The sequence below is a fragment of the Micromonospora sp. CNZ322 genome, from assembly GCF_007827755.1.
Genome location: NZ_VITD01000001.1, coordinates 171736 through 397936, shown reverse-complemented (window position 1 = coordinate 397936; position 226201 = coordinate 171736). Strand labels below are relative to the sequence as shown.

216 protein-coding genes and 7 tRNA genes (2 of these 223 running past the window's edge) are annotated in these 226201 nt (G+C 71.3%); 119 read left to right on the top strand and 104 right to left on the bottom strand.

Annotation, left to right across the window (positions count from 1 at the left end; genetic code table 11):
* Positions 1–138, top strand: the end of a protein-coding gene (locus FB453_RS01905) for an ABC transporter permease (RefSeq protein WP_486480123.1). It extends 2286 nt beyond the left edge of the window; only the last 138 of its 2424 coding nucleotides appear in the window; the start codon falls outside the window, past its left edge; the stop codon is at positions 136–138.
* 48 nt (positions 139–186) lie between these two features.
* Positions 187–1197, top strand: coding sequence for a hypothetical protein (locus FB453_RS01900; RefSeq protein ID WP_145787043.1), 1011 nt, complete (start codon positions 187–189; stop codon positions 1195–1197).
* Position 1198: 1 nt separating this feature from the next.
* Here FB453_RS01900 and FB453_RS01895 read toward each other — a convergent pair whose 3' ends face one another.
* Genes FB453_RS01895 through FB453_RS01880 form a run of 4 tightly spaced genes read right to left on the bottom strand, consistent with a single transcriptional unit; the run spans position 1199 to position 4237 of the window.
* Positions 1199–1762, bottom strand: a complete 564-nt coding sequence (locus FB453_RS01895; RefSeq protein WP_112731841.1) for an SOUL family heme-binding protein — start codon at positions 1760–1762, stop codon at positions 1199–1201.
* Between the two features lie 32 nt (positions 1763–1794).
* Positions 1795–2544, bottom strand: a complete 750-nt coding sequence (locus tag FB453_RS01890; protein ID WP_145787041.1) for a YqeB family protein — start codon at positions 2542–2544, stop codon at positions 1795–1797.
* Positions 2545–2546: 2 nt separating this feature from the next.
* Complete coding sequence (locus FB453_RS01885) at positions 2547–3344, bottom strand: ABC transporter permease (protein WP_145787039.1); 798 nt, start codon at positions 3342–3344, stop codon at positions 2547–2549.
* Positions 3341–4237: an ATP-binding cassette domain-containing protein gene (locus FB453_RS01880; RefSeq protein WP_145787037.1), complete on the bottom strand. Its 897-nt coding sequence runs from the start codon at positions 4235–4237 to the stop codon at positions 3341–3343. The genes FB453_RS01885 and FB453_RS01880 overlap by 4 nt, the downstream gene beginning before the upstream one ends.
* Positions 4238–4369: 132 nt before the next feature.
* Here FB453_RS01880 and FB453_RS01875 point away from each other — a divergent pair, with 132 nt between their 5' ends.
* The 4 genes from FB453_RS01875 to FB453_RS01860 all read left to right on the top strand — a co-directional run bounded on the left by FB453_RS01875 (position 4370) and on the right by FB453_RS01860 (position 8353).
* Positions 4370–5623, top strand: coding sequence for a sensor histidine kinase (locus FB453_RS01875; RefSeq protein WP_112601807.1), 1254 nt, complete (start codon positions 4370–4372; stop codon positions 5621–5623).
* Positions 5602–6333 carry a response regulator transcription factor gene (locus FB453_RS01870; protein ID WP_145787035.1) on the top strand — a complete coding sequence of 244 codons (732 nt, stop codon included), beginning with the start codon at positions 5602–5604 and terminating at the stop codon, positions 6331–6333. Before FB453_RS01875 ends, FB453_RS01870 begins: the two co-directional genes overlap by 22 nt.
* Before the next feature lie 42 nt (positions 6334–6375).
* Positions 6376–7854, top strand: a complete 1479-nt coding sequence (locus FB453_RS01865; protein WP_112582268.1) for an ATP-binding protein — start codon at positions 6376–6378, stop codon at positions 7852–7854.
* 145 nt (positions 7855–7999) lie between these two features.
* The gene (locus FB453_RS01860; protein ID WP_225855057.1) at positions 8000–8353 is read left to right on the top strand and encodes a hypothetical protein; all 354 of its coding nucleotides are present in this window, start codon (positions 8000–8002) and stop codon (positions 8351–8353) included.
* A 102-nt stretch (positions 8354–8455) separates the two neighbouring features.
* Here FB453_RS01860 and FB453_RS01855 read toward each other — a convergent pair whose 3' ends face one another.
* Complete coding sequence (locus tag FB453_RS01855; RefSeq protein ID WP_112582264.1) at positions 8456–9235, bottom strand: D-Ala-D-Ala carboxypeptidase family metallohydrolase; 780 nt, start codon at positions 9233–9235, stop codon at positions 8456–8458.
* A gap of 305 nt (positions 9236–9540) precedes the next feature.
* On the opposite strand from FB453_RS01855, the gene FB453_RS01850 reads away from it, so the two are divergent.
* Positions 9541–10179, top strand: coding sequence for a DUF6642 family protein (locus FB453_RS01850; protein WP_091393643.1), 639 nt, complete (start codon positions 9541–9543; stop codon positions 10177–10179).
* 42 nt (positions 10180–10221) lie between these two features.
* The gene (locus tag FB453_RS01845; RefSeq protein ID WP_145787033.1) at positions 10222–10686 is read left to right on the top strand and encodes a PPOX class F420-dependent oxidoreductase; all 465 of its coding nucleotides are present in this window, start codon (positions 10222–10224) and stop codon (positions 10684–10686) included.
* A gap of 23 nt (positions 10687–10709) precedes the next feature.
* Here FB453_RS01845 and FB453_RS01840 read toward each other — a convergent pair whose 3' ends face one another.
* Together FB453_RS01840 and FB453_RS01835 are read right to left on the bottom strand one after the other, a co-directional pair.
* Positions 10710–11351, bottom strand: coding sequence for an NAD(P)-dependent oxidoreductase (locus FB453_RS01840; protein WP_112582261.1), 642 nt, complete (start codon positions 11349–11351; stop codon positions 10710–10712).
* 52 nt (positions 11352–11403) lie between these two features.
* The gene (locus FB453_RS01835) at positions 11404–12636 is read right to left on the bottom strand and encodes a serine hydrolase domain-containing protein (RefSeq protein ID WP_145787031.1); all 1233 of its coding nucleotides are present in this window, start codon (positions 12634–12636) and stop codon (positions 11404–11406) included.
* A 96-nt stretch (positions 12637–12732) separates the two neighbouring features.
* Between FB453_RS01835 and FB453_RS01830 the strand changes: the two genes are divergently transcribed.
* From FB453_RS01830 to FB453_RS01820, 3 genes are all read left to right on the top strand, one after another.
* Positions 12733–13326 (top strand): pentapeptide repeat-containing protein, encoded by a 594-nt coding sequence (locus tag FB453_RS01830; RefSeq protein ID WP_112582257.1) that lies wholly within the window; start codon positions 12733–12735, stop codon positions 13324–13326.
* Between the two features lie 282 nt (positions 13327–13608).
* Positions 13609–14466 carry a hypothetical protein gene (locus FB453_RS01825; protein WP_486480122.1) on the top strand — a complete coding sequence of 286 codons (858 nt, stop codon included), beginning with the start codon at positions 13609–13611 and terminating at the stop codon, positions 14464–14466.
* 117 nt (positions 14467–14583) lie between these two features.
* A complete protein-coding gene (locus FB453_RS01820) occupies positions 14584–14913 on the top strand; it encodes a hypothetical protein (RefSeq protein WP_030331319.1) in 330 nt (109 codons plus the stop codon).
* A gap of 45 nt (positions 14914–14958) precedes the next feature.
* Here FB453_RS01820 and dacB read toward each other — a convergent pair whose 3' ends face one another.
* Positions 14959–16542, bottom strand: coding sequence for a D-alanyl-D-alanine carboxypeptidase/D-alanyl-D-alanine endopeptidase (dacB, locus tag FB453_RS01815; RefSeq protein WP_145787028.1), 1584 nt, complete (start codon positions 16540–16542; stop codon positions 14959–14961).
* A 66-nt stretch (positions 16543–16608) separates the two neighbouring features.
* The gene (locus tag FB453_RS01810) at positions 16609–17325 is read right to left on the bottom strand and encodes an MIP/aquaporin family protein (protein WP_091393624.1); all 717 of its coding nucleotides are present in this window, start codon (positions 17323–17325) and stop codon (positions 16609–16611) included.
* Between the two features lie 109 nt (positions 17326–17434).
* Here FB453_RS01810 and FB453_RS01805 point away from each other — a divergent pair, with 109 nt between their 5' ends.
* Together FB453_RS01805 and FB453_RS01800 are read left to right on the top strand one after the other, a co-directional pair.
* Positions 17435–18508 (top strand): NAD(P)-binding domain-containing protein, encoded by a 1074-nt coding sequence (locus FB453_RS01805; protein WP_145787026.1) that lies wholly within the window; start codon positions 17435–17437, stop codon positions 18506–18508.
* Positions 18509–18700: 192 nt separating this feature from the next.
* Positions 18701–18982: an adhesin gene (locus FB453_RS01800; protein WP_091393621.1), complete on the top strand. Its 282-nt coding sequence runs from the start codon at positions 18701–18703 to the stop codon at positions 18980–18982.
* Between the two features lie 8 nt (positions 18983–18990).
* Here the strand turns inward: FB453_RS01800 and FB453_RS01795 are convergent, their stop codons facing one another.
* Positions 18991–20061 (bottom strand): beta family protein, encoded by a 1071-nt coding sequence (locus tag FB453_RS01795; RefSeq protein WP_186717997.1) that lies wholly within the window; start codon positions 20059–20061, stop codon positions 18991–18993.
* 91 nt (positions 20062–20152) lie between these two features.
* Between FB453_RS01795 and FB453_RS01790 the strand changes: the two genes are divergently transcribed.
* From FB453_RS01790 to FB453_RS01775, 4 genes are all read left to right on the top strand, one after another.
* Entirely contained in the window at positions 20153–21031 is an 879-nt protein-coding gene (locus FB453_RS01790; protein WP_145787024.1) for a sulfotransferase domain-containing protein, read from the top strand.
* Between the two features lie 247 nt (positions 21032–21278).
* The gene (locus tag FB453_RS01785) at positions 21279–21671 is read left to right on the top strand and encodes a cupin domain-containing protein (RefSeq protein WP_145787022.1); all 393 of its coding nucleotides are present in this window, start codon (positions 21279–21281) and stop codon (positions 21669–21671) included.
* A gap of 42 nt (positions 21672–21713) precedes the next feature.
* Positions 21714–23513, top strand: a complete 1800-nt coding sequence (locus FB453_RS01780) for a glycoside hydrolase family 15 protein (protein ID WP_145787020.1) — start codon at positions 21714–21716, stop codon at positions 23511–23513.
* 256 nt (positions 23514–23769) lie between these two features.
* Complete coding sequence (locus FB453_RS01775; protein WP_145787018.1) at positions 23770–25137, top strand: pectate lyase; 1368 nt, start codon at positions 23770–23772, stop codon at positions 25135–25137.
* Between the two features lie 51 nt (positions 25138–25188).
* Here FB453_RS01775 and FB453_RS01770 read toward each other — a convergent pair whose 3' ends face one another.
* Both FB453_RS01770 and FB453_RS01765 read right to left on the bottom strand, forming a co-directional pair.
* Positions 25189–26379, bottom strand: a complete 1191-nt coding sequence (locus FB453_RS01770; protein WP_145787016.1) for a threonine synthase — start codon at positions 26377–26379, stop codon at positions 25189–25191.
* 14 nt (positions 26380–26393) lie between these two features.
* On the bottom strand, positions 26394–27443 hold the full coding sequence (locus FB453_RS01765) for a DNA polymerase ligase N-terminal domain-containing protein (RefSeq protein WP_145787014.1): 1050 nt from the start codon (positions 27441–27443) through the stop codon (positions 26394–26396).
* A gap of 94 nt (positions 27444–27537) precedes the next feature.
* On the opposite strand from FB453_RS01765, the gene FB453_RS01760 reads away from it, so the two are divergent.
* The 3 genes from FB453_RS01760 to FB453_RS01755 all read left to right on the top strand — a co-directional run bounded on the left by FB453_RS01760 (position 27538) and on the right by FB453_RS01755 (position 29570).
* The gene (locus FB453_RS01760; RefSeq protein WP_145787012.1) at positions 27538–28326 is read left to right on the top strand and encodes an aldo/keto reductase family protein; all 789 of its coding nucleotides are present in this window, start codon (positions 27538–27540) and stop codon (positions 28324–28326) included.
* 126 nt (positions 28327–28452) lie between these two features.
* Complete coding sequence (locus tag FB453_RS33985) at positions 28453–28605, top strand: hypothetical protein (RefSeq protein WP_167457661.1); 153 nt, start codon at positions 28453–28455, stop codon at positions 28603–28605.
* Positions 28605–29570, top strand: a complete 966-nt coding sequence (locus FB453_RS01755) for a golvesin C-terminal-like domain-containing protein (protein ID WP_145787010.1) — start codon at positions 28605–28607, stop codon at positions 29568–29570. Before FB453_RS33985 ends, FB453_RS01755 begins: the two co-directional genes overlap by 1 nt.
* Before the next feature lie 56 nt (positions 29571–29626).
* Here the strand turns inward: FB453_RS01755 and FB453_RS01750 are convergent, their stop codons facing one another.
* Positions 29627–30751: a glycoside hydrolase family 12 protein gene (locus FB453_RS01750; RefSeq protein WP_145787008.1), complete on the bottom strand. Its 1125-nt coding sequence runs from the start codon at positions 30749–30751 to the stop codon at positions 29627–29629.
* 299 nt (positions 30752–31050) lie between these two features.
* Here FB453_RS01750 and FB453_RS01745 point away from each other — a divergent pair, with 299 nt between their 5' ends.
* Together FB453_RS01745 and ctaD are read left to right on the top strand one after the other, a co-directional pair.
* Positions 31051–32157, top strand: coding sequence for an FAD-dependent monooxygenase (locus tag FB453_RS01745; RefSeq protein ID WP_112582240.1), 1107 nt, complete (start codon positions 31051–31053; stop codon positions 32155–32157).
* A gap of 130 nt (positions 32158–32287) precedes the next feature.
* Positions 32288–34048, top strand: a complete 1761-nt coding sequence (gene ctaD, locus FB453_RS01740; protein ID WP_145787006.1) for an aa3-type cytochrome oxidase subunit I — start codon at positions 32288–32290, stop codon at positions 34046–34048.
* A 374-nt stretch (positions 34049–34422) separates the two neighbouring features.
* On the opposite strand, the gene FB453_RS01735 is transcribed toward ctaD, so the two are convergent.
* From FB453_RS01735 to FB453_RS01720, 4 genes are read right to left on the bottom strand one after another with little or no spacing between them, the layout of a single operon-like run.
* Positions 34423–35670 carry an MFS transporter gene (locus tag FB453_RS01735; RefSeq protein ID WP_145787004.1) on the bottom strand — a complete coding sequence of 416 codons (1248 nt, stop codon included), beginning with the start codon at positions 35668–35670 and terminating at the stop codon, positions 34423–34425.
* A gap of 40 nt (positions 35671–35710) precedes the next feature.
* Positions 35711–36292, bottom strand: coding sequence for an isochorismatase family protein (locus tag FB453_RS01730; RefSeq protein ID WP_145787002.1), 582 nt, complete (start codon positions 36290–36292; stop codon positions 35711–35713).
* A gap of 50 nt (positions 36293–36342) precedes the next feature.
* A complete protein-coding gene (locus FB453_RS01725) occupies positions 36343–37629 on the bottom strand; it encodes a nicotinate phosphoribosyltransferase (protein ID WP_145787000.1) in 1287 nt (428 codons plus the stop codon).
* 16 nt (positions 37630–37645) lie between these two features.
* The gene (locus FB453_RS01720; RefSeq protein WP_145786998.1) at positions 37646–40324 is read right to left on the bottom strand and encodes a LuxR family transcriptional regulator; all 2679 of its coding nucleotides are present in this window, start codon (positions 40322–40324) and stop codon (positions 37646–37648) included.
* A gap of 195 nt (positions 40325–40519) precedes the next feature.
* On the opposite strand from FB453_RS01720, the gene FB453_RS01715 reads away from it, so the two are divergent.
* The 9 genes from FB453_RS01715 (at position 40520) to rdgB (ending at position 47441) form a co-directional block, all read left to right on the top strand.
* Positions 40520–42070, top strand: a complete 1551-nt coding sequence (locus FB453_RS01715; protein ID WP_145786997.1) for a P-loop NTPase family protein — start codon at positions 40520–40522, stop codon at positions 42068–42070.
* A gap of 148 nt (positions 42071–42218) precedes the next feature.
* Positions 42219–42509, top strand: coding sequence for an ATP-dependent Clp protease adapter ClpS (gene clpS, locus FB453_RS01710; protein WP_088946433.1), 291 nt, complete (start codon positions 42219–42221; stop codon positions 42507–42509).
* On the top strand, positions 42506–43006 hold the full coding sequence (locus FB453_RS01705; RefSeq protein WP_091393575.1) for a DUF2017 domain-containing protein: 501 nt from the start codon (positions 42506–42508) through the stop codon (positions 43004–43006). The genes clpS and FB453_RS01705 overlap by 4 nt, the downstream gene beginning before the upstream one ends.
* Positions 43007–43058: 52 nt before the next feature.
* Complete coding sequence (locus FB453_RS01700) at positions 43059–43547, top strand: M67 family metallopeptidase (RefSeq protein WP_030487200.1); 489 nt, start codon at positions 43059–43061, stop codon at positions 43545–43547.
* Between the two features lie 65 nt (positions 43548–43612).
* Positions 43613–43984 (top strand): MoaD/ThiS family protein, encoded by a 372-nt coding sequence (locus FB453_RS01695; protein WP_145786995.1) that lies wholly within the window; start codon positions 43613–43615, stop codon positions 43982–43984.
* Positions 43985–43995: 11 nt separating this feature from the next.
* A complete protein-coding gene (locus tag FB453_RS01690) occupies positions 43996–44961 on the top strand; it encodes a PLP-dependent cysteine synthase family protein (RefSeq protein WP_112582229.1) in 966 nt (321 codons plus the stop codon).
* Between the two features lie 223 nt (positions 44962–45184).
* Positions 45185–45928, top strand: a complete 744-nt coding sequence (locus FB453_RS01685; protein ID WP_030331266.1) for an MBL fold metallo-hydrolase — start codon at positions 45185–45187, stop codon at positions 45926–45928.
* 120 nt (positions 45929–46048) lie between these two features.
* On the top strand, positions 46049–46774 hold the full coding sequence (rph, locus tag FB453_RS01680) for a ribonuclease PH (protein WP_091393564.1): 726 nt from the start codon (positions 46049–46051) through the stop codon (positions 46772–46774).
* A 49-nt stretch (positions 46775–46823) separates the two neighbouring features.
* Entirely contained in the window at positions 46824–47441 is a 618-nt protein-coding gene (gene rdgB / locus FB453_RS01675; RefSeq protein ID WP_091393561.1) for an RdgB/HAM1 family non-canonical purine NTP pyrophosphatase, read from the top strand.
* A gap of 62 nt (positions 47442–47503) precedes the next feature.
* On the opposite strand, the gene hutH is transcribed toward rdgB, so the two are convergent.
* The 6 genes from hutH to FB453_RS01645 are packed head-to-tail and all read right to left on the bottom strand — an operon-like array spanning position 47504 to position 55307.
* Positions 47504–49042, bottom strand: coding sequence for a histidine ammonia-lyase (hutH, locus tag FB453_RS01670; protein WP_145786993.1), 1539 nt, complete (start codon positions 49040–49042; stop codon positions 47504–47506).
* Positions 49039–50226, bottom strand: a complete 1188-nt coding sequence (hutI, locus tag FB453_RS01665) for an imidazolonepropionase (RefSeq protein WP_145786991.1) — start codon at positions 50224–50226, stop codon at positions 49039–49041. Before hutI ends, hutH begins: the two co-directional genes overlap by 4 nt.
* A complete protein-coding gene (locus FB453_RS01660; RefSeq protein WP_145786989.1) occupies positions 50223–51590 on the bottom strand; it encodes a formimidoylglutamate deiminase in 1368 nt (455 codons plus the stop codon). The genes hutI and FB453_RS01660 overlap by 4 nt, the downstream gene beginning before the upstream one ends.
* The gene (locus FB453_RS01655; RefSeq protein ID WP_145786987.1) at positions 51581–52783 is read right to left on the bottom strand and encodes an allantoate amidohydrolase; all 1203 of its coding nucleotides are present in this window, start codon (positions 52781–52783) and stop codon (positions 51581–51583) included. The genes FB453_RS01660 and FB453_RS01655 overlap by 10 nt, the downstream gene beginning before the upstream one ends.
* Positions 52780–54438 (bottom strand): urocanate hydratase, encoded by a 1659-nt coding sequence (gene hutU / locus FB453_RS01650; protein ID WP_145786985.1) that lies wholly within the window; start codon positions 54436–54438, stop codon positions 52780–52782. Before hutU ends, FB453_RS01655 begins: the two co-directional genes overlap by 4 nt.
* A 17-nt stretch (positions 54439–54455) precedes the next feature.
* Positions 54456–55307 carry a MurR/RpiR family transcriptional regulator gene (locus FB453_RS01645; RefSeq protein WP_145786983.1) on the bottom strand — a complete coding sequence of 284 codons (852 nt, stop codon included), beginning with the start codon at positions 55305–55307 and terminating at the stop codon, positions 54456–54458.
* Between the two features lie 131 nt (positions 55308–55438).
* On the opposite strand from FB453_RS01645, the gene FB453_RS01640 reads away from it, so the two are divergent.
* Both FB453_RS01640 and FB453_RS01635 read left to right on the top strand, forming a co-directional pair.
* Positions 55439–57043 carry a DUF6541 family protein gene (locus FB453_RS01640; RefSeq protein WP_145786981.1) on the top strand — a complete coding sequence of 535 codons (1605 nt, stop codon included), beginning with the start codon at positions 55439–55441 and terminating at the stop codon, positions 57041–57043.
* A 90-nt stretch (positions 57044–57133) separates the two neighbouring features.
* Entirely contained in the window at positions 57134–59104 is a 1971-nt protein-coding gene (locus FB453_RS01635; protein WP_145786980.1) for a trypsin-like peptidase domain-containing protein, read from the top strand.
* On the opposite strand, the gene FB453_RS01630 is transcribed toward FB453_RS01635, so the two are convergent.
* Entirely contained in the window at positions 59101–60129 is a 1029-nt protein-coding gene (locus tag FB453_RS01630; RefSeq protein WP_186717995.1) for an acyltransferase family protein, read from the bottom strand. The genes FB453_RS01635 and FB453_RS01630 overlap by 4 nt on opposite strands.
* 141 nt (positions 60130–60270) lie before the next feature.
* On the opposite strand from FB453_RS01630, the gene FB453_RS01625 reads away from it, so the two are divergent.
* Complete coding sequence (locus FB453_RS01625; RefSeq protein ID WP_186717993.1) at positions 60271–62448, top strand: sialate O-acetylesterase; 2178 nt, start codon at positions 60271–60273, stop codon at positions 62446–62448.
* 67 nt (positions 62449–62515) lie between these two features.
* Here the strand turns inward: FB453_RS01625 and FB453_RS01620 are convergent, their stop codons facing one another.
* The 6 genes from FB453_RS01620 to FB453_RS01595 all read right to left on the bottom strand — a co-directional run bounded on the left by FB453_RS01620 (position 62516) and on the right by FB453_RS01595 (position 69972).
* Positions 62516–63859 (bottom strand): O-antigen ligase family protein, encoded by a 1344-nt coding sequence (locus tag FB453_RS01620; RefSeq protein ID WP_145786974.1) that lies wholly within the window; start codon positions 63857–63859, stop codon positions 62516–62518.
* Position 63860: 1 nt separating this feature from the next.
* Entirely contained in the window at positions 63861–65192 is a 1332-nt protein-coding gene (locus FB453_RS01615; RefSeq protein ID WP_186717991.1) for an oligosaccharide flippase family protein, read from the bottom strand.
* A gap of 26 nt (positions 65193–65218) precedes the next feature.
* Positions 65219–66286 carry a glycosyltransferase gene (locus FB453_RS01610; protein WP_145786970.1) on the bottom strand — a complete coding sequence of 356 codons (1068 nt, stop codon included), beginning with the start codon at positions 66284–66286 and terminating at the stop codon, positions 65219–65221.
* Positions 66286–67251 carry a glycosyltransferase family 2 protein gene (locus tag FB453_RS01605; RefSeq protein WP_170158710.1) on the bottom strand — a complete coding sequence of 322 codons (966 nt, stop codon included), beginning with the start codon at positions 67249–67251 and terminating at the stop codon, positions 66286–66288. Before FB453_RS01605 ends, FB453_RS01610 begins: the two co-directional genes overlap by 1 nt.
* Before the next feature lie 89 nt (positions 67252–67340).
* The gene (locus FB453_RS01600) at positions 67341–68981 is read right to left on the bottom strand and encodes a sugar transferase (protein WP_486480121.1); all 1641 of its coding nucleotides are present in this window, start codon (positions 68979–68981) and stop codon (positions 67341–67343) included.
* 88 nt (positions 68982–69069) lie between these two features.
* Entirely contained in the window at positions 69070–69972 is a 903-nt protein-coding gene (locus FB453_RS01595; RefSeq protein ID WP_225855092.1) for an LCP family protein, read from the bottom strand.
* 409 nt (positions 69973–70381) lie between these two features.
* Between FB453_RS01595 and FB453_RS01590 the strand changes: the two genes are divergently transcribed.
* The 3 genes from FB453_RS01590 to FB453_RS01580 all read left to right on the top strand — a co-directional run bounded on the left by FB453_RS01590 (position 70382) and on the right by FB453_RS01580 (position 73139).
* The gene (locus FB453_RS01590) at positions 70382–71215 is read left to right on the top strand and encodes an O-methyltransferase (protein ID WP_145786967.1); all 834 of its coding nucleotides are present in this window, start codon (positions 70382–70384) and stop codon (positions 71213–71215) included.
* Positions 71216–71219: 4 nt separating this feature from the next.
* Positions 71220–72038 carry an MOSC domain-containing protein gene (locus FB453_RS01585; RefSeq protein WP_145786965.1) on the top strand — a complete coding sequence of 273 codons (819 nt, stop codon included), beginning with the start codon at positions 71220–71222 and terminating at the stop codon, positions 72036–72038.
* 111 nt (positions 72039–72149) lie between these two features.
* Positions 72150–73139: an expansin EXLX1 family cellulose-binding protein gene (locus FB453_RS01580; protein ID WP_186717989.1), complete on the top strand. Its 990-nt coding sequence runs from the start codon at positions 72150–72152 to the stop codon at positions 73137–73139.
* A gap of 4 nt (positions 73140–73143) precedes the next feature.
* On the opposite strand, the gene FB453_RS01575 is transcribed toward FB453_RS01580, so the two are convergent.
* From FB453_RS01575 to bcp, 4 genes are all read right to left on the bottom strand, one after another.
* Entirely contained in the window at positions 73144–73671 is a 528-nt protein-coding gene (locus FB453_RS01575; protein ID WP_186717987.1) for a GNAT family N-acetyltransferase, read from the bottom strand.
* 91 nt (positions 73672–73762) lie between these two features.
* Positions 73763–73845 (bottom strand) — tRNA-Leu (locus tag FB453_RS01570).
* 13 nt (positions 73846–73858) lie between these two features.
* Entirely contained in the window at positions 73859–74587 is a 729-nt protein-coding gene (locus FB453_RS01565) for an HNH endonuclease signature motif containing protein (RefSeq protein ID WP_145786959.1), read from the bottom strand.
* Positions 74588–74717: 130 nt separating this feature from the next.
* Positions 74718–75194, bottom strand: coding sequence for a thioredoxin-dependent thiol peroxidase (gene bcp, locus FB453_RS01560; RefSeq protein ID WP_112619597.1), 477 nt, complete (start codon positions 75192–75194; stop codon positions 74718–74720).
* A gap of 199 nt (positions 75195–75393) precedes the next feature.
* On the opposite strand from bcp, the gene FB453_RS01555 reads away from it, so the two are divergent.
* From FB453_RS01555 to FB453_RS01540, 4 genes are read left to right on the top strand one after another with little or no spacing between them, the layout of a single operon-like run.
* On the top strand, positions 75394–76110 hold the full coding sequence (locus tag FB453_RS01555; protein ID WP_112582195.1) for an energy-coupling factor ABC transporter permease: 717 nt from the start codon (positions 75394–75396) through the stop codon (positions 76108–76110).
* Entirely contained in the window at positions 76107–76532 is a 426-nt protein-coding gene (locus FB453_RS01550; RefSeq protein ID WP_145786957.1) for a PDGLE domain-containing protein, read from the top strand. Before FB453_RS01555 ends, FB453_RS01550 begins: the two co-directional genes overlap by 4 nt.
* Positions 76533–76546: 14 nt before the next feature.
* The gene (gene cbiQ / locus FB453_RS01545) at positions 76547–77317 is read left to right on the top strand and encodes a cobalt ECF transporter T component CbiQ (RefSeq protein ID WP_145786955.1); all 771 of its coding nucleotides are present in this window, start codon (positions 76547–76549) and stop codon (positions 77315–77317) included.
* Complete coding sequence (locus FB453_RS01540) at positions 77314–78072, top strand: ABC transporter ATP-binding protein (RefSeq protein ID WP_145786953.1); 759 nt, start codon at positions 77314–77316, stop codon at positions 78070–78072. The genes cbiQ and FB453_RS01540 overlap by 4 nt, the downstream gene beginning before the upstream one ends.
* Here the strand turns inward: FB453_RS01540 and FB453_RS01535 are convergent.
* From FB453_RS01535 to FB453_RS01520, 4 genes are read right to left on the bottom strand one after another with little or no spacing between them, the layout of a single operon-like run.
* On the bottom strand, positions 78056–79168 hold the full coding sequence (locus tag FB453_RS01535; RefSeq protein WP_145786951.1) for a hypothetical protein: 1113 nt from the start codon (positions 79166–79168) through the stop codon (positions 78056–78058). The two genes, FB453_RS01540 and FB453_RS01535, sit on opposite strands and share 17 nt — an antisense overlap.
* Positions 79165–79881, bottom strand: coding sequence for a thioredoxin domain-containing protein (locus FB453_RS01530; RefSeq protein ID WP_145786949.1), 717 nt, complete (start codon positions 79879–79881; stop codon positions 79165–79167). Before FB453_RS01530 ends, FB453_RS01535 begins: the two co-directional genes overlap by 4 nt.
* The gene (locus FB453_RS01525; RefSeq protein WP_091393477.1) at positions 79874–80398 is read right to left on the bottom strand and encodes a MauE/DoxX family redox-associated membrane protein; all 525 of its coding nucleotides are present in this window, start codon (positions 80396–80398) and stop codon (positions 79874–79876) included. Before FB453_RS01525 ends, FB453_RS01530 begins: the two co-directional genes overlap by 8 nt.
* A gap of 32 nt (positions 80399–80430) precedes the next feature.
* On the bottom strand, positions 80431–81021 hold the full coding sequence (locus tag FB453_RS01520; RefSeq protein ID WP_112582185.1) for a sigma-70 family RNA polymerase sigma factor: 591 nt from the start codon (positions 81019–81021) through the stop codon (positions 80431–80433).
* A gap of 172 nt (positions 81022–81193) precedes the next feature.
* Between FB453_RS01520 and FB453_RS01515 the strand changes: the two genes are divergently transcribed.
* The 3 genes from FB453_RS01515 to FB453_RS34740 all read left to right on the top strand — a co-directional run bounded on the left by FB453_RS01515 (position 81194) and on the right by FB453_RS34740 (position 84782).
* On the top strand, positions 81194–82861 hold the full coding sequence (locus FB453_RS01515; RefSeq protein ID WP_145786947.1) for a copper resistance protein CopC: 1668 nt from the start codon (positions 81194–81196) through the stop codon (positions 82859–82861).
* A gap of 17 nt (positions 82862–82878) precedes the next feature.
* Positions 82879–83613 (top strand): YcnI family protein, encoded by a 735-nt coding sequence (locus FB453_RS01510; protein ID WP_145786944.1) that lies wholly within the window; start codon positions 82879–82881, stop codon positions 83611–83613.
* Between the two features lie 149 nt (positions 83614–83762).
* Complete coding sequence (locus FB453_RS34740; protein ID WP_486480154.1) at positions 83763–84782, top strand: hypothetical protein; 1020 nt, start codon at positions 83763–83765, stop codon at positions 84780–84782.
* 120 nt (positions 84783–84902) lie between these two features.
* On the opposite strand, the gene FB453_RS01500 is transcribed toward FB453_RS34740, so the two are convergent.
* Positions 84903–86186: a glycosyltransferase 87 family protein gene (locus FB453_RS01500; RefSeq protein ID WP_145786942.1), complete on the bottom strand. Its 1284-nt coding sequence runs from the start codon at positions 86184–86186 to the stop codon at positions 84903–84905.
* A gap of 72 nt (positions 86187–86258) precedes the next feature.
* On the opposite strand from FB453_RS01500, the gene orn reads away from it, so the two are divergent.
* Positions 86259–86849, top strand: a complete 591-nt coding sequence (gene orn / locus FB453_RS01495; protein WP_091393455.1) for an oligoribonuclease — start codon at positions 86259–86261, stop codon at positions 86847–86849.
* A 112-nt stretch (positions 86850–86961) separates the two neighbouring features.
* Positions 86962–87037, top strand: a tRNA-His gene (locus FB453_RS01490).
* A 110-nt stretch (positions 87038–87147) separates the two neighbouring features.
* On the opposite strand, the gene FB453_RS01485 is transcribed toward FB453_RS01490, so the two are convergent.
* Positions 87148–88440 carry an Ig-like domain-containing protein gene (locus FB453_RS01485; RefSeq protein ID WP_145786940.1) on the bottom strand — a complete coding sequence of 431 codons (1293 nt, stop codon included), beginning with the start codon at positions 88438–88440 and terminating at the stop codon, positions 87148–87150.
* A 250-nt stretch (positions 88441–88690) separates the two neighbouring features.
* Positions 88691–89953, bottom strand: a complete 1263-nt coding sequence (locus FB453_RS01480; protein WP_145786938.1) for an Ig-like domain-containing protein — start codon at positions 89951–89953, stop codon at positions 88691–88693.
* Between the two features lie 187 nt (positions 89954–90140).
* Here FB453_RS01480 and FB453_RS01475 point away from each other — a divergent pair.
* Positions 90141–90216 (top strand) — tRNA-Lys (locus FB453_RS01475).
* 108 nt (positions 90217–90324) lie between these two features.
* Here the strand turns inward: FB453_RS01475 and FB453_RS01470 are convergent.
* Entirely contained in the window at positions 90325–90795 is a 471-nt protein-coding gene (locus FB453_RS01470) for a TspO/MBR family protein (protein WP_112582176.1), read from the bottom strand.
* Between the two features lie 109 nt (positions 90796–90904).
* Here FB453_RS01470 and FB453_RS01465 point away from each other — a divergent pair, with 109 nt between their 5' ends.
* Together FB453_RS01465 and FB453_RS01460 are read left to right on the top strand one after the other, a co-directional pair.
* Positions 90905–91213: a hypothetical protein gene (locus tag FB453_RS01465; protein ID WP_112605750.1), complete on the top strand. Its 309-nt coding sequence runs from the start codon at positions 90905–90907 to the stop codon at positions 91211–91213.
* Complete coding sequence (locus tag FB453_RS01460; protein ID WP_145786936.1) at positions 91213–93876, top strand: DUF4132 domain-containing protein; 2664 nt, start codon at positions 91213–91215, stop codon at positions 93874–93876. The genes FB453_RS01465 and FB453_RS01460 overlap by 1 nt, the downstream gene beginning before the upstream one ends.
* Positions 93877–93919: 43 nt before the next feature.
* Here the strand turns inward: FB453_RS01460 and FB453_RS01455 are convergent, their stop codons facing one another.
* Positions 93920–95584, bottom strand: coding sequence for a Na+/H+ antiporter (locus FB453_RS01455; RefSeq protein WP_112582171.1), 1665 nt, complete (start codon positions 95582–95584; stop codon positions 93920–93922).
* 351 nt (positions 95585–95935) lie between these two features.
* Here FB453_RS01455 and FB453_RS01450 point away from each other — a divergent pair.
* The 4 genes from FB453_RS01450 to FB453_RS01435 all read left to right on the top strand — a co-directional run bounded on the left by FB453_RS01450 (position 95936) and on the right by FB453_RS01435 (position 97779).
* Positions 95936–96011: transfer RNA gene (locus tag FB453_RS01450), tRNA-Lys, on the top strand.
* 275 nt (positions 96012–96286) lie between these two features.
* Positions 96287–96472, top strand: coding sequence for a multiple cyclophane-containing RiPP AmcA (gene amcA / locus FB453_RS34735; RefSeq protein ID WP_145787813.1), 186 nt, complete (start codon positions 96287–96289; stop codon positions 96470–96472).
* A 59-nt stretch (positions 96473–96531) separates the two neighbouring features.
* The gene (locus tag FB453_RS01440; RefSeq protein WP_145786934.1) at positions 96532–97194 is read left to right on the top strand and encodes a pentapeptide repeat-containing protein; all 663 of its coding nucleotides are present in this window, start codon (positions 96532–96534) and stop codon (positions 97192–97194) included.
* Positions 97195–97209: 15 nt separating this feature from the next.
* On the top strand, positions 97210–97779 hold the full coding sequence (locus tag FB453_RS01435; RefSeq protein WP_145786932.1) for a kinase: 570 nt from the start codon (positions 97210–97212) through the stop codon (positions 97777–97779).
* A 251-nt stretch (positions 97780–98030) separates the two neighbouring features.
* Here the strand turns inward: FB453_RS01435 and FB453_RS34580 are convergent, their stop codons facing one another.
* Positions 98031–98213, bottom strand: coding sequence for a hypothetical protein (locus FB453_RS34580; RefSeq protein ID WP_222431312.1), 183 nt, complete (start codon positions 98211–98213; stop codon positions 98031–98033).
* Between the two features lie 119 nt (positions 98214–98332).
* Positions 98333–98635, bottom strand: a complete 303-nt coding sequence (locus FB453_RS01425) for a hypothetical protein (protein ID WP_145786930.1) — start codon at positions 98633–98635, stop codon at positions 98333–98335.
* A 325-nt stretch (positions 98636–98960) separates the two neighbouring features.
* Between FB453_RS01425 and FB453_RS01420 the strand changes: the two genes are divergently transcribed.
* Complete coding sequence (locus FB453_RS01420; RefSeq protein WP_145786928.1) at positions 98961–99839, top strand: macro domain-containing protein; 879 nt, start codon at positions 98961–98963, stop codon at positions 99837–99839.
* Between the two features lie 53 nt (positions 99840–99892).
* Here FB453_RS01420 and FB453_RS01415 read toward each other — a convergent pair whose 3' ends face one another.
* From FB453_RS01415 to FB453_RS01380, 8 genes are all read right to left on the bottom strand, one after another.
* Positions 99893–100579 carry an MFS transporter gene (locus FB453_RS01415; RefSeq protein WP_486480120.1) on the bottom strand — a complete coding sequence of 229 codons (687 nt, stop codon included), beginning with the start codon at positions 100577–100579 and terminating at the stop codon, positions 99893–99895.
* A 128-nt stretch (positions 100580–100707) separates the two neighbouring features.
* A complete protein-coding gene (locus FB453_RS01410) occupies positions 100708–101052 on the bottom strand; it encodes a YnfA family protein (RefSeq protein ID WP_145786926.1) in 345 nt (114 codons plus the stop codon).
* 34 nt (positions 101053–101086) lie between these two features.
* Positions 101087–101536, bottom strand: a complete 450-nt coding sequence (locus FB453_RS01405; protein WP_145786925.1) for a MerR family transcriptional regulator — start codon at positions 101534–101536, stop codon at positions 101087–101089.
* The gene (locus FB453_RS01400) at positions 101533–101865 is read right to left on the bottom strand and encodes a hypothetical protein (protein ID WP_145786922.1); all 333 of its coding nucleotides are present in this window, start codon (positions 101863–101865) and stop codon (positions 101533–101535) included. The genes FB453_RS01405 and FB453_RS01400 overlap by 4 nt, the downstream gene beginning before the upstream one ends.
* An 85-nt stretch (positions 101866–101950) precedes the next feature.
* Positions 101951–102403 (bottom strand): MerR family transcriptional regulator, encoded by a 453-nt coding sequence (locus FB453_RS01395; protein WP_112582165.1) that lies wholly within the window; start codon positions 102401–102403, stop codon positions 101951–101953.
* Positions 102403–103902 carry a SulP family inorganic anion transporter gene (locus FB453_RS01390; protein WP_145786920.1) on the bottom strand — a complete coding sequence of 500 codons (1500 nt, stop codon included), beginning with the start codon at positions 103900–103902 and terminating at the stop codon, positions 102403–102405. Before FB453_RS01390 ends, FB453_RS01395 begins: the two co-directional genes overlap by 1 nt.
* Positions 103903–104161: 259 nt before the next feature.
* On the bottom strand, positions 104162–106297 hold the full coding sequence (locus FB453_RS01385) for a hypothetical protein (RefSeq protein WP_145786918.1): 2136 nt from the start codon (positions 106295–106297) through the stop codon (positions 104162–104164).
* On the bottom strand, positions 106294–107283 hold the full coding sequence (locus FB453_RS01380) for a hypothetical protein (protein WP_145786916.1): 990 nt from the start codon (positions 107281–107283) through the stop codon (positions 106294–106296). The genes FB453_RS01385 and FB453_RS01380 overlap by 4 nt, the downstream gene beginning before the upstream one ends.
* 195 nt (positions 107284–107478) lie before the next feature.
* Here FB453_RS01380 and FB453_RS01375 point away from each other — a divergent pair, with 195 nt between their 5' ends.
* Together FB453_RS01375 and FB453_RS01365 are read left to right on the top strand one after the other, a co-directional pair.
* Positions 107479–107829, top strand: a complete 351-nt coding sequence (locus FB453_RS01375) for a DoxX family protein (RefSeq protein ID WP_145786914.1) — start codon at positions 107479–107481, stop codon at positions 107827–107829.
* A 325-nt stretch (positions 107830–108154) separates the two neighbouring features.
* Positions 108155–111139: a glycoside hydrolase family 3 protein gene (locus FB453_RS01365; RefSeq protein WP_145786912.1), complete on the top strand. Its 2985-nt coding sequence runs from the start codon at positions 108155–108157 to the stop codon at positions 111137–111139.
* A gap of 51 nt (positions 111140–111190) precedes the next feature.
* Here the strand turns inward: FB453_RS01365 and FB453_RS01360 are convergent, their stop codons facing one another.
* Genes FB453_RS01360 through FB453_RS01350 form a run of 3 tightly spaced genes read right to left on the bottom strand, consistent with a single transcriptional unit; the run spans position 111191 to position 114689 of the window.
* The gene (locus FB453_RS01360; protein WP_145787811.1) at positions 111191–113272 is read right to left on the bottom strand and encodes a CotH kinase family protein; all 2082 of its coding nucleotides are present in this window, start codon (positions 113270–113272) and stop codon (positions 111191–111193) included.
* Positions 113269–114090 (bottom strand): polyphosphate polymerase domain-containing protein, encoded by an 822-nt coding sequence (locus tag FB453_RS01355; protein ID WP_145786910.1) that lies wholly within the window; start codon positions 114088–114090, stop codon positions 113269–113271. Before FB453_RS01355 ends, FB453_RS01360 begins: the two co-directional genes overlap by 4 nt.
* Positions 114087–114689 carry a DUF4956 domain-containing protein gene (locus FB453_RS01350; RefSeq protein WP_145786909.1) on the bottom strand — a complete coding sequence of 201 codons (603 nt, stop codon included), beginning with the start codon at positions 114687–114689 and terminating at the stop codon, positions 114087–114089. Before FB453_RS01350 ends, FB453_RS01355 begins: the two co-directional genes overlap by 4 nt.
* 662 nt (positions 114690–115351) lie before the next feature.
* On the opposite strand from FB453_RS01350, the gene FB453_RS01345 reads away from it, so the two are divergent.
* A complete protein-coding gene (locus FB453_RS01345) occupies positions 115352–118027 on the top strand; it encodes a ricin-type beta-trefoil lectin domain protein (protein WP_486480119.1) in 2676 nt (891 codons plus the stop codon).
* 147 nt (positions 118028–118174) lie between these two features.
* Here the strand turns inward: FB453_RS01345 and FB453_RS01340 are convergent, their stop codons facing one another.
* Both FB453_RS01340 and FB453_RS01335 read right to left on the bottom strand, forming a co-directional pair.
* Positions 118175–118396 carry a hypothetical protein gene (locus FB453_RS01340; protein WP_145786905.1) on the bottom strand — a complete coding sequence of 74 codons (222 nt, stop codon included), beginning with the start codon at positions 118394–118396 and terminating at the stop codon, positions 118175–118177.
* A 136-nt stretch (positions 118397–118532) separates the two neighbouring features.
* Positions 118533–118847: an amphi-Trp domain-containing protein gene (locus FB453_RS01335; RefSeq protein WP_145786903.1), complete on the bottom strand. Its 315-nt coding sequence runs from the start codon at positions 118845–118847 to the stop codon at positions 118533–118535.
* 144 nt (positions 118848–118991) lie between these two features.
* Between FB453_RS01335 and FB453_RS01330 the strand changes: the two genes are divergently transcribed.
* The 3 genes from FB453_RS01330 (at position 118992) to FB453_RS01320 (ending at position 120570) form a co-directional block, all read left to right on the top strand.
* Positions 118992–119288: a DUF6582 domain-containing protein gene (locus FB453_RS01330; RefSeq protein ID WP_145786901.1), complete on the top strand. Its 297-nt coding sequence runs from the start codon at positions 118992–118994 to the stop codon at positions 119286–119288.
* A gap of 65 nt (positions 119289–119353) precedes the next feature.
* Positions 119354–120307, top strand: coding sequence for an FUSC family protein (locus FB453_RS01325; protein ID WP_145786899.1), 954 nt, complete (start codon positions 119354–119356; stop codon positions 120305–120307).
* On the top strand, positions 120295–120570 hold the full coding sequence (locus FB453_RS01320) for a hypothetical protein (protein ID WP_145786898.1): 276 nt from the start codon (positions 120295–120297) through the stop codon (positions 120568–120570). Before FB453_RS01325 ends, FB453_RS01320 begins: the two co-directional genes overlap by 13 nt.
* 14 nt (positions 120571–120584) lie before the next feature.
* On the opposite strand, the gene FB453_RS01315 is transcribed toward FB453_RS01320, so the two are convergent.
* A complete protein-coding gene (locus FB453_RS01315) occupies positions 120585–121010 on the bottom strand; it encodes a VOC family protein (RefSeq protein ID WP_145786896.1) in 426 nt (141 codons plus the stop codon).
* Positions 121011–121176: 166 nt separating this feature from the next.
* On the opposite strand from FB453_RS01315, the gene FB453_RS01310 reads away from it, so the two are divergent.
* A complete protein-coding gene (locus tag FB453_RS01310) occupies positions 121177–123006 on the top strand; it encodes a glycoside hydrolase family 15 protein (protein WP_145787809.1) in 1830 nt (609 codons plus the stop codon).
* 9 nt (positions 123007–123015) lie between these two features.
* Here FB453_RS01310 and FB453_RS01305 read toward each other — a convergent pair whose 3' ends face one another.
* Positions 123016–123831, bottom strand: a complete 816-nt coding sequence (locus tag FB453_RS01305) for a DUF72 domain-containing protein (RefSeq protein ID WP_222431308.1) — start codon at positions 123829–123831, stop codon at positions 123016–123018.
* Positions 123832–123955: 124 nt separating this feature from the next.
* On the opposite strand from FB453_RS01305, the gene FB453_RS01300 reads away from it, so the two are divergent.
* Entirely contained in the window at positions 123956–124966 is a 1011-nt protein-coding gene (locus FB453_RS01300) for a glycosyltransferase (RefSeq protein WP_145786892.1), read from the top strand.
* 61 nt (positions 124967–125027) lie between these two features.
* Positions 125028–125756 carry a Clp protease N-terminal domain-containing protein gene (locus FB453_RS01295; protein WP_145786890.1) on the top strand — a complete coding sequence of 243 codons (729 nt, stop codon included), beginning with the start codon at positions 125028–125030 and terminating at the stop codon, positions 125754–125756.
* Between the two features lie 10 nt (positions 125757–125766).
* Here the strand turns inward: FB453_RS01295 and FB453_RS01290 are convergent, their stop codons facing one another.
* Both FB453_RS01290 and FB453_RS01285 read right to left on the bottom strand, forming a co-directional pair.
* Positions 125767–126285 carry a hypothetical protein gene (locus tag FB453_RS01290; protein WP_145786888.1) on the bottom strand — a complete coding sequence of 173 codons (519 nt, stop codon included), beginning with the start codon at positions 126283–126285 and terminating at the stop codon, positions 125767–125769.
* Between the two features lie 145 nt (positions 126286–126430).
* Positions 126431–126625 (bottom strand): DNA repair protein, encoded by a 195-nt coding sequence (locus FB453_RS01285; RefSeq protein ID WP_112582132.1) that lies wholly within the window; start codon positions 126623–126625, stop codon positions 126431–126433.
* Positions 126626–126794: 169 nt separating this feature from the next.
* Here FB453_RS01285 and FB453_RS01280 point away from each other — a divergent pair, with 169 nt between their 5' ends.
* A complete protein-coding gene (locus FB453_RS01280) occupies positions 126795–127457 on the top strand; it encodes a GNAT family N-acetyltransferase (RefSeq protein WP_145786886.1) in 663 nt (220 codons plus the stop codon).
* Positions 127458–127678: 221 nt separating this feature from the next.
* Here FB453_RS01280 and FB453_RS01275 read toward each other — a convergent pair whose 3' ends face one another.
* The 4 genes from FB453_RS01275 to FB453_RS01260 form a co-directional block, all read right to left on the bottom strand.
* Positions 127679–128377 carry a TetR/AcrR family transcriptional regulator gene (locus FB453_RS01275; protein WP_112582130.1) on the bottom strand — a complete coding sequence of 233 codons (699 nt, stop codon included), beginning with the start codon at positions 128375–128377 and terminating at the stop codon, positions 127679–127681.
* Entirely contained in the window at positions 128340–128834 is a 495-nt protein-coding gene (locus tag FB453_RS01270; RefSeq protein ID WP_145786884.1) for a DCC1-like thiol-disulfide oxidoreductase family protein, read from the bottom strand. Before FB453_RS01270 ends, FB453_RS01275 begins: the two co-directional genes overlap by 38 nt.
* Positions 128831–129385 (bottom strand): hypothetical protein, encoded by a 555-nt coding sequence (locus FB453_RS01265; protein ID WP_258401693.1) that lies wholly within the window; start codon positions 129383–129385, stop codon positions 128831–128833. Before FB453_RS01265 ends, FB453_RS01270 begins: the two co-directional genes overlap by 4 nt.
* A gap of 136 nt (positions 129386–129521) precedes the next feature.
* Positions 129522–130976, bottom strand: coding sequence for a glycoside hydrolase family 3 N-terminal domain-containing protein (locus FB453_RS01260; protein ID WP_145786882.1), 1455 nt, complete (start codon positions 130974–130976; stop codon positions 129522–129524).
* Between the two features lie 168 nt (positions 130977–131144).
* On the opposite strand from FB453_RS01260, the gene FB453_RS01255 reads away from it, so the two are divergent.
* Positions 131145–132320: an ROK family transcriptional regulator gene (locus FB453_RS01255; protein WP_112582127.1), complete on the top strand. Its 1176-nt coding sequence runs from the start codon at positions 131145–131147 to the stop codon at positions 132318–132320.
* Between the two features lie 129 nt (positions 132321–132449).
* Here FB453_RS01255 and FB453_RS01250 read toward each other — a convergent pair whose 3' ends face one another.
* Positions 132450–133463, bottom strand: a complete 1014-nt coding sequence (locus FB453_RS01250) for an ABC transporter permease subunit (RefSeq protein WP_112582126.1) — start codon at positions 133461–133463, stop codon at positions 132450–132452.
* Complete coding sequence (locus tag FB453_RS01245; RefSeq protein WP_145786880.1) at positions 133460–134458, bottom strand: ATP-binding cassette domain-containing protein; 999 nt, start codon at positions 134456–134458, stop codon at positions 133460–133462. Before FB453_RS01245 ends, FB453_RS01250 begins: the two co-directional genes overlap by 4 nt.
* A gap of 131 nt (positions 134459–134589) precedes the next feature.
* Here FB453_RS01245 and FB453_RS01240 point away from each other — a divergent pair, with 131 nt between their 5' ends.
* Both FB453_RS01240 and FB453_RS01235 read left to right on the top strand, forming a co-directional pair.
* The gene (locus FB453_RS01240; RefSeq protein ID WP_145786878.1) at positions 134590–135423 is read left to right on the top strand and encodes an ABC transporter ATP-binding protein; all 834 of its coding nucleotides are present in this window, start codon (positions 134590–134592) and stop codon (positions 135421–135423) included.
* A 23-nt stretch (positions 135424–135446) separates the two neighbouring features.
* Entirely contained in the window at positions 135447–136343 is an 897-nt protein-coding gene (locus tag FB453_RS01235; RefSeq protein ID WP_112604428.1) for a ribokinase, read from the top strand.
* A 39-nt stretch (positions 136344–136382) separates the two neighbouring features.
* On the opposite strand, the gene ftrA is transcribed toward FB453_RS01235, so the two are convergent.
* Positions 136383–137411 carry a transcriptional regulator FtrA gene (ftrA, locus tag FB453_RS01230; RefSeq protein ID WP_145786876.1) on the bottom strand — a complete coding sequence of 343 codons (1029 nt, stop codon included), beginning with the start codon at positions 137409–137411 and terminating at the stop codon, positions 136383–136385.
* 70 nt (positions 137412–137481) lie between these two features.
* Between ftrA and FB453_RS01225 the strand changes: the two genes are divergently transcribed.
* Entirely contained in the window at positions 137482–137940 is a 459-nt protein-coding gene (locus tag FB453_RS01225) for a rhodanese-like domain-containing protein (protein WP_112582120.1), read from the top strand.
* Between the two features lie 23 nt (positions 137941–137963).
* Here FB453_RS01225 and FB453_RS01220 read toward each other — a convergent pair whose 3' ends face one another.
* The 4 genes from FB453_RS01220 to FB453_RS01205 form a co-directional block, all read right to left on the bottom strand.
* On the bottom strand, positions 137964–138692 hold the full coding sequence (locus tag FB453_RS01220; protein WP_145786874.1) for a hypothetical protein: 729 nt from the start codon (positions 138690–138692) through the stop codon (positions 137964–137966).
* Between the two features lie 47 nt (positions 138693–138739).
* Positions 138740–139129, bottom strand: coding sequence for a hypothetical protein (locus FB453_RS01215; protein ID WP_145786872.1), 390 nt, complete (start codon positions 139127–139129; stop codon positions 138740–138742).
* Positions 139126–139608, bottom strand: coding sequence for a DUF6232 family protein (locus tag FB453_RS01210; protein WP_091393319.1), 483 nt, complete (start codon positions 139606–139608; stop codon positions 139126–139128). The genes FB453_RS01215 and FB453_RS01210 overlap by 4 nt, the downstream gene beginning before the upstream one ends.
* Before the next feature lie 353 nt (positions 139609–139961).
* Positions 139962–140441, bottom strand: a complete 480-nt coding sequence (locus FB453_RS01205) for a DUF6232 family protein (protein WP_112582116.1) — start codon at positions 140439–140441, stop codon at positions 139962–139964.
* A gap of 97 nt (positions 140442–140538) precedes the next feature.
* Here FB453_RS01205 and FB453_RS01200 point away from each other — a divergent pair, with 97 nt between their 5' ends.
* Positions 140539–141312, top strand: a complete 774-nt coding sequence (locus FB453_RS01200; protein WP_145786870.1) for an enoyl-CoA hydratase-related protein — start codon at positions 140539–140541, stop codon at positions 141310–141312.
* A gap of 120 nt (positions 141313–141432) precedes the next feature.
* A complete protein-coding gene (locus tag FB453_RS01195; RefSeq protein ID WP_145786868.1) occupies positions 141433–143055 on the top strand; it encodes an acetolactate synthase in 1623 nt (540 codons plus the stop codon).
* 45 nt (positions 143056–143100) lie between these two features.
* Here the strand turns inward: FB453_RS01195 and FB453_RS01190 are convergent, their stop codons facing one another.
* The 3 genes from FB453_RS01190 to FB453_RS01180 are packed head-to-tail and all read right to left on the bottom strand — an operon-like array spanning position 143101 to position 144239.
* Positions 143101–143517 carry a PLD nuclease N-terminal domain-containing protein gene (locus FB453_RS01190; protein WP_112604420.1) on the bottom strand — a complete coding sequence of 139 codons (417 nt, stop codon included), beginning with the start codon at positions 143515–143517 and terminating at the stop codon, positions 143101–143103.
* Positions 143518–143544: 27 nt separating this feature from the next.
* Positions 143545–143850 carry a DUF202 domain-containing protein gene (locus FB453_RS01185; protein ID WP_112604418.1) on the bottom strand — a complete coding sequence of 102 codons (306 nt, stop codon included), beginning with the start codon at positions 143848–143850 and terminating at the stop codon, positions 143545–143547.
* Complete coding sequence (locus FB453_RS01180) at positions 143847–144239, bottom strand: YidH family protein (RefSeq protein ID WP_112582108.1); 393 nt, start codon at positions 144237–144239, stop codon at positions 143847–143849. The genes FB453_RS01185 and FB453_RS01180 overlap by 4 nt, the downstream gene beginning before the upstream one ends.
* 42 nt (positions 144240–144281) lie before the next feature.
* On the opposite strand from FB453_RS01180, the gene FB453_RS01175 reads away from it, so the two are divergent.
* The 4 genes from FB453_RS01175 (at position 144282) to FB453_RS01160 (ending at position 147430) form a co-directional block, all read left to right on the top strand.
* The gene (locus FB453_RS01175; protein WP_112698905.1) at positions 144282–145079 is read left to right on the top strand and encodes a GNAT family N-acetyltransferase; all 798 of its coding nucleotides are present in this window, start codon (positions 144282–144284) and stop codon (positions 145077–145079) included.
* A complete protein-coding gene (locus FB453_RS01170; protein ID WP_112582105.1) occupies positions 145076–145489 on the top strand; it encodes a hypothetical protein in 414 nt (137 codons plus the stop codon). Before FB453_RS01175 ends, FB453_RS01170 begins: the two co-directional genes overlap by 4 nt.
* Before the next feature lie 187 nt (positions 145490–145676).
* Positions 145677–146456 (top strand): electron transfer flavoprotein subunit beta/FixA family protein, encoded by a 780-nt coding sequence (locus FB453_RS01165; protein WP_112582103.1) that lies wholly within the window; start codon positions 145677–145679, stop codon positions 146454–146456.
* A 14-nt stretch (positions 146457–146470) separates the two neighbouring features.
* On the top strand, positions 146471–147430 hold the full coding sequence (locus FB453_RS01160) for an electron transfer flavoprotein subunit alpha/FixB family protein (RefSeq protein ID WP_145786866.1): 960 nt from the start codon (positions 146471–146473) through the stop codon (positions 147428–147430).
* 94 nt (positions 147431–147524) lie between these two features.
* Here FB453_RS01160 and FB453_RS01155 read toward each other — a convergent pair whose 3' ends face one another.
* Positions 147525–148346 carry an anti-sigma factor gene (locus FB453_RS01155; protein ID WP_145786864.1) on the bottom strand — a complete coding sequence of 274 codons (822 nt, stop codon included), beginning with the start codon at positions 148344–148346 and terminating at the stop codon, positions 147525–147527.
* The gene (locus tag FB453_RS01150; RefSeq protein WP_112582098.1) at positions 148300–148902 is read right to left on the bottom strand and encodes an RNA polymerase sigma factor; all 603 of its coding nucleotides are present in this window, start codon (positions 148900–148902) and stop codon (positions 148300–148302) included. The genes FB453_RS01155 and FB453_RS01150 overlap by 47 nt, the downstream gene beginning before the upstream one ends.
* Before the next feature lie 230 nt (positions 148903–149132).
* On the opposite strand from FB453_RS01150, the gene FB453_RS01145 reads away from it, so the two are divergent.
* The 7 genes from FB453_RS01145 (at position 149133) to FB453_RS01115 (ending at position 155630) form a co-directional block, all read left to right on the top strand.
* Positions 149133–149963 (top strand): DUF4397 domain-containing protein, encoded by an 831-nt coding sequence (locus FB453_RS01145; protein WP_112678747.1) that lies wholly within the window; start codon positions 149133–149135, stop codon positions 149961–149963.
* Entirely contained in the window at positions 149960–150613 is a 654-nt protein-coding gene (locus FB453_RS01140; protein ID WP_145786862.1) for a class F sortase, read from the top strand. Before FB453_RS01145 ends, FB453_RS01140 begins: the two co-directional genes overlap by 4 nt.
* Before the next feature lie 104 nt (positions 150614–150717).
* Positions 150718–151893 carry a cysteine desulfurase family protein gene (locus tag FB453_RS01135; protein ID WP_112582093.1) on the top strand — a complete coding sequence of 392 codons (1176 nt, stop codon included), beginning with the start codon at positions 150718–150720 and terminating at the stop codon, positions 151891–151893.
* 178 nt (positions 151894–152071) lie between these two features.
* Complete coding sequence (mnmA, locus tag FB453_RS01130; protein ID WP_186717982.1) at positions 152072–153145, top strand: tRNA 2-thiouridine(34) synthase MnmA; 1074 nt, start codon at positions 152072–152074, stop codon at positions 153143–153145.
* Positions 153146–153182: 37 nt separating this feature from the next.
* Positions 153183–154187: a methionine synthase gene (locus FB453_RS01125; RefSeq protein WP_145786860.1), complete on the top strand. Its 1005-nt coding sequence runs from the start codon at positions 153183–153185 to the stop codon at positions 154185–154187.
* Between the two features lie 36 nt (positions 154188–154223).
* Entirely contained in the window at positions 154224–154589 is a 366-nt protein-coding gene (locus tag FB453_RS01120) for a VOC family protein (RefSeq protein ID WP_181518643.1), read from the top strand.
* Between the two features lie 30 nt (positions 154590–154619).
* Positions 154620–155630: an ADP-ribosylglycohydrolase family protein gene (locus FB453_RS01115; protein WP_186717980.1), complete on the top strand. Its 1011-nt coding sequence runs from the start codon at positions 154620–154622 to the stop codon at positions 155628–155630.
* 157 nt (positions 155631–155787) lie between these two features.
* Here FB453_RS01115 and FB453_RS01110 read toward each other — a convergent pair whose 3' ends face one another.
* Complete coding sequence (locus tag FB453_RS01110) at positions 155788–156321, bottom strand: type II toxin-antitoxin system PemK/MazF family toxin (protein ID WP_112582488.1); 534 nt, start codon at positions 156319–156321, stop codon at positions 155788–155790.
* Between the two features lie 343 nt (positions 156322–156664).
* Between FB453_RS01110 and ligA the strand changes: the two genes are divergently transcribed.
* The 4 genes from ligA to gatA all read left to right on the top strand — a co-directional run bounded on the left by ligA (position 156665) and on the right by gatA (position 163570).
* Positions 156665–158800 carry an NAD-dependent DNA ligase LigA gene (gene ligA / locus FB453_RS01105; protein WP_145786858.1) on the top strand — a complete coding sequence of 712 codons (2136 nt, stop codon included), beginning with the start codon at positions 156665–156667 and terminating at the stop codon, positions 158798–158800.
* A gap of 156 nt (positions 158801–158956) precedes the next feature.
* Positions 158957–161629, top strand: a complete 2673-nt coding sequence (locus tag FB453_RS01100; RefSeq protein WP_145786856.1) for a GGDEF domain-containing phosphodiesterase — start codon at positions 158957–158959, stop codon at positions 161627–161629.
* A 145-nt stretch (positions 161630–161774) separates the two neighbouring features.
* Positions 161775–162080: an Asp-tRNA(Asn)/Glu-tRNA(Gln) amidotransferase subunit GatC gene (gene gatC / locus FB453_RS01095; protein WP_091393256.1), complete on the top strand. Its 306-nt coding sequence runs from the start codon at positions 161775–161777 to the stop codon at positions 162078–162080.
* Positions 162077–163570, top strand: coding sequence for an Asp-tRNA(Asn)/Glu-tRNA(Gln) amidotransferase subunit GatA (gene gatA / locus FB453_RS01090; protein ID WP_145786854.1), 1494 nt, complete (start codon positions 162077–162079; stop codon positions 163568–163570). The genes gatC and gatA overlap by 4 nt, the downstream gene beginning before the upstream one ends.
* Positions 163571–163646: 76 nt before the next feature.
* Here gatA and FB453_RS01085 read toward each other — a convergent pair whose 3' ends face one another.
* The gene (locus FB453_RS01085) at positions 163647–164201 is read right to left on the bottom strand and encodes a hypothetical protein (protein WP_145786852.1); all 555 of its coding nucleotides are present in this window, start codon (positions 164199–164201) and stop codon (positions 163647–163649) included.
* Complete coding sequence (locus FB453_RS01080) at positions 164198–164443, bottom strand: hypothetical protein (RefSeq protein ID WP_145786850.1); 246 nt, start codon at positions 164441–164443, stop codon at positions 164198–164200. The genes FB453_RS01085 and FB453_RS01080 overlap by 4 nt, the downstream gene beginning before the upstream one ends.
* A 120-nt stretch (positions 164444–164563) precedes the next feature.
* Between FB453_RS01080 and gatB the strand changes: the two genes are divergently transcribed.
* Together gatB and FB453_RS01070 are read left to right on the top strand one after the other, a co-directional pair.
* A complete protein-coding gene (gatB, locus tag FB453_RS01075) occupies positions 164564–166063 on the top strand; it encodes an Asp-tRNA(Asn)/Glu-tRNA(Gln) amidotransferase subunit GatB (RefSeq protein ID WP_112678739.1) in 1500 nt (499 codons plus the stop codon).
* Between the two features lie 122 nt (positions 166064–166185).
* Complete coding sequence (locus tag FB453_RS01070) at positions 166186–168543, top strand: transketolase-like TK C-terminal-containing protein (protein ID WP_145786848.1); 2358 nt, start codon at positions 166186–166188, stop codon at positions 168541–168543.
* A gap of 49 nt (positions 168544–168592) precedes the next feature.
* Here FB453_RS01070 and FB453_RS01065 read toward each other — a convergent pair whose 3' ends face one another.
* From FB453_RS01065 to FB453_RS01055, 3 genes are all read right to left on the bottom strand, one after another.
* Positions 168593–170200: a metallophosphoesterase gene (locus FB453_RS01065; RefSeq protein ID WP_145786845.1), complete on the bottom strand. Its 1608-nt coding sequence runs from the start codon at positions 170198–170200 to the stop codon at positions 168593–168595.
* A gap of 60 nt (positions 170201–170260) precedes the next feature.
* Entirely contained in the window at positions 170261–171433 is a 1173-nt protein-coding gene (locus tag FB453_RS01060) for a PQQ-dependent sugar dehydrogenase (RefSeq protein WP_112582486.1), read from the bottom strand.
* Between the two features lie 93 nt (positions 171434–171526).
* Positions 171527–173344 (bottom strand): GAF domain-containing SpoIIE family protein phosphatase, encoded by a 1818-nt coding sequence (locus FB453_RS01055; protein ID WP_145786843.1) that lies wholly within the window; start codon positions 173342–173344, stop codon positions 171527–171529.
* Between the two features lie 184 nt (positions 173345–173528).
* Between FB453_RS01055 and FB453_RS01050 the strand changes: the two genes are divergently transcribed.
* Positions 173529–174455, top strand: coding sequence for a 2-hydroxyacid dehydrogenase (locus FB453_RS01050; protein ID WP_112604399.1), 927 nt, complete (start codon positions 173529–173531; stop codon positions 174453–174455).
* Here the strand turns inward: FB453_RS01050 and FB453_RS01045 are convergent.
* Positions 174449–174841 carry a PH domain-containing protein gene (locus tag FB453_RS01045; protein ID WP_145786841.1) on the bottom strand — a complete coding sequence of 131 codons (393 nt, stop codon included), beginning with the start codon at positions 174839–174841 and terminating at the stop codon, positions 174449–174451. The two genes, FB453_RS01050 and FB453_RS01045, sit on opposite strands and share 7 nt — an antisense overlap.
* A gap of 217 nt (positions 174842–175058) precedes the next feature.
* Between FB453_RS01045 and FB453_RS01040 the strand changes: the two genes are divergently transcribed.
* The gene (locus tag FB453_RS01040; RefSeq protein WP_145786839.1) at positions 175059–177425 is read left to right on the top strand and encodes a GGDEF domain-containing phosphodiesterase; all 2367 of its coding nucleotides are present in this window, start codon (positions 175059–175061) and stop codon (positions 177423–177425) included.
* 6 nt (positions 177426–177431) lie between these two features.
* Here FB453_RS01040 and FB453_RS01035 read toward each other — a convergent pair whose 3' ends face one another.
* Entirely contained in the window at positions 177432–178451 is a 1020-nt protein-coding gene (locus FB453_RS01035) for a LacI family DNA-binding transcriptional regulator (protein ID WP_145786837.1), read from the bottom strand.
* 113 nt (positions 178452–178564) lie between these two features.
* Here FB453_RS01035 and FB453_RS01030 point away from each other — a divergent pair, with 113 nt between their 5' ends.
* From FB453_RS01030 to FB453_RS01010, 5 genes are all read left to right on the top strand, one after another.
* A complete protein-coding gene (locus tag FB453_RS01030; protein ID WP_145786835.1) occupies positions 178565–181006 on the top strand; it encodes a glycosyl hydrolase 2 galactose-binding domain-containing protein in 2442 nt (813 codons plus the stop codon).
* Between the two features lie 137 nt (positions 181007–181143).
* A complete protein-coding gene (locus FB453_RS01025) occupies positions 181144–181482 on the top strand; it encodes an ArsR/SmtB family transcription factor (RefSeq protein WP_112604395.1) in 339 nt (112 codons plus the stop codon).
* On the top strand, positions 181479–183170 hold the full coding sequence (locus FB453_RS01020) for a SulP family inorganic anion transporter (protein WP_145786834.1): 1692 nt from the start codon (positions 181479–181481) through the stop codon (positions 183168–183170). Before FB453_RS01025 ends, FB453_RS01020 begins: the two co-directional genes overlap by 4 nt.
* Positions 183171–183246: 76 nt before the next feature.
* The gene (locus FB453_RS01015) at positions 183247–183780 is read left to right on the top strand and encodes a hypothetical protein (RefSeq protein WP_145786833.1); all 534 of its coding nucleotides are present in this window, start codon (positions 183247–183249) and stop codon (positions 183778–183780) included.
* A 138-nt stretch (positions 183781–183918) separates the two neighbouring features.
* On the top strand, positions 183919–184455 hold the full coding sequence (locus FB453_RS01010; protein ID WP_145786832.1) for a hypothetical protein: 537 nt from the start codon (positions 183919–183921) through the stop codon (positions 184453–184455).
* 117 nt (positions 184456–184572) lie between these two features.
* Here the strand turns inward: FB453_RS01010 and FB453_RS01005 are convergent, their stop codons facing one another.
* From FB453_RS01005 to FB453_RS00980, 6 genes are read right to left on the bottom strand one after another with little or no spacing between them, the layout of a single operon-like run.
* Positions 184573–185316, bottom strand: a complete 744-nt coding sequence (locus FB453_RS01005) for a copper homeostasis protein CutC (protein ID WP_145786831.1) — start codon at positions 185314–185316, stop codon at positions 184573–184575.
* A complete protein-coding gene (locus FB453_RS01000; RefSeq protein ID WP_145786830.1) occupies positions 185313–186332 on the bottom strand; it encodes an asparaginase in 1020 nt (339 codons plus the stop codon). Before FB453_RS01000 ends, FB453_RS01005 begins: the two co-directional genes overlap by 4 nt.
* A complete protein-coding gene (locus FB453_RS00995; RefSeq protein WP_145786829.1) occupies positions 186329–187198 on the bottom strand; it encodes an amino acid ABC transporter permease in 870 nt (289 codons plus the stop codon). The genes FB453_RS01000 and FB453_RS00995 overlap by 4 nt, the downstream gene beginning before the upstream one ends.
* On the bottom strand, positions 187195–187839 hold the full coding sequence (locus FB453_RS00990) for an amino acid ABC transporter permease (protein WP_112582064.1): 645 nt from the start codon (positions 187837–187839) through the stop codon (positions 187195–187197). Before FB453_RS00990 ends, FB453_RS00995 begins: the two co-directional genes overlap by 4 nt.
* Before the next feature lie 16 nt (positions 187840–187855).
* A complete protein-coding gene (locus FB453_RS00985) occupies positions 187856–188824 on the bottom strand; it encodes a glutamate ABC transporter substrate-binding protein (protein ID WP_208646673.1) in 969 nt (322 codons plus the stop codon).
* 19 nt (positions 188825–188843) lie between these two features.
* Positions 188844–189572 carry an amino acid ABC transporter ATP-binding protein gene (locus tag FB453_RS00980; protein WP_112582483.1) on the bottom strand — a complete coding sequence of 243 codons (729 nt, stop codon included), beginning with the start codon at positions 189570–189572 and terminating at the stop codon, positions 188844–188846.
* A 163-nt stretch (positions 189573–189735) separates the two neighbouring features.
* Here FB453_RS00980 and FB453_RS00975 point away from each other — a divergent pair, with 163 nt between their 5' ends.
* Together FB453_RS00975 and FB453_RS00970 are read left to right on the top strand one after the other, a co-directional pair.
* Entirely contained in the window at positions 189736–190914 is a 1179-nt protein-coding gene (locus tag FB453_RS00975; protein ID WP_222431297.1) for an ROK family transcriptional regulator, read from the top strand.
* Between the two features lie 176 nt (positions 190915–191090).
* Positions 191091–191918 carry a DUF3152 domain-containing protein gene (locus FB453_RS00970; protein ID WP_186717975.1) on the top strand — a complete coding sequence of 276 codons (828 nt, stop codon included), beginning with the start codon at positions 191091–191093 and terminating at the stop codon, positions 191916–191918.
* A gap of 103 nt (positions 191919–192021) precedes the next feature.
* Here FB453_RS00970 and FB453_RS00965 read toward each other — a convergent pair whose 3' ends face one another.
* Positions 192022–192855, bottom strand: coding sequence for an SCO4651 family lipoprotein (locus FB453_RS00965; RefSeq protein ID WP_145786827.1), 834 nt, complete (start codon positions 192853–192855; stop codon positions 192022–192024).
* A 146-nt stretch (positions 192856–193001) separates the two neighbouring features.
* Positions 193002–194849, bottom strand: a complete 1848-nt coding sequence (gene ilvD / locus FB453_RS00960; protein WP_145786826.1) for a dihydroxy-acid dehydratase — start codon at positions 194847–194849, stop codon at positions 193002–193004.
* A gap of 111 nt (positions 194850–194960) precedes the next feature.
* On the opposite strand from ilvD, the gene FB453_RS00955 reads away from it, so the two are divergent.
* From FB453_RS00955 to serA, 5 genes are all read left to right on the top strand, one after another.
* Entirely contained in the window at positions 194961–197333 is a 2373-nt protein-coding gene (locus tag FB453_RS00955) for a bifunctional diguanylate cyclase/phosphodiesterase (protein WP_145786825.1), read from the top strand.
* A gap of 188 nt (positions 197334–197521) precedes the next feature.
* Positions 197522–199402 (top strand): acetolactate synthase large subunit, encoded by a 1881-nt coding sequence (locus FB453_RS00950; protein ID WP_145786824.1) that lies wholly within the window; start codon positions 197522–197524, stop codon positions 199400–199402.
* The gene (ilvN, locus tag FB453_RS00945; RefSeq protein ID WP_088946549.1) at positions 199402–199917 is read left to right on the top strand and encodes an acetolactate synthase small subunit; all 516 of its coding nucleotides are present in this window, start codon (positions 199402–199404) and stop codon (positions 199915–199917) included. The genes FB453_RS00950 and ilvN overlap by 1 nt, the downstream gene beginning before the upstream one ends.
* Positions 199918–200011: 94 nt before the next feature.
* Entirely contained in the window at positions 200012–201025 is a 1014-nt protein-coding gene (ilvC, locus tag FB453_RS00940; protein ID WP_112582057.1) for a ketol-acid reductoisomerase, read from the top strand.
* A gap of 391 nt (positions 201026–201416) precedes the next feature.
* Positions 201417–203015: a phosphoglycerate dehydrogenase gene (serA, locus tag FB453_RS00935; RefSeq protein ID WP_112582056.1), complete on the top strand. Its 1599-nt coding sequence runs from the start codon at positions 201417–201419 to the stop codon at positions 203013–203015.
* Positions 203016–203090: 75 nt separating this feature from the next.
* Here serA and FB453_RS00930 read toward each other — a convergent pair whose 3' ends face one another.
* Positions 203091–203447 carry a hypothetical protein gene (locus FB453_RS00930; protein ID WP_091393184.1) on the bottom strand — a complete coding sequence of 119 codons (357 nt, stop codon included), beginning with the start codon at positions 203445–203447 and terminating at the stop codon, positions 203091–203093.
* Between the two features lie 309 nt (positions 203448–203756).
* The gene (locus tag FB453_RS00925) at positions 203757–204599 is read right to left on the bottom strand and encodes an FAD:protein FMN transferase (RefSeq protein WP_145786823.1); all 843 of its coding nucleotides are present in this window, start codon (positions 204597–204599) and stop codon (positions 203757–203759) included.
* Between the two features lie 228 nt (positions 204600–204827).
* Between FB453_RS00925 and FB453_RS00920 the strand changes: the two genes are divergently transcribed.
* Positions 204828–205859 carry a 3-isopropylmalate dehydrogenase gene (locus FB453_RS00920; protein WP_145786822.1) on the top strand — a complete coding sequence of 344 codons (1032 nt, stop codon included), beginning with the start codon at positions 204828–204830 and terminating at the stop codon, positions 205857–205859.
* A gap of 155 nt (positions 205860–206014) precedes the next feature.
* On the top strand, positions 206015–207112 hold the full coding sequence (locus tag FB453_RS00915; RefSeq protein ID WP_145786821.1) for a branched-chain amino acid aminotransferase: 1098 nt from the start codon (positions 206015–206017) through the stop codon (positions 207110–207112).
* A 51-nt stretch (positions 207113–207163) separates the two neighbouring features.
* Here the strand turns inward: FB453_RS00915 and FB453_RS00910 are convergent, their stop codons facing one another.
* The 4 genes from FB453_RS00910 to FB453_RS00895 form a co-directional block, all read right to left on the bottom strand.
* A complete protein-coding gene (locus FB453_RS00910; protein WP_145786820.1) occupies positions 207164–207934 on the bottom strand; it encodes a tyrosine-protein phosphatase in 771 nt (256 codons plus the stop codon).
* Between the two features lie 56 nt (positions 207935–207990).
* The gene (locus FB453_RS00905; protein ID WP_112582479.1) at positions 207991–208449 is read right to left on the bottom strand and encodes a PRC-barrel domain containing protein; all 459 of its coding nucleotides are present in this window, start codon (positions 208447–208449) and stop codon (positions 207991–207993) included.
* A 179-nt stretch (positions 208450–208628) separates the two neighbouring features.
* Complete coding sequence (gene ahpD, locus FB453_RS00900; RefSeq protein WP_145786819.1) at positions 208629–209159, bottom strand: alkylhydroperoxidase, AhpD family; 531 nt, start codon at positions 209157–209159, stop codon at positions 208629–208631.
* Positions 209160–209161: 2 nt separating this feature from the next.
* Positions 209162–209356, bottom strand: coding sequence for a hypothetical protein (locus tag FB453_RS00895; RefSeq protein WP_112582047.1), 195 nt, complete (start codon positions 209354–209356; stop codon positions 209162–209164).
* Between the two features lie 316 nt (positions 209357–209672).
* Between FB453_RS00895 and cimA the strand changes: the two genes are divergently transcribed.
* Entirely contained in the window at positions 209673–211256 is a 1584-nt protein-coding gene (gene cimA, locus FB453_RS00890; protein WP_112582045.1) for a citramalate synthase, read from the top strand.
* A gap of 22 nt (positions 211257–211278) precedes the next feature.
* Here cimA and FB453_RS00885 read toward each other — a convergent pair whose 3' ends face one another.
* A complete protein-coding gene (locus tag FB453_RS00885; RefSeq protein ID WP_145787801.1) occupies positions 211279–212217 on the bottom strand; it encodes an endonuclease/exonuclease/phosphatase family protein in 939 nt (312 codons plus the stop codon).
* Positions 212218–212602: 385 nt separating this feature from the next.
* On the opposite strand from FB453_RS00885, the gene FB453_RS00880 reads away from it, so the two are divergent.
* The 7 genes from FB453_RS00880 to arfB all read left to right on the top strand — a co-directional run bounded on the left by FB453_RS00880 (position 212603) and on the right by arfB (position 218175).
* The gene (locus tag FB453_RS00880) at positions 212603–213106 is read left to right on the top strand and encodes a hypothetical protein (RefSeq protein WP_145786817.1); all 504 of its coding nucleotides are present in this window, start codon (positions 212603–212605) and stop codon (positions 213104–213106) included.
* A gap of 305 nt (positions 213107–213411) precedes the next feature.
* Positions 213412–214461, top strand: coding sequence for an AAA family ATPase (locus FB453_RS00875; protein WP_112582041.1), 1050 nt, complete (start codon positions 213412–213414; stop codon positions 214459–214461).
* The gene (locus FB453_RS00870) at positions 214458–215471 is read left to right on the top strand and encodes a DUF58 domain-containing protein (RefSeq protein ID WP_145786815.1); all 1014 of its coding nucleotides are present in this window, start codon (positions 214458–214460) and stop codon (positions 215469–215471) included. Before FB453_RS00875 ends, FB453_RS00870 begins: the two co-directional genes overlap by 4 nt.
* Complete coding sequence (locus FB453_RS00865) at positions 215468–216427, top strand: VWA domain-containing protein (RefSeq protein ID WP_091393157.1); 960 nt, start codon at positions 215468–215470, stop codon at positions 216425–216427. Before FB453_RS00870 ends, FB453_RS00865 begins: the two co-directional genes overlap by 4 nt.
* Positions 216428–216465: 38 nt before the next feature.
* The gene (locus FB453_RS00860) at positions 216466–217320 is read left to right on the top strand and encodes a S1C family serine protease (RefSeq protein ID WP_112582039.1); all 855 of its coding nucleotides are present in this window, start codon (positions 216466–216468) and stop codon (positions 217318–217320) included.
* A gap of 98 nt (positions 217321–217418) precedes the next feature.
* Positions 217419–217715: a hypothetical protein gene (locus FB453_RS00855; RefSeq protein WP_112582037.1), complete on the top strand. Its 297-nt coding sequence runs from the start codon at positions 217419–217421 to the stop codon at positions 217713–217715.
* A 34-nt stretch (positions 217716–217749) separates the two neighbouring features.
* Positions 217750–218175, top strand: coding sequence for an alternative ribosome rescue aminoacyl-tRNA hydrolase ArfB (gene arfB / locus FB453_RS00850; RefSeq protein WP_091393146.1), 426 nt, complete (start codon positions 217750–217752; stop codon positions 218173–218175).
* A gap of 13 nt (positions 218176–218188) precedes the next feature.
* Here the strand turns inward: arfB and FB453_RS00845 are convergent, their stop codons facing one another.
* Positions 218189–219055 carry a 3-methyladenine DNA glycosylase gene (locus FB453_RS00845; RefSeq protein WP_145786813.1) on the bottom strand — a complete coding sequence of 289 codons (867 nt, stop codon included), beginning with the start codon at positions 219053–219055 and terminating at the stop codon, positions 218189–218191.
* A 36-nt stretch (positions 219056–219091) separates the two neighbouring features.
* On the bottom strand, positions 219092–220513 hold the full coding sequence (locus tag FB453_RS00840) for a hypothetical protein (protein ID WP_145786811.1): 1422 nt from the start codon (positions 220511–220513) through the stop codon (positions 219092–219094).
* Between the two features lie 174 nt (positions 220514–220687).
* On the opposite strand from FB453_RS00840, the gene FB453_RS00835 reads away from it, so the two are divergent.
* From FB453_RS00835 to FB453_RS00820, 4 genes are all read left to right on the top strand, one after another.
* Positions 220688–221491, top strand: coding sequence for a fumarylacetoacetate hydrolase family protein (locus FB453_RS00835; RefSeq protein WP_145786809.1), 804 nt, complete (start codon positions 220688–220690; stop codon positions 221489–221491).
* Positions 221492–221599: 108 nt separating this feature from the next.
* Positions 221600–221671 (top strand) — tRNA-Gln (locus tag FB453_RS00830).
* Between the two features lie 134 nt (positions 221672–221805).
* Positions 221806–221878: transfer RNA gene (locus tag FB453_RS00825), tRNA-Glu, on the top strand.
* 173 nt (positions 221879–222051) lie between these two features.
* Positions 222052–222124, top strand: a tRNA-Glu gene (locus FB453_RS00820).
* 174 nt (positions 222125–222298) lie between these two features.
* Here the strand turns inward: FB453_RS00820 and FB453_RS00815 are convergent.
* Positions 222299–222985, bottom strand: a complete 687-nt coding sequence (locus FB453_RS00815) for an IclR family transcriptional regulator (RefSeq protein WP_091393133.1) — start codon at positions 222983–222985, stop codon at positions 222299–222301.
* Between the two features lie 49 nt (positions 222986–223034).
* Between FB453_RS00815 and leuC the strand changes: the two genes are divergently transcribed.
* The 4 genes from leuC to FB453_RS00795 form a co-directional block, all read left to right on the top strand.
* Positions 223035–224480, top strand: a complete 1446-nt coding sequence (leuC, locus tag FB453_RS00810; RefSeq protein ID WP_145786806.1) for a 3-isopropylmalate dehydratase large subunit — start codon at positions 223035–223037, stop codon at positions 224478–224480.
* Positions 224481–224494: 14 nt separating this feature from the next.
* Positions 224495–225082, top strand: coding sequence for a 3-isopropylmalate dehydratase small subunit (leuD, locus tag FB453_RS00805; RefSeq protein ID WP_145786804.1), 588 nt, complete (start codon positions 224495–224497; stop codon positions 225080–225082).
* A 172-nt stretch (positions 225083–225254) separates the two neighbouring features.
* The gene (locus FB453_RS00800; RefSeq protein WP_181518641.1) at positions 225255–225938 is read left to right on the top strand and encodes an HU family DNA-binding protein; all 684 of its coding nucleotides are present in this window, start codon (positions 225255–225257) and stop codon (positions 225936–225938) included.
* Positions 225939–226099: 161 nt separating this feature from the next.
* Positions 226100–226201 carry the start of an endonuclease/exonuclease/phosphatase family protein gene (locus tag FB453_RS00795; protein WP_145786802.1) on the top strand. Its footprint extends 1863 nt past the window's final position, so 102 of the gene's 1965 nt are visible here — the first part of the coding sequence; it begins with the start codon at positions 226100–226102; its stop codon lies beyond the right edge, outside the window.

Genomic DNA, 226201 nt, shown 5'->3' with positions numbered 1-226201 from the left:
CCCGTCGATCTGGTGATGCCGTGGTCGGTGGTCGCCGGGGTGGTGGGGCTGTGCCTGCTGCTCGCGGTGCTGTCCAGCGTGTTGCCGACGTGGCGGCTGCTGCGCCACCGCCCCGCCCGGTCACCGGTCGGCGGATGACCGCGCCCCCCCCCCCCGCACGGGCGGTTGGCCCGTTACCGTCCACGGATGCGATCCGCGCGCCCGGTCGGGCTGCTCCTCTCCGCCGCCGCCGTCGCGCTCTGGGCGTACGGCATGACCACGTGGCAACCGCTGACCGAGCCGCTCGGCCCGTGGTCGGAGAGCCTGCCGGGCAACAACGCCTACTGGGCGCGCGACCTGCGGTTCATGGCGATCATGGCAGTGCCGCTCGGGCTGGTGCTGGCCGGGCGCGGGCAGGTGCGGTGGAGCGGCCCGGCGGTGGTGCTGGGCGGCTGCTGGATCGCCGCCGACGTGGCTGTCGACCGGGCCGACCCGATCGGCCTCGACGCGACGGTGCTGCTCGCCGTCGCTGGCTACGCCGTGCTCGGCGTGGTCGCGGCGCTCCTGCTCTGGTGGGAGCGCCGCACGCCGCAGACGTGGGAGCCTGGCACGACTCCGGCCGCCGACCGGCGGGTGCTGACCGGGGCCGCCTGCGTGGCCGGGGTCCTGACGCTGGTGGCGGCCGCGATGGAGTCACCGACAGACCGGGAGCCGGAGCTGAACCAGGGTGCCCTGGCCACGGCGGCGCTGCTGGTGGCAGTGGCCGTCGGCGCCGCGCTGGGGGCGGCTCCGGCGCGGACCCGGGCTCGCGTCGGGCTGGCGTCCGGCCTCGTCGTGGCGGCCCTGCTCGGCGTCGGGCTGGTCCGTGCCGCCGCGCCCGGTGAACGACTCCTGCCGGAGGCCGCTCTCGGGGCGGTGCTGCTCACCGGGGTCACAGTGCTGGCCTGGGACTGGCCGGGTGGTCGGCCGATCTGGTGGCACCACGCCCTGGCCGCGCTCATCGCGCTGGTGGGCCCGTTGGTGTTCCTGGTGGCCACGGCCGTCCCGATGATGCTCCTGCTGCCGATCGGGGCGACTTTCACAGCGCTGGCCGGCAACAGCCCGATCAACGCGGCCGACTCCGATCTGCTGGTCTCCGTGGTCGGGCTGCTCGCCGGGCTGGGTATGGCAGTGCTGCTGGCGCGGCCGAGCGTCGAAGACCGTCGGCGGCTCAGCTAGCTCACTCGACGACCGGCAGCACTACCTCGTTGCGGCGCAGGAACCACGGCTTCCACGGCGGGTCGAAGCGCGCGTACCGGATGGCGCCGGTCGGTTGCAGCCCGGCGGCGGTCACCGACCGGCCGAGCATCGTGGCCCGCTGGCTGAACGCCTGCTCCGTCCACCGCCCGGAGAACCGCATCGCCGCCGCCAGCCGCGCCGGAACCGCGCGGATCCGCACCCGGGCGTCGACCGGCTCGGGCAGGGTGGCGGTGGTGAAGCTGGCCGGCATGACGAACTGGATCAGGTACGCGCCCGGCCACTCACCCTCGATCTGCACCACCGGCACCGTCATGGCGATCTTCTCCGAGCCGCTGGCCGCCGCCGTCGCCGGCGCGGCGGAGCCGATCGGGTGCCGGGCCCGATTGGCGCCACCGATGTACGCGGCCAGCGGCCGGAACGCCTCGATCGGCGCCCGGGTGAAGGACGCCTGGATCTGCATCTCGGCCACCAGGTGGGCGGGGTACCGACGCAGCTCGAAGCCGGGGTGTCGGGACACCACCCGGTACGGCTGCTGTTCGGTCATGGCGCGGCTCCCAGGGTCTGCTGGGACAGACGCTACCGCCCGTCCGGCTCCCGCTCGGCCGAAGTCGGCTGCTCCGGCCCTGGGGCGATGGCCCGGGTGGTCAACCGCCAGTACTGCCGCTTGCCCTCGTCGCGCAGCACCACCCCGATCTGGCCCAGCTCGCGGCGCAACTCCCGGGCGTCGTCGCGGCGGTCCCGCTCGATCGCCCGGTCCCGGGCGCGCAGCAGCGCGTCCGCGCCGGCCGGCAACCCGGGCAGGTCCGGAACCCACAGCCGGTACGCCGACCGGTGCGGGTCGTCGTCCGCCCAGCCCCAGCCGTGCGCCCGGAACGCCGCCGCCAGTTGGGCGGCCGGCAGGTCCGTCGACTCCCGGACCAGTTCCGCGCCGTCGGCGTCCAGCAGCACCAGGTGCTTGTCGGCGAGGAAGACCACCCGGGTGTCGACCCGGGCGATGGTCCGGTTCTCATCGGAGCGGCGCAGCTGGACCTGCGCCCCGTCGACGGTGACGATCAACCGTTCGGCGGTGCCGATCCCGGCGATGACCAGGCCGGCCAGGACGCCCACCCCGATGGTGCCGGCGGTGGCCTGCGGCTCGGGCAGCCGGTCCAACCACTCGATCAGGTCGCTGAACGGCACCCAGGGCAGCCGGGCGAGCCAGCCCGTCGCCGCCGCGAGGAGCCATCCGGCGCCCGCGCCGAGCAGCGGGAAGCCACCCCACAGGACCGCCAGCTCCAGCGGGCCGCCGCTGACCACGGTGCGCGGACGGTAGCTGGCCATGTCCATGGTCAGGACACCTCGCGGCGCAGCGTCCGGAACAGCCCGGCGGCCAGCGGGAGGATCATCCAGACCAGCAGGGACACCACAATCCGTCCCCACTGGCCCCCGGTCAGGGCGTCGCTGCTGAACAACGGTTCCATGGTCTTGCTGGTGTCCAACCATTCGGAGGGACCGCGCAGCGGTTTGACCATCTCGCCGAGCACCCCCCACAGGGTGGGCAGCAGCAGGTAGCCGACGATCGCCAGCGGCGGGTTGAGCAGCAGCAGACCGAAGGCGGCACCCATCAACACGCTGGTGACCTGGAGGATCCCCGCGTTCAGGACCAGCGACCAGTCGAATTGCCAGGTGCCCGCCCCGCCGGTGGCGGACGCCACCAGCGTGCCGACGGCGGCGACCGCGAGGCTGGCCAGCACCGAGGCGAGCGCGGTGAGCATCACGGCGAACAACTTCGCGGCGACCACCCGCTCCCGGCGGGGTACCAGGGCGTACGTGGTGAGCGCGGTGCGCTGCGACCACTCACTGGTGATCGACAGGATGCCCAGCACCGGCAGCAGCACCGACACCGGCAGCAGTGAGGGGACGAAGAAGTTGAGGAAGGTCTGGTCGGCCTCCCCGGCGTAGATCAGTTGCAGGGTGACGATCGCGGCGGTGGTCAGGCCGATGGTGATCAGCAGCCAGCGACCGGCCCGGGTGTCGACGAGCTTGCGCAGCTCCACGCCGGTGAGCCGGAGCAGCGACGGTCGGCGTACCGGGGTGTGGTGCCGGGGCGCGACGGCGCCGGCGGCGGGCGCGGTGGTGGTGGTCATCGGACGGCCTCCTTGGTCGATTCGCCGGCGGTCAGGGTGAGGAAGAGCTGTTCGAGGCCGCCGCCGCTGGCGGGGCGCAGCTCGGCCAACGCGACGCCGGCATCGGCGGCGGCCTGGCCGACCGCCTCGGCGTCGGCCTGCACGAGCAGCCCCTCCGAGCTGTCGGCGGCGCTCAGGTTGGCCACCTCCAGCGCCCGCCGCAGCGCCGCACCGTCGCGGGCCCGGACCACAGTGCCGCCGCCGGCCAGCAGCTCGTTCTTGTCGCCCTGGGCCACGATCCGGCCGCCCCCGATAACCACCAGCCGGTCCGCGACCGCCTCCACCTCGCGCAGCAGGTGGGAGGAGAGCAGCACGGTGCCGCCCCGGTCGGCGAAGTCGCGCAGCAGGCCGCGCATCCAGAAGATCCCCTCCGGGTCCAGACCGTTGGCCGGCTCGTCGAGGATCAACACCCGGGGGTCGCCGAGCAGCGCGTGCGCCAGCCCGAGCCGTTGGCGCATACCCAACGAGTACGCCCGTACCCGACGCTTCGCGGCCACCGCGTTCAACCCGACCAGGTCGAGCTTCGCGGCGACCTCGCGCCGGTCCAGACCCATGGTGTACGCGGACAGCGTCAACGCCTCGCGGCCGGTGCGCCCGGCGTGCTGGGCGGAGGCGTCCAGCAGCACCCCGACCTCCCGCCCCGGGTTGGGCAGCTCCTGGTACGGGTGCCCGGAGACCGTGGCGCGGCCGGCGGTCGGCGTGGTCAGCCCGCAGATCATGCGCATGGTCGTCGACTTGCCGGCGCCGTTGGGGCCGAGGAAGCCGGTGACGCTGCCCGGCTCGCACTGGAACGACACGTCGTCCACGGCCGGGTGTGGCCCGTATCGCTTGGTGAGGTTCTCCACGGTGATCATGCGGTTGAGCCTGCCCGCGCCGCCCGGCTATCCGCTGCGGCCACCGGTCGGTGCCCCGTCGACCTTGGTCGATCATCGGATCTCGACTTTGGTAGCTGGTTGTCGGGCCCCGATGCTGCCTAGCATGGGCGCGTGACCAGCCTCGCCGTCCCGGAGCACCCCTGGCTGCTGCCAGGGGAGCTGGTGGTGCCGGCTGACCGCGGGCGTACGCGTCCGCGTCGCACCACCCGCGACTGGATCGTGGACAGCGTCGCGTTCCTGGTCTCCCTGCTCTGGGTGCTCTTCGCCACCGCCGACGCCCTGTCGCCCGACCCGGCGATGGCCACTCCGCTCCCGCACGACTGGATGACCGGTGCCGACGCCGTGATCGGGTTGGTCTGCTGTGGGCTGCTCTGGATGCGCCGCCGATGGCCGCTCGGGCTGATAGTGGCGACGACACCGCTGACGCTGTTCTCGATGGCCGCCGCCATCCCGCTGCTGATCTTCTACTTCACTGTGGTGGTGCACCGGCGGACCGCCATCGCGATCGCGGTCACCGGTGCCGGTCTCGTCACCAACCTGGTCTTCAGTTGGACACGCCCGGACCCGAGCATGCCCTACTGGGCCACCGTGTCCTGGGGAGTGGTGCTCAGTTTCGCGGTGCTGGCTTGGGGGATGTTCGTCCGGGCCCGCCGGCAGTTGATCGTGTCCTTGCGGGAGCGGGCCGAGCGGGCCGAGGCGGAGCAGCAGCTGCGGGTCACCCAGGCCCGCCACCTCGAACGCACCCGGATCGCCCGGGAGATGCATGACGTGCTGGCCCACCGGATCTCGCTGCTCAGCCTGCACGCGGGTGCGCTGGAGTTCCGCCCGGACGCGCCGGCCGACGAGGTGGCCCGGGCCGCCGGGGTGATCCGGGGCAGCGCGCACGCCGCCCTCCAGGACCTGCGCGAGGTGATCGGGGTGCTCCGGGCCGAGGACGACGGTGCCGGCGACGCCCCCGAGCCGCCGCAGCCCACCCTCGCCGACCTGCCGGCCCTGATCGCCGAGTCGCGGTCGGCCGGGGTGCGGGTGAACGTCAGCGACAGCGTCGCCAGCCCGGGGGAGGTGCCGGCGGCGTTGGGCCGGGCCGCGTACCGGATCGTGCAGGAGGGGCTGACCAACGCCCGCAAGCACGCTGCCGGCGCGGCAGTCACCGTGGACGTGGCCGGCGGGCCGGGCGCCGGGCTGACCGTGGCGATCGGCAACCGGTGGCCGGTCGGCGCACCGGCCGGCGGCACCTTGCCGGGTGCCGGCACCGGCCTGGTCGGCATCAGCGAACGGGTGACCCTGGCCGGCGGGCGACTCGCCTACGGCCGGGACGACAGCGGTGACTTCCGGCTGGCCGCCTGGCTGCCGTGGCCGGCGTGACCAGCCCTGCCGGCGCAGCCGGCCCGCCGGACGCGGCCGCGCCCCCGGTACGCGTGCTGATCGTGGACGACGACGCGTTGGTCCGGGCCGGGCTCTCGATGATCCTCGGCGGTCTGCCGGACTTGGCCGTGGTCGGCGAGGCGGCCGACGGTGGCGAGGTGCCGGCTGCCGTCGCCGCGTACGCCCCGGACGTGGTGCTGATGGACATCCGGATGCCCCGGGTCGACGGGCTGACCGCCACCGAGGCGCTGCGTGCCCAACCGCACCCGCCGGAGGTGCTGGTGCTGACCACCTTCGACGCCGACGAACAGGTGCTGCGGGCGCTCCGCGCCGGGGCGGCCGGTTTCCTGCTCAAGGACACCCCACCGGCGGAGATCGTGCGCGCCGTACGCCGGGTCGCGGCGGGCGAGGCGACGCTCTCGCCGACGGTGACCCGGACGTTGATCGCCCACGTGACCGCGGCCGCCCCCGGCCCGGTCGGCCTGGACCCGCGCCGCGAACGGGCGCTGCGGCTGCTCACCGGGCTCAGCGAGCGGGAGCGGCAGGTGGCTGTCGCGCTGGGGCGGGGCCACACCAACGCGGAGATCGCGGGGGAGTTGTTCATGAGCGTGGCGACGGTGAAGGCGTACGTCTCCCGGCTGCTGACCCGACTGGAACTGAACAACCGGGTCCAGGTGGCGCTGCTCGTGCACGACGCCGGCCTCGTCTGACGAGGCGTTCGCCGGGGTCAAGGGCCGGACACACCAACGCGGATGAGGTTACACTCATTTTTGGTTGTTCCATCGTTGGTTGTGTCAGGAGTGATCGTGGACGGCTTTGTCGGACGGGACCGTGAACTCGACCTCCTGGGCGGCATGCTTTCTCGGGTGCGACGGGGTGGCCGTGCTGGTCGGCCTGGGCGGGCCCTTCTCATGCGCGGTCGGCGGCGGGTGGGCAAGTCCCGACTGGTCGAGGAGTTCGTGGAGCGGGCCGAGGTGCCGTACCTCTTCTTCACCGCCTCGGCGCAGCCGACCGTCGCAGCCGAGCTCGCCCTCTTCGTGGAGGAGGCGGCCGCCTCGACACTGCCGGGTGCGCAGATCCTTCGGGAGCAGCAACCACAGACCTGGGACGCCGCGCTGACCCTGCTCGCCGCCGCGCTGCCGTCCGACCGGCCGAGCGTCGTCGTCCTGGACGAGATGCCGTACCTCATCGCGGGCGACCCGGGTTTCGAGGGAACGTTGCAGAAGGTCTTCGATCGCGAGTTGTCCCGTCGACCGGTTCTCCTGATCTGCGTCGGATCGGACCTGGCCATGATGGAAGCCCTCAACGACTACGGCCGGCCGTTCCACCAGCGAGCCACGGAGATGGTCATTCCGCCGCTGAGCCCGGCCGACGTCAGCGACATGCTCGGCCTGTCCGCCGCCGACGCGTTCGACGCCTACCTGGTGTCCGGCGGTTTGCCGCTGATCCTCGACGAGTGGCCGACCGGTGCGTCGGTCCACGAGTATCTGACCGACGCGGTACGGGATCCGACCTCTGCCCTGCTGGTCAGCGGCGAGCGGGCACTGGCGGCGGAGTTCCCGCCCCAGTCCCAGGCGGGGCTGGTGCTGCGGGCCATCGGCTCCGGTGAGCGGACCTTCTCGCTGATCTCCCGCGCGGCAGGGGATCTTCCGCAGGCGTCCCTCAACCGCGCCCTGCGCCTGCTGACCCAGAAACGGGCCGTGGAGGTCACCGTTCCGCTGTCGACCAAGCCGTCGCGGGAGACCCGGTACTCGGTGGCCGATCCGTACCTGCGTTTCTGGTTGTCGTTCCTGGGGCCGCACCTCTCCGAGATCGAGCGGGGGCGGGGCGACCTGACCCTGGACCGGATCGACCGGTCGTGGACGTCCTGGCGAGGGCGAGCCATCGAACCTGTCGTCCGGGAGGCGCTGCGCCGGCTGCCCAGTGACCATCTACCGGCGGAGGCGGCGACGATCGGCGGCTACTGGACCCGGACCAACGACCCGGAGATCGACATAGTCGGCGCCGACCGTGCGCCCGTCGCTCGGAGCATCAGCTTCGTCGGATCGGTCAAGTGGCAGGAGAACCGACCCTTTGACGCGCATGACCTGGGCCGACTGCTCCTGCACCGGTCCCAGCTTCCCGGCGCCGACGAATCGGTGCCGGTCGTCGCCGTGTCGCGCAGCGGCACTGCCGTCGACGGCATCCGGGTGCTGTCGGCGGAGGATCTGCTTACCGCGTACCGGAATTGAACTTTCGTCCGGTGTCCGCCGTACCCATGGCCGAGGATGTCGGTGCGGTAGGTCCGCCGTACCGCTGCCGAACTGCGGGAGGCCTGCCGTGCGAGTTGGTGAGCAGTCGACGGATCCCATCGATCAGGTACTGGGTGAGGTGCCAATGCCGGCACCACTGACCCCGGAGGATGTCCGGCTCGCGGTCCGGGCGGTGGTCGTGCACACCGCCGAGGAGTGGCCCACCGGGCCGCTGTGCCGCAACGACGGCGCCTCCTACCCGTGCCGGCTGCACCGCTGGGGGCGTCGGGTGTTGGAGACACACGGGCTCAACGAGCGGCAGATCGAGGCGTTGATCCGGCATGGCAATCCGTTTGTGCACGTGCCGTTCCCGTTCACGGCGACCGGGCCGTCGCGGCAACAGGCCGCGCGAGTCGTCCCCCAGGGGGTACGGCCCACCGCTGCTGGCCGGCCGGTGACTCCCCCCGTCACCGCGCCGCGCTGGCCCCGGGCGAGCTGAGCGCGCTACCCCTCCGCCCATCCGACCCGGGGCGACACGACGTCGGCCCGGCGCGAAGATTCCCCCTCCGCGTCGGGCCGACGTCGCTCTGAGCGGGTGGGCTCAGTTGCCAACCCCGCAGTCCGGGGCGGACCAGCTCGTCGTGTTCGAGCTGTCGTCGCTGTTGTTCTCCCGACGCGAGTCGACGTGCACGTGGTCGTCGTGGTCGGGGTAGCCCGGCCCGTAGATCCCACTGAAGCCGTTGTTACGGGCGCCGCGGGCGACCTGGCACAGCGAGGACGTCCGTGAGGTCACGTCGGCCGCGTTGCCGTACAGGTGTTGGCTGTCGGAGGCGCCGCCGACCTGGTTGTTGCAGGCGCGACTGCGGAACCCACTCGACACGTAGAGCGGCTTGTCACCGAGGCCCTTGCGCAGCGCCTCCAGCTTCCACATGGTGCGCAACGCGTTCTGCTTGGTCTGGTTCGCCGACAGCGGGCCGCCGCTCCACCCGCTCCCGCCACAACCGTTGTCCAGCTCGCCGTAGGTGAAGTGTGCGGGCGTGCAGTCGTTGTCCTGGAGTTGGTACAGCTTGGCGAAGGTCTGTGGGCCGGCGATGCCGTCGGCGCGCAGCCCGTACGCCTGCTGGAACCGCTTGACCGCGGCGGCGGTCTTCGGCCCGTAGCGGCCGTCGTTCTCCACGATGTCCCGGTAACCGGCCCACCCGGCGACCCGGATCTGCAACTGGCGGACGTCGTCGCCGGAGCGCCCCTGGCTCAGGGTGCGGTTCCAGGTGTAACAGCCGTCCGCGTACGCCGCCGGTGCGGCGATCACCGTGGCGATTGCGGCCCCGGGCAGTGCCAGGGCGAATGCGACAGCGACCCGCTTCAAGGTGTTTACGCGCACAGAAGTCCTCCCGATAGGAGAGCGAATGGGGTGGCACCAGGACATCGACCGAGAAGTCCCGTGATTTCCACCCTCGCACTGATCAGTGCCGTTGGAGGTGGTTAACGAGAATCGTGCTCACAATCTGCTGTCCCTGGGTATTGGCTGGGAATTCGGCTGATTTGCGAAACAGCCATTTCCGACCGATCACCCCGGCTGCGGTCAAGGGCACCGAACGTCGCAATCTGCCACACGGAGGGTGATGTTCCCGGGGCGATGGCGGCCGGTAACGTCAGCTGCGGGGCGGCGGACTGGCGGAGGTGCGCGTGGCACGTGGTGGCGTCTTCTGTGTCGAGGGTCAGTGGCACCGTGACCTCAACGAGCGGGGCTCGGTGCTGCCCACGCTGGAGCTGCTGGAGCGGCTGGGCAAGATCCGCTTCATCCACAAGGACGCGGCCACCCGCGACGAGTTGTTCTACTTCCTGGACCGTTGGCTGCTCAAGCAGTACGCCGACCACCGGGTCGGCTTCTTCGCCATGCACGGTGAGCCGAGCCGGCTCTGCCTGACCGACTGGCAGTCGGTGGAGTTGAACGAGGTGGCCGAGCTGATGGCTGGCCGCGCGGAGGGGCGGCGACTCTATTTCGGCAGCTGCTCGGTGCTGCGCGCCTCGGACGCGGTGCTGCGCGAGTTCCTGGAGGTCACCGGAGCCGCTCTGATCTGCGGTTTCACCCGGGAAGTCGACTGGGTCGAATCGGCGGCCTTCGAAACAGTGCTCCTCGACGTGCTTGCCAACGGCCAGCGACACAATGCCGCCGAGCTGCGGATGGGCTCCGCCCACTGGGCTCCGCTCGCGTCGTACCTCGGCTTTCGGGTGATCTACGCCAACGGTCGGGCCTGGCGTCCGTCCGGCCGTCCCCGGGTGCCCACCCAGGCGGTGCACCGCGCCGCGGCCCGACCCCGCTGACCCGCCGCCGCCGCTGCGCCCGCACCCTGGTAGGAACGGGGAATGGCACGCAGCATCGCAAGGAACACCCGGGTCGACCGGGACGGCCTGCTCGACTTCCTCCGGCCGCGACACCGCGTCGTGCTGATGACCACCCGCCCCGACGGGCGACCGCAGTCCTCCCCGGTCTCCGCCGGGGTCGACGGGCAGGGGCGGCTGGTCGTCTCCACCTACCCCGAGCGGGCCAAGGTGAGCAACCTCCGCCGCGACCCCCGGGTCTCGGCCTGCGTGCTCAGCGACGACTGGAACGGCCCCTGGGTGCAGATCGACGGCACCGCCGAGGTGCTCGACCTGCCCGAGGCACTGGAGCCGCTGGTCGAATACTTCCGCAGCATCTCGGGTGAGCACCCGGACTGGGACGACTACCGGGCGGCCATGGTGCGTCAGGGCAAGTCGCTGATCCGGGTCACCATCGACGCCTGGGGTCCGATTGCCACCGGTGGTTTCCCGGCCCGCCTCGCCGACTGACCGCGGCTGGCCCCGCAGCCGGGTCAGTACGCGGCGGTGAAGCGGGCGTTCGGGTGTCGCGGCTGCTCGATCTCGTCGATGATCGCCACCGCCAGGTCCTCATAGGTGAGCACCGAGCGGCCCTGAGCATCGGTGACCGGCTGGTCGGTGCCGGTGCGGTAGTGCCCGGTGCGAGCGCCGGGGTGGAACTCCAGCGGGGGTGGCGAGACATACGTCCAGCTCACCCCGTCGGCCGCCGTGCGGTAGTAGTCCAGCGCGTCCGCCTGGCCCAGCGCCGATTCCCGGTACTCCGCCGGGAAGTCCGGTTCGTCGAGAATGCGGGTGCCGCCCGGGGTGAGCAGGGTGGACCCGCCGCCCAGGTGGATGATCCGCGGTGCGGCCGGCATCCCGCGCAGCGTGGTCACCAGGTTCTCCGCCGCGTTCCGCCACAGCTCGCGCTCGCCGCCGCCGATTGCCACGACCAGCGCGTCGGCGTCCGGCGCCAGCTCCCGGACACTCCGCTCGCTGGTCGCGTCGCCGGTGACCGTCCGCACCCCGGCCGGTAGGTACGAGGTGGCCTCCGGGCGGCGGACGGCGGCGATCACCCGGTGCCCCCGGTCGACCGCCTCGGAAACGACCCGCGAACCGGCGGTGCCGCCCGCGCCAAACACGACGATGGTGCTCACCAGCTCAGGCTAGGGACTGGGCCAGCTCCCGGTTGGTGGAACGACGATCCCGTCAGTCGATCAGGGCGGCGTAGACGAGCTGGCGCAGCTGGGAGCGGAGCGGGTAGGTGCTCGACGGCATCAGCTGCGTGAACAGCAGCGCGGTGATCTCCTCGGCCGGGTCGACCCAGAACGCGGTGCTGGCCACCCCACCCCAGTAGTACTCCCCGACGCTGCTCGGCACCCGGCTGGGGATCGGGTTGTCGACCACCGCGAAGCCGAGGCCGAAGCCGATCCCTTCCAGGGTGGTCTCGGCGAAGCCGCCGGTGGACAGGGTGCCCAGGTCCTGACCGCCGGGCAGGTGGTTGCGGGTCATGAACCGCACCGTGCGCGGCCCGAGTAGCCGGACGCCGTCCAGCTCGCCGCCGCGCAGCAGCACCTGCGTGAATCGGTGGTAGTCGGCGGCGCTGGAGATGAGACCACCACCGCCGGAGAGCAGCGTCGGCTTGCTGAAGGCGAGCGACCCCAGGCTGTCGTAGCGGACGGCTCGGCCGCTGCGCGGTTCCGGTACGTAGAGCGCGGCCAGCCGCTCGGCCTCGTCGCCCTCCACCCACCAGCGGGTGTCGGTCATGCCGAGTGGGCCGAAGATCCGGTCGGCGAAGAACGCGTCGAGGCTCTGCCCGGAGATCACCTCGACGAGTCGGCCCAGCACGTCGGTGGCGACGGAGTAGCCCCACGCCGAGCCGGGCTGAAACAGCAGCGGCAGCTCGCCGAAGGCCGCGCAGGCGCCGGCCAGGTCGACGTCCGCCGGCGGGTACAGGTCGTAGCCGGCGGCCCGGTAGAGGCCGTCGACCACCGAGGTCTGCATGAAGCCGTACGTCAGGCCGGCCGTGTGGGTGAGCAGGTGCCAGACCCGGATCGGCTCGACCGCCGGCACGGTGTACGGCTTGAGCGCCGACCCCTTGGAGTAGACCCGCAGGTCGGCGAACTCGGGCAGCCAGCGGCTGATCTCGTCGGTCAGCTCGAACCGGCCCTCCTCCCACAGCATCATCGCCGCGACCGAGGTGACCGGCTTGGTCATCGAGTAGATCCGCCACAGGGTGTCGGCCTCGACCGGTGCGCCCGACTCCCGGTCGCGCAGCCCGTACGTCGAGGAGTGCGCCACCTCTCCACGACGGGTGACCACCACCTGCCAGCCGGCCAGCCGGCCGTCGTCGACGTACCGGCCGAAGTGCTCGTCGATCCGCGCCAGCCGCGCAGTGTCGAAACCGATCTGATCCGGGTCCTTGCTCCGAGCCACACTCACGACGCCGAACGTACTCGCCGGTACACCGCCACCGGAAGTGGGCCGCCGCCGGCCTGCCGGCCGTCGGCTGCCGGCGGCGCCCACTAGCCTGGCCGGATGCCGGAGTTGACCGAGGACGTGACCTTCCGCAACGAGGACTGGTACGGCGAGGAGCTGACCGATCGGCACTTCGTGGGTTGCGAGTTCTTCGGGGTGGACCTGACCGAGGCGGTGAGCAGGGGCGCGGTCTTCACCGGGTGCACGTTCGGCAACGTAGCGTTCAACGCCTCCCGACATGTCGACTCCGCCTTCACCCGTTGCGTCTTTCGGCGGTGCAACTTCTTCGAGGCCGAGTTCACCGGCTGCAAGCTGGTCGGCAGCACCTTCAGCGAGTGCGATCTGCGCCCGTTGACGGTGGACGGCGGTGACTGGTCCTTCGTCGCGTTGCCCGGTGCCGACCTGCGTGGCGTCCGGCTGACCGGGGTGCGCATGCGCGAGGTGGACCTCACCAGGGCCAACCTCACCGGTGCTACGGTCACCGGTGTCGATCTTTCCGGGGCACAGTTGACCAATGTCCGGCTCGGCGGCGCCGACCTGCGGGGCAGCGATCTCACCGCGCTGGATCCGACGGTCGTCGAACGGGCCGGCGCCGTGATCGACGTCGAGCAGGCCGTGGTCGTCGCGCAACTGCTCGGCTTCCGGATCGGCTGACCCGAAGGCGCTCCTGGTCTGCCGAAGTGCCCGTCCGGGCGGGCCGGGTTGTCCGACAGCGTCCCATTGTGGGCTGGACACGTCCGGTAGTCCGGATCTAGCGTGTCGTCCACGCCCGGGTAAACGTGAAACTGCCCACAGTGGATGGTGTGGTCCTCGGCGGTGCAAAACGGCCGGGCGGCGGAGTTGGAGGGGTCGGTGGCGGACGAAGACCGCACGCGGGCTGGTTCGAGGGCTGGCGACGGACCGCCGAAGCACCGTCCGCGCGCCATTACCGCCGGGGTGACCCGCAGGGTGTTGCGCCGCGCCCGACAGCGGCGGCGCTGGGCGGTGGAGGGAGCCGCCGTACTCGTCTGCCTGGTGGTGCTGATCTCGTACCTCGCCACCCGGCCCGGTCCGGCGCCGGACGACGACCAGGCGGGTCCGGGCGGCGTGCCCGCCGGTGCCGCCCGTTCCCCCGGTTTCCCGGCCGCCGACGGGCGCACCGGCGAGGCGGGGCCGGCGACGCCCGGCTTGCGTCCGCGCCAGCGCCCACCCTCGCCGGACCCGACGCCGTCGGCCAGCACGCCTGCCCCGCCACCGGCTAAGCCCGGTCCGCCGGCGCTGACGGTGAGCCGGGGCGAGATGCCCGCGATCGTCAACCTCACCGCCGTTGGCGCCCGGGACTGGGTGCACTGGGGGGAGCGCGGCGGCGGGTCGATGAACCGCAAGCGCTCCGGCTCCGGCGAGATCATCGACGGGGGTGGCCCAGGCCGGCGGGTCGGTTGGGACGGCAACCAGGAGTACGTGCGCTGGACCGACGGCACGCCGGAGCGGTCGACAAGCGGCAGCTCCAACGGCGTCTACGCCTGCGGTGCCGGGAACGGGTTCAGCCTCGCCGTCGCCGGCAGTGGTGAGCCGCGCACCGTCGAGCTCTACGGTGGCATCTGGATGGCTCGGGGGCGACTGGAAGCGCGGCTGTCCACCGGCGGGCCCGCCAGGACCGCCCGACTGGAAGACCCCTACACCAGTCAGAGTGCCCAGTTCACCATCCGCTTCACAGTGCCGAAGGGCGCCCGGCTGCTGCTGAGCTGGACCGTCGAGAAGGTCTTCACGTCGCACTGCGGCAACGTCGGCCTCCAGGCCGTGACGGTGCGTTGACTGACTGACTGATCGCTGCGCGTTCGGCCAGCGGGACAGTTTGTCCGTCGCGGACCGTCGATTGCGTCGTAACTTTTTGCTGTCCCCATCCGACCATCCAGTGTGGAGGCAGCGGAGATGAGTAGCAGCACCGCCCACCGCGTCCGTCGTGCCGCTTCGTCCGGCACCGGTGAAGCGTCCGGGGAGGTTCTTCGCGACATCCCCCTGCCGCCGTACGTGACGGGCGAGGACACCCAGTTTGCCGTACGGGCGGTGGTGGTGCACGCCCCCCGACGGTGGTCCGGGGGTGTGGTCTGCCGTAACGATGCCAGCCCGCACCCGTGCCGCCTGCACCGCTGGGGCACCCGGGTGCTGGCGCTGCGCGGGCTGCGGGCCGCTGAGATCGCCGCGCTCATCGAACGTGGTGACCCGACGGCGGTGGTCCCCCCACCGGACCGTCCGGCCTGAGCGCTCGCTGGGCCGGGAGGCGCGTTCGCGCCTCCCGGCCGTCGCTCAGCAGGTGATCGGTTTGACCCAGGAGCACTCGACGCCCTCCGGCGTGCGCGGCGTCTCCGGCACCGCCGGCCGGGCCACCCGTGCCGTCGACGCACCACCCTCGCGGAAGCCGGCCAACGCCACAGCGATCTGGTCCTCGAGCGACTTCACCGACGCCGTGAGGTAGTTGTTCAGCAGGATGGAGAACGCCAGCAGTCGACCATCGGCGCTGGTGACGTAGCCGGAGAGCCCGGAGACACCGGTCAGGCTGCCGGTCTTGGCGTGCACGTTGCCCGCAGCCGGCGTGCCGGCCATCCGGCTGCGCAGGGTGCCGCCGACGAACCGCTCGGGCTGACCGGCGATCGGCAGCGCCGCGTACCAGGTCGCGAACCAGGGTTCGGCGCGGACGGCGCTCAACAGGTCGACGAATTCCGTCGCCGGGATCAGGTTGCGCCGGGACAGCCCTGAGCCGTCACGCTGGCGGAGTCTCCCGGTGTCCATTCCGGTGTCGGCGACATACTCGCTGATCGCGGTGAGACCGGCCGTCCAGGTGCCCGAGCCGGAGAGCACCCGACCGATCTCCTTGGTCAACACCTCGGCGTGCCCGTTGTTGGACAGCTTCAAGAACGGCGTCATCAGCTCGCCCAGGCTCATCGAGTCGTGGCGCGCCACCGGCTGGGCCGTCTCCGGGGTGGGCTGGCCGAGCACGGTCCGGCCGAGCACCCGGATGCCGTGTCGGTGCAGCGCCGCCCGGAACACGTCGGCCGCGTAGCCGGTGGGTTCCCAGACGGTGACCCAGTCGCTGGCGGGCTCGCCGCCGACGGCGATCTGACCGGTCACCACGACGGTGTTGCCGCCGTGCTCGCGCTCGATCGAGATCGAGGTCTCGCCGTCGCTGACCGTCTGGGCGCGGTTGTCGACGTGGACGTACCCGGTGGCGGGGGTGGTGGTGACCACCGGCGGGGCGCCGGCCCGGTCGGCCGGTGCGGCGTGCACGATCACGGTGCCCGCGTCGTAGTCGGTGTCCGGGGCGACGGTCAGTGCGGAGACCTGCGCGGCGTAGTAGTAGGGCTCGTCGTCCCAGGTCCAGTCGGGGCCGAGTCGGGTGCGGTCGTAACGGGTGTCGTCGGCGACCAGGTTTCCGGTGACCACTCGCACGCCGTCGGCGGCGACCTGCGCGGCGAGCGCGTCGTAGTCGGTGGCGAGCATGGTCGGGTCGCCCCCGCCGCGCAGGTAGAGGTTGCCGGAGAGCAGGCCCGCACGGCGCTTGCCGCTGGCCCGTACGTCGGTGCTGAAACGGTGACCCGGGCCGAGCAGCTCAAGGGCGGCCGTCGAGGTCAGCAGCTTGGTGTTGGACGCCGGAACCAGCCGCCGGTCACCGTTGCGGTCGTAGAGCGTCTGTCCCGTGCTGGTGTCGACCACGACCACCGACGCCTGCGCGCCGGCCAACCGGGTGTCGGCGAGGATCGTGTCGATGGTGGCACGCAGCTGGGTCGTCGCGGGGGTGGGCGACTCGGCCGTGGCACCGGGCGCGGCGGCGGTGGCCGCGGTGGCGACCAGCGCGAGCAGTGCGAGGGCCCGGGGAAAGTGACGGCGATGCATCTGCTGATGCTGTCACGGAGATATTCGCCGGAGAAGGCCCTCAGGCGAAAGATATTGCCGTCTGGGCTACTTCGGCCCGCCGACCGTCTTCTCGTGGCCACCCCAGTAGTGCCGCTGCGCCCCCATCACCAGTGGTGCGACCAACGCGGCGAGCGCCCCGCCGAGCAGCGGGAAGACGATGAACACCCAGAGCTGCCGGAGCGCCACGCCGCCCTCGAAGACCGCCGGACCGAACGCGCGGGCCGGATTGACCGCCGCGCCGGTCAGCGTCACGCCCACCAGTTGGGTCACGGCCAGGGCCAACCCGATGGCTAGCCCGGCGGTACCCGGATTTTCGCTCCGACTGGTCACCACCAGCACGACCAGCACGAAGAGGAAGGTCAGCACGACTTCCAGCACGGCCGCGCCGCCCCGGTTGATGTGCGCGCCGTAACCGTTCGTGCCCAGGGCCCCGGTCTGGTCCGCTACGTCACCCCATCGGGTGAGCGCCCAGAGCACGAAGCCCGCGACGGTCGCGCCGACGAACTGCGCGATCCAGTACGCCACCGCCCCGAGCACCGAGATCTTGCCGGAGAGCAGCACACCGAGCGTCACCGCTGGGTTGACGTGGCTGCCGGAGAGCGGGCCGATCGTGTAGACGAGGGCCACCATCACGAACCCGAAGGCCAGCGCCACCACCACCACGCCGCCCTGGACCCGTGCCGCGACCGCGCTGCCCACCCCGAAGAACACCAGCAGCAGGGTGCCGAGGAACTCGCCCGCGTACCGACGGAAGTCGCTCATTCACTCAGCGTAGGTGCAGGTCAGGTGGTCGACGTCGGAATCGCCGGCTGTGATCGGCGCGACGGTCGAGGGCGGGCACAGCGGTGACATCCGGGGCGTTGCAGCACACGTGGACACCCACTCCGCGGACGTCGTGGTGATCGGCGCCGGGCAGGCCGGCCTGAGCGCCGGCTATCACCTGCACCGCACCGGCTTCGCGCCCGGCAGCGGCTTCGTCATCCTCGACGCCGACAAGGCTCCCGGCGGCGCCTGGCAGCACCGCTGGCCGACGCTGGTCTTCGACCGGGTGCACGGCTTCCACGACCTGCCCGGGCTGCCGCTCCCGCCCACCGACCCGCAGCGCCCGGCTTCCGAGCAGGTCCGCGCCTACTTCGCCGCGTACGAGAGTGCCTTCGACCTGCCGGTGCGGCGGCCGGTGCGGGTCCGGGCGGTGCGCTCCCGCCCCGACGGCCGGCTGGATGTGCACACCGACCGGGGCACCTGGACCGCCCGCGCCTTGATCAACGCCACCGGCACCTGGACCCGACCGTTCTGGCCGCACTACCCGGGCCGGTCGACGTTCCGGGGACGCCAGTTGCACACCGCCGACTACCGAGGGCCGGCCGAGTTCAGCGGCCTTCGCGTGGTGGTGGTCGGGGGCGGCACCTCGGCCGTGCAACTGCTCGGCGAGGTCTCCACCGTCGCGGCGACCACCACCTGGGTGACCCGCCGACCGCCGACGTTCAACGACGAGGAGTTCGGCCCCGAACTGGGTCGGGCCGCTGTGGCCCGGGTGGACCAGGCGGTCCGGGCCGGCCGACCGCCGGGCAGTGTGGTGGGGGTGACCGGTCTTCCGGTCACCCCGGAGGTACGCCGACTGCGCGAGCGCGGCGTCCTCGACCGGCTACCCATGTTCGACCGGATCACGCCCGACGGGGTGGCCTGGACGGACGGGAGGTCCGTGCCGGCGGACGTGATCCTGTGGTGCACCGGCTTCCGGGCGGCCATCGACCACCTCGCCCCGCTGGGGCTGCGCGCGCCCGGCGGCGGTATCACGATGGACGGCACCCGGGTGGTCGCCGACGCGCGGGTTCACCTGGTCGGGTATGGCCCCTCGGCCAGCACGATCGGGGCCAACCGGGCCGGTCGCGCGGCGGTCAACGAGATTCGCGCCTGGCTGGCGCCGGCCCCCGCTCTCCACTGACCTGGCTCTATTTGACGGATGGCCCGCCAGCGGGCACGGTGGGAGTGACGGGGCCGTCAGCTGCCCCGATTCGATGCGACGGCGATGACCGTTCGCCCCTCTGTCGCCTCCCACGTGTGCTCGTACGCGGGCCGACTGTCCGGTCCGCGCGGTATCCGACCGCGAGCCGAGAATCCACGAGGAGTTCCATCAATGCTCACCATGACCGATAACGCCGTGCTCGTCATCCGTGACCTCGCCAACCAACAGGACGTCGCCCAGGACGGCGGTGTACGTATCGCCGCCGACACCGAGGCGGGCTCGCTCACCGTCGAGCTGGTGCCCGAACCGGTACAGGGCGATCGGGTGGTCGACAACCAGGGCGCCCGGATCTTCCTGGACGAGGACGCCGCCGAGCTGCTCGGCGACGCGTCGGTGGACGCCACCGTCGACGACGAGGGCATCATCCAGTTCGGCTTCACCGAGAAGCAGTAGATCCGGCTTCACCGCAGCGATCGTCCCCGCTGCGGTGGTGGCCCCTGCCCGGGGTGCCACCGCGGCGCGCCGTCGCCGGCCGGATGCAACAGCGTGGCGAGCACGTGGGCCAGGTGGTGCGAGGTGCTCCACGCCGCCCAGTTGGCGGTCGAGCCGGCCCCGGCACCCCGGCGGGCCCGGCGCAGCAGCTCATGGTCACCCCATGAGAAGGCCGCACCCGTGGTCAGCCAGTGCGGTGCCGACACCAGGGTGCGACACAGGTCGGCGAACCGGTCGTCGCCCCGGCCGCCGCGTCGCGCCCAGCGGTAGACCCACCAGCTGCCGTCGTCGGTGTAGCGCACGGTCGGCAACCGGTCGCCAGGATCACCGGTGCCCGGCCCGGCCGGGTGGACGCCGTAGTCGCCGTAGTCGACCCCGGCGTCGGCCAGACGTCGCCACAGTTGCCAGTCCCAACGCTCCAGCTGGACCGGCTCGTCGATGGGCAACCGGGACAGCGTCGGCGGCATACCGCCCGCCGCCACCGTCACCGACCGCCAGGCGTGCCGGCGCGCCCAGTCCAGCAGGTGGCGTACCCGGGGCTCGGCGGTCCGCACGTCCGCCGGGCAGCAGACGTCCCCCGCGTCCACCAGCAGGTCGCACTCCTCCGGGGCGAGGCCGGTGAACCGCCAGATCCGTTCCACAGCGGTGGTGCTCGCATCCGGCCCGGCCCGGTCCTGGCCGGCCCGCAGCCGGATGAGCGCGCGCCGGCCGTACACCCGCGCCGCAGCGCCGTGCGCGACCAGCCGGTGGTCGCTCTCGGAGAGCCCGATCACCGGCACCACCGGTACGCCCCAACGGGTCAGCTCCGCCTCGGGGATGTCGGGCAGTGCGCTGACGTCGATTGCGGGCAGCAGCCCGGATGGCAACCGGCGAATGGCGTCCATCGTGGACCGACCGATCGCGCCGATCTCCAGGATCGGGGCGACCAGTGCGGCGTTCGCGGGATCGAGGTGGCTCAGGGCCTCAAGCTCGCCTCGTCGGCTGGCGAGGATGGGGCGGTAGACCGGTGCCGCCGCCCGGCCCCCGTGCGCGGGCACCATAGTTCAATCTAGCCAGGCATACGCACATCCCCCAGGAATGTAAGCCGGAATTCGGCTGCTCGACTGTCGGTTCGGCGACTACCATCCACCGATGCCCACGCCAATCCACCGTTACCAATCCGACGAAGAGGACAGCGCGCGGTGGACCGGTTTCCCGTTCCGCGACGGCGACATCGTGATCAGCACCCGGTCGAAGAGCGGCACCACCTGGATGCAGATGATCTGTGCGCTCCTGGTGTTGGGCACCCCGGAGTTGCCGGCGCCGCTGACCGTGCTGTCGCCGTGGCTGGACTGGTTGGGCGAGCCGCAGGCCGCGGTGTACGACCGGCTGGCCGCCCAGCCACACCGGCGGTTCATCAAGACGCACACCCCGCTGGACGGGGTGCCGCTCGACCCTCGGGCGCACTACGTGGTGGTGGCCCGGCACCCGCTGGACATGGCGGTCTCCCTCTACCACCAGAGCGCCAACCTGGACCGGGCGCGCATCGCCGAGTTGACCGGCCGACCCGCCCCGGCCGGGCCACCCGGGGAGCGGCCTCCGGTGCGGGAGTGGTTGCTGAGCTGGGTCGACCGCGAGGCGGACCCCCGCGTCGAGTTGGATTCGCTGCCCGGGGTGCTGATGCACCTGAACGACGCGTGGGCCCGCCGGCACGAGCCGAACGTCGAGCTGGTGCACTACGACGACCTGCTGGTCGACCTGGGCGGTGAGATGCGCCGGCTGGCCGACCGGTGGAAACTCCCGAGCCCGGGGTCGGAGTTGGTGGAGGCCGCCACCTTCGGTCGTATGCGGGAGCGTGCCGACCGGCTCGCACCGGACACGCTCGGCGTGCTGCGTGACCGGCAGGCGTTCTTTCGCCGGGGAGGCTCGGGTCAGGGACGTGACCTGCTGGACGAGGCCGGTCTCGCCCGCTACCAGCAGCGGGTCGTGGCGCTGGCGCCGCCCGACCTGCTCAGCTGGCTGCACCGCTAGACCCCCAGCCGGACAAGAGCGCACGGCGCCGTTTCGACAGTGGTCGGAACGTCGCCGTGCTCTGGCCGTCTCCCACCACCGCAGCCGTTCGGCGGTACGCCGGCGGGGACCTGGCTCGACCGGCCGTTCGCGCCGGTCAGCGTTGTCGATCCCCGGTCCGCGTGGATCCAAACCCGCCAGCCGTGGGGAATTGCACCATCCGCCAGTCCCGGCGTGGCGCGCCGCCGGACGGGGTATGAGCGTGGGCATGGAGCATTTCACTATCGCGACTGTCGCCGAGAAGAGCCCGGATTTCCGGCGCGTGCTGTGGACCGGTGAGCACACCCAGCTGGTCATCATGACCATCCCCGCCGAGGGGGAGATCGGCGAGGAGGTGCACGAGGACATCGACCAGATCCTGACCTTCGTCAGCGGCGTCGGTGAGGCGCGGGTCGCTGGCGCCAAGCGGAAGGTCGTCGCGGGCGACCTGGTCGTGGTGCCAGCGGGCACCAAGCACAACTTCGTCAACACCGGTCCCAACCCGCTGGTGCTGTACACGGTCTACGGGCCGCCGGAGCACGCCGACAAGGCCGTGCACAAGACCAAGGAAGAGGCCGACGCGGCCGAGGCGGCGGGCGAGGACGAGCCACCCACCGAGTGATCCATCCAGCCTGATCCGGGCCGATGCGGGTACCCCCGGCGGGTGGAGCAGCAGCCGCCGATCTCCGACTACGGGTTCCTCTCGGACTCTCGTTCGGGCGCCCTGGTCGGCAAGGACGGCTCGATCGACTGGTGGTGTCCGCACCGGTTCGACGGGGCGTCCGTGTTCGCGCGGCTGCTCGACCCGGGAGCCGGCCACTTCCGGCTGGCACCGGTGGGGGTCGGTAGCCCGGGTTACCGGGTGGAGCGCGCGTACCTGCCGGACACGTTGGTGCTGCGGACCGTGCACCACACCCCGCACGGCAGCGTGGCGGTCACCGACGCGCTGGCCGCCGAGGTCGGCGCACGCGCCCACGAGCTGGGCAAGAACTCACCCGCCGTGCTGATCCGGGTGGTCGAAGGGCTCTCCGGGCGGGTACGGATGGCGTTGGACTTCGCGCCCCGCCCGGAGTACGGCCTGCTCACGCCGTACCTGCACGAGCAGCCGGACGGCGGGGTGCTGGCCGGTGCCGGCCCGGTGGTGCTGATGTTGCGCGCCGGGGGTCTGCACCTGCGGGCGGGCACCGACCGGGTGACCCACGAGTTCGAGGTCTCCGCCGGTCAGGTGATCGGGATGGACCTCGCGTTCGGCGAGGCGTACGGCGACCCGCCCGCGCGGATGGACCCGCTGACCACCCTCGCCGAGACGACAGAGGCGTGGCAGGCGTTCCGGGAGACGCACGGGTACTCCGGCCGCTACCCCGAACTCGTCAAACACAGCTCGACGGTCCTGACCGGCCTCACGTACGCCCGCAGTGGCGCGGTCGCCGCCGCGTTGACCTCCTCGTTGCCGGAGCAGATCGGCGGCGACCGGAACTACGACTACCGCTACTCGTGGCTGCGGGACTTCTCGTTGACCATGCGGGCTCTCTGGGTGGCGGCCTGCCCCGACGAGACGTCCCGGCTGTTCGCCTGGGCGACCCGCTCGATCGGCCGGTTCGGCGACGAGCCCGTGCCGGTGCTCTTCGGGCTGGAGGGTGAGCGCGACCTCTCCGAGCACCACTGCACCCACCTGCGCGGCTACCGTGACAGTCGACCCGTGCGGGTCGGCAACGACGCCTGGCGGCAGCGGCAGCTCGACGTGCCGGGTGAGGTGATGTCGGCGGTGTGGCGGCTGCGCGACTACCTGGGCGCGCGGTTCGAGGACGAGCTGCGGGAGATGGTGCTCGGGCTGACCGAGCAGGTGGCGGCGACGTGGCACCTGCCGGACCGGGGGATCTGGGAGACCCGCGACGAGGAGCGCCACTACGTCTCGTCCAAGGTGTCCTGCTGGTTGACAATGGACCGGGCGGTGGGGCTCGCCGACCGGCTCGGTGATCGGGCCGACCCCCGTCGCTGGGCGCGGGTGCGCGACGAGATCCGCGACACCGTGCTGCGCGAGGGGTGGAACGACCGGATCGGGGCGTTCACCGGCGCGTTCGGCTCGGCGGAGCTGGACGCCTCGGTGCTCGCCCTGCCGGTCACGCACTTCCTGCCGGCCACCGACCCACGGATGCGCTCGACCATCGCGATGGTCGAGCGCGAGCTGGGCACCGAGGACGGCCTGCTGCGGCGTTGGACGACCGACGGGGCCGGATTCCTGCTGTGCTCGTTCTGGCTGGTGGAGTGCCTGGTGATGACGGGTGAGCAGCAGCGCGCCGAGGCGCTCTTCGAGCGGGTCGTCGGTCACGCCAACGACGTGGGGTTGTTCAGCGAGCAGATCGACCTCACCACCGGCGCACAGCTCGGCAACACCCCGCAGGCGCTCTCGCACATCGGGCTGATCAACGCGGCGTGGCGGATCACCGAGCCGGAGAGCTACTGAACGGTCGGCGTTACGTCCCGGCCGGAATCCTGCAACAGACCTGCAAGCGCAAGGCATTGACGTTGATGGTTGGGCGGTCCTAGCCTCGAAGGAGTGGGAAAGCCCTTTCCCCAGGGCTTCAGTCCCGCTTCACTCCGCTTCGGATCCGGGCGTCCGGCGGGGCGCACACCGATCCCGTTCAGCGCAGCACGCCGTGCGAACACGTCTCGGTACGGCGGCCGAGGGATCACCACCACATGCGTCAAGGAGGACACCTGTGCAGAAAAGACGAATCTCCGGCCGCCGACCACTCCTGCTGGCGGTGGGCGCCGGGGTGACCGCCGCGGCCCTCGCGGCCGGCATGACCTCGGCCTTCGCGGCCACCGTCTTCAGCGACGACTTCAACGACGGCAACACCTCCGGCTGGTCCAAGTCCGGCGGCACCTGGACCGTCGACGGCTCTGGCGTGCTCAACCAGTCCAACGCCGGCAGCGAGTTGGCCCGCCAGTTCGCCGGTCAGACCAGCTGGACCAACTACTCCGTGCAGGCCCGGGTCAGGCCGACGAGCTTCAGCTCGTCCAGCGCCCTGGTCGGGCTCGCCGCCCGCTCCACCAGCAGCACCAAGATGTACCGACTGGCCCTGCTCGGCTCCGGTCGGGCCGAGCTCCAGGCGGTCAACGGAAGCTCCGTCACGGCGATCGGTTCCGCCTCGATCGGGGTCGGCGCCGGCACCTGGTACACAGTGCGCATCGAGACCAGCGGCAGCACCATCCGCGGCTTTGTCAACGGCACCCAGATCGCGTCCGGCAGCAACAGCCTGGCCGGTGCGGGCCGGATCGGCCTGGTCACCGCGTACGCCAGTGGCGGCTTCGACGACGTGTTTGTCGACTCGTCCGGCGGCGGCACCCCGACCACACCGCCGCCGACGACCACTCCGCCGCCCACCACGCCGCCGCCGACCACCACACCTCCGCCGGCCGGCTGGCCGACTCCCACCGGCAGCCAGAAGGTGGACGCCACGATCCCGGTCTCCGGCTCCTTCGACGGTGGGCTCAAGCGCTACTACGGCATCGGTGACGGCGGGCAGAGCGAGAGCCAGGACCCGATGTTCGAGTTGGCCGCGGGAGCCACCCTGCGCAACGTGATCATCGGTGCTCCGGCCGGCGACGGGGTGCACTGCGAGGGCAACTGCACCCTGATCAACGTCTGGTGGGAGGACGTCGGCGAGGACGCGGCGACCTTCCGCGGCGGCACCACGTACACCGTCGACGGCGGCGGCGCCCGCTCCGCCAGCGACAAGGTCTTCCAGCACAACGGCTCGGGCACCGTCTACATCAAGAACTTCCGGGTGGAGAACGCCGGGAAGCTCTACCGGGCCTGCGGTAACTGCTCCACGTCGTACCAACGGCACGTGGTGATCGACAACGTGATCGTCCGGAACACCGACGCGATCGCCGGCATCAACACCAACTGGGGAGACACCGCCCGGTTCAGCCGGATCACCATCGTCGGCGACCCGGATCGGGAGACCTCGATCTGCGTGAAGTACAAGGGCGTGCCGAAGGGCAGCGAGCCGACCGAGATCGGCGAGGGCGCCGACGGCGTCAACTGCCTCTACTCGCCCTCGGACATCACCTACCAGTAGACCGGCACGACGGCACCCCGCGGACCGCCCGGTCCGCGGGGTGCCGCCATGTCACCCCATCAGGGGTACGCCGGAGACGTCGACAGTGTCCGGATACTTCAGCCCCGCACCGGTGTTGAGCACCACCACCCGTTCGCCGGCCCGGATCCACCCGCCCGCTCGCAGTTGCCGGGCCGCCGTGAGGCAGGCCGCCCCCTCCGGGCAGAGCAGCAGCCCCTCCCGGGCGGCGAAGTCCCGCAGATCGGCCAGGATGTCCGCGTCGTCGACGGCGACCGCCGTGCCGGAGGACTCCCGCAGCGCCGCCAGGATAAGCTCGTCGCCCAGCGGAGCCGGCACGGTGATGCCGAACGCCACAGTGTGCGCGTCCTCCCACGGCTGCGCCCGGTTCTCGCCGGCGGCGAAGGCCCGCACGATCGGCGCGCAGCCGGTGGACTGCACCGCCACCAGGCGGGGCAGCTTGTCGCCGATCCAGCCCAGCTCGCGCAGCTCGTGCAGCGCCTTGTGGATGCCGATCAGGCCGACCCCGCCGCCGGTCGGATAGATGATCACGTCCGGCGTCTGCCAGCCGAGCTGCTCGACGATCTCGTACCCCATCGTCTTCTTGCCCTCCAGCCGGTAGGGCTCGCGCAGCGTGCCAGCGTCGAAGATCGCCCCGTTCGACTCCGCGATCAGCTCCGCCACCCGCCGACCGGCGTCGCCGATCAGCCCGTCGATCAGGCGCAGGTCGGCACCGGCGGCGACGCACTCGCGCCGGCAGATGCTCGGCGCCCCCAGCGGCATGACGATGGTCGCGCCCATTCCGGCCCGCGCGGCGTACGTGGCCCAGGCCGACCCGGCGTTGCCGTTGGTGGGCATCGCGATCCGCTCGACGCCCAGCTCGCGGGCCCGGCTCACCCCGACCGCCGCGCCCCGGGCCTTGAACGACCCGGTCGGGATCAGCCCCTCGTCCTTGACCATCAGGTCCGCGATGCCGATCTCGGTGCCGTACGCCGGAGTCCGCAACAGCGGCGTCCAGCCCTCACCCAGCGTGGTGACGTGCCGAGGGTCGGCGACCGGCAGCACCTCGCGGTAGCGCCACAGGTCGGCCGGGCGCAGCGGAAAGCGTTCAGGGGTGACCGCCTTCGCCACGGCCGGCAGGTCGTAGCGGGCCAGCAGCGGTGACCCGCACTCGCAGAGATTCTGTAACCGGTCGGCGGCGTGCTCCTTGCCGCAGCGCGGGCAGTCCAGGTGAGTCAGGTACACGTCGCTCCTCGCCGTCACGCCGCGTCGATGCTCAGCCAGTGCCGGCTGCGCCGCCCCGGCTGGTAGACCGAGTCCAGTCGCTTGGCGACCACGCCCGGCAGGCCCTGTTCCCGCCCGGCACGCAGGGCCTCGTCGCCCGCGCCCGGGAACCACGGCGGAGTCTGCCAGTGCGTACCGGACAAGACCAGCCCATCGAGCAGCTCCCGGCGTTGCGCGTACGGCACGTCGACGCTGCTCACGCCCTCCAACCAGAGCAGGTCGACGATCAGGTACTGGGCGCCGGCGGGGACCCGGCTGCCGGTGGCCGGCCGGACCGGGCGGACCCGCCCGGCACCGTCGATGCGGACCAGCACACCGTCGAGCACCGCCTCGGTGGGCGCGAGCGCCTCGGCCGTCGCTCGCAGCCACGGATACCCGCCGGTGATCTCCTCGTCGGTCTCGGAGAGCAGCCGCAGCCGCCCGCCGGAGACGTACGCCATCGCCCGGACGCCGTCCCAGCGCAGCTCGTACCCCCAGGCGGCGCGGTCGCGGGGGAGCCCGGCGGCGGGCGTGCTGTGCATCGGTCGGACCAGATCCGGCATCGCTGTCCAGCCAGGCGGCGCGGGGTCGGTGCGGCGGACCATCCAGTCGCGCCCGCCGGTGGCGAAGAGGACGTAGCGGCCGGCGGTCCGCTCACCGGAGAGCGTCACGATCACCTCGTCGTCGCGCCACTTCTCGCAGCGGTAGGTGCCCCGGTCGTGGATCAGCATCCGGCCGCCGCCGTACTCGCCGGCGGGGATCTCGCCAGCGAAGTCGAGGTACTCCATCGGGTGGTCCTCGGTGTGCACGGCGAGGTGGTTGCGACCCGGATCGCGGGGGAGACCGCGTGGCACCGCCCAGGACGCGAGCACCCCGTCGCGCTCCAGGCGCAGGTCCCAGTGCAGGCTGCGGGCGTGGTGCTGCTGGATGACGAAGCGGGCGGCGTCGGCGTCGGGGCCGGGCGACGGAGGGCTCTCCGGCGGAACCGGCTCGGGCGTGCGGGCCGCGTCCCGCCGTCGCCGGTACTCCTCCAGCCGGTCGGTCACACAGGCATTCTCCGGCAAACCGGACCGGTGCGCTGGACGCCGGAGTGTCCGGTTCGCTCGGCGGTCGGGGGCGCGGCGGGGTAGAACGGACCTCATGGACCACACCGACCAGCCCACCGCCCTGCTCCCCGGTGACGTGCGGATGCCCCTGCTCGGCTTCGGCACCTGGCAGGCCACCGGCCAGGCCGGTTACGACGCCGTGCTGGCCGCGCTCGACACCGGTTACCGGCACCTCGACACCGCCACCGTGTACGGCAACGAGCGGGAGGTCGGCCGGGCGGTGCGGGAGAGCGGGCTGCGCCGGGAGGACCTCTTCATCACCACCAAGCTCCCGCCGGACCGGGTGGGCCGGGAGCGCGCGACGCTGGAGGCCAGCCTGGAGGCGCTCGGGGTCGAGCACGTCGACCTGTGGCTGATCCACTGGCCGCCGTCGTCGCCGGGGGACAGCATCCCGCTCTGGCGTGAGCTGCTCGCCGCCCGCGACGAGAACCTGGCCCGGGCGGTCGGGGTGAGCAACTACAGCACCGCGGAGATCGACGAGCTGATCCAGTCCACCGAGGAGAACCCGGCGGTCGACCAGATCCGGTGGAGCCCGTCGCTGTACGACCGGCAGCGGCACGCCGAGCACCGGGACCGGGGCGTGGTGCTGGAGGGGTACAGCCCGTTCAAGACCAGCGACCTCAGTGACCCGGTGCTGACCAGGGTCGCCGCCGCGCACGGCGTCTCCCCGGCACAGGTGGTGCTGCGGTGGCACATCGACCACGAGATCGTGGTGATCCCGAAGTCGGTGACCCCGGAGCGGATCACCGCCAACTTCGACGTCTTCCACTTCTCGCTCACGGCGGAGGAGATGCGCGACATCGACGCGCTCGGCGAGGTCTGAATCGGCGGTTTCCTTCAGCCAGCGACCCGGCAATGAAGGGTATCGACATCGACGTACGCGACGGTATAGCGTGCCCGTCATCACGTTCGTCGATCCGTTCGTACCCGCCGTCGCTGGAGGATCGCCATGGCCCGAACCCCGTCCATCCGTCTGCGCCGCCGTGGGGTGCTCGGCATCCCCGCCCTGGTGGTCGCCGCGCTGACCGTCGTCGCCCGACCCGCCGCCGCGAACGCCGCGCCGAAGGCCGAGTGCCTCGCCGACCTGCTTCAGGACGCCTGATGGCGACGATTCCCTGGCTGGTGGACGTGCTGCGCGCCGCCGGGGTCCAGGTCGTGGTCGAGGGGGACTGGCTCAACCGGATGCGGCCCGGCTCGTTCGACCCGATCGGGGTGCTCTGGCACCACACCGCCTCGACCTCCAGCGCCAGCAACCCGCACCCGGCGCTGGGCATCTGCATCAACGGCCGGTCCGACCTGCCGGGGCCGCTGTGCCAGGCGCTCGTCGACTACAACGGCGTCTTCCACGTCATCTCCGCCGGCCGGTGCAACCACGCCGGGGTCAGCGGCGGCAGCGGGCCGATCCCGGCCGGGGACGGCAACACCCTGATGATCGGGTGGGAGATCGACTACAACGGCGTCAACCAGGAGATGACGGCCGCGCAGTACAACGCCTCGCTCGCCGCCACCGCCGCCGTGCTCACCCGACTCGGCCGGGACAGCAGCTACGCCCGGGGCCACCGGGAGACCAGCACCACCGGCAAGATCGACCCCTCCTTCATCGACCTGAACGTCATGCGCGCCGACGTGGCGGCGAGAATGGCCGGCGGTGGAGCGACATGGTCTTCCACTGTGGACAACACCACCAGCGGTCGGTTCACCGCCAGCGCCAACTGGGGTGTGTCGTCGTACTCCAGTCAGCGCTACGGCGCCGACTACCGCTACGCGGACCCGGTCGCCGCCAGCGATGTCGCGTGGTACCGGTTCAACGTCCCGGCCACCGCCAACTACCGGGTCGAGGCCTGGTGGCCGGCGAACTCGGGCTACAACAGCGCCGCCCCGTACATCGTCGCCACCAGCGCCGGCAACCAGACCGTCCGGGTCGACCAACGGGCCACCGGCGGGCAGTGGCGAATCCTCGGCACGTTCACACTCCCGGCCGGTGATGCCAACCGGGTGGGGGTGAGCCGGTGGAGCAACGCCACCGGCCTGGTCGTCGCCGACGCCGTACGCCTCACCCGCGTCTGACCCTGATCCCCTGAGTGGTGGGGGCGCGACCGCACGGTCGCGCCCCCACCGTCAGTTCACGAGCGGGAGCAGGTTGCCCCGTTGAGCGAGAAGCTGGTCGGCGACGAGTACGACCCGCTCAGCGTGCCCTGGTAGCCGAAGCTGGCAGTGCCCCCGGGTGCGACCGACCCGTTGTGGCCGGTGTTGCGGGCGGTCACCGTGGAGCCGCTCTGGCTCACAGTGGCATTCCAGGCGTTGGTCACCTGCTGCCCGCCGGGCAGGCTGTAGGTGAGCGTCCAACCGTTGATCGCGCTGGACCCGGTGTTGGTGATCTGCACGTCGGCCGTGAAGCCGTTGTTCCACGAGTTCGCCGTGTACTTCACCGCGCAGCCCGCGCCACCGCCCGGCGGCGGGGTCGTCGGAGGCGGGTTGGTGGGGTTGCCGCCACCGTTGACGTTGGCCGAGAACGAGGTCACCGCGAGGCCGACGCCGCCCTGCCACGGCTCGAAGCCGGCCTGGATGCTGGTCAGGTACCAGGAGTTGGTGATCGCACCCCGGTTGCGGGTGTCGTTGATGAAGTCCAGCACGCTGAAGTTCAGGCTGGAGATCGCCGACGACGCGACGTAGGAGATGACGTTGTTGGAGCCGTTGCTGCCCCGCCAGACCTCCCAGGTGCGGCCGGCCAGGTTCGTGGTGCCGACGACCGAGCCGATGGGCTGGATCGGGCCCTGCCGGTTGAGCCAGATCATGATCTCCATCTGGTTCACCCCGTCCCGCTTGGGCGACGGGTCCAGCCAGATGTCGTACGACGCGTTGTAGGTGGCGCCGCTCACGTAGCGGTAGGAGATGCTGCTGGTGGCGCTGCTGATCTGGCTCACCTGGATCGGCAGGTTCGTGCCGGGGGAGCAGTTGGTGTAGTGACAACCGAAGAACACCGACGGGTACGCCGTGGGCGCCCCGTTGGTGGGGCTGCTGCCGTTCTGAGTGATGATCTCGAAGCCGTTGTTGGTGGCGTTGATGCACTGCTGGGCGGTGGTGCCCCAGCGGTTGTTCTGCACCACGTAGCGGCCCCCGATGACGGTCGAGCCGTACTGTTCGCAGATCTGGGTGTCGGCGGAGGCGCTGCCGCCGAGGGCTACTGCCACCAGGGAACTGGCGACCAGCAACCCGGCGGCGGCCAGGGCCCGAAGTTGACGTTTCATGACACTCCTTGACTCGGCGCGTGCCGGGCGCCGGATGTGGTGGGGCAGTGCGGGAGCGCTCCCACGCTCAACGACACATTTACATGTCTGAAACTGGTGCGCAACTGTACGGGTCGAACTGGTGAATTGTGAGGATTGCCATGTCCCGCCGGACGGCTGGCAGCGGACGGCCAGCCAAGCGGCGCGGGTCACCGACGAGCGGCGGGGTGCGGACCGATTGGGCCTGGTGTGCGTCGATCGCTCCGAGTAGCGTGTTGCCTCCAACGCGTGCCGCTCCCCCTCCGGAGGCGTACACCACCATGGGTGGCTCCCCCCTGCGCATCCTCGTCGTCGGCGCGGGCATCGCCGGCCTGGCCGTGGCCCGGGCGCTGCGCCTGGCAGGCTTCCGGCCCGACGTCACCGACAAGCTGCCGCCGGGGGAGTCCACCGAGACCGGTCTCTACCTGCCTGGCAACGCCGCCCGCGCGCTACACCGGCTCGACCTGCACGACCCGGTCCGGCCGATCGGGCAGGTGATCCGCCGGCAGCGGTTCTTCGACGCCGCGGGCGCGCAACTCTGCGAGGTCGACCTCGACGCACTCTGGACCGGCGTCGGCGAGTGCCGGGCGCTGCCCCGGGCCGACCTGCACCGGGTGCTGCTCAGCGGTGCCGGAGGCGCCGTCCGGCACGGCGCCGAGGTCCGCACCCTGGACCTCCTCCCGGGCGCGGTCGGCGTCACCTTCACCGACGGCACCACCACGGAGTACGACCTGGTCATCGGCGCCGACGGGCCACGCTCCTCGGTCCGCGCGCTGGCCGCGCTCGGTGGGCCACCACGCCCGGTCGGGCAGGTGGTCTACCGGGCCGTCCTGCGCGACGGTCCACCGGTCACCGAGTGGACCGCACTGCTCGGCCAGCGCTCCGGGTTCCTGATGGTGCCGATCGGCGCCGGGCGGCTGCACCTCTACGCCGACGAGGCCGGCACCGAGGAACCCGCCGACCCGCTGGCCCGGCTGCGGGACCTCTTCGCCGACTACCGCGGCCCGGTACCCGAGGTGCTGGCAGCCCTCGACGAGGTGCACGTCGGGATCACCGACGAGGTGGAGTTGGGCCGCTGGTACCGGGGGCGCGTCCTGCTGGTCGGCGACGCGGCGCACGCCACCGCGCCGACACTGTCGCAGGGTGCGGCCATGGCCTTGGAGGACGCCGTGGTGCTGGCCGAGTCGCTGCGCGCCGCCAACAGCGTGGAGGCGGCGCTCGTGGCGTACGAAAGTCGTCGCCGTCCGCGTACCCGATGGGTGCGGGACCGGACCCGGGACCGCAACCGCACCAGGGACGTCCCGCCGGCGCTGCGCGACCCGCTGCTGCGCGGACGCGGCGACCGGATCTTCGGGGAGCACTACCGGCTCCTGCTCGGCCCGCTGTAGGCCCGTTGTAGATCGTGTCACGCCACCCCACGCGGCGCTGCGACCTGCCGGGGACTATCCTCCTTGCGGATGACGGCCCGCCGATAACCAGCGTGTGCCGAGCGGGACAACCGAGAACCGGAGGCCACTCGTGACCACCGTCGCACCCAAGCCGGTCGTGACCCGGCCCTGGCCGGTCCGGGAGCCGGTCAAGGGGTCGGCCATCGCGCGGCTGCTGCGAACCACGGACGCGAAGCAAATCGGGATCATGTACATGGTCACCGCGTTCGTGTTCTTCATGATCGGTGGCCTGATGGCCCTGGTCATGCGTGCTGAGCTGGCCCGACCCGGGCTGCAGTTCCTGTCGCCTGAGCAGTACAACCAGCTCTTCACGATGCACGGCACGATCATGTTGCTGTTCTTCGCGACGCCGATCGTGTTCGCGTTCGCGAACTACATCGTGCCGATCCAGATCGGCGCGCCTGACGTCTCCTTCCCCCGACTGAACAGCTTCGCCTACTGGCTGTACCTGTTCGGCGGGACGATGGCGACCGCGGGATTCATCACTCCGGGTGGCGCCGCTGACTTCGGCTGGTTCGCGTACGCGCCGCTGAGCAGCGTCGAGCACTCGCCGGGCGTCGGCGCCAACATGTGGATCATGGGTCTGGCCATCTCCGGCCTGGGCACCATCCTCGGCGCCGTGAACATGATCACCACGGTGCTGACCCTGCGCGCGCCCGGCATGACCATGTTCCGGATGCCGATCTTCACGTGGAACATCCTGGTCACCAGCCTCCTGGTGATCCTGGTCTTCCCGCTGCTGGCCGCCGCGCTCTTCGCGCTGGCCGCGGACCGCATGCTCGGTGCCCACGTGTACGACCCGGCGACCGGTGGGCCGATGCTCTGGCAGCACCTGTTCTGGTTCTTCGGGCACCCCGAGGTCTATATCGTGGCGCTGCCGTTCTTCGGCATCATCAGCGAGATCATCCCGGTCTTCTCCCGCAAGCCGATCTTCGGCTACAAGGGTCTGGTGGCCGCCACCATCTCCATCGCGGCGCTGTCGATGAGCGTCTGGGCGCACCACATGTTCGCGACCGGTCAGGTGCTGCTGCCGTTCTTCAGCTTCCTGAGCTACCTGATCGCCGTGCCGACCGGCATGAAGTTCTTCAACTGGATCGGCACCATGTGGCGGGGCCAGATCAGCTTCGAGACGCCGATGCTCTGGTCGGTCGGCTTCCTGGTCACCTTCCTCTTCGGTGGTCTCACCGGTGTGCTGCTGGCCAGCCCGCCGATCGACTTCCACGTGTCGGACTCGTACTTCGTGGTGGCGCACTTCCACTACGTGCTCTTCGGCACCATCGTGTTCGCGGTCTTCGCGGGCATCTACTTCTGGTTCCCGAAGATGTTCGGCCGGATGCTCGACGAGCGCCTGGGCAAGGTGCACTTCTGGCTCACCATGATCGGTTTCCACACCACGTTCCTGGTGCAGCACTGGCTTGGAGCCGAAGGGTTCCCACGGCGCTACGTCGACTATCAGGCGGGTGATGGCTTCACCACTCTGAACACGATCTCCACGGTGGGCGCGTTCATCACCGGCATCTCGACGCTGCCGTTCATCTACAACTGCTGGAAGTCGTACAAGACCGGCCCAGTGGTCGAGGTGAACGACCCCTGGGGTCACGGCAACTCGCTGGAGTGGGCGACCAGCAGCCCCCCGCCGCTGCGCAACTTCGACAAGATGCCCCGGATCCGCTCCGAGCGGCCGGCGTTCGACGCGAAGTTCCCGGAGTTGGCCGCCGGTGGCCAGAGCCTGGCCGGCCCGCCGGAGGGTGGCGCCAAGCCGCTCACCAGCGAGTCGGACGGCGGAGCCAGCTACCGCGAGGACACCGCGAGCGACGCCGACCGGCACTGACGCTCAAGCTCAGCAGTACGACGGGCGCCGCCCCCGGGACACCGGGAGCGGCGCCCGTCGCCATCTGGGTCCGCTTGGCTCCGTCTGGTCCGGCGGGCCCGCGTCGCACCTGCGTGGCCGGATCTCCAGGTGACGGTAGTGCTGACGAGCGATATACCTGTGAGTCATGAATATGCCTCACAGGTATATCTGCCGTGAGCATGTGTGCCGTCTGTCGGGCGGTCGAGGTGGATCGCCTACCGGTGTGGCAATGCGTCGTTCCGCCAGAGCAGCACGCAGGCCGTTTCGACGCGGCTCCACGGCCGCGTTGGACAGCGCAGCGAGGGACCGGTTGGGGACGCCGACCTTCAGCTTCGCTGACGCCGGCGGGGTCGTCAGTGGGCGGCGGAGGTGAGATCGGCCTCGGCGGGCGGCGGGGTGGCCGCTTCGGCGATGCGGCGGCGGCGCAGCTCGATCGGGAGCACCACCACTGTGACCAGCGCGCCGAGCGCACCGGTTACCACGAAGCCCCAGAGTGGCGCGCTGGCGTCGATCACCGCGCCGGCGAGCGGGGCGCCGACCGCGATGCCGACGGTGACCGCGGAACCGTGCAGACCCATCGCCTCACCGCGTACCTCGGCCGGAACCAGGCGGCTGACCGCGTCCGAGCCGGCCGCGATGGTCGGCGCGCAGAGCGCGCCGGCGGGGATCAGCGCCAGGCACAGCAGCCACCAGTGCGCACCGCCCAGCCCCACCGGAATGGTGCACAGGGCCAGCGCGGCGGTCAGTACCAGCGGGGAGAACGAGCGGTGCACGGCCCCGTACGCGAAACCGCCGGCCAGCGAGGCGACCGCCCAGATGGCCAGGACCGCGCCCGTCCAGCCGACCTCGCCGCTGGCCCGAAGGACGGCGACCACCGCCACGTCGGTGCCCCCGAGCACCAGGGTCGCCGCGGCGCTGAGTGCCAGGACGGCGAGCAGTCGGGGGGTCAGCCACTCCCGGCGCGGCACCCGGCGTTGGGGGCCGGTGGGCTCGGTGGCCTCCCGGATCGGTGGGTTGACCACCCACAGGGCGATCCCGGCGGCGACGATGCCGCCACCGACCAGATACATGGTGGTCTGCGCGGAGATCGCGGTGACCAGGGCCACCGCCAACGCCGGGCCGATCATGAAGGACAGCTCCACCGACATCGAGTCCAGTGCGTAGGCCGGGCGGCGTTGGTCCTCCGGGACCAGCGCGGCGATCGACTGACGGACCACGGAGAAGATGGGCAGGGCCAGGGAGCCGGCCACGAAGGCGGCCGGCAGGAGCACGGGGTACGCCAACGTCGGCGCGGTGGACCAGAAGATCGCCTCAGCGATGGCGGTGAGCACCAGGACCGGGCGCAGTCCACGCCGGTCCACGAGTCGGCCGAGCAGCGGCCCGCCGATCGCCGCGCCCACTGTGACCGCCGCACCCACCAGGCCGGCCGCCCCGTAACCCCGATCAAGGTCGAGCACCACGTGGAAGGTCAGCGTCACCCCGGTCGCGGTGAGCGGGATGCGGGCGAGGACGGCGACCACCAGCAGCGACCGCAGGCCGGGCAGGGCGAGCGCCCGCCGGTAAGGCTTCATGTTCACGTGGGTCCGTACCTCCGGCGACATCCTCGACCGGCGGCGGCCCGTTGGCCAACCAATTAGCGCCTCATGCGGCCCTGATCACAGGCTGGCCGTGCATGATCACCCCGGCGCCCTCCATCGCGCGCAGGGCCACGTCGGTGGTCGCCGGGGCGACGGCGGCGGTCAACTCCAGCAGCACGGTGGTGGCGAAACCCTCCCGGGCGGCGTCCAGCGCGGTCGCCCGGACGCAGTGGTCCGTGGCGATGCCGACCACGTCGACCCGGTCCACGTCGCGCCGGCGCAGCCAGTCGGCCAGGCACTCGCCGTCGTCGGCATGCCCCTCGAAACCGGAGTACGCCGCCGCGTGCTCGCCCTTGTGGAAGATCGCCTCGACCCGGGCGATGTCCAGTTCCGGGTGGAACTCCGAACCGGTGGTGCCTACCACACAGTGCCGGGGCCAGGACTCCACGAAATCCGGCGGATCGCCGAAGTGGGCACCCGGGTCGACGTGGTAGTCCTTGGTGGCGACAACGTGCGCCCACCGGTCCGGCTCGGCGGCGAGTAACCGGGAGATGCCGGCGGCCACCCCTGCGCCGCCGGCGACGGCCAGCGAGCCGCCCTCACAGAAGTCGTTCTGCACGTCCACGATGATCAGCGCGTTGGCCATCGGGGGGTTTCCTCTCTCCACACGGTCGGTCGGTGGCGCTCGGGGATGACTCAGGCAGCGGGTACGACGGTGACCGGCACTGCCGGATCGCCCACAGACAGCTTCAGTCCCTCCCACGGGATGGAGATCAGGCACTCCCGCAGGTGCTCCCGTGACTCGTCGAGGGTGGGCAGCGGCACCGACTCACCGGCGACCACGTACGACTGCTGGAGCAGGCGGTCGTTGGGCTGCCGGTCGGGAACGCCCTGCGGGACGATGACCTCCTCGGTGGCGGTGCCGGTCGGCTTGTGCCGGCGGACCGCGACCTTCCGGCCGCCGATGGTGGCCTTGTGCTCGGAGCGCTTCACCACCGGCCGTCCCTCGACCTCGACCAGTTTGTAGACCAGCCCGGCGGTCGGTGCCCCGGAGCCGGTGACCACGGCCGTGCCGGCGCCGTACATGTCCACCGGTTCGGCGGCCAGCGCGGCGATCGCGTACTCGTCCAGGTCACCGGAAACGATGATCTTGGTCTCGGTGGCGCCCAGCGAGTCGAGCAACTCCCGGGACTGCTGAGCGATCACCGCGAGGTCGCCCGAGTCGATCCGTACCGCCCGCAGGTCCGGCCCGGCCACCGAGATGGCGTTGCGGATGCCCTGGCTGATGTCGTACGTGTCGACCAGCAGGGTGGTGTCCTTGCCCAGCGTGGCGACCTGCGAGGCGAACGCCGCCCGCTCGTCGTCGTGCAGCAGGGTGAACGCGTGCGCCGCCGTGCCCGCCGTCGGGATGCCGTAGCGCGCGCCGGCGGCGAGGTTGGACGTGAACCGGAACCCGGCCAGGTACGCGGCCCGCGCTGCGGCCACCGCCGCCTCCTCGTGTGCCCGACGCGACCCCATCTCGATCAGCGTCCGGCCCCGCGCCGCGGTCACCATCCGGGCCGCTGCGGCGGCCACCGCGCAATCGTGGTTGAGCACGGACAGCGCCAGCGTCTCCAGCACCACACATTCGGCGAAGCCGCCGGAGACGGTGAGGATCGGTGAACCGGGGAAGAACAGCTCACCCTCGGCGTACCCGTCGATGTCGCCGGTGAAGCGGTAGTCGGTGAGCCACGCCGCCGCCGTCTCGTCGACCACCCCGGTCCGCAGCAGGAACTCGACCTCGGCGGGGTCGAACCGGAAGTCGCGGATCAGCTCGATCAGCCGGGCCGTCCCGGCGACCACGCCGTACCGGCGGCCGCTGGGCAGCCGGCGGCTGAACACCTCGAAGACACACCGGCGGTCGGCGGTGCCGTCCTTCAGTGCCGCGCTGACCATGGTCAGCTCGTAGTGGTCGGTCAGGAGCGCGGGGCGGTGGATGCTCACCGCCCCAGCCTAAGGTTCAGCTCGGGTCGCCGCCGTCGTGGCCCGGGATCGAGCGCAACGCCGCCCACAGCTCGGCCCGGCCGGTGACGCCGAGCTTGGCGTAGATCCGCTGGAGGTGGTTCTCCACGGTGCGCGCCGAGAGGTAGAGCCGTTCGGCGATGGCCCGGCTGGGAGCGCCGTGCGCGGCGAGGCGCGCCACCTGCCACTCCCGCTCGGTGAGCACGGGCGCGCCCGCCTGGAGCGCCGGCGTCCGGATCAGGTCACAGCGTCCGAGCAACCCGGCGAGGCGCTCCCGGGCGTCGTTGGCGGCAGCCGAGTGCTGCCGGCGCAGCCGCTGGACGGCCTGGGAGGTGGCCTCGGCGGCGTACACGGTCAACTCCAGGGCGGCATAGTCGTCGGCGACCGCGAGCAGATCGGTGGGGGAGTCGGTCACCGCGGCGCGGGCGTGCCTGGCCAGCAGCGGCGGCAGCACCCCGTCGACCCGCTCGGAGAGCTCGGCGAGGCGCTGCGCGACGGTGCGCCGACCTCCGTCGGAGCAGGTGGGGCCGACCGCCATGCCCGCCTGGTCGAGTCGGACGAGGTCGTGCAGCACATGCACCTCGTGCCCGGCGAAGCCGTCCGAGCGCAGCCGATCCACCAGGTCACCGAGGTGTTTGACAGCGCCCGGCAGGTCGCCCGAGGCGGCGAGCGACGCGCCCCGGGCCTGCTCCAGCCACGGGTAGAGCACAGCCATGCCCGGCGAGTGGGTGCGGTCGGCTTCGGCCATCGCCGAAACCGCCTGCGCGGCGTCACCGCGCAGCGCCGCCGCCTGGGCGCGTTCGGCCTGAGCCAGACCGGCGTAGACCCGACTCGTGGCCAGCACCGCGCAGGCACCCAGGGAGGTCCGCAGGGCCGCGTCGCTCTGCCCGCGCAGCCGGGCCGCGTACGCCTGGAGGATGGCCAGGTAGCCGGTGCCGAGGCGGAAGTCGCCGGCTCCGGCGAGGTCGGCGAACTCGTCGGCCACGATCGCGTCGATCCCGGCCAGGTCGCCGGTGAGCATGAGCCGGGTGCCTCGGGCCAGTTCCAAGGCCAACTGGAGGTACGGCATGTCGGTGCGCCAGTTCGCCGCGGCCGAGTGCACCTGAGCGATCGCCGTACCGCTGCGGGTCAGCTCGCCCTGCGCGGCCTGGACGTACGCGATGGTGGAACGGGCCAGCTCGCGGGCGGCGACGCCGGCCGCCGGCCGGTCCAGTACCCGTCGGCTGAGCTGCACAGCTGTGGTCGTGTCCAGTCGGTGCAGACGCATGATCGCCTCGAAGGCGTGCACCCGGGACCGGTCGGCGGAGTCGCTGAGCTGCTCGACCCGGCTTGCGATCTCCTCCACCGTGGACTGCTGGGTCAGCCCCCAGTAGCTGACCATGCCGCGTACGGTCAGCCAGCGGCAGAGCCGCCGCTCGTCGCCGGGTTCGGGGGTGACCGCGTCGAGGACGTCGATCGCCTCGTCGGGCCGGTCGGCGAACATCAGAATGGTGGCCAGCAGCTCCGCCGCGTCGTAGCCGCCGTCGGCGTTCAGCGCGGCCCGCGCCAGGCGGGTCGCCAGCGGCACGTCGTAGCGGGTGAACGCCTGCACCGCTGCGTCCAGCAGCAGAGCCGGATCCTGTGCGGTGCCCGAGTCGAGTCGCCAGACGGCCACCCGCAACAGGTCGTCGCGTCGGCGTTTGCCGACCTGCTCAAGCAGCTCGGCGAGGTGTGCCTGGAGTCGGCGGGTGCGGCTGACCGGGCAGCGACGGCGCATCACCTCGCCGTAGAGCGGGTGCGCCAGCCGGACGTTGGTGCGCCGGTCGTGCTGGATGACGGTGATCAGCCCGCGTTCCTCGGCGGTCTCCACGTCCGACTGTTCGGCGGCCTGCCTCAGGAGGTGCAGGCCCAGTGGTTCGCCGAACGCGACCAGCTCGACGACCGCGCGGACGCCGTCGGTGAGCTTGCCGACGCGGGTGTCGATGAGGTCGGTCAGGTTGGGTGCCAGTTCCAGTCGCCCGGTCCACTTCCAGATCCCGTACGTGCGCTTCAACTCGGCGCTGCCGTTGGCGGCGTGCACCAGCTCGCGCAGCAGCAGCGGGTTGCCGGCCGACAGCCGGCCGAGCCGGTCGGCGGAGCCGGCGTCGACCGGGCCGCCCAGGATCGCCGCCAGGAGGTCGGTTGTCTCCTCCTGCGGCATCGGGGTCAGCTCGACGTGCTCGACCAGGTCGTCGGTCCAGAGTGCGCGGATCGGCAGCGGAATCTGCTCGCCGTCGCGCAGGGTGCCGACCACTGTGGCGTTCTCGGCGCGGGCGACCAGATGCACAAGTGCGGCCGAGGGTGGATCGAGCAGGTGGGCATCGTCGATGGCGAGCACGATCCGACGGCCGGCCGCCTGCTGTTGCAGCACGTTGAGCGCCCAGCGCAGGATGCCGGCGGGGGAGAGGCCCTGGGGCTGCTCGGCGGGGAGGACCTGGACCAGCCCGCCGAACGGCAGCGCCGCGGTGGTGGCGCTGGCGGCGATGGACCAGATCGCGAACCGGTCGGTGGGCAACGCGCCCACGCCCTCGCGCAGCAGCCGACTCTTGCCGATGCCAGCGCTGCCGCTGAAGAAGAGCCCGCGGCCGGCCTCACCGGTCACCGCCTCCAGCAGGCGGTTGAGCTCACCCGTGCGGCCGACGAACTCCCATCGACTCATTCGCGCAGCATATCGACCGGAATCCGTCCGCGCCCGCACCGTCACGGTGCGAAGTTGAGTATTCGCACAATTACCCGTGAGTATTCGAGGTGTTCCGCCCGGTCGCCAGCCCGCCCGTAGTCTTCGGAACATCCGGGTTGACGCACCGGAATTTTCGCGACCGCACCCACGGTCACCTGCAACGGGAGGCACCTGATGAAGCAGGGCCCTCTCCCCTCGGTCGATTCGCCGGACGACATGACCGGCCCAACCGACCTACCCATCTGCGGCCCCCTCCCCACCCGGGTCGGCGTGTCCGGCGCCGCCCCGGACGAGCCGCTCGGTGTAGTCGCCGTCGGCCCGGCCGGTGCCGAGCGGCGTGCCGTGCTCGCCACCCTGCTCGAGCTCGACCCGGTCATGCTCACCGTGCCGGCGGGCAGCTGGTTGGTGGTGCGCGACGCCAAGGTGGCCACCCGCGCGGCGTTCGTGCCCGGTTACCGCCAGCCGCACTCGTACGGCGCGGACCGGGACGCCGCCGGTCCGGCGTTGGCCCGCCCACCCCGGCGGGTCGAGCTGAGCGTGCCCCAGCCGCTGCTGCGGCACTTCACCCTGGTCGACGTTCCGGACACCGCCACCCTCGGCGTGTCCGGCACCCGGGTGCTGCTCGAAGCGGCGGGCCGAGCCGGCGCGCTGCTCTTCGTGATCGCCGCCGACCAGGCCTTCACAGCCGCCGAGTTGAACCTGCTCGCCGAAGTCGCCCCGACCTCGGTGGAGGTCGTCTTCGCGGTCACTCCCGGCGCGGCGGGGTGGGCTCCGCTGACCGACGGCACGGCGACTACGGAGGGCGCGGGGGCGTCCGTCCCGCCGGTCGGGGGTGCGGAGACCGAGGTGGACGCGGTCGCGGTGACGGTGGAGGCACATCGGGCGGCACTCCTGGCCGCGGTGCCGGCGCTGGCCGGCGCGCGGTGGTTCCCGGTCGACGGGGCCGACACCGCCGCCGACCTGCGGCGGGCGCTGGTGGGTTGGGCGTCGCGTGAGGGGTTGCAGCGGGCCAGCGTCGACCCACCGGTTCTACCGGGCCAGCAGGGCCGCGTCGCCGTGGCCGCCGATCCGGGTGACTGGTCCGAGCGGCTCGACCGCCACGCCCGCTCGTGTGCTCAGAGGATCCGCCAGCACCTCGCCCTGGAGTTGGCGAACATCCACCTTCGGGCCGTTCAGGAGATCGTGTTCGGAGTCGGCTGTGCCGGCCTACCGGATCTCCTCGACCGGGAGATGGCGGCGTTGTCGTTGTTGGCCACCGCGCAGTGCGATCAGGCGGTGCGCGGCATCATGACCGACGTCGCGTCCCAGGTGCTCGGCGCGCCGCCGGCCGAAGGTGTGCGCCGCCGGATCGCCGCCGCGGTGCAGTACGGCCTGGCCGATCACCGGCCCGGCCACGAACTGGACAAGGTGCTGTTGATCACCAGCACGGCTGGCGTGGCCGAGTTGACCGGCCTGGAGGCGATCGACGCCGCCGCCAGCTATCCGGTGGCGTCCCGGGACGAGGTGCTCCCGCCCATCGCGGTGGCGCTCTCCGGCGGGTGCTGGCAGCAGTGGCGTACGCCCGGCACCGGCGACCACAGCGCGGCGCGGGCCTGGTCCCAACGGGCGGTGCGCGAGGTCGAGTTGGGGTTGTCCAGGGAGATCTCCCGACGGTTCGAGGTGATCCGCCTCTCGCTGGGCGTGGTGCTCTCCGATGCAGTCGATCACGGCATTCTGCTCGCCTGACGGCGCGCCCACCGGTTGGTCCGGGTCCGGGCCGGACCCCACCTCCGATGGCGGCCGGGGCGGGTCGGGAGGGCCTGGGGTGGGTGATCCGCGCCGGGCCGGCGTTCCGGTTCCTCGGTTCCGGGAAACCGGTGGCACGATGGGGGGCATGGCGGCTCCGCAGGTTGCACCGGTCGAGACGCCGGACACTGACGAGGTGCCGGCGTCCGACCGGCAGTGGGTGACGATCGTGTGGGACGACCCGGTCAATCTGATGACGTACGTGACCTGGGTCTTCCAGAAGCTTTTCGGCTACAGCCGGGAGAGGGCCGAACAGCTGATGCTGGACGTGCACCACAAGGGTCGTGCCGTGGTTTCCACCGGTGCCCGCGAACGGATGGAGCACGACGCGTCGCAGCTGCACGCGTACGGGCTGTGGGCGACGGTGGACAGATCATGAGCATGTTCCATCGCCAGGCCGGTCACTACGTCGCAGTCTTCGCCGTCGACGAGGTGCGGGTGCTGCGCAAGGTCGCCTCCGAGGTGGTGGGTCTGCTCACCGATGGTTTCGACCACACCGACCCGGTGGTCGGTCGGCTCTTTCCGGCGGTCTACCCACAGGACGCTCCGGGCACCGCCGAGTTCCGCCGCTACACCGAGGGCGACCTGAAGACCGCGAAGATCGATCAGGCGGGGGCGATCCTGGCCGCGTTGCCGGACGACGCCGGTGGCGAGGTGCGGCTGGACGCCGAGGCCGCCGAGGCGTGGTTGCGGGCACTGAACGACGCCCGGCTCGCGATGGGCGTCCGCCTGGAGATCAAGGACGGCACGGATCTGGGCGAGGAGTTGGACGACGCGGTCGCTGAGGACCCGGGTTCCAGCCGGGTGTTCCAGCTTTCGGTCTACGCCTATCTCGGGTATCTACAGGAATCGCTGCTCAACGCCTTGATCGACTAGGGGTGACCGGCACCACTTCGGCCCGTGCCCGGCAGGCGTTAGGCTGGTGCACGTGCTGAGCATCGACCGGTCGATCATTGACGCGATCGTCGCCCACGCGCGCCGGGATCACCCTGACGAGGCGTGCGGCGTGGTCGCCGGTCCCGTCGGCAGCGACACCCCGACCCGGCACATCCCGATGGACAATGCCGCGCGGTCGATGACCTTCTACGAGTTCGACTCGATGGAGCACCTGCGCGTGTGGCGGGAGATGGACGACCGGGACGAGGAGCCCGTCGTCATCTACCACTCGCACACCGCCACCGAGGCGTACCCGTCGCGGACGGATGTCTCCTTCGCCGGTGAGCCGGGGGCGCACTACCTGCTCGTGTCGACTCGTGAGCCCGACTCGGAGGAGATCCGGTCGTTCCGGATCGTCGACGGCGTGGTCACCGAGGAGCCGGTCCGTGTCGTGGAGGCCGGTGTCGACCCGCACGCCGTCCAGTCCTACATGTTCGGGCAGAGCCCGGCGACGGTCGATTACGAGTGTTCCGGCCGCTGACCTGTCAGCGCCGCAGCCGTCTCGTCCCGTCACCGTAGGCACACCCGATCGAGGAGTTCCACATCATGGCTATTGAGGTTCGCATCCCCACCATCCTGCGCAGCTACACCGGCGGCGCCAAGGTCGTCGACGGCACCGGCGACACGCTCGCCGATCTCCTCACCGACCTGGATTCCCGGCACGGCGGTCTGCGTGGCCGGCTGATCACCGACGCGGGCACGCTGCACCGCTTCGTCAACGTCTACGTGAACGACGAGGACGTCCGCTTCCTCGGCGCGCTCGACGCGAAGCTCTCCGACGGCGACAGCGTCACCATCCTGCCTGCGGTGGCCGGCGGCGCGTTCGGCTTCGCCGCCGCAGCGGCGATCAGCTCGCACAGCATCAGCTCGCAGGGTGCCGCCGCCGCGGTGGCCCGCGACGCCGTCGCGGCTCGCTGAGGTCGGCCGCCATGGCGCGGTACGACAGCCTGCTCGACGCCTGCGGGGGTACGCCGCTGGTCGGCCTGCCCCGACTCTCCCCGACGGTGCCCGACGGTGCCCCTCCGGTGCGGCTCTGGGCCAAGCTGGAGGACCGCAACCCCACCGGCAGCATCAAGGACCGCGCGGCGCTGTTCATGGTCCGGGCGGCGGAGGAGGCTGGCCGGCTCCGCACGGGTGACACCATCCTCGAGCCGACGAGTGGCAACACCGGCATCTCGTTGGCGATGGTGGCGAAGCTGCGCGGCTACCGGCTTGTCTGCGTGATGCCGGAGAACGTCTCCACCGAGCGGGTGCAGCTGCTCCGGATGTACGGGGCTGAGATCATCTTCTCGCCGGCGGCGGGTGGTTCCAACCAGGCGGTCGCCACGGCGAAGCAGATCGCCGTCGAGCACCCCGACTGGGTGATGCTCTACCAGTACGGCAACGAGGCGAACGCGCGGGCGCACTACGAGACGACCGGGCCGGAGCTGCTGCACGACCTGCCCAGCATCACGCACTTCGTGGCCGGGCTGGGCACCACCGGCACCCTGATGGGCACCGGGCGTTACCTGCGGGAAAAGGTCGAGGGCATTCAGATCGTGGCCGCCGAGCCGCGCTACGGCGAGTTGGTCTACGGCCTGCGCAACATCGACGAGGGGTACGTTCCGGAGCTCTACGACGCCTCGGTGCTCTCCCGGCGGTTCTCGGTCGGCACCCGGGACGCGGTGTTGCGCACCCGCCAGCTCGTGGACGTGGAGGGCATCTTCGCCGGGTTCTCCACCGGTGCGATTCTGCACGCCGCGCTGGCGGTGGCGCACGAGGCGGTGCGCGACGGCCGGCGGGCCGATGTGGCCTTCGTGGTCTGCGACGGCGGGTGGAAGTACCTGTCCACCGGCGCGTACGGCGGCACCCTCGCCGATGCCGAGGACGCCCTGGACGGGCAGCTCTGGGCCTGACCGATCTGGTCTGCCGACTACGGGCCGTCGACATTCGTCGACGGCCCGTGCGCTTCCCGACGTACCGCGAGCGGGTGTCACGTTCGTGACAACTTCCGTTGGATGATTCTTGCTGCCGGGTGCGCCAGCGTAGGCTGCGCAGCGTGGCGTACGCGTCGGTAGAGATCATGGCCGGAACCATCGCCGGCGCGGTTGCTACTGATAGTGACAGCGAGACCACTCGATGCGACTGACCGTTCTGGGAAGCGCCGGCAGCTTCCCTGGCCCCGAGTCGCCCTGCTCGGCCTACCTCGTCGAGGCCGACGGCTTCCGGCTCCTGGTCGACTTCGGCTCGGGGTCGCTGTCCAGCCTCCAGCGGTACGCCGGGTTGCACGCCCCGGACGCCATCCTGCTGACCCACCTGCACTGTGACCACATGTTCGACGCCGTGCTGTACGTGGTGGTGCGCCGGTACGCCCCGGACGGCCCCTACCCGGCGCTGCCGGTGTACGCACCAGCCGGCGCACCGGACCGGCTCAGCGCCGCGTACGGCGACGACGGTTCGGTGGAGGACGTGTACCAGTTCTACGCGCTCCAGCCGGGCACCTTCCCGATCGGCCCGTTCGCCGTCACCGTCGACCGGGTCAACCACCCCGTCGAGACGTACGGTGTGCGGCTGGAGCACGACGGCCGTTCGCTGTGCTACTCGTCGGACACCGCGCCCTGTGAGGCGCTGCTGCGGCTGGCCCAGAACGCCGACGTGTTCCTCTGCGAGGCCAGTTACCTCGACGGCATGGACAATCCGCCGGATCTGCACCTGACCGGTCGGGAGGCCGGCGAGGCGGCGACCAAGGCCGCGGTGGGTCGGCTGCTGCTCACCCACCTGGTGCCCGCCTGGGGCAGCGAGGCGCACACGTTGGAGTCGGCCGCTTCCGCGTACACCGGGCCGCTCGAGGTGGTCCGGCCCGGCGCCAGCTACGACGTCTGACGCGGCACGCGCGGTTCGCGAGGCCCGGCGGCGGTCGCCGGGTTCGTCGGTGTGCACGGCGCGGACGTTCTCCGGGGCACCCCGAGCGAGGTGGATCGCCGCACCGCATAGGGTGCAGGGATGGCGCGACCTGACGGGCGAGGGCCCTCTCAACTTCGACCGGTGACCCTGACCCGAGGCTGGAGCACCCATCCGGAGGGCTCGGTGCTCGTCGAGTTCGGCGGCACCCGGGTGCTCTGCACGGCGAGCGTCACCGAGGGGGTGCCCCGCTGGCGCAAGGGCTCCGGGCTCGGCTGGGTGACCGCCGAGTACGCGATGCTGCCCCGGGCCACCAACACCCGCTCAGACCGGGAGAGCGTCAAGGGCCGGGTCGGTGGCCGTACCCACGAGATCTCCCGGTTGATCGGCCGTAGTCTGCGGGCCAGCATCGACCTCAAGGCGCTCGGCGAGAACTCGATAGTGCTCGACTGCGACGTGCTCCAGGCCGACGGAGGCACCCGCACCGCCGCGATCACCGGCGCGTACGTCGCCCTGCACGACGCGGTGGGCTGGCTTGCCGCCCGCAAGTCGTTGGCCGGCAAGCCGGAGAAGGTGATGCACCGCTCGGTGGCCGCGGTCAGCGTGGGGGTCATCGCCGGGGAGGCCCGGCTCGACCTCTGTTACGAGGAGGATGTCGCCGCCGAGGTGGACATGAACGTGGTGTGCACCGGTGCTGGCGACTTCGTCGAGGTGCAGGGCACCGGTGAGGCGGGCGTGTTCGCCCGCGACCAGCTCGACGCCCTGCTCGACCTGGCCGTCGCCGGCTGCGCCGAGTTGGCCGAAGCCCAGCGGAAGGCCCTCGCGTGAGCGCGAGGAAGCTTGCGAGCCCCGCAGTCGCGAACAAAGGTGTCTCAGCATGAACAAGGTCCTGCTCGCCACCCGTAACCGCAAGAAGCTGGTCGAGCTGCAGCGGATCCTGGACGGCGCGCTCGGCGCGCACCGAATCGCCCTGCTCGGGCTGGACGACGTCGAGCAGTACGCGGAGCTGCCGGAGACCGGCCTGACCTTCGGCGAGAACGCGCTGATCAAGGCGCGGGAGGGCTGCCGGCAGAGTGGGCTGCCGACCATCGCCGACGACTCCGGGCTCGCTGTCGACGCGCTCAACGGCATGCCGGGAGTGTTCAGCGCCCGCTGGTCCGGCCAGCACGGCGACGACCGGGCCAACCTTCAGCTGGTGCTGGACCAGATCGCCGACGTCCCGGACGAGCAGCGGGCCGCCTCGTTCGTCTGCACCGTCGCGTTGGTGCTGCCCGGCGGCAAGGAGCACCTCGTCGACGGCCGGCAGTCCGGGCGGGTGCTGCGTGCGCCGCGCGGCGACGGCGGGTTCGGCTACGACCCGATCTTCCTGGGCGACGGACAGGACCGGACCAACGCCGAGCTGACCCCGGCGGAGAAGGACGCCATCAGTCACCGGGGCAAGGCGCTGCGCGAGCTGGCCAAACTGATCGCCAAGGTGCTGCCGCCCGCCGCCTGACGGACGCGAGGTGCTGCCGCCCGCCGCCTGACCCGCGGCGGACGACAGCGACCCGCCGGAGACTAGCCCAGCGGGCCAACCTCCCGTTCGATGGCGGCGCGCAAGTCCGGCCCGGCGACGACGGCACGGGCCGCCTCCATCACCGGGGCGAGGAACACGTCCGGGCCGGGCTCGCCGGCTGCCGCACCGAGCGCGGCGACGGCCGCCCGGCCGGCCGGGGACGGCTCCAGCGGGGCGCGCAACTGGAGGCCGCGCACGCCGGCCAGCAGCTCCACGGCGAGCAGGCTGGTCAGGTTGTCCAGCACGGTACGCAGCTTCTTGGCCGCCGCCCAGCCCATCGAGACGTGGTCCTCCTGCATTCCGCTGGTGGGCAGCGAGTCCACCGAGGCGGGGGCGGCCAGTCGACGGTTCTCGGCGACGATCCCGGCCGCCGTGTACTGGGCGATCATCAGCCCGGAGTTGACCCCGGCGTCGGGGGAGAGGAATGCCGGCAGCTCCCGGGAGCGGGTGACGTCGAGCAGCCGGTCGACCCGCCGCTCGGCGATCGCGCCCACCTCGGCGGCGGCGATGGCGAGGAAGTCCGCGGCGAAGCCGAGCGGTGCGCCGTGGAAGTTACCTGTCGACTCGACCCGGCCGTCCGGCAGCACCACCGGGTTGTCCACCACTGACACCAGCTCCCGGCCGGCGACGGTGCGGACGAAGTCCAGTGTGTCGCGGGCCGCGCCGGCCACCTGCGGCGCGCAGCGCATCGAGTACGCGTCCTGCACGGCGTGCGCCAGGTCGTCGCGGTGCGAGTCCATCACCCGGGAGTCCTGCAACAGGCGGTGGATGTTCGCCGCCGACGCCGCCTGACCGGGGTGTGGCCGGATCGCGTGCAGCTCGGGCAGGAACGGCCGCTCCGAGCCGAGCATCGCCTCGATGGCCAGCGCTGCCGTCACGTCGGCCATGGCGAACAGGTGCGCCGCGTCGTGGATGGCCAGCAGCAGCATGCCGAGCATGCCGTCGGTGCCGTTGATCAGCGCCAGCCCCTCCTTGGCGGCCAGCTCGATCGGCTTGAGCCCGGCGGCGGTCAACGCGTCGGCCGCGTCCTGCCGCTCACCGGCCGGGCCGAGCACCCAGCCCTCGCCGAGCAGCACCAGCGCGCAGTGCGCCAGCGGCGCCAGGTCACCGGAGGCGCCCAGCGAGCCGTGCTCCGGCACCCAGGGGGTGATGTCGTGGTTGAGCAGGTCGACCAGGGCCTCCGCGACCAGCGGCCGGACCCCGGAACGGCCCAGGGCGAGGGACCGGACCCGCAGCAGCATCATGGCCCGGACCACCTCGCGCGGCATCGGGGCGCCCACCCCGGCGGCGTGCGAACGGATCAGCGCGTGTTGCAGCTCGGCCCGCCGTTCCGGGGCGATGAAGGTGTTGGCCAACGCGCCGAACCCGGTGGAGACCCCGTAGACGGGACGGCCCGACGACTCGATGCCGTCCACGATGGCCCGGCTGGTCGCCATCGCGTCGATGGTGGCCGGGGCGAGGACGACAGTGGCGGCGCCGCGGGCCACCGCGAGCACGTCGTCGGCGGTGATCCCGGTGGGCTGGATGGTCACGTGCGTCATTGCGGTGCTCCGTTGCGTATTACCTGGCGGATCAGGGGGACACCGGGCCGGTAGGCCAGGTGCAGGTACGACGGCGCGTCGAGGACGACGAGGTCGGCCCGCGCGCCGGGGGTGAGGACACCGATGTCGTCGCGGCGCAGCGCCCGCGCGCCACCGGCGGTGGCGGCCCAGACCGCCTCCGCCGGGGTCATCCGCATCTCGCGGACCGCGAGGGCCACGCAGAACGGCATCGACGAGGTGTACGACGAGCCGGGGTTGCAGTCCGTCGCCAGCGCCACTGTGACACCGGCGTCGAGCAGCCGGCGGGCGTCCGGGTACGGCGAGCGGGTGGAGAACTCAGCGCCGGGCAGCAGGGTCGCCACCGTGCGGGTGCCCGACCCGTCGCTGTGGGCCGTGTCGGCCAGCGCGGCCACGTCGGCGTCGCTCAGGTGGGTGCAGTGGTCGACGCTGGCCGCGTCCAGCTCCACGCCCAGCTGTACCCCCGGGCCGGGGCCCAGTTGGTTGGCGTGCAGCCGTACGCCCAGCCCGGCCGCCCGACCGCAGGCCAGGATGGCGCGGGCGTGGTCCACGTCGAAGGCGCCCCGCTCGCAGAACACGTCGATCCACTTCGCGTACGGAGCGGCGGCGGCCAGCATCGGCCCGCAGACCAACCCCACGTAGTCGTCGGGGCGGTCCGCGTACTCGGCGGGCACCACGTGCGCGCCCAGGAAGGTGGTCTCGGTGCTGGTCTCGGCGGCGATCCGCAGCGAGCGGGCCTCGTCGGCGACGGTCAGGCCGTACCCACTCTTGATCTCCATGGTCGTGGTGCCCTGGCGCAGAGCCTCCCCGCGCAGCCGGCGCACTGTGGCACGCAGCTCGTCGTCGGTGGCGGTGCGGGTCGCGCCGACAGTGGTCCGGATGCCGCCGCCGGTGTAGGGCTGACCGGCCATCCGGGCGGCGAACTCGGCGGCTCGATCTCCGGCGAAGACCAGGTGGGCGTGGCTGTCCACGAAACCGGGCAGCACGGCGGCACCGCCGGCGTCGACGTGATGGTCGGCGGCCGGCGCGTACGCGGATGGCCCGACCCAGACCACCCGGCCCTCCTCGACCAGCACTGCGGCGTTGCGGCGGATGCCGAGAGGGCCCTCGCCGGCACCGTTGGTGACCAGCTCCCCGATGTTGTCGACCAGCAGGCTGCCGCTCATGCGGGCGTCACCGCCTCGATCGCGGACGACAGTTCGGCCGGCACGTCCACGGTCAGGTGTCGGCCCTCGGCCACCGCCACCCGGCCGTCCACCACTACCTGCTCGACGTCCGCCGCGCTGGCGGCGAAGAACGCGCCCACCGGTGGCACCCCGGCGGTGCGGGCGCTGTCCAGGCGTACCGTCACCAGGTCGGCTCGGGAGCCCACCGCGATCCTCCCGGCGTCGGCCCAGCCCAGCGCGGCGTGCCCGGCGACGCTGGCCGCGTTCAGCAGGTCGAGCGGCGCGAAGTGACCACGCCGGCGGGTACGCAGCCGCTCGTCCAGCTCGACCGCCCGGGCCTCCTCGAACAGGTCGATCACGGCGTGGCTGTCGCTGCCGAGGCTCAATCGGATGCCCGCGTCGGCCATCCGGCGGGCCGGGCCGATGCCGTCGGCGAGGTCCCGCTCGGTGGTCGGGCAGAGACACACAGCGGTCCGGCTGTCGGCGAGCAGTGACAGGTCCGCGCTGGTGGGGTGCGTGGCGTGGACGGCGGTGGTGTGCGGCCCGAGTACGCCGTGCTCGGCTAGCAGCGCGGTGGGCGTGCGCCCGTGCACGGCTCGGCACTCGTCGTTCTCGGCGGGCTGCTCGGAGAGGTGCACGTGCAGCGGCGCCTGCCGCTCCCGGGCCCAGTCGGCGACAGTGCGCAACTGATCGGCCGGGACGGCCCGTACCGAGTGCACGGCCGCGCCGACCCGGGCGTGCGGGTCCGACGGCTGGAACGCGGCGGCCCGCTCGGCCCAGCGGGCCGCGTCGCCGTCGCCGAACCGGCGTTGCGGCCCGGCGAGGGGCCGACCGTCCACGCCGGAGGTCAGGTAGCAGGCGTCCAGCAATGTGAGCCGGATCCCGGCGTGCGCGGCGGCCTCGACCAGCGCCGCGCCCATCGCGTTCGGGTCGTCGTAGGCGCCGCCGTCCGGTCGGTGGTGCAGGTAGTGGAACTCGCCCACGCAGGTGATCCCGGCGAGCGCCATCTCGGCGTAGACGGCCCGGGCCAGGGCGAGGTAGGTGTCCGGGTCCAGCCGGTCCGCGACGGCGTACATCTGGTCCCGCCAGGTCCAGAAGTCACCCCGCCCACCGTGGGTGCGCCCGCGCAGCGCCCGATGGAAGGCGTGCGAGTGCACATTGGACAGGCCCGGCAGGGTGAGGCCGGGCAGCGGCACCGCGTCGGCGTACACCTCGACCCCGGCCGGTGGCCTGCTGCCGGGGGTCAGCGGTGTCAGCGCCGTGATCCGGCCGCCTTCGACCTCGATCAGCACGTCGGGCGTGGGTTCGGCGTGCTCGGGCAGCCAGGCGTACTCGGCGAGCCAGCGGGTCGGTGTCACCGGCATGTCAGCTCCTCCAGCACCCGGGCCAGCGCCCGGACCCCGGCCGCGCAGTCGTCGTCCGTGGCGGCCTCGGCGGGGGAGTGCGAGACACCGGTCGGGTTGCGCACGAAGAGCATCGCGGTGGGCAGGTGCGCGGCGAGCACCCCGGCGTCGTGCCCCGCCCCGGTGGGCAGCACCGGTGCGTCGAGCAGGGTGGCCAGCCGTTTGGCCAGCCCGCCGTCGAAGGCGACCACCGGGGTGGCCGACTCCTCGGTGACGGTCACCGTCGTACCGTCGCGGCGGGCCCGCTCGGCGAGCTTGCCGCGTACCGCGTCGACCAGCCCGGTCAGCGTCTCCGGGTCGGCCGCCCGGGCGTCCAGCCAGCCGGTCACCTTCGAGGGGATCGCGTTTGTGGCGTTGGGTTCGACGGCGACCCGGCCCACCGTGGCGTGCGCGCCGCGCAGCCGGGCCTCCTTGTTGGCCGCCAGCACCGTGAACGCGTAGGTCAGCATCGGGTCGCGGCGGTCAGCCATCCGGGTGGTGCCCGCGTGGTTGCCCTCGCCGACGACGTCGAAGCGCCACCGGCCGTGCGGCCAGATCGCGCTGGCCACCGCGACCGGCGCGTCCGTGTCGACGAGCGCGCGGCCCTGTTCGACGTGCAACTCCACGAAGGCGCCGAACCGGCCCAGCAACTCCGGGCGGGCGCCCGCCGGCCGGTCGCCGAGCGCCTCGGCGAAGCTCACCCCGCCAGCATCGCGCAGGCCGGCAGCGCGTTCGGCCGACAGCGCCCCGGTGAGCAGCCGCGACCCCAGACACGGTACGCCGAAGCGCGCTCCCTCCTCCTCGACGAAGGCGCCCAGCACCAGCGGCCGGCCGGGGGTGACGCCCGCGGCGCGCAGCTCGTCCACGGCGAGGAACGCGCTCACGATGCCGAGCGGCCCGTCGTACGCTCCGCCGTGCGGCACCGAGTCGAAGTGGCTGCCGGTGAGCACCGCGTCGGACGCTCCCGGGTCACCCCAGTGAGCGAAGAGGTTGCCGTTGCCGTCCTCGGTGACCGGCATGGCACGGCGCTCGGCCTGCGCCCGGAACCAGGCGCGCAGCTCCCGCTCCGGCTCGGTCAACGCGTACCGCAGATAGCCGCCGCTGTCGGCGTCCCGCCCGACCGGCGCGATCTCGTCCCACAGGGCCCGGAACCGGGCGGAAAGGTCGTCGGTCACGCGGGTTCGCCCTCGGTCATCGGGACCCGGACCCCGGTGTGGTCGGCGACCTCGCGGGCGCTCTCGTAGCCGGCGTCGACGTGCCGGATGACGCCCATCGCCGGGTCGTTGGTGAGCACCCGCTCGATCTTCTGACCGGCGAGGGCGGTGCCGTCGGCCACGCACACCTGCCCGGCGTGGATCGACCGGCCGATGCCCACCCCGCCGCCGTGGTGAATGGACACCCAGGAAGCCCCGCTGGCCGTGTTGACCAGGGCGTTGAGCAGCGGCCAGTCGGCGATGGCGTCGGAGCCGTCGGCCATCCCCTCGGTCTCCCGGTACGGGCTCGCGACGCTGCCGGTGTCCAGGTGGTCCCGGCCGATCACCACCGGGGCGGAGAGTTCGCCGGAGGCGACCATGTCGTTGAACCGCACGCCCGCCCTGTCCCGTTCGCCCTGACCGAGCCAGCAGATCCGGGCCGGCAGGCCCTGGAAGGCGACCCGCTCACCGGCCAGCTTGATCCAGCGGGCCAGCGACTCGTTCTCCGGGAACAGGTCGAGGATGGCCCGGTCGGTGGCCGCGATGTCGGCCGGGTCACCGGAGAGCGCCGCCCACCGGAACGGGCCCCTGCCCTCACAGAACAACGGCCGGATGTACGCGGGAACGAAGCCCGGGAAGTCGAAGGCGCGTTGGTAGCCGCCGAGCTGCGCCTCACCCCGGATCGAGTTGCCGTAGTCGAACACCTCTGCGCCGGCGTCGAGGAAGCCGACCATCGCCTCGACGTGCTTCGCCATCGACGCGCGGGCCCGGTCGGTGAACTCGGCCGGCTTCGCGGCGGCGTAGTCCCGGGCCTCAGCCAGCTCCACCCCCACCGGCAGGTACGCCAGTGGGTCGTGCGCGCTGGTCTGGTCGGTCACGATGTCGATCTCGACGCCCCGGTTCAGCAGCTCCGGGAAGACCTCGGCAGCGTTGCCGACCACTCCCACGCTCAGGGCCCGGCGCTCCCGCTTCGCGGCGCGGACCCGAGCGATCGCGTCGTCCAGGGAGTCGGCGACCTCATCCAGGTAGCGGTCGTGCACCCGACGGTCGAGCCGGGTGCGGTCCACGTCCACGATCAGGCAGACGCCGCCGTTCATGGTGACCGCGAGTGGCTGCGCGCCGCCCATTCCGCCGCAGCCGGCGGTCAGCGTCAGCGTGCCGGCGAGGGTGCTGTCGAACCTCTTGGCGGCCACCGCCGCGAACGTCTCGTAGGTGCCCTGGAGGATGCCCTGGGTGCCGATGTAGATCCACGAGCCGGCCGTCATCTGCCCGTACATGGTCAGGCCGAGCTGTTCGAGGCGGCGGAACTCCGGCCAGGTCGCCCAGTCCCCGACCAGGTTCGAGTTGGCCAGCAGCACCCGGGGCGCCCACTCGTGGGTGCGCATCACCCCGACCGGGCGGCCCGACTGCACCAGCATCGTCTCGTCCTCGCGCAGGTCGGTCAGCGTGCGGACCAACGCGTGGTACGACGGCCAGTCCCGCGCAGCCTTGCCGGTGCCGCCGTAGACCACCAGGTCGTCGGGGCGTTCGGCCACCTCGGGGTCGAGGTTGTTCATCAACATCCGCAGGGCGCCCTCCTGCTGCCACCCGCGGGTGGTGAGCTGGCTGCCCCGTGCGGCACGAATGGGTTGGGTCATCTCTGGTTCTCCTCCGGTCAACCGAGGAACAACTGTCGGCGGGCCGCGGAGGCTTCGAACGCCTCCAGTCGGCGCTGGGTGTCGGCCGGCGCGGCGTCGCAGATCGCCTGCAACAGCACCATGGCCAGGGTCATCGGGGCGGTGTGCAGGTCGAAGACGAGCTGCGCGCCGACCGCGGCGGCGAGCACCACGTCGGCGTGCTCGGTGGCCGGGCTGACCGGCGAGTCGGTGATCGCCACCACTGTCAACCCGGCGTGGCGGGCGTCGCGCAGCGCGTCCAGGGTTTCCCGGGGGTAGCGGGGCAGCACGAAGGCCAGAACGGCGGACGCCCCGGCCTCGGCCGCCTGCTCCAGGCGGTCGGTGAGCAGGCTGCCGCCGTCGTCGAGGACCCGTACGTCCGGGTGCACCTTCGCAGCGAAGTAGGCGAAGTACGCGGCCAGCGGCGCGGCGGCGCGTAGGCCGAGCACCGGCAGTGGGCGACTCCCGGCGAGCAACCGCCCGGTCTCGGCGATCCGGTCCCGGTCGGCGAGCTGACCGGCCAGTCGGTCCAGGTTGCCCATCTCCGCACGTACCGCCTGCTGGAGTTCGTTTCCGCCGTCCGTCGATCCGCCCGGAGTCGAGCCGGTGAGGTCCCGCAGCCGGCGGCGCAGCGCCGGGTAACCGTCGTGGCCGAGCGCGACGGCGAACCGGGTGACCGACGGCTGACTCACGCCGGCCAGTTCGGCGACCTCGGCGGCGGACAGGTACGCCACGCCGGGGGCGTGCTGCACCAGACAGTGCGCGATTCGCCGCTGGGTGGGGGTGAGCCGCACCCCTTGGAACAGGTCGAGCACCCGGTCAGCGGGTGCCGCGACAGCTCCTTCATTCATGAGCTGACTCTATGCATAGAAACTTTCATAGACAACCACCTCGGGTCACCCCCGCCCCCCGCTCAGCCGTCACGACTCGTAACATGCGGGCGTCCAGCGCGAGCAGGATCGCGCCAGCGAGAAGGAGCGTCGTGGTCGCAGTCGAGGACGCCCCGCCCATTCGCGTCACTCCGCCGGCACCCGCCCGGCGCGTCCGGGCGACGGTCGGTGAGGCCGCGCCGATCATCGCTCTGATCGGGGCCTTCCTCGTCGTCAACGACATCCGGTCATGGCTGACAGCCCAGTACTGGGGTGACGAGGCGTGGGTCGCGCTCTCGGTCCGTTTCCCCCTTGCCGACCTGCCGGTGACGACCTCGTCGAGCCCGATCGGTTGGAGTTTCCTGCTCCGACTGGTCCCGGACGTCGACCACCTCCGGGTCGTACCCCTGGGCTTCCAACTGCTGACAGTTGTCGCGGCCTACCTTCTGGGCCGATCCTTGGCGTCCGAGCGCGCTCAGGGCATCCTCGTCGGCGTCGTCGCCGGGCTCACCGTCCTGCTCCTGCCGGTCCAGCAGACCCGCCACGACCTGAAGCAGTACACGGCGGACGCCGCCGTGGCGGTCTGCCTGCTCGCCCTGGCCACCTGGACGGAACGCTCCTGGTCTCGGCGGCGACTCGCGGTGATGGTGGCCGCGGTGGGCCTGGGCATGCTGCTGAGTCACACCACCGCCATCGTCGCGGTCTGCGTCCTCGGCGGGCTGCTGGTCTCCGTCGCCGTGCGCCGGGAGTGGGCGAGGACTGTCGAGGCGACCGTCGCCGGCTTGGTCGCCGGCGCGCTCGTCGCTGCCGTCTATTTCGGAGTGTCCGCCCGGGGCAACAGCGACGCCATGCGGGACTACTGGGACGCCTTCCTGCCGAGCGTCTCCGAACTGCCCGCACACCTCGTGCGGCAGATCAAGGCACTGTCGCCGATGCTCGGCGCACCCGTGCCGATCCTTGCCGTCCTCCTCGTGCTCGGTGTCCTCACACTGTTCCGACGCGGACACGCGGCCCCGGCAATCGCCGTCCTCCTGCTGCCGGTGGCGGCCATCGGGCTGGGCGTCGCGGGGATCTACCCCCTGCTCGACCCGCGCACGTCCCACTTCCTGATCGTGGTGGCGGGCCTGGTGGTCGGCGTCGGCATCGTCGGTCTGGCCGACCTGACCGTCGTCCTGGTCCGCCGCGGGCTGCCCCGGCCACCACAGGGCGTGGTGGCCGCCGTGACCTGCGCCGTCCTGCTCGCCAGCTTCACCGCCGTCAACCACCGCTGGTACCGCCTGGACGGCGACGAACCCGGTGTCTGGCGGGCACACCAGGCCATCACCGACATCGGATCGTCGACCCGGTACGTCGCGGCGCACAAGGGGCCACACGACCTCGTCGTGGTCAGCGGGCCAGCCTGGTTCGGGTTCACGCTCTACTCCGACCAGGACCCGCTGGAGCTGGTCGCGCCGGTCACCGGCACCGTCGGTTGGACAGTCACCATGCCCACCCGCGGCGATGTGATCCTCCCGAAAGCCGCCGATACGCCGTCCATCAAGGACGCCCTCGACGAGATTCTGGCCCAGGCCGCGAAACAGCCGCCCGGCACCCGGGTCTGGCTGGTCCGCGCGTACACCCACCCGAGTGAGCCGGTGTGGCAGGCGGCGCTCGCCGACTATCGCGTGCAACGCGTCACGTCCGGACCGGAGCCAGTGGTCGTGATCAGCAAGAGGTGACGGCGGTATCGAGCTGACGGGTGACCGCCGGGCGACTGACTGTGGCACCGGTCGGTACCATGCGCCTGGCGGTCGAGCGGAGGAGTTGGCATGCAGCCGGAAGGCCCCTACAGGTTCACCCACTTGCTGGGCGGTTCACCAGTGGGCAAGGCCTGGGCCGCCATCGACGAGCAGGGCCGGTTCGTGAGCGTGGCCGTGCTGGACGCGACGGTTGCCGCCGCCCCCGGTTGGCGGAAGGCGTTCGCCGAGGTCGCGAACACGCTCGCCCAGTCGCCCGACGGCCCCCCGATCACGTACGCCGACTTCTCGGCAGCCGCGCCCTGGGTGGCGTACGCCGCCGAGGCCGGACCCGCCCCGGAGAAGCTGTTCCGCGCGCTCGGCGTGGAGTACCAACCGGTGCCCGCCGCACCCCGACCCGTCTCCGCCCCTCCCCAGCCGGTGTCCGGCGTGCCGCAGCCCGTCTCTGGCGTGCCGCAGCCCGTCTCCGGTGTGCCGCAACCCGTGTCGGGCGTGCCGCAGCCGGTCGTCGACATGCCGCACGCCCCGTGGGCGGTGCAGTCGGCCGCGATCCCGAACCAGCCGCCAGCCCATCCCGTCTCGGCCGCGCCGGCGTCGAGCGCACCCGCCTCGCCCGCCGGGCCGGCCGGCCACGACGTCGCCCCGGTACCGGCCACCGTGTCGGGCCCACCGGCCGACGTGCCCCCGTTCGACCCGTACGCCGCCCCGGTACGACGGATCAAGCCCTCGGCCCCGCCCAAGCGGCGTACCGGCCTCTGGGCCGGTGTGGCCGCGCTGGCCCTGGTGGCCGTGGTCGGTGGCGGCGCCGGCATCTACGCCCTCAGCTCGGAGGAGCCCGGCGAGCCGGAGACCCCGCCGACCGCCACCTCCAGCGGCTTCCCCGCCGCGACCCCGCTCGCCCCCGGCCTCAAGCCCTGGGCACAGGCCGCCCTGCGCAGCCCCGAGGAGCGGGCACTGGCCGTCGCCGGGCCGTCCATGGTCTTCGTGGAGGTCATGTTCACCGGGTACGTCCGCAACAAGGCCGATGGCGCCCTGCTGAACAAGGCGCCGGTGACCTTCAGCCGACGCTGTAGCGGTGTGGTCGTCCAACACGAGGGGCACGTCCTCACCAACAGCCAATGCGTGCAGCCCACCCCGGACGTCCTGGTCGGTAGCGCCCTGAACGCCGTGGCCAATCGGCTCGTCGCCGAGGGCAGCCTGCAAGCCAAGGACACCAGCACCTACACCCGCAGCCGGCTGAACACCTCGATCCTCACCGGCGCGAATGCCGCCGATCAGCCGGAGTCCCGGCTCTACGGGCAACTCAACATCGCCAAGGGCGAGGTGACGGACAGCCCGGCGATTCCCGGCACCGTCGTCCGGGCCCTCCCGATCGAGGCGGGAAACGTCGCCCTGGTCAAGCTGGAGCAGAAGAACCTACCCACTGCGGAGCTGAACACGTCGGCCAGCATCAGCCCGGAGACGTCACTGCTCGTCCTGGGCTACGGCACCACCGACACCAGTTTCCGCGCCGCCACCTACACCGTGCTGTCCAAGTCGGTGACCGTGACCGGGGTCGACACCTCGACACCACTGAACCCGTACCGGATCAACGAGGATCTCGGGCTCTATTCGCGGGGCGGGATCGCCATCGACCCGAGCGGCCGGGTCGTCGGGATGCTCGACAACGACGTGCTGCGGCCCGACAAGGCGAACCGCCTCGTCGTGCCGGTCTCCACCATGACCGCCCTCCTTCAAGCCGGCGGCGTCGCCAACACGCTCGGCAAGGCCGACAACCAGTACCGCAGCGGCCTCGACGCGTACTTCGCCGGAGACGAGTCGACAGCCATCGCCCGGTTCGACGAGGCCGCGCGGAACTCCCCGACCAACCTGCTGGCCCAGTCGTATCGACAGGCGGCCGTCGACAGCCGGGGGTCCGGCGACGACTCAGGCGGGTCGAGCTGGGCCGTGCCGGTGATCGCCGCGGCCGGAGGCGCGCTCGCGGTGGCCATCGTGGTGGCGGTGGCGATGCTCCTGGCGCGGCGGCGCAACAGCCGTTTCTAGTGCGTCTGGGGGGCGCCCGGCCGAGGCGCCACGCGGCTGGCGGCCCGCGCGGAACCGCCGATCCGGGTGCCGGTCAACCACGGGCCCAGCGGCGTGCTGATGACGATCCACGCGAACACCCACGGGACCACGAGAGCGGCGACCAGGTCGACCACCCGGCCGGCCCTCGGCGTTTGCAGGACCCACAGAATGCCCGCGTGACTGAGCACGACGGCGATGCCGCAGCCGGCCAGTCGACCGATCACCCGCGACGCCCGTACGCCGATGCGCAGGTCGAGCTCCTCGGCGAGCCGGATGAGGCCGACGCTGATCAGGATCGCGGTCAGCACCCCCAGCACCGGGGAGCCGAAGTCGCCGGCCTTGAGGTCCAGGTCCCGGTTGAGGCCGAGGAGCACGAACCCCACGCCGATCGAGAGTGACGCCGCACCGGCACGGGCCGGGAGGCGTGGCCGCATCCGGCGCAGCAGCCGCCCGGCCAGCACGAAGACCAGGCACGCCGGGACCAGGAAGAGCCCGAGTGGGCCGGCCGTGACGACGCTGGGCGCGAGGTACGCGGTGACCAGGCCGACCACCGCGACCGCCCAGGCGACAGCGGCGGGAAACCGCTCCAACCACCGGAACGCGACCGCCGCGATGAAGAGCACCGAGACGAACCAGAAGGCCGAGAACGGTCGTACGGCAGCCGTGCCGCCGTAGAGCGCGTCACCGAGAGTCCCCGGCGCGACCTGGCCCGTCGCGGCGTCCGCGGCGAGCAGTGCCGCTACCAGGATGAGGAACCACACCACGTAGGGCACGCCCAGGCTCGTCCACCGCTTGCGCAGCTCCCCACCGAGGGGTCGGCCGGGCGACCAGAAGTAGCCGGTCAGGACGAAGAACACGGGAACATGCCAGGTGTAGATGGACGCCCGGGTCACTGTGTCGCTCCAGACGTGGCCCACGACAACCGCGGCGATTCCGACGATCCGGAGGAGGTCGACACCGGCGGAGCGGTTACCCGCCACCGGTGTCGTGCTCGTTGCGGCCATGGCGGGCATCATTTCAGACAGTGGGACCGACCTACGCCCCGGATCGGCTCCGGTTCGGCCGGAGGTCGTGCCGGCGTCGAGGGGTACGGCGCATCGCCTAATCTGGGCACGACACGCTGCCCACACTGTGGAGGTTCCCGGGTGTTCCGTCCCCACCCTCCGTGGGCCCGCCTCCAGTCGGTGCCCCGGCCGGCCTGGATCGGCTTCGGGGTGGTCGTCCTGCTCCTGGCGGCCGTCCCCGTGTTCGGCTTGTCGCCGTCGAAGTCCGGTGCGCCGGACGCGGCCTGGTCGGCGGCCGACGCGGACACCCCGCCCCCCACCGCGCCCATAGACGGCACCGCCTGCGCCGCGAACGCGCACGGTATGGCCGGCTTCACCCCCGTCAGCGCCCTCGACCTGCCCGAGCGGAACGACCCCAAGCGGCCCATGGCTCTCTCGTTCGACCGGGCCGGCGTGGTTGCCGGCGGGTTCGACCGGATCGGCTACTGCCTGGAGTTGACCGGCCCGACCGGTACGCAGTGGGTGTGGACCGCGATGTCGCCGTTCACCACCGATGCTCGGCGCCTCGGCCTGCCGACCCGGGCCGGTCAGATCGTCCGGCAACGGATCGCCGATCTGGAGGTCGCCACCAACGCGCCGGGCCTGGCCACCGGCACCGGTCTCACGGGCTATCTGGAGATGTGGCCGAACAAGTACGGGCCAGCCAGCTCCGGCCAGATCCCCGGTGCCGCCACCGACCGATACGACGCCGACGACGACGTGTACTCCCCGATCGGGTATGGCTCCTTCCAGGTGCACGCGGTCGCGGCCACCCGCCCGGCGCCGGCGGCCCCGCAGACGGTTCTCGCTGTCAACGGCTTCACCTCGGACGACCAGCCGCTGTCGGTGGGCATCGGGACCGCCCCCGCCGGTCAGCCCGACTGGACGGCCGCCGGTAACGCCGGCACGTACATCCAACGTCGCCTGACGGTCTACGCCCGCGCGTCGGTGCTCACCGTCGGCCAGCACCCTCGGGATCGGCAGCTGTACCCCCGGGACGCCGCCGGCGGTGCGGTCGTGCCGGTGGCCGGCAAGGCGACCGATCCGCGGGTCCGCGCCGTACGCCTCAAGGTCGTCAGCGGGGCTGACGGCTGGGACGAGACGGTGCCGGTCGGGGCCGGCGGTGAGTTCGCGTTCCGGCAGCGGATCGCCGCAGCGCTTCGGGAGTACCGATTCGAGTTGCACGTGCTCGGCGATGGCGTCGCCCGGCGGGCCGCCCTGTGGGAGGGCGTGGTGTCCGGCGACGTGTACGTCATCCAGGGCCAGTCCAACGCGGTGGCGGCCAGTCACCTGGGCTCGTCGATCGGCGAGGAGTCCCCGTACGTCCGCAGTTTCGGCTCGACGACCGGGGACCGGGTCCTCTCCGGCGCGGACCGTACCTGGAACTACGCCGTCTCGGGTACCGTCCGGCAGCCCGGCTCGGTCGGCCAGTGGGGGATTCGCGCGGCCCACCGACTCATGGACACCTACCAGGTGCCGGTAGCCGTGATCAACGGCGCGGAGAGCAGCAAGGTCGTGTCGTTCTTCCAACGCAACGACCGCAGTCCCGGCGACCTGCGCACCAACTACGGCCGCCTGCGGCAGAGACTCACCGCCGCCAACGTCATCGGCGAGGTCCGGGCGGTGTTCTGGTACCAGGGCGAGGCCGACAACAACGACGCCGCCGGGCACGTCGCCGGGTTCACCGCGCTGTTGACCGACTGGCGTCGGGAGGTGGGCTTCCGGGTCGACGGTGGCACCCGGTACTACGTCGTCCAGGTCGGCAGCTCACCGTGCGGCAACACCTCCGGCGGCCCGCTGCGGGAGGCCCAGCGACGGATGGCCGACACCCTGAAGGTGACCGTGCTGTCGACAACGGCCCTGTCGGGCCGGGAGGGTTGCCACTTCGCCTGGGAACGGGGCTACCGCGAGTTGGGCGACCAGGCGTTCGCCGTGGCGGCCCGGGACATCCACCGCGGCCCCGGCGAGGGCGTGGCGGCCCCGAACCCCCGGTCGGCCGCCTTCACCGATGCCCGGCGTACCGAGGTGATCGTCCTGCTCCGCAACCCGGACCCGCTGACCGTGCAGGCCGGCGCGGGCACCGACTTCACCATCGACGGCAGCACCGCCACCGTCACCGGCGTCGAATACCGCGAGGGAGGGCGGCTCGTGCTGAGCCTGTCCGGCCCGGCCGACGGCGCAGCCCGGCTGAGTTACCGGGGCGATGCCGGGCCCTGGTGTGTGAACGCCACCGGGGCCGGTCTGCTGGCCTTCCAGGGGCTTCCGATAGCCGGCGGGTAGTGGTCAGGCCCCGCAACGGCCCGGTCGGGTGCCGGGGGTCGCGGGGCCTGGCTTGCGCTTCGCGGATTCAGTTGAAAGCGGCGGCCCGGCTGTCCTGCCGGCCGATGAGTCGCCGGAGCCCGGCCAGGGGTGCCGGTCGGTCCACCAGGTCCACCGGCCCCGGTGCCGGAGTGCGCGCGGGTGGCGCGGACACCGACGCGGTGAGGGTCAGCAGCACGACGATCCAGGTCAGCCCGTCCACCGACAGTGGGTTCCAGACGACCTCGGTGAACGAGTAGACGATCAGAAGTACGAGCGGCGCCTTGGCGGTGAACGCCTGCCCGTCCTCGACGCTCCGGTGCATCAGGGTGGCCATCCAGAGGCCGAACAGGGTCAGTGCGACCAGCCCGCCGGAGAAGACGACCAGGACGTACCCGGAGTGGAAGAAGTGGGTGGGTGCCGCTCCGATGTCCTGGAGGTGGAACCACTTCGAGACGCCGACGCCGACGGCCTCCCGACCGCTGAGGTAGTCGCGGGCGGCGACCCAGATGTTGCCCCGGTTGCTCAGCGTGGTCTTCGACGCGCTCCAGGTCAGGTACGTGGCAGCCGTCAGTGCGCCCACGACGAGCGCGACGCAGATCGCGAAGGGGATCCGCAGGCTCGGTCGCAGACGCTGTACGAGAAGTGCCGCCAGCACCCAGGCGCAGACCGCCCCGACGGCCAGGTAGCTGGTGCGGGAGCCGGTGGCGACGATCACCAGCAGGCAGAACGACGTCGTCACCACCAGCTCACGGCGGCGCATCGCGCAGAACGCGGCAACCAGCGTGAAGGAGGCGAGCATCGCCACATAGTTCTCGGAGTTGTAGAAGCTCTTGAACAGTGCCCCGGCCATCGAGCACTTTTCCAGCTTCCCGCCGGTACAGATCCGCCACGACTGCTCGTACACGGCGGTCGGGATGGTCAGCAGCGCCAGGACCGCCAGCCCGGTGTAGGCCATCGCCCGGACGCTCACCGCGGTGCGGGCAGCCATCAACCAGATGGCGAGCAGCAGGAGCGCCGCAGCCCCGTACGCCGGAAGCCGCGAACCGTAGAACCCGTTTCCGGTGAGGGCGTCGACGCCGGCGGACCAGACCAGCAGCGCCCCGGCCATCGCGATGGAGATCCGCAGCCACACGTCGGAAGGTCCGCGCAGCACCGCCCGGCCGGAGAACACCAGCCAGGCCAGTAGAGCGACCAGCAGCACGCCGATGAGCACCGAGCTGTGGCTGCCGACGAGCGCGGGCGCCGCGTTGGTGAGCACGGCGAATCCGACCAGAGCGGCCGCGCTCGCACGGTCGCCGAAGGCAGCGGCGACGTTCCGCCGGATCCGTACCAACCACAGGGCTACCGCGATGCCACCGACGGTCAGTAGGACACCGAAGATGGTGGTCACGTCAGACCCTTTCTCGGTCAGCTGCCGATGCCGCCTCAGCTTCGGCGTCGCGGGGCGGATCGCGTCGCAGGGCGGCGACGAGGCACCCCCACAGCAGGACGGCGAGCAGAGCGTCGCACACCAGACTCGACACCACAGCACCCTGCCACCCGTACGCCGGGATCAGCCAGACGTTCAGGCCGGCGTTCACCACTCCGACGGCAATCTGGGCCACCGTCCGGCGTCCTTGCATTCGGGCGCCCGACAGGGTGTCGGCGGCGAGGTAGTGGATCGCCTTCAGTACCAGCAGTGCGCTCAGGCCCTGCAGGGCAAGGGTGGCGGCCTCGTATTCGGGGCCGAAGACCACTGGCATCATCCAGGCGAACGCGACGAGAAGAAGGGATGCCGGCACGCTGAACGCCAGGTAGCGCGGCAGCAGCTTGCGTGTGAGCCGCAGTGCGGCTCGAGGGCCGTTACGCCCGGCCTCGAAGAAGTTGGGATACGCGACAGCCGCCATCGACCGGGCGGGCGTGTACGCGAAGTCGACGACGCGGTACGCCGCGGCGTAGATGGCCGCGCTCTCCGTGGTCCCCAGCTTGGAGAGCATCACCTTGTCGAGATCGTTGTACACGGTCTGAGCGGACAGACCCACAGCGAACAGCATGCCGGTCCGCGCCTGCGCCAACGATCCCCGGACTTCCAGCGGAGTCCGACCTGACCCGCGTAGACCACCCAGAACCACTGCCACGCACACCACCGTCGACAGCAGCACCGAGGTCACGGCCCAGGCGTGCAGGGTGACCGGGCCGGCTGCCGCGGCCAGCACGATGACCCCGACCAACCGGGAGACCTGCAGCAATGCGGGAATGACGGAGGCGAGCAGGATCCGGCCCCGGGCCTGAACGGAGGCGGCCACCGCCTCGATGAGGCGCCAGGCCACCAGATCGGCGAAGGCCAGACAGAAGAGGTCGATCAGGCTCGCCTGGGCACCCCAGATCAGCGCGCCCGCCGCAGCGACCAGCACTGTCGCACCAGCACCGAAAACCACCGACAGCAGCAGCCCTCGGGCCAGGTGCCGGGCCCACTCGGCGGGCGCGTCGGCATGGCTCTGGAAGATCAGGCTCGGTGCTCCGGCCGACGCGAACGGCGAGATGACCGCCACCAAGGCCGTGATGCCGACGAAGAGGCCGTACGTGTCGATGGGCATCTCCCGCGCCAGCAGCACGAAGAGTGCTCCCTGGGCGAGGGTCCGCAGCAGGGTTCCCACGAAGAATCTGCCGGACTTGCGCAGGAAGGCGTCACCTCGGCGGGGCGCCCGATGACGTGGTGACGCGCTGCGGTCCGGCTCGCCCACGAGGTCGACTGCTCCTTGGGCGAGGGTCATCGTCGTACCGCCTCCACCCACTGTCGGCTGATCCGGGCCGGATCGAAGGCGACAGAGCGGGCGTGCCAGGCCTTCTCGAACTCGACGGGCCCGGGCCGGCCGAAACCCGTCAGGTGCCTGATCGCCTCGGCGAGGGCGGTCGAGGTCGGGGCCGTCGTCAGCACGCCGGGCACCAGGTCCGGCACCATCTCGTCGACGGCCGACACGGGCATCGCGGCGACGGGGAGTCCCACTTCGGCGGCCTCCACGAGGCTGAAACCGAAGGTCTCCGCCAGCGACGGGTGGACGAGCAGGTCGGCGTCGGTCAGCAGCCCGCGGACGTCGGGGATCCGGCCGAGGAAGGTCACCCGATCCGCCAGGCCGCGCTCGCGCGCCCGGGTCTCCAGCAGTGTCCGCTCCTCGCCGTCTCCGGCAAGCGTCAGGTGGTAGGCGGTGGGCAGTTCCGCGAGTGCGTCGATCGCGCACAGGTGGTTCTTCAGCGGGCGGAGCGCGCCCGTGGTGACCAGCCGGACCCGTGCCGGGTCGGCGACCGGCCGGGGCGGGACGAACGGCGCGGTCGGCACCGGGTTGGGGATCGTGACGACGCGCGACCCCGAGTGCAGATTGCGCACCGTCCGGGCGACGCCGTCGGACACCGCCACGACCAGCCGTGGCCGGAGGGCACCGAACCCGGACGCGCGGGCGAGCATCCGCACCCGACGGTCGGCCCGCATTCGCTCGGGCAGCAGCGAGTGCTCCCAGGCGATGAAGGTCCGAGATGAGCCAGCCAGAGCCGCCCCGACGGGCACGCTGCCCCACAACCCGCTGGCGACGACCTCCACGTCCGGGGGGAGGCTCCGCAGCCGGCGGCGCAGCGGGGGTACAGCTTCCACCAGCCGGGTGAGCCGCGACCCGAGGTCCAGGGTGTCGACGTTGAGATCGTCGAGCCCGTGCGGAACTCCCCGGGACAGAACGGTCGCGGACACCTCCACGCCGTGACGGGCGAGCCCACGCATCACCAGGACTGCGGCGCGCTCCATGCCGTAGTACGGCTCGAGCTGCGGCAGTACGAAGTGCAGACGCATCAGTGTGGCCGTTCGGTCTCAAGCGGTCGAGTGGGGCTGCTGGTGGCCTTCGACTTGCGCATGGCGACCCGTTCCAGGGTCGATCGGGGCACCAGCCCGAGCGCCGCCAGCACCGCGTTCCGGGCCGACGGAGGTGAGTTGCGGCGGATCGCCCGCACCATCTCCCGCACGCCCTCCCGGTCTCGGGCCTGGAGAGCGTAGCGGAGGGTCTGGGCCGCGATGAAGTCCGAGAAGGTCCCCGGCGCCCACACTCCCTCCCAACGCTGGGCCCAGTGCCACGAGGTACGCCAGTCGGCGCCGGCCGAGATCGACCCGGGGCTGCCCACCGTGTAGATCGCCGTCGCCTCCTCCACCTGGACGATCTTCACCCGGGGCAGCCGGGCGACCCGGACCAGCCAGTCCCAGTCCTGGTGTCGGGGGAGCGTCTCGTCCCAGCGGCACTCGGTCGCCAACTCGTACGTGGTCAGGAGCGTCGACGTGGGCAGTGACTGCCGGCCGATGCCGAGGTGACGGCGGCGGAACAGGTAGTCCTCCGGCAGCATGCCGTCGGGGATCACCTCGGCGGGGGCCGGTGTCGGCAGCGGCTCGGCGCCGTCCTTGCGTTGCAGGATCCGGGATGACACGACGGGGCGGAACCCGGCCGCCGCGACCCGCTCGAGCGCGGGCACCTGTGCCGCCAGCTTGGTCGGCAGCCAGGTGTCGTCGTCGTCGAGGAACGCGACGTGGCTGCCCGGGATGGCGTGGGTGACTCCGAGGTTGCGGGCGTACGACCCGCGTCGGCCGCCGCCGGTGCAGACCACCCGGTCGATGTGCTGCCCCAGGTTCCGCACCGTCTGCGGCACCTCCGGGGTGTCACAGACGACCACGATGTGTACGGATGTGCCCTGCTGGGATCGGGCGGAGAGCACCGCGTCGGCGATGCTGGGGCGGCCCGTGGTGGGGATCACGACGGATACGTTCGGCATTGCGTTCTCCATGCGTTGGGGGTACGACCGCACACCGCCGCCGGGTACGGCCGTAGCCGTACCCGGCGGTGTGCCGGTGCGTTGGCGGATCAGCGGCCGCCGGCGCGGAACACCTCGGTCACCGTACGGAGCACCACCTTGACGTCGAGCCAGAGGGACCAGTTCTCGATGTAGAAGTTGTCGAAGCGGGCCCGGTCGGAGATCGGGGTGTCGCCGCGCAACCCGCTGACCTGCGCCAAGCCGGTGAGCCCGACCGGGACGCGGTGGCGCATCGCGTACTGGGGGTATTCGGCCGAGAACTTCTCGACGAAGTAGGGGCGCTCGGGCCGGGGGCCGACCACGCTCATGTCGCCACGGAGGATGTTCCAGAGCTGCGGGAGCTCGTCGAGGGAGGTCCTTCGCATGATCCGACCGATCGGCCCGACCCGCCGGTCGTTGGCGATGGACCAGTTGGTCTGCGACTCGTGCTCGTCGACGGGGCGCATGGACCGGAACTTGATGATGTTGAAAGGTCGACCGTGCCGACCGATGCGCTCCTGGTAGAAGAAGATGCCGGGGCCGCCGTCGATGAGCGTGGCGACCGCGCAGATGAGGAGCACCGGGCTCAGCAGGAGCAGCGCCACCGAGGCGAAGGCGATGTCCGACGCGCGCTTGAGCGCGGACTGCGGGCCGGAGAGGGTGATGTCGCCGATGCTGACGACCGGGACCGCGCCGATGTGGTCGCCGTGCGAACGGGACCCCCAGAGGGGGGTGGCCGCCCACAGGTCGCACTCCGCCGTCCGTGGCCGGGCCAGGATCTCCATGAGAGAGGTCTCGGAGCAGTTCGCGTCCGCGACGATCACCACGTCGCACTCGCGCAGCCGTACGAGGCTGTCGAGGTCGTCGAGGGATCCGATCAGCGGCAGCGCCGACGGGCCGTCCGGGGTGTCGACACAACCCACGAAGCGCAGGCCGTACTGGGGGTAGCGGCGCAGGAGCCGGGCGAGTTCCAGGGCGGTGGGGCCACTGCCGACGATGATGGTGTTGTGCTCGACCCACCGGCGCTTGCGGGCGACGATGGCGAATTCGCGGGTGACAGCCCGCCCGAGGATGACCAGCCCTGCCGACGCGGCGACACCGCGGGTGAAACCGAAGACGTACTCGGCGGATTCGTGGCGCATCGCCGCGACGATGGCGACCGCGGACGCCGCGGCCAACAGACGCCCGCAGAGGCTCGGCACCTCGTCGAGGAAGCTCACGTGCCGTCGTGCCCGGTAGAGGCCGCCGCTGGCGAAGACGATCACGGTCAGGACCGTCATGGCCAGGGTGCCGCGCCAGTACTGCTGAGTGACAAGCAACGGCGTCAGCAGTGCCAGGACGTCGATCGGCGCGGTCATCATCCAGGCCCGGAGCCACCGGGTCCGGGTCGAGGCGCGCGAGCCGGCGTAGGGCAGGACAGCTGTCGTGTCCAGGCCGGCGCGAGGCTCGTGCTTTTCAGGCGCGGGCGCAGGCGCGGGTGCCGGTGCTGGTGGGGCCGAGCGCCGGTCGGCGGGCGATGGGAAGGCCGGGGTCTGGTGGCCGGAAGTCTGGTAACCGGCAGGTTGGTAGCCGGGGAACTGGTAGGCGGGAGGGCGACTCCCGCCGCGGCTCCCCTCGTCGTCCCCCTCACCGTCGCCCTGGGCATCGGTGGCGTTGCCGTCGCGGTCATCGGCCGGTACCGGTCGATGCCACATAGCGGGCTGATTGGACATTGTGGACCTCCCCGTGAGGGCCGGCTGACCTGACCGGTCCGTAATTCGAGACAAGGCGGCGGCCGGCAACGACCGCCGGCCCGGGGTGTTACTTGGCGCTGGCGAGAATCTCGTCGACGGAGTCCCGGCGCACGGCATCGTAGAAGGTCTTTGCCTTCTCGGTGTTCGCGAAGACGACGCTCTCGCTGCCCACTCGGCCGGTGCCCTTCGTCGGGCTGGTGACGAAGGTGAGATTACGGCCGCGGAGGCTCCGCAGGTCTGTCGCCATGCTGACGAGGGACATCTTCTCGTCCACCGCCACGGCGCTCGAGGTCGCCTTGACGAAGGAGTTGAGCCGCCCGGGATTGGTGACGATGCCGCCGGACACGGCCTTGTCGAGGATGGCCTTAATGACCTGCTGCTGGTGACGGATGCGGGCGAAGTCGCCGTCGGCGAACTGTTTGCGCTGGCGGGAGTAGTCCAGGGCCGTCTCACCGTCCATCCGCTGCACTCCTTGCTCGAACTTGCGGAACGGCGGGTGGATCGACGTGAACGACTTCTCCGCGTTGATGTCGACGCCGTCCAGGGCGTCGATGATTTCCTTGAAGCCGGCGAAGTCGACGATCATGACGTGGTCGATTCGCACCGTGGTGAACGATTCGACTGTTTGCACCATCAGCGGAATGCCACCCCAGGCGTACGCTGCGTTGATCTTCGCGTCGCGGCCGCCGTGCCCCCCGTTCTTCGCCTTCGGCACGTTCACCCAGGTGTCCCGAGGGATCGAGACGAGTTGCGCGCTGGACCGGTCCTTCGGGATGTGCGCGACGATGATGGTGTCCGTGCGCGAGCCGCCCGTGCTCTCCGGGTCGCGGGAATCGCTTCCCAGGATCAGGATGTTCATAGCGCCGTTGGCCACCGCCTGCGGACGCCCCTCCTCAGGAACGTCGGCGAAGGCATCCACCCGGTCGATGTCCTTCTCGACAGAGCGGAGATAGAGGGCGCCACCGATCATGCTGCCGCCGCCCAGGATCGCCGCGACTACCAGGCAGATGACGAGGACACGACGCCAGCGAGGGCCACGACGTCGCCGCTTGCCTCCGGCCGGGACATCCTCGTGCGGATCGGCTGCGTGTGGATCGAAGAATTCGGTGTCGGCATCGGTGTACCGCTGAGCACCAGACATGCCAGCGATGCTACTGATTGCGGGTGCCTGTCGTGCACCCTCGTCCTTTCGGGCATCGTATGCCTGCCGACCGGTGCGGCGAACCCGGCCCTGCGTCCGGACGGACTGCCGGTAACGCCGGCCCGGGAGCGCTTCCCAGGCCCTATTCTGCTGCCCCGACGGTGGGCGGGATCAACGTAGCCATCGGCTTTCGCGATGACCCTCCCGCTGCCGCCCGAACCCTGCTACAACGGCACCCGTGGATCGAATCAAGCTCCGACGGGCCGTCGCGCGTACTCCACTCGCCCCGATTGCCGCCTTTCCCAAGAGGCTTCGCACTATCGCGCGGCACGACGCGAAGGTGCTGCGCCGCTCGGCGCGCTGGCTGCTGACCTCCCGCGAGCACCACAACTACACGTACGACCTCACCTCGTTGAGCCGCAACCACCTCGCCTGGTTCGTCAGCGTGGTCTGCGACATCCCGGTCAAACAGGTACGGGCGTACCTCGGCGAGATCGAGTCGGACGACGGACTGCGCCAGCACCTCCTGGCAGCGATCGCCGCCTCCGACCGGCGCGGCCTCGCCGACAAGGAGATCCGCTACGCCCGGCGGATCGGCTGGTACGCCATCGTCCGTGCCACCCGCCCCACCCACGTCGTCGAGACCGGTGTCGACAAGGGACTCGGCAGCGTCGTCCTGGCGTCCGCCCTGCTGCGAAACGCCCAGGAGGGGCACCCGGGCCGGGTCACCTCCCTGGACATCAACCCCGAGGCGGGCTACCTCGCCCGGGTCGCGCCGTGGTCGGAGGTCGTCGACCTGGTGATCGGCGACTCGATCGCCTCGATCGGCGCGCTGGACCGCCCGGTCGACCTGTTCCTGCACGACAGCGACCACAGCCGCGCCCACGAGAAGCGTGAGTTCGACGCCGTGGAGCCCAAGCTCGCCCCCGGCGCGATCCTGCTCACCGACAACGTCACCAGCACCAACGTGCTCGCCGAACACGCCGAACGCACCGGCCGGCGGTTCCTCGCCTACCGGGAGAGCCCGGCCAACCACTGGTACCCGGGCGACGGGATCGGCGTGGCATGGTAGCCGGGTGCGGCTGACCTCGATTCACACGTACCCCATCAAGGGTTGTCACCGGCTCGACCACGACGGCGCGTTCGTGCACCAGTGGGGCCTGGCCGGCGACCGGCGCTGGATGGTCGTGGACGCCGACGGGGTCGGCGTCACCCAGCGGGAAACGACCCGGCTTGTCGACCTGCGCGCCTCCGTGCGCCCCGGGGGTCTGTCGCTGCGCGCCGACGGGCAACCCGACCTCGACGTGCCCGAGCCGGCCGGCGGCGAACCGGTAGCGGTCCGTACCTTCCGCAGCCGCACCTTCCCGGTCCCCGCGCTGCCGGCCGGCCAAGCAGCCGACGACTGGCTCGGCGCCCTGCTCGGCCGACCGGTCCGACTGGTCTGGCTGGCCCAGCCGACCCGCCACCTGGCCGCCGGGACCCGCGAACACGACACCGGTGACCAGGTCAGTTTCGCCGACGCCTACCCGGTGCTGCTGGCGAACGCCGCCTCCCTCGACGCCCTCAACGACTGGCTGGCCGAGGTGGGCGAGGAACCGGTGCCGATGACCCGGTTCCGACCCAACCTGGTCGTCGACGGTGCGCCGGCCTGGGCCGAGGACGACTGGGTCGGTCGGCGCGTGCGCATCGGCGACCGGATGTTCCAGGCCGCCGGGCCGTGCGACCGCTGCGTGGTGACCACCACCGACCAGGAGACCGGGGTACGCACCAAGGAGCCGCTGCGCACCCTCGGGCGGCACCGGAACATCAAGCAGAAACTCCTCTTCGGACTGAACCTGGTGCCGCTCGACAGCGGACCCCTGGCGGTGGACGCCCCGATCGTCGTCGCGCCCTGACCGGGCCGCCGGCCAGCAATCGGCACCCCACAGTCACCGTCCGTCGATGCTGTCTTAGCTTTGGCTTAGCCCGCTTGTCGGTACCCGACCGGGTCCGGCAGCATCGCCGTCGTGACGGACGGAAGCGCTGTCGACATCAACATCGACCTGGACCACCCTCCAGAGGACCGGCCCGCGCCGTCGTCCGGCGCGAAGCCCTGGCTGGTCGCCACCGGCGTCACCGTCCTCGCGGCGACGCTCGGGCTCACCCTCACCCTGCGCTCCGGCTCCACCCCGGCCTGCGCCGCCGGCCGGACGCTGGCCGCCGCGCCACCCACCGGCAACGCCACGCACACCGGCAAGGCCACCTTCTACGACTCCAAGGGCGCCGGCGGCAACTGCTCGAACCCGGCCGCCCCGGCCAACCGGCTCTACGTCGCGCTCGGTCCGGCCGAATACTCCGCCGGTGCCGCCTGCGGCGGATTCCTCGACGTCGTCGGCCCCAAGGGGACCGTCCGGGTGCTCATCATGGACCAGTGCCCGGAGTGCGAGCCCGGCCACCTCGACCTGTCCCGCGAGGCGTTCGCCCGGATCGCCGACCCGGTCCAGGGCCTCGTTCCGGTCACCTACCGCGCGGTGGTCAACCCGCCGCTGCCCGGACCACTCACTTTCCGGATCAAGGAGGGCGCGTCGCAGTGGTGGTTCGCCGTCCGCGTCGGCAACCACGGCAACCCGCTGCGGTCCGTCGAGGTCCGGCAGCGTGACAGTGACCCCTGGCAGTCGGCCGCCCGGCAGGACTACAACTACTGGCTGATCGCCTCCGGCGCCGGGCCGGGCCCGTTCAACGTCCGGGTCACCGACGTGTACGGCAACCGGGCCACCGTCGGCGGCATCCGGATGGCACCGGGCCAGGTGCAGAACAGCACGGTCCGGATGTACGCACCCGGTGCCGGGGCCGCCACACGCCGCGCGCCCGCGTCGACCCGACCGCCGAGCAGCCGACCCGCCGTCACGCCGACGCCGACTCGTCGCTCGGTCGAGGTGGCGAGGACGAGCGCTCCGGCCACCGACGCGCCGACCACCAGCTCGGCCCGGGCCAACGCCCGGTGGTGCGAGGGCTGACCGCTCAGTCGGCCACCGTCAGATCGAGCCACATCAGAATCTCGTCCCGGTCGTCATCGGGTGCCACCCGCAACGCGCCCGGCAGCCGGCCGATCTCCCGGTAGCCGAGGCGACCGTAGAACTTGTCCAACCCCAGCCCGTCGCGCACCGTGATGTGCAGCGCCTCGTGGCCCAACGCCCTGCCCAGCCGGGCGGCCTCCATCATCAGCGCCGAGCCGTAGCCGGCGCCCTGGGTGTCCGGGTGGACCATCACCCGCTTCAGCACACACCAGTGCGCCGTGAGCGGAAAACGGTTGTCACTGAAGATCAGCATCGCCGTCAGCCGGTCCCCGGAGTAGCCGATCAGCAGCCGGTCCGGTCCGTCCGCGATGCCGGCGAAGGTCGGATCGGCGGTGACGTGCACGTCGGTGGCGGTGACCGGTGGCACGAAACCGACCGCCCCGCCGGCGTTGCTGACGTCCACCCAGAGATCGACGATCTCGGCACGTAGCTGCGGGGTCAGGTCAGGATCAAGGACGAAGCGCAGACTCACGCCCGCCATCCTGACCCAACGACCAGGGCCACGACCCGCGACAGTGACGCGCCCGACAACCGGCGTTCAGCACGTGTTTTCCGTTGTCCTGTGCGGGAGAGGGGATTCGAACCCCCACATCCTTCCGGATACAGGTTCCTAAGACCTGCGCGGCTGCCGTTACGCCACTCCCGCCAACTCCCTGAGTTTAGAGTGTCTGGCTTCGGCGGTGTTGAGCCCGGCCTCCTTGAGGATGGTCGAGATCGTGCCGTGACCAACTCTGCATCCCCCACCAGGCAGATTGCGGAGAACGCTGGACAGCCGCTTCGGTCCGGCATCCGGGTGTGCCAGTGCCTGTTCTATCACCGCGTCGCGATGAGCCATCGAACGCCAACTGCCCGCTCGGACGCGGCTTCAACACGCCGTCCTGCTCGAGCCTTCGCCGAGCCTTGTGCAGGAAGGCCGGAGTCCAGCCCAACTGCCGTGCCGCCTCCAGGGCCGTCACCTGCTGTGCATCGACCCGACCGAACAGGTCGACGAGTTCCGTCCGGGTGGCCGGTCGGCGATCGGAGCCGGTCGTCCCGCCGTCGCGTTCCTCCCCATCGGTTGGCGTCGCGAGGATGGGGAGGTCGGAAGCCCGTTTTCCTCGCCCGGCGTAGGTAGCGGTCTGGCTGTGGCAGTTCGGGCAGAGGAGCCGCAGGTTCGGAGGCCGGTTGTCGAGGAAGTCCCCGTTGATGTGGTCGACGTGCAGGATGAGGGACACGCCTCGCCACACCGGCCCTATCCCACAGCCCTCGCACTCCTCCGGCACGCCGAGTGTGCCCAGCGCCCACTTCAACCGCACGCCGGGCGTCCGGCGGGACCCGTCGGGCAGCACAACCAGAAGCTGCGCGGATGTGGTGCGCCGTTCGCCGCGCCGCCCCTTGTTGTGAGCCACCGCTGACGCGTACGCCGAGCAGCCGCATCACCTCGGTGATGTTGCGGGCGACGGCGGCAGCGGCGGCCAGCGCTTCGGGCGTGTATTTGTATCGAACCACTGACGGACCGTAGCGATCCGGTACGACAGGTCAGTCCAGGCCGAGGTCGCGGCGGAGCTTGGCGACGTGTCCGGTGGCCTTGACGTTGTAGAGCGCCCGCTCGACCTTGCCGTCGGCGTCGATCACGAACGTCGAGCGGATCACGCCGGTGACGGTCTTGCCGTAGAGCTGCTTCTCGCCGTACGCGCCGTAGGCGGTCAGCACCGACCTGTCCGGGTCCGACACCAGCGGGAAGGTGATGGCGTCGCGCTCGCGGAACTTCGCCAGCTTCTCCGGCTTGTCCGGGGAGATGCCGACGACCTCGTAGCCGGCGGCCTGGAGTGAGGCGAGCGAGTCGCGGAAGTCGCAGGCCTGCTTGGTGCAGCCGGGGGTCATCGCGGCCGGGTAGGCGTACAGGACGACCTTGCGACCTCGCAGGTCGGCGAGGGAGAGCTGGTCGCCGGTGTCGGTGGCGAGGGTGAACTCGGGCGCGGGGTCACCGGGGGAGAGGCGGTCGGGCGAGGTCATGGCCCCGACCCTACCGCCGTGCCGGCGAGCGCCGCCGCCGGCGCGACGCGTCGGCGTGTGGGGTACGGCGCGGGCCGGCGGGGCTCGACCTGGAGTGATCAAGCCCATGCGTTGTTGCCAGAGTCTGGCAACAACGATGGTTGGGAAATAGGCTGACCCACGCCGGCCCGGTCGGGCCCGCTGACGCGTGGGAGGTCGCGTGGAGACACTGGCGATGCACATCTCGAACGGGATCATCGACGGTCCCGTGGCGGCGATCTTCGCTGCGCTCGCTCTTGCCGCGCTCACCGCCTGCGTTCTGCGCGGCCGGCGCGACCTGGACGACCGGCTGGCCCCGATGGCCGGCCTGGTGGCGGCGTTCATCTTCGCCGTCCAGATGCTCAACTTCCCGATCTTCACGGCCGGTGTCAGTGGTCACCTGCTCGGTGGCGCGCTCGCCGCCATGCTGGTCGGCCCGTGGGTCGGTGCGCTCTGCGTCGCCGTGGTGCTGGTCGTACAGGCACTGATCTTCGGCGACGGCGGCGTGGCGATGCTCGGCCTCAACATCACCAACATGGCGTTGCTCGGCACCGCCGCGGCGTACGCGCTGATCGCGCTGCTGTTGCGGGTGCTGCCCCGCACGCGGGCCGGTCTGGCCGTTACCGCGTTCGTCGCCGCGACGCTCAGCGTGGTGGTGGCGTCGCAGGGCTTCGTCCTGGAGTACTGGCTGGGTGGCACCACCGACCTGGGCAACAACCTGGGTGGCCTGGCCGGCACGATGGCCGGCGTCCACCTGCTGATCGGCATCGGTGAGGGTCTTATCACCGCGACCACCGTGCTGACCGTCGCGAAGGTGCGCCCCGACCTGGTGTACGCGCTGCGATCCCTGCGCGCGCCCGCCGCCCCCGCCGTCCCGGTCGCCGGAGGTGTCCGATGAAGAACCGTTCCTGGGCCTTCCTGGCCGGCGGCCTGCTGGTCGCCCTGCTGCTCGCCGGCGTGGTGAGCAACTACGCCTCCTCCCACCCGGATGGGCTGGACTCGTCCCTGCTCAAGGGCTGCACCGTCGACGCCGACGACAACATCGTCGGGGGCAGCTGCCCGGCCCAGCAGGCCCGTGACCACGAGTTGGCCGACAGCCCGCTCGCCGACTACGGCGTACGGGGTGTGCGCAACAGCTTCGTCTCCACCGGCCTCTCCGGGGTGCTCGGGGTGCTGGTCACCTTCGCGATCGGGGCCGGCGGGTTCTGGCTGCTGCGCCGTCGAGGCGCCACGCCGACCGACGGTGACGCGGCGACGCCCACCGAGGGTGACCCCGCGACGTCCGGCGACGTCCGGCGACGCGCCGACGCGGCCAGCTGAGTAGGGATACGCGGATGGGGGCCGGTCACGCGCACGTGCTGTACCGCGAGTCGGACTCGCCGGTGCACCGGCTCCCGCCCGAGGTCAAGATCGTGGCGATGGTGGTCTTCACCCTCGCCGTGGTGGCCACTCCACGCGAGGCGTTCTGGGCCTTCGGCGCGTACGCCGTGCTGGTGGCGGCGGTGGCGGCGCTGGCCCGGGTGGGCCCACGGTGGTTGCTCAGCCGAGCGTTGATCGAGCTGCCGTTCGTGCTGTTCGCTGTCGCCCTGCCGTTCCTCGGCAGCGGCGACCGGGTCGAGGTGCTGGGCCTGCGGCTGTCCGAGGACGGGCTGCACGGCGCGTGGAACATCCTGGCCAAGGGCACGCTGGGGGTGCTCGCCTCGCTGCTGCTGGCCGCGACCACCACCACCCGGGACCTGATCGTGGGGCTGGACCGGTTGCACTGCCCGCAGGTGCTCACCCAGATCGCCACGTTCATGCTGCGCTACCTCGACGTGCTGGTCGGCGAGGCGCGGCGGATGCGGGTGGCCCGGATCTCCCGGGGCGACGACCCGCGCTTCCTGTGGCAGCTGCGTGGCTTCGCCGCCGGGATCGGGGCGTTGTTCCTGCGCGCCTTCGAGCGTGGCGAGCGGGTCTATCTGGCGATGCTGTCCCGGGGCTACACCGGTCGGATGCCCGCCGTGTGGCAGGGCGAGGGTGCGGCGAGCGCCGGTCAGTGGCTGGTCGCGGCGACCGTGCCGGTGTTGGCGGCCTCCATCGCCGCCACCGCCGTCGTGCTGTCATGATCGGTGTCGTGCAGACCGCTGTCTCGCTGGACGTTCGGGGCGTTCGTTACGCGTACCCGGACGGGCACGTCGCCCTTCAGGGGGTCGACCTGAACGTGCCGCGGGGCGACCGGGTGGCGCTGCTCGGGCCCAACGGTGCCGGCAAGACCACGCTGGTGCTGCACCTCAACGGCATCCTGACCCCGACCGAGGGCAGCGTGAGCGTCGGCGGGCTGACGGTCACCCCGGATCGGGCCACCCTGGCCGAGGTACGCCGTCGGGTGGGCATCGTCTTCCAGGACCCGGACGACCAGTTGTTCCTGCCCACAGTGGCGGAGGACGTGGCGTTCGGGCCGGCGAACCTTGGTCTGCGGGGGGCCGAGTTGGCCGCCCGGGTGGACGAAGCGCTCGCCGCGGTGGGGATGAGTGAGCACCGGGACCGGGCCCCGCAGCACCTGTCGTTCGGGCAGCGCCGCCGGGTGGCGGTGGCCACCGTGCTCGCCATGCACCCGGAGATCCTGGTGCTCGACGAGCCGTCGTCGAACCTGGACCCGGCGGCCCGACGGGAGCTCGCCGAGATCCTGCGCGGCCTGCCGGTGACCCTGCTGATGGTCACGCACGACCTGCCGTACGCGGCGGAGCTGTGCGAGCGCTCGGTGATCCTGGACAACGGCCGGATCGTCGCCGACGCCCCCACCAACACGCTGCTCAACGACGCCCCCCTGCTGGCAAGACACCGCCTGGAGCTTCCCTACGGGTTCACCCCGCAGCCGTAGACCCACTCTCGGCGGCCTCGACCCGCGGTGCCGCGGCGGTGGCGCGGGAGGTGGCGTGCAGGCGCAGGATGCCGGCGGCTGTCGCGCCGGCGCCGGTGATCAGGAAGAGCGCCACCATCACCCGGGCGGCCGCGGACGACCAGGGCACCGGAGCGATGGCACGGGCGAACACGGCGGCGTTCGACGCTCCGGCGAAGAGCGCCAGGCAGGCCCCGGCCAGCGCGACCACGAAGTCGGCGGCCGGGCGGCGGCTCAGCGCGTACCAACCGGCGGCGATCGCGCCGAGGCCGGTGAACAGGGACCAGATCTGCCCGGAGAGCAGCCCGACCAGCACCCCGCCCACGCCCTGGGCGCCCGCGTCCAACTCCCGTCCCACCGGGTATCCGACGGCCAGCACGCCGCCGACGATCAGCAACACGCCGAGCGCGGACAGCGCGCGACCGCCGGCCGGGGCGGTGGCGGCGAACAGGCCGAGCCCGCCCACCGCGAGCAGGAGCACGATGGTCGCGGCCCACCAGGTGTACGCGTCCGGCGGCGGCACCCAGTCCAGCGTGCCACCGATCGTCATCGGGTCGGTGCCGTCGCGCAGCGGAATCGTCCAGTCCCGGACCCGTTGCTCGCGATCCGGTGCGGCGCGTACCGCGGCCGGTGGTGCCGACTCCTGCCACAGCGCGCGCTGGTCGTGCCAGCGCGCGGTGGTGCCGTCGTCGATCCGTTGCCAGGAGGGTGCGGCGGCCGGGTCCGCCTCGGGCGGGAGCGCCGTGTCCCCGGCGATGGTGCGGTTCAGGTACGTGGCGGGGGAGTGGCTGTTCTCGAAGACCCCGTCCGGGCCGACGCGCAGGTACGGCTCGCCGGAGTAGCCGATGACCTCGATGGCGCGGCCGGTGCGGTTGGTCAGCTCCAGTCGGGCGCCCGCCTCGATGACGCGTACCTCAAGCCCTGGCCGCGCCGGTGCGACCCCGGTGGTCCGGGTGCGGTAGTCGGTGCCGTCCGGTGCGTCAGCGCCGTGCGCGGCGGCGGGGGCCGCGCTGATCACTGTCACCAGGCCGGCTGCGGCGGCGATCAGGCTGGCGCGGCCCAGCAGGGTACGGATCACTTGCCGGCCGCCGCCACGGCTGCGGTGAGAGCGTCCGGGGTGGGGTTCTCGACGGGTTGACCGTTGACCTTGACGGTCGGCGTGCCGGTGACGTTGCTCTGGCTGGCGTCTTCGGTGACGTGTTCGGTCCAACTCTTGTACGTGCCGTCCTTGACGCAGCTGCCGAAGGAGCCCCGGTCGAGGCCCACGCTGGTGCCGATGTCGATGAGCTTGTCGTCGGTGAGCCCGGCACTGCCCTCCGGCGGCTGCTGGGCGAAGAGCGCCTTGGCGTACTCGTGGTACTTGCCGCCCGCCGCAGCGCAGCCGGAGGCGGCCGAGGAGCGGGTGGAGTAGTCGGTGGTGGAGAAACGGTTGAGGTACGCGACGGGGTGGTAGACCACCTTCGCCTTGTTCTCGGCCGCCAACTGTTCGAGCGTGGACCCGCTGGCCTGCTCGAACTGCTTGCAGGCCGGGCAGAGGAAGTCTTCGTAGACGTCGACGGTGACCGGGCCGCCGCCGGTGACGATGCCGGTGCCCTCCGCGTTGGCGCCGGGTGGGGTGGTGAAGCTGTCGGAGCGCTGGTTGGACCAGACGGCCCACCCGATGACGCCGGCGATGACCAGGACGACGACCGCGGCGGCGGAGACCCAGATCGTGCGGCGGCGGCGCCGCTCGCGGGCCAACTGCTCGCGGACCACCCGGGCGGCGTCCCGCTGCCCCTTGCGACTACTCATCCTCGTCCTCCACAACGGGTTCGCCGGACACCCACCCGTCCACCGATACCGGCGTACGTGGCCAGATCAGCAGAAATCCGGCCAGAACCAAGAATCCCAGGTCCCGGAGGATCTCCGGGAGGTAACTGGGTGCCTGCCCCGCGGCCAGCTGCCCGCCGCTGCCGAAGCAGCCGCAGTCGATGGCCAGTCCACGCGCCCAGGCCGAGGCGATCCCCGCGATGAAGACCACCAGCAGCGCGGCGGACACCCCGGCGACGAGCCGGGTGGCCAGCCCGAGCAGCAGCAGCACGCCCAACGCCAGCTCGACGAAGGGCAGCGCCGCGCCGATCACTGTCGCCACGTCGTACGGCATCACCTGGTACGCGTTGACCGCCCGCCCGGAGGCGGCGAGGTCGCTGACCTTCGACGCGCCGGCGACCAGCCAGACGGCGGCGAGGCCGAGTCGGGCCGCGATGCCGAGCCACGGGCGGACCACTGGCCAACGGTGGCCCCGGGTGGAAGGTGCTGTCACGCTCATTTGTCGTCCCGTCCGCGCCGGAAGTTCCGCGTTCAGCCGGCCAGGGCGTCGCCGACCGCCTCGACCAGGTCGTCTCGGGCCCGGGCGACCCGGGACCGGATGGTGCCCACCGGCACCCCTTCGACGGCGGCGGCCTCGGCGTACGACAGGCCGAGCAGTTGGGTGAGCACGAACGCGGAGCGCCGCTCCGGGCCGAGGCGACGGACCAGGTCGGCGGCGCCGAACTGGCCGGCCGGGTCCGGGTGCGGTCGGTCGGTGTACGCGTTCGCCGCCAGGCGCTCGTCGAGCCGCCGCCGCCTGACGACGGTGCGCAGGTGGTCGGCGCAGGCCCGCCGGGCGATGCCGAGCAGCCAGGTGCGGGCGCTGGAGCGACCCTCGAAGGCGGGCAGTGCCCGGAACGCCCGCAGGTAGGTCTCCTGAGCCAGGTCGTCGGCGCTGTCCGGGTCGACCAGGGCGGCGGCGAAGCGCCAGACCTCGGCCTGGGTCAGCCGGACGAACGCCGCCTGGGCGGTGGGGTCACCGTCGCGGGCGGTCAGAGCCCACTCGGTTGCCGGGTCCCGGGCGACCTCGTCGACCGGCTCTGCCGGACCGGCGGCACCGGAGTCACGCGGGACAGGGATCACGACACACCAGGTTACGCGGCAGTCGGCGGCGCGTCAGGGTCGTTCGGCCCCTGGATGGTCTGCGCCACGTCGGGAACTTTTCCCCGACCCGGGCCGACTACCAGTTCATGACGTGCGACCACAGAAGCGACCACCCCCCTCGGGTCGCCGACGGGGACACCCATCGGCGACCATGGCCGGCATGACTGTCGCCCCCCGCCGCTGGGCCGCCAGGCTGGCCGCAGCCGCCGGCCTCCTGGTCACCGTCGTCGCCCTGTTGATCGCGCCAGCCACCTCCGCGAGCGCCCACGCGGTGCTGCAGAGCAGCAGTCCGGCCGCCGCCTCCATCGTGCCGAGCGGGCCGTCCGAGGTGGTCCTCACGTTCAGCGAGTCGGTCCGCAAGGTGCCCGGCAAGATCCGGGTCATCGCGCCGGACGGTTCCCGGGCCGACCGGGGCGAACCGTCGTTCAGCGGCGGTGTGGTGACCATCCCGGTGGACCCGGCCGGCGCCCGCGGCACCTACCTGGTCAGCTTCCGGGTGATCTCCGCCGACAGCCATCCGGTCTCCGGGGCGTACACCTACTCGGTCGGCGCACCCTCGACCCCACCCGTCGACTCCGGCACGGACAGCCGCGCCAACCCGGTGGTGGGCACGGCGGTGAAGGTGGCTCGCTTCCTCGGGTACGCCGGCCTGGTGCTGCTGGTCGGGCCGGCGCTGGTGCTCGCCGCGCTCTGGCCGCGACGGCTCTCCCGGCGGGGGCCGACCCGGCTGGCCTGGACCGGCCTCGGTCTGGTTGCCTTCGCCACCCTCGCCGACCTGTGGTTGCAGGTGCCCTACACGGCCGGTGGTGGTCTCTTCGACGTCACCGGCGAGGGGTTCGGCAGTGTGTTCGGCAGCGCCTTCGGCGCCGCCCATCTGGTCCGACTCGGCCTGCTGGCGGCGTCCGTCTTCCTGCTCCGCCCGCTGCTGGCCCGGCCCGCCGGCCGGGCGGACGCGATCATCCTGGCCGTGCTCGGCGGCGCCGCCCTGCTGACCTGGCCGCTGGCCGGGCACCCGGCGGCGTCCCCGGCGCCGGCGGTCTCCGTGGTGGTCGACGCGGTCCACCTGGGCAGCATGGCGGTCTGGCTGGGCGGTCTGCTCATGCTCGCGGTGTTCCTGCTGCGCCAGGCCGACGAGCGGGAGCTGGGCGCGATCCTGCCGATCTGGTCTCGCTGGGCGGCGCTCGCCGTCTCGGCGCTGCTGCTGGCCGGCACCGTCCAGGCGCTGATCGAGGTGGCCACCCCGCAGGCGCTCTTCGACACCACGTACGGGCGCTTGCTGCTCGCCAAGATCGGCCTGTTCGCGCTGGTCATCGCCGTGGCCGCGTACTCCCGGAAGTTGGTGCGTAGCCGCGTCGCGGCGCAACGCCCGGCGCCGGTGCGCCGGGCGGTCCTGGTGGAGTTGGCAGTCACCGTGGTGGTGCTGGCCGTGTCCGCCACGCTCGTGCAGACCACGCCGGCGCGCACCGCCGGAGCCGCCCCATCCGCCGGGGCCGAGGCCGGCCTCTTCAGCACCAGGCTCTCCAGCCCGCTCCTGACCGTCGAGGTCGAGGTGAGCCCGGCCGAGCGGGGCAACAACTCGGTGCACCTGTACGCGTACGACAAGGCCAACCAGCCGCTGCTGGTCGCGGAGTGGAAGGCGACCGTCGCGCTGCCCTCGGCCGGGATCGAGCCGATCGAGGTGCCGTTGCTGCGGTTGACGGACAGTCACGCCTACGGCGACATCAGCCTGCCGACCCCCGGCGAGTGGCAACTGAAGATCACCGCCCGAACGACCGACATCGACCAGGCCACGGTGACCGCCACCGTGCCCATCCGTTAGAGAGGTTCGCGAAACCCATGACCCGACTCCGGCGTACCGCAACCGCCGCTGCCGCCCTGGCGTTCACCGCCGCCGCCACCGCTGTGCTCGGCTTCGCCGGACCGGCGTCCGCACACGTCACGGTGAACCCGAAGGAGGCGTCCCAGGGTGGCTACGCCCGGGTGGCGTTCCGGGTGCCCAACGAGAGCGACACCGCGTCGACCACCAAGCTGGAGGTGGTACTGCCGGAGAACGCCCCGGTCGGCTCGGTGTCGACGATGCCGGTGCCCGGCTGGACGGTCACCACGGAGAAGCGCAAGGTGGACCCGCCGATCGAGGTGCACGGCAGTCAGCTCACCGAAGCGGTCTCCAAGATCACCTGGACGGCCTCCGGTGACGCGGGGGTGAAGCCGGGTCAGTTCCAGGAGTTCCCCGTCTCGATGGGGCCGCTGCCGCAGGTCGACTCGATGGTCTTCAAGACCCTGCAGACCTACTCGGACGGCAACATCTCGCGGTGGATCGACGAGCCGGCGCCGGGTGCCGAGGAGCCGGAGCACCCCGCTCCGGTGCTCACCCTGGCCGCCGCCGCGGCGCCGTCGGGTTCGGCCTCGCCGACCGCAGCCGTCGCCTCGCCCGACGACGATGACGACGACGACGGCAACGGGCTCGCGGTCGGCCTCGGTGTGGCCGGTCTCGTCGCCGGCCTGGCCGGCCTGGTGCTGGGCGGGCTGGCGTTCGCGCGTACCCGCCGGGAGCCGGTCGCCAAGGCCTGACCCTGTTCCACCCGCTGGCCCGCCGGATCTTCCGGCGGGCCAGCGCGCTTTCCGGAGCCGATGCCGACCGTGCCGTGGATATCCCCTGATCAGACGGCGTACGTCGGTAAGGTCGGCCGGGTATTTGGCTACGGAGGGGGACGGTGCGGATGCGGTTCGTGCGGATGATCGCCGGAGTGCTGCTGTTGGTCGTGGGAATTCCGGCGCTGTTCGCCGGCGGCGGGCTGTGGCTGGTGAGCCGACACGCCGACCCCGGTGGGTCCTTCGCCGCCCGTTTCGAAACGGTCCGCACGCCCGGTCACGCGATCGTCGTCACCGACCTCGACCGGTTGCTGCGGCAGGAGGCGCCCTTCGCGCGTACCGCGCAGACCCGACTGCGCCTGGACGCCCGCACCACCGGCGGGCCGGCCTTCGTCGGTTTGGCGCCCACCGCCGAGGTGCGTGGCTGGCTGGAGGCGGTGCCGCACGCCACGGTCCGCCGGGTGGCGCTGGCCCGGGGTCCGCTGCCGGTCCGGCTTGATCCGGCCGGACCGGCCGCCGACACCCCGGGCGTCGCGACGGCCGACGGGCCGGTCACACCGCTGGGCCGGCCCTTCTGGGTACGCGACGGGATCGGCTCGCTGGAGTGGAGCGCGGACGACCTCGCCGGCGAACCCATGAGCCTGGTGGTGATGCGCCCCGACGGCGAGGCCGACCTGGCCCTGGACCTGCGCGCCGAGTTGCGGGTCGGGTGGACCGGCCCGGCCACCTGGGGTCTGTTGACCGTCGGCGTGCTGCTGGTGGTGTGCGCGGCGCTGCTCCTGCTGCGGCCGCTACGGCCACGCGAGGTGATCTTCGTGGTCGAGCCGGATCAGGTGCCGGTGCTCGCCGGCCGGCTCGGGGTCACCTCGCTGAGTGGCCTGGGCCTCCGGCAACCCGATCCGACCCCACCGTTGCCGGCGCGACAACTCGCCCCGGTCGGCTCCGGGGCCCCGGAATCCGCCCGGCCGGCGATCGGCGCGGCCCGCGCGGCCACCCTCGCCGACCTGGACGAACCGGTCCGGCCGCCCCGCCCGCCGGAGGTGACGCTGAGTCTCGCCTGGCCCCCGGCCGACGTGGACGAGCCAACGGCCCGCCCGGTGGCGGCCGCGCCGGGCGACGAGCCGGCCCGTGGCGGCCCTGGCGGGTGACGGCCCGGCCGGTGGCGGTGGGTGAGACGGCGAGTGGCCCTCCGCGCTGCCGACGCGGAGGGCCACTCTCACCGGGGGATCGGTGCTACCCGAGCGACGCTTGAGGTAGATGAGGACAGGTTAGCGCCGAACATGGTTACTCGGGAGGTCTGTCCAATTGGTGCGATTTTCCGCACTGAGCCCCGAGCGCACCGGCAACACCACCAGCAGCAGCAGGCTGAGCAGCACGTAGGTGTTCTGCACGACGAAGTCCACCGGGTCGTGAGTGCGGACCGGTCCCGCGCCCCAGGCCTGGAACGTCACCACGCCGTAGATGGTCACGGCGGTGATGCCCAGCGCGAGCCCGGCCAGCCACCGACGCCGGCGTGCCTCGTCCGGGCGGTCCGCGCTCAACGCCGCGTCGGCGAGCAGCACCACCGCCGGCACGAACCAGTAGATGTGGTGGGTCCAGGTGATCGGGCTCGCCAGGGAACCGACCAACCCGGTCAACGTCAGGCCCGTCAACGGGTCACCGGCCCGCGCCGCGCGGGCGGCCCGCCACAGCCCGTAGCCGGCGACCGTGGCGACCAGCAGCAGCCAGAGCAGCCGGTCCGGCTTCTCCGGCTCGGTGAACCGGCTGAGCAGGCCGAACAGCGACTGGTTGCCGACGATGTCGGTGCGTCCCACCCGCTCGGTGGTCCACAGCTCGTGCGTCCAGAACCGCCACGAGTCACGAGGGGCGATCGCCGCCGCGAGCAGGGTCGCCGCCGCCGCGGTCGCGCTCGCCACCGCCGCGGCCCGCCACCGCCGGGTGGCCAGCAGGTACACGATGAAGATGCCGGGAAAGAGCTTGAGCGCCGTCGCCAGCCCCACGCCCACCCCGGCCCAGCGTCGCGCCTGCGGTACCGCGAACAGCAGGTCGGCCAGGATCAGCACGACCAGCAGCATGTTGATCTGGCCGAAGGTGATCGTCTCGCGGATGCTCTCCACCGCCAGCACCAGCAGTACGGCGGCGACCAGGGTGAACCTTCGGGGCAGGTCGTGTCGGGCGATCACCGGCGTCACCAGCCACCGGGTGGTCAGCACCACGGCCAGCACGGTGAGCGCCGTGAAGATCGCCACGGTGGCGCCGAGCCGCAGCAGACCGAACGGCCACAGCAGCAGCGCGCTGAATGGTGGGTAGGTGAAGTACAACTCGCCCTGCACCCGGTCGGGCTGGACGTAGTCGTAGAGCGGGTGGCCGACGCGCCACCAGTCCATCGCGGACATGTAGATCTTGAGATCGAAGAAGTTGTGCACGAGGCCGGGCAGGTACAGGGCTGGCAGCACAGCGCCGAGGGCCACGACCGCGACCAGGCGACGGACCGTACGGCCGCCGGGATCGTCTTCGGTGACGGCGGGCGGTGCGACGGGTTCTGCTGGCACCCCGAAACCCTAGCGGGCCGGTCCGCCGAGAGCGCGCAGCCGCGGGGCGTGGGCTGCGCGTAGGCTGTCCCGGTGGCTGATCTCCTCGTCTGGATCGACTGTGAGATGACTGGGTTGGACCTCGGCAGGGACAAACTGATCGAGGTTGCGGCACTGGTCACCGATCCCGACCTCAACGTGCTGGGTGACGGTGTCGACGTGGTCATCCACGCCGATGAGGCGGCACTGGAGGGGATGCCGGAGATCGTTCAGACCATGCACGCCAAGTCCGGCCTCACCGAGGAGGTCCGTCGTTCGGCGGTCACCCTCGCCGAGGCCGAGGACCTGGTCCTGGACTACGTCCGCACCTTCGTCAAGGACCCGCGTACGGCTCCGCTCTGCGGCAACTCGATCGCCACCGACCGGGGCTTCATCGCCCGGGACATGCCCCGCCTCGACGCGCACCTGCACTACCGGATGATCGACGTGTCGTCGATCAAGGAACTCTGCCGCCGCTGGTACCCCCGGGTGTACTTCGGTCAGCCGCAGAAGGGTCTCGCGCACCGGGCGCTGGCCGACATCCGGGAGAGCATCCGGGAGTTGGAGTACTACCGGCGCACAGTCTTCGTTCCGCTGCCCGGCCCGGATGTCGAGACCGCCAAGGCCATCGCCGCCGAACTCTGACCGCGCCGGCTCGTCCCGGGGAGCAGGGAACCCGCTGGACGAGGTGCGTCGCGGTGTGGCTATTATTGGTCCGCACCCCGCCCGGAGCGATTGACCGGGCGACGGCGGCATGGTGGCTGTAGCTCAGTTGGCAGAGCACCGGGTTGTGGTCCCGGTTGTCGTGGGTTCAATTCCCATCAGTCACCCCACTGGTTTCACTGCTCAGGCCCCCTCCTCGGAGGGGGCCTGAGTCGTTGTAGGGGCGAAATAGGGGACCACGCGAAAGCCCCCTCCTCGGAGGGGGCTTTCGTCGGCTGGCTCAGGCGGTCGGCGTGGGGGACGGGGTGACCGTCCCGTCCGGAGCCGGGGTGGCGGCGTCCGGGTCGGCCGGAGGCTCGTACGGAAGGGCGCTGCCCTTGACGTACTCGTCCCAGCTCATGTTCCAGTCGGTCCAGCCGTTGCCGTTCTGCAGCTTGCGCTCGGTGCCCTTGACAGTGATCGGGTCGCCGATCTGGGTGTTCTTGAAGAGCCAGTCGCCGTTGGCCATCGACACGTTCACGCAGCCGTGCGACACGTTCGTGGTGCCCTGCTGACCCTCGGACCAGGGTGCCGCGTGGATGAACTCCCCGCCCCAGGTGAGGCGCTGGGCAAAGTCGATCTTGGTGCGGTAGCCCTCCTCCGGGCCCAGCTCCTCGAACGTGTCGAAGACCGTCTTGCGCAGCTTCTCGATCACGACCATGGTGCCGCTGGACGAGGGCGTGCTCTTCTTGCCCAGGCTGACCGGGATGGTCTTGATCACAGAGCCGTTGCGGGTCACCGTCATCCGCTTGGTCTTGTTGTCCACCGTCATGACCACCGCCGCGCCGATCTTGACGTCCACCGCGAGGTCGGCGCGGCCGTACCAACCCGCACCCATCGGCAGGCCGCCGGCCTGCACCCGGTAGGAGACCTTGCTGTCGGGCTTCCAGAACTCCTTCGGCCGGTACCGGATCTCGGTGGGGCTGACCCAGTGCCAGATCCCCTCCTGCGCCGGGGTCGAGGTGACGGTCATCCGGCGCTGCACGTCGTCGCGGTAGTCCTCCGGGATGGCCCGGCTGAACTTCACGATCAGCGGCATGCCCACCCCGACCACCTGGTCGTCACCGAGGAAGCTGCTCACCCGTACCTGATTGCCGGGCTTGGCCATGGTGGTGAAGGTGCTCGTCGCGGTGGCCGGACGTCCGTCGTCGCCCTTGGCGGTCACGGTGGCCGTGTAGCTCGTGCCGTAGGCCAACGCGCCGGTCGGCAGCCACGACTTGCCGTCCTTGGCGAGGGTGCCCTCGACCGCCTTGCCGGCGGCGTCCTTCAGCTCGACAGCGGTCTCCACGGCGTCCTTCGTGGTGAAGGTGATGCCGGTGGACGCCGGCACGTCCTTGGCGTCGGCTGCCGGCTCACTGATCGTCGCCGCGGCCTTCGGCGCCGGGTTCTCGCCGCCGCCGTGCCACGAGGACGGCTTGCCGCCGTCGCCGTCGGTGCAGGCCGAGGTGAAGGCCAGCGCCACGGCGAGAAGGCCCGCCGCGAACACGCGGCGTCGCCCACCGGGCCTGATCAGCTGGTCCTGGCTAGCTCGCATGAATTCCCTCACAGTTGTGGTCGCTGCCCCATCGTCTCTTACTGACGCGCCAGAGCCGGTCCCGGTTGCCGAGGGTGAACCGAAACACGCCATCAATAGTGCCCGAATCCTGCTACTATTCGGCGTTTCGTGAGCCTGGTTCGTCTCCGTGCCCGGAGTGCGGGGGTCGCCGCGCTGTCATCGAGCGGCGGGAGTGCAAGGGTACGCCGGCCCGGCCAACGGCCGAGCCGGCGCAACGAGGGCCGACGGCTCAGACCGCCGGGCCGGCCCCACCGCTGGGCACCGGCAACGCGCTGCCCTTGATGAACTCCGACCAGCTCACGCTCCACGCCGTCCAACCGTTACCGGCGGCGATCCTGCGCTCGGTGCCCTTGATCGTGATCGGGTCACCGATCCGGGTCTTCTCGAACAACCACCTGGCGTTCGCCATCGACACGTTCACGCAGCCGTGCGAGACGTTCTGCCGTCCCTGCACGTGCTCCGACCAGGGCGCGGCGTGGATGTACTCGCCACCCCAGGTGAGCCGCTGGGCGAACTGGATGTCGGTCACGTAGCGGTTGGCCGGATCCGGGTCGTCGCGGGTGTCGAAGACCGTGGCTTCCTTCTTCTCCATCACCACCATCGTGCCGCTCGACGACGGTGTGCTCTTCTTGCCCAGGCTCACCGGGATGGTGCGCACCGGCGCGCCGTTCTCGTACACCGTCATCTTCTTGTTGGCGTTGTCGACCTTCATCTCGAACGACCGGCCGATCTTTGCGGTGGCCTTGCGGTCGACGTCGCCGTACCTGCCGTTGCTCAGCGGCACCCCCGCCAGGGCGATCCGCACGGTGATGGTGGTGCCCGGCTTCCAGTACTCCGGGGCCCGGTAGTAGGCCTGCGTGCCATTGCTGACCCAGTGCCACGCGCCCGGCTGCGGCGGGTCGGTCCGGACGAACATCCGCTTCTGCACCGCCGCCCGGTCCTTCTTCGGGATACCCGGGTGGAACTCGGTGACCACCGGCATGGCCACCCCGTAACTCTTGTCGTCGAAGAGGTACAGGCCCGAACCGATTGTCGACTTCGGCTTGGCCATCGTGGTGAAGCTGCTGGTGCCCTGGCTGCTCGTGCCGTCCGACGCGCTCGCCGTCACCGTGGCCGTGTAGCGGGTGCCCCACTTCAGCGGAGCGGACGGCACCCAGGCCGAGCCGTCGGTACGCAGCTTGCCCTCGACCGAGCCACCGCCGTCCGCCGTCAGGGTGACCGCGGACACCTTCCCGCCATCTGCGAGTTTCGCGCTGATCTCCGTGCTCACCGGCCGGTTCTTCGTGCCGTTGGCCGGGCTCAGCGTGAGCGGCGGCCCGCTCGGTGTGCTCGGCGTCGAAGGTGCGGCTGAGCCAGGGGTGGCGCTCACGTCCGACGATGCCCCGCCAACGAATTCCGGCTTCTTCTTGTCGCCGCCGCATCCGGTCAGTGCCAGCGACGCCGCCAGAGTCAGGGCGCCCACCACCGCCCCGGCTCGCGTGAACCGTGCCATGCCCACCTCTGTTCTCGCGTACCTGGCGGACATCGTGCCGCATCACCGCCCCAACCCACGCCCCGATCTTGGCGACGGTGGCCGGTTTGGGGCTTTTTGCCGGCAAAGCTCGACCGAAGGGGGGACCCGGGTAACCGAATTGGAGCGCGCCTTCCGGGGGTGCTAATGTTCTCTCCGTTGCCGACGAGCGCCGCTAGCTCAACTGGCAGAGCAGCGGACTCTTAATCCGCGGGTTCGGGGTTCGAGTCCCTGGCGGCGCACCAACGATCAAGGTCCTGACCTGGTGATTCACACCGGGTCGGGGCCTTTTTTGTGTCTTCAGTACGTCCGGTAACTGGCGGACACACGCGGTACGAGGATGATCTACCGGATCAACGGTTGGTGTTGAGGCGGACGATGGTGCCGTTGAGGGCGGTCGCGAAGAGCGTCCACGCGGCGTACGGGGCCAGTGCGACGGCCGCGACGCGGTCGGCCCGTGCGGCTCGGCGGAGCAGCACGAGGTTGGAGGCGTTGAGCGCGGCGATTTCGGCCAGCGCGATGGTGGGTCGGTGGGCCTTGAAGAACAGCGCGCTCCAACCGAAGTTCAGGGCCAGGTTGAGCCCGTAGGCGCGGGTGAACGCGGCGCGGTCGGTTCCGCTGGTGCGGTCCAGCACGCGGGCGCCGGCCACCGCGATCAGGGCGTACAGCGGCGTCCATGCCAGCGGGAACGCCACGGGCGGGGGTTGCCAGGTCGGCTTGCGTAGCCGTTGGTACCAGCGTGAGGAGGCGTCGGTGACCGTCGCCCCGGCGGCGGCTGTCACGGTGACCGCTGCCGCGGTCCTGGCCAGGGTTGGTAGTCGCATGCGGTTCAGCTACCCGGCCTGCGACGGATCAATCGCGCCCCGTTCACCGGCCGGCGGGCGGTGCAACGAGAGCGGAACGCTGTCGGAGTGCTCGGTTAGCCTCTGCGCCATGCCGATGATCACAATCGCCGATGAAGTGACCGGAGCGCCGAGCGGTCCTGAGTGGACCATGGACATCTTCGAGGAAGAGGTACGCCTCGGCGAGTTGATTCGGCGGCGGGTCTTTCTGGAGGTCGCGGAGTCCGGCGGGCACGTCGATCCGGAGGAGCGGACCCGGGCGACGCTCGAGGCGTTCGGCCGCAACGGCTTCGTCGTGCTGGTCGACGACCGGCAGGTGACGGCCCTGGACGACAAGGTCCACCTGCACGCTGGGTCTCGGATCACGTTCCTCAAGCTCGTCCCGCTGGTGGGTGGCTGATGGACACGTACGACCCGGAACAGGCGCTGCGCGAAGTGGTCACTGCCTTCAGGGGGCGGTCCAAGCGCTGGGAAAACGCTCTCAACGAGACTGATCAGCGGGACTTCGTCGATCAGGTAGCCGTGGTGTGCGGCTGGGCGCCGGCCAGCACGAGCCCGACGCTGCTCGCCGCGCTCAACGATCCGAACGGCCCGTACGATCTTGCTCCGCCGCAGATCGAGTTGTTGCCGGAGGCGACGCGCCAGGCGGAGTTGCTCAGCTCCGCCATCGCGGCGCTGGACGGCGCCGAGGCGGATCACGAGCGTCGTGTCGACGCGGTGATGACGGTGATCGGAAGCCTGCCGCGCCACCACAACATCATCAGGGAATCCTCATGGGGGGTCGCCTGCCGCGAGATGTGGGAGCGGGTTGAGCAGATCCTGGCCGCGCAACCGGTGCAGGTCCGGCAGAGGGTGTTCGACGCGTTGGCCGTGCCCGGGCAGGACAGGGACGGGCTGTCCACGTTCATCCGTGTTCTGCTCTCGGGCGGTGGGCTGGACGGCGCCGCCTGGCTGGACCGGCTGGGCGGTCAGGCGTGGCTGGGATTCGGCGGGTGGAGCACGTCGCTCGTGCGATTCACCCGCGAGTCGCTACAGGCCGAGCACCTCGCCGGGCGTTCGCACCCGGCGGGGCTGGCGACGTGGCGTCGGACGCGGATCGAGCGCGCATACTCCAGCATGGGCGAGGAGGACCTGGCGATGTGGCCCGTCGTCAACGTCGGTGAGCAGTGGGCTGACCGGGCCGTCGCGGACATCGAGGCGATGCCGGAGGAGCGTCGATCCGGGTGGCAGGCGTTGCTGGCCCATTGCCTGCTCGGCGCGGACAAGGCGCGGCCGACGGCCGCCTGGCAGAAGAGCGCCCGGGTTCTGCTCGACGCGGTCGGCGTCGACGAGTTCACCGAGCGGCTCGACGACTGGCTTCCGCTGGTGGGTCTGCCGCGCAGTCTGCCGCTGCGGATGACCACGTGCTGCCCCGGCCACGTCGACGATTTCCCGCCGCGGTTGGCCGACCGGCACAACGTCGGGGTGCTGTGGGGCCTGCTCTGGGCGCGAGCGATGTGCCCGCCGTCGGAGGAGACCCTGCGCAGCCTCAGCCACATCGCGGAACGGGCCGCCCGCAAGGTTCCCGGGCACGGTCCGTCGAGCCCGAAGCTGGCGAACGTCGCGGTCGCGGTGCTCGTCGACACCGATCACCCCGCCGCCCTCGCGCAACTGGCCCGGCTGGCGTCGCGGCTGACCTACAAGAGCACGCTCCGCATCGTCGAGAAGGGCCTGACCAAGCACGCCGAGACGCTCGGCGTCGGCCGTGAGGACGTCGAGGAGATGGCGCTGCCCGGCTTCGGGCTGCCGCTCGCGGACAAGCTGGGTGACAGCTCGTACGAGGTCGAGGTACGCGGCGTCGACGCCGCAGTGGTGTGGCGCAACTCCGACGGCAAGGTGGTCAAGGCTCCTCCGGCGCAGGTGCGCAAGGACCACGGCGAGGATTTGAAGGAGCTGAAGGCGACCGTCGCGGACATCGGCGCGACGCTGACCGGGACCCGCGACCGCCTGGAAGGGCTGCTGCGGCGCGACCGCGCGTGGACCGTCGAGCAGTGGCGGGAGCGGTTCCTGGACCACCCGCTGGCCCGGACACTGGCCCGACGGCTGATCTGGACCATCGACGGCGTCGCCTGCTGCTGGGGCGGAGACGCCCTGCGGACCGTGGACGACACGGTGTTCGACCCGGCCGGCGACGCCACGGTGAGGCTGTGGCACCCGGTCGACGATCCGACCACGGTCCTGGCCTGGCGGGACTTCCTGGCCCGGCACACGATCACCCAGCCGTTCAAGCAGGCACACCGCGAGCAGTACCTCCTGACCGACGCGGAGCGGGCCACCGGCACGTACTCCAACCGCTTCGCCGCGCACATCGTGCGCCAGCACCGTCTCAACGCGCTGCTCTCCCGGCGCGGCTGGTCGCACGTTCGACACCGCAACGACGGCACCAGCCCCCAGGACCCCTGGCTCGCCCTTCCGGACTGGGAGCTGCGCGCAGTGCTGCACATCGCCGGGATCGAGGATCGGGTCGAAGATCTGATGTTCGACACGATGGGGACCGACCAACTGGTGTTCCTCCGGGGGGAACGCGCGCCGGTGCCGCTGGAGGAGGTTCCGGCGGTCGTGCTGAGCGAGGTGATGCGCGACGTGGACCTGTTCGTTGCCGCGGCCGGGGTGGGCAACGACCCGAACTGGTACGACGGTGGTCCCCAGGGCCGGTACCGCCACTACTGGTCGCAGAACAGCTTCGGCGACCTCACCCCGACCGCTCAGACGCGCCGGGAGGTGCTGGCCGAGCTGATTCCCCGGCTGGCGATCGCCAACCGGTGCACGTTCACCGACCGGTTCCTCGAAGTACGGGGTGACCTGCACACATACCGCATCCACTGCGGCTCGGGCAACATCCTGATCGCCCCGGAGGACCGGTACCTGTGCATCATCCCCGACTCGGCGAAGGCGAAGGAGCCGGAGATGTTCCTGCCCTTCGAGGGCGACAGCCGGCTCGGCGAAATCATCAGCAAGGCGTTGTTGCTGGCCGCCGACAAGAAGATCAAGGATCCGGTGATCCTGCACCAGTTGGCACCGTGACGACGTGCCGACGGTCACGCAGGCTCGACACCGTCGTGGCAGGTCAGCTGGAAGCCCGCCTCGGGAGCAGCAGCTCCTCATGATCGAGTTCACGTTCCAGGACGCGGAGTTCCTCGTCCGGCAGTCGGCCGGAGTCGCGCCAGCGCACGAGCTCCTCGCGCTGCGCGTCGATGGCTGTCCGCCGGACACGAAGAGCCGTCTCGTACTCCGGTGAGGTGGGCAGCTCGGATGAGCCGCTCTGCTCCAGAAGGTCCAGCCGCCCGCGGTAGCGCGCCAGTCGGGCCAGCAGTTGCGTACGGGTGGTGTTGACGGCCACCGTGCTGTCCGGCTCCACGGCGGCAACCTCGTCGAGGCGGGCCAGGGCGGCCTCGACCGCCGCCGAGCGGGCCTCGTTGCGTACGCGGGCCTGGTCGGTTTCGTTGGCGCGCAGGCCCAGCATCCGCACGAGCGGCGCGAACGTCAGGCCCTGCCCGACGAGTGTCACCAGGACGACCACGAAGGTGCAGAACAGCAGGAGGTCACGGTCGGGAAAGGGTGCGCCGCTGTTGGTGGTCAACGGCAGGGTGAAGATCGCGGCCAGGCTGATCACGCCACGGGTGCCGGACCAACTCAGTGCCACCACTTCACGGGAGGTGAGCCGGCGGGCGTTGCGGTCAGCGCGCTCGATCCGCCGGGCACTCCCGGGTTCGTCGGGGTCGTCCTGCTCGGAAATGCCGCCCAGCCGGGTGTGCAGCGACCGGGGGAGGGACTGGGTCATCACCAGCCACGCGGGGCGCAGCAGGAGCACCACGCCGACCGATACCGCGACAGCGATGACGATGGTCGACGTGTCGTACTGACGCAGGCCCTTGACGACTTCGGGAAGCTGCTGGCCGATGAGCAGGAAGACGAAGCCTTCGAGGAGGAAGTCGACCAACCGCCACACCGCGCTGGTCTGCAGCCGGGCGGCACCCGAGGTGAGCTGCGGCGTCTTGTGACCAACGATCAGCCCGGCGATAACCACGGCGAGCACCCCGGAGACGTGCAGTTCCTCGCCCAACAGGTAGGCCACGAACGGTGTCGCGAGCGAGATGGCATTCGACAACAGTGGGTCCGCGGTGAACGGTCGGGCCAGACGTACCAGCCAGGCCACGGCCGCTCCCACGGCGACCCCGCCGACCGCCGCCAGCACGAACTGGGCAACAGCGGACGGAAACGAGAACTCACCACCCACCGCGGCGGCCACCGCGACGCTGAGCATCGTCAGCGCGGTGGCGTCGTTGAGCAGCCCTTCGCCCTGAATGATCGTGACCATCTTCGGTGGCAGGTTCACTCGGCGGCCCACCGCCAGGGCGGCCACCGGGTCGGGCGGCGCGATGGCGGCGCCGACCGCGATCCCGGCAGCGAGCGTCGCCCCGGCGACGAACAGGTGGAACCCGATGCCGACCAGCACCCCGGTGAGGAGCACCAGTAGCACGGACAAGCTGACCACGATGCGGAGGTTCCGGCGGATGTCCAACAGTGAGGAGTCCAGTGCGGCGCTGTAGAGCAACGGCGGCAGCACGATCATCAGCACAAGGTCGGGATCAAGGCCGATGTTGGGGCCGGGGAGCAGCGCGTACACGATGCCGATGAGCGGCAGAAGCGCCGCGGCCGGCAGACCGGTGCGGGCCGCCACCCACCGCACGACGACGATGACCGCGACAGCGGCGAGCACGAACAACAACATCGAATGGGTGCTCACCTGGCTACTTCCCTCTGGAGCGGCGCGAGGTTCTTTGGATCCACTGCGGGCTCGCGGCCGAGCCGGCCGTTCGGCGCCGGTCAGCGCAGCAGGCAGCAGTAACGAGCGTACCCGGTTGATCAACCGGACCTGGCCGGCTGCTGGACCCGGCCAGCACCGGCGACGACTACCGGTACGTCACCGTCGCGGCCGGGACGGTCCCCAGGCCCGTCCGGCCTGCTGCCGCGGCTGCCGGACAAGAGGTCTCGCCGGGTGCGGATCACGCCGACCTCCGTCGACCCGTACCGCGACGGCGCGTCCCGGGACCGTGCTAACGTCTCGTCCCGTTGCCGACGAGCGCCGCTAGCTCAACTGGCAGAGCAGCGGACTCTTAATCCGCGGGTTCGGGGTTCGAGTCCCTGGCGGCGCACCAACGATCAAGGCCCTGAACTGGTGGTTCACACTGGGTCGGGGCTTTTTCGCGTACGCCGGTTGCGGCCGGTCGCTCGATTGGTGGTCGGGAGCCGTTGGACCGGGCTGGCGTCGGTGGGACGGGGTGTCGCGCCACCGGATAGTTGGTTCCTCGATACGTCGCCATGGCAGGCGCGCCCTTCCAAGGAACTCCGATCGGACGTCGGGGCCTCATCAAGGTCGGATCCTGAAGTCACCGCGTGACGATGCGTCGGCCTGGGCTACGTCGCCGAGTTCATTACGGCCCGCTCTCTCGCGGTCCTCGTCAACGCCGCACCCGAGCAGCTCGCTCGCCTCGGCGTCGACCCGGAGCGGTCGGTAGCGTCGATCGACGCGGCGAAGTTCGACAACCGCCCCGCCTGGGATAACAAGGGTAAGTTCGACAGTCGACCCGGCTGGGACAACTGGAACAAGAGAAGGTAGCCCCACCACGGGACGCGCGGGGGGCGTGCCTACCCCGCGCCCACACAGGTTGAGGACACATGCGCACCACCACGATCGGCGACGTGAAGGTTCTTCTGCCGGACCTCGAACCGGACGACCTCGACACCACGAGGGACCTGGCCGGCGGCCTCACCGAGGCCCTCGTTGAGGGCGCAGCGTGGCACGGCTTGCACCTGGAGGACGTCCGCATCCGCAGCAGCCTGATCACCGGCGTGGACCTGAGCGAGAGCGCCTGGGAAGCAGGCAGCTTCTACGGCTGCGAGATCACCCGCACCGACCTCTCCGGCGCGGCCCTGATCGGCATCACCATCGAACGCTGCGCCATCACCGGCTCCCGGTTCACCGGCACCAGACTCACCGACGTACGCCTCAAGGACGTTCTGTTCGACGGCTGCCGCTTCGACTACGCCACCTTCCAACGCGTCACCGCCGCCGGCTCGGTCGCCTTCACCGACTGCACTCTCACCAACGGCGCGTGGTCCTCCTGCCGACTACCTCGCATCGCGCTGCGGTCATGTGACCTCACCGGACTGGAATTGGACTCCTGCCAGCTCGACGGCACCGACCTGCGCGGCAGCCGGCTCCAGGGACTCAAGACGCCGCTGGACAGCCTGCGCGGCGTCACCCTCAGCGAGGACCAACTTCCTGACCTCACCAGGCTGACCGTCGCCGCCTTCAATCTCACCGTGCGCAACGACTGAAGCCGAGGAGGCATCGTGCTAGCTGAACCCACTGGCGGCCCGGACACGATCCTCGTCTGCATCCGGGGCAACTCCGGCTCCGGCAAGAGCAGCATCGCCCGTGAGCTACGACGCCGGCACGGCCGGGGCTGCGCCCTGGTCGAGCAGGACTACCTGCGCCGCATCCTGCTGCGCGAACGGGACAAGCCCGGCGGCGCGGCACCGGCGTTGATCGGGCAGACCGTCCGGCTTGCGCTGGACCACGGCTATCACGTCGTGCTGGAAGGCATCATGCACAGCAGCCGCTACCGAAACATGCTGACCTCCCTGCGGGACGACCACCGCGGCCGGTCGCTGTTCTGCTATCTCAACGTGTCCCTGGCCGAGACCCTGCGCCGGCACCTCACCCGCCCGCAGGCCAGTGAGTTCACCGCCGAGCACATGAGCGGCTGGTACGCCGCCCATGACTTCCTGGACTGGCCCGACGAACTCGTCCTACCCGAGACCACCGGACTGGACGAAGCCGTCAAGGCCATCGCCGCTGTGGCTGGCCTACCCCAGACCGGACGCGACGACGACCTGCTACCGAACGTTCCGTCCCGGTAGAGCAGCTCTGCCGGCTACCGATGTCGCCGTTCCGGCGCACCGTTCACCAACATCAGCCCCGAGTGGCCTGACAGCCCGTCGACTGCAATGGCATGGAGCTCGCCCTACCGCGCCCGCCTGAGCCAGCTTTCGATGACTGTGAAGTCGTGCTCGGTCAACCCGCGACGGGGATCAACCCGATGTAGCAGGGCCGGACTTGGGTGGTGAGTCGACACCTACTGCTGATCGGCGTGGGAGATCTCGTCGCCGACTCAGACGATGGGGCGCCGCTGCGCCACTCGACCACGGGTCTTCCAGTGCAGGACGCCGACCTCGTCGGAGTCGGGCCAGTCGACGACGGGCAGGGGCGGTAGCCCGAGCAGGGTGCGAGCACGTGGCGCTTCCAGCGTGACCGCCCCGAGGGCGACGTGGGTGATTTGTGAGAGCGTGGCCACGGGGGTCGGAACTGCTTGCGGGTGGCCTGCTGCAGTCCTTTCGACTCGCAATGGCGAGGTTGTTCGACGCGCAAGGCGCTGCCGCGAGCCGCATTGGCGCGGGTTCGCGGCAGCGGGCGCTATTCCTGAGCGTCGACGCCGTCGGTGAGAGCCGCTTCCTCCGCGGGGGTGATCGGGGTAGTCACCGTGTTGTCCTCGGTGGACGGCAGCGTGATTTCTTCTTGGTCCTCCCACCACTGGTAGTCCCAACTGGACCGAACGGTGATCCGGTCAGCCCAGGGGAAGACCGCCGGGACGACGCCCTGCACTGCGCCGACGATCCGGGAGACCGCGGCGTCCAGGCGCTTGCCTCGAATGTTGGCTCGCAGCCCCTTCGGTACCCGCAGCTGGAACGTGATCGTTAGAACTCGGGGACTCGCCACTGCCTCTTCCTCTCTTTTGTCGTGCGCCGACGCTATCCAGTCTCAACGAGATTGTGAAGAGTCCGCGACATCGGCGCCTTTGACGCGGATGGCAGCGTCTCCCAGGAGAGACCGGATCTCCTGCGGCAGTAGGGCCCTCAGACCTGGCGGGAGCGGAGCCGCCGTACGTCCTCAGCCACCAGTTACCTCGCAGCTCAACGAGTCGAGCGGTAATCGCCTCGGGCCGGCGAAACGGGGGCTGCGGTGTACGACGTTGACCCTTTGCTTGGCAATCAGTGTGGACGGTAGATCGTGCTGCCCGGCGCCCCCGGGACAGACTGTTGCCATGCCAGTCATCACCGCCGTTCTCGGGGACATCACGACGCAGGATGTGGACGCCATCGTCAACGCGGCGAACAAGGCGATGCGCGGAGGTGGTGGTGTGGATGGCGCGATCCATCGCGGCGGGGGCCCGGCGATCCTGCGTGACTGCATCGGCCGGTTTCCTGACGGCCTCGCCATCGGCGACGCCGGATGGACCACGGCAGGTTACCTGCCCGCCCGGTGGGTCATCCACACCGTCGGCCCCAACTACCACGCCGGGCAGCGCGACCGCTCTCTGCTGGAGTCGTGTTACCGCCGCGCGCTGGGGGTCGCCGACGAGCTGGGTGCTCGCAGTGTCGCGTTCCCGCTGATTAGCACCGGCGTCCGCGGCTGGCCACACGCCGATGCCATCGAGGCGGCGATCGAGACCATTGCGGCCGCTGAGACGGGCGTCGACGAGGTGCGGCTCGTCGCACTCGACGAAGCCATGCACAAGCGAACCCGCGCGGCCGTCTGGGTTCGGTGTCCGCCAGCCGTCGAGACAGACAGCGTCGGCTCCTTGTTCGAGCGCGAGCCGATCCAGTACTCGCTGCGCGGCGATTTCTACCTGTGGCGAGAACTTCGGGCACGGTTCGCCGACACGCTGCTGCCAGACGACTGGTTCGATTTACGGACGCTCATCATGGACACCATCGAGCAGGTTGTCGGCGAACATCTCACCAGCCGCGAATCGGCACCGTGGCACGACCACGCCGGAGCGATATACGTCCCCGAGTTCGACCCGGGCCACGGCATGTCTGCCGGCGCCGTCCACGTTCCATGGTGGGTGCACACGGGAGTGCCGATCCTGCTCGACCGCTACGCCGCGCGACGTGAATCCGACGGATCCCCGGCTGACTGACTCACTCTCACCTACAGCTGGCACAACTAGATCGCCGCAACCCATCGCGACGTTCACGTAGGGCAATCCCGGCAATCGGGCTGCCGTCCAAGCGCAGCAGGTCGAAGACGTAATAGACGACCGGCGTGCTGCAAAGGAGACGCTGTGTCGGCGCCGACACGTGCCAGCGGTGGAATCGCGCGGTGGAGCACGATCGCGAGCAGGACGGCGAGGACCGCGGCGAGGGCGAAGATCGTCCGCCACCCGGCGGCGTCGGCGACGAGGCCGCTGATCGTGCGGGAGGCCAGGATGCCGGTGAGGGTCCCGGATCCGACGACGCCGACGATCCGACCGCGCTGGGCGTCGCCGGCAAGGTCTCCGGCGAGCGGAGTGAGGATCTGCCCGGAAATCGTCGTCACGCCGAGCACGCCGAGTGCGAGCAGGAGTACGCCGATCGACGGCGCCAGCGCGCACAGCAGCAGTGCGGCGGCCGAGGTCAGCAGCATGATCGGGACGAACCGGCGGCGGTCCAGGACGTCGCCGAGCGGTACGAGCAGCAGCACGCCAACGGCGTACCCGAGCTGCGTCGCGGTGACCAGCCAGCCGGCCGTCGCGGTCGTGACGTGTAGATCGCCTGCGATGAAGCCGAGCAGTGGCTGGGCCCAGTACAGGTTGCCTACGGCCACTCCCGCCGCCAACGCGAAAAGGAACGTCAGCCGGCGGCTCATCCCTGACGGCGGTGCCATGCGGGGTGCTGCCACCCTGCCACGCTACGACCTGGGGCAAAGCGTGTGCCTTGGCGAGGGCTGAGCGTGCAGGACCGGTCCGATGCCCAGGTTCCCGGGATCGAATTGCCAGGGGACTTCGGTGCCGCTGGTCTTCGTGGGGATCAGGAGCCGCCTGCCGAACGCGGCGCGTACATGATCAGGGCGACGCCGATCAGGCAGATGCCGGCGCCGATGACGTCCCACCGGTCGGGCCGGAACTTGTCGACGATCACGCCCCAGGCGAGGGATCCGGCTACGAACACGCCGCCGTAGGCGGCGAGGATGCGCCCGAAGTTCGGGTCGGGCTGGAAGGTGGCGACGAATCCGTACGCGCCGAGGGCGATGACTCCGGCGGCGATCCACCACAGGCCGCGGTGCTCGCGCCAGCCCTGCCAGATCAGCCACGCCCCGCCGATCTCGAACAGGGCGGCGACGACGAACAGCAGGATCGAGCGGACGATGGTCATCCGTGGACCGTACCGATGTGCCCGCAGCCCTCGATCATGCCGGTGACCCGGTTGAACAGGCACGTCCTGGAGCGATGGTGGCGAAGGGAATGGGGCAGCACGGCTGGCCGGCGCACTCGACGAGGTCGTCGCAGCCGGCCTCCACCGCGGCGCGCAGTGTGCCGGCGATGACCTGCAAGTCAGCAATCTTCGCCTCGACCTCGGCGAGCTTTGCCTGGGCGCGGACCCGTAGGCCGGCGTCGGGGTGGCGACCGTGCCGGTGCTGGCCCCCGTCGAGGAGTTCGGCGACCTCGTCGAGGGTGAACCCGAGCCGCTGGGCCGCTTTGATCACCCTCAGCACTGTGACCGCTTCGGCTGGGTAGAGGCGGTGCCCGCCCAGACTTCGGTCTGGTTCGGCGAGCAGTCCGCGGCGTTCGTAGTAGCGCAGCGTCTGCGCGTTCACCCCGGCTGCGGCGGCGACCTGGCCGCTGCGTAATCCGCTCATGCCGTCATCCCGGCGGCGGCTCGCAGCGCGAGCGTGTCGAGGACGTCGACGTGCGCGGCCGGCACCTGCACGTCGAGGCGCAGCGTGCCGGTGTCGGCGGCGAGAGTGAACGAGAAGAACGAGCAGCAGGAGCTTTCCCGGCCGATGAGGTCACGGGCGGTCGCCTCGGCGGTCGGGTCGAGACGCCACAGCAGTTCGGTGGGAGACAGCCGCTGCTGCGCCAGCAGGGCGGTGGCGAACAGGTCGTCGAATTCGGCCAGCCGCAGCGGCAGTTGTCCGCTTGGCAAGGTGCACGACTCGGGCACCCACGCCTGGGAGTCAGTGGTCATACCGACGACGGTAAGCGTGTACCTGAGTACCGGATGCAAGCCCGACGCTCAGCAAGCTTGCCAACCGGTCGCCACGGCCCAAGGTTCAGACAGGTGGGCGTTCGTGGTGGTCGATTTCGGCGCGGAGCGTGTCGGCGAAACCTTCGGCCGTGGCGAGTTGGTCGCGCAGGGCGGTGACGCGGGTGGTGGCGGCGGTGTGGAACATGGCGAGCCGGTCGAGCAGGGCGGCGCGGTCGGCGCCGGTGGTGGTGTCGAGGGCGTCCAGGACGGTGAGGAGGTCCCGCATCTCGTCGAGGGTGAAGCCGAGGGGTTTCATGCGTTTGACGACGGCGAGGCGGTCGAGGTCGGGTTCGGTGTAGAGGCGGAAGCCGCCCTCGCTGCGGGCGGAGGGGACGATCAGGCCGGCTTCCTCGTAGTGGCGGATGGTGCGGATGCTCAGCCCGACCCGTTCGGCGGCCTCGCCGATCTGCATGAGACGGCCGGTGGCCGAGCCGGAGACGTGCTGCTCCGGCTCGGTTTCCCGGCTGGTGGTGGCCATCAGTGGCCGACGCCGAGCTGACCGGCGAGGGTGTCGTGGATGCGGGCGCTGGGCTTGTTCAGTTCGATGATCTCGACGGTCTTGCCGCGGGTGGCGTACTTCTGCGTGATGGCGTCGAGGGCGGCGACGGATGAGGCGTCCCAGACGTGGGCGTGGGTCATGTCGATGACCACTGTCTCGGGGTCGTTCGCGTAGTCGAACTGGCCCACCAGGTCGTTGCTGGAGGCGAAGAACAGCTCGCCGCGCACCGAGTAGATCCGTGTGGTGCCGTCCGGGTCCAGGACGCTGGTGACCTCGACCAGGTGGGCCACCCGCCGCGCGAAGATCACCATGGCGGTGAGGACGCCGACCACGACGCCGATGGCGAGGTTGTGGGTGGCCAGGGTGGTGACGACGGTCGCGACCATGACGATCGTCTCGCCGTACGGCATCCGCTTGAGCGTGGCCGGGGCGACGGAGTGCCAGTCGAACGTCGACACCGCCACGATGATCATCACGGCGACCAGGGCAGCCATCGGAATCACCGCCACGACGTCGCCGAGCGCGACGACCAGGACCAGCAGGAACACGCCGGCCAGGAACGTCGACAGCCGGGTACGGGCGCCGGACGCCTTCACGTTGATCATCGTCTGGCCGATCATGGCGCAGCCACCCATGCCGCCGAAGAAACCGGTGACGATGTTGGCCAAGCCCTGACCCCAGGACTCGCGCGTCTTGCTGGAGGGGGTGTCGGTGATGTCGTCGACGAGCTTGGCGGTCATCAGCGACTCCATCAGCCCGACCAGCGCGATCCCCAGGGCGTAGGGGGCGACGAGGGTGAGGGTGTTCATGGTCCAGGGGATCTGCGGCAGGCCGAGGGTGGGCAGGCTGTCCGGCAGGGCTCCCTCGTCGCCGACGGTCGGCACCGCCACGCTGGCGAAGACGGTGACCAGGGTCAGGACCACGATGGCGACCAGTGGCGCCGGGATGGCGCGGGTGAGCCGGGGGAGCCCCACCATGATCGCCAGGGCGACGGCGACGAGCGGATAGACCAGCCACGGCACGCCGAGCAGGTGCGGGACCTGGGCGGCGAAGATGAGGATGGCCAGGGCGTTGACGAAACCCACCATGACGCTGCGCGGAATGAACCGCATCAGCTTCGCCACGCCGAGCACGGCGAGCAGGATCTGGATCGCGCCGCCGAGGATCACCGCCGCGATCAGGTAGTCCAGCCCGTGTTCCTTGGCCAGCGGCCCGACGACGAGGGCGATGGCTCCGGTCGCGGCGGAGATCATCGCCGGACGCCCTCCGCAGATCGCGATGGTGACCGCCATCGTGAACGAGGCGAACAGCCCCACGCGGGGGTCGACACCGGCGAGGATCGAGAACGAGATCGCCTCCGGGATCAACGCCAGGGCGACGACCAGACCGGCGAGGACCTCGGTGCGGAACACCTTCGGCGACAACCAGGACGGACGGGACAGACGCGGCCGGTTGACCGCGGACAGCACAGAAGACATACAGCCATTTCCACTCGGACGTCCCGTGGACGCACACAGCTCGGGCAGCTACCCGCCGATCAGCGTCAGCCGTTTGAGCGGCTTCAGGCCGTCATTGCCCGGACGCGTCACAGTCGCCGGGCGAGCCATGCGGCCTCGCTCTGAGAGCCGACAGCGAACCTACCCTTCCGTCAGGGGAGAGTTCATCGAACGTGGTGATCATCACCGAACCTGACACAAGGCGTTGCCGGCGCCCGCAGACGCCGGCAACGCCCCTGGGTCAGTTGACGTGGGTCAGGCGCGTGGCGACGCGCAGGCCCGTGAGGGTGTCGTTCATCCACGGCACCCGCTCGCGGTGCAGACCGGCGGTCATCTGGTCCGCCCACACCTCGTACCGCTGCATGAGCGTGTTGGCGCGGGACCGCGCGCTGGTGATCAGACAGTCACCCAGTGGGTCACCGGGAAGGTTGGACGAGTCGACAGCGGGCTCGCAGGGCACCTTGAGGCTGACCTGGTCGCGCAGTGGGCGGCTGGGGTCGAGCGAGCACGGCGTGGGCCCGCAGAGGGTGTAGCTCCCGCTCGCCTTGGCGTAGGCGTTACCGATCTTGGCGTCCGTCGGCATGTTCACCGGAATCTGGTACTGCCCGAACAGGTTCGCGGACAACACGTCGTCCGAGTCGAGGGCGTTGGGCAGACCCAACCGGGTGTACGCCTGGAGCAGCCGCGCCGCCGTGTTCACCTTCTTCAGGGCAGTGGGCACCGGCCCGCTGACCTGCGTGCTCTGGTCCCGTACCCGGTCGTACATGGACTTCTGCCGGCCCTGGAGGAAACCGCGCAGGGTCGGGGCCAGCGTGGTGTCCAGCGCCGTGTTGTTCACGACCGTCGCGCCGCTCGCGAAGGCGTACCGGCCGGACGGCCACTTCGGTGTCAGGCCCTGCTCGGGCGTGGTCTCGCTGTCACAGTTGAACAGCTCGCAGTCGACCTGGTAGACCTGCTCGTCGGGCCAGGTGTAGTCGGCGGTCCGCGAGTTCTGCCAGGCCGTGGACGAGTTCAGCCGGAACCGGCTGTGGATCTGCAACCGCAGCTTGCCGTAGTGGCGGATCACTCCGGTGCCGTAGCCCGTCGTACGTGTGTAGACCCAGCTCGGCGTGTAGCAGTGGCCGACCTCGGGCAACTCCCGTACACCGGCCGGCGGCTCGTCGAGGCGCGGCGTGTACGCGTACTGGAGTGCCCGCACCATGTTCGACATCAGGTCGTAGCGAACGTTGCTGGGCCGGTCGATCTGCCTGGTGCCGCTGCACGAGGGCACCGTCGCCTCGTCGGCCTTCGCCGGCGCCGGGGCGAGTGGCTTGTCGGTGTCCCAGAACAGGTCGTAGTTCTTGGGCGTTTTCACCTGTACGCCGTTGGCGTCCGGCTCATAGCGGACCTGGACCTCGTTGGCCCGGAAGTTGGCCAGTGCGGTCGACAGCTCATTGGTGGCGGCGACGTACTCGTTGACCAGCCCGGTGATCAGGCCGTTGGCGTTGCCGTTGGCGGGTCGACCGAAGCTGGCCGCGAGGTCGGCGATGCGGGTGCCCTCCGCCTCGATCTGCGCGGCGCGGCCGGCGCTGACCTGGGCGGCGTACGTCGGGTTCTGCAGCATCAACATGGCGTACGACTGCGCGCCGAGGTTCCACACCGTCGGGTTGCCGACCGGCGTCGACGGTTCGACCATCGAGGGGTCACGTCCGCTGGCGACCCGAGCCAGGTAGTTGATCGACCGGGCCTCGCCGAAGCTGTTGAGCACTGTGGTCGGGTCGACCGCCGGGTTGTCGGCGTCGGTCCGGGGCACCACGAAGGCGGTGCCGCTGGCCAGCTGTGTCGAGGTCAGGTGGAATTCGTTCTCCGGGCCGACGAACTCGCCGTACGTCGGGATCGGTTGACCGAAGTTCTCCAGGTAGCCGATGTACTTGTTGATGTCGGCGCGGGCGTCGTGCAGGGTGGCGTCGCCGATCGCGGCCAGCACTGTGGCGGCGATGTCCTCCAGGCGCAGGCCGAGCTGGGCGACCTGCTGCTGGACGAGGGTGATCTGCGCGGTGTTGCCGGCGATCGCGGCGTTCAACTTGTCGAACTGGGCCATCATGTTCGCGTACACCGTGTTGATCTGGGCCTCGACCCGCGCGAAGCTGGCGCGCATCTCGTCGCCGAGGGCCCGCACCTCGTCGCGCAACGCTTTGACCTGGGTCAGGATCTGTGCGTCCAGCGACGGTCCGCTGCTGCCGAAGAGCCCGACGACCGACATCACCGCACCGAAGATGTTGCCGGTCATCGCCAACGTCGCGGTGCTGAAGATCGAGCCCGCGAGGCCGCGGCCGGTGATCGCCGCCGCGTACTTGGAGATCGCACTGATCGTGGTGAGGACCGCCTCGCCGATCACCTTGACTTCTTGCCGGCGGCGGGGTCGGCGAACCCGATGATGGTGGAGATCATGCCCACCCCGGCTTTGATGTCGGAGATCGTCTGCTGGCGGTCCTTGTCCCGGTCCTCGGCGGCCTTCTTGGCCGCCGAGGTGCACGCGGCGCTCGGCGGCCCTTCCGGCGGACACTTCTGGTTGTTCTCGCCGATCTCGAGACGGATCTCCAGGCTCAGGCCGAGCAGCTCGGCATGCAGGGAGGCCAGCTGCTGCTTGGCCGCCGCGACGTACGCCACCGAGTCGTCCCGCAGGGCCAGGATCGCGTCGAGGTCGACATGCGAAAGTCCGGGATCCTGCCGGAGCTCCTCGTAGGTGTTGGTGATGTCCACCCCGATCGACTCGCCGAGGACGGCGTTCCAGGCGGTGGCGACGGGCGCGCTGGCTGTCGCTGTCTGTCGGACCGCGGACCACACCGCGGCGAGAGCGTCGTCACGGCCGCGCAGCCACTGGGCGGTCCGCAGCGCGCCGGAGGCGAGTTCCTCGCGGGTGTCCCACGGCTCGACAGTCTTGCCGATCACGGCCCCGACCAGGCCGGTGATCTCCGGCGAGGTTCGGGTGTCGCCGCCGGGCGCGCCGACCAGGATGTCGACGGACTTGAGCAGCAGGTCCTGTTCCGGCAGCAGGAGGTCGAACGTGGTCAGCGATTCGTCGAGCAGCTGCTGGCGTGCGGTGAGCTGGGTCTGTGCCTGTTCGGCCGTGGCGTTCGGGTGCAGCCGGTGCCACTCGACGAACTCGGCCGACAGCACGACGGTGGTGATCCGAGCGGCGCCCTGGAGATGGATCTCGGCGACCTGGCCGAAGGCCCGGTCGGTGAGCGCTGCCTGAGGGACGGGGACGGGGACGGGATCGGCCGACGCGGGCTCACCGAAGAGCACGCTTGCCGCGGTGACAGCGATCATCGCCAGCACGGCAGTCCCGCGCCTGGTGCGCGTGGAACGTTTGAATGTCATGCCGCGAACGTATTGAGCGGCCTGAAAGGGCGCGGAAACCGCGCTGACTCGCGCTCAGCCGGCGGCGGGTGACGCGGCAGCGTCGAGGGCCGGCGCCACCAGGGCGAACGCCTGGTCCATCAGCTCGGCGCAGGCGGCCGTCACATTCAACCGCGCCAGATCGTCCAGGGGGCGAGCAAACACAACGGAGGACAGATGTTCGCTGCCTATGTCACGGTCACCATTCTCGCGTCGATCTTCACCGGCATCGCCGCCGTCACCTACCTGATCGGCCACGACTATCCAAAGGCCCAGGCGGACATGAAGCGCGTACCACGGTCATGGGTACCGCGGTTGGGCATGGCGCTGGCGGCAGGCGCGTTGGGGTTGCTGGCCGGCTTCGCCGTACCGCTGCTGGGCACCCTCGCCGCCGCTGGGCTGGTGCTGTATTTCATCGGCGCGCTCATCGCGCACCTGCGCGTCGGCTCCCGTCAGCTGGTCGGCTGGGCCGTCTTCTTCGTCACCGTGGTGGCCGCACTGACCGTGAACGTGCTCTATCACTGGTGAATCGTCAGCTCCGACGTGAGGGGCGGCACCGAGGCCATCGCCGCGACCGCCGGACTACCTCAGGCCGGACGCCACGACGACGTACTCCCCGTCGTGCCATAGCCCGCCTGAGGCCGAACGCCAGGCAGGGCGGGCAGGTATTGCCCAGTCATTGGCGTGCATCTATAGTTGCGCGGATCACAACAATCATGGCCGTGGTGACGCGGCCGGGTCGTCGAAGCGCTTCGACGATTCGTCGTTCAGGCCCGTCAGCCGGGTGTCGAGCCTGGTCACGCCGGTCTCGGCGCCCCGCTGGGCGTCTGTCGTACGACATGAGGAGAACCGCATGCGGAACTGGCGCCTTCGGCGCGGAATCACCGCGCTCGCGCTTGCCCTGCTAGCCCTACCGGCCGTTCCCGGCACCGCGCTCGCCGAACCCACCTATCCGTTCCGAGATCCCCACCTGCCCGTGAACGTCCGGGTCGACGACCTGCTCGGCCGGCTCACCCAGGACGAGAAGATCTCCTGGCTGCACCAGTACCAGCCGGCCATTCCCCGGCTGGGCATCGGCCTGTTCAAGACCGGCACCGAGGCGCTGCACGGGGTGGCCTGGTCCACCGACATCGACAACAACGGCGCGGTGGTCAAGGCTCGCGGCACCGTCTTCCCACAGCCGGTGGGCATGGCGAGCACCTGGAACACCGACCTGATCCGGCAGGTCGGATCGGCTGTCGGCGACGAGGCGCGCGGCTACCACGCGCAGAACCCCCGGGTCTGGGGGCTCAACCTCTGGGCGCCGGTGGTCAACCTGCTGCGCGACCCCCGGTGGGGCCGCAACGAGGAGGGCTACTCCGAGGACCCGCTGCTCACCGCCGAGATCTCCACCGCGTACGGGTCGGGGATGACCGGCGGTGACCCCAACCACCTGAAGAGCGCGCCGACCCTCAAGCACTACCTGGCCTACAACAACGAGGTCCGACGCGATGTGACCTCCTCGAACGTGCCGCCTCGGGTGCTCAACGAGTACGACCGGGCTGCCTTCAAACCGGCCATCGCCGCCGACGCGGCGACCGGGATGATGGCCGCGTACAACCTGGTCAACGGCCGTCCGGCCACCGTGGACCCGGACCTGGCCACCGTGGTACGCGACTGGACCGACCAGCCGCTGATGAACGTCACCGACGCCTGGGCGCCGAACAACCTCGTCGCCTCGCAGGGGTACTACGCCACCCAGGCCGAGGGCAACGCCGCGATCATCAAGGCCGGCCTCAACAGCTTCATCACCGACGACACCAACGCGCAGCCCACCATCACCGCCATCAAGCAGGCCCTGGCGACCGGCCTGCTCACCGAGGCGGACATCGACGCCCGGATCCGCGAAATCCTGAACGTCCGGTTCCGGTTGGGTGAGTTCGACCCGGGCGGCGGCCGGTACGGCGGCATCACCCCGGACGTCATCAACAGCCCGGAACACCAGCGACTGGCCCGGCAGGCCGCCGGCGAGGCGATGGTGCTGCTGAAGAACGAGCGGCAGGCGCTACCGCTGGACCCGGCCCGGACCCGCAAGGTCGCGGTGCTCGGCCCGCTGGCCGACACCCTCTACTCGGACTGGTACGGCGGCGACCTGCCGTACCAGGTGACGGCGCTCGGCGGCATCCGCGAACGGCTGGGCAGCTCGGCCAGTGTGAGCGGGCTCGACGGGGCGGACCGGATCGCGCTGAAGGACGTGTCGACCGGCCGGTACGTCTCGGCCACCGGCACCACCGACGCCGACCGCGTCCTCGGGACCGGCGCCACCCCGGCGCTCGTCGCCCAGTTCGACGTGGTCGACTGGGGGCAGGATGTGGTGACGCTGCGCAACGCCGCCAACGGCCGCTACCTCGGCTACAACTGGGGGCCGTTCCTCACCCGCGACGAGCAGCCGAACGGTTGGTACGTCCAGCAGCAGTTCAAGCTGGAGCCGCAGGCCGACGGAACGGTGGTGCTGCGCTACGTCGGCTACGAGACGAAGGAGAGCTGGTTCGGTGCCGACACGTACGTGACCATCGGTGACGACGGCGCCCTCAAGCTCGGCGCATCGACCCCGGCCGCCGCGACCCACTTTAGTCGCGAGGTGATCAGCAGCGGAATCGACCGGGCCGTGGCGGCAGCCAAGGCGGCCGACACCGCCGTGCTGGTGGTCGGCAGTAACCCGTTCATCAACGGCCGCGAGGCGCACGACCGGACCTCAACGGCGCTGAGCGCTGGCCAGGAGGCGCTGGTCAAGGCCGTGGCCAGGGCCAACCCGCGGACCGTGCTCGTGCTCCAGACCAGCTACCCGGTCACCATCCGATGGGAGCAGGAGCACGTACCGGCAATCGTCTGGACCACCCACGCCGGCGCGGAGACCGGTCACGCCGTCGCCGACGTGCTCTTCGGCGACCGCAACCCGTCCGGCCGGCTCACCCAGACCTGGTACCGCTCGGACTCGCAACTACCGCCGGACCTGCTGGAGTACGACATCATCTCGTCCGGGCAGACCTACCTGTACAGCCGCGCGAAGCCGCTCTACCCGTTCGGCCACGGGCTGTCGTACACCCGCTTCCGGTACGGCCAGCTGCGTGCCGGCGCCCAGTCGGTAGCGGCCGACGGCACCATCACGGCCACTGTGGACGTGACAAACGTCGGCAGTCGGGCGGGGACCGAGGTCGTTCAGCTCTACACCCACCAGCGCACCTCGCGGGACACCACCCCGATCCGCCAGCTCAAGGCGTTCCAGCAGGTGAAACTCGCGCCCGGGCAGACCCGTACCGTGACCTTGCGCCTGCCCGCGGCCGACCTGGCGCACTGGGACGTCACCCGCAGTCGGTGGGTCGTCGAGTCGTCCGTCCACGACCTGATGGTCGGGGCGTCCGTCGAGGACATCCGGGCCCGCGCCGCGGTCCGGGTCCGCGGTGAGACCATCCCGGCCCGCGACCTGTCCCGGACCACCAGGGCGGAGAACTTCGACAAGTACGCGGGCGTCCGGCTCGTCGACGAGACGAAGCCCAGCGGTACGGCGGTCGGTGCCACCGCCGCCGGTCAGTGGATCTCCTTCGACGGTTCCGCGCAGCGAGCCGGCGCGCGCACCTTCACCGCGAAGGTCGCCAAGGCCGGTGCGGGCGCCGGCACGGTCCAGATCCGGTTGGGGTCGCCCACCGGCCGGCTGCTCGGCACGGCCACCGTGCCCAGCACCGGCGACGACTACCGGTACGTCAGCACCAGCACCGAGTTGGCCCGGGCCGTCGGCACCCACGATGTGTACCTGGTGTTCGACTCCCCGCTGCGGCTGGCGGAATTCTCCATCAGGTGACCGGAGCCCGGGCCGGGTCGATCGTCGACCCGGCCCGGGCCCATCGGCTGGTCAGCTCGCCGTGCAGGTCAGCGCCGGTGTACTGGGCGTGCCGCTCGACGAGCCGAGGAACCCGAACGCTGTGCTCGCGCCGGCGCCCAGTGCCCCGTTGTAGGCGACGTTGCGGGCGGTGACCGCCGACCCCTGGCTCGTGACTGTCGCGTTCCAGGCCTGGCTGATGCTCTGGCCACCGGCGAAGGTCCACGTCACGGTCCAGTTGCTGATCGCCGAGGTTCCCGCGGTGACCCGTACCTCGCCCTGGAAGCCGCCGGTCCACTGGCTGGTCACCGCGTACGTCGCGGTGCAGCCGGCCGCCGGCGGTGGCGTGGTGGGCGGTGGGGTGGTGGGCGGTGGCGTGGTGGGCGGTGGCGTGGTGACGGAACCACCCCAGCCGGCGGTGGAGTCCAGCCAGGCGGCGCGTCGCAGCATCCAGTCCCGCATGACCTGGACCTGCCCCTGCCAGGTGGGCGAGGTCGGGGTGCGGAAGAAGCTGACCGTCGGTGCCGTCAGGATGGGCCAGCGTTGGAAGTTGCGCTGGGCCGCGTTGGTCAGCGGGGCCGCGAGAGCATTGATCCGGGTCTGGAGCGCGGCGTCGGAGAGCAGGCCCCGTCGCAGCGTCTGCCAGCGCGATCGTGCCTGGTTGACGAACGCGGGGTCGCGCAGCAACTGGGCGAACCAGTCGTTGGCCGACGGCTGCCGGGTCTGCTGGTGCTGCCAGCCCGACACCTGGTCGTTGGCGAAGAATCCACCGACGCCGAAGCTGAGGTCGAAGTCCCACAGCGGACCCGCGAAGATCTTGGTGTCCCGGTCCTTGTAGAAGTGCGAGCTGCGGACGTAGGCGTCCATCTCCCGGCTCAGCTCGTTGACGATCATCAGGCTGATGAAGGAGTCGACGTCGATGTACTTGCGATACCCGGTGGTCGGGTCGGCGAAGGTCGACGAGTGCAGCACGTCGTTGAACTCCTGGAGGTGACCGCGCAGCCAGTCCCGTTGCTGCGGTTGCAGGGGCGACGGGTCGGCGACCTCAAGGTAGTTCCAGCAGGTGGCCGCCGGCCCGGTGCACGGCAACATCGGCTCCTCGGCCGCCATCCACTCGAACTTCCAGATGTACCCGCCCTGGATCTTCGGCAGAGTCACGTCGTCGGAGTCCAACTGCTTGAGGTCGAGGCGGTCCTTGGAGTTCTTGATCGTCTCCATGAACATGTAGACGCCCATGTAGTCGTTGGCACCCACCGGTGCGGCGTCCGTGTTGAGGTAGAACTCGGCGAACGCGTAGCGCGGGGCGGGCAGCCCCATCTCGCGCCCCAGGTCGTAGACGAGCGCCTCGCGGATCAGCGCCTTGTCGGGGAACGGGCCGCGCAACACCCAGTCGGAGTCGGCGGGCATGCCCAGCACCGGGTGGTCGGCGTCGTCGTTCTCGTTGTCCCAGAACTCGACGCGGAACGGCGTCTTCTCGAACGTCGCCGACGAGTTGCCCCGCAGCCGGAATCCGGCTCGGGTGCTGAGCGTCGGCGCGGCCGCCAACGATGTGGTGCCCCCACCCGTCGGTTCGAAGATCATGGTGGTGGCGTCGAAGTACTCACGGTCGGGCCGGCCGGCACCGTACGAGTCGATCAGTACCACCGGCAGGTCGTGGGCGGTGGTGACGTTCTGGGCGGCGTACATGGCGGTGCCGGGCGCACCCGTCGGTGTCTGGCCGACGAACGCCTGTGCCCGCAACTGGGTGGTGCGGGTGAAGCGCAGCGCCGAGCCCGAATAGAGCGACGACTGGGCGGTGGGCGGCTGCCCGTTTGTGGTGTAGCGGATCTGGGCGCCGCTGACCGTACTGCTCAGCGTCACCGCCACCTCCCCCTGGAAGGTGCCGCTGGGCACCGAGAAGGTGATGTCGCCGGCCAGGTCGTCTGCCGCGGTATCGGCGGCCGGGGTGCCGGCGGGGAGTTCGGTCACCGGTTGGGCGACCTGGGCCGCGGCGACGGGTTCGGCGCCGGCCGGTGGCGAAGACACCACGAGGAGGCCTGCGACGAACACGGCGGTGGCGGCGATCCCGGCGGCACGAAGGGCCGCCACCGGAAGACCGGTGTTGCGGGTGGTCATGCGCACGATGCCTCCTGTTCTGATCGGGTGGGAACGGACAACTCCAGGAGCGTCGAGGACGGGTCGGCGCGGAAATGGCGGCGTAGCGTCCGACGCCACGGCACATCGGGAAGGTCCAGGCGGAGAGCCGCGAGACCGGTGGCGTACTTCGAGATACGTACGGGCCGGATCCCGCGCTGCCACAGCGCGCGGTCGACCAGCGAAGGGGCCGAGCTGGTCTTGGTCTCGACCACGGCGATGCCGGGCAGTCGCAGGGTTTGGTCACCGTCCTGCCAGGTGAGCCCGGTGTCGATGGTGACCCGGCTCGCGGTCGCGGGCAGCAGCAGGGTGGAGCGACGGTAGCTGGTGACCAGCACCGGCTCGAGCGGGCTGCCGCTGAGATTGGACAGGATCAACTCCCGGTCAAGCACCTCGTTGACGAACCCGCGCCCGGACCGGACGGTGCGGCGGTCCTCGGCGAGATACGGCAGTCGGTGTTTGGTGACCCGTCCGCGCGCTCCGCTGATCTTCACCTCCAGCCAGCACTGGGTGGAGTCGAGGTAGGTCCGGGTCCGTACCTTGAAGCGCCTGCGCCGCCGGTACGCGGCGCAGTGGTAGCTGGCCAGGCAGGGCGTGTCGAAGTACACGGACTCGTACCGGAAGCTGCGTTCACCATCGATGTCGAGCACGCGGGCGTACGAGGTGAGCTGGTCCAGCAGATGCGGCAACTCGTCCACCGCGATGACGTACTTGCGGTCCACCCTGCACTGCAGCGCCGCCCGGTCGATCACCTCGGCGAGTGCGATCGGCGCCAGCGTCGCCAGCGGTGGCGCGTTCATCGGAGCGCTCCGGCCCGTACCGACTTGCTGGTGCCGGTCGCCGCGCTGCGCCGGGCGACGGAGTATCGGACGTCGACCACTGTGGTCTCGTTGACCATGTCGAGCCGCTGGACGATGGCGTTGTGCACCCGGGCGTTGAGCAGTTGCTCCAGCTGGGCGACGAGAGCGACGTGATCGGTGACGGCGGAGTCGAGCACCATGATCTGGTGCCGGTAGTGCCGGAGCAGCCGTCGATGGTCGCCGACGAACATCACCGCGACGATGAGTGCCATCAGGCCTCCGCTGAGCCACACCGAGGTGGTGCTGAGTGCGCCGAGAATGCCCAGTGCGAGAGCGGAGAAGTAGTACGCGACCTCGTGCTGGTCGAGCTCTGTCGACCGGAGTCGGATGATGGAGAGCACTCCGAACAGCGCCAGCCCCAGCCCGAGCCCGGCCCCGACGTCGCTGGCGCTCAGAGCGCTCGCCACCGCCAGGACGCCGACGTTGACCCCCAGATAGGCGACGACCAGGTCGCGCCGGCGGTGCCGGGGGAAGTAGAGCCCGAAGACGAGCAGCGCCACCGCGCAGATGTCGATTGCGAACAGGACGAGCTGCGACATCGCTGGGGTTCCTCCTGGTTCACGCCGGAGCGGACCGACGCCAGGCCGCCGTCGCCGCGTGGCGACCTGCGGAAGGTGGCCGGACCTCCGGGCTACTTTTCGGTAAAGTTTCGGTATTTCGTGGGTGACTGTAAGCAAAACATCAATGCAAGTCAATGTGTGATCCGCGCGCACACGCAGGTCCCCGGGCCGGCTGGCGGGGGTGCGGTGCGCCTGACGTGGGCAGGCCCGGGGCGCCGCCTCGGCCCGGGAGGTCGCCGAAACTTTCGGAGTCTTTCGGACGTCGCGGCGTCTCGATTGATCGGGTCCCGGGGGCGGGATGATCGTCCATCCCGCCAGGGGGTGGCTGCTGAGCCTCGTCGCTGCGCATTCGTCGGACGACGTAAGTAGGGGTGTGCGACCGGCGTGGTGGATCTGCCCGATCCGAGGGCATTTCGGCATAGACGCCCTCCAATTGCCGGTTGCATTGGTCAGACGTGTGACCTACGCTCCCAGTAAGAATTTCGGGGCGGTTAACAAAGAGTGCGGTCGGGGCGACGGAAGTCCCCGCCGGCCCTTAGTGGCGTCGCTGTTCCGTACTCGTCGCTCGATACGCACTTTGGGCACCACATCGACGACCAGTGAGAGGAACAGACGTGAAGTCAGCCATATCCACCGCTCGAATGTCAGTGTTGGCGGTGGCGGCGCTTGTCGCCGCCACACTGCCGGCAGTGCTGACAAACCAACTACCGGCCTCGGCCGCGGTCCAGGCGACCTACTATGTCGCCCCGGACGGTAACGACGCCAATCCGGGCACCCTGCAGTCGCCATTCCGGACTCTGCAACGTGCCCGGGACATCGTTCGTACGGTGAACACGAACATGACCGGCGACGTGAACGTCTACCTCCGTGGTGGCACCTATCCGGTGAGCAGCACTGTCGAATTCGGGCCGAGCGACTCCGGCACCAACGGCTTCCGGGTCAGCTACGCGGCCTACGCCAATGAGAAGCCAGTCCTTGACGGCGGCGTCCAGGTGACCGGGTGGAGCCAGCACAGCGGCAACATCTGGAAGGCGCCGCTCGACCGCGCCAACAAGCTGCGGGCGCTCTATGTCAATGACAAGCGTGCGTACATGGCGTCGAAGACGATCAGCTCGGCGGGCTGTTACGGGACGTACAACATCACGGCCAACCAGGCCTCGTGGGCCTGGGAGTCGGGCTCGCAGTGCGACGGCGCAAAATACAGCCTGAACGATTTCCCGGCCGTCGCCAACAATCAGGACGACATCGAGATCGAGACCGGAACGACCTGGACCACGGCCATCGTGGGCGTCCGACAGGTGACCACGAGTTCCGACGGCGTCAACCGGGTGGCCCTCTTCCAGCAACCGGGTGCGGCCATCGCGCAGGGCGCGTTCAACGGCAACGCCCAGGTTGGTGGAACCCACAAGGTGATGAACGCCTACGAGTTCCTGGACGCTCCCGGCGAGTTCTACTTCGACAAGACCAGCCGGACGCTCTACTACTACAAGGCCAGTGCCGAGAACATGTCGACCGCGACGGTCTACGCGCCGAACAACGTGACCACCGTGTTGCGGGTGGCCGGCACCTCGACGAGCAGCCACGCGCGCAACATCACCTTCTCCGGCCTCACGGTGCAGCACTCCGACTGGAACCTGGTCAACGTCGCCGGATCGTTTTTCAAGCAGGCGCAGCAGGGCAATCTCAGCGCGAACGTGTACGCCAAGGGCAACTTCCACGTCTACCACTACCGCAACGTCGATGTCGTTCCCGGCATCGTCCAGGTGCAGAACGCCGACGGGATCCTCCTGCAGCGCAACCGGATCCAACACACCGGTGCCGACGGGATCAGCATGGTCAACGACGTGCAGGGCACACAGTTGATCGGCAACCACACCAACGACATCGCGGGGTCCGCGATCCTCGTGGGCCATCCGCAGCACGTCTACATCGGGGACGGCACGTCGACCAACCGGGAGAAGTACTCGGCGTCGGTCGAGGGGCTGCCGAAGAACATCGACATCAAGAACAACTACCTCTACGACAGCGCGGTCCTGTTCAACGGGCACAGCCCCATCTCCGCGTACTTCGCCGACACACTCACCATCCAGCGCAACCGGATCGAGAAGACCCCGTGGTCGGGCATCACGCTCGGCTGGGGCTGGTGGAACTTCGACGGATCGTCGGGCTCTATCGTGCCGAACCGACCGACCACCACGGCGAGAAACAACACCATCAGCTACAACCACATCATCGACACGGTGCAACGCCTCAGCGACACGGCTCCCATTTACACGCTTGGGAGCCAGCCCGGCACCACCATTACGAACAACTATCTCCAGGGCGTTCCGTCGGGCCACAAGTACGGACTGCACCCGGATGAGGGCTCGGCGTTCATCACCTTCCGCGACAACGTCCTGAGTATCGACAAGAACGTCACCTGGATGATCAACTCGGACGATTTCGGGCGGAAGCACGATCTGAGCATCACGCAGATCTACGGCCCGATCAACAAGGTCTCGAACAAGAATCTGCCGAACAGCACGGTCGGCGACATCCTCGTCTCCTCCGACTATGTCTGGCCGGCGGCGGCGTACGGCATTGCCGCGAATTCCGGTCTTGAGGACGCGTACCGGGACATCATTCCGGCGAGCAATTTCTCCGCGCCGAACTACGTGCTGCCGGCCAGCACTTTCGTCAACAGTGCCACCGCGTCGATCCCGATCCGGAGCATCGGCGACGCCACCAGATCGGTCTGGTTGGCTCCGTACGGCACGACCACCTTCACCGCCGGGGCGACGATGACCAGGGCCACCGGCACCGCCACGTCCATCGCCGTGCCGGCCACTCAGGGCGAGTACCGGCTCTACGTCGTCGACGCACAGGGCAACCGGTCGGCCGAGTCGACAGCGATCGTCCGGCAGCAGCAGGGCGGTGGCAGCGGTACGGGGAGCGGACAACTCGTGGGTGGCCAGTCCGGCCGCTGTGTCGAGGTGCCCAACTCCTCGACCACCAACGGCACTCAGACTCAGCTCTGGGACTGCTCCACCGGCACCAACCAGCGGTGGACCCACACCGCCAGCAAGCAGCTGACCGTGTACGGCAACAAGTGTCTGGACGCCTCCGGGGCGGGCACGGCCAACGGCACCGCGGTCATCATCTGGGACTGCCACGGCGGGCTAAACCAGCAGTGGAACGTCAACACCAACGGCACCGTGACGAACGCCCAGTCGGGGCTCTGTCTCGACGCCAACGGCGCCGCCACCGCCAACGGCACGAAGCTCATCCTCTGGTCCTGTAACGGCGGCACGAACCAGCGGTGGACGCTGCGTAGCTGACCGACCAGAAAACCCCGGGGCCAGGCCGACACGGGCCTGGCCCCGGCTACCTCTGGTACGCGGGCCGCCGGCGTGGGTGTGGGCATCGACCGTCGGACTCCACGGTCGATGCCGACACGTGCTGCCGGGTCGATTCGACCGGCGTCGTTACTTGGCGGCGTTCAGGGCCACCAGTGCCTGGGCGGTACGGAAGTACGGGCTACGACCGAGGTCGCCGACAGTGGTGATGTTGAACGCCTCCTTGAGCAGCTTGGCATCGCCAGCGCTGACGCCGGTGAGCGCATCCACCGGTGAGTCGACCAGCTCGGCGAGAGTCTTGTCCTGGTAGGCCTTGATGACCAGCTTGCTGAAATCGGCGGCAACAGTCATTCGTTCTCCTTCGATCTGTGGGGTGGGCAACTCGCAACTCGCCCAAAACTGAAACTTCAGCGGAACCAGATCATGGTGCACTGACGGGAATTCACCGTGGACAGCGACGAGGGGCTGCCGGGCACTCGTCAGGCGGTCACGCCTCCGGCGTGGCCTCGGCCGTCTCGGTCGGCTCGGCGGCCTCGTCGTCCTTCGAGGGTTCCTCCTCGTCCGCCGCCTTGACGCGCGCGGGCTCGGTCCAGGAGAACTCGATCTCGACGGACACCTCCGTCTCGTTCTCCCGCTCGATCTCCAGCTCGCACCGCACCGTGTCCGCGACCGTCACCGCACCCGCCGCGCCGTAGAAGAGCCGCCCGTCAGACTCCAGCTGGTTCGCCAGTTGGCGCAGCCAGGCGGCCAGGTCCGAGCGCGACACCGTACGGGCGTCCTCGTAGATATCCATGTCGGCCATGCTCGCACTCCACAAAGGACAGCGTGCGCAGGGCTTCGGCTTCGGACGTCCCGGCCGGCATGATATGGATCTTGCCGGGGGCGATCGTCCGGGAAATGTCGGCTTCGGAGGTGCCGTCGGACAACGTGCGGGTAATGCTGGGCGATGAAGTCGACCTGGAAGCCCCACGAGAAGCACGGCGGCCTGTCGGACAAGGACAAGCGCGAGCTGCCGGAGAGCGTCTTCGCGTTCCCTGAGAAACGCAAGGAACCGATGACCGATGCCAGCCACGTCCGCAACGCCGTCGCCCGGTTCGACCAGGTGCAGGGCGTCACCGACAAGGACCGCGACCTGGCCTTCCAGAACATCCTCGCCGCCGCCAAGCACTACGGTGTCGACGTCGCCGAGACGAACTGGCGCCAACTCGGCAAACTCCCGCACACGCCGAACCCCGCCCACTGACGGGACACCGGCACGATTCGGCTGGCTCACCGGATAGGTCCGTATTCGCTGGGTAAGCGGCGCGGATGCCCGCCAAGCAGGAGCCGGCAGCTGACAACGACCCGCCCCCGCACGGGGTGTCCCGGGTCGACCGCACCTGGGCCGGCCTGCCCGAGCGGGTGCGGCACGGGTTGCGCACCCGCGCGTGGCGGTTCCGCCTCTACGGGCTGCTCGCCGTGCAGGCCGGCGTCGCGGCGTCGATCGCCTGGTTCGTGGGGTACCAGTTCCTGGACAATCCCGCCCCGGTCCTCGCGCCCACCACCGCGGTCGGCATCGTGGCCGCCTCGATGGGCACACGCCTGCGCCGCACCATCGAGCTGCTGGTCGGGGTCGTTCTCGGGCTCGCAGTCGGTGACGCGGTCATGCCGCTGTTCGGCATCGGGCCCTGGCAGACCGGCCTGGTCGTCGTACTGGCGATCATCGTCGCCATCCTGCTCAAGGGCGGTGGCTCCCTGCTCACCCAGGCCGGTGGCACCGCGGTGCTCATCGCCACCCTGGAACCGCCAGTGCGTGACCTGTCCGTTCCTCGCTTCGTCGATGCCGCGGTCGGCGGACTGGTCGGCTTGGCGGTCGGTCTGCTGGTGGTGCCCATCCACCCGCAGCGGACGGTGCAGCGGCTGGCCGAACCGGTTCTCGACCCGGCTATCGCCGCCCTGCACAGCCTGGGCGGGGCGTTGCGTCGTCGGGACCTTGACGCCACCGAGCAGAGTCTGACCGGCCTGCGGATTCTCGGGTCGCGGATGAACGCGCTGGACGAGGGGCTCGGGGCTGCCAGGAGGTGGTGCGACTGGCGCCGCTACGGTGGCACCAACGCAGGTTCCTGGCCCGCTACACCCAGGCCGTCAAACATCTCGAGCGGAGCCTCTACGGCTGTCGGGCCGTTGCGCGGAGACTCACCAAGGCTCTCCGGGAGGATGAGCCGATACCGGAGGAGTTCGCGGCAGCCATCGAACTGCTGGCCACCAGCATGCATACGCTGAGACGCACCACCACCCCCGAGCGGGCGGACCCGCAGGAGGCGCGCCAGCAGATCCTGACCGCTCTCAAGCTGGTCGGAGAGGCGCAGGGGCCCGCCGCCCCGGATCCCACCCGTCCGCACGCCCACCGGTTGGGCTACTCGGGGATGACCGCCGCGGGCGAATTCCGCATGGCCGCCCAGGACCTGCTCATCGCCAGTGGGTTGGACACCGACGAGGCGGTGGCGCTGGTGCGGCGGACGGCGGACCGGGACGAGTCGGACTGAGCCGCCCCGGAACCTCAGGTCGCCTTCAGCGACGCAAGGACGTCGAGGTAGTGCGGGTTCTTCATGACCCCCAGCACGTTGCCGAACGGGTCGACCACCGCTGCGGTGATGAACCCCTCGTCTCCGTGCGGAGTGATCGGCTGGTACTCCGTGGCACCCAACGCCAGCAGCCGCTCGACGGTGGCGTCGAGGTCGTCGACGCACCAGTGCATGATCGCGCCGCCGGGCCCGGCCGCCGCACCGGCCGGTGCGTACCTGCGATCGATGATGCCCAGCTCGGCCTGATAGTCCCCGATGCGGAACTCGGTGTAGGCCGGGCGTCCGTCGGGGCCGGGGCGCATGAAGTACGCCTCGACGCCAAGAAAGTCCGCGTACCACGCGGTGGCTGCCGCCACGTCGTCCGCCCAGATGTTCAGGGTGGCGAATCCTCGCAGGCTCATCAGGTGTCCTCTCGTCGATGTCGTCGGTGTTGACGCTATCGACGATTGCGGAAGATTTGCTTCCGCAATGACCGGCGGGTCACGACCGGGTCGAGTCGCGGGCCGCATTTTTCGCCGGTACCCGGGTAGTCGCCGCCATTGGCCAGTACGGATGGCGGGGGACAGCGTGGACAGCTACCCGGCAGTCGAGGACCACGGTCTGATCGGTGATCTCCAGACCGCGGCGCTGATCAGCACGGACGGTACGGTCGACTGGTTCTGCGCGCCCCGCTTCGACTCGCCGAGCATCTTCGGCGCGCTGCTGGACCGCCGCAACGGCGGCCACTTCCAGCTCTCGCCCGACGGCGTCGACTACACGAGCAAACAGCTCTACCTGCCCGGTACGCCGATCCTGATCACGCGCTTCCACAGCGCCGACGGTGTCGGTGAGCTGTTGGACTTCATGCCGGTCACCGGTGCGGAGGCCACCGACCGGCACCGGTTGATCCGGCTGGTCCGGATGGTCCGGGGGAGCATGCAGTTCCGCTTCCACTGCCACCCCCGGTTCAACTACGGGCGCGATGCGTACGAGCTGGAGGTGCACCCCGAGGGCGACGTCTTCCGGAGCCCGACGATGACCCTCACCCTGGCCGCCTTCAAGAACTCGCTCCGCGAGTTCGACACGAGGGACATCAAACGGGACACCGACGGTGTGGCCGCGTCGTTCACCCTGCACGCCGGCGACATCGGCGGGGTGGTCCTGGAGACCGCCTGTCCGCACGCGCCCCGCGCACTCACCACCGACGAGGCGTGCGATCTGCTCGCCGAGACCCGCGACTACTGGCGGCGGTGGGTGGGCGGTTCCCGGTACAAGGGCCGCTGGCGCGAGGTGGTCGAGCGGTCGGCGATGACCCTCAAGCTGATGACGTACGCACCGACCGGCGCCCTGGTCGCCGCGCCCACCGCGGGGCTGCCCGAGCAGATCGGCGGGCAGCGGAACTGGGACTACCGCTACACCTGGATCCGGGACGCGTCCTTCTCCGTGCACGCGCTGCTGCGCCTGGGCTTCACCGAAGAGGCCGAGAAGTATCTGCTCTGGCTCGACGCGCGCATCCGTGAGGCACGGGACGACAACCTTCCTCTGCAGATCATGTACCGCATCGACGGCTCACCGGACCTCCCCGAGGAGGTGCTGGGTCACCTGGAGGGGTACCGCGGCTCCGCCCCGGTGCGGATCGGCAACGGCGCTGCGGGCCAACTCCAGCTCGATATCTACGGCGAGGCGCTCGTCTCGTTGGAGCTCGCCGACCGCAACGGGCTGATCGCGCCGTACGAGGGGTGGCGCAAGACGGCCGGCTTGATGGACTGGCTCTGTGCGCACTGGGACCAGCCCGAGGACGGCATCTGGGAGACCCGTTCCGGCCGGCAGGACTTCACCTACGGTCGGGTGTTGTCCTGGGTCGCGCTGGACCGGGCGATCCGCATCGCGCGACGCCGGGGCCGCCCCGGCGACATCGCCCGCTGGTCCGCCGAACGTGACGCCATCTACGAGCAGGTGATGACTCGTGGGTTCAACCAGGAGCGTCGCGCCTTCGTGCAGCACTACGGGTCCGACATCCTGGACGCGTCGCTGCTGGCGATGCCGGGGCTGAACTTCATCTCGCCGACCGACCCGATGTGGGAGTCGACGCTGCGCGCGATGGACACCGGCCTGGTCTCCGACAGCCTGGTCTACCGCTACGACCCGAAGGCATCGCCGGACGGTCTCGCCGGCACCGAGGGCACCTTCAACATGTGCACCTTCTGGTACGTGCAGGCGCTCGCCCTGGCCGGCCGGATCGACGACGCCCGGTTGACCTTCGAGAAGATGCTCACGTACAGCAACCCGCTCGGCCTCTACTCCGAGGAGATCGCGCCGACCGGTGAGCAGATCGGCAACTTCCCGCAGGCGTTCAGCCACCTCTCGCTGATCAGCACGGCGGCCCACCTCGACGACCTGCTCGACCACCAGGGTTGACCGGTCGGGTCAGAACAGCGTCAACGGCTCGACCGGGATCGGCTCGGGCAACGCGTCGAGCCCGGGTACGCGTGCTCGTACCTCGTCGTGGAACCGGCGGGCGAGCGCCGGAGCGTCGGCGTTGTCAGGGGTGTGGATGAACATCGTCGGCGAGCGTCCCTCGCGGAGCCAGGTGACTGTCACGTCGACCCAGCGCTGCCACCCCTCGACAGTGCGCGTCGAGTCGTCACGACCGAGGTAGCGGACGATCGGCCGGTCGGTCAGCGCGACGGACCGGAGCGGCACGCGGGGCTTCCTGGTCCAGGCGTCCCGCTCCGCGTCGCTGGTCGGCGGGCTCGCGAAGAAGGCGGTCGTGTCGAAGGGGATCCATTCGGCGCGGGCGGCGGCGAGGGTCGCCCCGAGCAGTCGGGCCGCGCGGGCGTCGGTGAAGAACGCGGGATGGCGGACCTCCACCGCGTACCGGTGGGACTGCGGAAGCTGTTCCAGGAAACGGCCCAGGGCCGGGATGTCGGCGGGCGCGAACGAGCCGGGCAGCTGGATCCAGAGGGCGTGGGCGCGCGGGCCGAGCGGTTCGATGGCGTCCAGAAAGACGCGCAGCGGTTCGTCGACGTTGGTGAGCCGGCGTTCGTGCGTGATGACCTTGGGAAGTTTGAGGACGAACCGGAACTCGGGACCCGTCTGGGCGGCCCACGAAGCCACTGTGTCCCGGGCCGGTGTCGCGTAGAACGTGGTGTTGCCCTCCACGGCGTCACACCAACTGGCGTAGTGCCGCAGGCGCTCGGTGGGCGGCAGCCGGTGGCCCGGCCACGACCGGTGACTCCACATCGCGCATCCCACGTGCAGACGCATGACCGCCCTTCCCGCCGGTGACCGCGCTCGACCGGAGCCCACCGTATACGGGCCGCCGGACGCGCCGGGCCCACGGTGGCGGCAGGTAGGGTCCGACGCCATGCGCGTGCTGTTCGCCAGTCTTGCGTCCGTCGGTCACACCTATCCGCTGATCCCGCTGGCGATCGCCGCCCGGGAGGCCGGGCACGAGGTCCACTTCGCCGCCGGTCCGGAGGTGCACGCGCCGCTCGCCGCGCACGGCCTGCGGCCGTTCCGGCCCGGCGACGCCTTCTACGAGGTGTACGCCGAGGACCTCGCACCGGAGCTGGTGCGGCTGCGGCCCGACCTGGTGGTGCACGAGTGGGGGCTGCCGGGGGCGGCCATGGCGGCTCACCGGACCGGGATCCCGGGCCTGTGGCACGGGTTCGGCCGGATGTTTCCCGAGGGCATCGGTCTGGAACTGCCCACCAGGAACGCTGAGGTCGTCGGCCGGCCGCACCTGGACATCTGGCCGCCCTCGCTGCAGGACAAGGACTTCCTCGCCACCGAACGTCGGATCGAGCTGCGACCGGTGGCCTTCTCCTCACCGGCCCCGCTGCCCGAACGGGTGAGCCGTCGAACGTCCCGACCGTTGATCTATCTGACCCTCGGCACCGCGTTCGGCACGCCGGAGCTGCTGCGCACCGCCATCGCCGGCCTGGCGGCGCTGAACGCCGAGGTGGTGGTCGCGGCGGGCCGGGTGCCCCGGGAACAACTGGGCGAGATCCCTGACCACGTCAGCGTGCACCAGTGGGTGTCGCAGGCGGAGCTGCTGCCGCTCGTCGACCTGGTGGTGCACCACGGAGGTAGCGGCACCACGCTCGGCGCGCTCGCGGCTGGCGTACCGCAGTTGCTGCTGCCGCAGGGCGCCGACCAGTTCGCCAACGCCGACACGCTCGCCGCCGCCGGTGTCGCCCTGCGGCTTCTTCCCGGCGAGGTGGACGCGAGCGCCATCGCCGAGCAGGCCCACCGGCTGCTGCCGCAACGCGGCAACGTCGAGCAGCGCGACGCGGCCCGCGCTGTCGCCGACGAGATCGCCGCCATGCCCTCGCCAGCGGCCGTCGCTCGACTCCTGCCGGAGTACGCCGCCTGACTGGACGCAACATCGTCAACCCAGGGTTGACGGGACGGATCCGTCAACTTATGGTTGACGCATGACAGATCCTCTCCAGATCGGTAACACCGTCAAGCTCGACGACCTGATCCAGGCGATCAAGACGGCGCACACCGACGCGCTCGACCAACTCACCGACGCGGTCATCGCCGCCGACCACCTCGGCGAGGTTGCCGATCACCTGATCGGGCACTTCGTCGACCAGGCCCGGCGCTCGGGCGCCTCCTGGACCGACATCGGCCGCAGCATGGGAGTCACCAAGCAGGCCGCCCAGAAGCGCTTCGTGCCGAAGGCGACCGACGCGGCCGCGCTCGACCCCAACGCCGGCTTCGGCCGGTTCACCCCTCGCGCCCGCAACGTGGTGATGGCTTCACAGGAGGAGGCCCGGGCCAGCGGCAACGCCGAGATCGGCCCCGAGCACCTGGTGCTGGGCCTGCTGGCCGAGCCGGAAGGGCTGGCCGCCAGGGTGATGGCTGGTCGCGGCGCCACCCCCGAGGCGGTACGGGAGGCGGTCGGTGCCGTCCTCCCACCACGGGCCGAGCAGGTTCCGGACCTCATCCCGTACGACCCGCGCGGCAAGAAGGCGCTGGAGCTGACCTTCCGGGAGGCGCTGCGCCTCGGGCACAACTACATCGGCACCGAGCACATGCTGCTCGCCCTGCTGGAGCAGGAGGACGGCGCCGGCGTGCTCACCAACCTCGGCCTGGACAAGGCGACGGTCGAGGCCGACCTGGCCGCCGCCCTCGCCGCCGCGGTCGGAAAGAAGTGAGAACCCGGGGTCAGGGCGCCTCAGGAAAGCCGTAACGCAGGGCGTGCTCCGGATCGGCCGGGTCGATCTGGCGTACGCCCGCGTCGGCGAGGCGCTTGTTGACCTCGTCGAGTTGCTCGCGCACCAGGCGGGCCTCCTCCTCGGTGACCCGGCCCCGATGGGGCTTGCCGGCGTGCTCCAGCGTGCCGTAGTCGATTTTCTCGGTGGTCTTGCGGGCCTTGGGCGGGCGAACCCGCTCGGCCGTCTTCAACAGCTGCGCCATCGGCACGTCAGTGGCCATCGCGTCGAACTCGCTGGCGGTCAACACCACCCGGCGGGGCTCGCCGCCACCGTGCCGGTCGTGGATCTCCACCACCGCCACGTCCAGCGCGGCGTCGTCGATGTTCTCCACCTCGCCCGGGGTGGCGTCCAACTGCACGGGCCCGGCGACCAGGTCCGGGTGCTCCAGCACGACGATGCGGACCACCTCGTCGTCCTGCTGCAGAACCGTGCCGGTGAAGTCGGAGACGTGGATCGTCTTCTTGCCCATGCGCGGAGCTTCTCCTGTCGTAGGCCGGGATGGCGGACCACAAGAAATTACCCGACAGGTGTGCGAAAGCCGCCGCTGGACCTCCTCCGGTGTGTCGCCCCGAACGTCAGAGCCTGCCCTTCGGCGCCACCCAACCGGTGGTGGGTCAGTGGGTGTTCAGGCGGTGCCGACTGGAGTTGCCGACGGACAGCTTGTTCAGGCCGGCCCACGACAGGGAGTCGCCGCCGATTGTCCGCGGGTTCCGGTAGCGCGGCTGGGGCGGATTGCCTCCGACGGCCTCCGCCGCCTGCCAGAGTCGCTCGGGGTCCTGCTGGTAGTGGTCGCTCGGCTGAATCGGCATGCGTTCACCGTCCCAAACAAAGGTGTCCAGGTATGGAAATACATATGACGGTCGATCCGCACGCCCGGTTCCCGCACCCCTTTCCCACTCGGCCCTGACGTATCCTGCGCCCGGCCCTGCCGTCCGGCGTACGGTGATCGACGACGGGTCGGGTGACGGGGAGGTGCGCATGCTCGACCGGCGGCTTCACCTGCACCTGGCCACCTGGCTCGGCCAGTGGCCGGCCGGGCCTGGGTTGCACGTGGTCGCCTCGCAGCGGCGGGCCGAACCGGCCTGGGATGGCCGGCTACGCCCCGCGCTCGCCGTGGACACCGGGCAGAGCGCCGTGCTCTCCGTGGCGCCGGACCGTGTGGCGGCGATTCGCGCGCTGGTTCGCCATACGCCGGCTCGCTTGCTCGCCGCGCTGCCGGAGGCCGTCGGCCGGCCCGAATTCTGCGTACACGACGGCCCCTTCCGGTGGAGCCTGGCACCCGCCCCGCTGCCCGACGTGGGGGAGTGGACCGAGCCGACCGCCACCGGGCTGCCGCCGTGGCTGCGACTCTTCGACCGACCGGTGCTGGTGGTCCGTGACCCGGGCGGCGCCTATCTGGCCGGTGCCGGGATCAAGCGGCACGACGCGTACGGGCACGAGTTGGCCGTCGGCACCGTGCCGACCGCCCAGGGGCGTGGCCTCGCCCGCCGACTGGTGGCTCAGGCGGCGCGGCGGGTGCTCGACGAGGGGGCGGTCCCCACCTACCTGCACGAGCGGGACAATCACGCCTCGGCTCGGGTCGCCGAAGCGGCGGGGTTCCCGGACCGGGGCTGGCGCGCGTACGGGGTCTATCCGCGCTGAGCGGGCATTGGGCGCGGACCGTGGATCCCGGGCCGGATCCACGGTCCGCAACCTCCCCCCAGGCCCCGGTTCCGGGTGTAGCGGCCCCGCGGACGGCGTGCCGCTACGTGTCGATCACGCTACGTATCGAACAGGCTCGGGGCAAGGTTGAAGCTGTCGGTTCGGAGTGTCGAAAAGTGGACTTGACCTGCTGCTTCGTCGGCCGAAGGAGGTCAGCCGGATCAGTGACGGAGCGTGCGAATCAGGTCGAGCACCTGTCGGGTCACCGGCCGCAGGACCCGGAGCCGGGACAGTGCCACGAGCCGGTCGATCAGTGGTACGGCCCCGTCGATGAGCTGGCGGGTCTTGGTCTGGCCCGGCGATCGGTCGTGCACCCAGTAGAGGATCACGCCCATGTACGCGAGCCAGAGCAGCTCGGGCAACTGTGGGCGCAGCTCGGCGTCGACCTTGGCCGTCGAGCCGGTCAACACCTCGCCGAAGAGGTCGATGGCCGCCTGTCGGGGGCCGGAGGACTCCGCGGAGAAGGGGCTCAGCGGGGAGGTTGGCTCGGCCGCTGTCTTGAAGAAGGTCGCCGCGAATCCGTGTGAGGGCGTCAACACGTCGATCCCCGCGTGCAGCACCCCGGCGAGCCGGGGACCGAACGCCTCCTCCCGATCGAGCACGGGCTGCGCGGCGGCCCGGTGCTCGACCTGGGACTGGGCGTAGAACTCCTGAATCAGGTGGTCCTTGGAACCGAAGTAGTAGTAGGCGTTGCCGACCGCCACGCCGGCCTCCTGCGCGATCGCCCGCATGGTGGTCTGGGCGTATCCGCGTTCGCGGAACAGCCGCATCGCGGTGTCCCGGATCAGCTGCCGGGTCTGCTCGCCTCGGGCGGTGGCTGGATCACCCGCAGTGGTCGTCTGCGCAGGCTGTTCGGTCATCGGGGTCACCGTATCCCGCCGGTTCGTCGGTCGGCTCGGCCCACGGGTCGCGGATCCGCTCGCGGATCGCCGACGCGGCGGCCACCGTCTGCCGGGCGAGGGGCAGCAGGTGCGGTCGGGCCAGCCGCTCGGCAGTGGACCGATGGTCGGTCAGCGCCCAGAGGCAGGCGAACCAGGCGCCGTCGCCCGCGTACACCTCGCCGGTGTCGGCGATCACTGTGAGGTCGCGCAGCGTCGCGTCGTGGTCCAGGCCGGGGAAGCGCCGCCGGGCCTCGGCGGACCCGGCCGGCACGAACTCCAGGGGGACGAGCTGGGCGCGGGACGACAACCAGCGGCGGGCGGCGCGGCAGAGTGGGCAGGCCGCGTCGAACAGGACGGTGAACCCCCGGATCCCACCGCCTGCGTGAGCGGTGGGATCCGGGAGCCGACCGACGCCGTCGGTCGGGGGCACGGTCATCGGGTTGGTGGGTTGTTCGTCGGGCCGACGCCCGGTTGCGGACCAGCGGGCTGGGGTCCGGCCGGGTTCGCGCCGGTCGGCTGCGGTCCGCCCGGGTACGCGCCGACCAACTGCGATCCGGGTGGGGTGGACGGCATGGGGAGTCGGCCGATCGGGGCGAGCGGGGGGTGGGTGGCGAGCTGGCGGAGTCGGTTTCGGCGGTAGCGGCCGAGCGCGAAGACGTTGAAGAAGTGCAGTGCGCCGAGCACCAGCAGCACCAAGCCGATCTTGAGAGACAGCTCCTCCATGGCCTGGCTGGTCGAATCGACCGGGTCGGAGTGCTTCATCGCCACAGTGACGTAGCCGAGGTTGAGCAGGTAGAAGCCGACCACCAGGAGGCTGTTGACCGCTTGGGCGAGTCGCTTCTCGGCGAACACCTCCTCCAGGAAGACCAGCCCGTTGCGGGACAGCGCTCGAGCCACCCAGATGGTCAGGCCGACGCTGACCGCGAGGTAGATCACGTACATCCAGACCTTGATGTCCATGTGGACGCCCTTCTTGAACGTGTTCAACTACCGACGTCATCAGACTAGGGCCGATGTTGAACATGTTCAAGAAATGGCGACCAGTGACTGTGGACACTCTGGCGCGGTGATGGAAGCACGACATCCGGCCGAGCGTCTCAGCCCGGCCGGAGAACGCCGTGGCTCAGCCGGCCAGGCCGAGCACCTCGGCCGCCGCGCGCCCGTTGGCGTGGCTCGCGCCGTAGGTGGTGACGAAGGCGCGCACGCCCGCGGGCCGCCACTGTGCCGGCCAGCCCATCTCCACAACTGTCACCGGGTGCTGGGCCGCCAGGTCGGCGATCAGCTCCGGGCCGCCGGGCAGCCGGTGCAGGTGTCGCCCGACCAGCACGATGGGACGGTCGCCCGCCAGTCCGCGCAGCGTGGCCGGGTCGGTCTCGGCGGCGATCACCCGAATCTCCGGCACCCCGTGCAGGTGCGGACCGAGGCCCCACGGCACCCGACCCTCGGCGATCGTCGACTCGGTGTGTAGCTGCACCACCAGTGGCTGGTCCAGGCCGGTGAGCACACCGTCCACCCGGACCGCTCGACGCGCTGCCGCGTACCCCAGTTCGGGGTCGCCGGTGGCAGGCGACCCGCTGGCGGCCCGGGTCCAGGCGGCGAGATCGGCGGCGCGGCCGGCCGCCTCCTCGACCCGCGCCCTCGCCAGCCGGCCGTCGGCGAGCGCGTCGACGATCTCGGCGGCGACCCGCTCGACCAGTTCGGCGTCGACCTTCGCGCCGATGCAGAGCAGGTCGGCACCCGCGCCCAGGGCCCGGACCGCAGCCGGCCCGACGCCGCCGGCGGCCACCGCGGCACCCTTCATCTCCAGCGCGTCGGTGATGACGGTGCCGGTGAAGCCGTACTCGGCACGCAGCAGGTCGACCAGGACCGCTCGGCTGAAGGTGGCCGGGTCGGCGCCGGTGAGCGCCGGCACCCGGATGTGCGCTGTCATCACGGCTCGCGCCCCGGCGGCGACGATGGCCGCGAAGGGCGGTAGGTCCCGCTGGCGGAGCAGGCTCAGTGGAGCGTCCACCGTGGGCAGTTCGTGGTGGGAGTCGGTGACGGTGGCGCCGTGCCCGGGGAAGTGCTTGGCGCAGGCGGCCACGCCGGCGGCCTGCAACCCGGCCACGGCGGCGGCCGAGTGGGCGGCCACCCGCACCGGATCCGCGCCGAAGGACCGGGTGCCGATCACCGGGTTGTCGTCGGCGGTGTTGACGTCGACAGTGGGGGCGAGGTTGACGGTGACGCCGAGCGCGGCCAGTTCGGCGCCGATCGACTGGTAGACCCGTCGGGTGAGGGCCACGTCGCCGATCGCGCCCAGGGCGGCGTTGCCGGGGTACGGGCTGCCGGTGGCGTGCGCCAGCCGGGTCACGTCGCCACCCTCCTCGTCGATCGCGATCAACGCGTCCGGCCGACCGGTGCGCAGCGCGGCGGTGCTCGCCGCCACCTGCGCGGGGTCGTGCACGTTGGTGCCGAACAGGGTGTGCCCGGCCAGCCCGTCGGCCAGCAGGTCGACCGCCCAGTCCGGCGGGACCGGTCCCGGGTACGCGGCCAGCAGCGTGCCCAGCGCGAGCCGGCGCAGTCCTGGATCCAACCCCACGTGCTTCCCCCTTCGGTGCCCCCGCGAGTACGAAACGTCGTACCGGTGGTGGTCCTGGCCCTGCCGACTCGGCGGAGCGTCCCACCGTCGAGTGGCCGTTACGCTACGGCTACCCGTTCGCAGGTCGGTTTACAGTTAGCAAAGTTTACTAAAACTAGAGGACGTGTCATGAGTGCGACCCGGCTGCCCGGCACCCCCCGTCTGTTGCGGGCGCTCAACGACCGTGCCGCGCTGGAGCTGCTCCTCGAACGCGGCCCGCTGACCCGGGCTCGGCTCGGCGAGCTGACCGGACTGTCGAAGGTCACCGCCTCGCAACTTGTCGAGCGGCTGGAGGAGCGCGGCCTCGTCGCGCGGGTCGGCGAGCAGGCCGGCGGGCGAGGGCCGAACGCCCAGCTCTACGCCGTCCGCCCGGGCAGCGCGCACGTGGTCGGCGTGGACGTCGGACCGGACCGGGTGGTGGCCGCCTGCGCCGACATCACCGGTGCGGTCATCGGCCGGGTGGAGCAGTCGACCCGGGACACCGACGACCCGGTGGGCGTGGTGCACAACGCCGTCGTGCAGGCGGCGAGCAGCGCCCAGGCGCAGCTGAGCAGCGTACGACGGATCGTGCTCGGCACGCCGGGCCTGGTCGACCCCGGCACCGGCGACATCACCTTCGCCTTCAACCTGCCGCGCTGGCACAGCGGTCTGCTCGCCGCGTTGCGGGACGACCTGGATACGCCGGTGGTCTTCGAGAACGACGTCAACCTGGCCGCGGTGGCCGAGGCGCAGTCCGGCGCAGCGCAGGGGCTGTCGGACTTCGTGCTGGTCTGGGTGGGCGCCGGCGTCGGTCTGGCGATCATGCTGGGCGGGCGGTTGCACCACGGCAGCAGCGGCGCCGCCGGTGAGATCGGCTACCTGCCGGTGCCCGGCGCGCCCATCCCGCGCGACGTCTCCCGTCGCGCCAAGCCGGCCTTCCAGCAACTGATCGGTGCGGACTCGGTACGCGCGGTGGCCCGCGAGCACGGCTACCCGGACGCCGACGCCGCCGAGGCGGTCCGCGCGGCCGTCGCGGCCGGCGCCGACGGGGGCCCGATGCTCGACGAACTGGCCCGTCGGCTCGCGCTCGGCGTGGCCAGCACCTGCGTGGTGCTGGACCCACCGCTGGTCGTGCTCGCCGGCGAGGTCGGCCAGGCCGGTGGCGCTGCGCTCGCCGACCGGGTGCAGCAGGAGGTCGCGGCGATCACCCTGGTCCAGCCGCGAGTGGTGCCGACCGGGCTGACCGAGGAGCCGATCCTGCAGGGCGCGCTGCGCACCGCTCTGGACGCCGTACGCGACGAGGTGTTCGGCTCCACCGTCGGCTGAGCCCGCTGCGGCGGTCATGTGAAGGAATATTTCACCGCACGTCCGCAGGGTGCAAGCTCTTGCCGGACGCCGGCTTGGCCGTTCCGTCGGGCCGCCCGGACCGGGGCGACCCGACGGGACGGCCTCGATTCAGATCAGGTCGCGGCGACGGAACACGGCGAACGCCGCCGCGGTCAGCCCGCCCGTGATCGCCAGCAGCACCAACAGTGCCGGCAGCCAGGTCACCGTGTAGAACCCCTCGCAGTACGGGAAGTCGGTGCTGCCCCGGCAGAGCTGTTCGTCATAGAACCGCGCCCCGCCGTTGAGCCACGCCCCGATGTGGCTGGACAGCATGAACAGGTCCGACTTCCGCGCGTCGACGATCTCCAGGACCAGTCGGGCGCCCAACTCCCAAACCACCGCGTACGCGGCGAGCGCGCCGAGCGCCGCCGACGTGTGCCGACCCAGCGTGGCAATCGCGAAGCCCAGCGCGGAGGCCAGCAGCACCAACACCAGGCCACGGCCGTGCACCGCACCGAGTGAACGCCAGAAGTCACCGTCCAGCCGGCCCGGCAACCCGGCGGCCTGCCCGATCACCCAGAACGTGGCGAGGTAGACCACCGACGCCAGCAGGGCCAGCACCAGCACCGCGCCGAGCAGGGTGCCCAACTTGGCCGCGAGCACCGTCAACCGACGGGGTCGCCAGAGCAACAGGTTCACCACGCCGCCCGAGGTCAGGTCCGCGCCGATGTAGGAGGCGCCGACCAGGAACCCGAAGAGCACCAGGAACGCGATGAGGAAGTACAGCAGCGGCTGGGCCTGCTCGGCGAAGTTGAACACACCCGGCAGATAGTCGGCGGGGATCGGCAGCCGGTCCTGCCGGATCGGGTCGATCTCCGAGCAGTCGCTGGGGAAGTACCTGTCCGTGTCGGCCGGCAAGGTGCCGCTCTGACGGGCCAGGCACTCCTGGTGGGTGGCCTCCAGATCGCGCCGTGCCTCGGCGGCCTGCGCCCGCGCCGAGCTCATCTCGTCCGCGTTCGGCTTGTGGGAACCGGCCAGTGTCGTCGCCGCCGTGACGGCGAACGCCAACACCAACAGGACCACCATGAGCTGCACGAAGCGACGCGCGGACAGTCGCTCCAACTCGGCACGCACCAGGTTCACGCGTCCACTCCCCGATCAAGGTCGATCACAGCTTCGCCCTGCGGCAGCGACGAGTCGCCGACCTGCCGGGGCACCGACGAATGCTCGTACGCGCCGGTCAGCTCCAGGAAGACGCTCTCCAGATCCGGCCGCAGCGGCGTCAGCTCGCCCACCCACAGACCCTGCTCACCAAGCACCCGGCTGACCACCGTCGGGTCGCTCACTCCGCTCACCACCAACGCTCCGCCGTCCACGACCGCCGTCAGCTCGGCCGCGTGCAGCAGCTCGACGGCCCGCTCCGGCTCGGCCACCCGGACCAGCAACTCGTGCCGGTCGTGGCCCGCCAGTACCTCGTCCACCCGACCGGTCGCGACCCGCCGCCCCCGAGAGATGATCGTGACGTGGTCGCAGATCAGCTGGATCTCGCCCAGGATGTGACTGGACACCAGCACCGTCACCCCGTTGGCCGCCAGCGACCGCATCAGGTCCCGCATCTCCCGGATGCCCGCCGGGTCCAGCCCGTTCGCCGGCTCGTCCAGGATGAGCAGCCGCGGGTCCTTCAACAGCGCGGACGCCACCGCCAGACGCTGCTTCATGCCCAGCGAGTAGCCCTTCACCCGCTCATCGCCCCGGTCGTGCAGGCCCACCAGATCCAGCACCTCGTCCACCCGCGAGACCGGCACACCACCGGCGCGGGCCAACAACCGCAGCGTCCGGTAGCCGGTGAAGTTGCCGAAGAACTGCGGGCTCTCCACGATGGCGCCGACCTGGCCGGCCACCCGGGTCAGCAGCTCCGGCGACGGTTCACCGAGCACCGTCATCCGGCCGCTGTCGGCGCGGACCAGCCCGAGCAGGGCCCGCAGCGTGGTGGTCTTGCCCGAGCCGTTGGGGCCCAGGAAACCGTGGACCTGGCCCGCCTCGACCAACAGGTCGAAGCCGTCCACCGCCACCCGTCGGCCGCTGCGCAGGCTGTGGAAGGTCTTGCGCAGACCCTCGATCTCGATGACCGCGCTCATCGGCGCGGCTCCGTACGTCGACGGGGCATGGGCCGTCCTTCGGGCTTGGTGATCAATGACACGGCGCTTCACCCTATGGCTGAGGTGCCGCCCATGGGGGGCACCTCGGCGCTGCGTGGTTGGATGGTGTGGTGACTGGTGACCTGATCCCCGACGCCGCGCCTGCCGCCGCTCTCGTGGACCCGGATCTGGTGGTCAGCCTCGACGGCGTCGGCGTACGCCGCTCTGGCACCGCCCTCCTAGAGGACCTGACCTGGCGCGTCGAGCTGGACGAGCGGTGGGTCGTGCTCGGCTCCAACGGTGCCGGCAAAACCACACTGCTCAACCTCGCCGCCGGTCGGCTGCACCCCACCACGGGTGTCGCGCACGTGCTCGGCGAGCGGATCGGCCGCACCGACGTCAACGAGCTGCGTACCCGGATCGGGCTCACCACCGCGGCGATCGCCGAGCGGCTGCCCGCCGACGAACGGGTCAGCGACGTGGTGGTGACCGCCGCCTGGTCGGTGGTCGGCCGCTGGCGGGAGAACTACGACCGCGGCGACGAGGCGCGGGCGCGGGCACTGCTCAGTCAACTCGGCGTCGGTGGCCTCGCCGAGCGCCGCTACGGCACCCTCTCCGAGGGTGAGCGCAAGCGGGTGCAGATCGCCCGTGCCCTGATGACCGACCCGGAGCTGCTGCTGCTCGACGAGCCCGCCGCCGGGCTCGACCTGGGTGCTCGGGAAGACCTGGTCGCCCGACTGGCCGAGCTGGCGTACGACCCCGACGCCCCGGCGATGGTGCTGGTCACCCACCACGTCGAGGAGATCCCGCCCGGGTTCACCCACGCGATGCTCCTGCGCGAGGGCGGGGTGGTCGCCCAGGGTCTGCTCGCCGAGACGCTGACCGGTGACAACCTCTCCAAGACCTTCGGGCTGCCACTTGTGGTCGAACGGTCGGGCGACCGCTTCACGGCTCGCGCCGCCTGAGCGCCGGACAGGCGGAGACGGCCGTGCCGCAGACCCGGGTTGCCGTGGTGGGCAGCGCCAACATGGACCTGGTCGCGATGGCACCCGCGCTGCCTCGACAGGGCGAGACCATGCTCGGCACCGACTTCGTGATGGTGCCCGGCGGCAAGGGCGCCAACCAGGCCGTGGCCGCGGTCCGGGCCGGTGCCTCCTGCGCCTTTCTCGGCGCGATCGGCTCCGACGCCTTCGGCGTCACCCTCAAGGCCCGCATCACCGCGGCCGGCGTGGACACCAGTCAGCTTCGCGTGGTCTACGGCGCCTCCGGGGTGGCGCTGGTGATGGTCAACGCCCAGGGGGAGAACGCCATCGTGGTCACCCCCGGCGCGAACGACGCGCTGGTCGGCCTCACCGAGGAGGAGCTGGCCACGGTGCGCGGGGCGGATGTCCTGGTCGCCCAACTGGAGATTCCGGTGCAGACCGTGACGGCTGCCGCGGTGGCCGCCCGCGAGGCCGGCACGAGGGTCATCCTGAACGCCGCCCCGGCGCGAGACCTCCCACCCGAGTTGCTCGCCGCCGTGGACCTGCTGGTCGTCAACGAGGGCGAGGCGCAGGCGCTCGCCGGCAGGGGTCGGGAGGAGCCGCGCGCACTGCTCGACCTGACCCCCCGGGCCGTGCTCACTCTCGGCGGTGAGGGCGCCTGGTACGTCGACCGGGACGGCACCGAGGTGCACGTGCCGGCGGTACGGGTCGACGTGGTCGACTCCACCGCCGCCGGTGACGCGTTCACCGCCGCGCTGGCCGTCGGCTGGGGCGAGGGGCGCGACCTGGTCGACGCGGTGCGTTGGGCATCGGCGGCCGGCGCTGCCTGCGTCCGCAAGCTCGGCGCCTCGGTGGCCCTACCGCAACGCGCCGAGATCGACGAGCTGTACGTACCGGCCTGAGCGCGTTCCGCGCTGGGCCGGCGTGAGCGCGTCGGCGGGTTACGCCCGCTGGCCCGCACCGGTGCGGAAGGCCCGGCGGTACGCCGACGGTGAGGTCAGCATGACCCGGCCGAAGTGGTGCCGATAGGTCACCGGCGTGTCGAAGCCCACCGCGCGCCCGACCTGCTCGACCGAGGCGTCGGTCTCCTCCAGCAGGGCCAGGCTGGCGCGGATCCGCTGGTCGATCAGCCAACGGATCGGGCTGGTCCCGGTGGCCTGGGCGAAGTGCCGCAGGTAGGTGCGGGACGACATGTGCGCCCGCCCGGCGAGCTGGGCCACGCTCAGCGGCTCGGTGAGATGGGCGAGCGCCCAGTCGATGCTGCCCGCGATCCGGTTGTCGTCCGGGTCGGCGGGTACCGGCGCCTCGACGAACTGGGCCTGCCCGCCGTCGCGGTGCGGCGGGATCACCAGCCGTCGAGCGACCGCGTTGGCGATTGCCGCGCCATGGTCGCGCCGGATCACGTGCACGCAGAGGTCCAGCCCGGCCGCGCTGCCAGCACTGGTGAGCAGGTCACCGTCATCGAGGTAGAGCACGTCCGCATCCACCTCGACCCGCGGGTACCGCCGCGCCAGCAGTTCTGCGTACCGCCAGTGGGTAGTGGCCCGCCGACCGTCCAGCAACCCAGCCCCCGCCAGCGCGAACGCGCCCGAGCAGATCGACATGATCCGGGCACCGCGCCGGTGTGCCTGGCGTAGCGCGGTGATCAGCTCGGGCGACGGGTCAGCGGTCACGTCCGGCACGCCGGGCACGATCACCGTCCGCGCCGTGGCCAGTTCGGCCAGACCGTACGGGGTGTGCAGGCTGGCCCCGCCGACCACCGGCACCGGCCCCGGTTGCTCGGCGCAGAGCACCAGGTCGTACCAGTCGACGTCGAACTCCGGCCGGGCCAGTCCGAACACCTCGGTGACGATGCCGGTCTCGAACACCGACATCCCCGGGTACGCGAGCACGGCGACCCGGTGCGCGGCCGCCGGTCGTCGGGGCGCTGGCAGCAGGCGCGGGCCGGCTGTCGTGGCCGGAATCGGCATGGCGGGATGTTAGCGCAGGACGTCGTTCGCGCCACTCGTCCCGAGGTGGCATCGTGCCGAGGATCGGTGCATGACCTTCACCTTCGCCGTTCCGCCGGCCGATCCGGCCACCGCCGCCGCCTACTTCCGCAATCGGCTCAGCGTCGAGACCGACGTCAGTGACGTACACGCCGACCTGTCGGCCCGTACCCCGGGTCTGGTCGTCGTCGACTCTCGGGGCGCGGCTGCCTGGGCGCAGGGGCACCTACCCGGCGCGGTGCACCTGCCCACCGCCGAGATCGCGACCCGGGCAGCGGACCTGATCCCGCCGGGCTCGGCGGTGGTGACCTACTGCTGGGGTCCGGGCTGCAACGGCGCGACCCGGGCGGCGCTGGAGTTCGCCCGTCTCGGTCATCCGGTGAAGGAGATGCTCGGCGGGTTCGAGTACTGGGCGCGGGAGGGGCTGCCGGTGGTGACGGAGGCCGGGGTGACCCGGCGACCGGTCGACGACCTCACCGCACCCAGCACGACGATCACCTGCGACTGCTGAGCCACGGGCAGCCGGGCGAGAGCTCAGCCGACGGGCTCGTCGGTGAGCTTCTCGCCGCGTCGGCGCAGCATGCCCAGCCCGGGGATGCCGGCCACGGCGAGCTTGAGGTCGCGGGTCACGTCCAGCAGGTCGTGCAGGTCCGGCCCGACCCGGTCCAGTGTGGCCAGGATCGGCAGGATGTCCGCCGTCAGGTGTTCCTTGAGCTTCGGCAGCTCGTCGATCAGGTGAATCGCCGCGCTGATCTCCTCGTGGCTCAGCTCCTCGACGAACCGGCCGGCCATCGGCGCGGCCCGGCGCAGCGCCGGCTCGTACGCCGCCAGCAGCTCTGCCGCCGTCGCGGCGGCCTCCGTCGCGGTGCCCACGGTGGTGGCGGCGCGGTCCGCGACACGGTCGGCCTCGGCGACCACAGTGCCCGCCGCCCGGGAGACCCGTTCGGCCTCGGCGACCACCACGGCGGCGGCGGCGGCCACCTCGGTTGCCGTGTCGATGGCGGTGGTCGCGGCGGCGCTGATGACTGCCACCTCGCGAACCGCGGCCTCGGCGTCGGTGAGCACCTGGTCGGTCCGGTCCAGGGTCGTCTCGATCCGGTCGACCACGCCGTTGATCCGGGCCAGCAGCGCCTCCACCCCGTCCAGCACCGCGAACGCGCGGGCGGGCACGGCCGCCATCGAGGCCGCAGAGCCGAGCGCCTGGTCGAGAGCGGAGCGGGTCAGGCCGACCACGGCGGCCGGGGTGGGGAGGGGAATCGCCATGGGATCAAGTGTGCGTCGGCCGTGCCACAACCGCCCGACGGAACCGGTCAGCGGGGCCGTTGACCGGCGGTGTCGGCGCGGGCCACCCGCAGCGCCCACCAGATCAGCGGCACCTGCAACGGCACCCGGCCGTACGCGATGGCCCGCTTCGTCGGGCGTCGGTGCCGCCAGTCCACGGCCATCTTCACGTTCGCCGGCAGGACGGCGAGGAAAAGTGCGGCGGCTGCCCGACCGCCGGCCCGCCGGGTGGTCGGGTGCGCCACGGCCGCCGCCACCGCCAGCTCGGCCACCCCGCTGGCGTACGTCCAGAAGCGGGCCGGCCCGGGCAGCGCGCCTGGCACGATCGGGTCGTACACGCCGGGTCGCAGCAGGTGGGTGACGCCGGCCGCGGCGAGCAGGCCGGCCAGCGCGACGGCCTCGCGGCGGCGGGTGGTCATCGATGGTCCCCCTGCTGTTCGACGGCGCGCTGCACGGCCCGGTAGATCTGCCCGAACCGTAGCGCGTCCGGGGTGCGCACCAGCAGGTCCTCCCGACCGTGGTGCTGCACCCACAACTCGTGCACATGGTTGCCGCGCTCGTAGGAGCGGTCCAGCCAACCCAACGGGATTTCCAGGAACGGCATCAACGCCAGCGCCCCCACCGCGCAGGCGGCCAGAATGATCAGCGCCAATTGCCAGTTGCCCCGGTCCTGCGCGGACCAGGCCAGTGATAGCACGCAGACCACCGCGACCAGCGGCGGCAGCGAGAGCAGCAGGACCAGGACACCGCGACCCAGGACCCGGCCCCGGACTGCGAGGGTCTTCTGCCCCCGGTCGTGCCACACGAACGTCACGTCGGACAGGGCGATCACGTGACCGCCCGCCCGGATCGACTCGGAGGTCACCTGCACCGCGTCGTCCCGGTAATAGAGGGTCATCACTAAGCCTAACCACCGCCAGGCAACCTTCGCCTCGCTCGGAACTTGGCACTTGGCCTTCTTCGCAGAGGATCGGCCCTTGCTCACAAAGGATTCGACGGAGGCCGTCCGGCGGGTAGAGGTGACGTCGCGGCGGTCCTTTGGAGCTGAACCGTCTGCGATATCACGCGTCGCGTCGCGTCGCGGCCTTGCGGCCTTGCGACACCGCAGGCCCCCGGTCTGATTCGTTTGCGATATCAGCTCCATAGGCACTGCAGGAACGCTGCGCCTGCTGTGCCCGCGCCCGCTGCGCAGCAGGTCCCACCGGTGACGGCCGGCCCCGGTCAGGTCGGGACGTGAAGGGAACCAGAGGGCTAGCGGCGCGTGACGGGGTGGGCCGGCTGGCTGTGCTCCACCGCGCGCTGCACCGCCCGGTAGATCTGCCCGAAGCGCAGCGCGTCACCCGTGCGCAGCAGACGCACCGGCTGGCCCCGCCAACGGGCCCAGATTTCCAGTTGGCGGCTGCCCCGGGCGTACGAGCGGTCCAGGTGTTCGAAGAGGAAGTCGGCGACCGGCCCGACGGCCAACCCGACCAGCACCGACGCGCCGACGATCGCGATCGTCACGGTGGGTGAGCGGTGCAGCCAGACGGCTACGGCGATGCCGAGCACCGCCGCGACCAGCGGGCCGGCGAGCGCGGCACCGATCGCACCCCGTCCCACCAGCACTCGCCAGGAACGGGTGCCCCGGCGGTGCCAGATCATGGTGATGTCGGCCAGCTTGTAGCTGCGACCGTCGACACTGACGGTGGTGGAGGTGACCTGCACCGACCTGTCGTCGTAATACGTGATCATGGCTGGACTCCCGCCCACGGGGCTGACACCACACTACTTACCCAACGAGCCGGGTCGTAAGGTTGGCACGCGACTTCGACGAGGAAGTGAGGGCAGCGTGGGCGAGTTCGTTCGGCTGGAGACCACTGACGGCATCGGCACGATCCGGCTGGAGCGGCCGCCGATGAACGCGCTCAACACCCAGGTGCAGGAGGAGTTGCGCGCCGCCGCCACGGCGGCCACCGCCGATCCCGAGGTCCGCGCCGTCATCGTGTACGGCGGGGAGAAGGTCTTTGCCGCCGGCGCCGACATCAAGCAGATGGCCGAGATGTCCTACGTGGACATGGCCGACCGGGCGGCGAACCTGTCCAGCGCGCTCGGCGCGATCGCCCGGATCCCCAAGCCGGTGGTCGCCGCGATCACCGGTTACGCCCTCGGTGGCGGCTGTGAGCTGGCATTGGCCTGTGACTGGCGGGTGGTCGCCGAGGACGCCAAGCTCGGCCAGCCGGAGATCAAGCTGGGCATCATCCCGGGTGCGGGCGGCACCCAGCGGCTGGCCCGCCTGGTCGGCCCGGCCCGCGCCAAGGACCTGATCATGTCGGGGCGGATGGTGGACGCCCAGGAGGCGCTGCGGATCGGCCTGGCCGACCGGGTCGCCCCGGCCGCCGAGGTGTACGACACGGCCGTCGCGTTGATCACTCCGTACCTGAACGGGCCGGTGCAGGCGCTGCGCGCGGCGAAGCTGGCGGTCGACGGCGGCCTGGACATGGACCTGAACTCGGGCCTGGCCTGGGAGAGTCAGCTCTTCGCGGCGTTGTTCGCCACCGACGACCGGCGCGAGGGCATGGCGGCCTTCGTCGAGAAGCGCAAGCCGGGCTTCACCGGCCGCTGATCCGTCGCTTCCCGGCCCGGTGGCCCTGACCTCGGCAACGTCCACTGGCCGGGGCCACGGTCGCACTGCCAAGTGACTGGCCGGTAACCTGTGATCCCGGCCACGGACGATGGGAGCGACATGACGGAGCGGATCGAGGGTCACGGCGGCGAGTTGGCGCTCGCGGCACTACGCGCGCACGGCGTACGAGAGATGTTCACGCTGTCCGGTGGGCATGTCTTCCCGCTCTACGACGCCGCGTACAAGACCGACTTCCCGATCTACGACGTCCGGCACGAGCAGTCCGCGGTCTTCGCCGCCGAGGCGGTGGCCAAGCTCCAGCGCCGCCCCGGCCTCGCCGTGCTCACCGCCGGGCCCGGTGTCACAAACGGCATCTCCGGCATGACCAGCGCGTTCTTCAACGCCTCGCCGGTGCTGGTGCTCGGCGGCCGCGCGCCCGCGTTCCGCTGGGGCTCGGGCAGCCTCCAGGAGATGGACCACCTGCCGCTGGTCAGTTCGGTCACCAAGCACGCCGAGACGGTGTTCAGCACCGACGACATCCCGCGTGCGGTGGGTGCGGCGCTCAACGCCGCGCTCACCCCGCACCGCGGCCCGGCCTTCCTCGACTTTCCGCTGGAGACGGTCTTCTCGGTCGCGGAGGCCGATCTGCCGACCGTGACGGGTGTCGACCCGATCGCGCCGGACCCGGAGGAGGTCGGCCGCGCGGCGATGCTCATCGCCGGGGCGCAGCGGCCGGTCATCATCGCCGGCTCCGACGTGTACGCGGGCGACGCGGTCGCCGCGTTGCGCGAGGCGGCCGAGGCGTTGCAGGTGCCGGTCTTCACCAACGGCATGGGTCGCGGCTCGCTCCCGCCGGAGCACCCGCTGGCGTTCGCGAAGGCCCGCCGGGCCGCGCTCTCCGGCGCCGACGTGGTCGTGGTCGTGGGCACCCCGCTGGACTTCCGGCTCAGCTTCGGTGACTTCGGCGACGCCAAGGTGGTGCACATCGTCGACGCCCCCAGCCAGCGGGCGACGCACGTGCAGCCCGCCGTCGCCCCCGCCGGTGACCTGCGCCTGATCCTGTCCGCGCTGGCCGATCACTCCGGCGACCGGGCCGACCACTCCGACTGGATCGCCGACCTGCGCGTCGCCGAGGACGCGGCGAAGGCTCGGGACGCCGCGGAGATGGCCGCCGAGACCGACCCGATCCGCCCGGCCCGGATCTACGGCGAGCTGCGTCGGGCGCTCGCCCCGGACGCGATCACCATCGGCGACGGCGGCGACTTCGTGTCGTACGCCGGGCGGTACCTGGAGCCGGCCCAGCCCGGCACGTGGCTGGACCCGGGCCCGTACGGCTGCCTGGGCACCGGCATGGGCTACGCGATGGGCGCCCGGGTCAGTCACCCGGACCGGCAGATCTGCGTGCTGATGGGCGACGGCGCTGCCGGCTTCTCGCTGATGGACGTCGAGTCGCTGGTCCGCCAGAAGCTGCCGGTGGTGATCGTCGTCGGCAACAACGGCATCTGGGGGCTGGAGAAGCACCCGATGCGGGCCATGTACGGCTACGACGTGGCCGCCGACCTCCAGCCGGAGCTGCGGTACGACACAGTGGTCAGCGCGCTCGGCGGGGCGGGGGAGACGGTCGCCAAGGCTGCCGATCTGGGCCCGGCGCTCCAGCGGGCGTTCGACTCCGGAGTGCCGTACCTGGTGAACGTGCTCACCGACCCGACCGACGCGTACCCCCGCTCGTCGAACCTGGCCTGAGTCCCACCCGCCGCCGCCGTCGCTCCTGCGCCGGCGGCGGCGGGTTCACACCTCCGGTCGGTCACCCTCGCGCGGCGGCTCACCGTCGCGGCGGCGAAGGTCGTCCTCGCGTCGCCGCAGGTCTTCCTCCCAGCGTTGGAACAGCTCCTGGTCCTGCTGCTTGGCGCGTTCCTCGACGGAGCGCAGGAACTCCGGGTCGTCGTCGGGGGCCACCGGCCGAGGGCGCTGCCGCTCGCCACCGCCGGTGCCGCCCGGCCAGCCCTTGCGGACGCCGGGGGTGGGCTCCCGGCCGACGATGAACCAGGCGATCGAGCCGACCAGCGGGAAGAACAAGATGATCAGCACCCAGGCGATCCGGGGAAGGGCACGGATCTTGCCCTCCTCGGCGGAGAGACAGCTGATCAGCGCGCAGACGGCGAGGACAATCTGCACCAGGAAGAGGAGTACGCCAAGCCGGGCCATGCACCCATGATGACGCACCGGATCGCGTCACCCTAGTCCGCGCAGGACCAGCAGCACTCCCAGTAACGCCAGCACCACAGTGCCCACCGTGACCAGGGGCAGTGTCCGGCCGCCGGTGCGGGCCGGGCCGGTGCCCGTGCCCCGGGGCCAGCAGAGCACCAGCAGGGCGCCCCACACCAGAATGGTGCCGCCGGCGATCAGCGCACCGGTCGGGTCGCCCGTCGACGCCAGCCGGACGGCGAGCGCTGTCACCACTGTCACCGTGAGCAGGGTGCGCCGCCAGGCCAGCCGGGTCCGCTCCGGTTGCAGCCCCGGGTCGCGTCCGGTGCTCACCGCCCGCCGACCGCCCGCATCAGGACGGCGACCACCAGCAGCAGTGCGCCGACGCCGAGGGTGAGCGCCAGGATGGCGGGGAACCGGGACGCGGGCAGCTCCTGACCGAGCCGGATGGCCCGCTCGGTACGCGCCCAGTGGTCCACAGCGCGGATCGCGACCGCCGCGCCGAGCAGCAGCAACGCCACAGCGATCACCTCCCGCAGGTGGCTCATCGGAAGGGGCGGCAGGAACTGCGCGGCGGCCAACCCGCCTCCGACCAGCGCCAACCCGGTGCGCAGCCAGGCGAGGAAGGTCCGTTCGTTGGCCAGGGAGAAGCGGTAGTCCGGTGTTTCACCGACCGAGCCCAGCTCCGCCGGGTCGAACCACCGCCTGATCGCCTCCCACACAGTGGGAGATTATCCGCTTCCCATCCCGCTTAGCCTGGGCCGGTGACTGATCTCGACGTACAGACGCTGCGGACCGCCTACGACAACCAGCTCCGCCCGGAGATTCCCGACCCGGTTCCGGCCGGGGTGACTGTGGAGCGGGACGGGCCGCTGGTCCGGATCTCCGGGCTCGATGCCGGTGGTTTCATCACCTACCGTGACCTGGGCGGGTTGACCGGCGACGCGCTGGACGAGCTGATCGCCCGGCAGGTTCGGTTGTGCCGTGAGCGGGGCGAGTCGGCGGAGTGGAAACTCAACGAGCACGACGAACCGGCGGACCTGGCGGACCGCCTGCGCGCGGCCGGCTTCGTGCCGGAGGACCGGGAGACCGTCGTGGTCGGCCCGGTCGCGCCGCTCGCCGCCGCGCTGCCCGTCGCCCCCGAGGGGGTACGCCTGCGTGAGGTGACCTCCCGGGAGGACCTGGAGCGGATCGCCGCCATGGAGGAGGAGGTCTGGCAGGAGGACCGCTCGCACCTGGTGTGGGGTCTGGCCAAGGAGATCGACGCCGACCCGCACTCGATCACAGTGGTGGTGGCCGAGGCGGACGCGACGGTGGTGAGCGCCGGCTGGGTGCGCTTTACTCCGAACACCGGCTTCGCCACCCTGTGGGGTGGATCCACCCTGCCGCAGTGGCGTCGCAAGGGCATCTACCGGGCGCTGGTCACCTACCGGGCCCGGCTCGCCGACCAGCGGGGCCGGACGCTGTTGCAGGTCGACGCCTCGGAGGACAGCCGGCCGATCCTGGAGCGACTCGGCCTCGTCCCGATCACCACCACCACCCCGTACGTCTACACTCCGTGATCATGGAGCAGCGGTTGACGGACGAGGAGCGGCTGACCCTCAAGACGGGTGCCTTCGGCGCCGTCTTCCTGGTCTCCAACGCCGACCCCGGTGTCCTGGGGGTGATCCGGGAGAGCATCGCCGCGTCCGGCGCGCTGGCCGACGCCAGTGGCACCGTCAAGGAGGCGCTGACCACCGGCCCGCTGCCGCGACTTCCCCGGGACTCGCAGCTGGAGATCGAGTCGGTGGTGCTGCCGGCGCTGGGGCAGGCGGTGCGGATCCTGCGCGAGAAGTCCCCACGGGACGTCGACGCGTACCGCGAACTCGTGTTGGCCGCGGCGGACCAGGTGGCCCGGGCGCACGACGGGGTGGCGCCCGCCGAGGCGGCGGCCATCGACCAGATCCGGGTCGCCTTGACCGAGCCGACCTGACCGGCTGCGCGTCGGTGAGCTGTGTCACTCTGAGTGCTGCGGGAGCGCAACCTACTGGCAGGTAACATTGCGCCGTGGGCAACTGCACAACCGCCCGCGGTTGACCTGGCGTCGACCGACGCGCGACGCTGCGCCCCAGACCGGGCGAGCGAATCGCAACACCACACAGGAGGGTCGTCGAAGCGCGATGAACATCGTCGTACTCGTCAAGCAGGTGCCTGATTCGGGCGCGGACCGCAACCTGCGCAATGACGACAACACCGTCGACCGCGGTTCGGCGAACAACGTGATCAACGAGATGGACGAGTACGCCATCGAGGAGGCGCTGAAGATCAAGGAGGCGCACGGCGGCGAGGTCACCATCCTGACCATGGGTCCGGACCGGGCGACCGAGTCGATCCGCAAGGCGCTCTCCATGGGTCCGGACAAGGCCGTGCACGTGCTGGACGACGCCCTGCACGGCTCGTGCGCCGTCGCCACCTCGAAGGTGCTCGCCGCCGCTCTCGGTCAGCTCAATGCCGACCTGGTCATCTGCGGTGCCGAGTCCACCGACGGCCGCGTCCAGGTCATGCCGCACATGATCGCCGAGCGACTGGGCGTCGCGGCGCTCACCGGTGCCCGCAAGCTCACCGTCGACGGCGCGACGCTGACCGTCGAGCGGCAGACCGAGGAGGGCTACGAGGTGGTCACCGCCGCCACCCCGGCCGTGGTCTCCGTCTGGGACACCATCAACGAGCCGCGCTACCCCTCCTTCAAGGGCATCATGGCCGCCAAGAAGAAGCCGGTGCAGACGCTCTCGCTGGCCGACCTCGGGGTCGCGGCCGACGAGGTGGGCTTCGACGGCGCCACCAGTGCCGTCGTCGAGCACACCAAGCGCCCCCCGCGCTCCGGCGGCGCCAAGATCACTGATGAGGGCGAGGGCGGCGTCAAGCTGGTCGAGTTCCTCGCCACCGAGAAGTTCGTGTGAGAGGGGGGTCTGACATGTCCGAGGTTCTCGTCGTCGTCGAAGCCACCAAGGAATTCGGCGTCAAGAAGGTCACCCTGGAAATGCTCACCCTCGCGCGTGAGCTGGGCACCCCGAGCGCGGTGGTGCTGGGCGGCGCCGGCGCCGCCGGGGCGCTGAGCGGCAAGCTGGGCGAGTACGGCGCGGAGAAGATCTACGCCGCCGAGGGTGACGAGATCGACGGCTACCTGGTGGCCCCCAAGGCGACAGTGCTGGCCGAGTTGGTCAAGCGGGTGCAGCCGGCCGCCGTGCTGCTGGCGTCGGCCCAGGAGGGCAAGGAGATCGCCGCCCGGCTCGCCGTCAAGCTCGACAACGGCATCCTGACCGACGTGGTCGGCCTGGACGCCGACGGCACCGCGACCCAGGTCGCCTTCGCCGGCTCCACCATCGTCAAGTCCAAGGTCACCAAGGGCCTGCCGTTGGTCACCGTCCGGCCGAACTCGGTCACCCCCGCCCCGGCGGCGGCCACCCCGGCGATCGAGCAGCTCAGCGTGTCGGTCACCGACACCGACAAGCTGGCCACTGTCGTCGAGCGGGTCGCCGAGCAGAAGGGCTCCCGCCCCGAGCTGACCGAGGCCGGCGTGGTCGTCTCCGGCGGTCGGGGCGTCGGCAACGCCGACAACTTCAAGCTGGTCGAGGAGCTGGCCGACCTGCTCGGCGGCGCCGTCGGCGCGTCCCGCGCGGCCGTCGACTCCGGCTTCTACCCACACCAGTTCCAGGTGGGCCAGACCGGCAAGACGGTCTCCCCGCAGCTCTACGTCGCCCTCGGCATCTCCGGTGCCATCCAGCACCGGGCCGGCATGCAGACCTCGAAGACCATCGTCGCGGTCAACAAGGACGGCGAGGCGCCGATCTTCGAGCTGGCCGACTTCGGGGTGGTGGGCGACCTGTTCAAGATCGTCCCGCAGGCCGCCGAGGAGATCCGCAAGCGCAAGTAAGCCAGCGATACGTCAGTGGCCGCCCGTGCGAACGGGCGGCCACTGCCGTGTGGGGAGCTGATCGGCGAGCCGGGGAGCTGAGCCGGCCCGCCGATCAGCCCGTCAGGGAGCCCCTCAGCAGACTGTCGCCGGAGTGGCGGGTGTTGTTGTCGTACTGCTCGGCGGAGACGTCGACCACCGAGTAGCTCTTGAGGTCGACATTCGGGGGCAGGGGTAGCAGCGCGTCCGAGCCGCCACCCAGGGTGCCGACCGAGAACATCTCCATCGTCGTCGGATTGATGAGCCAGACCTCGTAGTACCCCGCGACGCTCGGGAGATTCGCCACATGCAGATGTAGTTGGCCGTCCTTCAAAACCCGGGCGTCACCCTTGGCCGTCGGCGGGGTCGCCCCGTACGCCGCCAGCGGCGCGCTCGCCACCACCACCGGCGTCGGGGTGGGCGTCGGATCGTCCGGTCGGAGCACCGAGACGGTGCCCACCACGCCGACCGCCGCGCCGACCGCCGCGGCGGCGGCCGCGGTCACCGCGGTGGCCACCCAACCGGACCAGCCGCGACCCCGACGGGATCGCCGTGCCGGGTCCAGTCGGGTCACCGTCGACTCGGCTGCCGCGCCGAAGGTCTGCTCGGCCGTCGTGGTGTCGGCCTGCTCGGGCACCCGGCGTCGACGGGTCTCGGTCAGCAACGGCCCGGCCTCCGCGGCCCTGACCTGGGCTTCGATGCCCTGCCAGACGTGCTCCGGCGGGTCGGGCAGGTCGGCCAGGCCCTGCGTCTCGGTGCCGAGCCCCGCCACCTGCTGAAGGCTCGCGACCTCCGCTCGGCAGAGCGCGCAGGTGCCGAGGTGGGTGCTCTCCCCGTTGTCCGCCTCGCTCTCACCGAGTGCCAGAAATACCAGCCGGTCGTGGTCCAGGTGCTGCACCGTCCACCTCCCATCTGCGCTTCAAGCTCGCCATGCCGCGTCGGATGTGACTCTTCACGGTGCCCAACGGCACGCCCGTCACCGTGGCTATCTGCTGGTGTGTCAGGTCGTCGTAGAAGGCCAGCTCCAGCATCCGTCGCTGGTCGTCCGGGAGACGAGCCAGCTCGTCGGCGATCACCAACCGGTCCACCACGCGGTCCGGATCCGGCTGGGTCTGCGCCGGCTCGGGCAGTTGTCGGACCGTCTCCACCACCCGGGTCTCCCGGGCCGAGGCGCGCATCCGGTCGATCACCTTCCGCCGGCCGATGCCGAGCAACCAACCGATCAGCGAGCCCTTGGCCGGGTCGAACGTGTCGCGACCCAGCCAGGCGGCGACGAACGTCGCCTGGGTGACGTCCTCGGCGTCGCTGCGGTTCGCCAGCATGGACGTGGCCAGGTGGAGCACTGCACGACCGTAGCGGTCGTACGCCTCGCGGAGCGCCACGTCGTCACCGGCGCGGAACCTGCGGTCGAGATCGTCCACCGGAGGGTCCGGTTCCTGTCGTAGCGCCGTCATCGGGCGGCTCGCCTTCGATGGGGCATGCCCGACTGTAGCTGCCACAGTCCCCGCCCCACTTCCCCGGTCGATGTCATCTCACCAGCTCTTCGTCTCCCGACCCCGTTCCGGATGCGGTCTGGGCCGGAAAAGAAAAGTGCCTCCGGGTCGCATCCACCCGTCCGACAGCCGGCGTAACCCGTTCTGCAAGCCAGGCCTGACGAATCAGCACCAAATATCAGGAGGCAGACATGCAGTTCTCGTACTTCCGTCGGGTCGCCGCGGGCGGCGCGGTCGCCGCGCTGGCCTTCGCCGGTGTCGGCGCCCTCACCGCCGGCCCCGCGTACGCCGCCACGTCGAAGGTCTCCGTCGTGCACGGCATCCCGGACACCCCGGTCGACGTCTACGTCAACGGCAAGAAGACGCTGGACAACTTCAAGCCCGGCGACGTCGCCGGCCCGCTGAACCTGGAGGAGGGCGACTACGACATCGCGCTCACCAAGCCGGGCGAGCCGATCGGCAGCGCGATCCTCACTGTCGACAACGCCGCGGTGCCGGGCGGTGCGAACATCAGCATCGCGGCCCACCTCGACGCCGCCGGCCAGCCGAAGATCACTCCGTTCGTGAACGACGTCTCCAAGGTCGACGCCGGCAAGGCCCGGCTGATCGTCCGGCACACCGCCGCCGCCCCGGCGGTCGACGTCCGCGCCGGTGGCACCCCGGTCTTCGAGGACCTGACCAACCCGAACGAGGCCAAGGGCGACGTCGACGCGGGCGAGGTGAAGGCGGACGTGGTGCTGGCCGGCACCGACACCGTGGCCATCGGCCCGGCGGACCTCAACCTCAAGGAGGGCACCGCCACGATCGTCTACGCGATCGGCTCCGCCGAGGGCAAGACCCTCGACGTGGTGGCCCAGACCATCACCGGCCTGCACTCCGCCCCGGGCGGCGTGCCCAGCGGTGACGGCGGCCAGGCCGGCACGGGCGTGGACACCTGGTGGTACGTGCTCACCGGTGCCGGCGTACTCCTGCTGCTTGGTGGTGGGGTGCGGATGGCGACCGCGCGGACCGGCCGCAAGTGACGGTGCGCAATCGCGGCGCGCTGGCGGCCCTGGCCGCCGGCGTTGCCGCGCTCACCGCCGCCGCTCTGGTGGCGTGCGCCAACCAGCCGGCCGGGACGGTGGGGGCTGAGGAAGCGAGCACGCTGGCCAGCCCCGCACCGACCGTCGCCGGTGCCCCCTCGGTGCCGGTGACCGCGGGTGAACTGCCCGCCGGTCCGAAGATCATCCCGCCGGTGCGGCTGCTGATCCCGGAGATCGGCGTCACCGCCACAGTCAACGCGGTCGGCATCAACGAGCGGACCAACGAGTTCGAGGTGCCGCCGAGCGTCGACCAGATCGGCTGGTACCGCTACGGCCCCGGCCTGGAGACCGAGGCCGGCTCGGTGGTCATCGCCGGTCACGTGGACAGCGCCAAGCAGGGCAAGGGGGCGTTCTTCCGGCTGCGTGAGCTGGACCAGGGCGACACGTTGACCGCTACCGGCAGCGACGGCGAGGCGCGGCGCTACCGGGTCGTCGCCCGGGAGGAGTACGCCAAGACCAAGATCCCGCTGGACCGGTACTTCGCCCGCGACGGCAAGCCGCGGCTGACCCTGATCACCTGTGGTGGGCCGTTCGACGCAAAGGCGCGCAAGTACCGCGACAACATCGTCGTCACCGCGGTGCCCGCCTGAGCGGGTCCGCGCGCATCGGGCCGGGGTGGAGTTCCACCCCGGCCTTTGCGTGCAGTCCCCTCCGGCATCCGGTCCCCAAGGTGTCGGCCGTACGCTGAACGGCGATGGCTTACCTGGATCACGCGGCGACGACTCCCATGCTCGATGAGGCACTGGAGGCGTACGTCGCCACCGCCCGCGAGGTCGGCAACGCGTCCTCCCTGCACGCGGCGGGCCGCCGTGCCCGCCGCCGGGTCGAAGAGTCACGCGAACGGGTGGCCGCGGTGCTGGGCGCCCGGCCCTCTGAGGTGATCTTCACCGGTGGTGGCACGGAGAGCGACAACCTCGCGGTCAAGGGCATCTTCTGGGCCCGCCGAGCAGCCCGGCCCGACCGCCGCCGGGTGGTCTCCAGCGCCGTCGAGCACCACGCGGTGCTGGACGCGGTCGACTGGCTGGCCCAGCACGAGGGCGCCGAAGTGGGCTGGCTGCCGGTGGACGCCGTCGGTCGGCTCGACCCGCAGGCCCTGCGCGCCGAGTTGGACGCGCACGCCGACCAGGTGGCCGTGGTCACCGCGATGTGGGCGAACAACGAGGTGGGCACCGTCCAGCCGGTGGCCGAGCTGGCCGCCGTCGCCGCCGAACACGGTGTGCCCTTCCACACCGACGCCATCCAGGCGGTCGGTCAGGTGCCCGTCGACTTCGGCGCCAGTGGGGTCGCCGCGCTGACCGTCACCGGGCACAAGTTGGGCGGCCCGACCGGGGTGGGCGCGCTGCTGCTCGCCCGGGATGTGCCGGCCACGCCGCTGCTGCACGGCGGTGGCCAGGAACGCGACATCCGCTCCGGCACCCTCGACACCGCCGGCATCGTCGCCTTTGCTGTCGCCGTGGAGACGGCCGTGAAGGGTCAGCAGGAGTACGCGGCCCGGGTGGCCGCGCTCCGCGACGACCTGATCGAGCGGGTCCGGCAGGCGGTACCCGAGGTGATCTACAACGGTGACCCGACCGACCGGCTGCCCGGCAACGCGCACTTCTCCTTCCCCGGCTGCGAGGGCGACGCGCTGCTGCTCCTGCTCGACGCGCAGGGGATCGCCTGCTCGACCGGCTCCGCCTGCTCGGCCGGCGTGGCCCAGCCCTCGCACGTGCTGCTCGCCATGGGCGCCGACGACGACCGCGCCCGCTCCTCGCTGCGCTTCACACTGGGCCACACCAGCACCCAGGCCGACATCGACGCCCTCATCGCGGCTCTCCCGGCAGCGGTCGACCGAGCCCGCCGAGCCGCCGCCCTCCGCACCCCCCGCTGACCCGGGCCCAGCCCCGCGATCTTGCACTTTCGGTTGGCTGTTCGCGCCTTGTGCGGCATATGTCGCCGCAGAAACTGCAAGATCGCGCCGGTGGGTGCGCGGGGCGGGGCCAGGGTTCGGGGGGTTTGCGGGGCTGGTGGATAGGGTTGTCGTGGGGACGGGGAAGGGGAGTGGGTCGGTGAGGGTTCTGGCGGCGATGTCGGGTGGGGTTGACTCGGCAGTGGCGGCGGCGCGGGCGGTGGCTGCCGGGCACGATGTGACCGGCGTTCACCTGGCGCTGGCCCGCAACCCACAGACCTATCGGACCGGGGCGCGCGGCTGCTGCACCCTGGAGGATTCCCGGGACGCCCGACGGGCGGCCGACGTGATCGGCATCCCGTTCTACGTGTGGGACATGGCCGACCGCTTCCACGAGGACGTGGTCGACGACTTCGTCGCCGAGTACGCCGCCGGTCGTACGCCGAATCCCTGCCTGCGCTGCAACGAGAAGATCAAGTTTGCGGCGGTGCTGGACCGGGCGGTGGCTCTGGGCTTCGACGCGGTGGTGACCGGGCACCACGCCCGCCTCGGCGCGGACAGGCTGCTGCGGCGCAGTGTCGACCTGGCCAAGGACCAGTCGTACGTGCTCGCCGTGCTCACCCGCGAGCAGCTCGACCGGTCGATCTTCCCGCTCGGTGACTCGACCAAGGCGCAGGTCCGCGCCGAGGCCGCCGAGCGTGGCCTGGCCGTGGCCGACAAGCCGGACTCGCACGACATCTGCTTCATCGCCGACGGGGACACCCGCGGCTTCCTGGCCGGCCGGCTCGGCGAGGCGCCCGGCGAGGTGGTGGACGCCTCCACCGGCGCTGTCGTCGGCAGCCACAGCGGTGCGTACGCGTACACGGTGGGGCAGCGTCGCGGGCTGCACCTGGACCGGCCCGCCCCGGACGGCCGGCCACGCTACGTGCTCTCGATCACTCCGAAGACCAACACGGTGACCGTGGGCCCGGTGGAGGCCCTTGACGTGTCCGACGTGCACGCCGTACGTCCGGTCTGGACCGGCGGCCCCCGTCCGGACGCCCCGGTCGAGTGCGAGGTGCAGTTGCGCGCGCACGGCGACGTGGTCCCGGCGACCGTCGCCCTCGACGGTGACCGGCTGCACGCCGAGCTGCGCCGACCGGTACGCGGCGTCGCCGCCGGTCAGGCAGTGGTGGCGTACCGACCGGACCCGGCCGGCGACGTGGTCCTCGGCTCCGCGACCATCACCGGCTGACCGCACGGCCCGGGTGTTCGCGGGATAGCCTTCGCCCGTGACAGATCAGGCGTGGCCCTGGCCGGCCGGCGCGGCAACCGGAATTGGTTCGCTGCCCGGCACCGACATCGGCGAGGCTCAGCGGGTGGTCCTCGGTGAGCTTCCCGAGCTGCCCCATCTGCCCGAGTTGCCGGCCCGTGGCCCCGGAGCGGACATGATCGGCCGGTCCGCCGGGCTGCTCGTCGAGCTGCCCGTCGAGGTGTACGCGGGGCGGTGGCGGGTCGCCCCACGCCCGGGCCGCGACCTGCGTCGGGCCCGTGACCTGATGGAACGCGACCTGGACCAGCTCGCCGAGCAGGCCGAGGGGTACGCCGGGCCGATCAAGGTGCAGGCCGCCGGCCCGCTCACGCTGGCCGCCTCCCTGGAGTTGCCGATCGGTGGCCGACTGCTGCGCGATCCCGGCGCGGTCCGCGACCTGACCGGCTCCCTCGCCGAGGGGCTGCGCGCGCACGTCGCGGCGGTCGCCCGCCGGCTGCCCCAGGCGTCAGTGCTGTTGCAACTGGACGAGCCGTCACTGCCGACCGTGCTGGCCGGGCGGGTGCCGACCGAGAGCGGTCTGGGCGCGTACCGGGCGGTCGAGTCGGTGGACGCCGCCGCCCTGCTGCGCACTGTCGTCGAGGCGGTCGGCGTGCCGACGCTGGTGCACTGCTGCGCCCCGGACGTGCCACTGGAGCTGATCCGCTCCGCCGGCGCCGTCGCGGTCGCCCTCGACCTGGACCTGGTCACCAAACTCGACCCGCTGGGCGAGGCGATCGACGCCGGCCTCGGGTTGCTGGCCGGGGCCGCGCCGACCCGGCCGCCGTCGGCCGGTGGCGCGCCGACCTCCGCGCAGATCGCCGACCGGGTACGCCAGCTCTGGGACCGTCTCGGCTTCCCACGTCGCCAACTCGCCGAGCAGGTGGTGATCACCCCGGCCTGCGGCCTCGCCGGCGCCACCCCGGAGTACGCGCGGGTGGTGCTCGCCGCGTGCCGGGACGCCGGGCGGCGCCTCGCCGAGGACTGAGGTTTCCTGTCGTACCCGGTGGGCAGGATGACGGTCATGATTGGACAGCTGCGTTCAGTGGTGATCGACTGCCCGGACCCGCGGGCGTTGGCGGCGTTCTACGCCGAGCTGCTCGGGGTACCGCTCGCCGAGGGCAACTCCGATGACGACTGGGTGGTGCTGGGCGGCCCACCCGGTCACCAGCCCCGCCTCGCCTTCCAACAGGCGCTCAACCTGCGCCCACCGGCCTGGCCGGATCCCGAGCGCCCACAGCAGTTCCACCTCGACGTGACGGTGGACGACATCGAGGCCGCCGAGAAGGCGGCGCTGGCGCTGGGTGCTCGGCGGCTGCCCGGTGAGGGTGAGGGCTTCCGGGTCTACGCCGATCCGGCCGGCCACCCGTTCTGCCTCTGCTGGGACTGAGCGCGCCGTGGGTTGCGGCGGCCGGGCATCATGGCCGCCGTGATCCCCACCTCTGCGCTTCGCGCCTCCGGTTCGCTCTTCGGCCTCGCCTACGGTGACGCGCTGGGCAAGCCGACCGAGTTCCTGACCGTCGCCGAGATCGAGCGCCGGTACGGCCCGGCCGGTCCGCGTGAGCTGTCCGGCGAGCCGGCACTGGTCACCGACGACACCCAGATGGCGCTGGCGGTGGGTTGGGCACTGCACGAGGCGCCGTCGTTCACGCCGGAGGCGGTGGAGCCACTGCTGCGGCGACGCTTCCTGGCCTGGGCGGTCAGCCCGGACAACAACCGTGCCCCGGGCATGACCTGCCTGCGCGCCTGCGCCGAGCTGAGCCGTGGGGTGCGCTGGCAGGAGGCGACGGTGGTCGGCTCGAAGGGCTGCGGGGCCAACATGCGGGTCACACCGGTCGGGTTGCTCGACGTGGACCTCGGCACGCTCGCCGGGTTGGCCCAGTTGCAGGCCGGGCTGACCCACGGCCACCCGACCGGGCTGGCCGCCAGCGAACTCACCGCGTACGCGGTCTTCGCGCTGCGCACGGGCGCCTCGCTGCCCGACCTTCCCGCGGTGCTCACCGAGCGGGCACTGTCCCAGCGCCTGGTCTACTCCGAGCGGTGGCTGGGAGACCTCTGGCAGCGCGCCGGTTCCGGTTCTCCGCAGGAGTTCATCGCCCAGGGCTGGGACGAGTGTCTGGCGGTGCTGGGCCGACTGACCAACACCCTGGCGCAACCGGACGACGGTGGTGACCCGTGTCAGGCCACCGGGGAGGGCTGGGTGGCGGAGGAGGCGCTGGCCACCGCGCTGCTCTGCGCCGTACGGCACGCCGACGACCCGGTCGCGGCGCTGGCCCGCGGCGCGACCACCGTCGGCGACTCCGACTCGATCGCCGCCCTGGCCGGCGCGTTCGTGGGCGCGGCCGTCGGCATGACCGCCTGGCCGCGCGAATGGGCCAACCGCATCGAGTACGCGGACCAGTTGGCCACGCTCGGCGCGACCTGGGACTGACCCGGCTCGGCCTGGCTCGGCATGATCAACTCGGGTTTCTGTAAACCGGGTCATCGGGGAGTTCAGGACACCGCGACTTTCAGGAACCCGAGTCGACCATGAGCCGAGCCAGGCCGTGAGGATGGGAAGGGGACCGGCGGGCGGCCACGAGGAGTGGTCAGGAGGTGGGGAGGTGGCGCAGGCTGCGCACTTTTCGCCACAGGTCGGCGTCGCAGCGGCCGGCGTGGTCGGCGAAGGCGGCCGAACTGAGTCGGATCGGCTCGGTGAGGCTGAGGTAGCTGTCGTGCTCCGCGCCCGGGTCCCACTCCCGGGTGGGGATCCGCACGTGGTCGTCCCGGTCGCTCTTGTCCTGGCTGGTGATCTTCAGGACGTCGGCGCCCCGGGAATCGGCGCGCAGCACCAGGCACGGGCGCACCTTCGACCCGCTGCCATCGGCGTACGGCACGTCGGCCCACCAGATCTCACCGGGCGCCGGGGCGTCGCCGTGCCGGTCGGTGTCGCGCGAGCGGGGTTTGGTGGACGGCCGTTCGGCGCCACGGGGCCGCGGGGTGGAACGGCGGCCACCGGTGCCGCCCCGACCCGGCCGGGTGCCCGGACGCCGGGTGGCCACCCGGTGCCGCCAACTGTTCCACGCCCAGCCGGCGGCGACGGCCAGCAGGATCGCCACCGCCCAGAGCAGTGCCTCGGGCATCCGTACCTCCGCGTCCCGGCGACCCGCCGGTCGCACCGTCCGGCGATCCTTGCACGCCGCAGCCCGTGCCGCCCGCCAACCACACCGCGGCCGCCCCACCGCCGCGCTGCAGGCAACCTCGACGCCGCCGTGCCCCCGGTGGCACTCGGCCGTCACCCTTGATCACTTGATGGTCAATAGCTGGATCGTCCCGTCGACGGCTACTGAGCATCACGTGATCACCGGATGCGGCTGAGGGCGAGGTCGCTTCGGGCGCGGGTGGGCGGCGGATTGTCCCACCGGCCCGATACGGTGCCGGAGTAGCGTGATCAGGGAGGTCGCAGGCGTGTCCGAAGGTGGCGGTGTGTCCGAGGAACAGATCGGTCAGCAGGTCAGCCCGGCGCAGGAGGCGGCGGCCGGGGCTGAGCCCACGCCGCAGGCCCGGGAACGGCACGCCGCGCTCAGTCAGGAGTTGACCGAGCACCAGTACCGCTACTACGTGCTGGACGCGCCGACCATCCCCGATGCCGACTTCGACAGGCAGTTGCGCGAGCTGGAGGCATTGGAGCAGGAGTTTCCGGCGCTGCGGACGCCCGACTCGCCGACCCAGCGGGTGGGTGGCACGTTTTCCACCGACTTCACCCCGGTCACCCATGCCGAACGGATGCTCTCGCTCGACAACGCCTTCGCCGACGAGGAGCTGGCGGCCTGGGCCGAGCGGGTCGAACGGGACGCGGGCGGCCCGGTGCCCTACCTGTGCGAGCTGAAGGTCGACGGGTTGGCGATCAACCTGACCTACGAGAACGGCCGGCTGGTCCGAGCCGCCACCCGAGGCGACGGGCGTACCGGTGAGGACGTCACGGCAAACGTGCGCAGCATTCGGGACGTGCCCAGCCAGCTCGTCGCGTCCGCCGAATTCCCGGACGTTCCCGAGCTGGTGGAGGTCCGGGGCGAGATCTACTTCCCGATCGCCGCGTTCGCCGATCTCAACGCGGGTCTGGTGGAGCAGGGCAAGGCGCCCTTCGCCAACCCCCGCAACGCCGCCGCCGGCAGCCTGCGGCAGAAGGATCCACGGGTCACCGCCACCCGGCCGCTGCGCCTGGTGGTGCACGGCATCGGCGCCCGCCGTGGGTTCCAGCCCACGGCGCAGTCCGAGTCGTACGCGGCACTCAGGTCGTGGGGGTTGCCGACCAGCGACCGGTGGCGGGTCGTTCCGGACCTGGCCGGCGTGGCGGAGTTCATCGCCTACTACGCCGAGCACCGGCACGACGTCGAGCACGAGATCGACGGTGTGGTGGTCAAGGTCGACCCGGTCTCCATCCAGGGCCGGCTCGGGTCGACCAGTCGTGCCCCGCGCTGGGCGATCGCCTTCAAGTACCCGCCGGAGGAGGTCACCACCAAGCTGCTCGACATCGACGTGAACGTGGGGCGCACCGGCCGGGTGACCCCGTTCGCCGTGCTCGAACCGGTGCGCGTGGCCGGTTCCACTGTCGCGCTCGCCACCCTGCACAACGCCCGCGAGGTGGAGCGCAAGGGGGTGCTGATCGGCGACACGGTGGTGCTGCGCAAGGCCGGCGACGTGATTCCCGAGGTGCTCGGCCCGGTGGTCGACCTGCGACCCGCCGATGCCCGGCCGTTCGTCATGCCGACCAGTTGCCCGGCCTGCGGCACCCCGCTCGCGCCGTCAAAGGAGGGCGATGTGGACATCCGTTGCCCCAACACACGCAGCTGCCCGGCGCAGTTGCGGGAGCGGGTGTTCCACCTCGCCGGCCGGGGTGGGTTCGACATCGAGGTGCTCGGCTACAAGGGCGCGGCCGCCCTGCTCGACGCGGAGATCATCAGCGACGAGGGGGACCTCTTCCAGCTCGACGCCGAGCAGCTGTCCCGGTCGCCGTTCTTCGTCAACAAGGACGGCAGCCTGGGCAGCAACGCCGCCAAGTTGCTGGACAATCTCGCGGTCGCCCGGGAACGGGACCTGTGGCGGGTGCTGGTGGCGCTCTCCATCCGGCACGTCGGCCCGACCGCGGCCCAGGCGCTCGCCCGGCACTTCCGCTCGATGGACGCCATCGACGCGGCCACCGAGGAGGAGCTGTCCTCCGTCGACGGGGTCGGGCCGACCATCGCCGCCAGCATCCGGGAGTGGTTCGCTGTGGACTGGCACCGCGAGGTGGTCCGCAAGTGGGCCGAGGCCGGCGTACGGATGGCCGAGGAGGCGGTTGACGAGGGGCCGCGCCCGTTGGAGGGGTTGACAGTGGTGGTGACCGGCACCCTCGCCGGTTTCTCCCGCGACCAGGCCGCCGAGGCCGTGCAGAGCCGGGGCGGCAAGGTCAGCGGGTCGGTCTCCAAGAAGACGAGCTTCGTGGTGGTGGGGGACAACCCCGGGTCGAAGGCCGACAAGGCCGCCAGTCTCAAGGTGCCGGTGCTCGACGAGGACGGGTTCCGACTCCTGCTGGACGCCGGCCCGGACGCCGCCCGGGAGGTCGCTCAGCTGGGCGGCTGACCCGCCGGCGGCCGGGCACGGCGACTGGCCGCGTATACCAACTTAATTACGACTACGACCGATTCGTGACTGTCATACCGGGAAACTGGGGGCCGAGGGCGTTTCATTGGGTCACGGCGCGCGCACCGGCACGCCGATGGTCGGTCGGGAGGTGTGGTGGAGGTCGCCGACCCACGCAACTCGCTTCCTGCGGGACGGGTCGCACCGTTCGCCGCCTTCATCGCCGGCATCCTGGCGGTCGCCGCGCTGACCGCCGCCGTTCCACTCGCGACGCTCCCCGGCGAGTTGTCCGAGTTGCCGGTGGCGTTCTGGACGATGGCCGCGCTCGCCGTGGTCTGCGACGCGCGCCCGTTCGTGCCACCGGGGCGCCGGCAGACGTCGGCGGTGTTCCCGTCCACCTGCTTCACCTTCGCGATCCTGCTCGGCTGGGGTCTCGGCCCGGCGGTGGTGGTGCAGGCGGTGGGCGTCGTCGTCTCGGGTTGGCGGATGCGGCACGCGGCGTGGCGCACGGCGTTCAACGTCGGCCAGTACGCGTGTGCCCTCGCTGCCGCCTACGGCGTGATCCAGCTCGGCTCGGGCACGATCTTCTCCGGTGGGCGGTTGCACTGGACCGACGTGGCCGCCGTCGGCGGTGCCGCGCTGGCCTGGTTCGTCGTCAACTACGGGTTGGTCAGCTGGGCGGTGCGGCTGCGGTTCGGGGACCGCTGGTGGCCCACCGTCCGCCAGGGCCTCGGCTTCGAGTTGCTCTCCACCGGCTCACTGCTGCTGCTCGCCCCGGTGCTGGTCGCGGCGGCGCGGGTCAGCGCCGCGCTGATCCCGCTGGTGCTGGTGCCGCTCTTCGCCGTCTACCGGATGGCGCGGTTGACAAACGAACAGCAGCACCTCGCCGCCGCCGACCCGCTGACCGGGCTGCCCAACCGCAAGGCTCTGCTGGCCGAGGTGGCCGAGCAGGTGCACCTGCATGCCGAGCGGACCGCCCGTGGTGAACCCGACGGGCAGCTCGCGCTCCTGCTGATCGACCTGGACCGTTTCAAGAACGTCAACGACGCCCTCGGGCATGCCGTGGGCGACCGGCTGCTGGTCGAGGTCAGCGCCCGGCTCACCGACATGCAGCCCCGACCACAGATGATCGCCCGGCTGGGCGGTGACGAGTTCGCCATAGTGATGACCGGGCTGACCGACGTCGGTCAGGCGCGGGAGTTGGCCGACCGGGTGGTTCAGGCGCTGGCCGAGCCGGTGCCGCTCGACGGGCTGCCGTTGGACGTGGGCGGGTCGATCGGGATCGCCCTCTTCCCGGAGCACGGCGAGGACTTCGCCACCCTGATGCGCCACGCCGACGTCGCGATGTACGACGCCAAGCACCGCAACGACACGGTGGCCGTGTACGCCCCGGAGTCCGACCACAACTCCGCTGAGCGACTCGGCCTCCTCGCCGACCTGCGCCGCGTACTGGAGACCAGCCCTCCGGCCGAGGGGCCGTTCGATGCCGACGCCGAGTCGGCGGTTCAGGGCCAGGGCGAGGGTGCGCAGCCGGACGGGAACGGCCGGCACGGCGTGCCGAGCGACGCCGAGCGGACTGCCGACGTACCCCTTGTCGAGTCGGCGGAGGTGCGCGGCGGTGACGGGGCGGCGCTGCCCACCGGCACCCCGGCCGAGGGCGCGCTGCCCGCCGCGGCGTCGGAGCGGTCCGCGCCAGCGGCGGACCCGGCGTCGGCGGTCGCCACAGCACGGCCGGGAGCTGCCCGGTGGTGGGCACGCCGTCGGCGCACCGACGCCGAGCTGGTGCACTCCGATGAGCTGATCAATCGGATCGCCACCGGAGCCGACCCGATCCGAGGCCGCAACGCCCGTGCCACGGTCGCCGGCGCCCGTTCCGGCCCGGTCCGGGAGCGGCGCGCCGGGGGCGGGATCGGTCGGCGGTCCCCGAACGGGGGCGCCGCGGGCAAGGGGCGCAACGGGGCTCGGCGGGACGTCGGGCCGGGCACGCCAGGGCAGCCACTCGAATCGACCGGGTGGGCGCACGCGGACGATGAGCCGGCCGACGACGCCGGGGAAATCACCATGTACTACCAGCCGCAGATCGCCATCGCGACCGGCGAGGTGGTCGGCGTCGAGGCCCTGCTGCGGTGGCGGCATCCCCGGCGGGGCATGGTCGACCCGGAGGAACTCATCCGGGTCGCTGAGCAGAGCGCCGTGATGCGACTGCTCACCCGTCGTGTCGTCGACGACGTGGTGGAGCAGCTCGCCAAGTGGTCGGCGGCCGGCATCGGCCTGCGCGCGGCGCTCAACGTGAGCGTGCGCGACCTGCACACCGGCGAGATCGCCGACCAGATCGCCGACCGGCTGGCCCGCTACGGGGTGCCGGCCGAGCGGCTTCAGGTCGAGATCACCGAGGGCGCGTTGATGGCCGACCCGCGCCGGGTGCTGGCCACCATCTCCCGCCTGCACCGGATCGGGGTGGCCATCGCGCTGGACGACTTCGGCACCGGCTACTCCTCGCTCCAGCACCTGCGCCGCCTGCCGCTGTCAGAGGTGAAGGTGGACCGGTCTTTCGTCCTCGGCATGGCCGACGACGCCGACGACGCGGCGATCGTCCGGTCGATGATCGAGCTGGCCGGCGCTCTGGGGCTGCGGGTGGTGGCCGAGGGTGTGGAGGACGAACGGACCTGGCGAATGCTGCACGCCGCCGGCTGCGACGCCGCTCAGGGCTGGTTCTACGCCCGGCCGATGCCGGCCGAGGAGTTGGTCACCTGGCTGGCCCGGTACCGGCCGGTCCGCCCGACCGGCGGACACTCGCAGCCGGATGTCGCTCGCCGCCCCACCCGCTGACCCGGCACGAGGGTCGCTGGAGGGGGAGTCGGGGACGCGGCACCGGAGCGAAACAATAGACTCGCTCCGGTCACCGCGTGTCACGCTCCACCTGTCGCGCGGCCGGCACACCGCCCGACCAGCAGGAATTCAGAAGGGGGCACGGATGGCCGCCATCTCCCGCGAGGAGGTCGCGCACCTGGCGCGCCTGTCGCGGCTCGCCGTCACCGAGGAGGAGCTGGACACGTTCGCCGGCCAGCTCGACGTGATCCTCCAGGCGGTCGCCCAGGTTGGCGAGGTCGCCGCCGCGGACATCCCGCCGACCTCGCACTCGGTGCCGCTGACCAACATCTTCCGCGAGGACGTCGTCACGCCGTGCCTGACCCCGGAGGAAGCGCTGTCGGGCGCGCCCGACGCCGAGGACCAGCGGTTCCGCGTACCGCGGATCCTGACCGAGGATGTGGCCTCATGAGCGAACTGACCGGCAAGAGCGATTTGACCAGAATGACCGCGACGGAGATCGCGAGCCTGGTCGCCGGGGGCGAGACCTCCGCCGTCGAGGTGACCCAGGCGCACCTGGATCGGATCGCCGCTGTCGACGACCGGGTGCACGCCTTCCTGCACGTCGACACCGAGGGCGCGCTCGCCGCTGCCCGCGCTGTGGACGAGCGCCGGGCCGCCGGCGAGGAGCTGGGCCCGCTCGCCGGTGTGCCGGTCGCGGTCAAGGACGTGCTCGCCACCCGGGGCGTACCGACCACCGTGGGGTCGAAGATCCTGGAGGGCTGGCGCCCGCCGTACGACGCGACGATCGTGCAGCGGCTGCGGGAGGCCGGCACGGTGATGCTCGGCAAGACCAACATGGACGAGTTCGCGATGGGCTCCTCCACCGAATACTCGGCGTACGGCCCGACGCACAACCCGTGGGACCTGAGCCGGATCCCGGGTGGCTCGGGTGGTGGCAGCGCCGCCGCGCTGGCCGCGTACGAGGCGCCGCTGGCGATCGGCTCGGACACCGGCGGCTCGATCCGCCAGCCCGGCGCGGTCACCGGCACCGTGGGTGCCAAGCCCACCTACGGCGGCACCTCCCGTTACGGGTTGGTGGCCTTCTCCTCGTCGCTCGACACCCCCGGCCCGTGTGCCCGTACGGTGCTCGACGCGGCAGTGCTGCACCAGGTGATCGGCGGGCACGACCCGCGCGACTCCACCTCGATCCCGCAGCCGGTGCCGGACGTGGTGGCTGCGGCGAAGCTCGGCGCTACCGGTGACCTGACCGGTGTGCGGCTCGGCATCGTGAGCGAGTTCGTGGGCGAGGGCGCCGAGCCGGGCGTGATGGCCGCGTTCCGTGAGTCGGTGGACGCGCTGACCAAGATGGGTGCCGAGGTCGTCGAGGTGTCCTGCCCGACGTTCGCGTACGCCCTGCCGGCGTACTACCTGATCGCCCCGAGCGAGTGCTCCTCCAACCTGGCCCGGTTCGACGGCGTCCGGTTCGGCCTGCGGGTCGGCGACGACGGCAACCGGTCGCTGGAGGAGGTCATGTCGCTGACCAGGGAGGCCGGCTTCGGCCCGGAGGTCAAGCGCCGCATCATGATCGGCACGTACGCGCTGTCGTCGGGTTACTACGACGCGTACTACGGGCAGGCGCAGAAGGTCCGGACGCTGATCACCCGGGACTTCAACGCGGCGTTCGAGCGGGTCGACGCGCTGATCTCGCCGACCACCCCGTCGGTGGCATTCCCGATGGGTGCGCGGACCGCGGACCCGTACCAGATGTACCTGGCCGACCTCTACACGATCCCGACGAATCTGTACGGCGGGCCGGGCATCTCGGTGCCCTGTGGGCTCTCCGAGGGGCTGCCGGTCGGTCTGCAGGTGATGGCCCCGACGATGGCCGACGACCGGATGTACCGGGTCGCCGCCGCGTTGGAGTCCGCCGTCGGCACGTTCACCCCACCGGCGCTGTAGAACGAAATTGACCGCATCGGCGTCGAGGGACCTGTCCCTCGGCGCCGATCGCGCGTCTGGGCGGGTTGGGCGCCGATCAGGGCTGGGTGGGCGGCCCGGCGAGGTAGCGGCGGGCCGCCCGCAGACCACGCCAGCGCCACCAGGCGGCACCTCCCCAGAGCAGGATCAGCAGTGCGGCCAGCAGGCGGCCGTACGGGCGGACCGGGCTCACCAGGGGCCCCACCTGGGTGAGGAGGCCTCCCACGAACAGCAACAGCAGCCAGCGTTGACTGACCCGGGTTCGAGCTTCCTTGCGAGCCAGCGCGTCCAGGCGAGGGTCGTCGGTGGACCCGTCGCGTAGCGCCTGCGCGATCCGTCGCCTCGTCGTCGGGTCGGCACCGGCCGTCCGGGGCAGCCGCCTGAGCAGCCGGCGGCCGAAGACGAGGGCGACGGCCGCGCCGACCAACGGCGGGATGAGCATCAGCCCGAACGCCGCGAGGAGGTCGGACCGCCCGCTGTCGCCGTCGGTCATCGCGGCGGTGCCCATCACGGCCGCGCCGACCACGACGACCGCGGCGACGACGTAGGTGCTGCGGCGTTGCCGCCCTCGCGTCACCTGTTCGTCAGCGGCGACACGTCCCCCGCTCGTCACGGCCGCCCCCGATTCCGACGCCGCCGGTTCACCAGTTGCACCACGGCGTACGCGATCACCACCGCCACCACCCCGGGCAGCACCATGCCGATCACCAGTTCGGTGGTCGTGTCCGGCTGGCGGTCCTCTCCGGAGGCGAACCAGCCGATCAGGGTCACCACGACGGCCACCGCCCACACCGCGACCACCCCGACGAGCACCGGCCGGACCTGCACTCCTCGCTCTCTCCCCGTATTCGTCATGGTCGCTCCGTACCCTGCCGTCGGTGACGCCACGCACGCCGGACGAAACCCGGCCGAGGATTGATCGGGCAACCCCATTAGGCTGGACAGGTTCTGTCCGGATCGCGCCTGGAGCGTCTCATGACCACGACACTGCCCGCGTACGACGAGGTCGTTGCGCGCTTCGAACCGGTGATCGGCCTGGAGACCCACGTCGAGCTGGGCACGAACACCAAGATGTTCTGCGGTTGCCCGACCGACTTCGGCGGCGAGCCGAACACCCGGGTCTGCCCGGTGTGCCTGGGCCTGCCCGGTTCGCTGCCGGTGGCCAACAAGGCGGCCATCGAGGCGATCATCCGGATCGGCCTGGCGTTGAACTGCTCGATCGCCGAGTGGTGCCGGTTCGCCCGGAAGAACTACTTCTACCCGGACATGCCGAAGAACTTCCAGATCAGCCAGTACGACGAGCCGATCTGCGTCGACGGTTACCTGGACGTCGAGGTGGGCGGCGAGACGGTGCGGATCGAGATCGAGCGGGTGCACCTCGAGGAGGACACCGGCAAGACGCTGCACGTCGGCGGCGCCACCGGCCGCATCCACGGCGCGACGGAGTCGCTCGTCGACTACAACCGGGCCGGCATCCCGCTGGTCGAGATCGTCACCAAGCCGATCACGGGCACCGGTGCGCTCGCCCCCGACGTGGCCAAGGCGTACGTCGCCGAGCTGCGTGACGTGATCCGCACCCTCGGCGTTTCCGACGTGCGGATGGAGGAGGGTTCGCTGCGCTGTGACGTGAACACCTCGCTCAACCTGCCGGGCGCGGAGTGGGGCACCCGTACCGAGACGAAGAACGTCAACTCGCTGCGGTCGGTGGAGCGGGCGGTCCGCTCGGAGATGCTGCGGCAGGCGTCGGTGCTCGACGCGGGCGGCCGGATCACCCAGGAGACGCGCCACTTCCACGAGGACACCGGTGACACCACCCCCGGACGTTCGAAGGAGACGGCGACCGACTACCGGTACTTCCCCGAGCCGGATCTGGTGCCGATCGCCCCGGACCCGGCCTGGGTCGCCGAGCTGAAGGCCGCCCTGCCGGAGCTGCCCAGGGTGCACCGGCGTCGGCTCCAGGAGCAGTGGGGCCTGTCCGACCTGGACATGCAGTCGGTGCTGAACGCCGGCGCGGTCGAGCTGATCGAGGCCACCGTGGCCGCCGGCACCACTCCGGCCGCGGCTCGCAAGTGGTGGCTGGGTGAGCTGTCCCGCCGGGCCAACGAGAGTGGCGTGGAGCTGGCCGAGATCGGTGCCACCCCCGCCCAGGTCGCCGAGCTTCAGGGGCTTGTCGACGCCGGCAAGCTCAACGACAAGATGGCCCGCACGGTGCTGGAGGGCGTGGTCGACGGTGAGGGCTCGCCCACCGAGATCATGACCAACCGGGGCCTGGAGGTCGTGTCGGACACCGGCGCGCTCACCGCCGCCGTGGACGAGGCGATCGCCGCGAACCCCGGCATCGCCGACAAGATCCGCAGCGGCAAGGTCGCGGCGGTCGGCGCGCTGGTCGGCGCGGTCATGAAGACCACCCGTGGTCAGGCCGACGCGAAGACCCTGCGTGAGCTGATCCTGGAGCGCCTCGGCGTCCAGGGCTGAGACCCACCCGGAGCAGGCCGCCGCCGCGACCCGGCGGCGGCCTTCCGCCACCCCCTGTCGACTACGCGGCCACCCCGCACCCCTCGCGAGGGCGTCAACGGCGACGCCTGGATGGAGCCACCGTGACCGAGCACGACCTCGATGTCCTCGACGAGATCCAGCGGCGGGTGCTGTGGCTCGCCACCCGGATCGTGGACGCCGCCAACCATGACCGGGCCACCGGCGACGGTGTGAAGGTCGGCGGTCACCAGGCGTCCAGCGCCTCCCTGGTCACGGCGATGACCGCGCTCTGGTTCGCGCACCTGGACGCCGAGGACCGGGTCGCCGTGAAGCCGCACGCGTCGCCGGTGTTCCACGCCATCCAGTACCTGCTCGGCAACCTGGACCGTTCCTACCTGCCCCGGCTGCGGGCCCGTGGCGGCCTCCAGTCGTACCCGTCGCGCACCAAGGACCCGGACGATGTGGACTTCTCCACCGGCTCGGTTGGCCTGGGCGCGGCGGCGCCGCTCTTCGCCGCCGCCACCCGGCGGTACGTCGACGCGCACTTCGGGGCCCGCCCGCACTCCCGGTTCGTGGCGTTGATCGGCGACGCCGAGCTGGACGAGGGCAACATCTGGGAGGCGGTGGCCGACCCGGCGACCACCGGGCTGGGCAACGTCATGTGGCTCGTCGACTTCAACCGCCAGTCGCTGGACCGGGTGGTCCCCGGCATCCGGATCAACCAGTGGCGGGGCCAGTTCGAGGCGGCCGGCTGGCACGTCGTGGAGGTCAAGTACGGCCGCCGGCTCGCCGAGGCGTACGCCCGGCCGGGCGGCGAGGCGCTGCGCGACTGGATCGACGCGATGCCCAACGAGCAGTACCAGTCGCTGTTCGGGCTGGTCGGGCCGGCGCTGCGCAAGCAGTTCCTGGACGGCGCTCCGGCCGGCATCGCCGAGCTGATCGCCGACGTCTCCGACGAGGAGCTCGGCCCGCTCGTCACCGACCTGGGCGGGCACGACCTTCAGGCGATGCTGGACGCGTACGCCCAGTGTGACGCGGTCACCGACCGACCCAGCGTCGTCTTCGCGTACACAGTGAAGGGTTGGGGGTTGCCCATCGCCGGCAATCCGCGCAACCATTCCGCGCTGCTCAGCTCGGAGCAGGTCGACACGCTGCGCGCCGCGCAGGGGTTGACCGCCGAGACCGAGTGGGACCGCCTCGACCCGGCGTCACCCGCCGGGATCCAGGCCGGCGCCCGCCGGGAGGCGCTGTCCCGCGCGCCACGCGAGCGTGCGCTGGGGGTCACCGTCCCGGAAAGCACTGGAGTACGCGCCAACAAGCCGATATCCACGCAGGAGGTCTTCGGTCGGGTGCTGGTGGACCTGGCGCGGGACCGGGAGGTGGGCCGCTACCTGGTCACCACCGCCCCGGACGTGGCCACCTCCACCAACCTCGCCGGGTTCATCAACAAGACCGGGGTGTTCGCCCCCACGGAGCAGCGTTCCTGGACCGAGGACCGGATGCTGCGCTGGACGGAGAGCCCCGCTGGGCAGCACATCGAGCTGGGCATCTCGGAGATGAACCTGTTCCTGCTGCTCGGCCAGCTCGGGCTGTCCTGGGACCTGTCCGGGCAGCCGCTGCTGCCGGTGGGCACTGTCTACGACCCGTTCGTGCTGCGCGGCCTCGACGCGTTCCTGTACGGCACCTACTCCGGCTCGCGGTTCGTGGTGGCCGGCACCCCGTCCGGCATCACCCTCGCCCCCGAGGGCGGCGCCCACCAGTCCACGATCACCGCCTCGGTCGGCCTGGAGCTGCCCGGGGTGACCTTCATCGAGCCGGCGTACGCGGCCACCCTCGACTGGCTGCTCTGCGACGCGCTCGGTCAGATCGCCGGCGGGTCGGCCCCGGCCGCGACCGCCGCACCCGCCGAGGACGGCGCGTACTACTTCCGGTTGAGCACCCGACCGCTGGACCAGGCGCCGTTCGAGGCGGCGCGGGCGCGGCTCGGCGACGCGGTGCTGCGCCGGCAGGTCGTCGCCGGGGCGTACCGGCTGGTCGACGCCCACCAGGCGTACCCGCACCTGGTCGACGCCCCGGTGGTGCAGCTGGCCGCTTCCGGCGCGGTGCTGCCCGAGGTGCTGGCCGCCGCGGCGGAGCTGGCCGACGAGGGCATCGCCGCGCACGTGGTGGACGTGACCTCGCTGGACCGGCTCTACCGGGCCTGGCAGCGCACCCTTCGCCAGGGCGTACGGACGGCCACGGTGCCCAGCGTGCCGGGCGCGCTGCGGTCCGCGTTCGCCGATCGGGTGCCGGTGGTGACAGTGCACGACGCCGCGTCGCACGCGATGGCCTGGCTCGGTTCGGCGGTCGGCGCACCGGCGGTGCCGCTCGGCGTGGACGAGTTCGGCCAGTCCGGCAGCGTCGCCGAGCTGTACGAACTGCACGACCTGCTGCCCGGCAGCATCGTCAACGCCGCCCTGGCCGCCATCGCCCTCCGCTGACCCGTCGCCCGCCCGCCGGTCCGCTGGGCTGGCGGGCGTCGACGTCGGCTCAGCCGGTCGGCGTGGGCGTGGGTGTGGCGGGGACGCCGCCGCTCGGCGTGGGCGTGGGTGTGGCGGGGACGCCGGCGGCCGGGTTCTCCACCAGGCGTCGTTCCAGGTTGACCTGGGCCTGCCCGGTACCGCCGACGGTGATGGTGTCGTACGCCTGGAGCATCTTCTGCTGGTCGAAGTAGAGCACGCTCATCGACAGCGGGGTGGGCTTCTCACCCTCCAGGCCGCGCAGCCCGGCGCCGCCGGTGGAGCCCTCCACCATCAGCGTGGTGCGCTGCTGCCCGGGCGCCTGCGGCAGCTCGGAGACCTGCCGGGAATGGGTGTGCCCGGCCAGCACCAGCGGGCAGGTGCCGGCGAGCGGCCCAGCCGACGCCGGGTCGTGCACGAGCGCGATGTTGACCGGTCGCGGTGAGCTGCGGACCGTCGCGGCGAGCTGGTTGCCGGTCCCGATCACCTGGTCGGCCACCTGCTGGGTCAACCCGCTGCCGGCCGGGGAGGTGTTCTTGTCCGGGGTGAAGCGCGGGTCGCCGATGCCGGCGATGGTCAGCCCGGCGACCGTCGTGGTCGTGTTGTTCAACACGATCGCGTTCGGCTGACGGGCCACCGCGGCGGCGGTCTTGCCGGAGTCGTGGTTGCCCCGGATGAAGACGTACGGCTTCTTCAGCAGGCCGATCGAGGCGACGAAGGAGGCTTCCGGTTCGCTGCCCCAGTCGGTGATGTCCCCGGTGTCGATGACCACGTCGATGCCGAACTGCTCCACGACCGTCCGGATCAGCTGCCAGCCGGTCGGGTTGAGGTGCATGTCGGAGACGTGCAGCACCCGGGTGGTGCCCGGGGTCGGCTCCAACAGCGGAAGCGCCGAGACGGTGGTGTAGAGCTGGCTGACGTTGCCGACCAGGCGCTGCAACTGCTCCGCGTACTTGGTGTAGTCGTTGGCGATCCGGCGGGCGTCACCGACGATGGCCGGCGCGTTGACCAGCAGCCCCTCGTAGCGCGGTTCCTCGATGGCCTGCGGACGAAGGGTCGCCGCCGCCGTGCCGAGGCTGCTGGCGGTGACCAGCAGCGCCAGCCCACCCGCCCAGGCGGTGCGCCGGACGTCGCGGAAGATCAGCCCGGCCAGGATCAACGTGACAAGCACCGACGCGCCGAGGGTACGCAGGCCGAGCCGCATCACCCCGGACCGGACGTCCTCCACGGCGCTCTGGCTGGCCCGGCTGATGCTGGCCGGATCATCGATCAGCGCCTCGGTGCGCCCCTGGTCGAGGGCGCCCAGCCGGACGGTGAGATGCGTCGGCCCGTCGTGGCTGTCGAGCAGCAGCGCGCCGAGCGGCGGGATGTCGACGGTGGTGCCGCCGTCCCGGGCGGGGGAGATGCTGAGATTGGCCCGGAACGGGCCGATGTCGGTGCTCACCTGGCCACCGGCCAGCACCCCGAGCACCGCCCCCGCCAGGGCCACGGCGAGGACGGCGACGATCAGCCCGAGGCGGCGCAGCGGGCCGGCCGCGCCGACCCACCAACCCGTCGTCGGGCGCGGCTGATCGTCGCCGGTCACCGGGTCGTCCCGGTCATCGGCGTCGTCGTGCCCATCGTCGCGTTGCCCGTCCATGCTGAAAGTCTGACCTGCCCGTCGGAAGATCTTGGCAAACCTGAACGGATGGTGACGCAATCAGCTGCGTCCGCCGTCACCACCCGCGAAGACCACCCGCAGGAGCCGGTCATCGTCGCCCGCAGGGTCGCCCCGGCCGTCGTGGTTGGAGGTGCTGACCCAGAGCGACCCGTCCGGTGCCGCGGCCACCGCACGCAGCCGACCGTAGCGGTTGGTGAGCAGCTCACTGGGCTGACCGAGCAGGGTGCCGGTGTCGGTCAGCTCCATCACCCAGAGGCGCTTGCCGCGCAGACAGCCGGTGACCAGCAGCCGGTCCGTGGCGGCCAGACCGGAGCAGGACGCGTCCGACGTCGCCCACTGCGCGATCGGGTCGGTGAACCGCTTGTCGCCGGCCTGGCCCTCGACCTCCGGCCACCCGTAGTTGCCGCCCTTGGTGATCTGGTTGATCTCGTCCCAGGTGTTCTGGCCGAACTCGACGGCGTACATCCGCTTCGCGGCGTCCCAGGCGAGACCCTGGACGTTGCGGTGCCCCAGCGACCACACCGGGGAGTTGGGGTACGGATTGCCGGCGGCGGGCTTGCCGTCCGGGGTGATCCGGAGGATCTTGCCGCCGAGGCTCTTCACGTCCTGCGAGAGGGGGCGCTGACCGGCGTCGCCTGTGCTGACGTAGAGCTGCTTGTCTGGGCCGAAGCCGAGCCCACCACCGTTGTGCACATTGGCTTTGGGGATGCCGGTGAGGATCGGGGTGGGCTGCCCGCCGAGTTGCAGCCGGGCGACCCGGTTGTCCCGCTCGGCGGTGTAGTAGACGAACACCGTCCGGTCCCGGGCGTAGTCGGGGGAGACGGCGATGCCGAGCAGGCCACCCTCGCCCGCCGCCGCCACGTCGGGGATCGTCTGCACCGGGCGGACCCGCAGCCCGTCCGGCCCGGACTCGGGCCCGACCTGGAGGATCCGGCCGTTGTCCCGCTCGGTCACCAATGCGCCGCCGTCCGGCAGGAAGGCGATCGCCCACGGCACCCGCAGACCCTTGGCGAGCACTGTCGCCACCGCCTGCTGGCCGGCGCCGCCGGGGCTCGCCGACGCGGACGGGGTCGGCAGGTTGGGCGGTTCGCCGGCCGGGTCGGGCTCCGGCTCGCCGAAGCTGCAACCGGCGGTCAACAGCAGCGCCGCGCAGGACGCCGCGAGGGCCACCCGGAGGCGGTGGATGCGAGGGTACGGGGGACGGGCGTTCACCCGGCCCAGGGTAGCCCGCCGCGCGACCCGGCCGGGCCCGTCGAGATGCAACGGGTGCCGATGGACCCGCCCGGATGATCGCCAGTGGACCACTCACCGAGCCCGTACGGCCAGCAGCGCGGTGTCGTCCTCCCGGTGTCGGATCGAGGCGAGCAGCAGGTCGCACAGGTCGTCGAGGGGCAGCGTGTCGGTGCCGGTCAGCCGACCCACCAGCTCGGCCAACCCCTCGTCGATGGAGCGGTCCCGTCGTTCGATCAGCCCATCGGTGTAGAGCAGCAGGGTGTCGCCGGTGGCCAGGATGGTCGACTGGCTGCTCCGGGGCGACGGGCGGGCCAGGCCGAGCAGCGGCTCCGGCGTCGCCTCCAGGGTCTCCACCGCCCCGCCGACCCGGACCACCAGGGCCGGCGGGTGCCCGGCGTTGGACCAGGTCACCTCGTGCACACCGGCGCGCTGCGGACAGATCCGTACCAGCGTCGCGGTGGCGGCGATCGGCAGCCGCAGGCCACGGATGGCGCCGTCCAGGTTGCTCATCAGTGACCCGACCGCGTCCGGCCGGCCGAAGGCGTTGCCCCGCACCAGGTTGCGCAGCTGGCCCATGGTCGCCGCCGCCTCGATGTCGTGCCCGGCCACGTCTCCGATCGCCGCGATCACGTCGCCGTCGGGCTGCACGAAGGCGTCGTACCAGTCACCGCCCACCTCGACCCGGTCGGCCGCCGGCTGGTAGCGGGCCGCCAACTCCAGCTCCGCTACCACCGGCAGCCGGGGCAGCATGCTGTGTTGCAGGACCTCTGCCACGTGCCGTTGCTCGCCGTACATCGAGCTGTTGCCGACGGCCTGGCCGGCCCGACGGCCGATGTCGACAGCGGTGAGCAGGTCCCGGTCGTCGAACTGCTGACGTTGGCCGCCGTTGACGAGGGTGATCGCCCCCAGCACCGTGCCGCCGACGCCCCGCACCGGCACGCTCAGGTAGGAGGCGATGCCCAGCCGGGCGGCGATCGTCGCCATCTCCGGGTGCGTGGTGCCCCTCGTCACGTCGGCCAGGGACGCCACGCTGCCGAGCCGGGGCTGGCCGGTCCGCAGGACCGCCCGGACCATCGACTCCGGGCTCAGCCCGGTGCGCAGCAGATCGCCGAAGCGGTCGACGTCCGCCGCGCGGGCCGGGTCCCGGTGCACCGAGACCACCTCGCGGGGCAGGCCGGTCGGCCCGATCAGGGTGAGCAGGCACCAGTCGGCTAGCAGCGGCACCATGGTGGCGGCGAGCCGACGCAGCGCGGTGCCCACGTCCAGGGTGCCGGCCAACGTCTCACTCACCCCGGCCAGCAGTTCCAGCCGCCCGTGCGCCTGCACCACCCGCCGCCGGGCCTCCTGCGCGCCGTCGAGCGCGATCCGCAGCCGCAGCTCCGACGAGCAGGCGGCGGCCAGGTCGGCCAGGGTCCGCAGCTGCGCGGCCGTCCAGGCGCGGGGCTTGCTGTCGATGGCGCAGAGCGAACCGAGCACCCGGCCGGAGAGGTCGGTCAGCGGCATCCCGGCGTACGCGACCACGCCGAGATCGTCGATGGCCAGGTTGTCCCGGACGCGGGGGTAGAGCCGGGCGTCCGGCAGCACCATCGGCACCTCGATGTCCACCACGTGCTGACAGAACGAGTGGCTCAGCGGGGTCTGCCGACGCTCCGACCAGGGCTCCGGCAACCCGACCGCGCCGGGGAAGAACTGCCGGTCGGCGGCGACCAGGGAGACCAGCGCGACCGGCACGTCCAGCAGGTCACTGACCAGCCGGGCGAACCGGTCCAACGCCTCGTCCGGGGCGGCGTCGAGCCCGGTGTCGGCGAGCGCGCGCAGCCGCTCCGGGTCGCCGAGCACCGAAGGTGGCGCGATGGGACGCCGGGGCGAGGCGGGGGAGCCGTCGGTCATCGTGCACCTGTCTGCCGGGCGGAGGCGGACGGCCCTCCGACCCTTCCTTATACCTCGCGCGGGTCCGGGTTGAACCTCGGTGTGCTGAGTCTCGCCCGCCCCGGCCCCACGCGCCATCCCCCGGCACGCCGGTTCGCCGCCGTGCCTGCACCGGCAGCGGCGGCGGGGACTATCGTCGGCGGACGTGAAGGTATGGATTCCGCACCAGGCCGGCCTGAACCTCCTGGGTGATCTGCCCGCGGACGTGACAGTGGAGGTCTTCGAGCACACCGACCGGATGCCGTCCGAGGCGGCCGACGTCCGCTTCTGGGTGCCGCCGTTCCTGGGTGGCTCGGACGCGACGGCGGTGCTGCGGGAGCTGCCCGACCTGGCCGTGGTGCAGTTGCTCTCCGCCGGGGCGGACGCCTGGGCCGGCCGGACACCGCCGGCTGTGACGCTCTGCGATGCCCGGGGCGTGCACGACCCGTCCACCGCCGAGTGGGTCGTTACCGCGATCCTCACCCAGCTGCGGGCGTTCCCGGCGTTCGTCCGCGCGCAGGCCGAGCGGCGCTGGACGTTCGCGGAGAACACCCCGACCGACGAGCTGACCGGTAAGCGGGTGCTCATCATCGGCGCCGGCTCGATCGGTGCTGCGGTGCGCGACCGGCTCGCCCCGTTCGACGTCAGCTTCACCCTGGTCGCCAGGACGGCCCGCCCGGAGCAGGGGGTGCACGCCGTCGAGGAGCTACCCCGACTGCTGCCCGACGCGGACGTGGTGGTGGTGCTGGTGCCGCTCACCGACCAGACCCGTGGCCTGATCGACAAGGCGTTCCTGGCCGCGATGCCGGACGGGGCGCTGCTGGTCAACGCCGCCCGGGGCCCGGTGGCGCACACCGAGGCGCTCGTCGCCGAGCTGGGCACCGGTCGGATCTCGGCGGCGTTGGACGTCACCGACCCCGAGCCGCTGCCCGCCGACTCCCCGCTCTGGGTCATGCCGAACGTGCTGCTCACCCCGCACGTCGGCGGGTCGGTGCGCGGGTTGTTGCCACGGGCCTACCGGCTGGTGGGCGATCAGGTCCGCCGGTTCGCCGCCGGGCAACCGCTGATCAACACGGTGGTCGACGGCTACTGACCGGGGGTGTCCGCCGGAGCGTCCGGCAGCGGATGGCCGGTCGCCGCGACCAGTTGGGGCAGATCCGCCCCACGGACGGCCGGCAGGACGACCTGGCGGCCGTCGTCGAGCCGGGCCACCGCGCGCCCGCGCTGGTCGGTGGTCAGCTCGAGGACCTGGTCCCACTCGATGCGACGCTGCCCGACCAGCGCCCGGATGCGCAGCTCTCGCGCGTCGGCGTCGGTGCCGGCCCGCCAGGCCCACACCGCGACGGCGAGCGGGACGAGCAGCACCGGCAGCAGGTAGTTCCGGGCGTTGGCCAGCGGCAGGGCGCCGACGAAGGCGATGATCGCGGCCACCAGGATGGCTTGGTTGTACCGGAAGCGGACCGTGTCGGGCTTACTCACCCTCCGATGATCCCACTCCGGGTTGTTTCGGCTCGCGGCGGGCGGTGCCGGCAGCGTGCGGTACGCCGTACAGTGACACAGGTCGTTGTCTCCCCTGAGTGACCGGCAAGTAACCAATTCGGCCGTCCATCGTTGCCAATCGTGGGTAGCGGACTCGCAACGTCCGATGTCCCGCACCGCCGCACCGCCCCCGTGCCCCCTCACGAAGGCGACCGCCGTGCTCCTCGCGTACCCCTTCCGCGTCCTCGTCCCCCGCCGTGCGGCACCGGAGGCCGCCACGTCCGTGGCGGTGGCGCTGCTCCTCCTCGCCGGTTCCGTCGACCTGGTCCCGCCCTCGGTGGTGATCGCGCTGGCCGCCGGTGCCGGCGCCACGCTCGCCGGGCTGCGACTGTCCCGGCTGGCCTCCCGACGCGGCACCGATCCGACACCGCGTGCGGCGGGGGTGCTACTCGACGCGGCGGTGGTGGCGGCGGGTCTCACCGCCGTCGTGCTGCCCCTGGCCGGCATCGGGCACACCCTCGCCGTGCTGATCGGGTCGCTGGTCGTCGCGGCCCTCTCGACGGCCGGTCTGTACCGGCTCCCCGGCCGATCGCGGCCGGCGGCCCCGGTCCGGTTGCGGTGGCTGGTCGAGTCGACCGGCCCGGCCCTCGGTCTGGCCCTCGCCGGCTGGTTGCTGCTGCCCTCCGACGGCCTGCCGGTCAGGGTTCGGCTGGTCGCCGCGTTGACGCTCGGCGGGTTGGGCATGGCCGCGTTGAACGCATTCGCGGGGCCACGTCGGCGCTCGGGTGCGTCGCTCTGCCGGGGCGGCGTACTGCTCACAGTGGGCGGGCTGGTGCTGCTGGCCACGTTGCCGTCCGCGCCGGCTGGCCGGGTGGCCCTGCTGGCCGTACCCCCGTTGGTGTTCGGGATGTTGCTTGTCGCGGTCGGCGCGGCGGATGCGGCGGACGACAGGGAGTCGGTGGAGCCGGTGGCCGCGGCCTGGCCCCGATCGGTGCTCCCCGCGGCGGTGCTGCTGCTGGCATCGGGCCTGCACCTGGGAGCCGGCCGCGCACCGGATCGGACGAGCGTGCTGTTGGCCCTGGCGGCGGTGCCGCCCCTGGTGCTGCGCGAGCTGCTGCGCGCCGGTGACGCGTCCACGTCCGTTCGGCGGGCCGCTCATCGGCGACCGGCCGGCCGTTCGCTGCGGCACCGCCGTGCGGCCCCGGGCCGCTGGCCAGGCACGCCGGAGCCGCCGCCCGAGCGGGCCCTCGGCGTCCCGGAGGGCGCGGCGACCGCGATGGGTGCCGGCGCGACGTGGTCGCCCGATCACAGTTCCGCGTGGTCGGGGCTCAACCAGCGACCCGCGGCGGCGAGCCCCGACGACCGGGCCGCCCTGCTGGACGCCCTGGCCGCGATCGGCGACGTTCCGGCGCCGGCCGGCGCGCTGCTGCTGGTGGATTTGCACGGCACCGAGGGGTTCGGCCCGACGGCCCGGGAGGACGTGCTGGCCGAGGCGGTGCACCGCGCTCGCGCGGTCGTCGCCCCCGACGATCTGGTCACCGGGTGCACGGGTACCGGCTTCGCGGTGGTCACCGCCGCCGGGCCGGTGCTGGCGTACGCGCTGGGCACCCGACTGTTGAGCGCGCTCAGCCCGCCCTACCGGCTGGCCGGTGCGATGCTGCGCGTGCAGACGAGCATCGGGTTGGCCGAGGTGAGCGGCGCCGGGCCGGCGGACGTGCTCCGGCAGGCCGAGCTGGCGAGACGACGGGCCGTGCAGCTGGGCCGGGACCGGGTGGAGTGGTACGACGCGTTCCTGGAGGAACAGCTGGTGCGCCGGCTCGACCTGGAGCGCGAGCTGCCCGGTGCCGTGGCGCGCGGCGAGCTGGACCTCGTCTACCAGCCGGTGGTCGACCTGGCCGACGGGCAGCCGGTGGGCGCGGAGGCGCTGCTGCGGTGGCGCAGCCCGGTGCTCGGCACTGTGCTCCCGGCCGAGTTGCTGCCGGTCGCCGAGGACCTGGACCTGGTCGGCGAGTTGGAGTGGTGGGTGCTGGACCGGGCCTGCCGGCAGTTGTCCGACTGGTCGGTGGGTGTCCGGGAGCTGTGGATGGCGGTCAACGTCACCACCCGGGAGCTGACCACTCCCGACTTCGTCCAGCGGCTCGCGGCCGTGCTGGCCGCGTACGGGGTGCCACCGGAGCGGCTGGTGGTGGAGGTGAGCGAGCCGAGGGTCGCCGGTGATCTGTCGACGGTGGTGGCTCGGCTGGCCGGGCTCCGGTCGTTGGGCGTACGCACCGCGTTGGACGACTTCCGGGCCGAGCACGCCTCGCTGGCCCAGCTTCGCCGCCTGCCGATCGACCTGCTCAAGGTGGGCCCGGAGTTGGTGGGCGCACGGCCGGACGGGCAACCGCCGCTGATCGACGTGGTGGTCAACGTGGGCGAGCGGCTGGGCGTCGAGATCGTCGCCGAGGAGTTGGAGTCGTCGACCCAGGTCGAGGGGGCGCGCCGGGGTGGCTGCCGGTACGGGCAGGGGTTCGCGCTGGCCCGGCCGGCGACGGCCGAGCGGGTCGAGGCGTACTTCGAGGAGTTTCCCTCAGCATCTCGCTGAACCGGTTCATCTCCCCCGGGGCGGTGCGGTGCTGCCGCGCGGCGTGAGGTGAGGCGTCTCGTCCTGCACCCGCCCGGCCGGTTGCCCGGCGACGACGGCGAGCAGTTGCCGGGCGGCGTGCGCGCCGTACGCCGGGATGTCCCGGCCCAGCGCGGTCAGCGGCGGGTGCACCAGCCGGCACAGCGGCGAGTCGTCCCAGGCCACGATGGACAGATCGCCGGGCACGGTCAGGCCCATCTCCTGGGCGACGGAGAGCCCGGCGATGGCCATCACGTCGTTGTCGTAGATGACCGCTGTGGGCCGGCCGGCCGAACTGAGCAACCGGCGGGTGGCCCGGCCGCCCTCCTCGCCGGTGTAGTCGGACCAGACGGTGACCGCGTCGACCAGGCCGAGCCGCTGGCAGACCGCCGCGAAGGCCTCGGTGCGGATCTCGGTGTGCCGTAGGTCGGGCAGGCCGGCGACCCGCGCGATCCGCCGATGCCCGAGCGCGGCCAGGTACTCCACCGTCTCGGTCAGCGCGGCGGCGTCGTCGGACCAGACACTCGCCAGCTCGCCGGTGCCGCCGGGGCCGCCGATCACCACCGCCGGCAGTTGCAGCTGTTCGAGTGCCGGGATGCGACGGTCGTCGGTGCGCAGGTCGCAGACGAGCACCCCGTCCACCCGTCGTTCGCCCCACCAGCGCCGGTAGACAGCGATCTCGGCGTCCGGGTCGGCCACCACCTGGAGGGTCAGCGCGTACGAGCGGGCGGAGAGCTCGGCCTCGACGCCACTGATCAGCGCCATGAAGAACGGCTCGACGCCAAGGGTTCGCGCCGGTCGGCACAGGGCCAGGCCGATCGCCCCGGCGGTGGCGGCCGAGAGGGCGCGGGCGGCGCTGCTGCGGCTGAAACCGATCTCCGTGGCGATGGCCAGGATGCGCTGCCGGGTGGCCTCGGAGACGCCGGGCTGCCCGTTCAGCGCGTACGACACGGCGCCCTTGGACACCCCGGCGCGTTGGGCGACATCGGCGATGGTCGGCCGCTTCACCGGCGTGCTCCTTCGCTCTCTGGCCGTTGACAGCCCGGATTCCGGACCGTACCGTAGCTCAGCTTATCCGGTTCAGTACGGCATCTTTCGATGCGGGAAGGTGCGGTGAAATCGTGAGCCGACAGGCACTCTACGACGGTTGGACAGTGCGAGCGGCCCCCGGAGCACAGGTGCCCGAGGAGGTCGCCGGCCGGTCCGTACCGGCGACAGTGCCGGGCTGCGTGCACACCGATCTGCTTGACGCCGGGTTGATCCCCGACCCCTACCTCGACGACAACGAGCGGGCGGTGGCCTGGATCGGGCGCACCGACTGGGTCTACCAGTCCACCTTCGTCCACCGGGCGGGCGACGACGAGCGCGTCGACCTGGTCTGCGCCGGCCTGGACACCGTCGCCACGCTCACCCTCAACGGTGTGGAGGTCGGCCGCACCGCGAACATGCACCGCGGCTACCGGTTCGACGTCCGACCGCTGCTGCGCGACGGGGACAACGACCTGGTGGTCACGTTCGACTCCGCGTACCGCTACGCCGAGGCGCAGCAGGAACGGCTCGGCGACCGGCCGAACGCCTACCCGGAGCCGTTCCACTTCATCCGCAAGATGGCCTGCAACTTCGGCTGGGACTGGGGGCCGACACTGGTCACCGCCGGCATCTGGCAGGAGATCAGCCTGCACGCCTGGTCGACCGCCCGACTGGCCACCGTCCGTCCACTGGTCACCATGGACGGTCGCGACGGCCGGGTCGAGGTGCACGTCGAGGTCGAGCGGGTCGCGGACGTCCCGCTGACCGTCCGCGCCGCCGTGGCCGGCGCCCGCGCCGAGGTGGTCGTCCCGGCCGGGCAGCGCACGGCCGTGCTGACCCTCAACGTCCGCGAACCCGCGCTGTGGTGGCCCCGGGGGTACGGCGAGCAGGCCCGCCACCCGATCGAGGTGACAGTGCACGCGCCGGGCGGCGACACCCTGGACAGCTGGTCGCACCGGATCGGCTTCCGCTCGGTACGGCTGGACACCACACCCGACGAGCACGGCACCCCGTTCGCGTTGTCGGTCAACGACGTCCCGGTCTTCGTCCGCGGGGTCAACTGGATCCCGGACGACGTGTTCCCCACCCGGATCACCCGGGCCCGGCTGGCCGAGCGCTTCGACCAGGCTGTCGCGGCCAACGTCAACCTGCTGCGGGTCTGGGGCGGCGGTCGGTACGAGTCGGCGGACTTCTACGACCTCGCCGACGAGCGCGGTCTCCTCGTCCAGCAGGACTTCCTCTTCGCCTGCGCCGCGTACCCGGAGGAGGAACCGTTCGGCACCGAGGTGGCCGCCGAGGCCGCCGAGCAGGTGACCCGGCTGGCGCCGTACCCGTCGCTGGTGCTCTGGACCGGCAACAACGAGAACATTTGGGGGTGGCACGACTGGGACTGGCAGCAGGCCCTCGCCGGGCGCACCTGGGGGCGCGGCTACTACCTCGACGTGCTGCCCCGGATCGTCGGCGAGCTGGACCCGACCCGCCCGTACTGGCCGGGCAGCCCCTGGTCGGGCACGGAGTCGATCCACCCCAATGACCCGGCGCACGGCACCACCCACATCTGGGACGTGTGGAACACCGACGACTACACCAGGTACCGGGAGTACGTGCCGCGCTTCGTGGCCGAGTTCGGCTACCAGGCCCCACCGGCGTACGCCACGCTGCGCCGGGCGTTGAGCGACGAACCCCTGGCCCACGACTCACCGGGCATGGCGCATCACCAGAAGGCGGCCGGCGGTGACGCCAAGCTCCAGCGGGGCCTCGACGCGCACCTGCCCGCCCCGGCGGACTTCGACGACTGGCACTACCTGACGCAGCTCAACCAGGCCCGGGCGATCCAGCTGGGCGTGGAGCACTTCCGCTCCCACCGGGACGTCTGCGCGGGCACCATCGTCTGGCAGCTCAACGACTGCTGGCCGGTGACCTCCTGGTCGGCAGTCGACGGCGACGGCCGCCGCAAACCCCTGTGGTACGCGCTGCGCCACGCCTACGCCGACCGGCTGCTCACCGTGCAACCCCGCGACGGCGGCCTGGCCCTGGTCGCGGTCAACGAGACCGCCGAGGCATGGACCGCGACGGCAGCGGTCACCCGGTTCACCCTCACCGGGGAGCCGAGGGCGAAGACCTCGGTCGACCTCGACGTCCCGGCGTACTCCTCGGTGGTGCTGGCGCTGCCGACGGACCTGGCACGGCCGGAGGATGCCCGGCGCGAGTTGCTGGTCGCGGAGGCCGGTGGCACCGCGGAGCGCGCCCTGTGGTTCTTCGCCGAGGACCGGGAGGTGGACTGGCCGGCGGCGGCCTGGGACGCGACGGTCGAGCCGGTCGACGGCGGGCAGCGGGTCCGGGTCACGGCCCGCACGGTGCTGCGCGACCTGACGCTCTTCCCGGACCGCCTCGATGCCTCGGCGGAGGTGGACAAAGCCCTGGTCACCCTCCTGCCGGGCGAGTCGGCAACCTTCACCGTGCGCGTCGACGCCGCGCTGGACCCGGCGGCGCTGACCAGCCGTCCGGTGCTGCGCTGCGTCAACGACATCTGAGCGGGCGGGCCCTTTCGCCACACCCTTGTCGGCGGAGGGGCCCTCATTGACGACGTGCGGACCACTGCGCCGAGCCGGCCAATGATTGAAGACTTCTTCAAGTGCTAAAGTCTTCGCATCGATCGGGAGAGGTGCTCATGTCGGTCCCGCTGTACCAGGCGAAGGCGGAACTCTTCCGCACCCTCGGGCACCCGGTGCGCATCCGGGTCCTGGAACTGCTCCAGGACGGCCCGAAGCCGGTCCGCGACCTGCTCGCCGTCATCGAGGTCGAGGCCTCCAACCTCTCCCAGCAACTCGCCGTGCTGCGCCGCGCTGGGATGGTCACCTCACACCGCGACGGCCCCCTCGTCATGTACGCGCTCAGCACCCCGGACGTGGCCGACCTGCTGGCCGCCGGGCGCCGGATCCTCGGCGCGGTCCTCACCGACCGGGACGGCCTCCTCGGGGAGCTGCGCGCCACCGGCGCGGACAGGTGAGCGGCGCCATCCCGGTGGTCCGAGAGCGGCTCCTCGGGCTGCTGCCCGGCCGGGCCGACTGGGCGGCGGTCCACCGCTCGCCGCGCCGGGACCTGCTGGCCGGGCTCACCGTGGCGGTGGTGGCACTGCCGTTGGCCCTGGCGTTCGGCGTCACCTCCGGGCTGGGCGCCCAGGCCGGGTTGATCACCGCCGTGATCGCCGGTGCGGTGGCCGCTGTCTTCGGGGGCTCCAACCTCCAGGTCTCCGGGCCGACCGGGGCGATGACCGTGGTGCTGGTGCCGGTGGTGCAGCAGTTCGGAGCCACCGGCGTGCTCATGGTCGGGGCGATGGCTGGCCTGGTGCTGATCGCGCTCGCCGTGGCCCGCCTGGGGCGGTACGTCCGCTACCTGCCCACCCCGGTGCTGGAGGGTTTCACCGCCGGCATCGCCGTGGTCATCGCGCTGCAACAGGTGCCCGCCGCTCTCGGCGTCAGCGACGCGCACGGGGAAAAGGTCTGGGCCGTCGCCTTCGACGCGGTCGCCCGTTTCGTCGTACACCCGCGGCCGGCCGCGCTCGCGGTGGCCCTCGCCGTCGCGGCACTGATGCTGCTGGGTGCCCGGTGGCGACCCGGCCTGCCGTTCTCGCTGCTCGGCGTGGGGGCCGCCACCGTCCTCGCCGAGGTCATCCCGGTCGACCTGGTCCGGATCGGCGCGCTGCCGCAGGGCCTGCCCGCGCCCTCGCTCAGCTTCCTCGACCTCGGCGCACTGGGCGTGCTGCTTCCCAGCGCCCTCGCCGTCGCCGCGCTCGCCGCCCTGGAGAGCCTGCTCTCCGCCACCGTCGCCGATGGCATGACCGTCGGCGAGCGGCACGACCCGGACCGGGAGCTGTTCGGTCAGGGGATGGCCAACCTCGCCGCCCCCCTCTTCGGCGGCATCCCGGCGACCGCCGCCATCGCCCGGACCGCTGTCAACGTCCGCGCCGGGGCGGCGTCGAAGTTGGCTGCCCTCACCCACGCCGTCGCCCTCGCGGCGATCGTGCTGGCCGCCGCGCCGTTGGTCGGCCGGATCCCGCTCGCCGCCCTGGCCGGGGTGCTGCTGGCCACCACCGTCCGCATGGTGGAGGCCGGCTCGCTGTGGGCGCTGGCCAGGGCCACCCGGGGTGACGCGGTCGTTCTGGTGCTCACCTTCGCCGTCACCGTGATCTGGGACCTCGTCACCGCCGTCGCGGTCGGCGTCGGCGTCGCCGTGCTGCTCGCCCTGCGTGCGGTGGCCCGCAGCGCCCGGCTGGAACAGGTGCCCCTCGACCCAGGCGAACACAGCGCCGAGGAGTACGCGCTGCTCACCGAACACATCGTCGCGTACCGGCTGGACGGGCCGCTCTTCTTCGCTGCGGCCCACACCTTCCTCCTCGAACTCTCCGAGGTCACCGACGTCCGGGTCGTCATCCTGCGGATGTCCCGGGTGACCACCATGGACGCCACCGGTGCGCATGTCCTCGGCGATGCGATCCGGCGCCTACGCGGACGCGGGATCACCGTCCTGCTCTCCGGCATCACCCCCGCACACGACCAGGTCCTCGCCACCCTCGGAGTCGCTGACGACCTACGCCGCGAGGGGCTGGTCTTCCCGGACACCCCGGCCGCGATCCGGTACGCCCGCGCGGTCGCGCTCTCCACGGTGGGCCACCCGATGGTCGTACCTGTCGACTGAGCGGTAGGGCCGCCCGCTGTCGCCTTCCGGATAGCAGGGTCTTCACCGAGACGGTGCGACCGGTTCAATGACAGGCATGCGGGGACTCAACGGCGCGGCGGCGGCGAAGGTACTCATCCTGGCCGCCATTCCCATCGGTGGTGTCGGCTTCTTCGTCGCCGGGCCGTGGGCGGTCGCCGCGATCGTCGCCAACCTCCTCCTGCTCGCTGGCGGCGGCGCCCTGTGGTGGCTGGACGTCCACCTGACACCCCGCTGGCTCCGCTTCAACCGCAGCGAAAAGCCCGGCACTCGGACGCTTGACCGCACTATCACCACCCCCACCCCTGATGACCGCGGTAACGAGCCACCGGTCTTCGAACAGCGTCGCCGGCACCGGCTGATGTTGTCGGCGACCAGCCGGGTACGGCGCTCCGGCGGGCGCCGGCACACGGCGGGCGAGCCGTCGCGTGACGCTGATCGGTTGACCATCGTGGCGGACACCGTGACCCGGATTCAGCATCTGATTGATACGGGGCAGCAGCGATCTCGGCGTGAGCAGTTGTGGTGGCTGGTCGCTGGGCTGGCCGCATCGATCCCGATCGGCGTGGCCATCAACCTCGTCACCGGATGAGGGGCGTGAGCGACCGCAACCCCACGCTGTCATCGAGCACGTCTGTCAGGGCAGTATTACCGCGTCGTGGCCGGCGTTAACAGCGCCGCCGACAACGGCGAAGTCCGACGCCGAATCAGCGGTATCGCGGGGAGCGCAATGATCACCGAACATGTCCGGGACGCGGCGGCGACGGCGTTCGTTTTCGGCTTCTTCGCCACCAGCTGGTTCGGTTGGGCGCAGGAGGCGCCCCCGAAGCCGTGGCGGCCGGTGCTCATCGCCGGTTCGGTTCTTTCCCTGCTCACGGCTGCCGCCGGGGCCTTGCTCGCCTGGCGTCACTGGTCGGACGGTACGGCGTTCGACGCCGACACCAGCCCCACCTTCGGCATCGTCGTCGGCATCGAGTTCGGCGTCGCCGCGGTCGGTGCGGGGGTGCTCGCTCTGCTGCGGCGTAATGAGCTGGCAGCCCCCTGGGTCGCCCTCGTTGTGGGCGTGCACCTCTTCCCGGTTGCGGCGCTGATCGACTACCCGTTGATCTACTTGGTCGCCGTACTCGTCACCGTGGTGGCCGTCGCGGGGGTGCCGGTGGCCCGGGCCCGCGCCGTGGCGGTGAGCGCGGTGATCGGGCTCGGCACCGGCGGTGTGCTCCTGGTCGCCGCGGTGTCCTCGCTGCTCATCGCCCTGTTGGGCTACTGAGGCCGGTCGCCGCCAAACCGGGGTGACATCGCGGCGCTGGCCCGTCGGTTGACACCCGTCAGCGGCGGGCCTGAAGGTCTTCCTCCAGACCCGCCGCTGGTCAGAACGTGTTGTCGGTCAGGCGCGGGCGGCGGCGAGCACCTGGCCGACCAGGGCGCCCGAGGTGCCCGAACGCTCGTACTCGGGCCGGTTCAGGCTGCCACCCATCAGCGGTGCGGGGTTGCGGTGCACGGCCGGGCTGTCCGAGCTGACCAGGGCCGCGAAGTGGTACTCGTCGGCGCCGGTCGCCTCGACGATCCGGGCGATGTTGCGCGGGGTGATGCCACCGCCCGGCATGATGACGATCCGGCCGGCGGCCCGGCGCACCAGGTCGGCGATGAGCGGAGCGCCCTCCAGCACGCTGACCTCCTGACCCGAGGTGAGCACCCGGTGCACGCCCAGCTCGATCAGCTGCTCCAGCGCCGCGTGCGGGTCGCGGGTCATGTCGAACGCCCGGTGGAAGGTGATGCTGGCGTCGCCCGCGGCGGCGATCAGCCGGCGGGTGGTCGGCACGTCGACGTCACCCTCGACGGTCAGCGCGCCGATCACGATGCCCTGCGCGCCGGCCGCCACCGCGGCCCGCACGTCCCGCTCCATGGCCTCGATCTCGAACGGCGAGTAGATGAAGTCGCCGGCCCGGGGACGGACGATCACGTGTACCCGGATCCGGCTGACCGCGCGCACTGTCGTCTCGATGGTGCCCAGGCTGGGGGTCAGCCCGCCGTCGAAGAGAGCGGAGCACAACTCCACCCGGTCGGCGCCGGCCTCCTCGGCGGCGACCGCTCCCTCGACGCTGTCGATGCAGATCTCGAATGTGTTCATGATTCTTCCTTTTCCCTGCGAGGCGATGCCGCTTCGGTCCGAGACGATGCTGTGGTCCAGTCGATGACGGCCGTGACGGCACCAACGGGTACGCCGCCGCCGAGCACCGGCACCTGGCGTAGCGCGTCGGCCCCACCCACCGGTACGCCCACGGCGTCGAGGGCGGCGAGGGCGATGGCTGTGGTGGCTCGGGGCGAACCGTCGATCGCCTTCACCGCCACCGCGTGACCGTCCGGTGCGGCCACCGCGAGCACGCCCTCGGCCCCGCCCTTGGCGAGGAAGCCGGGGAGCGCCCGCATCAGGTCGGTGTTCGGGTGCCCGTTCCAGCCGCCGACGTACTCCGGGTGCTGGCGCATGGCCTGCGCGACCAGCGCCTCGTCGCTGCCGGCGGGCGCGGTGACCAACGCCTGGAAGGTGCGGGCCAGGCCGGTCAGCGACAGGCCGAACAATGGCGCCCCGCAGCCGTCGACCGCGTGGTGCGCGATCGGCGTGCCGGCCAGCCGGGCGACGGCGGCGGCGGTTTCCCGCTGGAGCGGGTGGTCGGGGTCGAGGTAGTCGTGGGTGCTCCAGGACCGGGCGACGCAGGCGACGAGCATCGCGGCGTGCTTGCCGGAGCAGTTCATCCGGATCCGGTCGCGCTGTCCGCCGGCGCGGATCAGCCGGTCCCGGGTCGGTTCGTCCTCCGGCCAGTCCTCCGGGCAGCCGAGCGCGTCCTCGGTCAGGCCGGCCCCGGCCAGCATCGCCCGAACCACCTCGACGTGCCGGTCGTCGCCGGTGTGGCTGCCGGCGGCGAGGGCCAGCGCCGGGCCGGTCAGCTCGTCGCCCGCCGCGATCCGGCAGGCCAGTGCCTGCACCGGCTTGAGGGTGGAGCGGGGCAGCACCGGCTCGTCGGGTACGCCGGCGGCGAGGGCGACAGTCCCGTCCGGGGCGAGCACCACGACGCTGCCGTAGTGCCGGCTCTCGACGAAGCCGTTGCGCACGACCCGGGCCAGTTCGGCGTAGCGGAAGATGGTCACCGGGGGGTGTTCCCTTCGAGGAGTGGTGGGGGCAGTTCGGCGGTCCGCCGTCCGCGCCGGCCTCCGAAGCGGCCGTTGCGGGCCTGGAGTACGCGGGCGAACTTCGACAGCGAGGCGTTGACCACCAGGTAGATCAGCGCCACCACCAGGAACGTCTGGATCAGCAGGTGGGTGTACGAGGAGAGCACCTGCCCGCTGTAGAGCAGCTCGGTGTAGCTGACCACGAAGCCGAGCGAGGTGTCCTTGAGCAGCCCGACCAGTTGACTGACCAGAGACGGGGCGAGTTGCAGCAGTGCCTGCGGCAGGACCACCAGCGCCATCACCTGCCCGCGGCGCAGCCCGACCGCGAGGCCGGCCTCGGTCTGCCCCCGGTCCAGCGCCAGGATGCCGGACCGGAAGATCTCCGCGAACGCCGCCGAGTTGGAGACCACCAGCGGCACCACGAGCTTCCAGAACAGCGGGAAGTTCAGCCCGTACTGCGGCAGCGCGAACAGCGTCACGTAGATCAGCAGCAGGGTGGGGACGGTCCGGAAGATCTCCACGTACGCGCCGGCCAGCCAGCGCAGCGGGCGGTGCGTCGACAGCCGACCGAGCGCCAGGAGCAGCCCGAGCGCGGCGCTGAGCACCGCGGTCGCGGCGGCGGCGCGCAGCGTGGCCCACAGGCCGTTGAGCAGGTACCGCCAGATGGGCCAGGTGGTGAATGGCTCCCACCGGGCGGCGGCCAACTCGCCGTGGCTGGCGAACTGGTAGACGGCCGCGACCACTGCGCCGGCCAGGAGGACGGCGCCCAGCACTGTGGCGATCCGGATCCGCCGTTGGGCGCGCGGACCGGGCTCGTCGAAGAGAATCTGTTGCGTCTTGTTCATCGGACGATCGCCAGCCTTCGTTCGAGCAGGCCGGTGACCTGACCGATGATCAGCGCCAGCAGCATGTAGGCGAGGCCCGCGCCGGTGAAGACAGCGATGGGTTGCGCCTCGACCAGGTTCACGGTGTTGGCCGCCTGGGTCAGCTCGACCACGCCGACGGCGGCGGCCAGCGAGGTGTTCATCAGCAGCGCGATGCAGATGTTGCCGATCGGCTGGATCACCGCCCGGAGTCCCTGCGGCAGGATCACGTGCCGCAGGGACTGGCCGAAGGTGAGCCCGATGGCTCGGGCTGCCTCAGCCTGGCCCACACCGACAGTGTTGATCCCGGCGCGGATCGCCTCGGCCAGGTACGCCCCCTCGTACACCGCGATGACGATCGCGGCGGAGGTGAACAGCGGGAACGTGATGCCGATGGTCGGCAGCGCGAACACGAAGAGCACCAGCAGCGCCAGCAGCGGCAGGTTCTGGAACACCTCCACGTACGCGGTGCCGATGGCGCGTAGCAGCGGAACGGGGGCGATGCGCAGGGTGGCCACGACGATGCCCAGCAGCATCGCGCCGACGGTGGTCACGACTGTCAGTTCGACAGTCGTGACCAGGCCGTGGCCAAGCTCGCTCAGGTGGGCGGTGAGGGCTTCCATCGGTACGAGAGGCTGCTCAGGAGCCGTCGGCGGAACCGAGGGCGGGCGGGGTGGGCGCGCCACCCTCCACCACCGAGCCGAGGGTGCCTTCCCAGACCTTCGCCCATGTGCCGTCGGCCTGGATCTTCTTCAGCCAGTTGTTGACGAACTCCTTGAACTGCGCGTCCTCCTTGTTGAGGCCGATGCCGTAGGCCTCGGTGGTGAACGGCTCGCCCACCACCTTCATCCCCGGGTTCGCCTTGGCGCCCGAGGCGAGCAGCGTGAAGTCCTGCACGTACGCGTCGCCGCGCTTCTGGAGCAGCGCCTGCAACGCCTGCGGGTCGGTGCCGAAGGCGATCTGCTTCGAGCCGGGCGCGGCGGAGGGCAGCGCGGTGACGGCGGGGGTGTTCGCCCCGACGATCACGGTCTTGCCGGCGAGGTCCTTGACGCTCTTGATCGAGGTGTCGTCCTTGCGGACCCCGACGGCGAGGCCGGAGGTGAGGTACGGCCCGGCGAAGGCGACCTGGGTGGCCCGCTGCGGGGTGATCGTGTACGTCTGGAAGACCGCGTCCACCGATTTGGCCTGGAGCATGGCCTCCCGGGTCTGGGTGCCGATGGTCGTCGTCTTCACCTCGGGCTTGCCGATGATGTACTTCGCCAGCAACTTCGCCATGTCGGCGTCGAAGCCCTCGATGGTGCCGCTGACCGGGTTCTGCTGGGCGAGCAGCGGCGCGTCCAGGGATCCGCCGATGTTCAGGTAGCCGCGCTTGCGGATCGCCTCCATCGTCGAACCGGCCGGGATGTCCGCGTCGGTGGCCACCGGAGCGGCGTCGTACACCGACTGGGCGACCACACCGTCGCCACCCAGGCCGGGGTTGCCGGGCAGCGTCGGAGCGCTGCCGCCGCTGTCACCGCCGCAGCCGGCGGCGGCGAGGGCCACCGCCACAGCGGTGGCGGTGAGGGCGAGCGACCGCCGCCCGGTGAAGCTCATCTTGAGGATTGACATGACACCCTCCCGTTGGGGGCTAGTGCTGGAGGATCTTGGATAGGAAGTCGCGGGCCCGCTCGGTGCGAGGAGCTGCGAAGAAGTCGTCGGGTGCGCCGGACTCGACGATCCGGCCGTCGTCCATGAAGACCACCCGGTCGGCTGCGCGACGGGCGAAGCCCATCTCGTGGGTCACCACGATCATGGTCATCCCCTCGGCGGCGAGAGAAACCATCACGTCGAGCACCTCGTTGACCATTTCCGGGTCGAGGGCCGAGGTCGGCTCGTCGAAGAGCAGCACCTTCGGTTGCATCGCCAGGGCTCGGGCGATCGCGGCCCGCTGCTGCTGCCCGCCGGAGAGTTGGGCCGGGTGGTGGTCCGCCTTGTCGGCGATACCGACGCGCTCCAGCAGGGCCATCGCCTGCTGCCGCGCCTCGGGTCGAGGGATCCGGCGGACCCGGGTGGGGCCGAGGGTGATGTTGTCCAGCACCGTCTTGTGGCCGAAGAGGTTGAAGGACTGGAAGACCATGCCGACATCGGCGCGCAGCCGGGCCAGCGCGCGGCCCTCGGAGGGCAGCGGCTCACCGTCGATCTCGATGCTGCCCTCCCCGGCGGTCTCCAGCCGGTTGAGGCAGCGGCACAGTGTCGACTTGCCGGAGCCGGAGGGCCCCACCACGACGACCACCTCGCCCGCGGCCACCGTGAGGTCGATGTCCTTGAGCACGTGCAGCGGACCGAACCACTTGTTCAGGCCGCGTACCGACACCATCGGTCGGTTCGCACCCGTCGTCTCCGGTGCCACCAGACGGCCTCACTTCCTTCGACTACAAAACTAAGTCAGCTTCATATCGAACCAACAGCGCCATCTAAAGGTAGCCAGCAAACTAAGTCAACCGGTTGCTTGAACAAACTCCGGGTGCTAAGAAGCTGACGTGACGATTGACGACGCGCCACGCGATGCCCTCCGGGGCGGCCCCCGGGAGCTACTGCGCTGGGTGGCCACCGGTGCGGCCGTCAGTCGGGCCGACCTGTCCCGCCTCTCCGGGCTCTCCCCGTCGACGGTCTCCCAGCGGGTCGAGGCGTTGATCAGCCAGGGGCTGCTGGAGGAAGCCGGCGCCGGGCAGTCCCGGGGCGGGCGGCGACCCCGCCAACTCGCCGTGCCCACCGGCGGCGCCGTGGTCGGCGCCATCGACCTCGGCGCGCATCACGCCCGCGTCGGTGCACTGGATCTCTCCGGACGGGTGGTCCAGGCCCGCACCCTGCCGGTCCGCATCGAGGACGGCCCGGAGGCGGTGCTCGGCGCGCTACTCAACGAGGTCGCCACGCTGGTGGGCGGCGAACCGGCGGCCTCACGCGGCGGCTCGGCCACACGTGCGCTCCGCGGCGTCGGCATCGGGATCCCCGGTCCGGTCCAGCACTCCACCGGGCGGATCGTCAGCCCGTCGCGGATGCCCGGCTGGAACGGCTTCGACGTCGCCGCGTTCTGCGCCGGCCGCGTCGACGTGCCGGTCATCGTGGACAACGACGCCAACCTGATGGCGCTCGGCGCGCATCGCACCGCCCATTCCGAGTTGGACCACGCCGTCTACATCAAGGCTGGCACCGGAATCGGCTCGGGTGTTATCTCCAGTGGACGGCTGCACCGGGGCGCGCAGGGATCGGCCGGGGACATCAGCCACTGCCGGGTGGTGGCCGACCCCGCGCCACCGTGCACCTGTGGCAACGCCGGTTGCCTGGAGGCGGTGGCCAGCGGCGCCGCACTGGTCACCGCGCTCCGGGAGCAGGGGGTGCCGGTCTCCGACCTGACCGGCGTGATCCGCCTGATCGACGACGGTGACCGGCAGGCCACCGCCCTCGCCCGGCAGGCCGGCCGCGCCGTCGGCGAGATCCTGGCCGTGGTGGTCAACTTCTTCAACCCGCAGGTGGTGGCCATCGGTGGTCGGCTCGCCGACTGCGAGCCGCTGCTGGCCAGCATGCGGGCGACCCTCTACGAGCGGTGCCTCCCACTGGCCACCCAGACCCTGCTCATCGAACGGGTCGCCGCCGGCCAGGACCTCGGCATCACCGGTGCCGCCCACCTGGTGATCGACCACGTCGTAGCGGCCGCCTGACCTCGCTCAAAGCGACCGCACCGATCACCAAGGGTGAGCTGCCCTTGTGTTGCATGCCGGATCTATGTGCTTTTGGGCGTGCGTGGGCACCGATCGTCCTGACAGTTTCCTTACAGGCAGTCACGTAGCCTTCCGGTGTTCCTCACTCACCCGTGATTGCTCCTGGAGGTTTCGACGTGCGGATCAACGGACGGCTGCTCGTGCCGATCTCGTTGGCAGCGGTGCTGACGACCGCCGCCTGTGGCCTGTCCACACCGGCGTCCGGGCAGGCCGAAGTCCCACGCTCCGGCCCGAGTACGCAGAGCTCAGAGCCGAGCCCCGGCGATGCGCCGACCTCCAGCCTGACTCCGGAGATCCCGACCGACGCGCAGATCCCCACCAGGGCCGCCGGCACCTTCACCACCGCCACCGGCAACGGTCGCGTGATCGGCAAGGGCAAGAAGCGGGTGCGCTACAGCGTCTCGGTGGAGAAGGGCATCGCCTGGGGTGACATCCCCGCCTGGAAGCCGGACCGGTTCGCCGCGAGCATCGAGCAGGTGCTGGCCGCACCGAACGGGTGGGCCACGTCCGCACAGCACCCGGTCACCAACGCCGCGGTGAACCTGACCCGGGCGTCGTGGTCCTTCCAGCGGGTCGGCACCTCGAAGGTGGACGTCGACGTGCGGCTCGCGACACCGAGGACAGTGGACCGACTCTGCGGCGCGAGCGGCGTCGACACCGAGGGCGTCTACTCCTGCAAGTACGGCAAGACCATCATGATCAACCTGCGGCGCTGGCTCCAGGGCTCACCGGGATACCCGGTCAGCATCGACGAGTACCACGCCGGCGTGATCAATCACGAGTTCGGTCACTTCCTCGGCTTCGCCCACATGAAGTGTGGCGGTCGCGGCAAGCCGGCCCCGGTCATGATGACCCAGACGATGGGCCTGGGCGGGTGCGTGCCAAACGTCAGCCCGTTCGTCGGCAACGGGCGGTTCGTCAGCGGACCGTGGGCACCGTCCTGACCGCACGGATCTGTGGTGACCGCGGCTCGGCATGCGCACCGGCGGTACCGGAACGGAACGGGCGGGCCCGGCATGACGCCGAGCCCGCCCAACACGGAACTGATCAGTTGCTGGCGGTCAGGCCCTGCAGACCTTCGAGCATCTCGGCGAAGTCGGTGGTCTCCGCCGGCGGCGGCGTCTCGATGGTCACCGCCTTGTCGTAGTCGGTGTAGTCGATCACCATGTCGCCCAACTTGCCCATCAACAGGCCGGCCCGACGCGGACGGTACTGCTCGTCGACCCACAGGTCGATCTTCAGCTCCTTGATGCCCTGCGTGGCCAGCGCCTGCTCGGTGGCGTCCCGGCGCATGGCGTCGATCTGCTTGAGATAGGTCGCCACCGGAGTGGTGACGGTGTAGTGGACCGTCGGTACGCCATTCACCGTCTCCTGGCCGACTACCGTCGTGCCCTCAAGGTCAAGCAGCGTCTTGACCTGCTTGACCGGGTCGGCGTTCTCGAACTGCTCGGTGAAGCCCGTGCCTGCCATCTCGCTCAGGCCGGTCAGGTCCATCTTCATCCAGCGCTTCCCACCCGTACCCGCGCGGTTTTCCGCTGGAATCTCGGTGAAGATCACGGCACCGATCATCCGGACGGTCGTGGTGCCCTTGCTGTTGGTCATCTTCATCTCGGCCTTGAGCGGGTCGCCCAGGTCCAGGAGACCCAGCACCGAGATCTTCTCGCCGGCCATCGTGCCCGTCATCGTCACGGTCACCGAGTCGGTCTTGTCGGTGGCCTCGACCGCCTTCAGCAGCGAACCCTTGAGATCACTGGCCAGCAACTCCAGGACGCTGGGCTGCTTCGGCGCCTCGGACGCTCCGGACGTCACCCCGCAGGCGGAGACAGCGAACGCGGTGAGCGCCGAAACCGCCACCAGAGCGGGCTTCTTCCAAAATGACACGTACACGCCTTCCCCCGTAAGAATCTGGGGCGATCCCCAGTAGACCGACGACACGCTAGCCCACACGGTCGATGCGGGGGCACCGCGTTTTCGCCGATCCACCCCGCACCGACATCACAGATGTCGGTGCGGGTGGGACCGGGTGCTTACTCCGGGACGCGACGGTAGGCGCCGTCGCTGGCCGAGGTGGCCATCGAGGCGTACGCGCGCAGCGCCGCCGACACGGGCCGCTGCCGATCGGTCGGCGTGTACGGCTTGTCGCGCTTCTCCTCGGCCACCCGGCGAGCCTCCAGCTCCTCGGCTGGCACGTTCAGCTCGATCGACCGGCCCGGGATGTCGATGACGACCTCGTCGCCGTCGCGGACCAGGGCGATCAGCCCGCCGGAGGCCGCCTCGGGGGAGACGTGCCCGATGGAGAGCCCGGAGGTGCCGCCGGAGAAGCGGCCGTCGGTGAGCAGCGCGCAGGACCGGCCCAGCCCACGTCCCTTGAGGAACGAGGTGGGGTAGAGCATCTCCTGCATGCCGGGGCCGCCCTTGGGGCCCTCGTACCGGATGACCACGACGTCCCCGGCGACCACCTGCTTGGCGAGGATCGCTGTCACCGCGTCGTCCTGCGACTCGTAGACCTTCGCCGGGCCACGGAAGGTCAGGCAGTCGTCGGGCACGCCGGCGGTCTTCACCACGCTGCCCTCGGGTGCCAGGTTGCCGTGCAGGATGGCCAGCCCACCGTCGGCGGAGTAGGCGTGCTCGCGGTCCCGGATGCAGCCGCCGGCCGCGTCGGTGTCCAGCGACGACCACCGGTTGGTGGTGGAGAACGGCTCGGTGGTGCGCACCCCGCCGGGGGCGGCGTGGAACAACTCGACGGCCGTCGGGGTGGGGGAGCCACCGCGCACGTCCCAGTCGGTCAGCCACTGCGCGAGGGAGGGGGAGTGCACGGCCCACACGTCCCTGTTGAGCTGCCCGGCCCGGTCCAGTTCGCCGAGGATCGCCGGGATGCCGCCGGCCCGGTGCACGTCCTCCATGTGGTAGTTCGGCGAGTTCGGTGCGACCTTGGCCAGGCACGGCACCCGCCGGGAGATCGCGTCGATGTCGGTGACGCCGAAGTCCATCTCCGCCTCGCGGGCGGCGGCGAGCAGGTGCAGCACCGTGTTGGTGGAGCCGCCCATCGCCACGTCCAGGGCGACAGCGTTCTCGAAGGCGGCCTTGGAGGCGACAGTGCGCGGCAGCACCGAGTCGTCGTCGCCGTCGTACCACCGCTTGGAGATCTCCACGACGGTCCGGCCGGCCTCGACGAAGAGCGACCGGCGGGCGGCGTGGGTGGCCAGCGTCGAACCGTTGCCGGGCAGCGCGAGCCCGATCGCCTCGGTGAGGCAGTTCATCGAGTTGGCGGTGAACATGCCGGAGCAGGAGCCGCAGGTCGGGCAGGCGGAGCGTTCGATCTCACCGAGCTGCTCGTCGGTGACCGCCTCGTTCGAGGAGGCGATCATCGCGTCGATCAGGTCGATCTTGCTGTGCACGACGCCCTCGATAGCCATCGTCTTGCCGGCCTCCATCGGGCCGCCGGAGACGAAGACGGTCGGGATGTTGAGCCGCAACGCGGCCAGCAGCATCCCGGGGGTGATCTTGTCGCAGTTGGAGATGCAGACCAGGGCGTCCGCGCAGTGCGCGTTGACCATGTATTCGACCGCGTCGGCGATCAGCTCACGGCTGGGCAGCGAGTAGAGCATGCCGCCGTGGCCCATCGCGATGCCGTCGTCGACAGCGATGGTGTTGAACTCCCGGCCCACCCCACCGGCCTCGGCGACCGCGTCGGCGACCAGGCCACCCATGTCCTTGAGGTGTACGTGACCAGGCACGAACTGGGTGAAACTGTTGGCGATGGCGACGATCGGCTTGCCGAAATCGTCGTCGGTCATCCCGGTGGCCCGCCAGAGGGCCCGGGCGCCGGCCATCGTCCGACCGTGTGTGGAGGTCCTCGACCGCAGCTCAGGCATGCATACCAGCATGACACCACCGGCGCGTCGGCCCACCCGGGTATCTGCCGTGTCCCAACAGATGCACACTCAGCCCCCCATGACGTGCGCCCATCCGGCACTCTTGGAGGCGTGCATTTTCCACCGGGCCTGGTCGCTGTCGCGGCGCTCAGCGGGCTCGTCGCCGCGGTGGCCGCCGTGCTGCTGACCGCCGCCGCCCGGCGGCGGACGATGCCGCGTCGACCGGCGCACGTGCTGCTCGCGGCGGCCGCCGGTGTTGCAGTGCTCAGCCTCCTGGCCGGGGTGGTCGCCGCGCTCAGTGCGACCGACCACTGGGCCCACGAGCAGGGGCAGCGCACCGGTTGGGCGACAGCGGTGGCGATCGGCACGGCGGTGAGCGGGCTGGCCTTCGCCGCTGGTCTGCTCCGGCTGCCCGGGGTGGCCGCCACCGCGGCCGGAACGGCCCGGCTCGCCCTGGACGGGCTGGTGATGGCGGCGGCGCTGTGGTTCGTCGGTTGGGTGCTCTTCTCCGAGCCCACCCGGTTGCTCGGTGCCGCCACCCCGATGGCCTGTCCGGCGATCCTGCTGGCCACGGTGAGCGCCGCGCTCGGTGCCGGGCTCGTCGTGATCGTCGTCTTCCGGGCGGCCAGGCCACGTCGAAGGCTCGCCGCGCTGGGCGCCGGCATCAGCGCGGTGACCTGCGGCGGTCTGGGTCTCAGCGCTGGGCTCTGCCAGGCCGGGCCGACAATGGCGCTGACCGGTGCGGCGGTGCTCGCCGCCGGTCTGCTGACCGTCGCGCTCGCTGTGTACCGGGCCGACCGGCCGGGGCAGATCGACCTGGACCTGGTCGGTAGCGACGGCGAGTACGCGATCGCCCCGATGCTGGCGATGGCCGCCTCGGCGATGTACCACCTCGTCCAGGACGGCCGGTTCACCGCGGCGGGCATCGTGGCCGGCAGCGTGGAGGGCTTCGCCCTGGTGGCACGGCAGTACCTCACCCTTCGCGACGTCCGGGGGTACGCGGGCCGCCTGGCCGAGCGGGAGGCGCACTTCCGGGAGCTGGCGCACACCGATCCGCTGACGTCGTTGGCCAACCGGCGCGGGCTGCTCCGGGCGCTGCACCGCAACGCCGCCGACCACAACCCGTGTGTGCTGCTCGGCCTGGATCTGGACGGCTTCAAGAACGTCAACGACATGCGGGGCCACGACGTCGGCGACGCCGTGCTGGCCGAGGTGGGCCGGCGGCTGCGTGGCAACCTGCGCCCCGGCGACGTGGCCGCCCGGCTGGGTGGTGACGAGTTCGCCGTACTCATGCAGGGCCGGCCGGTCGAGGCGGACAGGGTCGCCGAACGGCTCCTCGGGGTGCTCAACCGGCCCTACGACCAGCCGGAGGGGCCGGTCTTCCTGTCGGTGAGCATCGGGGTGGCCGACTGGGCCGACGAACCGGACGTGGAGCTGCTGCTGCGCCACGCCGACCTTGCGTTGCGCTACGCCAAGCAGCGCGGCAAGAACCGGATCGAGCGGTACGACGCCGCGTACGACCAACTGCTGCGTCGGCGTACGACGGTCGAGCACGAGCTGCGCGGGGCCATCGACCGCGACGAGCTGCGGTTGGCGTTCCAGCCGGTGGCGTCGCTGCCGTCGGTGCGGCCGGTCGGCGCCGAGGCGCTGCTCCGTTGGCACCATCCCGAGCTGGGCAACGTGCGCCCGGACGAGTTCATCCCGCTCGCCGAGGAGTGCGGGATGATCGCGCCGCTCGGTGCCTGGGTGCTGCATCAGGCCTGCTACCAGCTCTCCCGGTGGCTGGCGGACGGGCACGACGTCTGGGTGTCGGTCAATGTCTCCCCGCGCGAGCTGCACGCCCCGGAGTACGTGGTCCAGGTCGCCGAGGCGCTGCGCGCCCACCACGTGCCGCCGCAGCGGCTGGTGCTGGAGGTCACCGAGCACGCCGTCGCCACCGACCTGGACGAGCTGATCCGTCGGCTCACCGCGCTGCGGTTGACCGGTGTCCGGATCGCGCTGGACGACTTCGGGGCCGGCTACTCGTCGCTGGGGCAGCTGCGCCGGTTGCCGATCGACATCCTCAAGATCGACCACAGCCTGGTCGCCGAGCACGAGCCGGTCCGCCCGGTCGGCCAGGACGGCCCGGCGTTCGCCCCGATGGTCGACATCGTCATGCGCCTGGGCCACCAGTTGGGGCTGGAGGTGATCGCCGAGGGGGTGACCACCCCGACCGAGTTGGCCGCTGTGGTGGCCGCCGGTTGCCGCTTCGGCCAGGGCGCGCTCTTCGGCTGGGGGGTGCCGGCCGAGCACCTGGAGGCGATGCTGGAGGCGGCCACATCCCCGGGTGCGCGTCCCGCTCCGGTGCCCGCGCCACGCCGTGCTCCGGGCGGGTCCGGGCAGCCCAACCCGCCTGCCGATGGCGCGTCGCCGGCCGACGCGCCGACCTCCGTTAACCAACATGTGGGATCAGTTGACTCATCGCGTGAGATGCGTCAGGCTTAGCCGCATGTCGTCGTACCGGTCGCTGCGAGTACTTACCTGAGCGCACTCTCCCTCACCGAGAGTGCGCTGGCCCCGTGCATCTGCACGAGGGCCGTTTTTATTGCCATCGGAACCTGGCGAGGCGGGCCCCGCCCGCGTCGCATCGCTTGACTAGCCACCAGCCACTCCAGCCGAAGGCCAGAACCGCCATGACGAGACCAACGCCCGAGACCCTCGCCCACACCGCCCGCAGGGCCCGCGCGGCCGCCGACCCGACCCTCGACGTCGACCAGGCCGCCACGCGCACGGCCACCCCGGCCGTCCCGGCGGTACGGCCCGCCGCCGCGACCCCGATCTCCGGAGCCGGCTCGCTCGTGCGGTCCCTTGAGGCGCTCGAGGTCGACGTCGTCTTCGGCATTCCGGGCGGCGCGATCCTGCCGGCGTACGACCCGCTCTACGACTCGACGGTCCGGCACATCCTGGTGCGGCACGAGCAGGGCGCGGGGCACGCGGCGACCGGCTACGCGCAGGCCACCGGCAAGGTCGGCGTCTGCATCGCCACCTCCGGCCCGGGCGCTACGAACCTGGTCACCCCGATCGCGGACGCATACATGGACTCGGTGGCGATGGTGGCGATCACCGGGCAGGTGGCCAGCCCGTTGATCGGCACCGACGGCTTCCAGGAAGCGGACATCCAGGGCATCACCCTGCCGATCACCAAGCACAACTTCCTCGTGCAGAACGCCGAGGAGATCCCCCGGGTGCTGGCCGAGGCGTTCCACCTGGCCAGCAGCGGGCGACCCGGCCCGGTGCTGGTCGACATCCCCAAGGACGTGCTCCAGGCGCCGACCACCTTCTCCTGGCCGCCCACCCTGGACCTGCCCGGCTACCGGCCCACCCTGCACCCGCACGGCAAGCAGATCCGGGAGGCGGCGCGGCTGATGGCCGCAGCCCGGCGGCCGGTGCTCTACGTGGGCGGCGGGGTGCTCAAGGCCGGTGCCACCGACGGGCTGCGCCGGTTGGCCGAGCTGACCGGCATCCCGGTCGTCACCACGCTGATGGCGCTCGGCGCGTTCCCCGACTCGCACCAGCAGCACCTCGGGATGCCCGGCATGCACGGCACTGTCGCCGCGGTCTACGGCCTGCAGAAGGCGGATCTGATCATCGCGCTGGGTGCCCGGTTCGACGACCGGGTCACCGGCAAACTGGACTCGTTCGCCCCGGACGCGACGGTGGTGCACGCGGACATCGACCCCGCCGAGATCGGCAAGAACCGACACGTGGACGTGCCGATCGTCGGCGACGCCAAGCACGTCATCGACGAGCTGATCGCCGCGGTGACCGTCGAGCGGTCGGCGGGGCACACCGCCGACCTCGGTGACTGGTGGACGCAGCTCGGCGACCTGCGCAACCGTTACCCGCTGGGCTACGACGAGCCGGTCGACGGGACCCTGTCCCCGCAGTACGTGATCAAACGGCTGGGCGAGATCGTCGGCCCGGACGCGATCTTCGTGGCCGGGGTGGGCCAGCACCAGATGTGGGCGTCGCAGTTCATCTCCTACGAGAAGCCGTACACCTGGTTGAATTCCGGCGGCCTCGGCACGATGGGTTACGCGGTGCCGGCGGCGATGGGCGCCAAGGTCGGCAAGCCGGACACGGTGGTCTGGGCGGTGGACGGGGACGGCTGCTTCCAGATGACCAACCAGGAGTTGGCCACCTGCGCGTTGGAGGGCATCCCGGTCAAGATCGCCGTCATCAACAACGGCAATCTCGGCATGGTCCGGCAGTGGCAGACGCTCTTCTACAACGAGCGCTACTCCAACACCGAGCTGGGCACCCACAAGCACCGCATCCCCGACTTCGTCAAGCTCGCCGAGGCCCTCGGCTGCGTCGGGCTGCGGTGCGAGAGCGCGGATGACGTGGACAAGACCATCGCCGCCGCCATGGAGATCAACGACGCGCCCGTGGTGATCGACTTCGTGGTCGGCAAGGACGCGATGGTCTGGCCGATGGTCGCCGCCGGCACCAGCAACGACGAGATCATGTTCGCCCGTGGCGTCCGCCCGGCCTTCGACGAGGATGACATTTAATGACCATGCACACCCTGTCCGTGCTGGTGGAGAACAAGCCGGGCGTGCTCGCCCGGGTCTCCGGCCTGTTCTCCCGGCGCGGGTTCAACATCGACAGCCTCGCCGTCGGCGAAACCGAGAACCCGGACGTCTCCCGGATCACCATCGTGGTCAACGCGGAGTCGTCCCCGCTGGAACAGGTCACCAAGCAGCTGAACAAGCTGGTCAACGTGCTCAAGATCGTTGAGCTGGATCCCCAGGTGTCGGTCGCCCGGGAGCTGCTGCTGGTGAAGGTTCGCGCCGACCGGTCCGCGCGGTCGCAGGTGCTGGAGACCGTCAACCTGTTCCGCGCCCGGGTGGTCGACGTCGCACCGGACACGCTGACCATCGAGGCCACCGGCACCCCGGACAAGCTCGACGCGCTGCTACGCGACCTCGAGGCCTTCGGCATCAAGGAGATGGTCCAGTCCGGGCTGGTGGCCATCGGGCGCGGCTCGCGTTCGATCACCGCCGGTCCCGCGCTGCGGGCCGCCTGACCCGCCGCCGGTCGGCCCTCGGCCGGCCGTCCCGGATTTCATCCGCACAGACCACGACGGGCCGCCCCGGCCGTCGTACGAAAGGGAAGTTCTCATGAGCGTTGAGGTGTTCTACGACGACGATGCCGACCTCGGCCTGATCCAGGCCAAGAAGGTCGCGGTGATCGGTTACGGCAGCCAGGGCCACGCCCACGCGCTGTCGCTGCGTGACTCCGGCGTCGACGTGGTGATCGGTCTGCCGGAGGGCTCGAAGAGCCGTCCCAAGGCAGAGGAGCAGGGCCTGCGGGTGGTCACGCCGGCGCAGGCCGCCGCCGAGGCCGATGTGATCATGGTGCTCGCACCGGACACCGCCCAGCGCGGGATCTACGCGGAGTCGATCGCCCCGAACCTCGCCCCGGGCAAGGCGATCTTCTTCGGCCACGGCTTCAACATCCGGTACGGCCTGATCAAGCCGCCGGCCGAGGTGGACGTGGCGATGGTCGCGCCCAAGGGCCCCGGCCACCTGGTCCGGCGCCAGTACAGCGACGGCAAGGGCGTGCCCTGTCTCGTCGCCGTCGAGCAGGACGCCAGCGGCAACGCGCTCGCGCTCGCCCTCGCGTACGCCAAGGGGATCGGCGGCACCCGGGCCGGTGCGATCAAGACCACCTTCACCGAGGAGACCGAGACCGACCTCTTCGGTGAGCAGGCGGTGCTCTGCGGTGGTGCCTCGGCCCTGGTGCAGACCGGTTTCGAGGTGCTCACCGAGGCGGGCTACGCCCCGGAGGTCGCCTACTTCGAGTGCCTGCACGAGCTGAAGCTGATCGTCGACCTCATGTACGAGGGCGGCATCGCGAAGATGCGCTACAGCATCTCCGACACCGCCGAGTACGGCGACCTCTCCCGTGGGTCGCGCATCATCGACTCCCGGGTCAAGGACGAGATGCGCAAGATCCTGGGTGAGATCCAGTCCGGCGAGTTCGCCCGCGAGTGGGTCGCCGAGGACGAGGCCGGCCGGCCCAACTTCACCAAGTGGCAGGCCGAGGGTGCGGCGCACCCGATCGAGGAGACCGGTAAGAAGCTGCGCGGCATGATGAGCTGGGTCGACCGCCCGATCACCGAGACCGCCTGACCCGTCCGAACGACGATCCACCGACAGCCCCTGGGCTGGCGCTCTCCCCAGCGCCGCCCCGGGGCTGCCCGGCATGCTGCCGCCCGTCGATACGTCGGGCGGCAGTGCTCGTGCGCCACGACTCACCCGGAGTGACCGGGTGACCGACGCCGCCGGTGCTCGGCGCGGCCGGCGCAACCGTGTCGGTGTGGTGAACGGCCGATGTCCGTTGCCCCACCGGGCGTGTGAGGGCACTCACCCCGAAGACCGGAACACGCCGACCAGCGGGGCCCCTACGATCGCCTGTAGGTGCAGCAGCCGGCACCTGACGGCCACGGCACGGATCAGCGCAGGGCGCAGTGCGGCGCCCCGCCGCCCGGGCCGATCGCAAACACGACCTCTACGAGGACCGATGAATCCTGTCGTACTGATCGCCGAAGAACTCGCCCCCGCCGCCATCGAGGTGCTCGCCCACGACTTCGACGTCCGTCACGTCGACGGCACCGACCGTCCGGCCCTGCTCTCGGCGCTCTCCGAGGCCGACGCCGTCATCGTGCGCAGCGCGACCCAGATCGACGCCGAGGCGGTCGCCGCCGCGCCGCGACTCAAGGTGGTCGCCCGGGCGGGCGTCGGGCTGGACAACGTCGAGGTGCCGGCCGCCACCGCGCGGGGCGTCATGGTCGTCAACGCCCCCACCTCCAACATCGTCTCTGCCGCCGAGCAGGCCGTCGCGCTGCTGCTCGCCGTCGCCCGTAACACCGCGAGCGCCAGTTCCGCGCTCAAGGCGGGGGAGTGGAAGCGGTCGAAGTACACCGGCGTCGAGGTGCAGGGCAAGACGGTCGGCGTGGTCGGCCTCGGTCGTATCGGGGTGCTCTTCGCGTCTCGCATCGCCGCGTTCGGCACCCGGCTGATCGCGTACGACCCGTACATCCAGCCGGCCCGTGCGGCGCAGCTCGGCGTCCGCCTGGTCGGGCTGGAGGAGCTGCTGCGGGAGAGCGACTTCATCTCCATCCACCTGCCGAAGACGCCGGAGACGGTGGGCCTGATCGGTGAGAAGGAGCTGGCGCTCGTCAAGCCCGGCGTTCGCATCATCAACGCCGCCCGTGGTGGGCTGGTCGACGAGCAGGCGCTCGCGGACGCGATCGCCGAGGGCCGGGTCGCCGGCGCCGGTGTCGACGTGTACAGCAAGGAGCCGTGCACCTCGTCGCCGTTGTTCGCCTTCGACAACGTGGTGGCCACCCCGCACCTGGGCGCCTCCACCCACGAGGCGCAGGACAAGGCCGGTCTCGCCGTGGCCAAGAGCGTCAAGCTGGCGTTGCAGGGCGAGTTCGTCCCGGACGCGGTGAACGTGCAGGCCGGCGGTGTGGTCGCCGAGGACGTTCGGCCGCTGCTGCCGCTGGCGGAGAAGCTCGGCCGGGCGTTTACCGCGGTCGCCGGTGGGGTCGCCGCCAGCGTCACTGTCGAGGTCCGCGGTGAGATCGTCAGCCACGACGTGTCGGTCCTCAAGCTCGCCGCCACCAAGGGCCTGTTCAGCTCCGTGGTCGAGGAGCAGGTCACCTACGTCAACGCCCCGCACCTGGCCGCCGAGCGTGGCGTCGAGGTCACCCTGGCCACCCTGGCCGAGACGGCCGAGCAGCCGACCCTGGTCACCGTGCGCGGCGCGCTGCCGGATGGCCGGACGGTCAGTGTCTCCGGCACTGTCACTCACTCCGGCGCCCGGGACGTGCTGAAGCTGACCGAGGTGGACGGCTTCGACGTGGAGATCGGCGCGGAGGGCATCCTGCTCTTCCTGCGCTACGCCGACCGGCCCGGTGTGGTCGGTACGGTCGGTACCCTGCTCGGCGAGTCGGGCATCAACATCGCCGCCATGCAGGTGGCTCGTCGGGAGGCGGGCGGTGAGACGCTGATGACGCTCACTGTCGACCAGGCGCTCGGCGCCGACCTGCTCACCTCGGCCGCCGAGTCGATCGGCGCCACGGCGGCCAGCGCCGCCGACCTGCGCGACGAGTAGTAGACGACAAACACCGTGGGGGGCCTGGCGACTCGCCGGGCCCCTCGTCATTTCCCGTCCGTGCCGCCGGTCAGGTCAGCCGGGCAGCCGCGCCGGCGGCGGGTAGACCGAACCGTCCTGCGGGTCGAAGAGCATCAGACCGTGCTCGCCGGCCAGCCGCTCGATGTCCAGTAGCACCTGGTCCGCGCAGGTCGGGTGCAGGTTCAGCTCGACGTGGTCGTGGGCCGCGTGCAGCGGCGCCACGGCCCACGGGCTGTTCGGGCCGGGGTGACGGTCCGGATAGGAGGCGGTGATCGCCCGGTAGAAGCTGACCACCCGCGGATCGGGGTAGCGGTCCACGTGCCGCCCCTGCCGGCAACCGTTGACCGCTGTCCGCACGTCCTCGGGCGTCGCCCCGTCCTCCAGGGCCCACACGCTCAGATCGAAACTCACGGCGGATAGCGTGCCATCCGGCGTTCACCATGTCGAAACTGCCTCGCCGCCGGTCGACCACCGATCACCGATGTCTCCGGTCACGACGGTCCGGTGTGGAGACTCTTGCGTCGAGTTGCGTCGATTCGCTAGCGTACGCACTGCGGTCACTGGCCGAGTTCGAGGCGCCGGCCCGTCTTCGGGTGGCGCGGTCGACGTCCGGCCCGACCGGTCCGCACCCCTCGGTTGTGCGAGCCACGCGCACTCGTCGCTGACCGGCCCCCACTGTCGTTGCCGAGACCGTGGGGGCCGATCGCGGGCCCGACCCGCTCAGCGACGGTGCGCGAAGAGCGCGCGATAGTCGGAGTTGCCCCGGAACCACGCCAGGCCGGTAGGGCCAGCGGCGTAGAGCGCGGTGGCGTAGGCGTCGGCGATCGTCAGGTCGGGGCCCACCACTGTGGCGGCGAGAAGGTGATCGGCCGGCTCGCCGGTGTGCGGGTCCACCACGTGCCCCTGCCGCCCGGTCACCCCGGAGGTGCCGATCGCGCCGGCGGTCATCTCCAGCACCAGCGGTGCCCGCTCGGGTGCGGTCGGGTGGTGCACCGCGACCCGCCACGGTCCGCCGTGCGGCGCGCGGCCCCGGACGACGAGGTCGGCGCCGGCGAGCACGGCGTAGTCGTGGATGCCGGCGGCGCGCAGTCGCTCCGCGGCGCGTTCCACCGCCCAACCGCCGAGCAGGCCGCCCGGGTCGAAGCCGCCGGGCACCGCCCAGGCGTCGAACCATCCGTCGGTGGCCGCGCGCATCGCGGCGCAGCGGTCCACCAGATCGGCGAGCGGCGGGTACGACTCCGGGCTGATTTCGCCCCGACGCAGCCGGGAGACCAGGCTCTCCGGTCGGTTCGGACCGTAGGTGAGGTCGATGGCGCGCAGCTCGGCGACGCTGTCCCGCAGCGCTTCGCCCACGCCCCGGCGGCCGAGCCACTCGGGGGCGTTGAGCAGCAGGGTGTACTCGGCGGTCGCGGTGCGAACGGTGTGCTGCACACCGATCCGGCCCTCGGTGGCCGCGGCCGGGTCGATCCGGTGCCGGCGGCTGCCGAGTCGAAGGTCCGGCCGGCGGTTGCGGAACGCGGACGGGTCCGGCCAGCGGGTCCGTGGCTGCTCGTCGATGCGCATCGCATCTGCCCCCTCGCACATGGCGCCGCGTCACCGCGACCCCGTTGGTCAGCGGGCCCCCGCGACCCACTGAGCACTACCGTAGGCAGCGGAGATGACCGCCCCATGAGTCCCAGCTGAGAGGGTGCTGTGCATTCCCGAATCCCAAATCGTGGACGCAGCGTACCGGGAGGCGGGACGGCGACGTACCGTTGCCCGAACGGAACCGTTGAGCAGAGGAGTGCGGTCGTGGCGCGGATCGCGGTGGTGGCCGGAGACGGCATCGGGCCCGAGGTGGTCGCGCAGGCCCGCAAGGTCCTCGACGCGGTGCTGCCCGACGTGCAGGCCACCGAGTACGACCTCGGCGCCGCCCGCTGGCACCGTACCGGAGAGGTGCTGCCCGACTCGGTGCTGACCGAGCTGGCCGGGCACGACGCCATCCTGCTCGGCGCGGTCGGTGACCCGACCGTTCCGCCGGGTGTGCTCGAGCGAGGGCTGCTGCTCAAGCTCCGGTTCGCCTTCGACCAGTACGTCAACCTGCGCCCGTCCCGGCTCTGGCCCGGGGTCGCCGGCCCGCTGGGCAACGTGAAGCCGGGCGAGGTCGACCTCGTGGTGGTGCGCGAGGGCACCGAGGGGCTCTACGCCGGTGCCGGCGGTTCCCTGCACCGGGACACCCCGGCCGAGGTCGCCACCGAAGAGAGCCTGAACACCCGGCACGGCGTGGAGCGGGTGATCCGCGACGCGTTCGCCCGCGCCGGCCGCCGGGAGCGGCGCAAGGTCACCCTCGTGCACAAGACCAACGTGCTCACCCACGCCGGGTCGCTCTGGGCGCGTACGTTCGACGCGGTCGCCGCCGAGCACCCGGGCATCGAAACCGAGTACCAGCACGTCGACGCCGCGGCCATGTTCCTGGTCACCCAACCGCAGCGCTACGACGTGGTGGTCACCGACAACCTCTTCGGCGACATCCTCACCGACATCGCCGCGGCCGTGACCGGCGGCATCGGGCTGGCCGCCAGCGGCTGCATCAACCCCGAGGGGGCGTACCCCTCGATGTTCGAGCCGGTGCACGGCTCGGCGCCGGACATCGCCGGGCAGGGCATCGCCGACCCGGTCGCTGCGGTGCTCTCCGCCGCGTTGCTGCTGGAGCAGCTCGGGCACAGCGAGTCGGCCGCCCGGGTCAACGCGGCGGTCGCCGCCGAGCTGGCCAGCCGGGTGCCGGGCGTAACGCTGCGTACCGAAGAGGTCGGCGACCGGCTCGCCGCCCACGCCGTAGCCTGATCACCCCGGCCCGAGTGGCGACCGGCCCTGAGGCCGGTCTGCCACGGGCAGCCCGACCGGCGCTACCCGCTTAACGACCGTTCGGGGTAAGTTTCTGGCACAGCCATGTCGGTGTGCGGTCCCGCATGCCGTTGTTCCGCAGGGAGGTCAGCGCGATGAGCGGTGGTGACAAGCTCGACTTCGAGATCCGTCCGAATCTCGCGCCGGTATCCGCCGCCGATCGGGCCGCACTGCTGACCAATCCCGGGTTCGGCCGGGTCTTCACCGACCACATGGTCACCGTCCGCTACGCCGACGGCAAGGGCTGGTACGACGCCCGGGTGGAAGCCCGTGCCCCGATCCCGATGGACCCGGCCAGCGCGGTGCTGCACTACGCGCAGGAGATCTTCGAGGGGCTCAAGGCGTACCGCACGGCCGACGGTGGCGTGACGATGTTCCGGCCGGACGCCAACGCCGCCCGCTTCGCCACCTCCGCGCAGCGGATGGCGATGCCGGTGCTGCCGCCGGAGGTGTTCGTCGACTCGCTGCACAAGCTCATCGAGATCGACCGGGAGTGGATCCCCACCGGCGAGGACGGCAGCCTCTACCTGCGGCCGTTCATGTTCGCCAGCGAGGTCTTCCTCGGCGTCCGCCCGGCCAACGAGTACCTCTACATGGTGATCGCCTCACCGGTCGGCGCGTACTTCACCGGTGGCGTCAAGCCGGTCACCGTCTGGGTCTCTCCGGACTACACCCGGGCCGCGCCCGGTGGCACCGGCGCGGCCAAGTGCGGCGGCAACTACGCCGCGTCGCTCGCCGCCCAGGCGGAGGCCATCGAGGCCGGCTGTGACCAGGTCGTCTTCCTGGACGCGGTGGAGCGCCGGTTCGTCGACGAACTGGGCGGCATGAACGTCTTCTTCGTCTACGACGACGGCACGGTCGTCACCCCACCGTTGACCGGCACGATCCTGCCGGGCATCACCCGCGACGCCGTCCGCACGCTGGCCGGCGCGGCCGGACACCAGGTCGAGGAGCGGCCGGTCAGCTTCGCCGACTGGCAGGCCGACGCCGCCAGCGGACGCCTGAAGGAGGTGTTCGCCTGCGGCACCGCCGCGGTGGTCACCCCGATCGGTGGTGTCCGCTTCCCGGACGGCGAGTTCCTGATCGGCGGTGGCGAACCCGGTCGGGTCACCATGGCCCTGCGTCAGCAGCTGGTCGACATCCAGCGGGGCAAGGCGGCCGACCCGCACGGCTGGGTGCAGCGGGTCTTCTGATCTCCGTCGCTGAGCCGGCCCGCCCACCCGGACGGGCCGGCGCAGTCGGCCCTACGCGACGGTGGGCTGCGCCTTGGTGGGGGCGTCGAGCAGGTGGTCGCGGAGCGCGGCGAGCTGCTCGTCGGTCACCCCGGCGTGGCGCAGGTACGCCTCGACCGAGCCGTGCCCCGCGCGCAGCTCGTCGAGGAAGATCTGCATCGCCTCGGCAGGTGAGGCCAGAAACGGCGCCGGCACCTCCACTCCGTCCGAGTTGATGGAGGCCAGCCACGCGCTGTACCGGGCCGACGCCTCGCTGCTGAGCGCGTAGTCCGCGGTGATGTCCGCGTCGTCGACGCCGAGCACGGCGAGGGTCAGCGCGCACACGATGCCGGTGCGGTCCTTGCCGGCCACGCAGTGCACGACCACCGGGGCGTTGGCGGAGTCGGCGATCAGGCCGACCGCCTCGGCCAGTCCGGCGGTGCCGGTCTGCGCCAGGGCTGCGTACCGGTCCGCGAGGTACCGGGCCAGGCTCGCGCCCTCCTCGTGCGGCACGCCCGCCCAGTCGTCGTGCTCCGGGTGGATGTGCCGGTAGGTCAATCCCTGGTATGCCGGCACCCGGCCGTCCCGCTCCACCTCGGTGGGGCGGCGCAGGTCGATGACGGTGCGGATGCCGATCGCGACGAACGCGTCCCGGTCCTGTTCGGTGAGGCGGTGCAGCGAGTCGGAGCGGTAGAGCCGACCACGGCGTACGGGTCGGCCGCCGTGCCCGAGGTAGCCGCCGGCGTCGCGGAAGTTGAAGGTGGCGGGGAGCGGAATCTGTCGGCTGTCGTCGATGGCGTCCACGTCCTCACGGTAACGGCCGGCGGGGTCCGCGCCCTACCGGCCGTCGCGCCGAACCGTCAGCGTGCCGTGCCGGGCGGAAGCGCACCGTACGTCTCGTCGTAGTAGCCGCCCAGCTGATCCCGGTAGCTCGGGTCGCTGTGGCTGGTCTCGTCGTACTCCGGGGCGGCCTTGATCTGGTCCCGGGTCCGGTCGACGGAGACGGTGCGCTGGTCGTGGTCGACCTGGTTGACGGTGCCGGCCGGCAACATCACCTTCTTGCCGAAGATCCAGGGGCCGGTGTCCACGACCAGGTAGCTGCCGCCCACCTCGTGGCTGGCGCTGTCGATCTTGCCGATTCCACCGTCGGTGGCCTCGACCTTGTAGCCGACCAGGTCGACGTCGGCCACGCCGGCCTGGTCCCGGTAGCGCCAGGGGTCGAACGTGCCGGCCGGCGCGCCGCCGGGCACCGTGCCCTGGTCGCCGCCGCGCAGCGGGTCCGGCCCGGCGTGGGTGGCGTGCGGATCGATCCTGTCCATGCCGTTCACTCCTGACTGTCGCCGATCGTCTCGGCGTAGGTGGGTGCGTCCCCGCAGGAGCTACCCGGCCGTCGGGGGCCGGAAACGGCGACAGGTCGGGGTAGGGCGACGGGCCGAAGCGCGTACGGCAGGGGGCCGAGGCCGCGAGGTGCGGCATCGGCCCGTCGGGGCGTACGTGTTCAGGCCAGTGCGGCCTCGGCGTCCAGGGTGACCGCCGCGGCGTGCACCACGGCGGAGATCCGCAGGGCCTCGTGCAGCTGCTCCCTGGTGAAGCCGCTGCCGCGCAGCTTCTTCTCGTGCAACTCCAGGCACACCCCACAGCCGGTGATGGCCGACACGGCGAGGCACCAGAGCTCGAAGTCGCCCTTGTCCACCCCCGGCCTCGCGATGATCTGCATCCGTAGTCGGGCTGGCATCGAGGCGTACCGCTCGTCGCCGATCAGGTGCTTGGCCCGGTAGTAGATGTTGTTCATCGCCATGATCGCCGCAGCGCCCTTGGCCGCCTCGACACCTTCCGGCCCGAGGTGCCCGAGCGCCTCGGCCGCGATCTCCCGCAGCACCACCGGGTTGCGAGCGGTCACCGCGCAGGCCAGCGCGGTGCCCCAGGTCTGCACCGGGGTCAACGCCGAGGAACCGATGGTGGAGCCGAGGTTGAGCCTGATGTCCTTGGCGTACTCCGGCAGGGCTGCCTTGATCGCGTCCAGGCCCATGGTCAGACTCCGGCGGCGGGGGTCTCGTCGGCGATCTCCGTCGGGCTGATGGAGGTGAAATCCATCGGCCCGACGAAGACCACACACCACGTGCCCTCGTGGGACGTGTGGTTGATCGTCCTGGACGCGTTGTTGGCGCCCAGCGATACGCAGGCGGCGAGTCCGTGCTCAGGTAAGCGGTCACTGACGGTGAGCACAGGTCCTCCTTGCAGACGGCACGGTGGCCGTCATCGGATCCGCTCCAGATGCTTCCGCATGGCTGTTTCCCCCGATGAGTGGCCCGGTGGCTTGTGAAGCCGATCACGAGCGGCAGCTCGGGGCGAACGAACCCTCCGTCACCATCCCGCTATGTGGATTGTTCCTCCCAAAAACAGGGGAGGAGTGGCAGAGTGGCCATCGTGACCAGCACCGCCCTGATTATTGCGACCTAGCGCGCCGGCTCTCCCCTCTGCCGAGCGCGCAGACCTCCCGCATCCGCGGGAGGTCTTTTTGTTGCTCCGAGAAAGGATCCTGATGACGTTCCAGGTCTTCGACACCACGTTGCGCGACGGCGCTCAGCGCGAGGGGCTCACCTACTCGGTGGTCGACAAGCTGGCTGTGGCCCGGCTGCTCGACGAGTTCGGCGTCGGCTTCATCGAGGGCGGCTGGCCGGGCGCGGTGCCCAAGGACACCGAGTTCTTCCGCCGCGCCCGCACCGAGCTGGACCTGCGGCACGCCGTACTCGTCGCGTTCGGCGCCACCCGCAAGGCCGGCGTTGCGGTCGCGGACGACCCCCAGGTGCGCGCCCTGCTGGACGCGCAGACCCCGGCCGTGGCCCTGGTCGCCAAGGCCGACACCCGGCACGTCGAGCGCGCGCTGCGCACCACCGGCGCGGAGAACCTCGCGATGATCCACGACACCGTCAACCACCTCGTCCGCGAGGGTCGACGGGTCTTCGTCGACGGCGAACACTTCTTCGACGGCTACCGACACGACCCCGCGTACGGCGCTGCCGTGGTGCAGACCGCGCTCGCCGCCGGCGCCGAGCGGATGGTGCTCTGCGACACCAACGGCGGCATGCTGCCGTCCCAGGTGACCGCCGTGATCCACGACCTGACGAACAGGCTGGGGATCGACGCCGGGCTGCTCGGTATGCACGCCCAGAACGACACCGCCTGCGCGGTGGCCAACACGATCGCCGCCGTGGAGGCGGGGGTCCGCCACGTGCAGGGCACCGCCAACGGGTACGGCGAACGCCCGGGCAACGCGGACATCTTCGCGGTAGTCGCCAACCTCCAACTCAAGCTCGGCATGCCCGTCCTACCGGAGGGTTGCCTGGCGCAGATGGTGCGGGTCTCGCACGCCATCGCCGAGATCGCCAACATCGCCCCCGACACCCACCAGGCGTACGCCGGGGCCGCTGCCTTCGCTCACAAGGCGGGGTTGCACGCGAGCGCGATCAAGGTCGACCCGTTGCTCTACAACCACGTCGACCCGTCGGTGGTGGGCAACGACATGCGGATCCTGGTCACCGAGATGGCCGGTCGGGCCAGCGTCGAGCTCAAGAGTCGTGAGCTCGGCCTGGACCTGGCCGGCAGCCCGGACGCCCTGACCCGGGTCACCAAGCGGGTCAAGGAGCTGGAGGCGGGTGGCTGGTCCTTCGAGGCGGCCGATGCGTCCTTCGAGTTGCTGGTCCGCTCCGAGCTGCCGGAGGGCAGCCCGGCCCGACCGTTCACCCTGGAGTCGTACCGGGTGTTGGTCGAGCACCGCGAGGACGGCGCGGTGGTCTCCGAGGCGACCGTCAAGATCCGGGTTCGCGGTGAGCGGGTGATTGCCACGGCCGAGGGCAACGGCCCGGTCAACGCCCTCGACGAGGCGCTGCGGGTGGGGCTGGCGCGGCACTATCCGCAGCTGCGCGACTTCGAGTTGGCCGACTACAAGGTGCGCATCCTGGAGGGCAGCCACGGCACCGGCGCTGTCACCCGGGTCCTGCTGGAAACCTCCGACGGCGGTGGCCGGGACTGGACCACTGTCGGCGTCCACCCCAACGTGGTCGAGGCCAGCTGGCACGCCCTGGTGGACGCCCTCACCTACGGCCTGGCCCCCACCTCCGTCTGACTCTCCGCCTCCCCGCCCCCGGTCAGGGGGTGGGGAGGCGGAGGGTGGCTTGGACGGGGCGGTGGTCGCTGCCGGGCAGGGCGAAGACCTGCACCGAGCGGACCGCTATCCGGTGGTCGACCAGGACGTGGTCGATGGTGACGGGTGGGATGAGGTCGCCGTCGTACGGACCCCAGGTGCCGGTCAGACCCGCTCCGGTGGCATCGGCGGCGTCGACGTAACCGCTGCGCAGCAGGGCCCGCAGTGGACTGTGGTCGAGGGTTGCGTTGAAGTCCCCAGCGAGGATTCGCAGGCCACCGTCCGGGGTGGCCGGTGGTTGGGCGGTCAGGTCGGCGCGCCAGGCACCCACCTGGTCCAGCGCGTACGGCGCCGAGGGGTGGGCCGACTCGACGCGGACCGGAGGCCCGCCGGGGACGGACACCGTCGCATACGCCTGGCTGAAGCCCCAACCGTCGAGGTTGCGTCGGACGCCGCCGTCGCTGATCGGCCACCGCGAGTAGAGCCCGGAGCCGGGGGTGCCGATCTCCGGGTTGAGCTGCCGGTGCGGCAGCAGCGTGGCGAGGCCGAGTTGATCCAGGGCGCCCTGCGCGTCCGGGGTGAACTCCTGCACGGTGAGCACGTCGATCTGGTGTCGTCGGACCAGCTCCACCAGTGTCCGCGCGTCGCCGGCACCGGCGAGCAGATTGGCGGTGAGCAGCCGCACTGTCGGCCCGGCCGCCGCTGGCTGCGGGCTGGCCAGCGCCCGAGGTGCGACGGTGCCGAGCAACGCCACCGCCGCCAGGGCCGCGAGCGCCGCCGGCCACCAGCGCCGCAGGGCGAGCGCGAGGGCCAGGATCAGGACGCTGCCGCCCGCGACGTACGGCGTGAAGGCGAGCGCCTGCACCAACGGCCCCCGGTCCAGGCCGAGTAGTCGGGCGGCCGCCCAGAGGGCGGTGGGGACGACGGCAATCCAGCAGAGCACCGTGCCGAGCCGAGCCCTTCGGTGCGCGGGCAGCGCGTCGACGATCACGTGATGATCGTAGTCGGGCCCGACGAACCCATTTCATGAATGGTGATGCGCTCACATTTCACAATTATCTGACGGTTGGTTGACACCCCGGAAAAGCGAGATCAACTATTGACTGTCGGCTTTTTCTGGTGCTACGTTCCATCTGGCTTAAACGACGCAACTCTGAGTAGTAACCGCAGCTCAGATGGGATGCAGATTGCTAAGAAATCAATCTCGTCGGGTATGAGCGAGGCAGCTTTCTTCCGCCCGACTGTCGTCGTACGCCTATTTATGGGCAGTTATCCGTCCCGCCCCGCGGGTCGGCCGAATTCGCACGGTCACACAAGGGGGACCTGTCATGAGCAAATCCTTCCGACGTAAGGTGGCGGCGGTAACGTTCGCCGTCCTGGGGCTCAGTCTCGCCGGTGGGGGCATCGCTATCGCCCAGCCGCAGGCGTTGGCGCCGCAGGAAACGGTCCAGCCGGCGGCACGCGGCAGCAATGCCCAACCGCCGGTCACCGCCGAGTCGGCCCGCACGGCGAAGGCCGCGCTGAAGGCCAACTCGACGCTCGTCGCCTCCACCACCATCGTCGTCGTCAACTCCAACGGCACCAAGGCGCGCGGCACCGGCACCGTCATCAAGTACGGCACCGGTCAGTACGAGGTGATCTTCGGTCACAACGTCACGGCCGGCGTCCTCGTGGCCACCATCGGCCGGGCTGACGCCTGCTGCATTCCGCCGGCCGGCGAGATCTCGGTCGCGCCCCGGCTCAGCACGCCCAACGCGGTCTTCGTCCAGACCCGCACCTCGGCCGGCACTCCGACGGACCTGGGCTTCCACCTGGTCGTCCATCTCGCCTGATCGGCCCGACATCCGGCCCCCGTCGCCTGTGGCGCGGGGGCCGGACCCGGTCCGCTCGGCGCGCGGACCCTCCGGCCGCACCTCGGCCAGCCCGTGCCGAGGTCCGATGGGTTACGAGGGCCGTCCTCGACCGGTTCGTGCCGGTCGGGCGCTTCCTGGTCGGTCACCGGCCGGTTGGTAACCCCTCGGCGGGCTCGCGACGGTCGTCACCCTTCCGTGCGGCTCATCCCGATTCCGGCCACTCCGGGCCGGTCCGGCCCGCACAATCCCACGTTTGCCGAGCCTGTGCCCGGGAAGCAAGCACCGTGACGGACATCTCGGACACCCTGGCCAGCATGCCCAGCCCGGTCGATCCGGAGCCGACCGGCATCGAGCTGGAACAGACCCTCTTCGAGGTCAAACGCGTGATCGTCGGGCAGGATCGCCTCGTCGAACGCCTGCTCACCGCCTTGGTCGCCAACGGACACTGCCTCCTGGAGGGCGTACCCGGCGTGGCCAAGACACTGGCCGCGCAGACCCTAGCGACAGTGGTCGGCGGCACCTTCTCCCGGATCCAGTTCACCCCGGACCTGGTGCCCTCCGACATCGTCGGGACCCGGATCTACCGGGCGTCCAAGGAGACCTTCGACATCGAGCTGGGCCCGATCATGGCCAACCTGGTGCTGGCCGACGAGATCAACCGGGCCCCGGCCAAGGTCCAGTCGGCGCTGCTGGAGGCGATGGCCGAACGGCAGGTCTCAATCGGCGGGCGCAGCTGGCCGGTCCCGGAGCCATTTTTGGTGCTGGCCACCCAGAACCCGATCGAGTCCGAGGGGGTCTACCAGCTCCCGGAGGCACAGCGTGACCGGTTCCTGATGAAGGTGGTGGTCGACTACCCCAGCGACGCCGACGAGCTGGCCATCCTCTACCGGATGAGCACCGACCGGCCCACCCCGCGCCAGGTGCTCGACGCGCAACGGCTGCGGGACCTCCAGATTCACGCCGAGCGGGTCTTTGTCCACCACGCGTTGGCCGAGTACGTGGTGCGGCTCATCCTCGCCACCCGCGACCCCGGCCGGTTCGGGCTGCCGGAGATCGCCCCGCTGTTGGCGTACGGGGCCAGCCCTCGGGCCACCCTGGGCCTGGTCGCGGCCGCCCGGGCACAGGCCCTGCTGCGGGGTCGGGAGTACGTGCTGCCCGAAGACGTCCGTGAGCTCGCCGTCGACGTCCTCGCCCACCGGCTGGTGCTCTCCTTCGACGCGGTGGCCGACGGGGTGTCGGCCGAGAGCGTGGTGCGACGGCTCGTCGAGGCGGTGCCGCCGCCCCGGCTGGCCACCGGACACCCGCAGCAGACACCGGATCTGGCGGCGGCATGAGACGCGCCACCGTCGCGCCCGCCGACCCCGGCCTGGCCGAGCTGGCCCCGGACCAGCGCCTGCGCCGCCTGGAGCTGACCGTCACCCGTCGACTCAACGGCCTGCTGCACGGCCAGTACCGTGGTCTGCTGCCCGGTCCCGGCAGTGAACCCTCCGGCAGTCGCGAATACCGGCCGGGCGAGGACGAGGTCCGCCGGATGGACTGGGCGGTGACCGCCCGGACCGCCGTGCCGCACGTCCGGCAGGTCGACGCCGACCGGGAGCTGACCACCTGGCTGCTCGTGGACGGCAGCGCCAGCATGGAGTTCGGCACCGCCGAGCTGGACAAACGGGAACTGGCGGTGGCCGCCGTCGCGGCGGTCGGCTTCCTGACCGCGGGCGTCGGCAACCGCCTCGGCGCCCAGGTGCTGCGCGCCGACGGGGTACGACGCTTCCCGGCCCGCAGCGGGCGTACCCATCTGCTTGCCCTGCTCCGCGCGCTGCTCGCCGCTCCCCGGGCCACCGCGCCCACCGACCGGCCGGGGCGCGGGCCGGCGGCCCGACCGCCCGATCTGGCCGACGGCCTCGACGCGCTGCACCGGATCGCGAACCGGCGTGGGCTGGTAGTGGTGGTCTCCGACTTCCTCGACGGCCTGCCCGACGACCCCGGCCAGACAGCGCCCTGGGAGCGGACCATGCGCCGGCTGGCCGTCCGGCACCAGGTGCTGGCGATCGAGGTGACCGACCCGCGTGAGCTGGAACTACCGGACGTCGGACTGATCACGCTCGTCGACCCGGAGACCGGTCGGCACCGCGAGGTGTGCACATCGGACCGTGGACTGCGCGAGCGGTACGCCGAGGCCGCCGCAGCCCAGCGCGAACAGGTCCACCAGGCGCTGCGCCGCAGCGGGGCCACCCATCTGCCGCTGCGCACCGACGGCGACTGGAGCGCGGACATCGTCCGGCACGTGCACGCCCAGCGTCGACTGGCCGCCGCGCCGGTCGGCCGGCCCCGGGGAAGTGCCGCGTGATCTGGCAGTCGCCGCTGCGGCTCTGGCTGCTGCTCGGCGTGCTCGCCCTGGTCGTCGCGTACCTGGTGATGCAGCGGCGACGCAGCCGGTACGCGGTCCGCTTCACCAACTTGCGGCTGCTGGACCGGGTGGCGCCGGAGCGGCCCGCCTGGCGTCGGCACGTACCGGCCGGGCTCTTCCTGGCCATGCTGGCGCTGCTCGTGGTCGGCTTCGCCCGACCGAGCGCCGAGGTTCGGGTGCCCCGGGAACGGGCCACTGTGATGGTGGCGGTGGACGTCTCCACGTCGATGCTCGCCACCGACGTCGAACCGGACCGGTTGGCCGCGGCGAAGGAGGCCGCCCGACGCTTCGTCGAGGGCCTGCCCGACGAGTTCAACGTGGGTCTCGTCGCGTTCGCCGGCAGTGCCGCGGTGCTGGTGCCCCCGGGCACCGACCGGGACGCCCTCGACGAGGGGATCGACCGGCTCGCCGAGGGCATCACCGGTGTGCAGGGCACCGCGATCGGCGAGGCCATCAACACCTCGCTCGGCGCGGTCAAGAGCCTGGACAGCGAGGCCGCGAAGGAAACCCCACCCGCCCGGGTCATCCTGCTCTCCGACGGCGCCAACACCTCCGGGATGGACCCGATGGAGGCGGCCGCGGAAGCGGTGAAGGCGGAGGTGCCGGTGCACTCGATCTCGTTCGGCACCCCGTCCGGGTTCGTCGACCGAGGTGGACGACCCATCCAGGTGCCGGTGGACGGACAGACCCTCAAGGCGGTCGCCGAGGAGACCGGCGGGATGTTCCACGAGGCCAGCACCACCGACGAGCTGCGGGCCGTCTACGACGACATCGGCAGTTCGGTCGGTTACCGCACCGAGCGGCAGGACATCTCGGCCCGGTTCATCGGCCTCGGACTGGTGTTCGCGATGGGCGCCGCCGCCGGCTCGATGCGCTGGTTCTCCCGGCTGCCCTGACCGCCGCGCCCAACCGACGTCGACCGTGAGGAGTACGCATGGCAGTGCAGACCGGACTGGGCGAACCGCGCGGTCCCTGGTTCATCTCACCGGAACTCGACCCGGACGGGCGCGGGTGGTGGGACGCGCCCGAGCGCGACCCGGGCGGGCGACGGCCCGGGCGGCTGCTCGCCGTGTTGGCAGTGGTGGCGGTCTCGGCCGTCTCCGGTGCTCTCGCCGGCGGCGTGGTGGCCAGCCGGGACGGGGCTGGGGGTCCGGCTGCGGCGTCCGCCGCCCCGGTGCCGGCCGAGCTGGTCACCGCGGCCGAGCGGACCGTACCCGGGGTGGTGTCGGTGCTGGCCGGCGGCGCGACCAGCGGGTCCGCGACCGGCTCCGGCTTCGCCGTGGACGACCAGCAGCACCTGATCACCAACGACCACATCCTGGCCAAGGCGGGTGGCGGGCCGGTGACAGTGGAACTGCCCGACGGCCGCCGGTTCGCCGCCGAGGTGGTCGGACGGGAGCCGCGCAGCGACCTGGCGGTGCTGAAGGTGCCAGCATCGGCCGGTCTCACCCCGCTGCCCCTGGCCAAACCGGGCGCGACCCGGGTCGGTGAGCCGGTGCTCGCGGTGGGGTCGCCGCTCGGTCTGGCCGGAACGGTCACCGCGGGCATCGTCAGCGCGCTCGACCGGCAGGTGCGGCTCGGCAACAACCGGCACAGCGCGGTGCAGACGGATGCGTCCATCAACCCCGGCAACTCCGGTGGGCCACTGGTCAACGCGCGCGGGGAGGTGGTCGGGGTGAACACCGCCATCGCCACCATCGACGGAAACGGCTCGATCGGCATCGGGTTCGCCATCCCGATCGACCAGGTGCAGCAGACCGCCGACACGATCATCGGCAAGGGCGGCTGAGCTGCCCGAACGCCCTGACGGGGGCCACCACTGTCGGATATCCGGCCGGACGGCATCGGACCATGGAAATATTACGCTCGGTATGGATACTGGCGGAGGTGGAGCGTCCTCTTCTCACGGTCCTCCTGCTGGTGGGCCTGGTCATCGGATGTGCAGTGGGGTCTGCGTACGCCCGGGCACGACGCGGGTGGAACGACTACCAGACCGTCAAGAAATCGGTGCCAGGCGCCCGCCGGGGCGCCTGGTCGCTGATCCGCGGCGTCGTCGTGAAGGCCGCGGTGATCGGGGTGCTGCTCTTCGGCGCGGTGGCGTACGCGGCCGTCGGCTCCGACGAGGAGAGCGCCGGGCCGGCGCCCACCCAGTCCCCGACGCAGAGTGAGCCTCCGCACCGATGACCCCTGGCGGGTCGTCGCGGGTTAGCCTCGGGGCGTGGACGACGGACTGCGGGTGACCGACCGGTGGGTCGTCCCCGCCGGGGAGCTACGGGAGCGCTTCTCCCGCTCGTCAGGGCCCGGCGGGCAGGGGGTCAACACCGCCGACTCCCGGGTCGAGCTGAGCTACGACGTTGCCAACTCCCCGGCGGTGCCGGAGTGGCTGCGACCGCGTGCGCTGGCCCGGCTGGCCAACCGCCTGGTCGACGGGGTGCTGACGATCGCCGCCAGCGAACACCGCGCCCAGTTGGCCAACCGGGAGGCCGCCCGGGCACGGATGACCGCCCTGCTGCGAGAGGCAGCGGCGCCTCCACCGCCGGCCCGCCGGGCGACCCGCCCGTCCCGCGGGGCCAAGGAACGCCGGCTCGCCGAGAAGAAACGCCAGTCCCAGCGCAAACGGGACCGCCGCGCCGACGACGACTGATCCCCGACGGCGACTAGACCGGCACGGCGGCGAGCAGCCGGTCGCGCAGCACGGCGGCCCGCTCGGCGAACCCGCGCTGGGCCGCCGCGTACTCCGCCCGGCCGTCCGGGGTCTCCACGCACACCGGGGGGTACCCGAGTGCCGCCAGGTCGTACGGGCTGGCCCGCATGTCCAGCGTGCGGATGTCCCGGGCCAGGTCGAACGCGTCGGCCACCAGCTCCGAGGAGACCAACGGCGACAACTTGTACGCCCACTTGTACAGATCCATGTTGGCGTGCAGGCAGCCCGGCTGCTCGTGCGCGTGCTGCGTCTCCCGGGTCGGGGTGAGCAGGTTCAACGGGCGGGCCGGCTGCGTGAAGAACCGGAACGCGTCGAAGTGGCTGCACCGCACGCCCCGCTCCTCGACAACCTCGTCGGTGCGTTCCGCGCTGAGCCGCAGCGGCCAGGCGTTGTGCCGCAGCTCCTCCCGGGTCTGCCGGTAGACCATCGCCCACTCGTGCATCCCGAAGCAGCCGAAGTGCGCTGCACGTCCACGCGTCGCCTCCAGCAGGGAGCGGATCCAGGCGATCGACTCGCCGCGCCGGGCGCGTACCCCCTCGGTGTCGAGGGTGACCCCGGCGGCGCCGGCGCGGTAGTCGCGGCCGAACTCGGCCGGATCGGCGTCGAGCAGCTCGACCCCGGGCCCGGGATGCCAGCGCCGCAGCTGGGCCGGGCGGTGCGAGTAGTAGGTGAACAGAAAGTCGGCCACCGGATGCCGCTCACCGCGTCGTCGCCGGGCGAGGTGCGGGGTCAGCCAGACGTCCACCCGCTCCTCGTGGGCCCGTCGGCGGGCCTGCCACTGCGTCGCGTCGAGCACGGCGGGGGCGAGGGCGGCGGTCACGCACCCCAGGGTACGACCGCCGCCCGCACGCCGATCTCAGGGCATCTGCACCCGGACCCCGGCGGAGAACACCCCGCTGCGCAGCTCCAGCTGCTGGGGCGGGTCCCGCCCGTCGACTGTGAAGACCAGCGGGAGCACCATCCGGGTGCCCGCCGCCATCGGGTCGGCGAAGACGTCCCGACCCAGGTTCGCCGTCCGGGTGGCCGACTCGTCGGTGCTCACCCAGCGCCCACCGGGCAGGTACGCCCGTTGCAGCTCGCTGTGCCAGGGCTGGTGGTCGCCAGTGACGTTGCGCACACCCACTGTGGCCTCGCAGCGTCGCCCGTTGGCCGGTGCGGCACCGCCGCCGTCGGCCTTCCCGGCGGTGCCGGGCGCGCCGCAGGTCATCCGGTACACGGTGAACTCGAACGCCGACTCGCGCAGCGGCACACCCAGCGACCCGTTGACCCCGGTGCCCACCCACGCGCCGCTGGTGGGCTGCTTCTGCGTGTCGATCGCCGCGACCTGCCGGGTCGCCGTCCAACCCGCGGTGCCGACCACAGCGGCCAGCACCACGACGGCGGCGCCCACCAACATCCAGACCGGCGGGGTACGCCGACGCCGCACCGGACTCGGCGCTGCCGGGCGGGGGTAGACCGTCCCGCGGCCACCCTCGGCGCCGCCGCCGGTGGAGAGCGCGGCAGCCGTCACCCGCCGCCCGCGCCGACGTCGCCACACCCACACCAGGGCGGCGCTGATCAGCAGCAGGACCGCCAGTCCGCCGAGCAGCACCGGGTAGCGGCGCCACGGCGGCGCCTCGGTCACCTCGGCCGCCGGTGCCGCTGCCGCCTGCCAGGTGGCCGTGGCGCAGTCGTACGGCCGGCTGCCGTCACTGGTGAACGCGCAGGTCGGCGCGGTCAGCGGTTGGCCCGGCGGGGTCGCCGCGAGCGCGGTGCCCAGGGTGGTGGTGCTGTGCGCGGGCAGCCGCAACCGCCAGGTCACCTCGGTGGCCGATCCGCCGGCCGGGGTGGACCGGCCACCACCGCTGATCGCGGTCGTCGACGATCCGGGCGGCAGTTCCTGACGCACTGTGGTCTCCAGCGGCGAGTTGCTCACGTTGCGCACCTGGATCCGGTACCTCGGTGCCGGGCTGCTCTCCGTGGCGACCGCCACCGTGACCTGTTGCGGGGGCGCCGACGCCGGTGCCCGGGTCGGTGGTGCCATCGCCGGCGGCGCCGACGGCGGGGTGGGCTCGGTCACCCGCGCGACCATCTCCACCGGCGGCCGGGTTCCCGCTGGTGCTGGTGTGGCGGCCGGTGGTGGTGGCGCGGCCGCCGTCGGTTGTGGCGTGGCGGCCGGTGGTCGTGGCGCGGCCGCCGCCTCCGGAGCCGCCGACGGCAGGGCCGGCACGGCGGCGAGGATGCCGAGGCAGTGCACGAACACTGCGAGGGCTCTGTGGTGTCGTGTCGATGCAGGCATACGAACGAACCTCCGGAGCCGACGCTAGGGGCGAGCCGCCTCCGTGCGGGTACGAAGTCGAGAAGTCCGCCCCGGTCACCTCCAGCTCCGGTAGGGTGCCGCGCGCTGACGGGTTGAGCACACCCGACCGCCGGTCCTGGCCGGTTTGGGCGTCGGCGGCGCTAGATTGGCCGGGTGCGTATCGCTCGTTTCGCCCATGCCAAGGGAATGTCGTTCGGTGCCGTCGAAGGCGAAGCGGAGGCCGGGCCGCAGGGCCTGACCATCGCCGAGATCGAGGGCCACCCGTTCGGCAATCTCTCCTTCAGTGGGGCCCGCTGGGCCCTCTCCGACGTCCGGCTGCTCTCGCCGATCCTGCCCAGCAAGGTCGTCTGTGTCGGCCGCAACTACGCCGACCACGCCGCCGAGCTCGGCAACGAGGTGCCCAAGGAGCCGCTGCTCTTCCTCAAGCCGTCCACCTCGGTGATCGGCCCCCGGGACGCCATCCGGCTGCCGATCTTCTCCAAGCAGGTCGAGCACGAGGCGGAGCTGGCGGTCGTGATCGGGGCGCCGGGTGCGCGCCGCGCCGACCGCGCCGCCGCCGAACGCGCCATCTTCGGCTACACCTGCGCCAACGACGTCACCGCTCGGGACCTCCAGCGTTCGGACGGGCAGTGGACCCGGGCCAAGGGCTTCGACTCGTTCTGCCCGATCGGCCCATGGATCACCACCGGGCTGGACGTCTCCGACCTGGAGATCCGGTGTGAGGTGGGTCGCAACCCGGAGGAGATGGAGGTACGCCAACTCGGCCGGACGAAGGACATGGTCTTCGACGTGCCGGGTCTGGTGTCGTACATCTCGCACGTGATGACTCTGCTGCCCGGCGACGTCGTTCTCGCCGGCACTCCAGCCGGGGTTAGCCCGCTTGTCGAGGGGGATACCGTCACCGTGCGGATCGACGGCATCGGCGAGCTCACCAACCCGGTGGTGCCCGTCGCCTGATCCGTCTGATGCCCCTGTTTCCGCAGCTCACGGGTGGTTCGGGGGGATCGGATTTGGCCTGCCGGCACCGGGAGGGTAAAGTTCACTCCCGGCGCCGCAAGGGGCCAATGGGGTATGGGGTAATTGGCAGCCCGACTGATTCTGGTTCAGTTAGTCTAGGTTCGAGTCCTGGTACCCCAGCGCTGCTGGAATTCGCGAGAATTTCCAGACGCTGGATTCTGACGGAGTTCGACTCCGCCCCTTCGGGGGCGGAGGGTGGTCTTCGGTAGAGTGCAGCTCCTCCACCGGTAAGGTGGGGGAGCAAAAGTTGTTCTGGCCCCGTCGTCTAGCGGCCCAGGACGCCGCCCTCTCAAGGCGGTAGCGCCGGTTCGAATCCGGTCGGGGCTACAGCGTGCACAGCCCGTCTCACCTCGTGAGGCGGGCTGTTTCGTGTCCGCCGCCGGGCCCGTTCCGGCCTCCGTCGGGCCCTCGGGTGACAGCGCACCCCGCGCTCGTGCCCGGGTACGGTGCCGCTAGACTACATTCGCACCACCCGCGAGGGTGGTGAACGGAAAAGTTCTGGCCCCGTCGTCTAGCGGCCCAGGACGCCGCCCTCTCAAGGCGGTAGCGCCGGTTCGAATCCGGTCGGGGCTACAACCAAAGGCTCATCTCGCCCAGCGAGATGAGCCTTTCTCGTTCCCCCATCCCGCCTCTGCCCCCATCCCGTTGATCATGAAGTTATTGCCGTCGACCTCGGCGTGTCGTGACAATAACTTCATGATCAACGGGGGGAGGGGGAGGGGGAGGGGGTCGGGGAGGGGGTCGGGGTTAGAGGCCGGATAGGCGTTGGCCGGCTCTTACTACGGCCATGGCGTGGCGTTCGCCGGGGCGGCGGCCCAGGCGCTCGATGGGGCCGGAGATGCTGACCGAGGCGATGACCCGGCCGGTGCGGTCGCGGATCGGGGCGGAGACGCTCGCCACACCGGCCTCCCGCTCGGCGACGCTCTGCGCCCAGCCGCGACGGCGTACCTCGGCGAGGGTGCGGCCGGTGAACTTGCTGCGCGGCAGCAGCGGCATCACCGCCTCCGGCGGCTCCCAGGCGAGCAGGATCTGGGCCGAGGAGCCAGCCGTCATCGGCAGCACCGAGCCGACCGGAACGGTGTCCCGTAGACCGCTGGCGCGTTCCGCCGCCGCCACGCAGATCCGCTCGTCGGCGCGGCGCAGATAGAGCTGCGCGCTCTCACCGGTGGCGTCGCGCAGCGCGGCCAGCAGCGGCTCGGCGGCGGTCAGGAGAACGTCCGGTGCGGCGTTGGCCAGCTCGCCCAGGCGGGGGCCCGGCCGCCATCTGCCCTGGGTGTCACGCACCAGCATTCGGTGGATCTCCAGGGCCTGGGCCAGGCGATGTGCTGTGGCCCGGGGCAGCTTGGTGCGTTCGACGAGTTCGGCCAGGCTGGCGCCGTCCACGCAGGCGGCCAGGATGACCACCGCCTTGTCGAGAACGCCGACACCGCTCATACTGTGTCCCACAAGCCGAAACTTACCTCCCAGAATTTAGGATGTCCAGATGGTGGGAGTCACTCCTGAGCCGAGGACCCTGGCCGAGAAGGTCTGGGACGCGCACGTCGTACGGTCCGCCGCTGGTGAGCCGGACCTGCTCTTCATCGACCTGCACCTGCTGCACGAGGTGACCAGCCCGCAGGCGTTCGACGGGCTGCGGCTCGCCGGGCGCCGGGTGCGTCGAACCGACCTGACCCTCGCGACCGAGGACCACAACACCCCGACCGGGTACGCCGACCCGGCGTTCCGCCTCCGCCGTGGTGACCTGCTCACCATCGCGGACCCCACGTCGCGTACGCAGATCGAGACGTTGCGCCGCAACTGCGCCGAGTTCGGGGTGCGACTGCACCCCCTCGGCGACGACAACCAGGGCATCGTGCACGTGATCGGCCCGCAGCTCGGTCTCACCCAGCCGGGCCTGACGATCGTCTGTGGCGATTCGCACACCGCCACCCACGGCGCCTTCGGCGCGCTCGCCTTCGGCATCGGCACCAGCGAGGTGGAGCACGTGCTGGCCACCCAGACGCTGCCGCAGAGCCGGCCGAAGACGATGGCCGTGAACGTCACCGGGCAGCTCGCGCCCGGCGTGACCGCCAAGGACCTGGTGCTCGCGCTGATCACGCAGGTCGGCACCGGTGGAGGTCGCGGGCACATCGTCGAGTACCGCGGCGAGGCGATCCGCGCCCTCTCCATGGAGGGGCGAATGACCATCGCCAACATGTCCATCGAGTGGGGTGCCAAGGCCGGCATGATCGCGCCGGACGAGACCACCTTCGCGTACCTCAAGGGTCGACCGAACGCGCCGCAGGGCGCGGACTGGGACGCGGCGGTGGCGTGGTGGCGGACGCTGCCCACCGACGAGGGTGCGCGCTTCGACGCCGAGGTGACCCTGGACGCCAGCCAGATCACCCCGTTCGTCACCTGGGGCACCAACCCCGGGCAGGGCGCGCCGCTGAGTGCCCCGGTGCCGGACCCTGAGGAGTTCACCACCGACTCGGAGCGCACCGCCGCCCGCCGGGCCCTGGAGTACATGGATTTGCGCCCCGGCACCCCGCTGCGGGAGCTGCCCATCGACGTGGTCTTCGTGGGGTCCTGCACCAACGGTCGACTGGAGGACCTACGGGCCGCCGCCGACGTGCTGCGTGGCCACCGGGTCGCCGACGGCGTCCGGATGCTCGTGGTGCCCGGCTCCGCCGCGGTGCGCGAGGCCGCCGAGGCCGAGGGGCTGGACAAGGTCTTCGCCGACGCCGGGGCCGAGTGGCGGTTCGCCGGCTGCTCCATGTGCCTGGGGATGAATCCCGACACGCTGAAGCCGGGCGAGCGCTCCGCCTCCACCTCGAACCGCAACTTCGAGGGCCGTCAGGGCCGGGGCGGGCGTACCCACCTGGTCTCCCCGCCGGTGGCCGCCGCCACCGCAGTGGTCGGCCGGCTGGCCGCCCCCGCCGACCTGTAGAAGGGACCGACGAGATGGACAAGTTCACCACCCACACCGGCACCGCCGTGCCGCTGCGCCGGTCCAACGTGGACACCGACCAGATCATCCCCGCCGTGTACCTCAAGCGGGTGACCCGGACGGGCTTCGCCGACGGGCTGTTCAGCGCCTGGCGGGAAGATCCGGCATTCGTGCTCAACGATGAAAACTATTCCGGGGCGTCGATCCTCATCGCCGGTCCGGAGTTCGGCACCGGCTCCTCCCGGGAGCACGCCGTCTGGGCGCTACGGGACTGGGGCTTCCGTGCCGTGGTGGCCCCGCGCTTCGGTGACATCTTCCGCGGCAACGCCCTCAAGGAAGGTCTGTTGCCGGTCGAGTTGGAATTGAAAGCCGTCGAAGAGTTGTGGGACCTGATCGAGGCGGATCCCACCACTGCGGTGACCGTCGACCTGACCGCCCGCCAGCTCCGGGCGGGGGACGCTAGCTGGTCGTTCCCGCTGGACGACTTCAGCCGTTGGCGCCTCCTGGAAGGCCTCGACGACATTGGACTCACCCTCCGCCACGCCGCCGACATCGACTCCTACGAGGCGCGCCGACTGCCGTTCCTGCCCTCCGTGGCATAGCCGTTAGGCCGCCCGCACAGCGGATTTCACCCCCATCGGGCCATCCGGTGGGGGTGAATCCGTTACGACACAAGGGCTTTTTTCTACCGAATGTTTGTGTCCCGACAGCACAGGGCATACCGTGCGCGCAGAATGGCTCGCAACGAGTCAGTTGCACAATCGGGAGGAAGTCGTGAACAAGGCCGAGCTCATCGAGGCGCTCGCCGTTCGCCTGGGGGACCGGAAGATGGCGACGGCCGCGCTCGACGCGGTCCTCACCGAGGTCCAGGCGGCGGTCACCAAGGGCGAGAAGGTGGCGATCACCGGATTCGGAGCATTCGAAAAGCGTGTGCGTGGCGCGCGAACAGCGCGCAACCCGCGTACCGGCGAGGCGGTGAAGGTCAAGAAGACGTCAGTCCCGACCTTCCGCCCCGGCGCCGGGTTCAAGGAAATGGTGGCCAGCGGCAAGGTGCCGAAGGCCACGGTGGCGACGAAGAAGGCCACCACCAGCACCGCCACGGCCAAGGCGGCGGGCACGAAGGCGACCGGCACCAAGGCGGCCACCGCCAAGGCGGCGGGCACCAAGGCGACCACGGCGAAGGCGGCCAGCAAGAAGACCGCCCCGGCCAAGGCGAGCAAGACCGCCACGGCGACCAAGACGGCCGCCAGCAAGAAGACCGCCCCGGCCAAGGCGAGCAAGACCACCACGGCGACCAAGACGGCCGCCAGCAAGAAGACCACCGCGGCGAAGAAGACCACCGCCGCGACCCGGTCGACCGCGGCGAAGAAGACCACCGCGGCGGCGAGCAAGAGCACGGCGGCCAAGAAGGCGCCGGCGAAGAAGGCTCCGGCCAAGAAGGCGGCCAGCAAGCGCTGACCGACCCGTACCGCAAGGGCGTCCACCAGTGGGTGGGCGCCCTTTCGGCGTACCGGACGGCTTTTCGGCGTACGGGGACCGTTGACCGGGTTGGCGCGCTCGCGCAGAATCGCCGTGCCGGCCACCCCTGGGCCGGCCCGCCGACGGGAAATGGGGCGCCGGTGCGCTACCGCCAGCTCACCACCGGCACGCTCGCGCTGGGCGTGCTCCTCCTCATCGACGTGCTGCGGGTCTGGTTGCCCGGCATCATCACCATCTTCGGT

Excerpts from the sequence above, each read along its gene's own strand:
- FB453_RS00985 (WP_208646673.1), bottom strand. The coding sequence starts at position 188,824 with ATGTCAATCCTCAAGATGAGCTTCACCGGGCGGCGGTCGCTCGCCCTC.
- FB453_RS01750 (WP_145787008.1), bottom strand. The coding sequence starts at position 30,751 with ATGAAACGTCAACTTCGGGCCCTGGCCGCCGCCGGGTTGCTGGTCGCC.
- FB453_RS01015 (WP_145786833.1), top strand. The coding sequence starts at position 183,247 with ATGCGGGGACTCAACGGCGCGGCGGCGGCGAAGGTACTCATCCTGGCC.
- FB453_RS01745 (WP_112582240.1), top strand. The coding sequence starts at position 31,051 with ATGGGTGGCTCCCCCCTGCGCATCCTCGTCGTCGGCGCGGGCATCGCC.
- FB453_RS01600 (WP_486480121.1), bottom strand. The coding sequence starts at position 68,981 with ATGTCCAATCAGCCCGCTATGTGGCATCGACCGGTACCGGCCGATGAC.
- FB453_RS01290 (WP_145786888.1), bottom strand. The coding sequence starts at position 126,285 with ATGGGCAAGAAGACGATCCACGTCTCCGACTTCACCGGCACGGTTCTG.
- FB453_RS01325 (WP_145786899.1), top strand. The coding sequence starts at position 119,354 with ATGCCCGCCAAGCAGGAGCCGGCAGCTGACAACGACCCGCCCCCGCAC.
- FB453_RS01530 (WP_145786949.1), bottom strand. The coding sequence starts at position 79,881 with ATGAGTAGTCGCAAGGGGCAGCGGGACGCCGCCCGGGTGGTCCGCGAG.
- clpS (WP_088946433.1), top strand. The coding sequence starts at position 42,219 with ATGGCGGCTCCGCAGGTTGCACCGGTCGAGACGCCGGACACTGACGAG.
- FB453_RS01695 (WP_145786995.1), top strand. The coding sequence starts at position 43,613 with ATGGCTATTGAGGTTCGCATCCCCACCATCCTGCGCAGCTACACCGGC.
- FB453_RS01305 (WP_222431308.1), bottom strand. The coding sequence starts at position 123,831 with ATGTGGAGTCACCGGTCGTGGCCGGGCCACCGGCTGCCGCCCACCGAG.
- leuD (WP_145786804.1), top strand. The coding sequence starts at position 224,495 with ATGGACAAGTTCACCACCCACACCGGCACCGCCGTGCCGCTGCGCCGG.
- cbiQ (WP_145786955.1), top strand. The coding sequence starts at position 76,547 with ATGGGGGCCGGTCACGCGCACGTGCTGTACCGCGAGTCGGACTCGCCG.
- FB453_RS01455 (WP_112582171.1), bottom strand. The coding sequence starts at position 95,584 with ATGTTGTTGTTCGTGCTCGCCGCTGTCGCGGTCATCGTCGTCGTGCGG.
- FB453_RS01660 (WP_145786989.1), bottom strand. The coding sequence starts at position 51,590 with ATGCCGGTGACACCGACCCGCTGGCTCGCCGAGTACGCCTGGCTGCCC.
- FB453_RS01550 (WP_145786957.1), top strand. The coding sequence starts at position 76,107 with ATGAAGAACCGTTCCTGGGCCTTCCTGGCCGGCGGCCTGCTGGTCGCC.
- FB453_RS01635 (WP_145786980.1), top strand. The coding sequence starts at position 57,134 with ATGCAGCCGGAAGGCCCCTACAGGTTCACCCACTTGCTGGGCGGTTCA.
- FB453_RS00905 (WP_112582479.1), bottom strand. The coding sequence starts at position 208,449 with ATGGACAGGATCGATCCGCACGCCACCCACGCCGGGCCGGACCCGCTG.
- ftrA (WP_145786876.1), bottom strand. The coding sequence starts at position 137,411 with ATGCCGATTCCGGCCACGACAGCCGGCCCGCGCCTGCTGCCAGCGCCC.
- FB453_RS01160 (WP_145786866.1), top strand. The coding sequence starts at position 146,471 with ATGTCCGAGGTTCTCGTCGTCGTCGAAGCCACCAAGGAATTCGGCGTC.
- FB453_RS01320 (WP_145786898.1), top strand. The coding sequence starts at position 120,295 with ATGCATACGCTGAGACGCACCACCACCCCCGAGCGGGCGGACCCGCAG.
- gatB (WP_112678739.1), top strand. The coding sequence starts at position 164,564 with ATGACCACGACACTGCCCGCGTACGACGAGGTCGTTGCGCGCTTCGAA.
- FB453_RS01810 (WP_091393624.1), bottom strand. The coding sequence starts at position 17,325 with ATGAGCGACTTCCGTCGGTACGCGGGCGAGTTCCTCGGCACCCTGCTG.
- FB453_RS01715 (WP_145786997.1), top strand. The coding sequence starts at position 40,520 with ATGAAGCAGGGCCCTCTCCCCTCGGTCGATTCGCCGGACGACATGACC.
- FB453_RS01890 (WP_145787041.1), bottom strand. The coding sequence starts at position 2,544 with ATGGACATGGCCAGCTACCGTCCGCGCACCGTGGTCAGCGGCGGCCCG.
- FB453_RS34740 (WP_486480154.1), top strand. The coding sequence starts at position 83,763 with ATGCGGTTCGTGCGGATGATCGCCGGAGTGCTGCTGTTGGTCGTGGGA.
- FB453_RS01460 (WP_145786936.1), top strand. The coding sequence starts at position 91,213 with ATGGACACGTACGACCCGGAACAGGCGCTGCGCGAAGTGGTCACTGCC.
- FB453_RS01540 (WP_145786953.1), top strand. The coding sequence starts at position 77,314 with ATGATCGGTGTCGTGCAGACCGCTGTCTCGCTGGACGTTCGGGGCGTT.
- FB453_RS01195 (WP_145786868.1), top strand. The coding sequence starts at position 141,433 with ATGACGGAGCGGATCGAGGGTCACGGCGGCGAGTTGGCGCTCGCGGCA.
- FB453_RS01215 (WP_145786872.1), bottom strand. The coding sequence starts at position 139,129 with ATGACCACCCGCCGCCGCGAGGCCGTCGCGCTGGCCGGCCTGCTCGCC.
- FB453_RS01405 (WP_145786925.1), bottom strand. The coding sequence starts at position 101,536 with ATGAGCGGATTACGCAGCGGCCAGGTCGCCGCCGCAGCCGGGGTGAAC.
- FB453_RS01440 (WP_145786934.1), top strand. The coding sequence starts at position 96,532 with ATGCGCACCACCACGATCGGCGACGTGAAGGTTCTTCTGCCGGACCTC.
- FB453_RS01895 (WP_112731841.1), bottom strand. The coding sequence starts at position 1,762 with ATGACCGAACAGCAGCCGTACCGGGTGGTGTCCCGACACCCCGGCTTC.
- FB453_RS01515 (WP_145786947.1), top strand. The coding sequence starts at position 81,194 with ATGGCCGGCATGACTGTCGCCCCCCGCCGCTGGGCCGCCAGGCTGGCC.
- FB453_RS00870 (WP_145786815.1), top strand. The coding sequence starts at position 214,458 with ATGAGACGCGCCACCGTCGCGCCCGCCGACCCCGGCCTGGCCGAGCTG.
- FB453_RS01485 (WP_145786940.1), bottom strand. The coding sequence starts at position 88,440 with ATGCGAGCTAGCCAGGACCAGCTGATCAGGCCCGGTGGGCGACGCCGC.
- FB453_RS01010 (WP_145786832.1), top strand. The coding sequence starts at position 183,919 with ATGATCACCGAACATGTCCGGGACGCGGCGGCGACGGCGTTCGTTTTC.
- FB453_RS00860 (WP_112582039.1), top strand. The coding sequence starts at position 216,466 with ATGGCAGTGCAGACCGGACTGGGCGAACCGCGCGGTCCCTGGTTCATC.
- FB453_RS01355 (WP_145786910.1), bottom strand. The coding sequence starts at position 114,090 with ATGAACGCGCCACCGCTGGCGACGCTGGCGCCGATCGCACTCGCCGAG.
- bcp (WP_112619597.1), bottom strand. The coding sequence starts at position 75,194 with ATGACCTCGCCCGACCGCCTCTCCCCCGGTGACCCCGCGCCCGAGTTC.
- FB453_RS01885 (WP_145787039.1), bottom strand. The coding sequence starts at position 3,344 with ATGACCACCACCACCGCGCCCGCCGCCGGCGCCGTCGCGCCCCGGCAC.
- FB453_RS01630 (WP_186717995.1), bottom strand. The coding sequence starts at position 60,129 with ATGGCCGCAACGAGCACGACACCGGTGGCGGGTAACCGCTCCGCCGGT.
- FB453_RS01150 (WP_112582098.1), bottom strand. The coding sequence starts at position 148,902 with ATGACGGCGCTACGACAGGAACCGGACCCTCCGGTGGACGATCTCGAC.
- FB453_RS00840 (WP_145786811.1), bottom strand. The coding sequence starts at position 220,513 with ATGCCTGCATCGACACGACACCACAGAGCCCTCGCAGTGTTCGTGCAC.
- FB453_RS01295 (WP_145786890.1), top strand. The coding sequence starts at position 125,028 with ATGACAGATCCTCTCCAGATCGGTAACACCGTCAAGCTCGACGACCTG.
- FB453_RS01360 (WP_145787811.1), bottom strand. The coding sequence starts at position 113,272 with ATGACCACCCGCAACACCGGTCTTCCGGTGGCGGCCCTTCGTGCCGCC.
- FB453_RS00990 (WP_112582064.1), bottom strand. The coding sequence starts at position 187,839 with ATGGAAGCCCTCACCGCCCACCTGAGCGAGCTTGGCCACGGCCTGGTC.
- FB453_RS01315 (WP_145786896.1), bottom strand. The coding sequence starts at position 121,010 with ATGAGCCTGCGAGGATTCGCCACCCTGAACATCTGGGCGGACGACGTG.
- ahpD (WP_145786819.1), bottom strand. The coding sequence starts at position 209,159 with ATGGGCCTGGACGCGATCAAGGCAGCCCTGCCGGAGTACGCCAAGGAC.
- FB453_RS01800 (WP_091393621.1), top strand. The coding sequence starts at position 18,701 with ATGCTCACCATGACCGATAACGCCGTGCTCGTCATCCGTGACCTCGCC.
- FB453_RS01820 (WP_030331319.1), top strand. The coding sequence starts at position 14,584 with ATGAGTAGCAGCACCGCCCACCGCGTCCGTCGTGCCGCTTCGTCCGGC.
- ilvN (WP_088946549.1), top strand. The coding sequence starts at position 199,402 with ATGACCATGCACACCCTGTCCGTGCTGGTGGAGAACAAGCCGGGCGTG.
- hutI (WP_145786991.1), bottom strand. The coding sequence starts at position 50,226 with ATGAGCGGCAGCCTGCTGGTCGACAACATCGGGGAGCTGGTCACCAAC.
- FB453_RS01135 (WP_112582093.1), top strand. The coding sequence starts at position 150,718 with ATGGCTTACCTGGATCACGCGGCGACGACTCCCATGCTCGATGAGGCA.
- ilvC (WP_112582057.1), top strand. The coding sequence starts at position 200,012 with ATGAGCGTTGAGGTGTTCTACGACGACGATGCCGACCTCGGCCTGATC.
- cimA (WP_112582045.1), top strand. The coding sequence starts at position 209,673 with ATGACGTTCCAGGTCTTCGACACCACGTTGCGCGACGGCGCTCAGCGC.
- FB453_RS01760 (WP_145787012.1), top strand. The coding sequence starts at position 27,538 with ATGGACCACACCGACCAGCCCACCGCCCTGCTCCCCGGTGACGTGCGG.
- FB453_RS00925 (WP_145786823.1), bottom strand. The coding sequence starts at position 204,599 with ATGCGCATCGACGAGCAGCCACGGACCCGCTGGCCGGACCCGTCCGCG.
- FB453_RS01145 (WP_112678747.1), top strand. The coding sequence starts at position 149,133 with ATGCAGTTCTCGTACTTCCGTCGGGTCGCCGCGGGCGGCGCGGTCGCC.
- FB453_RS01395 (WP_112582165.1), bottom strand. The coding sequence starts at position 102,403 with ATGGCCACCACCAGCCGGGAAACCGAGCCGGAGCAGCACGTCTCCGGC.
- dacB (WP_145787028.1), bottom strand. The coding sequence starts at position 16,542 with ATGCATCGCCGTCACTTTCCCCGGGCCCTCGCACTGCTCGCGCTGGTC.
- FB453_RS01390 (WP_145786920.1), bottom strand. The coding sequence starts at position 103,902 with ATGTCTTCTGTGCTGTCCGCGGTCAACCGGCCGCGTCTGTCCCGTCCG.
- FB453_RS01245 (WP_145786880.1), bottom strand. The coding sequence starts at position 134,458 with ATGAGCGCGGTCATCGAGATCGAGGGTCTGCGCAAGACCTTCCACAGC.
- FB453_RS01380 (WP_145786916.1), bottom strand. The coding sequence starts at position 107,283 with ATGACATTCAAACGTTCCACGCGCACCAGGCGCGGGACTGCCGTGCTG.
- FB453_RS01120 (WP_181518643.1), top strand. The coding sequence starts at position 154,224 with ATGATTGGACAGCTGCGTTCAGTGGTGATCGACTGCCCGGACCCGCGG.
- hutH (WP_145786993.1), bottom strand. The coding sequence starts at position 49,042 with ATGACGCACGTGACCATCCAGCCCACCGGGATCACCGCCGACGACGTG.
- FB453_RS01190 (WP_112604420.1), bottom strand. The coding sequence starts at position 143,517 with ATGGCCCGGCTTGGCGTACTCCTCTTCCTGGTGCAGATTGTCCTCGCC.
- FB453_RS01375 (WP_145786914.1), top strand. The coding sequence starts at position 107,479 with ATGTTCGCTGCCTATGTCACGGTCACCATTCTCGCGTCGATCTTCACC.
- FB453_RS01350 (WP_145786909.1), bottom strand. The coding sequence starts at position 114,689 with ATGTCGCAGCTCGTCCTGTTCGCAATCGACATCTGCGCGGTGGCGCTG.
- FB453_RS00980 (WP_112582483.1), bottom strand. The coding sequence starts at position 189,572 with ATGGTGTCGGTACGCGGCCTGAACAAGTGGTTCGGTCCGCTGCACGTG.
- FB453_RS01785 (WP_145787022.1), top strand. The coding sequence starts at position 21,279 with ATGGAGCATTTCACTATCGCGACTGTCGCCGAGAAGAGCCCGGATTTC.
- rph (WP_091393564.1), top strand. The coding sequence starts at position 46,049 with ATGGCGCGACCTGACGGGCGAGGGCCCTCTCAACTTCGACCGGTGACC.
- FB453_RS01470 (WP_112582176.1), bottom strand. The coding sequence starts at position 90,795 with ATGCGACTACCAACCCTGGCCAGGACCGCGGCAGCGGTCACCGTGACA.
- ilvD (WP_145786826.1), bottom strand. The coding sequence starts at position 194,849 with ATGCCTGAGCTGCGGTCGAGGACCTCCACACACGGTCGGACGATGGCC.
- FB453_RS01465 (WP_112605750.1), top strand. The coding sequence starts at position 90,905 with ATGCCGATGATCACAATCGCCGATGAAGTGACCGGAGCGCCGAGCGGT.
- FB453_RS01300 (WP_145786892.1), top strand. The coding sequence starts at position 123,956 with ATGCGCGTGCTGTTCGCCAGTCTTGCGTCCGTCGGTCACACCTATCCG.
- FB453_RS01400 (WP_145786922.1), bottom strand. The coding sequence starts at position 101,865 with ATGACCACTGACTCCCAGGCGTGGGTGCCCGAGTCGTGCACCTTGCCA.
- FB453_RS01830 (WP_112582257.1), top strand. The coding sequence starts at position 12,733 with ATGCCGGAGTTGACCGAGGACGTGACCTTCCGCAACGAGGACTGGTAC.
- FB453_RS01860 (WP_225855057.1), top strand. The coding sequence starts at position 8,000 with ATGCCGGCACCACTGACCCCGGAGGATGTCCGGCTCGCGGTCCGGGCG.
- FB453_RS01335 (WP_145786903.1), bottom strand. The coding sequence starts at position 118,847 with ATGGCCGACATGGATATCTACGAGGACGCCCGTACGGTGTCGCGCTCG.
- FB453_RS01690 (WP_112582229.1), top strand. The coding sequence starts at position 43,996 with ATGGCGCGGTACGACAGCCTGCTCGACGCCTGCGGGGGTACGCCGCTG.
- FB453_RS01220 (WP_145786874.1), bottom strand. The coding sequence starts at position 138,692 with ATGGCGATTCCCCTCCCCACCCCGGCCGCCGTGGTCGGCCTGACCCGC.
- FB453_RS01110 (WP_112582488.1), bottom strand. The coding sequence starts at position 156,321 with ATGCCCGAGGCACTGCTCTGGGCGGTGGCGATCCTGCTGGCCGTCGCC.
- FB453_RS01595 (WP_225855092.1), bottom strand. The coding sequence starts at position 69,972 with ATGATCGGTGGCGCCCTCTATCTCCGCTCTGTCGAGAAGGACATCGAC.
- FB453_RS01025 (WP_112604395.1), top strand. The coding sequence starts at position 181,144 with ATGTCGGTCCCGCTGTACCAGGCGAAGGCGGAACTCTTCCGCACCCTC.
- FB453_RS01255 (WP_112582127.1), top strand. The coding sequence starts at position 131,145 with ATGAGTGCGACCCGGCTGCCCGGCACCCCCCGTCTGTTGCGGGCGCTC.
- FB453_RS01055 (WP_145786843.1), bottom strand. The coding sequence starts at position 173,344 with ATGACCGACGGCTCCCCCGCCTCGCCCCGGCGTCCCATCGCGCCACCT.
- FB453_RS01005 (WP_145786831.1), bottom strand. The coding sequence starts at position 185,316 with ATGAACACATTCGAGATCTGCATCGACAGCGTCGAGGGAGCGGTCGCC.
- FB453_RS01845 (WP_145787033.1), top strand. The coding sequence starts at position 10,222 with ATGGCACGCAGCATCGCAAGGAACACCCGGGTCGACCGGGACGGCCTG.
- FB453_RS01365 (WP_145786912.1), top strand. The coding sequence starts at position 108,155 with ATGCGGAACTGGCGCCTTCGGCGCGGAATCACCGCGCTCGCGCTTGCC.
- FB453_RS01510 (WP_145786944.1), top strand. The coding sequence starts at position 82,879 with ATGACCCGACTCCGGCGTACCGCAACCGCCGCTGCCGCCCTGGCGTTC.
- FB453_RS01225 (WP_112582120.1), top strand. The coding sequence starts at position 137,482 with ATGACCTTCACCTTCGCCGTTCCGCCGGCCGATCCGGCCACCGCCGCC.
- FB453_RS00880 (WP_145786817.1), top strand. The coding sequence starts at position 212,603 with ATGAGCAAATCCTTCCGACGTAAGGTGGCGGCGGTAACGTTCGCCGTC.
- FB453_RS01730 (WP_145787002.1), bottom strand. The coding sequence starts at position 36,292 with ATGGCCAACGCGCTGATCATCGTGGACGTGCAGAACGACTTCTGTGAG.
- rdgB (WP_091393561.1), top strand. The coding sequence starts at position 46,824 with ATGAACAAGGTCCTGCTCGCCACCCGTAACCGCAAGAAGCTGGTCGAG.
- gatC (WP_091393256.1), top strand. The coding sequence starts at position 161,775 with ATGGCCGCCATCTCCCGCGAGGAGGTCGCGCACCTGGCGCGCCTGTCG.
- FB453_RS00995 (WP_145786829.1), bottom strand. The coding sequence starts at position 187,198 with ATGAACAAGACGCAACAGATTCTCTTCGACGAGCCCGGTCCGCGCGCC.
- serA (WP_112582056.1), top strand. The coding sequence starts at position 201,417 with ATGAATCCTGTCGTACTGATCGCCGAAGAACTCGCCCCCGCCGCCATC.
- FB453_RS01795 (WP_186717997.1), bottom strand. The coding sequence starts at position 20,061 with ATGGTGCCCGCGCACGGGGGCCGGGCGGCGGCACCGGTCTACCGCCCC.
- FB453_RS01790 (WP_145787024.1), top strand. The coding sequence starts at position 20,153 with ATGCCCACGCCAATCCACCGTTACCAATCCGACGAAGAGGACAGCGCG.
- FB453_RS01865 (WP_112582268.1), top strand. The coding sequence starts at position 6,376 with ATGAGGTTACACTCATTTTTGGTTGTTCCATCGTTGGTTGTGTCAGGA.
- FB453_RS00915 (WP_145786821.1), top strand. The coding sequence starts at position 206,015 with ATGAGCGGTGGTGACAAGCTCGACTTCGAGATCCGTCCGAATCTCGCG.
- FB453_RS01345 (WP_486480119.1), top strand. The coding sequence starts at position 115,352 with ATGTCAGTGTTGGCGGTGGCGGCGCTTGTCGCCGCCACACTGCCGGCA.
- FB453_RS01270 (WP_145786884.1), bottom strand. The coding sequence starts at position 128,834 with ATGACCGTGCCCCCGACCGACGGCGTCGGTCGGCTCCCGGATCCCACC.
- FB453_RS01410 (WP_145786926.1), bottom strand. The coding sequence starts at position 101,052 with ATGACCATCGTCCGCTCGATCCTGCTGTTCGTCGTCGCCGCCCTGTTC.
- hutU (WP_145786985.1), bottom strand. The coding sequence starts at position 54,438 with ATGACCCAACCCATTCGTGCCGCACGGGGCAGCCAGCTCACCACCCGC.
- FB453_RS00950 (WP_145786824.1), top strand. The coding sequence starts at position 197,522 with ATGACGAGACCAACGCCCGAGACCCTCGCCCACACCGCCCGCAGGGCC.
- FB453_RS01080 (WP_145786850.1), bottom strand. The coding sequence starts at position 164,443 with ATGACGAATACGGGGAGAGAGCGAGGAGTGCAGGTCCGGCCGGTGCTC.
- FB453_RS01340 (WP_145786905.1), bottom strand. The coding sequence starts at position 118,396 with ATGACTGTTGCCGCCGATTTCAGCAAGCTGGTCATCAAGGCCTACCAG.
- FB453_RS01330 (WP_145786901.1), top strand. The coding sequence starts at position 118,992 with ATGAAGTCGACCTGGAAGCCCCACGAGAAGCACGGCGGCCTGTCGGAC.
- FB453_RS01755 (WP_145787010.1), top strand. The coding sequence starts at position 28,605 with ATGGCGACGATTCCCTGGCTGGTGGACGTGCTGCGCGCCGCCGGGGTC.
- FB453_RS01900 (WP_145787043.1), top strand. The coding sequence starts at position 187 with ATGCGATCCGCGCGCCCGGTCGGGCTGCTCCTCTCCGCCGCCGCCGTC.
- FB453_RS01420 (WP_145786928.1), top strand. The coding sequence starts at position 98,961 with ATGCCAGTCATCACCGCCGTTCTCGGGGACATCACGACGCAGGATGTG.
- leuC (WP_145786806.1), top strand. The coding sequence starts at position 223,035 with ATGGTGGGAGTCACTCCTGAGCCGAGGACCCTGGCCGAGAAGGTCTGG.
- FB453_RS01205 (WP_112582116.1), bottom strand. The coding sequence starts at position 140,441 with ATGATCACGTATTACGACGACAGGTCGGTGCAGGTCACCTCCACCACC.
- gatA (WP_145786854.1), top strand. The coding sequence starts at position 162,077 with ATGAGCGAACTGACCGGCAAGAGCGATTTGACCAGAATGACCGCGACG.
- FB453_RS33985 (WP_167457661.1), top strand. The coding sequence starts at position 28,453 with ATGGCCCGAACCCCGTCCATCCGTCTGCGCCGCCGTGGGGTGCTCGGC.
- FB453_RS01685 (WP_030331266.1), top strand. The coding sequence starts at position 45,185 with ATGCGACTGACCGTTCTGGGAAGCGCCGGCAGCTTCCCTGGCCCCGAG.
- FB453_RS01210 (WP_091393319.1), bottom strand. The coding sequence starts at position 139,608 with ATGACCCTCTATTACCGGGACGACGCGGTGCAGGTGACCTCCGAGTCG.
- FB453_RS01720 (WP_145786998.1), bottom strand. The coding sequence starts at position 40,324 with ATGAGTCGATGGGAGTTCGTCGGCCGCACGGGTGAGCTCAACCGCCTG.
- FB453_RS01480 (WP_145786938.1), bottom strand. The coding sequence starts at position 89,953 with ATGGCACGGTTCACGCGAGCCGGGGCGGTGGTGGGCGCCCTGACTCTG.
- FB453_RS00815 (WP_091393133.1), bottom strand. The coding sequence starts at position 222,985 with ATGAGCGGTGTCGGCGTTCTCGACAAGGCGGTGGTCATCCTGGCCGCC.
- FB453_RS01280 (WP_145786886.1), top strand. The coding sequence starts at position 126,795 with ATGCTCGACCGGCGGCTTCACCTGCACCTGGCCACCTGGCTCGGCCAG.
- FB453_RS01285 (WP_112582132.1), bottom strand. The coding sequence starts at position 126,625 with ATGCCGATTCAGCCGAGCGACCACTACCAGCAGGACCCCGAGCGACTC.
- FB453_RS01880 (WP_145787037.1), bottom strand. The coding sequence starts at position 4,237 with ATGATCACCGTGGAGAACCTCACCAAGCGATACGGGCCACACCCGGCC.
- FB453_RS01705 (WP_091393575.1), top strand. The coding sequence starts at position 42,506 with ATGAGCATGTTCCATCGCCAGGCCGGTCACTACGTCGCAGTCTTCGCC.
- FB453_RS01735 (WP_145787004.1), bottom strand. The coding sequence starts at position 35,670 with ATGTCGCCGGAGGTACGGACCCACGTGAACATGAAGCCTTACCGGCGG.
- FB453_RS01525 (WP_091393477.1), bottom strand. The coding sequence starts at position 80,398 with ATGAGCGTGACAGCACCTTCCACCCGGGGCCACCGTTGGCCAGTGGTC.
- FB453_RS01610 (WP_145786970.1), bottom strand. The coding sequence starts at position 66,286 with ATGCGTCTGCACTTCGTACTGCCGCAGCTCGAGCCGTACTACGGCATG.
- FB453_RS01165 (WP_112582103.1), top strand. The coding sequence starts at position 145,677 with ATGAACATCGTCGTACTCGTCAAGCAGGTGCCTGATTCGGGCGCGGAC.
- FB453_RS01275 (WP_112582130.1), bottom strand. The coding sequence starts at position 128,377 with ATGACCGAACAGCCTGCGCAGACGACCACTGCGGGTGATCCAGCCACC.
- FB453_RS01605 (WP_170158710.1), bottom strand. The coding sequence starts at position 67,251 with ATGCCGAACGTATCCGTCGTGATCCCCACCACGGGCCGCCCCAGCATC.
- FB453_RS01645 (WP_145786983.1), bottom strand. The coding sequence starts at position 55,307 with ATGAATGAAGGAGCTGTCGCGGCACCCGCTGACCGGGTGCTCGACCTG.
- FB453_RS01065 (WP_145786845.1), bottom strand. The coding sequence starts at position 170,200 with ATGGACGGGCAACGCGACGATGGGCACGACGACGCCGATGACCGGGAC.
- FB453_RS01115 (WP_186717980.1), top strand. The coding sequence starts at position 154,620 with ATGGCCGCCGTGATCCCCACCTCTGCGCTTCGCGCCTCCGGTTCGCTC.